We start from the raw sequence: 225,608 nt of genomic DNA, 5'->3' as shown, positions 1-225,608 counted from the left end.
CGTCTTCCAAAGCGTCCAGTCAGAGGAACGTTGGCAGCATCACAACAGTCAATCTCCTACACGCACGGAGATCTGCCCCATGAAACGTCGCTACAGTTGGCCGATTTGGACCATCGCTACGCTGGTGGTGGTGCTGGTTGCGCTGGACCTCGCCCTGCCCTACCTGGTGCGCAACTACCTGAATGACAAGCTCGCCGACATGGGCGACTACCGCGGCCAGATCACCGATGTGGACCTGGCCCTGTGGCGCGGCGCCTACCGGATCAATGGGCTGCAGATCGTCAAAGTCGACGGCAAGGTGCCGGTGCCCTTCGTCAAGGCGCCGTTGATCGACCTGTCGGTGAGTTGGCATTCGCTGTGGTACGACCGTGCCGTGGTGGCCGAGGTCCAGTTCATCCAGCCCGAGCTGAACTTTGTCGACGGCGGAGCCAACAAAGCGGCGTCCCAGACCGGTCAGGGCACCGACTGGCGCGCGCAACTGAGCAAATTGTTGCCGATCACCCTTAACGAAGTGCGCATCCAGGACGGCAAGATCGCCTTCCACAACTTCAGCTCCAAGCCGCCGGTGAACATCAATGCCACCTCGGTTAACGCCAGCGTCTATAACCTGACCAATGTCGTTGACGTCAAAGGCAAGCGTGACGCCAGCTTCGACGGCAAAGCCCTGCTGCAGGGCCAGGCGCCGCTGGAAGCCACCGCCACTTTTGACCCACTGAGCAATTTCGAAGACTTTGAATTTCGCTTTCGCGCACGCGATTTGCAGCTCAAGCGCATGAATGACTTCGCCTCGGCCTATGGCAAATTCGACTTCAAGGCCGGCACCGGCGACGTGGTAATCGAAGCCCAGGCGCAGAAAGGCCAACTGACCGGCTACATCAAGCCGCTGCTGCGTGATGTGGAAGTGTTCGACTGGCAGCAGGACGTGCAAAACAAGGACAAGAACATCTTCCGCTCGATCTGGGAAGCCGTGGTCGGCGCCAGCGAAACCGTGCTGAAGAACCAGAGCAAAAACCAGTTCGCCACCCGTGTTGAGCTGAGCGGCAGCGTACACCAGCAAGACATCAGCGCGTTCTCCGCGTTTTTGCAGATTTTGCGTAATGGGTTCATCCAGGCATTCACTGCACGGTATGAACAGCCCAAGCCATCGGCGGATTAAGCTGACCGGCCATTCAGAGACTGAATAACCCGTCTGCGTTCACAGTCGCCGGGGCCGCACGGTATAGTCGGGCATTGATGAATTCGAGGAATGACCGATGAAGTTCGAAGGCACCCCGGCCTACGTTGCCACCGATGACCTGAAACTGGCCGTCAACGCTGCCATCACCCTGGAGCGTCCGCTGCTTGTCAAGGGCGAGCCGGGCACCGGCAAGACCATGCTCGCCGAGCAACTGGCCGAATCCTTCGGCGCCAAGCTGATCACCTGGCACATCAAGTCCACCACCAAGGCCCACCAGGGCTTGTATGAGTACGACGCGGTCAGCCGCCTACGCGACTCGCAGTTGGGCGTGGACAAGGTGCACGACGTGCGCAACTACCTGAAGAAGGGCAAGCTCTGGGAGGCCTTCGAGTCCGAGGAGCGGGTGATCCTGCTGATCGATGAAATCGACAAGGCCGACATCGAGTTCCCCAACGACCTGCTGCAAGAACTCGACAAGATGGAGTTCTACGTCTACGAAATCGACGAGACCATCAAGGCCAAGAAGCGCCCGATCATCATCATCACCTCCAACAATGAAAAAGAGCTGCCGGACGCGTTCCTGCGCCGCTGCTTCTTCCATTACATCGCCTTCCCCGACCGCACCACCCTGCAAAAAATCGTCGACGTGCATTACCCCAACATCAAGAAAGACCTGGTCAGCGAAGCGCTGGACGTGTTCTTCGACGTGCGCAAAGTCCCGGGCCTGAAGAAAAAGCCCTCCACCTCCGAACTGGTCGACTGGCTCAAGCTGCTGATGGCCGACAATATCGGCGAAGCGGTATTGCGCGAACGCGACCCGACCAAGGCCATCCCGCCCCTGGCCGGTGCGCTGGTGAAGAACGAGCAGGACGTGCAATTGCTCGAGCGCCTGGCGTTCATGAGCCGTCGCGGTAACCGATAAGGGCGCCTGCCATGTTGCTCAACCTGTTCAATGAAATGCGTGCCGCAAAAGTGCCGGTATCGGTGCGCGAGCTGCTCGACCTGATCAACGCCCTGAAACAGCGGGTGACCTTCGCCGACATGGACGAGTTTTACTACTTGGCCCGGGCGATCCTGGTCAAGGACGAACGCCATTTCGACAAGTTCGACCGCGCCTTCAGCGCCTATTTCAACGGCCTGGAAAAACTCGACGAGCACCTGCAGGCGCTAATCCCCGAAGACTGGCTGCGCAAAGAGTTCGAACGCTCGCTGAGCGACGAAGAACGCGCACAGATCCAGTCCCTCGGCGGCCTGGACAAGCTGATCGAGGAATTCAAGAAACGCCTGGAAGAACAGAAAGAGCGCCACGCCGGCGGCAACAAGTGGATCGGCACCGGCGGCACCAGCCCGTTCGGCTCCGGCGGCTACAACCCGGAAGGCATCCGCGTCGGCGATGCGGGCACGCGCCAGGGCAAGGCGGTCAAGGTTTGGGAGCAGCGCGAGTACAAGAACCTCGACGACCAGGTGGAACTGGGCACGCGCAACATCAAGATCGCCCTGCGCCGCCTGCGCAAGTTTGCACGCCAGGGTGCAGCGGAAGAGCTGGATATCGACGGCACCATTGACCACACCGCCCGCGATGCCGGCTTGCTGAACATCCAGATGCGTCCGGAGCGGCGCAACACCATCAAGCTGCTGTTGCTGTTCGACATCGGCGGTTCGATGGACGCCCATGTGAAGACCTGCGAAGAGCTGTTCTCCGCGTGCAAGACCGAGTTCAAGCACCTGGAGTACTTCTACTTCCACAACTTCGTGTACGAGTCGGTATGGAAGAACAACCAACGCCGCACCTCGGAGCGCACCTCCACCCAGGACCTGCTGCACAAGTATGGCGCCGATTACAAAGTCATCTTTATCGGCGACGCGTCGATGGCGCCGTATGAAATCACCCAGGCCGGCGGCAGCGTCGAGCATTGGAACGAAGAGCCTGGGTATGTGTGGATGCAGCGCTTCATGGCCAAGTACAAGAAGCTGATCTGGATAAACCCGTACCCCAAGGACACTTGGGGCTATACGGCGTCGACCGCGATTGTGCGGGAGCTGGTCGAGGATCAGATGTATCCGTTGACGCTGCGCGGGCTGGAAGAAGGCATGCGGTTTCTTTCCAAATAAACCGATATCTCCCATTCAACCCAACACCAATGTGGGAGGGGCGGTGCGACGATTCGACTTGCCCCCGATAGCAGTGTGTCAGTCAATACATCAGTGACTGAACCACCGCCATCGGGAGCAAGTCGAATCGTCGCACCGCCCCTCCCACAGTTTGGATTTCAGTGTTCTTCAGGCGGCGGTGAACCGCTGCAAAAAGTCCACATGCTGCCTATGCGCCGTTTCCTGCACCACCGGCGCCAACCGCACCTTCTCCCCCGGCACACACTGCGCCAGCCGCGCCAGTGCCAACGGCGTCAACGCTCCCAGGCGCGGGTAGCCGCCGATGGTCTGCCGGTCATTGAGCAACACAATCGGCTGCCCGTCCGGCGGCACCTGGATCGCGCCCAGCGGGATCCCCTCAGAGATCAACGACGGCCCTTGGTATTCAAGCGGCGTGCCCAGCAAGCGCATGCCCATACGGTCGGCGCGGCTGTCGAGGGTCCATTCGGTGTTGAACGCATCGAACAGACTCTGCCCGCTGAACTGGCCGATCTGCGCGCCGATAATCACATCCAACGGCGCCTTGGCCGGCAGGCTTGGGGTGCTGAGCACTTTCATCGCCCCGCCACCACCGGAATAAGCCAGCCGCCCGCCTTGCGCCAAGGGTTTGCCGAAACCGTCCAGCCCGCCGAGTGCCTCACGCACAACGGTGGCACAGCTACCCAGCACCTGCGGCGCATCAAACCCGCCCGGCGCCGCCAGGTAGGCCCGCGCGCCGCTGAACGGCTGGGTAAAGCGCAGCCGCTGGCCCTTTTGCAGGATAAAACTGCGCCCGGGGCTGATGGCGCGCGCATCGATGTAGGCGCCCAAGTCCGCACCGGCCAAGGCCAGCAGGCAATAATCCTCGGCCTGCACGGTAAAACCGCCCAGGGTGATTTCCACCACCGGCGCATCCAGGGCGTTGTCCAACAGCCAATTGGCCCAGGACATCGACACCCAATCCAGCGCGCCGCCCTGAGTCACGCCCAGGTGTCGCACGCCAAAACGGCCGGTGTCCTGCAACAGGCACAGCGGGGTGCTGGCCTCAATGATCAAGCCGCTCATGCCTGCGCCTCCAACGGCGCGTCATCGCCACCCAGCTTGATGAATTCGGCGTGGTCGACCGCCTCGAAGCGCACCGTATCGCCGGGCTGCATCAGGCTGTAACCGTCGCGGTCGCGCTCGAACAGCTGGGTCGGGGTGCGACCGATCAGGTTCCAGCCGCCGGGAGAGACCACTGGGTAGGCGGCCGTTTGCCGCTCGGCGATGCCGACACTGCCGGCCGCCACGCGCTTGCGCGGAGTGTTGAGCCTGGGGGTGGCGAGGCTTTCATCCACCAGCCCCATAAAGGCAAAACCGGGGGCAAAGCCGAGGGCGAAGACCTGGTATTCGTGGCCGCTGTGGCGGCGGATCACCTCATCGACCGCCAGGCCACTGCGCTGGCTGAGCAAGGTCAGTTCGGGCCCGACGCTCAGGTCGTACCACACCGGCAGCACATGGCAGTGGCCGCTGCCCTGGGCCTGGGGTTGCAGGTCGGTGAGGGCCTGGGCGATCAATTCCCGCGACTGGGCCGGGTTCAACACGGTGAGATCGTAATGCACCATCAAGGTGGTGTAGGACGGCACCAGGTCCACCAACGCCGCGCCAAACCCTTGCCGCAGACGCTGGGTAGCGGCAAGCATCCACGGCATATTGGCTTCGGCGATCACCTCAAACAGACGCACCATCAAGCAGTCGATGGCCACCACTTCGATGCGTGGCTTCATTGGCACTTCAACGCCTCGCGAATGCGCTGCACGGCGGCGACCGAACTGGCGTTATCGCCATGCACGCACAGGGTATTGGCCCGCAGGACCAAAGGGCTGCCGTCGCTGGCGGTCAAGGGTTCGCCACGGGAAATGGTCAGGGATTGCTGGATGATGGTCTCGGTATCGTGGTGTACCGCGCCCGGCAATTGGCGGGAAACCAGATGGCCCTTGTTGTCGTAGGCGCGGTCGGCGAAGGCCTCGAACCACAGGATCACGCCGTATTCGTCGCCCAGCGCCTGGGCCGCACGGTTGTCACGGGTGGCTAGCAGCATCAGCGGCAGGTCGCCGTAAGTGGCGACAGCCTGGATCACTGCACGCAACTGCGCGGGATTGGCCATCATGTCGTTGTACATCGCGCCATGGGGTTTGACGTAGCTGACCCGTCCGCCCTGGGCGCGGCAGATGCCGTCGAGCGCGCCGATCTGGTAGTGCAACAGGTCCTGGATTTCCTCAGGCGTGTAGGCCATGGAACGGCGACCAAAACCTTGCAGGTCCTGATACGCCGGGTGCGCACCGACCAGCACACCATGCTTGAGCGCCAGGCTGACGGTCTTGCGCATGATGCCCGGGTCGCCGGCATGGAAGCCGCAGGCCACGTTGGCGCAATCAATGAACGGCATAACCTCGGCGTCCAGACCCAGGGTCCAGTTGCCAAAACTTTCGCCGATGTCGCAATTTAATAGCAGGCGGCTCACGCTGGTTACTCCTGTAGGCTTTGTTTTTTTGTAGTGTGGGATCTTTTACGCAAGACTCGCAACTTGTCCTGACACCCCAACGACGCTTATCGTGGAACGGCTCGATTTTTGGCGTTTGCCCGGTGCGGCGTCCAACTAATAAAAACCGATCCATGCATAAGAAAAAGTTGATCCCATGAATTTGAAGTTCCTCGAAACCTTCGTCTGGGTGGCCAAGCTCAAGAGTTTCCGCCTGACCGCCGAGAAACTGTTCACCACACAGGCCTCGATCTCCAGCCGCATCGCCGTGCTGGAGAGCGAACTGGGGGTGAAGCTGTTTCTGCGTGATTCGCGCGGCGTCAGCCTGACGCCGGAAGGCTTGAAGGTACTCGATTACGCCGAGCAAATGATGGTGACCATGCAGGGTTTGAAACAGTCCCTGGAGACCACCAGCAGCAAGGTCGGGCGAATTCGTATCGGTGCAATGGACACGGTGATCCACACCTGGCTGAGCCCGTTGGTCGCCGAATTGATGGACCATTTCCCACGGGTGGAAATCGAGTTGGTCGCCGATACCGCACTCAACCTCAGCGACCAACTGCAAAAAGGCTTCCTCGATCTGATCCTGCAAACGGACCTGCTGCGCCTGGAAACCGTGCGCAGCCTGGAACTGGCCAGCCACCCCATGGCCTGGATCGTCGCCAGCCAGTCGATCTACAACCGCAACTACGCTTCCCTCGCCGAACTGGCCCAAGAGCGCATCATCACCTACTCGAAAAATTCCCACCCGCACCAGGATGTCTTGAGCCTGATGCAGGCCAACGGCGTCGCGGCACCGCGTATGAACTGCGTGAATTCGGTGTCGGCCATTACCCGCTTGCTGCGCGATGGTTTCGGCATTGGTGCACTGCCGCCTGTGTTGGTGCGCGAAGAGCTGGCGCGCGGGGAACTGGTGATGCTGCCGATGGCGCAGAAACTGCCGAATTTGCAGGTGGTGGTGTCGTGGCGCGTGGGGGTAGAACTGGTGGAGGAGATTGTGGGGCTGTGCCAGAAGGTCGTTGCCCGCTATGCCGAGGAAGTCGGCGAAGAGCGGATGGTAATGAGCAACTGAAGGAACTCAATCCAAATGTGGGAGGGGGCTTGCCCCCGATAGCAGGGTGTCAGTCAGCCTATTTTTAGCTGACCCACCGCTATCGGGGGCAAGCCCCCTCCCACATTGGATTTGTATCAGTCTTCAGAGCCCCTTGAGGTCGCGCTCTTCGATCGGCCGGCTCTGGCGTAGACGCTTGCCGCCCAACACCACCCAGTCGATCAAGCGGAACAGGCACTCCAGGCCGAACGACAACAACATCGCGCCGCCCAGGCCCCAGCCCATGGCTTCGGGGGTCAGCAGGATCTGGTAGCTGTAACCGTTCCAGGTTTCCAGGCGGATCGCCGGGTCGGCCGCCACCGCCACCTGCAGGGCGCGGATGTACCAGGGGCCTTGCATGGCCTGGAATTGCTTGTCCAACGCCAACTGGCGATCCAATAACGTGCCGAGGCTATTGGCATCGCTGCGAAACACCGGGTCGTCGCTGGCGCGGTAGTGGGCGACCAGGGCCTGCAAGTCGCCGTTGAAGAACTGTTGCGCGGTGGATTCAAAGCCGCGCAGGCCGGTCTGGGCCTCGATCAGATGGGCTTCGACGCGCTTGGCGTAGTCATTGATAAAACCCGGCACTTGCACACCGACCAACAAGCCAATGGCAAACAACACCAACCGCAGATAGCTGAGCAACATAGTCGACTTCCTTACTCGGTAATGCCCTGGCTGACGCATTCACCGCGCCGCCACAGGCTCCACTGGCCCGGTTCGTAGCGAGTCCAGTTTTCGTTGTCGGTCAGCGGTTCGGTGGCAATCACCGTGACCACATCATTAGGCGTTGTTTCGGCCTGAAAATCGACGATCACGTCGACATCTTTCAAACGCGCCGGGCCAAACGGCGCGCGTCGGGTGATCTGCGCCAGTTTGGTCGAGCAGTAGCAAAACAACCAATCACCGTCGCTGAGCAGGCAGTTGAACACACCTTTGCTGCGGTATTCGGCGCAGGCAGCGACCAGGTCCGGCAGCATCTGTTCGATCTCCACCGGCTCCGGGAACGCCTCGCGGACCCGGTTGAGCAAGTCGCAGAACGCCGCTTCGCTGTCGGTGTCGCCCACCGGGCGGTAAAACGTGGCGCGTGGGTTGAAGCCCGCCAATTGACCGTTGTGCGCAAAGCACCAGTTACGCCCCCACAGTTCGCGCACGAACGGGTGGGTATTGGACAGGCACACCTTGCCCACGTTGGCCTGGCGGATATGGCCGATCACCACTTCACTTTTGATGGGATAACGCTGCACCAACAACGCGACTTCCGACTCGCTGCTCGCGGCCGGGTCCTGGAACAGGCGCAAGCCGCGGCCTTCATAGAAGGCGATGCCCCAACCGTCGCGGTGGGGGCCGGTACGCCCACCGCGCTGCATCAGCCCGGTAAAGCTGAACACGATGTCGGTGGGGACGTTGGCACTCATGCCCAATAATTCACACATGCCAGGGCTCTCGCTGCAGGGCAGACAACGTTAAAGGCGCGGTTCGACCCGCATACCGCTCACAGGCGCGGGGCGACGGAACGGCTCGTCATCCTCTTCCGGCTCGGCGGCCAAGGCCGCATCGACCGCAGCCTTGCGCTCACGGCGCGCCTTGGCGGCGCGCTCGATGGGCCAGCGTATCAACACAAACACGAGGTACACGCCAAAAGCGATCATCGTGTACATGAACAAGTCGGAGACGGCCCGCCAGGCGTTATTGCCGACCTTGAGCACCAGGTCCAACGCGGTAATCGCCACAGCGGGCGCGAACTGGGTCTTGACCGGGTCGACGACGGTCGGGCTCAACAGCAGCACGGCCATCAGTAATTGCAGTGGCTCGCGCAACCAGCGCCAGATCCAGCGGGTCATGCGCCACCACACCAACAAGCAGCCCAAAGCGGCGAAGGCGTAAAGGCCCCAAGCGGTCAGATAGTCGTTCTCGGTCATGGTGTCCATGGCAAGGTAGGCAAACAGGCCGCTATGATAACGGCTTTTGCGTGTCGCGGCTGCAATGCCTGCCACCATCCTCCAGACAGAGAGTGATCCATGCCGTCATCGACCCACATCACTGCCGCCCCGATTGCCCGCAAGGCCACGGGCCAGGACCCTTACGCCTGGCTGCAAGCGCGTGACAGCGCTGAAGTCATGGATTACCTCAAGGCCGAAAACGCCTGGCAGGAAGCCCAACTCGCCGAGCAACAGGCGCTGCGTGAAACCCTGTTCGAAGAGATCAAGGGCCGCATCCTCGAAACCGACCTGTCGCTGCCCTCCCCCTGGGGCCCGTACCTGTATTACACGCGCACCACCGCCGGCGACGAATACGCCCGCCACTACCGCTGCCGCCGCCCGGCCGATGACAGCAGCCTGGTGGATGACAGCAGCGAAGAGCTGTTGCTCGACCCCAATGCGTTGGCCAACGGCGGCTTTTTCTCCCTCGGCGCGTTCAGCATCAGCCCCGACCACCAGCGCCTGGCCTACAGCCTCGACACCAGTGGCGAAGAGATCTACACCCTGTACGTGAAGGAATTGGCCACCGACAAAGTCAGCGAACTGGCGTTCGACAACTGCGACGGCAGCATGACCTGGGCCAATGACAGCCTGACGCTATTCTTCGGCGAGCTGGACGACACCCATCGCCCGCACAAACTCTACCGCTATCGCCTGGACGGCACGGCAGCGCAGGAAGTGTTCCACGAGACCGACGGGCGTTTCTTCCTGCACTGCTACCGTTCCAGCTCCGAGCGCCAGTTACTGGTGGCCCTGGGCAGCAAGACCACCAGTGAAATCTGGGCGCTAGACGCCGACCAGCCGCACCTGGACTTCACCTGCCTGGCGCCACGGGTCGAAGACCACGAGTACGACGTCGACCACGGCCAGCTCGACGGCGCGTGGACATGGTTTATCCGCAGCAACCGCGACGGCATCAACTACGCGCTGTTCGTAGCCGCCGACACCGGCCGCGTGCCGACCCAAGCCGACTGGCAAAACCTGATCCCCCACAGCGATGAGGTAATGCTCGACGGCGTGAGCCTGAACGCCAGCGCCATGACCCTGAGCCTGCGCATTGGCGGACTGCCGGTCATCGAAGTGCATCCCCAGGGTCTGCCGACCTACCGCGTGGAATTGCCTGACGCCGCCTACAGCCTCTACGTACAAAACAGCCTGGAATTCCCCAGCGACAAGATCCGCCTGCGCTATGAAGCGCTGAACCGCCCGGCCCAGGTGCGCCAGCTGGAACTGGCCAGCGGTGCACAACAGGTGCTCAAGGAAACCCCGGTACTCGGCGTGTTCAACGCCGACGATTACGTCAGCCAGCGTTTGTGGGCGACCTCCGCCGATGGCACCCAGGTGCCGATCAGCCTAGTGGTCAAGCGCGACCAGCTCGGCAAGCCGACGCCGCTGTACCTCTACGGCTACGGCGCCTACGGCCAGAGCCTTGATCCGTGGTTCTCCCACGCCCGCTTGAGCCTGCTGGACCGTGGCGTCGCGTTTGCCATTGCGCACGTGCGCGGCGGCGGTGAGCTGGGCGAAGCCTGGTATCGCAATGGCAAGCAGGAACACAAACAGAACACGTTCAGCGACTTCATTGCCTGTGCCGAACACCTGATTGCACAGGGTTTGACCAGCGCCAAACAGCTAGTAATCAGCGGCGGCAGCGCCGGCGGCCTGTTGATCGGCGCGGTGCTCAACCAGCGGCCGGAGCTGTTCCAGGCGGCGATTGCCGAAGTGCCGTTTGTCGACGTGCTCAACACCATGCTCGACCCGGACCTGCCGCTGACCGTCACCGAGTACGACGAGTGGGGCAACCCGCAAGAACCCGAGGTCTACGCCCGCATCAAGGCGTATGCGCCGTATGAAAACGTCCGCGCCCAGGCCTACCCGGCCCTGCTGGTGATTGCCGGCTACAACGACAGCCGCGTGCAGTACTGGGAAGCGGCCAAGTGGGTGGCCAAGCTGCGCGACACCAAGACAGACGACAACCTGCTGCTGCTCAAGACCGAACTGGGGGCCGGCCACGGCGGCATGAGCGGGCGTTATCAGGGGTTACGTGACGTAGCGCTCGAATATGCATTTGTGTTCAAGGCGCTGGGGTTGGTTTAGCAGCTTTGTACGGTGGTCCCGTCTGAACACTGGACCGCCCTACCGTGTTAACCGCCGGGCGTCTTTGGCTTGCTGTCGTTCGGCGGTACACCGGGGACCGTCTGGTCCTTCGGTGGCGCAGGTAACACGATGGGCACCAACGGCGGCGAGCCGTTCGTCTTGGGCACGGCCGGCGGGGTGACTTGCGGATACAGCGTCGGGGTGGCGGTGCCCGGCGCGCCAGGGGTTGGTGTCGGCGCAACCGGTACGGTTTGCAACTCCTGAGCCTGCACCGCACCCAATGTGAGCGCGCCGAGCACAATGACCGTTAGAATGCTGCACTTCATCGATGGCTCCATGGCCTGACCGGAATGTCGTAAGGCTACTCCCAACCGCGCAAGAATGCCCTTCCCAATGAGATTTCCATGAAACGTTTCGTTCTGCTGGACACCACCCCGATCCCCGACAACGGCGGTGCTTTGTGCCTGTTCGAATACGGCGAGGATTTTGTCATCAAGATCCAGGGCGGCGACGGCGGCCAGTTGATGAACACGCGCATGCATGGCTCCGAAGACGCGCTGGCGGAAATTCCTTGTCGCAAAGTCGCCGGCCGCCCCGGTTCGCGGGTATTGATCGGCGGGCTGGGCATGGGCTTTACCCTCGCGTCGGCCCTCAAGCACCTGGGCAAGACCGCCGAAGTGGTGGTGGCGGAGTTGGTGCCCGGCGTCGTGGAATGGAACCGCGGCCCTTTGGGCGAAAAGGCCGGGCGCCCATTGCTCGACCCGCGCACCGTGATCCGCATGGAAGACGTGGCAAAGGTGCTGCAAGCCGAGCCCCACGGCTTTGATGCGATCATGCTCGACGTAGACAACGGCCCCGAAGGCCTCACGCAAAAAGCCAACAGCTGGCTCTACTCCGCCGGTGGCCTGGCCGCCTGCGCCAAGGCCCTGCGCCCCAAGGGCGTGCTCGCGGTATGGTCGGCCAGCGCCGACAAGCTGTTCAGCGACAAGCTGCGCAAGGCCGGCTTCAAGGCCGAAGAAGTGCAGGTGTTCGCCCATGGCAACAAGGGCACGCGGCACACCATCTGGATTGCGGAAAAGCTCAAGGGCTAATTGCGCCGCGATTGGCTAGAATCAACCTTATCCGTGAACCACCCAAAGACAGGAGCCATGATGAGCTCGACCAACCCGCCCTCCCACACCGCCAAGCTGGACCGCATCCTCGCCGATGCCCAGCGCGACCGGGAAATGGGCTACCGCGACAAAGCCCTGAAAATGTACCCCCACGTGTGCGGCCGCTGCGCCCGTGAATTCGCCGGCAAGCGCCTGAGCGAACTGACCGTACACCACCGCAACCACAACCATGACGACAACCCCCAGGACGGTTCCAACTGGGAGTTGCTGTGCCTGTACTGCCACGACAACGAGCACTCACGCTACACCGACCAGCAGTACTTCAGCGAAGGCTCCACCAGCAGCCCGACGATCGCCAAGGCCACGCACAACCCCTTTGCTGCGTTGGCAGGGTTGATGAAGAAGGACGACTGAAGCGCGTCGCTGCCTGTCCCGGCCGTCTTCGCGGGCAAGCCCGCTCCCACCCTCGACCGTATTCCAGAGAATGGACACGGACCAATGTGGGAGCGGGCTTGCTCGCGAAGACGGCAGCACTAGCGACACACCGCTCGATAGCGACAACAGCCCGACCAATCCCCGTATAATCGCCGCTTTTCTCCAAGGCACCCTTCCCCGTGGGCAATAAACGCTACAGCTGCATCGGTCTGTATAACCCCAAATCCCCCGAAAACGTCGGTTCGGTGATGCGCGCCGCCGGCTGCTACGGCGTGGCCTCGGTGTTCTACACCGGCAAGCGCTACGAGCGCGCCCGGGATTTCATCACCGACACCAAGAAGGTCCACCACGACATTCCGCTGATCGGCATCGACGACCTGAAAAAAATCCTGCCGCTGGGCTGCATCCCGGTCGCCGTCGAACTGGTGGAAGGCGCCCGCCCACTGCCTGAATACACCCACCCCGACCGCGCGCTGTACATCTTTGGCCCCGAAGATGGCTCCCTAGACAAAGAGATCCGCGACTGGTGTGAAGACGTGGTGTATATCCCGACCACCGGCTGCATGAACCTCGCCGCCACCGTCAACGTGGTGCTCTACGACCGCATGGCCAAGGGCAATAACACCCGCTCGGGCCCCAAGTACTGATTTTTCGGGAACATCCGGCGCCTACACACAGTCAGTTGCGTATCACTAGCCCTTGTTGGAGACAGACCATGAGCGACAGCAAAACCCTACGACCTATCATTGAATCCACCCCGTTCCAGGCCCGCCCTACACAGAACGTACACGGCTGGGAGCGCATCGGCTCGGTCGCCGGCGGCGTGATGATGGTCGGCAAAGGCCTGCGCCGTGGCGGGATTTTCGGGCTGCTTCAGGTGGCGATTGGCGGCGTAGCGTTGGCGCGTGGTTTTACCGGGCACAGTTCGCTCAAAGACAAGCTGGAACAAGGCCGCCAGGAAATGAACAGCGTGCGCACGAAAATCGAGCGGGCCGGCGAAGCGTTGAAAAACCTGAAGACCAAGGCGCAAGTGGGGGCCGAAAAGGCCACAAAAACCACCGTCTGAGCCAAGTCTTCTGCCTGTTGGTGATCCACATGTGGGAGGGGGTTTGCTCCCGATAGCAGAGTGTCAGTCGCCACCTACAGTGACGCAACCAGCGCTATCGGGAGCAAGCCCCCTCCCACCTTTATTCTGGGTCAGCGCAACAGCTTGGAGTCCAGCACCAGCGACGACTCGCCGATAATGCTCTCGGCCAACTGCACGAACGCCCGGGTGTTTATGCTGTTCGCACGCATCACCGCTTGCGCGAGATCATCCAGGGAGCGCTTGTTGTGGGTTTTCACGCGGATCTCGCGATCCAGCTCCTGCATCACCACCACCGCCCGCGCCACGGTTGCGCCGCTGACGTGCTCGCCGCGCAAGGTGGTGACATCCTTGCCTTCGCGGGTCAGCCGCGCCTGTATCGCCGCATAACGCTCATCGGTGATCCCGCCGCCACGGCGCAGCAGTTCGATCGCGTAATACTCCGTCAGGCCTTCGCCGATCCAGTCGCTGGTGTCATGGTTGTTGAAGCGGCCAATGGCTTGCACCACTTCGCGGATCAACGGGCTGCTGCCGTTTTCACTGACCAGCGACGTGCGGCTGTTGAGGTAGATCGAGTCGCGTGCCGAAAAGGCGCCACGGCGCATCGGGTCGCTGGCGCCGACGATCAATAGCTTGGCGGGGTGACGCGGGAACGCGGCTTCCACCTGCGGCCAGACGAAGGTCAGCAACGTCAGCACATCCATACGACGCATGGCCTGGCCCTTGGGCGAGGCCACGGTGACATCGGTTTCCCCCAGGCGCACCCGGCGGCTGCCGAGGTTACCGGCGAGCATCCAACCGGTGGGCCGGTCGAACAGGCGGGAGACGTTGTCGATCCGGAAGGTGTGCTTGCCGATACGCGGCCAGGCGGTTTCGACGCTTTTCCAGCCGGTTGGCAGCTCGAACACCAGGCGCGAGACCAACTCGACGCCGTCCTGCTGGTCGAGGTGCGCGGTTGGCACCAAATCTTCCCCGCGAAACAGCGCCCAGCTCGGCGTTATCCGCGCGTCATAGGCACCCGGCTTGCGCGCATGGCTGAGGCGTACACGGTAGGTCAGGCTGGCCTTGTCGGCGCTAGGTTGCCAAAGGCCGCGATGGCCACTGACTGTCCATTGGCCGTCGGCCTGGAAATCGCTGTAGTCACCGTCGCGACCCAGCTCGAAATCCAGGCTGCGCACCGCCGAACCCTGGGACAGACTCACGCGCACCTGCGCCTGATCGCTCTGGGGCAGCAGTTTGACGTGATAGTCCAAGTCGACTTTCTTCGCGCACCACGCCGGCGTGCTCAGCGCCAGCAACACCAGGCTCGCCGCCAACTGGGTCAGCCCCCTCATACTCACTCCTTGTTCAGCCCGCGCGGAAGATCAGGTAATCCTCCCAGTCGTCTTCGGGCACGCTGCCTTCGGCGAGCATGCGTCCGGACTGGGAAATGCGTTCGTGATGCACGGCATCACGGTCGCCGCAGACCAGGTGATGCCACAGCGGCAAGTCCTTGCGCTCGCTGACCAGGCGGTAGCCGCAGGTGGGCGGCAGCCACTTGAACTGGTCGGCATGGCCCGGGGTGAGCTGGATACAGTCGGGCACCGACGCGCGGCGGTTAGGGTAATCGGTACACTGGCAGGTTTTCAGGTCGAGCAGTTTGCAGGCGATGCGCGTGTAATAAACGCTATTGTCGTCTTCATCCTCGAGCTTTTGCAGGCAGCACAGGCCACAGCCGTCGCACAACGACTCCCACTCCTCCTGATCGAGGTGTTCAAGGGTTTTGCGTATCCAGAAAGGTTCGACTTTGGCGGCCATGGCTCTACATCAGTATCGGTAGGTGAAAAGGCCGTCAGTCTAGTGCCCAAGACCACTGCGGCCAAGCGCTTACGACTGGCGGTGTTACAAGACTTGTCAGTCTAGCGGGGGCGCAGTAGCTTTGGGCGCCGAATTGACAATCAGGAACTGCCCATGAGCACCAACCCCCGCGCTGCCGATTACCCGATCAACCCCCAGTTCACTGACCGCTGGTCGCCCCGCGCCTTCACCGGCGAGAGCATCCCGCAGGAAACCCTGCTGAGCTTTTTCGAAGCCGCGCGCTGGGCGCCATCGGCCTATAACTCGCAGCCCTGGCGTTTCCTCTACGCGCGCCGGGACACGCCGGACTGGGAGCGCTTCCTGGGCTTGTTGAACGAATTCAACCGCAACTGGGCGCAGCATGCGTCGGCCCTGGTGATCATCGCCTCGAAAACCGACTTCATCGCCCCCGGCGCCACCGAAGAAACTCCGGCGCTGTGGCACACCTTCGACACCGGTTCGGCCTGGGGCTACCTCGCGCTACAGGCCAGCCTCAGCGGCTGGCATACGCATGGCATGGCCGGCTTCGATCAGGAACTGACACGCAAGGCGCTGAAGATTCCACAGGGTTATGCGCTGCATGCGGCGGTCGCGATCGGCAAACTGGGCGACAAGTCGACCTTGCCCGAGTACCTGCAAGGCCGTGAGACGCCAAGCCCGCGTAAGCCATTGAGCGAACTGGTGTCGGAGGGTGACTTCAGCCTCTGAAGCTGAGGCGATACCCAATGTGGGAGTGGGCAAGCCCGCTCTCACATTTTTGCTCAGCGTCGTGTCAGTATCCGCGCTCGAAATCCACTTCACCGCGCAAGGCTTGCGTGGCCTGGTACGCGCGCACGTTCTCCAGAAACAGTTGCACCATCATCGGCGGCGAGGTCGGTGCCGAGCTGTGCCCGGTCAGCAGCAGGCCCCAGGCGGTCCAGAACGGGTGGCGTTGCGGCAACGGTTCCTGGCGACACACGTCGATCACCGCACCGGCCAGATGCCCTTCTTTCAAGGCTTCGACCAGATCGGCATCGACCACCGCGACGCCACGGCCGACGTTGATGAACAACCCGCTCGGTTTGAACTGCTTGAACAACGCCGCGTCGTACAGGTCATGGGTGTTCGGCGTATTCGGCAGCAGGTTGATCACGTAGTCCGCTTCGCCCACCAGCCGACCCAGTTGATCGATCCCGGCCACTTCGATAAACGGTGCCTGCTCGCGTGCCTGACTGGCGATGCCGTACAGCTTGACGCCAAACGGCACGAGAAACTGCGCCACGCGTTGGCCGATATCACCGCAGCCGACGATCAACACCGTGCGCCCGGCGAGGCTCTGGCCCATGCGGCTGTCCCACTTGCGCTCGACCTGGCTGACCAGGCGCGCCAACACTTCGCGTTCATGGCCCAGCATGTAGGTGAGGATAAATTCCGCCATGACCTGGCCAAAAATTCCCACCGCACGGGTCAGCCGATAGTCGCGAGGCAAGCCCTCAGCCAGCAGCGGCGTGACGCCGGCCCAGGTCGATTGCAGCCACTGCGGGTGGTGCCCCTGGCGCAACAGGGTGGCCAGCAGGTCCGGCTGGCCAAGCCACACCGGGCAATCGGCGGCCAGGCGCGACAGTTCGGCTGAGTCGCCGCTGGTCAACACCTCAAGGTCCGGTGCCGCTTCGCCCAGCAACCGAGCGTAGAGCGGGTGATCCTGTTCAGCAATCAGAACACGCATGGTTCAAACCTTTCAAAAACAATGCAGACGGCCGCCCGCATCCTTACGGCCACCGTCCATTAATACGATTCCATGGAAAAATGCGCCCAGGACAGGGCACTGAGCGATCACATCGGGTCGTTGCGTCGCAGCAGCTCTTCGGGCAAGTGTTCGATGTACTCGTCTTCGGCCGGTGGCATTTGCAGGTGGTAGCCCTGCTTTTCGAGGTTTTCCAGGACTACCGCGATGTCCTCGCGCGACAGCTTGCGCTCGGGCGTCAACACCATGTCGAACGCGTGATGGGCTTTGCCGAAGGCTTCCATCAAGGGTTCCGGCACGCGCTCCAGGGCATCGCTTTTCAGCACGTAGAGGTACATTTCGTTGCGTTTCAAGCTGCGATAGATGGAGCAAATACGTTTCAAGGCTGTTCTCCGGCAGTGGCCAGGCTGTCGAGCAGCGCCTGGCCCATCAACTCGCGGCGCCAGCCACGCAGCGAGTTTGGCAGTTTATAAGGCCCATCGGGGTAGCCACTTTTGACCAGGGCTTCGAGGGTTTTCTTGCGCAGCATCAGTTCCGGCGCCATGTCCAGGCGTTCGGCTTCAGCCTGGCCCAAGGCGCGCAGTTGCTTGATCAGCGCAGCGGCATCCACCGGCAGCGGTTCAGCCACGGCGGGCGGCCATTGGTCCATGGACACGCTGCCGACGCGCTTGATCAGGTCCAGCAGAAACTGGCCATCCTGACGCACGGTGCGCGGGTGCATGTCTTCGATTTTGCCCAGGGCGGCGAGGTTATCCGGCTGGGATTTGGCCAGGGGCCACAGCGAGTGTTCACGAATGATGCGGTTACGCGGCAGGTCGCGGGCACGCGCTTGCTGCTCGCGCCAGGCGCACAGTTCACGCAGCACGGCGAGTTGGGCACGGGACAGTTTCCACGCCAGCTTGGCGTCGCGGTACACCTCGTAAGGGTCGACTTCGCGGCGCAGGTTGGCCACCAGTTCGGCACCGTCGTCCAGGACCCAGGCGTATTTGTCGTCCGACAGCCGCGGGCGCAGGCGAATGAAGACCTCGGCCAGGTGGACCGCGTCTTCGGCGGCGTAGCTCACCTGGGTCTCGGACAACGGGCGCTGCAGCCAGTCGGAGCGGGTTTCACCCTTGGGCAAGTCGATATCGAGCACGGCTTGCACCAGGCGCGAATAGCCCATGGAGAACCCGAGGTTCAGGTAAGCCGCAGCCAGTTGGGTGTCAAACAACGGCACCGGCAGGCTGCCGGTCAGGCGCAGCAATACTTCCAAGTCTTCGCTACAGGCGTGGACCACTTTGATCACGGCCGGGTTTTCCAGCAAAGCGGCCAACGGTTGCCAGTTGTCGATGGTCAGAGGGTCGATCAGGTAAGCGCGCACGCCATCACCGATCTGGATCAGCCCGGCAATGGGATAAAAGGTGTCGACCCGCATGAATTCGGTGTCGAGGGCGACGAATGGCAACTGCTGCCATTCGGCGCAATGCTGGCCGAGGCTATCGTTGTCGCAGATCCAGTGAATATCGATGGCCACACGGCTCTCCCTTGAAGAATGGCGCGCAGTATATATCGCGGAAGGGACTTGCGAGCATCCGCAGTGCACACGCAATCATGAAAACTCCGACAGCGAGCGAAGAATAGTCCGATCGAGGGGAGTTATCCCGTCTTACGCAGAATGTAGACACGCCACACACTGGAGCCGGGGATGAACTCCTGGTAATTCAGGACCTCGAAGCCCGCCCGCCGGAACTCGTCCTCCACCGGCGTATGAGAGGCGACCGACACGATCACCGTGTCGCGGCTGACCCGATGAAACTCCTGCAGCAGCGCCTGGCGCGCTTCGCTGCTGGGTACATGGCGAAACAATTCCAGACAGAAAATGCAATCCACCGCATTCGCCGACAGGCCAATGGAAAACGCCGAACCTTGAAAGGTCTTGACCCGTTTGAGCAGCGACGTCGGGTGGTGGGTGCGGGCGTGGTCGAGCATGTCCTGGGAGTTATCCGAGGCGAGGATCACCCGGTTGACGTGTTCGGCCAACACCGGCCAGAACCGCCCCGAGCCGCAGGCCAGGTCGAGGACCAAACCGGGCTCGCCGGCGACCTTGAGGGCATTGCGCACCAGCCGCCCGTGACGCCACGCCGCCAGACGCCGACGCAACCCAGGCGGGTGCGTATCGCCGCAGATCCTGGCGTGCTCGCGGTCACAGCGCTCGGCGTATTCAATCTCGATGGAAGAAAGTGGTGGTGACGACATCACGGACTCATATGAGTGGAACGGTAGTGAACGACCTTGATTCGCAGCTTACCCACTGCAACGTGAAAAAAAGGTCGAAAACGCCACCCCTGCCATTCCACTCACGCGCAGTGCAGATACCAGCGCCAATCCTGCTCCCCCACCTCACCCATGAACTGCCGATATTCAGCACGTTTCACCGCCAGGTACACCCCGAGGAACTCACTGCCGAACGCCTCCCGTGCCCAGCTGGAATCTTCCAATGCGCGCAGGGTGGTGAGCCAGTCGGTGGGCAGTAACGCGTTGGCGTTGGCCTGGGCGTAGCCGTTGCCTTCCACCGGGGCGCCGGGGTCGCGTTGTTCGCGGATGCCGCGGTGGATACCGGCGAGGATCGCCGCCGCCGCCAGATAGGGGTTGGCGTCGGCACCGCAGAGGCGGTGTTCGATATGCCGCGACTGCGCCGGACCACCCGGCACGCGCAGGCTGACGGTGCGGTTATCGACGCCCCAGGTGGCGGCCAGCGGCGCGTAGCTGTTGGTCTGGAAGCGGCGATAGGAGTTGGCGTTGGGGCAGAACATCAGCAGCGAATCGAGCAAGGTGCTGAGCATGCCGCCCACCGCCTGGCGCAGCAACGGCGTGCCGTCGGCGGCCTCGCTGGCGAACAGGTTATTGCCCTCGGCATCCGCGAGACTGACGTGCATGTGCATGCCGGTGCCGGCCAGGTCGTCGAACGGCTTGGCCATGAAGCACGCTGTCATCCCGTGTTTGTGCGCCACGCCTTTGACCAGGCGCTTGTAACGCACCGCTTCATCCATCGCTTGCAGCGCATCGGCGCGGTGTTCCAAGGTGATTTCGACCTGGCCCGGGGCGTATTCGGAAATCGCCGTGCGGGCCGGGATGCCTTGCAGTTTGCAGGCGCTGTAAAGGTCGGCGAGAAACGGCTCGATCTGCTCCAGTTCGCGCAGACCATAGACCTGGGTCGCACGCGGGCGGCCGCCGTCCATGTCGCGTGCCGGTTGCGGGCGGCCGTTGCTGTCGGGTTTCTGGTCGAGCAGGTAGAACTCCAGTTCCGCCGCCATCACCGGGTAGTAACCGTCGGCCTTGAGCCCCTCGATCACCTTGGCCAGCACATGCCGGGGGTCGGCCACGGTGGCGGGCAAGCCTTCGGTGGGGTGCATGCTGACTTGCACCGCTGCCGTCGGAATCAACCGCCATGGCATGCGCTGCAAACTGCCGCTGATCGGGTAGGCACGGCAGTCGATATCGCCCACCTCCCACACCAGCCCGGAGTTTTCCACGTCATCGCCGTGGATCGTCAGGCCAAGGATCGTGCTGGGCAGCGGGCGACCACTTTCATACACCGCCAGCAGTTCGTCGCGATGCAGCAACTTGCCGCGCGGCACGCCATTGTTGTCGAGGATAAACAGCTCGAACATCTCGATGTCCGGGTTCTGCTCAAGGAAGGAGTGGGCTTCGTGCAGGCTGGCAAAAACACTCATGGCAATTCTCATACGTTTGCGTCAGGCAGGCACACAGGCGCCGCCGGGCGGATGCGCGCAGGTGCGCGTCATCCATCGGATAGATCAACGTAGGAGAGAGGTATCTGGTGGGCGCGCATGTCGACAGTGGAACAGGGCCCAGAAAGCCAGCGCAGAGGGTAACGCCTCGACATCCGCCGCACCGCTCGGCGCGACGACGCCAGGCAGTGTCTCGGGGTAAGTGTCGGGGCAACCGTCCATGGGCGAATCACAGTGGTGGAGTTGCCCGGCAGCGTCACATGCTGGGTCAGGTGGGTCAATTCAGGGTTGCCGGAGTTTGGTTACACGTTGGCTAAACATTCGCCGTCCTTGCCACCCTGCCATCTTGCTGGAAATAATGGCCGCCCGATCATGCCCAAGGACTCGACCGCATGAAAGCTCCCTTAGCCCTGTGTGTATTGGCGAGCCTGGCGACGCCCGCCCTGGCGGACACTGCCCCCTCGCGCCTGGACACCGTGCTCGACAGCGGCACGCTCACCGTCTGCACCACCGGCGACTACAAGCCTTACACCTCCCTGCGTGCCGATGGCCGCTACGAGGGCATCGATATCGCCATGGCCGAGTCCCTGGCCAAGAGCCTCAATGCAAAGATCGCCTGGGTGCCGACCACCTGGAAAACCCTGATGCCGGACTTCCTCGCGCAACGCTGCGACATCGCCGTGGGCGGTATTTCGGTGTCGTTGGAACGCCAGAAAAAAGCCTTCTTCAGCCAGTCCCTCGGGGTCGACGGCAAGATCCCGCTGGTGCGCTGCGCCGATGTGCAACGCTACCAGACCGTCGAGCAGATCAACCAGCCGCAGGTGCGGGTGATCGAGCCGGCGGGCGGCACCAACGAAGTGTTCGCCCGGGCACACCTGGGCCAGGCGCAGATACGCCTGCACGACAACGTGAGCATCTTCGACGAACTGCTGGCGGGCAAGGCCGATGTGATGATCACCGACGCCAGCGAGGCGCGCTTCCAGCAGAAACTCAAGCCGGGGCTGTGCGCGGTCAACCCGCAGCGGCAGATGCAATACAGCGAAAAAGCCTTCCTGCTGCCGCGCGACGATGTGGCCTGGAAAAGCTATGTCGACCAGTGGTTGCACCTGAACGTGGCCACCGGGGTGTACGACGGCATCGTCAATCAATGGCTGGCAGCGCCCTGAGCCGTAGCCGTCTACGCTGTGCTCACACCTATAAGAACGAGGCACGGACAATGAAGGGACTGCTCCGATTCACCTGGCTGCTGCTGTTGGGTTTCAGCCAGGTACACGCCGCCACCTTGCCAGAGGAGGACGCCCAGGCGGCCAAGGCCCTGCTGGGGAAAGCCTTGGCCTACTACCAGAGCAATGGCGACAAGGCCTTCGCCGCCTTCAGCCGCCAGGGCGAGTTTGTCGACCATGACCGCTATGTGTTCGTGGTCGACACCCAGGGCGTGTTGCTGGCCAGCGGCGGGCCCTCCTCCGCGTTGATCGGCCGCGATATTTCCGAAGTGCTGGGGCCGGATTTGCTCCAGTCGTTCAAGAACGCGCTCAAGGTGCCGGAAGGCCAGGGCATCCAGCAGGCCGACTACCGCTGGCAGAACTGGAACGACGGCAAGACCGAGCACAAGCATGTGTTTTATCAGCGCGTGGGCGAGCGCATCCTGGCGGTGGGCTATTACCTGCCACGGGCCACGCCGGAACAGGCGCGGGCGCTGCGCGACCAGGCCGTCAAGGCGCTGGTCAAGGATCAAACGGGCACGCTGAAGGCGATCAACTCATTGCAGGGCGGTTTCCTGCAGGATGATCTCTACGTGTTTGTGGTGGACCTCGATACCCAGCGCTATGTCGCCCATGGCACCAACCTGCGACTGATCAACACCGACTTCAGCAAGATCAAGGACCCGGACGGCAAGCCGGTGGGCGAACCGATCCTCAAGCTGATGGCGGAGCAGGACCAGGGTGAGTACAAGTACCGCTGGAAAAACCCGGTAACCGGCAAGGTCGAGCACAAGCATGCGTTTTTGCGCAAAACCGGGCATTTCATGGTGGCGGTCGGGTACTACAGCCCCTGATCCACAGTGGCAGGCGATCAAGCATGGGCGCTTGATCAGGCCAGCTACTCGGCGCTGTCTTCCCGACCGCGCAGCACGCGATTAGGCATCGCAATCGCCGCCGCCAGCCCCAGCAATGACACCGCCGCACTCACCATCAGCAAATGCCGGAATGTCACCGCCAGTTCCCCGCGCAGGGCGTCCTGCGCCGGGCCTGGGGCGGCGTTCAGGCCATCGAGCAGGACGTTGCCGGAGCCGCCCTCGGCCACCAGCGCACCGCTGGCCAGGTGGGCAAAGCTGGAGTCCTGCAACAGCGCCAGCAACAACGCCGACATGCACGCCACCCCGACCGCCCCGCCCAGGGAGCGGAACAGGTTGGTGGTGCTGGTGGCGACGCCGATATCGTGCTGGCCCACCGAATTCTGTGTGCCCACCAGCGAGGTCGGGAACTGCATCCCGGCAGCGATGCCGCACAGCAACATGAACATTGCCGTCAACCCCAACGCCTGCGGCGCACTGTAGGCCATGCCGAGAATCGCCAAGGGGCTCAACACGGCGCCGCTGAGGATCAGCGGTTTATAGCGCCCGGTCACCGAGGTCATGCGCCCGGCAAAGTAGGCGCCCATCGGCAAGCCCATCGCCAGTGGCAGCAGGTGCAGCGCGGCGCTATCGGCTCCGGAACCGGTTACGGTCTGAAAGCGCAGGGGCATCAGCACCGTCAGGGAAATCGCCTGGAAACTGGTGAAAAACATCGTACACCAGCACAACACCGCGCTGCGGTTGGCGAACAGGTGCATCGGCAGCAACGGTTCCCGCGCACGCCGCTCATGCCAGACAAATATGCTCAGCGCCACCAGCGCGCAGGCCAGCAACGCTAGCACCGAGTCATCGCGCCAAGAATGGCCCTGGCCGATCTCGGTGATGCCCAGCAACAAGGCGCTCAAGCCGATGATCATCAGCACAGTACCGAGGTAATCGATGATCGGCTTGCGTTGCGGTAACGGCAGCCCGACGAGGGAGCGATGGGCCACGTACCAAGCACCGGCGCCCAAGGGCAGGTTGATCAAAAACACCCAGCGCCAGGACAGGTACTCGGTCATATAACCGCCCAGCACCGGCCCGGCCACGCTGGCCACTGCGTACATGCTGCTGAAATAGCCCTGGTAACGGCCGCGCTCGCGGGGCGGGATGATGTCGCCGATGATCGCCTGGCTCACCGAAATCATCCCGCCGGCGCCGATGCCCTGGAGCACCCGCGCCAGCACCAGTTGCTCCATGCTCTGTGCCATGCCACAGAACAGCGACGCCAGGGTGAACAGGCCCATGCCGATCAGCATCATCGGCCGCCGCCCGTACAGGTCGCCGAGTTTGCCGTAGATCGGCACCGCCACTGTCATCGCCACCATGTAGCCGGAGATCACCCATGCCAGTAGGTTGACGTCGTGGAACTGCGCGGAAATGGCCGGCATGGACACCGCGACAATGGTCTGGTCCAAGGCACCGAGGAAGATCGCCATCATCAACGAGACGAGGATGCTGCGCACGGCGGGCACGGCTGGGGTGGGTTGATTGAGTTGAGTCACGGTAAACCTTCGAGCAAGGCCCGCAGGAAAAGGCGACCTGCGGGGATGCTCGATACGATAGCAGGCTATTCGATAGCTTCGTAAGGAAGCCCGACGTAATTTTCGGCGATGGTGGTGCGACCGGCGTGGGAGTGGATGAAGTACGCCAGTTCGCTCTCGGCAATGCGCTGGCTGAACCCGTCCGCCTCGGGAAATTGATGCAGCATCGACGTCATCCACCAGGAAAACCGTTCGGCCTTCCACACCCGCCGCAGGCAGATCTCCGAGTATTTCTCCAGCAACTCCACACGCCCCTCGCGGTAGACCTTGAGCAAGATCCGAAACAGCGTGCTCACGTCACTCGCCGCCAGGTTCAAGCCCTTGGCCCCGGTGGGTGGCACGATGTGCGCCGCATCCCCCAGCAGGAACAAACGCCCGTACTGCATCGGCTCGACCACGAAGCTGCGCAGCGGCGCGATGCTTTTTTCGATCGACGGCCCGGTCACCAACTGTTCGGCCAGGTGGCTCGGCAGGCGCACTTTCAGTTCATCCCAGAAACGCTGGTCCGACCACGCGTCGACCGATTCCTCAACGGGTACTTGCAGGTAGTAACGGCTGCGTGTCGGCGAACGCATGCTGCACAAGGCAAACCCACGCGCATGCTTGGCGTACACCAGTTCTTCATGGACCGGCGGCGTGTCGGCCAGGATACCCAGCCAGCCGAAGGGGTACACCCGTTCGAAGACCTTCAGCGATTCGGCCGGGATCGCTTGACGGGCGACACCGTGAAAACCGTCGCAACCGGCCACGTAGTCACACTCCAGGCGAAAGGTTTCGCCTTCATGTTCGAACGTCAACCAGGGCTGATCAGTTTTGAGCCCGTGGGGTTGCACCTCACGGGCGTTATACAAGGTGATGGCACCTGCGGCGGCGCGCGCGTCCATCAGGTCGCGGGTCACTTCGGTCTGGCCGTAGACCATCACCGATTGACCGCCGGTGAGCGCCTTGAGGTCGATGTGGGTCAATTGGCCATTGAGCGCCAGTTCGAAGCCATCGTGGACCAGGCCCTCCGCGTCCATGCGCTGGCTGACGCCGGCCTCGCGCAGCAGGTCGACCATGCCTTGCTCCAACACGCCGGCACGGATGCGACCCAGCACGTAATCGGCGCTTTGGCGCTCTAGAATCAGGGTCTGGATACCGGCCTGATGCAGCAGTTGGCCGAGCAGAAGTCCCGCGGGACCGGCGCCGATAATGGCGACTTGAGTTTTCAGTGTTTTCATTATTTTTGTGGTCCGCAAGTTTCACCCGAACGGATCAGGTGAAAGAGTTGTCATTGGTCGTGTTGCTGACATTTTTCACTTGAGTGGCCGCTATAAGAAGGTGAAAACTGCGCCAAAGCCTGCGCTTTTTGCCAATCGGGGCGATTACCGAACCACTTGCCTGAGTATCGGATTGAAACTATGACTAAACCTGCCAGTTCCGCGATTCCGGTGTTCAAGTTGTATGGGGAAAACCAGCAATGGCCGACGCCGGACTTGTTGCACTGCGAAACGATTTCCCGACGCAGCCGGGACTACCAGTGGGAAATCCAGCCCCACCGGCACGCGGATCTGTGCCAGTTGCTGTACGTCCACAAAGGCCAGGCGCAACTGGAGATCGAAGGCCAGCGCACCACCCTCAACGAAGCGACCTTGCAGGTGCTGCCGCCGCTGTGCGTGCATGGGTTTCGGTTTGCTGAAGAGGTCGAAGGCTACGTGCTGACCCTGGCGGCCCCGCTGGTCAGCCATCTGCAAGCGCAACTGGGCGCGACGGTGGACGGCCTGCAGGCGCTCGGCACTTACCCGGCAGGCAAGGACCGTGACTACCTCCACAGCCTGTTCTCCCGCCTGCAGGACGAATACGCCGATGAACAGCCGGCCCGGGACATGATGATGCACGCCCTGGTCAGCGTACTGCTGGTGTGGATCAGCCGCCAGGCGATCCAGCGCCGTCACCCACGGGCACCGCGCGGGCAAGAATATTTCCGGCGCTTTACCCAATTGGTCGAGCAGCATTATCGCGAACACCCGAAGATTGAAGACCTAGCCCACAAGCTGGGCATCTCGGTCTCACACCTGAACGGCACGTGCCGGGAATTGGGCGGGCAACCTGCGCTACAGATCATGCATGACCGCCAATTGCTCGAAGCCAAGCGACTGCTGACCTACACGAGCATGACCATCAATGAAATGTCCGAGGTACTGGGCTTTTCCGACCCGACCAATTTCTCGCGGCTGTTCCGCCGACGGGTCGGGTTTTCGCCCAAGGCGTTTCGCGAGCAACTCAAGGCCGACACACCCCTGGGTTAAAGGTGGGATCGTCCTCTGTAGGCCATTAGCGCAACGCGCTGAAACTGCCGGTGTGCGGAATGCATTGGTCCTGATTGCAACTGATCGCAAAGCTCGGCTGCATCCGGGTCTGCTCCACGCGATAGGCGGCAGTGCCGTACAGCGCGCTGGCTAAGGCGCAGAGGATGAAGATCATCAGGTACTTTCTGGTTTTGACGGTCATGGCACAGACCTCTGAAGGATCTATTTGACGCTGTTTAAAGCATAGGTCAGTCAGGGCGAGTTGCCATTATTGGACGACATTCAACATCTGTATGTCGGGTCAGAGGCCCCTATCCCACGCCGGCGTTTCCGGAAACCTCTGCACCAGGAAATCCAGCAGGCTGCGCAGCGCCGACGGCATGTGTTTGCGCGACGCGTACACCGCGTAGATGTTCATCTGCCGCGGCTCGGCTGCGGGCAGCAGGCGCACCAGTTCGCCACGACGGATGTGCTCCCCGGCCTGATAACTGGGCAACATCGCCACCCCGGCACCGGCCAGCGTCAGGCGTAACAGCGTGCTGGCTTCGTTGGCGGTGATATTGCCGTGGACCGGCACCGAAACGTGCTCGCCGCCTTCCTCGAAATGCCACAGGCTTTTGCCGAAGTACGAGTGGGTCAGGCAGTTGTGCAGCGCCAGGTCTTCGACCTTTTGCGGCGTCGGATGCTCAAGCAGGTAGGCCGGGGTCGCGCACACCACCGAGCGACAGACGGTCAGGCGCCGTGCGATCAGGTTGGGGTCCAGGTCATTGCTGGTGCGGATCGCCAGATCGATGCGCTCATCCACCAGGTTGACCGTGCGATCGAGCATCTGCAGGTCGACCGTCACCAAGGGGTAGCGCTTGACGTACTCAGCGATGGCCTCGGCCAGCTGCGCCAGGCCGAACGAGGTGCTGACACTCAGGCGCAACAGGCCACGGGGCGCGTCATCCGGCTCGCGAACGGCGGCCTGCATGTCACCGCACAATTCCAGCAATTGCCGGCAACGTGGCAGGGTTTCCCCGCCGGCGGCCGTGAGGCTCAGCTTGCGCGTGGTGCGATGCAGCAAGCGCGCGCCGACCCAGTCTTCCAGCTCGGCCAGGTAGCGCGAGACCACCGGGCGCGACAGGTCCAGATGGTCGGCGGCGGCGGACTGGCTGCCCAAATCCACCACCGTCACAAACACGCGCATTGCTTGAAGACGATCCATGATCTGCCCGATTTTAGAAACAAACTATGTCCCAGCATCGCATTTTTTGTTGTGTTTGGTGCAACTAAGCTCTGTGCATCCCTTACCGATTGCCGGAGCTGCCCGATGTTTTCCACCCTCAAGCGCCTGACCCTCGCGACCGCCGCCCTGGCCTTCGCTGCCCAGGCCGCCGCCACCGAGCTGACCCTCGACGTGTACAACCCCGGCGAAGCCGCGATCTTCCCGGTCAGTTCGGTGCTGGTCAGCGGCGCGAAAGACGCGATCCTGGTCGACGCGCAGTTCGGTAAAAGCCAGGCCGAACAACTGGTGCAGAAGATCCGCGCGAGCGGCAAACACTTGACTACCATCTACATCAGCCACGGCGACCCAGACTATTACTTCGGCCTCGACACCCTGACCGCCGCATTCCCCGGCGCCAAGGTGCTGGCCCCGCAAGCGGTGGTCGACCACATCAACGCTACCGTCGCCGGCAAACTGGCGTTCTGGGGCCCGAAAATGGGCGCCGACAAACCAGGCAAAACCATCGTGCCGCAGGTGCTCGCCGGCCACCGCCTGACGCTTGAAGGGCAACACCTGGAAGTGATCGGCCTGGACGGCCCGCAGCCGGATCGCAGCTTTGTGTGGGTTCCATCGATCAAGGCCGTCATCGGCGGCGTGGTGGTCGCCGACAACATCCACCTGTGGATGGCCGATACTCAGAGCGCGCAGTCGCATAAAGACTGGCTGGCCACCCTGCAACGCATCGCCGAGCTGAAGCCGCGCACGGTGGTTCCGGGGCATTTCCTCGGCAGCCCGGCGCTGCAATCCGTGGCCTTTACCGCCGGCTACATCAAGGCCTTTGACGAAGAAACCGCCAAGGCCAAGGATTCCGCCGCCCTGATCGCGGCAATGCAAAAGCGTTACCCGACCCTCGCCGACGAAAGCTCGCTGGAACTGAGCGCCAAAGTCGCCAAGGGCGAAATGAAGTGGTGAAGCGTTTCACACCTTAACCGTACTGGAGAACGTCATGAGCAAGATCGCAATCATTGGGGCCACTGGCCGTGCGGGCAGTCAACTGCTGGAAGAGGCGCTGCGGCGTGGGCATAGCGTCACCGCCATCGCGCGTAACACCGACAAACTGGCCGGGCGCCCTGGCGTCAGCGTCAAACAGGTCGATGCACTGGATGCCGAGGCCTTGCAACAGGCCATCAGCGGCAGCGATGTGGTGATCAGCGCGGCGCACTTCGCCACCCTGCCCGCCAGCGCGGTGATCGGCCCGGTGAAAAAAGCTGCGGTGAAACGCCTGCTGGTGGTGGGCGGCGCGGGTTCGCTGCTACTGCCGGGCGGCGCTCGGGTGATCGACAGCGAGGGTTTCCCGCAAGCGTACAAGGCAGAAGCCAGTGCCGGCGCGACGTTCCTCGATGCGTTGCGTCAGGAGCATGAACTGGATTGGACCTTCCTGTCGCCGTCGGCCGAATTCGTTGAAACCGAGCGCACCGGCACGTTCCGCCTGGGCCAGGATGATTTGCTGGTGAGCAGCGAAGGCCGCAGCTGGATCAGCTTCGCCGACTTCGCCATCGCGATGCTCGATGAAGTGGAAACACCCAAGCACTCGCGCCTGCGTTTCACCGTCGGTTACTGAGCCAACGCGATCAAAACATGGGGGCGCTGCGTTGCCGGCGCCCCCATGTGGATCTTCAGCGCTACGTCTGTTGCGCCTGGTTGACCAACCAATCCATCAGCGCTTCAAGCCCGGCCGAAGGGGTTGTCCCCGGCGGATACACCAGGTAATAGCCCATCCCCGTCGGCACCCGCAATTCAAACGGCGTCACCAACCGTCCCGCCTTCACGTCTTCGCCAATCAACGCACCGTCGCCAATCGCCACGCCTGAGCCCTGGGACGCCACGGTCATGGCCAGATCCAGCGTCTCGAAATGATGGCCCTGGCTCACATTGCTCAAGCGCGTCTTCGCCGCCTCCAGCCACAACGCCCAGTCGCGCTCGTCCCGCGTGGGATGCAACAGCACCTGTTGCTGCAGGTCCGCAGGCGTACTCAGACAGTCGCGTAAAGCCGGCGCGCAGACCGGTGTGAGTTGTTCATCGAACAGATGCCGAGCCTCGGCCGATTGTTCCGCGCTGGGCGCATAGATCACCGCCGCATCGAACTGCTCGCGACGAAAGTCCACGCTGTAGGCCACGGTCGTGGTCAGCTCCACCGGCACATCCGGGCGTTCGCGTTGCCATTGCATCAAGCGCGGCAGCAGCCAACGCATCACGCAGGTGGAGGCCTTGAGCTGCAGGGTGTCGCGGCGGCTGCCGATCTGCTCCAGCGCGTCACCGAGCAGGCCGAACACCTGCTGCACCCGCAGCGACCACTCGCGGCCTTCTTCAGTCAGGCTCAAGCCCCGCGCCTGACGCAGGAACAGCGCGTAGCCCAAATAGGTTTCCAGCCCGGCGATCTGCCGGCTTACCGCACCCTGGGTGATGTGCAACTGCTCGGCGGCGCGGGTGAAGTTACAACACTGGGCGGTGACCCAGAAGGTGTGCAGCGCGGGCAGCGGCGGAAGGCGTTTCATAGGGGCAAGCAGCCATGACGTGAGGACATGGCAAGTATGACTTTTTATCGATTGTTGCCGCTACGGCCAGCCGGTCCAATACCGCCCAACCTCAACAATAAGAGCGACATGTATGGCGACCTGCGGCGAAGTACTGGTCAACCTTCTGGAACGCTACGGCGTGGACCAGGTGTTTGGTATCCCTGGAGTACACACCGTGGAGTTGTATCGCGGCCTGGCGCGCTCGAACATCCGCCACGTCACCCCGCGCCACGAACAGGGCGCGGGCTTTATGGCCGATGGCTATGCACGCACCAGCGGCAAGCCCGGCGTGTGTTTCATCATCACCGGCCCCGGCATGACCAACATCACCACGGCCATGGGCCAGGCCTATGCCGACTCGATCCCGATGCTGGTGATCTCCAGCGTGCAGTCGCGCAGCCAGTTGGGCGGCGGGCGCGGCACGTTGCATGAGCTGCCGAACCAGAGCGCGCTGGTCGCCGGCGTGGCGGCGTTCTCCCACACCTTGATGTCGGCAGCGCAATTACCCGGCGTGCTGGCGCGGGCGTTTGCGCTGTTCCAGGCGGGGCGGCCGCGCCCGGTACACATCGAAATCCCGCTGGATGTGCTGGTGGAAAACGCCGATGCGTCGCTCGGCACTTCACCCGTCAGCGTGGCGCGTGCCGGGGCGGCACCGTCGGCGGTCAAGCAAATGAGCCAACGGCTCGCCGCCGCCAAACGCCCGTTGATCCTGGCCGGCGGCGGTGCCATCGCGGCGGCTGCGGCGTTGACCCGCCTGGCAGAAACCCTCGGCGCCCCCGTGGCGCTGACCATCAACGCCAAAGGTATGCTGCCCGCAGCCCACCCGTTGCTGATCGGCTCGACCCAGACCCTGCTGGCCACCCGCGCCCTGGTCGCCGAAGCCGATGTGGTACTGGCTATCGGCACGGAGCTGGCGGAGACCGACTACGACGTGACCTTCGCCGGCGGCTTCGAGATTCCCGGCGCGCTGCTGCGCATCGATATCGACCCGGACCAAACCGTGCGCAATTACCCGCCCGAACTGGCGTTGGTGGCCGACGCACAGATCGCCGCCGAGGCCTTGCTCGCCGAACTCCAGCGCCTGCCACTGGCGCCTCGTCACAACGCCTGGGGCGCTCAACGCGTCGCCCGCCTTTGGGCCGAATTAACGCCGGCCTGGGACGCCGCCACCCGTGCGCAAACCCGCTTCCTCCACACCGTGCTGGAGGAACTGCCTAATGCGGTGCTGGTGGGCGACTCCACGCAGCCGGTGTACAGCGGCAACCTGACCCTGAACCTCGACCACCCGCGCCGCTGGTTCAACGCCTCCACCGGCTACGGCACCTTGGGCTACGCGCTGCCTGCGGCCATCGGCGCCTGGTTGGGGCGTGGTGATGGCCAGCCGGTGGTGTGCCTGATCGGTGACGGCGGGCTGCAATTCACTCTGCCGGAACTGGCCAGCGCCGTGGAAGCACGCACGCCGATCATCGTGCTGCTGTGGAATAACCAGGGCTACGAGGAGATCAAGAAGTACATGCTCAACCGGGCCATCGAACCGGTCGGCGTCGACATCTACACTCCGGACTTTATCGGCGTGGCCACGGCCCTCGGTTGCGCCGCCGAGCGCATCCAGGGCGTGGACTCGCTGCGCGTTGCCTTGCGGGCCGCCGCTGATCGCCAGGGGCCGACGCTGATTGAAATCGACCAGCAACGTTGGATGCAGGAGGTGGCGGTATGAGCGCAGTCATGAACGGTCTGTATATCAATGGTGCGTGGCGTGCGGGCCATGACGTGCTGGAGGTGATCAACCCGGCCACCGAGGAGACGTTGGCCCAGGTCAGCGTCGGCGATGCGAGCGCCGTGGCCGAGGCGGTCGATGCGGCCAGCGCGGCGTTTATCGGCTGGTCGCAAAGCACCGGGCGTGAGCGCGGCGCCCTGCTGCGCAAAGTGGCTCAGGGTGTGAGCGAACAGCGTGAGGCGTTGATGCGCGTGCAGTCGCGCAACAGCGGCAAACCGTTGTTCGAAGCGGGTATCGATGTGGACGACGTGATCGCCACCTTCGAGTACTACGCCGGTCTCGCCGAGGCGCTGGACGCCGAGCAAGACCGTGCGGTGGCGCTGCCCAGTGACGCCTTCAGCGCCCGCCTGCGCCGCGAACCCTGCGGCGTGGTGGGCCTGATCGTGCCATGGAATTTCCCCATGGTCACCACCGCCTGGAAACTCGCCCCGGCCCTCGCCGCCGGCTGTTGCGTGGTGCTCAAACCGTCGGAAGTGACACCGTTGGCGGAATTGCAACTGGCGCGGATCATCGCCGGCGCCGGCTTCCCGGCGGGGGTGTTCAACCTCGTCTGCGGCACCGGCCTGGCCGTGGGCGCCCCACTGGCAGCGGCGCCTCGCGTGGCGAAGATTTCCTTCACCGGCAGCAATGCGGTGGGCGTGCAGGTGATGCAACGCGCCGCCGAAACCGTCAAGGGCGTGAGCCTGGAGCTGGGGGGCAAATCCTCGCTGCTGGTGCTGGAAGATGCCGACCTCGACCTGGCGCTTGAGCTGGCCTGTGGTGGCGGCTTTTTCAACGCTGGGCAGATGTGTTCGGCGACCAGCCGCGTGCTGGTGGCGGACAGTCTCGCGGATGAATTCCTGCAGCGTTTGACCGCGCGGGTTGAAGGGATTCGCGTCGCTGACCCGTTTGCCGAAGACGTGGAAATGGGCGCGCTGATCAACCACGCGCAGTACCAACGGGTGTTGGCGCATATCCAGCGCGGCGTGCAGGACGGCGCCCGCTTGCTGTGCGGCGGTGAGCGCCCGGCACACTTGGCGAAGGGCTATTTCATTCGTCCCACGCTGTTCACCGACGTGCCGCTGGACAGCGCGTTGTGGCAGCAAGAAATCTTCGGCCCGGTGCTGTGTGTACGACGCTTTACCACGGAAGACGAGGCCATCGCCCTGGCCAACGACAGCGATTTCGGCCTGGTCGCCAGCGTGGTCAGCCGCAACGGCGAAGCCGCCGAACGCGTGGCCAATGCCTTGCAGGCCGGCATGGTGTGGATCAACGCGCCGCAGCTGATCTTCGCGCAAACAGCGTGGGGCGGTTACAAGCAGAGCAGCATCGGCCGCGAGCTGGGCCCGTGGGGGTTGGCGGCGTTTCAGGAGATCAAGCACGTGATCCGGTCTAACTGACGACGCTGCCTCCCTATGGAATGTGGCCCAATGTGGAAGGGGCTTGCCCCCTCCCACATTTTGATGTGCGGTATTTCAGTTAACTGCGTTTTTTAGATAGCCCCTGCGACTTTCTCATTTGCCCCCGCTCCCCGTGCGTGGCCTGATTCGCCCTTGTTCACTCAAGGCAGGCTCATGGCAAACGTTCACGTAAAATCCACCACCGCCGTCTGGCTGATGATCAGCGTCGTGCTAGTCGCGCTTAACCTGCGCCCGTCGATGGCGGCCGTAGGGCCGTTGTTAGCGTCGATTCGCGGCGAGGTGCCGTTGAGTTTCAGCAGCGCGGCGTTGCTGACCATGTTGCCGGTCATGGCCATGGGCCTGGCGATGTTTTTCGGCATGGGCCTGGCCAAGCGCTTCGGCGAACATCGCAGCATCGCGGTGTCGCTGCTGGTGATCGGCGCGGCGACGCTGTCGCGGTTGTTCCTCGATTCGGCGCTGGAATTGATCGTCAGCGCGATCGCTGCGGGGGTTGGCATCGCGATGATCCAGGCGGTGATGCCGGCGCTGATCAAGTCGCGTTTCAGCGCTAACGTTTCATTGTTCATGGGCTTGTACGTCACGGCGATCATGGGCGGTGCGGCGCTGGCGGCGTCGTTCTCGCCGTTCGTGCAGGTGCAGACCGGCAGTTGGCGCATCGGCCTGGCGATCTGGGCAGGGCTGGCCTTGCTCGCCCTGGTTTTCTGGTCCGCCCAGCGTGCGGCGCTGCCCGCCCTGCCCCAGGCCGGTTCTGACAAGCAGGAAGGATTTTTCGGCAATGGTCGCGCCTGGTTGCTGGCGATCTTTTTTGGCCTCGGTACAGCCTCCTACACCTGCGTCCTGGCGTGGCTGGCGCCGTACTACGTCGAACAAGGCTGGAGCGAACAGCATGCCGGTTTGCTCCTGGGTTTCCTCACCGCGATGGAAGTCATCTCGGGCCTCGTGACCCCGGCCATCGCTAACCGTCGCCAGGATAAACGCGCAGTGGTGGCGGTATTGCTGGTGCTGATCATCCTCGGTTTCTGCGGGCTGATCCTGGCGCCCCAATACCTGAGTTTGCTGTGGCCCTGCCTACTCGGCCTGGGCATCGGCGGGCTGTTCCCGATGAGTTTGATCCTGTCCCTCGACCACCTCGACCACCCGCGCCGCGCCGGTGGCCTGACGGCGTTTGTGCAAGGCATCGGCTACCTGATTGCCGGCCTGTCGCCGTTGATCGCCGGGATGATCCGCGATCAATTGGGCAGTTTCGAATGGGCATGGTGGTCGCTGACGGCGGTGATCGGGGTGATGCTGCTGATCGTCACGCGCTTCGATCCGAAGCATTACGCGGACCACATTCGCTGACGTCGTATTGCAAACACTTTTTGTCCCACACAAAACATAGAAACACCCTACAGAGCTTTCTATTGGCACGCCCGTTCCGTTAACCTTCTACCCTTGTCGCGCGCTGCCACAGTGCCAAGGCTTACCGGATGGAATGGATGCTAAACAGTAACTTGCTCAGAAAGCTCGATATGCAGGATTTGATGGTGTTTATCGCCGTCTACGACCAGAGCAGCGTTACCGAGGTGTCAGAAACGCTGTTCGTCAGCCAGTCAACCGTGAGCTACAGCTTGAAGAAGCTGCGCACCAGCTTCGAGGATGAGCTGTTTATCAACACGCGGGCGGGTATGCGTCCGACGTACAAGGCCAGCACCATGTACGGCCATGTGCAGAAAATCCTCGAAAGCATCAACCTGTGCCACGCCGGTGGCCAGGCCTTTGATCCCACCCAGAAAGCCGTGACCTTCAACGTGTGCGCCCCGGAGTATTTCGAGCAGTTGATCCTGCCGCGCCTGTTGAAGAACTTCGACCGCGCCGACCTGCCGGTGATCGTCAATGTGCGCAAGCTGGAAACCGAGATCCCCGCCGACGACCTGCGCGAAGGCCGCCTTGACCTGGTGATGTGTTTTGGCCCGCACTTTCACCGCGCCCATAAAGACTTCAAGACCCAGATGCTGCTCGAAGACGACCTGGTGTGTGTCTTCGACAAACGTGCAGCGCCCCGTGAGGCGGCGTTCAGCCTGCAGTCTTTCGTCGAGCGACGCCACGTATTCCCCACGCCGTGGACCTCCGACACCAACATGATCGACGGCTGGCTGGCGCGCCAGGCTCACAAGCGCCAAGTGGTCGCCCGGGCCAACAGCTACAGCGCCGCGTTGAAGATGATCGCCGGCACCGACTTCATCGTTACCCTGCCCCGCCGTGTGCAAAGACTGCTGGCACCCGCCGCAGTGTTCGGCCATTGCGAGGCGCCCAACGGGTTGCCGGGGTTCACCCTGGACATGCAGTGGAACGAAACCAGTGAACAGGACAGCGCCAATACCTGGTTCAGGGAACAAGTCGTGAAAGTCTGCGCTGAGCAGGGATTACTCTAATCTCACGCACCGACGCAGAGCGGCAGGGTTGTGGAGGACGGAAGCACTCAGCCGATCGCAACTTTACTGTAGGCATCGCGATCGATATCCAGCAACTCGACACTCAGTTGCACCTGCACCCCCTCCGGCCATGGCCCAAGCTCCTGCACCACGGCCAACAGGCTTTCCGATAACTGCTTCTTGACCTGCGCCGAGCGCCCACTGAGCAACGCCAGGCGCACGGCGACAAACCCCCGCACGTTCATGCCGGTGCCCACGCGAAAGCTCTCGACCTTGATCGAACGACTCTTGATATCGAACTCGGCGCCAAACTGACCGGAGGCCACCAACGCGTGGTTCAGACGCAATAGAGCCTTATCGGTGTCCAGTTGCGTCAGGTTGGCGGTGTATTCCAGGTGCAGGTGTGGCATGGGAGTCTCCGAAGTAACCGTAGGAAGATTCCTAGATATACCACGGATAAAAGCGTCAGGCCTTTTTCACCAGGTCGCGGTCGCTCATAAACGCCTCCAGCCGCGAACGCATCCAGCGCTCGGCAGGGTCGGTGTCCACATGGCTGAGCCAGACCATGGACAAATCCAGGGTGGGTGTCTCGAACGGGTATGGCTCACAAAACAGGTTGCCCGACAGCGACATGGCTTCGGCGGTGTAGTCCGGCAGGCTGGCGATCAGGTCGGTGCCGGCCAGCAGTGCCGGCAGCGCGCTGTATTGCGGCACCGACAACACCACATGACGCTTGCGCCCGATTTCCGCCAGCCATTCATCGGCAAACCCGGACACGTTGGCGGTGTGGGACACCAGCACATGGGGCCGCGCGCAATATTCATCGAGGGTCAGCGGCCGGTCGGACGCGTCGGCGCGCAACAGGCGCGGGCGGATATGGCGCAGCAACTTGCGCTTGGCATTCGCCGGCAGGCCACGGGTCTGGGTGATGCCGACGGTGATATCACCGGACCCCAGCAGATCGGGAATCCGCCAGTAGTCGACGTGCTGCACCACGAACACCACCATCGGCGCTTCCTGGCGCAAGGCGCGCAGCAACGGCGGCAACAGGCCGAACTCGACATCATCGGACAGGCCGATACGGAAGGTCATGGTGCTGACGGACGGGTCGAAATCGTGGGTCAGGCTCAGGGCCGATGACAGCGAGTCCAGGGCTGGCGACAAATGCAGGATGATTTCCTCGGCCCGCGCGGTAGGTTCCATGCGGTGGCCGACGCGAATAAACAGCGGATCGTTGAACAAGGTGCGTAGCCGGTTGAGCGCCGAACTGATGGTCGGTTGGCCGAGAAACAGCTTCTCCGCCACCCGCGTCACATTGCGCTCGAGCATCAGTGCTTCGAAGACCACCATCAAGTTGATGTCGGCCTTACGTAATTCATTGCGATTCATCAGCGCCTGCTCTTTCCCCACGACAAGCCGCAGTTTAGAAAGCCCGAAGGGGCTGCGTCTATGCGCACTCTGTTCAATAGACAGCTTTGCGACTATAAATCAGCTCTTCAAGCTCGCAGGAACACTCTCGTGCTGGTCACTCTCGCCGCTGCCACTCTCTTGGCCGGGTTCTGTATCTGGATCATCCAGTTTATCGCGCACCCCACCGCCCGCACTTTGTTGCGGGTATTCGTCGGTTTGTGCCTCGCGGCGGTGGTGGCGTATCTGGTGCTGGCGTCGGGTTATCCTATTTCGTTGCTGGTCTCATAACCACCCGAGAGGCCGTTGGCTGTTCCGGGCGCAAACGCAGCGCCAGGGTCAGCAACCCCACACACAGGGTGCTCGATTGGCTGACGGATATAGCGCAAACGCGAGCAAGCCCGCTCCCACACTTGGGGCATCAGGGTTTCAGCGGAATTTCCTGATCCTGCTCCGAAAGCTCCGTACCGTCCTCGGGATGCTTCCAGGTCTGCGGCTTTTCTTCCTCCAAGCGCCGCCGACGTTGCTCCCGCTCCCGCTCGTCCCGCTGTTTCTGTTCGTCAGTCATAGGCACCCCCGGCCGTAAGAGTTGGTTACGCCTGCAAGCATAGAACAAGGACTGCACAATGGGTCTGCGCTGACAATTGATAATCAAAACGCATCAATCAATCCAAATTACTCACTTATCATTTCCAAATGTGTCAGCCACTATCCTCAGTCCTAAGCGAAACAAGCACTTTAAAAAGAACGCTGGAGACACAAAACCATGACAAGCCCTACCCGACCCGACTCTGCCCGTTCAAAAGTGGGTGCGGTATTCCGCGTTACTTCGGGCAACTTCCTCGAACAGTTCGACTTCTTCCTGTTCGGCTTCTATGCCACCTACATCGCTGCCGCGTTCTTCCCCGCCGCTAATGAGTTTGCGTCATTAATGATGACCTTCGCTGTATTCGGCGCGGGCTTCCTGATGCGTCCGTTGGGCGCGGTAATCCTGGGCGCCTACATTGACGATGTCGGTCGTCGCAAAGGGCTGATCGTGACCCTGTCGATCATGGCCAGCGGCACGCTGCTGATCGTGCTGGTGCCGGGTTATCACACCATTGGCCTGTGGGCACCGGCGCTGGTGTTGCTCGGCCGTCTGCTGCAAGGCTTCTCGGCCGGTGCGGAGCTGGGCGGGGTGTCGGTATACCTCGCAGAAATGGCCACCCCCGGCCGCAAAGGCTTCTATACCAGTTGGCAATCGGGCAGCCAACAGATCTCCATCGTGGTCGCCGCCGCGCTGGGTTATGGCCTGAACGTGTGGATGGAACCGGCGATTGTGGCCGACTGGGGCTGGCGTATTCCGTTCGCCGTCGGTTGCGTGATCATTCCGTTCATCTTTGTGCTGCGGCGCAACCTTGAAGAGACCGAAGAGTTCGCCAACCGCAAGCATCGCCCGAGCATGCGCGAAGTGCTGGCGACCCTGGCGAAAAACTGGTCCGTGGTCATCGGCGGCATGTTGATGGTGGCAATGACCACCACTGCGTTCTACCTGATCACCGTGTACGCGCCGACCTTCGGCAAAACCGTGCTGCAACTGAGCACGTCGGATGCGTTGCTGGTGACCTTGCTGGTGGCCGTATCGAACTTTGTCTGGCTGCCCATCGGCGGTACCCTGAGTGACCGCTTCGGGCGCAAACCGGTGCTGGTCGCCATGACCGCGCTGACGGTGCTCACGGCTTATCCGGCGCTGTCCTACGTGGTAAACGCGCCGAGCTTTGCGCATATGCTCGAAACCCTGCTGTGGTTCTCCTTCCTGTATGGCATGTACAACGGCGCGATGATCCCGGCGCTGACCGAAATCATGCCGGTGGAAGTGCGCGTGGCGGGCTTCTCCCTCGCCTATAGCCTGGCGACCGCAGTCTTTGGCGGTTTCACCCCGGCGATCTCCACTTGGTTCATTCACATCACCGACGACAAGGCTTCGCCGGCCTACTGGTTGATGTTCGCCGCCCTGTGCGCCCTGTGCTCGACCCTCGCGTTGTATTACCGGGCCAACACCCGTGGGCAGGTGATGCCGGAAGCGGCGCAATGAAAGCGCTGTTGAACACCCTGACGGTCCTCGCCCTCAGCGCCCTGGCGCTGACGGCCCAGGCCGAACAACTCACGGTGATGACCTCCGGTGGCTTCACCGCTGCCTACACGCTGCTGGGCCCGCAATACGCCCAGCGCAGCCGCGACACCCTCGACACCGTCCTCGGCCCGTCGATGGGCAAGGCGCCGGAAGCGATTCCCAACCGCCTGGCCCGTGGCGAACACGCCGATGTGGTGATCATGGTCGGCTACGCCCTGGATGACTTGATCAAACAAGGCAAGGTCGACAAAGCGTCCCGCGTGGAACTGGCGGATTCGCGGATCGGCCTGGTGGTGAAAGCAGGCGCGGCCAAACCGGCCATCGGCACCGATGCCGAACTCAAAGCGGTGTTGCTCAAGGCCAAGTCCGTGGCGTATTCGGACAGCGCCAGCGGCGTGTATGTCGAGAAGGAACTGTTCAAGAAACTCGGCATGCCGGCCAAGGGCACCATGATCGAACGCATCCCCGTGGCCGAACAGGTCGCCAAGGGTGACTACGAGGTGGGCTTGCAACAGGTGGCGGAACTGTTGCCGGTGCCGGGGGTGACTTACGTCGGCAAGATCCCCGAAGACGTGCAATCGGTGACGCGCTTTGCGGCGGGCATTCCGGTCAACGCCGAACACCCGGCGCAGGCCAAGGCGCTGCTGCAGTACCTCGCCTCGCCCGAGGCGCAACCGGTGGTGCAATCCACCGGCCTGGACTCGGTATCACGCTGAGCGATACGGCAGCTCCCGCACCAACCGCTCCAACTCCAGCGCCGCCGGCGGCAACGTCCGCCCGCGGCGCTTGATCAAACCCACATTGCGCATCACCTGCGGCTCCTCCAGCGGCACACTCAGCAAAGTCGAGTGTTCAGAGCCCGGCATGGCAATCGACGGCACCATCGCCACGCCCAGCCCCGCCTCCACCAAACCGAGCATCGTGGTCACGTGGTGCGTCTCGCAGATGCTCGGCTTTTTCACCCGCACCCCGCGCAAGGCCTGGTCCAGCAGGAAACGGTTGCCCGAGGTTTTGTCCACCGTGATGTAGTCATGCTCGTAGGCCTCGGCCCAGCTTACGCTGGCGCGCTCGGCAAGCGGGTGATCGCGGCGGCAGGCCAGCACATAACGCTCCTGAAACAGCAATTCGAACTCCACCTCATCGGCCAGGCTGCCGCTGAAACTCACGCCGAAATCCGCCTCGCCGCTTTCCACCGCGTTGCACACCTCGCCGGCACTGGCATCCAGCACCCGCAGGCGGATCTTGGGGTACAGCTTGTGGAATGCCGAGATCACATGAGGCATGAAGTAATACGCGGTGGACGGCACACACGCGATGGTCACGTCGCCCATACGCGTGGAGGCAACGTTGCTGATGCCCATCAGGGCGATGTCGAGGTCGTCGAGGATGCGCTCGACCTGCGGCAGGAAGGCGCGCCCGACCATGGTCAGGCTGACTCGGCGCGTGGTGCGCTCGAACAACTTCACATCCAGGGCAGTTTCGAGCTTTTCGATGCGACGGCTGAGGGCCGGTTGCGAGATCCGGATGGCATCGGCGGCAGCGCGAAAACTACCCTTGTCTACTACGGCGCGGAAGGCTTGGAGGTCGTTGAGGTCGAAGTTGATGATCACGGAGGGCGGCCAATGGGGATCGGGATGGGGGGATTATCGTATGGGCGGTAACGAGGCGCCATGTGCGCGGGGACTGCCGCTCGAATACGCCAGATTTTCAGCATGAAACTGCGCAGTATGGCGCGTTTTCATAGCCTGCGAACCTGTCAGAAATGACAGTACCGCTGGTCTCGCGCTGTGTTGACGATTGGCTCGCGCGGGTCTTTGATTATGTATGCCGCACTCGACAACGCGTCGGTGCATAGCAGGACACAAGGGTTTAGAGGAGACGAACAATGAGCGATAGACAGAACGGCACAGTGAAGTGGTTCAACGACGAAAAAGGCTTTGGGTTCATCACTCCGGAGAGCGGACCCGACCTGTTCGTACACTTCAAGGCGATTGAAGGCGATGGATTCAGATCACTGAAAGAGGGGCAGAAAGTCAGCTTCGAAGCGATTCAAGGGCCTAAAGGCATGCAGGCGGAAAAAGTCCAAGTGGTCAACTGACAAGCCCTCGAATGACCGCTTCACCCCGCCCACCACGGGCCATGCATTGCACTGGAAAAGGAGAACGGCTATGCCCAGTAAAACTCCACAGACTGCAATATTCATCAGCAGCGAAACTGCCGTCCACGATACGCAAGACGTGTTCTTTCGCAGCAGCACCGCCCAGGGCGGTCAGGTGCTGCGCGAAGGGCAAACCGTCACTTACGAAGTGGAACGGGGGCCGGGGGGCGAGTGGCAAGCGGTCAATATTGAGATCGTGGAAGAACCGACGCTGAATTAGCGCCATCCTGCGCGCCGCCACTCGCGACGCACGTCACTACAGTTGAAAGCGTGCCACCGCCTCGTTCAGCGCGACCGCCAGTTGCGCCAGTTCCCGGCTCGCGCCATTGATCTGCCCGGCACCGGAAGACGATTGCGCCGACAAGTCGCGAATGTTGACGATGTTGCGATCAACTTCCTTGGCGACCTGAGCCTGCTCCTCGGCGGCACTGGCGATGACCAGGTTGCGCTGGTGAATCTGATCGATGGAATCGGTGATCTGGCTCAAGGCACCGCCGGCCCCTTCCGCCAACGCCAAGGTGTCGGTGGCGCGTGCGGTGCTCGACTGCATCGAAGTCAGTGCGTGGTCGGAACCCGCGCGCATGGCGCTGACCATCTGGTCGATTTCCAGGGTCGATTGCTGGGTGCGGTGCGCCAGGGCGCGCACTTCGTCGGCCACGACCGCAAAACCACGTCCGGACTCCCCGGCGCGTGCCGCTTCGATGGCGGCGTTGAGCGCCAGCAGGTTGGTCTGCTCGGCGATGGAGCGAATCACGTCGAGTACCTTGCCGATATCCCGCGATTGCTCGGCGAGGTGCTGCACCAGGGTCGAGGTTTCGCCGATGTTGGTGCTCAGGGCTTGAATAGCGCTGACCGTTTCGCCCACGCGATGTTGGCCTTCGCGCGCCGTTTCGTTGGACATGCGTGTGGACTCGGAGGTGGACACCGCGTTGCGCGCCACCTCATCAGCCGCCGAGGTCATCTCGTTGACGGCGGTGGCGGCCTGCTCGATTTCCGCAGTCTGCTTTTGCAGGCTGCGACTGCTTTGGTCGGTGATGCCGTTCAGGTCGGTAGCGGACGACGCCAACTGCCCGGCCGACTGGCGAATCAGCTGCAAGGTGCCGCGCAGGCTGGCTTGCATACTTTGGAGAGCCACGAGTAGGCGGGTCACTTCGTCGTCGCCGGTCACCGCCACCGTTTCGGTCAGATCGCCACGGGCGACGTTTTCCGCCGCCCGCACCGCATGACTCAGCGGGCCGACGATGCTGCGCGTCAGCAGCCACGCCAGCGCCACGGTACTCAAGGCGGCCAGGAGTACAAAGCCGAAGACCATCGTGCGCGAACGGCCATACTGCGCCTCGGCCGCCTGCCCCTGTTGGCTGATCTGCGCGTTGTAGTAGTCGGCCAACGCATTGAGCTGGGCGCCGGAGCCGTCGACCACGGTTTTCATGTCCACCAGCAACAACTTGTTGAGTTCAGCGCCCTGCTGCTGGTCGGCCAGCGCAAACGACCGGGCCAGGCCCTGCTGGTATTGGCGTAGCGAGACCTGGAACTGCTCATACAACGCGCGGACTTCGGGGCTGTCGATCACAGCATCGAGGTCGGCCAGCCTTTTGCTCAGGTCCTGGCTGCGCGTGTCCATCTGGCTGCGGTATTGCGGGATGCTTGCCGGGTTCGGGTCCAGCGCCATACGCAAAGAGATCGTGCGAATGCGCAACATGATCTCGCGGATATCCGAGACCAGACGCATTTTAGGCACCAGCCCGCGCTCAACCTGGACCGCACTTTCACGAATGCTGGCCATGTTCGAGAGCGCAAAAAAACCGAGTACGGCCACCAGCAAAGCAATCAGAGCAAAACCCAGGCCCGCACGGCGGGCGATGGACAGGCTACGTAAGGACATTTTTCGAGGCTCTTATTAGTGATCAGATGTCATACAAGGATATTTCGGCCGCAAGGAACAAGACTTTAGAGACGTCATTCATTTCGCCCTCATGCGCCGGGGATCAGTCATGCAGGGTTACAGGGGGAATTGCGTATACGGAAAAATCCGTCCACGGGAAAGACCATGATCTCTCCATCCGAAACGAAAAAGCCTGCAGAACATTCAGTTCTGCAGGCTTTTCGGTGCGGTCATCGGTTAACCGCCCTCAAGCGCACTCGCAAGGGTTGACGCTCGAACCGTGATTTCACACGCATCGTCGATCAATCGACTACTGACAAGTCCCACCTTTGTGATGCGACCCCGTGCCCCCAACCGGATGCGTCCCCTTCGGGCACGCCGCCGCAATAAACGGGCTAAACGCCAACACCACCAATACCCCCACCAATAACAGCTTCTTCATACCATCCTCCGTGATCGTCACGACATATGATGGCACAAAGATATCACACCTCCGCAAGACTGATACCCGGTTACTTCGCCCAAGCCTGCGGGCCGCCGAAGAAAGCCTGCGCATTGCTGTCCAACGTCTGCAGGTGATACCCGCCCTCCTGCACGATCACACAGGGCAGCCCCAGCCCACGAATGCACTCACCCAACCGCGCAAACCCGTCCCGCGTCACCGCGACTTTGCTTTGCGGGTCCAGTTCGTAGATGTCGAAGCCCAGGGAGAGCACCAGCACATCTGCAGAAAAGTCCTTCAGCGCTTTGAGGGCACGTTCGAGTTGTTCAAAGAACACCGCCTCGCTGGCGCCGTGGGGCATCGGCAGGTTCAGGTTGAAGCCCTCGCCCGTCGCGTTGCCGCGCTCGTCGGCGAAACCGGCGACAGCGGGATAGAAGTTGGTGGGGTCGCCGTGGATCGACACGTAGAGCACGTCGTCGCGATCATAGAAAATCTCCTGAATGCCCTGGCCGTGGTGCATGTCGGTATCCAGGACCGCGACGCGCTGGAAGCCCTTGCGCAACGCCTGCGCCGCCACTGCCGCGTTGTTGATGTAGCAGAAGCCACCCGCCGCATCGAAGCGCGCGTGATGACCGGGCGGGCGGCACAGCGCGTAGGCGGCGGGCGCGCCATCGAGGACGGCCTTGGCGGCGGCGACGGCGCTTTGGGCCGACCAATAGGCCGAGCGCCAGGTCAGTTCGCCGACCGGGCAACTGCCATCTGCCAGGTAGCGCGCGGCTTGAGCGAGGATGCCGCGCAGGGCGTTGGGCTCACGCACGAAGATGTTGGACATGACTTCGTCGCCCCAGTCTTCAGGGATTTCCTTCCAGCGCAGGTGAGCCTCCTGTAGGAAGGCCAGATAGGACGCGCCGTGTACGGCCAGCAGTGGCTCAAGACCTTGGTCCTCGGGTGACACGATCTCAAAGCCCAGCGTTTGCGCGGCCTGCAGCAGGTTGCGGGCGCGCTCGGGGACTTCCTGCGGCGTGCGCATCTGACCACGGGAGTAGTAGCTGCGCGGATGATGCAGGAGTTGTTCGGGGTGGAAAAACGTTTGCATGGGCATCTCCTGAGTGAGCACGGTGGCCTGTGGGTGCTGACTTGCCTGCACCCATAGCGGATCGTCTTCAGTCTTCCAGAATGAGGTGGTCAGTTGGCGTGGCCGGCACGTTTCAACACGGCGTTGAGTAAGACATCGGCGCCCTGGCGCACGTCCTCGGGCAGTACGTCTTCGGCTTCGTTGTGGCTGAGGCCGCCGACGCAGGGAATGAAGATCATTGCCGTCGGGCAATAGCGTGCAAGGTGGATGGCATCATGGCCCGCGCCACTGACAATGGGCTGCTGGCTGTAACCCAAGGCGTCCACCGCCGCTTGCACGCAGGCCACGCATTCGGCATCGAATGGCGTGGCCGGGCTGATCCAATGAGGGCTGATGGTGACGCTCAGGCCGCGCTTGCGCGCGATGGCCTGCAAGCGCGCCCTGACCTGCTGCTCCATCGCCTCAATGTCGGCGTCGCGGTGATGGCGCAGGTCGACGGTGAAGGTCAGCAAACCGGGAATGGTGTTGCGCGAAGACTTGGCAATGCTCAACTCGCCGACAGTGGTGAGGCCCTGGGGAGCGAAATCCGTGGCGAGGCATTCCAGGGCCTGGATCATTTTTGCGGCGCCATACAGTGCGTCCTTGCGCAGCGGCATCGGTGTGGTGCCTGCATGCGCGGCCAGCCCTTCGACCCGCACGTCGAGCCAGCGAATCGCCTGGCCGCCGCTGACCACGCCGATGCTCTTGGCGTTGTCCTCAAGGATCGGGCCTTGCTCGATATGGGCTTCGAAATACGCATCCACCGCCCCGCCCAAAACACGCTCGCCGTGGTAGCCGATCATGCGCAAGGCGTCGGCCACGCAGACGCCGTCGGCATCGGTGGTGGCCAGGGCTTGGTCCAGCGCCAACGTACCGGTGAACACGGCGGAGCCGAGCATGGCGGGGGTGAAACGGGCGCCCTCCTCGTTCGTCCATACCGCGATTTCCAGCGGCTTGCGGGTCTGGATGCCGTGGTCGTCGAGGCTGCGCATCACCTCCAGGCCAGCCAACACACCGTAGACGCCGTCGAAGCGCCCGCCTTCGGGCTGGGTGTCGAGGTGGCTGCCGATCATCACCGGCGCGGCGTCCTTATCCGTACCGGCGCGCCGGGCGAACAGGTTGCCGATGGCGTCCACGCTCAGGGTCAGCCCGGCAGCCTTGCACCAGTGGCTGAACAGCTCGCGACCGGCTTGGTCTTCGGCGCTCAACGCCAGGCGGCAACTACCACCGCGCGCGGTCGCGCCGACTTCGGCCATGGCCATCAGGCTGGCCCATAGACGCTCACCCTTAATCTTCAACATTGCACCCGCTCCATTAAACGCTGGGGGCCATTTCCAGGCGGTGGGCGGTGGCGTGGCGGCGCGACAAGGCCAATACGCACACCAGCGAGACCGCCGCGATCAGGCTGTAAAACACTGCCATCGGCCACCATTGGCCTTGGTATTCGTGGGCCAGCCAGGTGCCGATCAACGGCGTCAGGCCACCAGCCAGCGCACCGCACACCTGATAGGCCAGGGAAATCGCGGTGTAGCGCACGCGGGTTTCAAACAGGCCGCTGACAAAGCCTGCGATCACCGCATAAAACGAGGCCATGCACACCACCGCCAGGGCGATGCCGAGGATGATCAACGGCGCCTGGCCGCTGCTGACCAGCGCGAACATTGGGTAAGGTGACGCCATCGCCAGCACTGTCATCGCGCAGAGAAAACGCGTGGCGCCGACCTTCTCCGCGACCCAGGCCGCCAGGGGCTGCACGCAGAACTGGATGATGGCGACCACGAACAGACATTCCAAAATCAACGAACGTGGTAGGCCCAATTGCTGAGTGCTGTAGGCAATCATGAAGGTGTTGGTGAAATACACGCCGGCGATGCCCAGGGTGTTGGCACCGATACACAGCAGCAGCGGGCGCCAGGCGGTTTTCAGTACTTCGATCACCGGGGCCTGGTCCGGCTTGAGCACCCGCGCCTTTTCGGCCAAGGCTTTGTCTTCGAGGAACTCAGGCGACTCGTTCACCCCCAGGCGAATCACCAGGCCAACGATCAACAGCAAGGCACTGGCCAGGAACGGCAGGCGCCAGCCCCAACTGAGCAGGTCTTCTTCGGGCAAACGGGTCACCGCGCTGAACGCCAGCAGCGATAGGATCAACCCCGCCGGGCTACCCAACTGGGCAAAGGAGGCAAAGAAGTTACGCCGCCCCTTTGGGGCATGCTCGCCGGCCATCAACACCGCCCCACCCCACTCGCCACCGACGGCAATGCCCTGCACGATGCGCAACAAGACCAGCAGGACCGGCGCCGCGACGCCGATCTGCGTGTAGGTCGGCAACAGCCCGATGCACACGGTGACCACGCCCATCATGACCAGCGTGATCACCAGCGACTTCTTGCGCCCGATCCGATCGCCGATATGCCCGAACACAATGCCGCCCAACGGTCGCGCGAAAAAACCCACGGCAAAGGTGCCGAACGCAGCCATGGTGCTGAACAATTTATCTTCGGAAGGGAAAAACAGCTGACCGAACACCAGCGCGGCGGCGGTGGCGTAGATGTAAAAGTCGTACCACTCGATCATCGTGCCGATGAACGCGGCGGCCGCAGCGCGGCGAGGCTGGGGCGAAGCGGAAGGCTTCATGGGGCTGGCTCCTTTGGTTATTTTTTTGGCAGGAGAAAGGTCGAACGCATGCGCTCTGATGGTGCTTGTTGAGGGTGATTTATCGTCGCCGGTCTATAATTAGTCAATTTTCTATTTATTATTCCAATTATAAACCCTGCTTATTATTGAGCCGCGCCATGCCCGAAACCCGCCGCGATATTCATCCGTTGCTCAACGACCGCCTGGACTGGAACCTGCTGCGCACCTTCCGCGTCATCGGCCAGGAACTGAGCATCAGCCGCGCTGCCGCGCGTCTGCACTTGACCCAGCCAGCCATCAGCCAGGCCCTCAAACGCCTGGAAGAGCAACTCGACTGCCAACTCATCGCGCGCCGTGGCCCGCGCTTCGTACTGACCGAGGCTGGCGAACAGATCTTCGCCATCGCCGGCGAGATGTACGGCCAGGTCTCGCAGATGAGCAACGCCCTGCAAAAACCCGGCGATGAGGTGATCGGCAAGGTGCGCCTGCTGATGATCAGCCGCATCAACTCCGACACTTTCGATGACTTTCTGGCCGACTTTCACCGCGAACATCCTCGGGTCGACCTGGACGTTGAGGTGATGCGCAGCTCCGACATCGTCGCTGCCCTGCTGGAAAAAACCGCCACTTTGGGCCTGAGCCTCAACCGCCGGCCACAGCCGCGCCTGGAACAACATCTGTTCCTGCACCAACGTTATGGTTTTTTCTGCGGAAAACACCACCCACTGTTCGGGCGTCACGGCTTGGCCGAAAGGGATTTGCAGTCGGAAAACTTCGTCAGTTTTACCAGTGACCAGATCGGCGGGATGCTCTCGCCATTGACGATATTCCGTGACCAACAGGGCTTCAGCGGGCGGATCGTGGCGTCGTCATCCAGCCTGGAAGAAGTGCGCCGTCTGGTGATTGCCGGGTTTGGCCTGGGCTGCCTGCCGATTCACGTGGTGGCGGAAGATGTGCAGAACGGACTGCTCTGGCGCTTGCCGCCGGATGAGGGGATTGCGGATGTGGATATCCATGTGTTGTGGCACCGGGAGCAGAAGATGAGTCGGGCGGAAACGGTGTTTATCGACAGTCTTTTGGCACGTCTGGTGCGATAGTCGGAGGTATTTAGCGATTTACCTGACGGAGAGACCAGACGGTTCTCGCAGGGGAGCCCAATAGAACTTTGGCTTGCTCATGCTGGGCTTCGGTGAATTTTGTAAGTTCCTTCCGCGTCAATGCAAGTTCTGTTCGTTGAGACAATTGCTCTTTGCTTTGCAAATTAATGACATCTATCACACCTGCCAAGATCAAACTTGAAAAGAGCGTATTCGCTATTAGGTGAATTGAACCGAGTACGTCTATTGCACTCGATTTTTTAGGATCCGTTTTGCGGCTCCAAGAATTTCTTTCAGCGACGTTTCATCTGCCTGATAGGCAATGTCGCATAGGCAATGGCGAAGGTTCGCGGTTGTTGGTTCAGCGTGATCCCGGTTCGGGAAAAAAGCCTCCAGTCCCACGCCTAGGACGTCAGCAATTCGCTCCAACATTTCGATGCTAGGGGCGTATTCGCCTCTCTCGTAACGACTCACTGTCATCGACTCGCACCCCAATGCTTCGGCAAGGGCGGCCTGTGTACATTTATTGTCTAGTCGTAAGTGCTTGATTCGCTTGCCTATACTGATGGTGGCATTTTGCTTCATAGTAAATATCACTTAAAATCAAATACTTACACCTAATCATCCCCCCAGGAAGATCATAAAAAGGCTAGATTACTATTAATTTATAGCCAATTTCAGTATAGTCATTTTTTGACTATCTGAACGATGTTGAATTGCTAAGGAATTTTCCCATGGACGCCGAAAATTATGCCTGCAGGAAAATGCGATTGATTTTTGGTGCCTGCAGGTATCCGAGCCTGAGAAGCAGCAAGAACTTATTTGTCGTTATCGGTCAAAAAATACCGCTCCTATTGCCTATGGTTGGGTAACTGGGGGGTTCACGCTCATGCTCACACCTTCCCACAATCAACAACTGACACGACAAGGCATGATCGAACAGGCGTTGCGTCAGGTCGATATTGAGCACGAATTCAGCCTGGTTTTTCAGCCAGTGATTGATTTGCGTAGCCGGCGGACTGTCGCGTTCGAGGCATTGGCACGCTGGAGCAGCCCAGCGCTAGGTGACGTCCCTCCCGGCCAATTCATTCCGATTGCCGAGCGGATCGGCTTAATAAATCGCCTGACCATTCACCTGCTCGGCAAGGCATTGCTGATTGCCTCTGATTGGCCCCGCCACATTTGCCTTTCTTTTAATTTGTCCACACACGACTGCGCTTCAGACGAAATCGCCGGACAAATAATCGAAATAATTAAAGCCAGCCATTTCGACGCCAGGCGACTTGACCTGGAAATAACCGAAACAGCGATCATGCAGGATGTTGTTAAGGTACAACATACTATTGACAGGTTCTGTCGGCTAGGTTGCGGAGTTGCCCTTGACGATTTCGGTACTGGATACTCTAGCCTTAGCCAACTACTTTCGCTGGTTCTCACCAAAATAAAAATAGATCGAACCTTTGTTGCTGGCATTGATGAAAACCCCACCAGCTACAAAATTGTAAAGTCTTTAGTTGCTTTGAGCAGTGACATGCAACTGGAATGTATAGCCGAGGGCGTTGAAACTCGCGAGGAATTGGAAACCTTGATTAGCTTAGGTTGCTTTTTTGTCCAAGGGTATTACTTTTCGCACCCCATGCATCATTCGCACATAGATGATTGGCTTAAAGACAATTGAACTGTGCGTGGCATGTCAAAAATTCAATGTCGAGTGCTGATTCAAATTCAGCCTTCGTAAGGCTTCTCTAATGCACAACCCGGTACATCGTGGCTAAACGCTGGAAGCGTCCTTGCCTCTTTTGGCCGAATGTAGTCAACCCCAGGGTACGCTGAAGCAGATTGCAGAGCTGCGCTCCAATTGCCCGCCATTAGCAGGCGAACTCACTGGTGGAGCCTGAAGACGCCCTGGTTATCAGTTGATTGGAAATCGAGGGCGTAGCGAAGGGTTTGGAGTGCGGCAAGGGGATTTGAGCAGTACAACCGAGCAGTACAATCCAGAAACGAAAAAGCCCCGCAGACCTTGATCTGCGGGGCTCTTCAAATAATGGCGGAGAGATAGGGACTCTCGAAAACCACCTACCAACCCCAGCAACCACGGCACTACAAGGCCTTAAGCTCGTATAGTAGTAGAAAATAGTAGTAGAATTCAGCTCTCATCTGAGGGCGATTCATGGCAGACCATATTTTCCAAAAGAAAGGCGAATCCACTTGGTATGTTCGTCTCGATATCCCTAAAGACGTGCAGTTGGCCTTCGATAATCGCAGGGTGCTAATCCAATCGCTGAAGACAGGCCTGCGCTCTGAAGCCATGGAACGCCGCCTAGCTTGGCTCGCCAGATGGAAAGCAGATATCAACGCTGCCAGAGACAAGAAGCTATCGGAGCGGGATGAATGGAAAGAGAAAGTTCAGGATCTAACGCGGCGGAACCAGAGCAATAAGGAAAAGTGGTTGCCTACATTATTTATGCCCCGCTCTAAGGATGCCACCACTTCACCCCATGACATCCTGGCTTACACAGAATCGCTAGCTCCCATCCTTCAGGAACTCTATGACGGTGGCATGGAAGGTCCGGTCAAAGCATTTATAGCGACCTACCACGAATACCTAGGGAAGGTCTGAAGTAAGCAGCCGTTTTTAACGGCCTCGCTGTTTTAGGTTCAAAAAACGCCGACTTGCTCGGAAATCAGGCCTTTCCTCCTCTCAGTTCGCGTTTTTTTGCGAGATAGCACCTTTTCAAGGCTCATTGTCCGCATCACAGGCGCACCTCGCCTGCATTCAACAGCCGTTTTCGCATCATCCACAGGTTCGACAAGGCAAACAGTGTGGTCTGCTGCGCAGTGTTTTTAACCAAGCCTCGGAAGCGGACTTTCGTATAACCAAACTGGCGCTTGATTACCCGGAATGGATGCTCAACCTTGGCTCGTACTTGTGCTTTCGCGTATTCGATTTTGCGGCGCACACGACCGATCAGGCTCTTTTTTGCATGCTTCTTATAGCTGCTTGGGCGCGCGGCAATCGACCAGATCATCTCGCGATCCTGATGCTCGGGACGCTTTTCTACACCGGTGTAACCGGCATCGCCAGAGACGTAAGTTTCCTCGCCATGCAGCAACTGGTCGACCTGGGTCACGTCCGCCACATTCGCCGCCGTGCCCACTACGCTATGCACCAAACCGGATTCCGCATCGACACCGATGTGCGATTTCATCCCAAAAAAGTACTGATTTCCTTTCTTGGTCTGGTGCATTTCAGGGTCGCGTTTACCGTCCTCGTTCTTGGTCGAACTGGGTGCATGAATGATCGTCGCATCGACCACTGTACCTTGGCGCAGCAGCAAACCACGATCACACAAATAGCCGTTGATGACCTGCAAAATACCACCGGCCAGCTCATGCTTTTCCAACAGCCGGCGGAAGTTGAGGATCGTGGTTTCATCCGGAATCCGATCCAAATGCAGCCCGGCAAACTGGCGCAGAATCGTGGTTTCGTAGAGGGACTCTTCCATCGCCGGGTCGCTGTAGCCGAACCAGTTTTGCATCAGATGAACCCGAAGCATGGCCATCAACGGATACGCCGGACGACCGCCTTCGCCCTTCGGATAGTACGGCTCGATCAACGCAATCAGACCTTTCCAGGGCACAACCTGATCCATCTCAATCAGGAAACGCTCGCGGCGGGTCTGCTTACGTTTGCCTGCGTACTCGGCATCAGCGAAAGACATTTGCTTCATCGGGGCTCAACCGTTCAGTTCGTGGGACAGGCGTATTTCACCAGAGTTGGAAGTCTTTTTCAGAGTTTCCCTAGAGGGTTTGAGCCAAAAGCTCACGCCCGGACAAGGCGCTGACCTTGGAGCAAAGATTTCTGACGCCTTCACGAAGCTGCATATGGAGATCACAGCCGAGTATTACGACCTATCGCCGGATGAGCGTCAGGACATGCAGGAGCTTGCCACCGATCCTCAAAGCTATAAGCCCAAATCACCCATCACTCCAGCCCGCGTGCTGAAGCTGAGGGCGTTTCTTGAGAAGGTTGGCAAAGATCCCAAGACCATCGACACCTTAGTGAAGCGCGTAGAGCTATTCAGTGCCTATGTACGCCAGCAAGGGCTACCCATCAGCTTTGACCTTGTGTCTGCCTATCTGGATCAGCTCACAGACACTAAAGGTGTACCGCTCACATCCAAGACCAAGAAGCAGCACATATGGGCAGGCAACACGTTCTGGAAATGGGCCATCAAATACGATGAGGACTGGCGCCAGCAGTACAAAGGCCAGCCCTCCCCGTTTGAGAAACACGACCTCCCTGTAGTCAAAGGAGAGTCTGTCAGTTGGGCTGTGTTCACTCGCAAGGACGTGGAGCGATTGCATGCTGCTGCCTTGGAGAAGGAAGACAAGCCGCTGGCTGACCTGATTGTTCTAGCAGCCTACACGGGGGCAAGGCTTGAGGAGATAGGCAGAGTCCACCGCGACACCATCACCCTCAAAAATGGCGTACCGATTGCATTCTCAATTTTAGAGAGCAAAACAGAGGCCGGTGTCCGTGAGGTTCCGATTCATACCGCCCTTGCCCCGCTTGTCCAGTCTCTACTAGATGCATCAGAAGACGGCTACCTGCTAAAAGGTCGAGCGCTTGGGGAAACCAATAAATATGGCAATCGACTTGATGCTGTAGGAAAACGCTTTGGACGTCTAAAGACTGCTGCAAAATTTGATAAATCATTTGTGCTGCACTCAATTCGTAAAACCGCAATCACTGAGGTGCATCGGGCTGGAGCAGATGTGTCGGTGATGCCTGCATTGTTTGGTCATGAAACCGGAATGATCACCTTCGACCTATATTCGGCAGGGCCAAGCCTTGAACAAAAGGCCAAAGTGATTCAGCTACTCTCGTACAATTTTGATTTGACCTGATACCTCCATCAAAGCTTTTTGCAATTGATACTGGGCAGATCGTCACGAAATAGAGCAAGGGCGGTGTATTTAAACGTATGCGATCACGGTATTTCGGGGGAATTTTTGAGAGTTGGAGGCGTTTCCGGCTTAAACCCGTGTCCGTGGTTGGTTTTGAGGTTAACGACGTTTTGAAGGCTAGTTCTTCCGCCTAAACTTTATTTACACTGTTTCATTCCCACAATTTGCTTAATGCCGTAGAATAGATAACCTCGCTCGTTTTTCTTTCGTTAGTGGGCCTTCTCGTGGTTTGGCTAGATACTTGTCCTCAAGAAGTGGTTTACAGTCGCCGTTACAAAGCATGACGGTGCATGCATGAAGTTGCCGACGCAAGTCGGTTCCGGTGAGGCTGCGGGTGATTGAGCTTGTTATGTCAATCAGGGAGCCGGACTACCGCCTAACCTTCTGTTAGGTACAGCCTATAAGCTGTGATCATTCTCGTCTCAAGTGCAGAGCAGGCCTAGCCTGTAGCATTGAGTCAGAAGATTGTGTAGACCTTGGAGATTAAGGCTCTGCTCTTTTTGAGTATTTCCTGATCCCTCGGGGAAGTTCTACCAATTTTCTGAACTCAGTGCAGAGTATTTATAACAATAGATTAATAACATATGACCTCTACAATCTCTAACATACACACATTAATTTAAATACAACATTAAGTTGTCGTACATATGCAACTAGTTGTCGCACTTAGATAAGCAATTAAGCCTTAAGTTTGATATTCTTTATGGACTGGTAGCTTTTACCAAATCCAAGCTTCCATCCAAACAATTTAGATACTCATGCCAAACTGTACTGGTAATATAAATTCAACTTTGTTTAACTGTATCTGTACAAAATCGAGTTTTATTTAGTATAATAAGATAAGAAAGGGAAGAAAACAGAGATGAAAAAATCTGCTTCTCTCGTTGATAGCTAATCTGCTTTACCCTCTCGCATACCCCCTCGTAAAAAACATTCGACCTAATGGTGTTATTAGAGTTTCCTCATTAGGTCAGTGTAGGCGGTTATTGTTTTCCTTCTTTACAATAGCTGTCAATTAAAAAACCTCCTGAAGCTTCAAACACAATTCGCGCTAGAAATCTAGCCCGTCTTGTGTTTGTTTTTGATTTAAATCTTTTATTCCACCCACAATTTAGTTCACCAATCCCCTTTGGAGATATACCCATGCCTATAACAATTAGGCCCTGCATTGTTTGTCACTCCCTTATGAAGTGCGCAAGGAACAACAAGTACGCTTGCTCAAACCTCTGTCACTCGAAAATGCATAAACGAAGAGTCAAGCTTGGTCTGAGCACGAATGAAATCATCTCACTGTACAAGACAGAACTTGAAACCCCCCATGAAACACCAGCCGAGGAAGAAAACCATGAACCAATGCTTAGTATGTGATACCGACTTTGAACCCACCAACGCAAACCATAAATACTGTTCCAATTTGTGTGTAGTCCGAATTTACGGTTTGCGTAAAAAGGTAAGAGAGCAAATTAATGCAACCCTGAAAACCATGAAGACTCCTGATGCTCTCAAAACGTTTGACGCGTCCCTGCAAGAAGTTTTAGAGGCTTTCACATGAGAAACGACATCTACATAAACGATAAATGCTACACGAAAGAGACATTGCTAATTGAGCTTAGCCTTCTTACCGCTCTTCAAGGCCTCAGCTTGCGACAAAATGTCAGCGTTAGCGAACTGGTAAATAAATACATCGCAGAAGGAATTAAAAAATGACACAAGCCAGCCATGACACAAAAGTAATTCGAATTGCTCTTCCCTTAGATTTGATTGCCTTACTGGAAGAAGAAGCCCGCGACTATGAAAGCTTCACTAAGACTGTGCAAGCCGTTGTACGTCGATACTTCCTTCACCGAGAATTGAAGAAGGAGTTTAGTAAGCTGCGGTAGATAGTACAACTGATCCCCACATCACCCTCAACCATTGATGTAACAAGGCCTCTAGCCATTCAACAGGTAATAAGTATGTCAAAGATAAAGGTAAGCCTCTCCCAAGAGGCGAGTGAATTGCTATTGAAGCTTATGGATATGTACGGTCATGAATCACCAACGCATACAGCTAACGTAGCATTGTTTCACCTTATGCAACTAATAAAACAACAATCCCCTAGTGAGGATGAACATGACCATCAAAAGAAACAAAACGTGCTTAAACTGCAATAACCCGTATGTCACAGCCCAGGTCAAAAGTAAGTTTTGCAGTGAAGAATGCAGAATCGCCCAAAAGATCAGCAATACAAAAGCAAAACGTCAGAAGCTTGCAGAGAAGCGGGTTGTAAAACTGCCGGTATCAGAAGAGTGGCTTTGGATTGCAAGAGAGGTCAGACGAGCGGGTACAGTCGAGTGCTTATATTCTCACACCGTAGAAACGCTTGAGCAACTTTTCGAACTCCGTAACTACAAATACAAAACATACGACTTCGATTTTGAGAAGAAACGATCTAAATTTCACTTGTGCCACATCCAACCGGTAAGAGGTTCTAACTTTGTAGGCTTGCTACATCCACACAACCTTTTCATAGGCCCCAGCCTAGCGAATCAGGTACACAGCATTAAGTTTTATGATGGTGTAGGAATGTCCATAAACCGGATCAACCTCCAATCTAAATGGCTGATACCAGATGATATGACGGACGCCAGAGTGCTAGACAAGGTACAGAGATATCTAGGCCCTGTGCTGATTGAATACGCCAAGGTGAACCCCATACGCATGAGTCAACGTCTATCACTAGCCAAATGGATTCATAAGAACGTTACGGGCTGTGTTCACACGCTAGCGAAGCTTGAGCGCATGGGCATGACGGAATTGCGGAAGATCAGGGCAGCGTTTGAAGAGAAAGAGGTCTATCAGATGGATCTTTCTACCAAGCGATCAATAGTCGTGGCGCTGGATGAGGCTGCAAGGCTCTCAGAGCAGCTACCGCAAGGTCAGCATAGAGAAGACGTGGCCTTCCTAATCCCCGTGCTAACCGTGGCTGGAGCGTGGCTAAGCAGGCAGGACGAGCAAGATGGCCTAGCGTCGATTCTAGATCGCCCTTACGGCGCTCATTGGAACCCTGTAGAGCTACGCGAAGGCATGGATGCCTCTGACTTTCGAGATTTCATCGCCTTTCAGACTTTCCAGACTATGCAAGGAGCACCGCTTGATAGAAAGATGATCTTGAACACTCTGCGCAAGTATCTACACGTTCCTGCAATGACCCCTGACTACAGCCGTAGCAATAGCAGCATGCAATCAGCATTTAGAGATCAGTACGCTAATTTCTACTCTCAGGTGCCGGTGATACAAAAAGCTATATTGGCTGTGGGAGTATGTAGTGCTATTCAAGAGTACGAATATCTTGAAAAAGTTCGTGAAGCCGATAGGGAAATTGCGATTTTTGAGAGCTTTGGATACGAAACATGTACAGACGAACATGATTATTCAACGATCAATATTCAGATAGAGGAAGATTACGTCCCTAACCCAAACAACCCCCGGATAAAAAAGTTTATCGAGCCTATTTTCTGCGATTTCTAAGAACACCCCACTAGATAGTACAACTGATCCCTACATCACACTCTAAGCCTTGATTTATAAGGCTCTCAGACTATTAACACCAAAGAATCTGCTCTTGCAATAAGAGCGATACAGGCAATCTCTTGCCTACACAACGCCGTAACGGCATCTAAACCACAGAAGGAAATAACTAATGACCAATATCAAACCTCACGTAAGCCTAAACAGTTTCAAATACGATCAGGATGTACTGAACAAACGAATCGAGCACGCAAAATTTATGTTTATGCGTTCGTATACCGCAGTTGACCGCTATAGCGAACCCGCCGCTATTCTCATGCCAAAGCTACAGAAGCTATTTGTAGAAGGCCGTGTACTTTCCGAGCATCACCCTATTAGCACAGCCGCTGGCTTCACTATCTTCCTAGTGAAAGAAAACATTGATGACTTGCTAAAGGACGTCGCAACCGAGACGGAGAATGCATACCTTACTGAACTGGAACTTGAGAAAGCTAAACAACAGCAAATTCTTGAACAACAGCTCTATCAGGCACAAAAGGATCGGGAAGCTAAAAAAGAAGCAGATAAAGAGGCTAAGCTACGCGCTGATGCAGCCAAAGAGGCACAAGACTTCTTTGCCAATCTTTCATCTGAAAAAGGTGCTGTGTGATGATCGTCTCCAACACCATATTCCATAAACAGCTAGAGCGTGCTATGGCCCGCAATGCCGCCAAGAAGACTCCTGAGCTAAAGGCGGAACCTGCCAAGGCGAAGCTGTCAGACGAGGAACTACAAAGCTACATTGACCTGCTTTTGGAGGCAAGCAGGCCCGTTGAAAGCGTAGACCTTACTAAGCAAATTCTTTTGAAGAGATTCCCTAAACAGGATTAAGCAAGCAGGAATTGATAAAACCGAAGTATGGGAGGCATTAGTCTCCCCTCTTCATTACACCCTGCATGTTTGTTGGATTATTGACGCCACCTGTTTAGCACGATGCATTCCTCCGTCAATAATGTTACATTATAACGCTTGGCGGAATAATAAGTTAAAACGATAACAAATAAGAAGGTTTTTAAGTTTGAATAACATCGCAATAGCTGTTCTGGGGCTGTTCGCTCTAGCCAGTGTTATCTGTATGTCATTACTGACGTTTGCATTGCTCACAGCAAGCGCTGATCACACTGACGATGATGCGATTCGATCTAGAATGGATTCATTGGTTAACTACACAGAGCAAAAAATTAATAACATTGCTGAAAAGCACGACCGGATGAACAACGATATGGAATCACAGCTTAGAATTTTAGATGCTCGAATCAAATTGCTGCAAGGCCGTAACCAATGACGTATTTTTATTGGTTCATATTAAAGTGTTCAGCAGACAACCCAGACAGCAATACAAAGCCTTCTATTGGCTCGTTCTCGCCCCTTAGAGAGCGCTGGCAGTATCTCGATAGGTCCGGGCGCTGGTCGGTGCAGATAGAATCTGAGGTCACCCCCAGCGAAGCCGTAGGTTTATATTATGGGCTTACTGCTATGTCACGGAGCTGGATAAATGGGGCCGTATTCGTTAATGGTGATGCGGTGGGCGGACCATGGAATGCAGAGGCATTTCCCGCATTCGTAGATGGATATGCGCTCACTTATGCTCAGGCGCCTCTAATCCCCCTGTGAATAATTAAACACGGTAGCGGATCAGATAGACTATGAACAAAGCGCACCAAAGCAGAACATCCGCCACCGCTAGAGCAATTGCTTGACTAAGCCAAGGCTGAGCCGCGATGCGAGCATACGTGGTTATCCCAGCAAGTATTACCAATAAGACAGGACCACCTAATATTGCCAGCCATTGCCAGAAATCGGATAGACATTGCCATCGAAATTTCAAATCCGTGAAGAGCGGTAATCGAGTATTGGTGAACTCTTTTTTTGTTATTTCATAAGCGACGCTTCGCTCATCAGCTTCCTTGGCAGCGATTTGAAGATACGCTTGTTGTTTGGTCAACTTTTCTTGTAAAAGGTTTACGGCTGAAGCTTGTTCGAGAAGGGAGTCTTGAATTCTCTTGAGATTTGATCCACAAGCGTTAATCAAATCTCTAAGCTCCCGGAATTTATCCCCATAACCAGAGTGAGCCAAGACGGACCAAGCATAGCCAGGTCCCGCGATTTGCAATTCCACTTGTCGCGTGTCTACCTGCTGGACTTGGGTGCTGACCTTGTTTTTCCGCGTCGCGAGTACGCCAGCAGCAGCCCCTAACGGCCCGAAAACTAAGCCGCCGACAATGCCGCCACCTAACCCGCTCTTGCTGGTACTGCTGACGTTGCTGACATGTTGCAGACTGCCGTGCATTATCATTTCGGCTTTTGCCTTCTGAATACTCCCTTTATAACCGGGAATGCTCAGCCAAAATTCAAAAACCTCTATGTCAGGTGCTGAAGCAAGCTTTTTTCCTCTACCGGATTTGAGCTCATCTAAGCGATTGGTCGCATGCTTTAACTCTTCACCTAGCGTAGCTATGGTGCTAGTGATTTCACGATGCTTTGCATTGGCTTCCTTGAGGCTAATCTTCTTTGAACGCATATCTGTGCGAATCAGCATTGCTGAGTCTTGCCGAAGCTCAATTTCTTGACTGTCCATCAATCAATTCCTTGTGTCTTGACTAACGCAATCCCTTCGATGCAGTGATTTTCTTCAGCTCGTCATAAATTCCGCTCAGGACAAGCCAGAACCCAGCCATCACCGCCCCAGCTATAAATCCACCGATTGCCCCCCATTCGCCATAGATTCCGTAACCCGCAAATGCAACGGCAACAATGGCGAAGTAACAAAGGTAATCGTTAAGTCTAATGATGCCGTCCTTCATCCCTTTTTTTCCTTCATCTAGTAACTGAGTAGCAGGTGATCTATTCAGTCAATGTCACGATTAGTGTGTTCACGATTAGAGCACATCAGCCCACGATACGGGAATGCCTTCTCCTTCCCTACGTCACCGCTTCGGCCATCGAATTCGTGAGCTTCGTCTTGCTACCGGCATGACTCAAGAAGCCTTCGCGGACAGGTGCGGGTTCGCTAGAACCTACATGAGCCGTATTGAGACAGGCGGGGCCAATCCAAGCTTAGACGCAATCCAAACACTCGCTGACGCCTTGAAGGTTGATCTATCGTTCTTGTTTGCTGATATCTGAAACCTCCCCGCCTTTACCTCGCTCGATTCAACTCAAATCACTATCAAAGGACTCTACTTGTTTGGTAGTCCGATAACCTTTGGTCGGGAGCTATCAAATAACTCTTTCAGATAGCTATATGATCGTATTATCATAGACCTATCAAATCGAATGATAAAGGATAGCCAGCCATGAAAGCCCATCTCTACCTACGAGCCAGCACCAAGGACCAAGACGCCAATCGTGCAAAAGCTTCCCTTGAGGCATTCGCCGCAGAGAAGGGTTTGATCGTAGCCGCAATCTACGCAGAGAATATCAGTGGTACGAAACTGAACCGTCCTGAACTGATGCGCCTGCTCAACACTGCCGACGCTGGGGATTGCATCGTCTGTGAGTCGGTAGACCGCTTGAGTCGTCTTTCCCAAGCTGACTGGGAGACATTGAAGGCCACCATCAAGGCCAAGGGGCTGCGTTTGGTAATAGCAGACTTGCCTACTAGTCACATGATGGTTGAAGAGAAAGGTATCACCGGGCAGATCATGGAAGTCATCAACAGCATGTTGTTGGACCTCATGGCTACGATGGCCCGTCTTGATCAAGAAAAGCGCGTGGAACGCATCCTCCAAGGACTGGAGAACAAGAAAGCTGCTGATCCTGACTGGAAGCCAGCAGGCAAATCAAAGAATGCTGCAATGTGGGACAAGGTTGTAGCTCTGATGGCCAAGCACCCATCTATGTCGGCTGATCAGGTAGCCAAGCTGGCTGACTGTGGCGTTGCTACTGTGTACCGGATCAAGCGTGAGGTGAAGGCCGCCGAAGCATAAGGTGGAACACCCTCAAGAACCGTCTTTTCTAGGCGGTTTCAGACCCTCTGAGGCGCTAGAACGCTTCGTCCCTCTCCCAGTCAGGGGTAGCCAGTGAGCCACCCCAAAGCTCTCATATTTCCCGATTATCCACGTTTGGAGATGACGGGCTTAGTAGCCTTGCTTGACAACTTTCCCCAAGCGAAGACAAAGTGCCAGTACCGTCAAACAAGTTATGTGAGTTCGCTATGGAAGGCCGACAGATCGTAGGTTACGCCCTTGCAGCAATCGTGGGATTCGTGGTCTACACAGGTATCAAAAACTCTCCTACCAGCCCTGTCTCCCTTGCCACGTCCGAAACGACATCTAAAGTCCGTCCGTTCAGCGATGCCACCTATGCACAGGTAGACGCAGCCGTCGGATGTCACAGCAAATATAGTGATCAAAAGAAAGAAGACATATTTGCCAGAGACTACAAGAACCACTGGATGGAATGGAAAGGCAGGGTTGTATTGGTGGATTCGGGTGACGTGTCCCTAGATCTTGACGGTGTGGGTACACAAGATTTGCACGTATATTTTGCCGAGAAGAGCGCCGGGTACAATCTCACCAAAGGAAGCCCGCTAAAGGTGACGTTTCTGATGACTTCCGCAGGTGGTTGCTTCCTCCCGTTCGGAGGTGAGGAAGCCATAATTCATCAGTGAAATCGAGCAATGTTTGCCGCTCAACGAGCCTTCTCAAAAGGGACGGTAGTCCGCCCCCTCGTAAACGTTTAACTAGCCGGTGTGGCACTCGTTAGCACAGGTCTTGCAACCATCAGCCGTGGGATAAATTTTCTTTGCTGATGCGACTGCCGTAGAACAGCCAACATGCTCCCCAAGAGACGTCTTATCGCTTGGCATCCAAGTGCACCCTGCTTTGTGAACCTCATGGTCGCCCCTCGGTTGCGGCTGGTTGTTGACATAGTAAATAGGCATGAAATTTCCTTCCGTTGATTGCCGAATGAACCCGCTTCTCCGTTTGGGGCCCGTGTCTGAAAACCCAGAGAGCAGGCAGCACGACTCAGCCTAGCCTAGTAATAGTTCATAGCAATCAACGTGATCAGATATACAGCAGGCAGCATCAGCTAGAGACCTACAGGAACGTAGATCACCGGCACGACAGTAGTAGAAAGGAGTAGTAGAACTGAAAAAGAAAAACCCCCATAACTCATTGAATTATAGGGGTTTTCTGAATATGGCGGAGAGATAGGGATTCGAACCCTAGGTACCGGTGAAGGTACAACGGATTTCGAATCCGTCCCATTCGGCCACTCTGGCATCTCTCCAACGGCGCGCATCATAACAGCCCATCTCAGGAAAGCAAAGCGCAGAAGCGATTTTTTTCCGTGCTATCAGATGCTTGCGTCGATTACAGCGGTACGCCGAGGCGCTTGGCGACTTCTTCGTAGGCTTCGATCACATCACCGAGGCCTTGGCGGAAGCGGTCTTTGTCCATCTTCTTCTTGGTGTCCTTGTCCCACAGGCGGCAGCCGTCCGGGCTGAACTCGTCGCCAAGGACGATGGAGCCATCGTGGAACACACCGAATTCCAGCTTGAAGTCGACCAGCAGCAGGCCGGCGTCGTCGAACAGTTTGCTCAGGACGTCGTTGACCTTGAGGGACAATTCCTTCATGCGCGCCAGTTGCTCGGCGGTGCCCCAGCCGAACGCCACAACGTGGGATTCGTTGATGAACGGGTCGCCCTTGGCGTCGTCCTTGAGGAACAATTCGAAGGTGTAAGGGTTGAGCTTGATGCCCTCTTCCACGCCCAGGCGCTTGACCAGGCTGCCGGCGGCGTAGTTACGCACGACGCATTCAACCGGAATCATGTCCAGCTTCTTGACCAGGCACTCGTTGTCGCCCAACAGCTTGTCGAATTGGGTCGGAATGCCTGCCGCTTCGAGTTTTTGCATGATGAACGCGTTGAACTTGTTGTTCACCATGCCCTTGCGATCAAGTTGTTCGATGCGCTTGCCGTCGAACGCCGAAGTGTCGTTGCGAAACAGCAGGATCAGGCGGTTGGCGTCGTCGGTCTTGTACACCGACTTGGCTTTGCCGCGGTAGAGTTCTTCACGTTTTTCCATGATGGGCTCCGCTTTGAGTGAGGTGGGCTAGGCGATGTGTCGCCAGTCGAGCCCTGAATCTTGATCGGCCAGTTGCAGCCAGTCCGGGTCGCACCCAAGGGTATCGACAAAACATTGCCGGGCCAGCTGCGGCAGGTTGTTCTTGCTGCTCAGATGGGCCAGGACCAGGTGTTGCAGGTCTTGCCAGCCCAACTCATACACCAGGTACGCCGCCTGGTGGTTGTTCAAATGCCCCAGTTCGCCGCCCACCCGTTGCTTGAGGAAGTACGGGTAATGACCGCGAGCCAGCAAATCTCGGCAGTGGTTGGACTCGATCATCAATGCATCGAGGTTCCGGTAGCCGTCCAGCACGTTGGCGCAGTAGGAACCCAGGTCGGTAAGTACGCCGAAACGTCGCTCACCGCCACTGAATACATACTGCGTCGGCTCCTGGGCGTCATGCGCCACGGCAATCACATCAATGCTCAAGGCACCGATCTGCAGTTGCTCGCCACCAGCCAGGAAGCCTGCGGGTTCAATGGGTTTGCGCATCCCGCGCAAAGTGCCGCGACTCAGGTACACCGGAAGATTGTAGCGCCGAGACAGCAAACCCACGCCATGCACATGGTCTGCATGTTCGTGGGTCACCAGAATCGCGCTCAGCTGCGAGGGGTGAACCCCCAAGCGCAACAGGCGCCGCTCGGTTTCTCTTAACGAGAAACCACAATCCACCAGCACATACGTGTCGTCATGAGCGACCAGCGTGCCGTTCCCTTGGCTACCGCTGCCGAGAACGGCAAAACGCATCGGATCAGCCCAGGTTGTCCTGAATCACGCCCAACACTTTGCGCGCTGTTTCAGCCGGCGCAACGGTGTTGATGTTCTTCTCGACGGTGACTTGCACGCTTTCGCCAACCTTGCTCAAACGAATCTGATAACGCTCGGCGCGGGTTTCGATCTCTTCCTTGGTAGGAGCGCTGCCGAACAACTTGCTGAAGAAACCTGGCTCGTCGTCTTTCTTCTCGGCTTTTTCCGCCACGTTGATGTAGTACAGGCCCAGGCTGCGGTTGATGTCTTCAACACGCCAAGGGCCTTGTTCCAACGCGCGACCAACACTGGCCCAGGCACGGTCCAGGTCTTCACCCAGGTTCAGCACCACGTTGCCGCTGCCGTCTTCGGTGAGGCTGACGCGGCTCGGGGTGTCGTAATCACGCGCGGCGAGCAGGGAGATAGAACCGCCCTTCTCGGAGATACGGCTCATGCTGGCCAGCATCTCGTCGACCAGTGCAGCATCGACGCCAGTGTTGACCGAGCGATTGGTGAACTCGACGTTGGAGGTGCTGCCAGCCGGACGCTCGGCGCTGACCACATAGACTTCACTGGTATTGCGCTGCACACCAGGCTCGATGCGCACGCGCACGCGGGCTTCGGCGTCAGCGGCGACGCCACCGGACTGCAGGCGCTTGGCCATGCTGGCCGACAGCTCGCTGCCTTGCTGCCACGCTGTAGTGAACTCACCCGTCTGCGGACGCTGCTCGTCGATACGGAAACCGTTGTCCTGGAAGAACTGCACCGCCACCGGCCAGACTTCGGCAGGTGGGCGCTGCGCCACGATCCAGCGCGAGTCGCCGCTCTTCTGCAGGCTGTAGTCGCTGGTATTCGCCACGGCCGAGATCGGCTGTGGACGCGGCACCACGTACTCACCCTTGGCGGTGTCGTCGGCGACATTGCGCGGAATCGGCAGCAACGGATCAAGGCGCTTGGCGACGCTGACGTCCGGCGGCAGTTGCATCGGTTTGGTTGCTTGTGCTTCCAGGTAATCGCTGCCGCGGTCACGGAAGTAGCCTTCCGGGCCCCAGATCCAACCGCAGCCACTGGTGCTGGAGATAATCAAGGCAAGTGCGGAAAGTCCGGCCAATCGCTTCATGCGTAGTGCTTCCTCAATTAAACCAGGACGCCGGACTGGCGCAGGGCCTGTCGCAGCGGTTCGTGACAGGCTTCGCTGAGACGGGTGAGCGGCAGACGGATACCGTCCGGCATCATGCCCATTTCAAACAGCGCCCATTTCACGGGGATAGGGTTGGATTCGATAAACAGTGTCTTGTTGAGCGGCATCAACTTCTCGTGGATCGCACGCGCGGTCACGGCATCGCCGGCGAGGGCGGCGGCGCACATGTCACTCATGGCGCGCGGGGCCACGTTGGCGGTCACCGAGATGTTGCCCTTGCCGCCCAGCAGGATCAGCTCGACAGCGGTGGCATCGTCACCGGAATACACCAGGAAGTCGCTGCTCACGCCGGCCAGGATGTCCTTGGCGCGTTGCAGGTCGCCGGTGGCTTCCTTGATACCGATGATGTTTGGCACGGTGGACAGGCGGATCACCGTCTCGGCCTTCATGTCGCACGCGGTGCGACCCGGCACGTTGTAGAGGATCTGCGGGATATCGACCGCTTCGGCAATGGTGCGGAAGTGCTGGTAAAGGCCTTCCTGGGTCGGTTTGTTGTAGTACGGGGTCACCAGCAGGCAGGCGTCGGCGCCGGCCTTCTTGGCGTTTTTGGTCAGCTCGATCGCTTCGCGCGTCGAGTTGGCGCCCGTACCGGCGATCACGGCGATACGGCCCGCGACACGCTTGACCACGAACTCGATAACCTGGATGTGTTCTTCCACGTCGAGGGTGGCCGATTCACCTGTGGTGCCGACCGCCACAATGGCGTTGGTGCCCTCTTGCAGGTGGAAGTCCACCAGTTTGCCCAGGCTATCCCAGTCGAGACGACCTTGTGCATCCATGGGTGTGACCAGTGCCACCATACTGCCCGCAATCATGCAACCGCTCCTGCCGGAAAAAGAGAGCCGTAATGGTACTGGCGCCAAGATGCTTGTACAAGCGAAGTACCGCCTGAGGACGCGTTCTGGATCAACTAAACGACGGGCAATGCCATCATTGCGTGAAAGTACGGGTCGAGGCGGAGTAAAAAGCCGCTGATCACGCAATGAAAACGCCACCTCCTATCCCTTGGCGACGCTTTTCGCTACCCTTCATGCTTTGATCGATACAGCCCTCACCGTATCGACCGCTCATCGTTTTAGGAAGGCTGCATGTCCACCCCCACAGTTCGCGAACAATTCCTTGTTATCAGTGCCCTCGGCGCCAACCCCATGGAGCTGACCAACGTCCTGTGCCGCGCCAGCCATGAAAACCGCTGCGCCGTCGTAACCTCCCGCCTCACGCGCCATGGCGAGTGCAGCGCGCTGGTGCTGCAGATTTCCGGCACATGGGATGCTTTGGCGCGCCTGGAGACCGGCTTGCCGGGCCTGGCCAAGAAGCACAACTTCACCGTCAATGTGGTACGCAGTGCCGCGCTGGAAAATCGCCCACAGGCCCTGCCTTATGTGGCGTACGTCAGTTCTGCCTACCGCTCGGACATCGTCAACGAGTTGTGCCAGTTCTTTATCGACCAAAACGTCGAACTGGAAAACCTCACCTGCGACACCTACCAGGCGCCGCAAACCGGCGGCACCATGCTCAACGCCACGTTCACCGTGACCTTGCCGGCCGGCGTGCAGATCAGTTGGCTGCGCGACCAGTTCCTGGACTTCGCCGATGCGCTGAACCTCGACGCATTGATCGAGCCGTGGCGCCCACAGAACCCAATGTAAGGAAGTCCCCATGGCGGTAGTCATCGACAAATCCGTAGCCGATTTCGAAGCCCAGGCCACCAGTGGCCAAACCTTCAGCATCAAAGCCCTCAAAGGCAAGCAAGTGGTGATCTACTTCTACCCGAAGGACAGCACCCCGGGCTGCACCACCGAGGGCCAGGGTTTCCGTGACCAGTACGCAGCGTTCAAGGCCGCCAACACCGAAGTGTTTGGCGTGTCGCGCGACAGCGTGAAGTCCCACGAGAATTTCAAGGCCAAGCAGGCGTTTCCTTTCGAGCTGATCAGCGACAAGGACGAAGCGGTTTGCCAACTGTTTGACGTGATCAAGCTGAAGAAGCTGTACGGCAAGGAATACCTGGGCGTAGATCGCAGCACCTTCCTGATCGACACCGATGGCGTGCTGCGCCAGGAATGGCGTGGCGTGAAAGTGCCGGGGCATGTGGACGCGGTGCTGGCGGCAGCCAAAGCGTTGCACAGCGCCTGAGCATTATAGGGAGAGGGCGCACGCGCCCTCTCCTCTCATCAGAGTAAGGGCGCCACCACCGGTTCCTGCCGCGGCCACGCATCCAGCACCGCCTTGAACAGCGTCGCCAGGGGGATCGCAAAGAACACCCCCCAGAACCCCCACAACCCGCCAAACAACAATACCGCGCAGATGATCGCTACCGGATGCAGGTTGACTGCCTCCGAGAACAGCAGCGGCACCAGCACATTGCCGTCCAGGGTCTGGATGATGCCGTACACCGCCATCAGGTAGATGAACTGATCGCTCCAGCCCCACTGGAACAAGGCGATCAATGTGACCGGCACCGTCACCACCACAGCGCCGACATACGGCACCACCACTGAAATACCGACCAACAGTGCCAGCAGGGCCGCGTAGTTCAGGTCCAGGGCAATAAAGGCGATGTAGGTAACCCCGCCACAGATGATGATCTCGATGACCTTGCCACGGATGTAGTTGGCGATCTGCCGGTTCATCTCCTCGGCTACCCGCGTGATCAACGCCCGCTCACGCGGCAGATAGCCACTGACCCAGCGGCCGATCATCGCGCGGTCCTTGAGGAAGAAAAACACCAGGATCGGCACCAGCACCAGATAAATCATGATGTTGACGAGTAACGGCAGGCTGGACAGGGAAAAGGTCAGCGCCCATTGCCCGAACTTTCCGATCTCGCCGCGCGCCACTTCGATGGCTTGCAGTACCTGCTCATCCGACACCAAGTGCGGGTAGCGCTCCGGCAACAGCAGCAACAACGACTGCCATTTGGCAAGCATGCCGGGCAACTCGTTGAACAAGGTGATCAACTGATGCCATAGCAACGGCACGACCACCACGATAAACACCAGCAACAGCCCCATGAACAAGGCGAATACCAGCCCCACTGCCGCCGCGCCCGGTAAACGCAGACGCTCCAGGGTGGTGACCAGTCCCTGCATCAGGTAGGCCAGCACCATCCCTGCCAGCACCGGGGCGAGCATGCCACCCAGGGTGAGAACGGCGGTAAAGGCCAGGAACAGCAGGACCGCCAGCACCACGGCCTCCTCGTCGGAGAAGTAGCGCTGAATCCAGTCTCGTAACACTTTGAACATCAATCAACCTCGGGTGGTGGGGCGAACAGTTCAGGCCTTGCGCAACCAATAACGGTAGACACCGGCGACGTCTTCTTCATGCAGCAGAGTGTGGCCGGCCAGCCTGGCAAAGGTGCGAAAATCACGCTGGGAGCCAGCATCCGTGGCAATCACCTTGAGCACTGCGCCGCTGGCCAATCGATTGAGCTCCAGCTTGGCCTTGAGCAAGGGCAACGGGCAATTGAGGCCGCTGGCATCGAGTTCGGCATCAAAGGCTACAGCGTCGGTCATGGTTTTACTCCGGGCAAGCGTTCAGGCTGCTTAGAATATCTGGTCCGAAGCTCAGTGTCCGGCTACAGTAAGCTCTTTGTCGAAAGGCTCTGTGCATGACTTTTTTGCGCCCCACCCTGCTGACGCTGGCCTGCCTGCTGGCCTCCCCGGGCTTCGCTGACGACCTGCCGTCTCTTGGCGACGCCAGTTCTGCCATTGTCTCGCCACAACAGGAATACCAACTGGGGCGCGCCTGGCTTGCCTACTTGCGCGGCCAGGTCTCGCAGCTCAACGATCCGCAGCTCAAGGATTACGTCGAAACCAGCGTGTACAAGCTGGTGGAGACCAGCCAGGTCAATGACCGCCGCCTGGAATTCATCCTGATCGATAGCCCGCAGCTCAACGCCTTTGCCGCGCCTGGCGGTATAGTCGGGGTCAATGGCGGGCTGTTCCTCAACGCTCAGACCGAAGGTGAATACGCCTCGGTGCTGGCCCACGAATTGGCTCACTTGTCTCAGCGCCACTTCGCCCGGGGCGTCGAAGCGCAACAGCGCATGCAGATCCCGATGATGGCCGCGATGCTCGGCGGCATCATTGCCGCCGCAGCCGGTGCGGGCGATGCCGGTATTGCCGCGATTGCCGGCACTCAGGCAGCCGCGATCCAGGAACAACGACGGTTCTCACGCCAGAACGAACAAGAGGCGGACCGCATCGGCATCCTCAACCTGGAGAAAGCCGGTTACGACCCACGCTCCATGCCGACCATGTTCGAACGCCTGATGCGTCAATACCGCTTCGACGCCAAACCGCCGGAATTCCTGCTGACTCACCCGGTGACAGAGTCGCGCATCGCCGACACCCGCAACCGCGCCGAACAGGCCAAGCCCGGCGGCACGGAAGACAGCTTGCGCTATCAATTGATTCGCGCACGGGTGCAGTTGAAATACGAAGACACGCCAGGCCTCGCTGCCAAGCGCTTCCAGGCCCAACTGGATGAAAATCCGAAAAACGACGTGGCGCGTTATGGTCTGGCCATCGCCCAAATCAAGGGCACCAAACTCAAGGAAGCCCGGGAAAACCTGGCCCCGTTGTTGGCCAAGTCGCCCAACGACATTACCTACAACCTGGCGCAGATCGAGCTGGACATCACTAACAACCGCTTGCCGGACGCCCAGCAGCGCACTGACCGGATGCTCACCCAATACCCCGGCAACTATCCGCTGAACCAGGTGCGAGTGGACCTTTTGCTTAAACAGAACCGTACCGCCGATGCGGAAAAAGCCCTGGACGGCTTGCTCAAGTCGCGCCCGGACGATCCGGACGTGTGGTACCAAGTCGCCGAGACGCGCGGTTTGTCCGGCAACATCATCGGCCTGCATCAGGCGCGCGCCGAGTACTTCGCCCTGGTCGGCGATTTCCAGCAAGCCATTCAACAACTGGACTTCGCCAAGCGCCGTGCCGGCAGCAACTTCCCACTGTCGTCGCGTATCGACGCACGCCAGCGTGAGTTGATCGAACAGGAACGCCTGGTGAAAGGGATGATGAGCTAAACCCATCGCCTACAAAAAAGCCCCGCCCTCGTTAAACGAAGGCGGGGCTTTTTATTGGCCGGTTACTCGGCCAGCTTGAAGGTAATGAAGCTGGCACGGCCCTGACGCAGGACACGCATCGATACCGAACGGTTCTTCGGCAGCGCCTTGGCGATGTCGGTGAACTGCTTGGTGGAGTCGATGGCCTGATTGTTCAGGTGAGTAATCACATCGCCTGGCTGCAGGCCAATCAAGGCAGCAGGACCGTCCTGCACTTCCTTGATCACCACGCCGCTTTTCAGGTCGAAGGTTTTCTTCTGCTCATCCGTCAGCTCGGCCACGGCAATGCCAAGGCGGTTGCTGCTGCGCTCGGCGCCCGGCTTGGTATTCCCCAGGGCATCCAGGGTCGCACCTTCTTCAGGGATGGCACCGACGGTGAGCTCAACGTTCTGGCGCTTGCCTTCGCGGATCACTTCCAACTTGGCCTTGCTGCCCGCCTTGAGCGCGCCCACCAGGTGCGGCAGGTCTGCCGACATGACGATCGGTTGGCCGTTCATGCTCAGAATCACATCGCCGACTTGCAGGCCACCTTTGGCAGCCGGGCCGTCGTCCTGGATCTGTGCAACCAGCGCACCGGCCGGCTTGTCGAGGCCGAAGGATTCAGCCAGGTCCTTGTTCACTTCCTGGATCACCACGCCCAACCAGCCACGGCTGACCTTGCCGCCGCTTTTCAGCTGGTTTGAAACGTCCATGGCCACGTCGATCGGGATGGCAAACGACACGCCCATGAAGCCACCGGAGCGCGTGTAGATCTGGGAGTTGATGCCAACCACTTCACCGTTCAGGTTGAACAACGGACCGCCGGAGTTACCCGGGTTGATCGGCACGTCGGTCTGGATGAACGGCACGTAGTTTTCGTTGGGCAGGCTGCGCCCGATAGCGCTGACGATGCCTTGCGTCACGGTGTGGTCAAAGCCAAACGGCGAACCGATAGCCACGACCCACTGTCCGGCTTTCAGGTCTTGGGACTTGCCCAGTTTCAGTACAGGCAGGTCTTTGCCGTCGATTTTCAGCAACGCCACGTCGGAACGTGGGTCGGTGCCGACCAGCTTGGCTTTTAATTCACTACGGTCAGCCAGGCGGACGATGATCTCGTCAGCACCGGTAATCACGTGGTTGTTGGTCAGGATGTAGCCATCGGGCGAGATGATGAAGCCGGAGCCGAGGGACTGCGCTTCACGCTGACCACCGCCACGGGGCGCGCGTTGTTGCGGCATACCACGCTCGAAGAACTCGCGCAGCATCGGCGGCAGGCCTTCCAGGTCCGGCGTCTGCTGGTCGGAGACTTTGCGCTCTGGCAGTTTTTGCGTGGTACTGATGTTCACCACGGCAGGCGAGGCCTGCTCGACCAATTGGGTGAAATCAGGCAGTTCGGCCGCTAGCGCGGGCACGGCCTGCCCCAGCACCAGCACCGTGGCGACTATGGATAAGTAAGACTTCAAGCGTGGTATCGACATACAGCTCCCGTTACGACGTGCAGGGTTGAGCGACAGGGTTCAAAAAACGCCGGAAACTGCGACCGACATCTCTGTTCCGCGAACAAAACAAGGTCAGCGCCGACAAGCCTTGACCTATAAAAAACATGAGGGATTTTTGCAAGTGAAAATGCTGATCCAGACATTTCATGTCTATCGGCAGCCAACCTCGCATGGAATTAGAGTGAAAGGCCAGGATGAACATAAGATTAACGATTCACGGCTTGGCGGCAGGCATTTTTTCAACGCGCACCGACAGCGCGAGGCGCTCAGCGGTGCCGATGGGAATTTCGCCAACCACCGTGACCATCATTTCGCCATCCACCGTATTCAGCCGACGCGACACCGCCACCGTCGGGCCCAACTGGGTACGGGTCTCCGTAACGCTTGCCCCGCTGATCGGTTCAAGGAACACCGAAAACCGTGCCAACCCATCTTCATACATCCGACTGTCGACCGTCGCTTTGGTCTGGGTGTCTTTGCGCGCACTGCTGTTGGTTAGCTGAAAACCCGGCGGCAGCCATTCCAGATGCCATTCTTCGGTAGGTTGCACCTCTGCCGTTTTAGCCGTAGCGACTGCAATCGGCGTGCAATCGCCAGTAGGTTGCAAGTCGCGATCATCCGGCGTGACCGAGGTGTTCAATCGGGTGAACTGGAAACGCTCCAGCAACTGCCCCTGGTCGTTCAACAGCAGGGATTTAAGAGGCAACGCGGTATCCCGGTCCAGGTGCAACTCAAAACCATAGCGGTATTGGTCACGTGGGGTGATCGATACAATCACCGCATTTCGACCGGCCACGCGAGATTTGCCGATGACGGCCAGTTCGTAGAATTGCGTGAGTTTTTGCGGATCAAGCGCACGTGACGGTGCATCACGCGAATTGCCGAGGCCGGCGACAAGAGTACCGCTGACGCATTGCGTCCGACCGTCTACCCGCACGACTTCCTGAGCCGAACCATCGAGCTGCAAAAGCCGCTCGCGGACCTGACCGTCCTGGACACGATGCCAGATGTCATGGGTAGAAAAATTTCCGTTACGCTCGTAGACGAACGTACCTTGGAAGCTTTGCTGTTGCTCTGCACGCCCAAGTCGAGTCAGCCAGTCTTGGGCTTCATCAGCATGGGCGGGGAGTGCAAACCAACCACCGAGCAAAAGCGTAAGGAGCGGTATGGCGCGCATAGGGCTCCTCAACGGTTTAGCGGTTTTCCAGGCTTGCCGCACGAGCATATGGCAGAGCGCTTTCAGTGCCTTTCAAGGCTGATTCCTGTGCGTGTTGGCGCAGGTAGCCTGGAAGACGCTGATCTTGCCAGCCGGATTGCCCTTGAAGCACACCGTTCGCCATCGGGCCGGTAGTGTCGGAGCTTTCCTTGTAGCCTGCCAGTACGGCGGGGCCTTTGACTTGCGGACCCGCCATGATCGGTTGCTGAGTCTGCTGGGCCAGTTCGGCACCGGCGATTTCGTCCTGGTTGTACAGGCGAACACCGGCCAGTACGGCAACAGTCACCGAGGCGGCCACTGCCAGGCGACCCAGGCTACGCCATGGACCCCGTGCAGCTTTTGCCGGAACGGCTTCATCAGCCAGTGCAGCAGAAACGGCCGCAGCAATATCCAGACGAGGGATTAGAAGATCCTTGTGCATCACCGCCCGAGCGACTTGGTAACGAGACCAGGTATCACGGGTTTCGGCATCATCGAATGCGTTGAGCACCCGACGAAGTTCCAGTTCATCCGCTTCGTTATCCATCACTGCGGACAGCGATTCCTGCAGGGCATCACGACTCATGGCGGTTCCTCTCTTGGCTGTCGCCGCTGTCTTTAGTTTTCCTGCAACAACGGTTGCAAGGCTTTATCGATGGCTTCCCGGGCCCGGAAAATCCGTGACCTTACAGTCCCCACCGGACACTGCATGACGCTCGCAATGTCTTCATAACTCAGACCATCGAATTCACGTAAAGTTAACGCAGTACGCAAATCTTCTGGCAGTTGCTGAATAGTGCGATGGACGGTGCCTTCGATCTCGTCGCGCAGCAATGCACGCTCCGGCGACTCGAGATCTTTGAGGCCGTGATCACCATCGTAAAATTCTGCATCTTCCGAACTGACATCACTATCCGGTGGGCGGCGTCCGCGAGACACCAGATAGTTCTTCGCCGTGTTGATGGCGATGCGGTAGAGCCACGTGTAAAACGCACTGTCACCGCGAAAATTGCCCAGTGCACGGTATGCCTTGATAAAGGCTTCCTGTGCAACGTCCTGCGCTTCATGGGTGTCGTGCACAAACCGCACGATCAACCCGAGAATTTTGTGCTGGTATTTCAGCACTAGCAGATCAAAAGCTCGCTTGTCGCCGCGTTGAACGCGCTCGACCAGCTGCTGATCCTCTTCCTGGGTTAGCATGAACACTCCTCGTTGTACTTAAAGGAGGCTTGCATAACTGAACGATCAGGCTTGCAAACATAGACTCGTACTTTTCGCAAAAGTTCTCCCCTCCAAGCAAGTTTCCGGCATGCACTGATTTGGCACACACGAAAAACGCAGCGCGGGCAACGCCGGCTGCGCGAATAATCTTGTCGCCGGTTTCCTGACGCGTCCAATGCTCCCGACGGGCCAATAAACTCAACGTTTTCCCAGCTTTCGGGCAACCTGCTATTGAGTCGGGGCTTATGCAAAAAGTTCCCACTTCAATAACCGGTCTATTTACCTTGGCCGTGCACCGTAATTTCACATTGCCACGAATGCGCGGCTATTGTGCCGCTCCCCCCCTCTATATACTAGTAGCCCGTGTGACCCTTTGATTCGCCGATCCAGGCGTCCTGTTTGCGCCAGCCCCTGTGGATCGCTTTTTGCGGAATCCTTCAAATGAGCCAACAGTTTCAACACGATGTCCTGGTGATCGGCAGCGGCGCAGCCGGCTTAAGCCTTGCGCTGACCCTCCCCAGCCACCTGCGCATTGCAGTGCTGAGTAAAGGCGACCTGGCCAATGGCTCGACGTTCTGGGCCCAGGGCGGTGTTGCCGCCGTACTGGACGACACCGACACGGTGCAGTCCCACATCGATGACACCCTCAACGCCGGCGGCGGCCTGTGCCACGAAGACGCGGTGCGCTTTACCGTCGAACATAGCCGCGAAGCCATTCAATGGCTGATCGACCAAGGTGTGCCGTTTACCCGTGATGATCACGCGGGCACTGATGACGGCGGCTTCGAGTTCCACCTGACCCGCGAAGGCGGGCACAGCCATCGGCGCATCATCCACGCCGCCGACGCCACCGGTGCCGCGATCTTCAAGACCCTGCTCGAACAAGCCCGCCAACGCCCGAACATCGAATTGCTGGAGCAACGGGTCGCCGTCGACCTGATCACCGAGAAACGCCTGGGCCTGTCGGGCGAGCGCTGCCTCGGCGCCTACGTGCTCAACCGCAACAGCGGCGAAGTCGACACCTACGGCGCCCGCTTCACCCTTCTCGCCTCGGGCGGCGCGGCCAAGGTCTATCTCTATACCAGCAACCCCGACGGTGCCTGTGGCGACGGCATCGCCATGGCCTGGCGCTCGGGCTGCCGGGTGGCCAACCTGGAATTCAACCAGTTCCACCCCACCTGCCTGTACCACCCGCAGGCCAAGAGTTTCCTGATCACCGAAGCCCTGCGCGGCGAAGGCGCACACTTGAAACTGCCGAATGGCGAGCGCTTCATGCAGCGCTTCGACCCGCGCGCCGAACTGGCGCCGCGCGACATCGTCGCCCGCGCCATCGACCATGAAATGAAGCGCCTGGGCATCGACTGCGTCTACCTGGACATCAGCCACAAACCCGAAGCATTCATCAAGACCCACTTCCCGACGGTCTACGAGCGCTGCCTGACTTTCAATATCGACATCACCAAAGGCCCGATTCCGGTGGTGCCGGCCGCGCACTACACCTGCGGCGGCGTGATGGTCGACCAACACGGGCGCACCGACGTTCCCGGCCTGTACGCAATCGGCGAAACCAGCTTCACCGGCCTGCACGGCGCCAACCGCATGGCCAGCAACTCGCTGCTCGAATGTTTCGTCTATGCGCGTTCGGCGGCGGCAGACATTCTTGAACAACTGCCGCACATCACCGTACCCGACGCCCTGCCCCGCTGGGACGCCAGCCAGGTGACCGATTCAGACGAAGACGTGATCATCGCCCACAACTGGGACGAACTGCGGCGATTCATGTGGGACTACGTAGGCATCGTGCGCACCAACAAACGCCTGCAACGCGCGCAACACCGCGTGCGCCTGTTGCTGGATGAGATCGACGAGTTCTACAGCAACTATAAAGTCAGCCGCGACTTGATTGAGTTGCGCAACCTGGCCCAAGTGGCCGAACTGATGATCCGCTCGGCCATGGAGCGCAAGGAAAGCCGGGGCCTGCATTACACGCTCGACTACCCGCAGATGCTGCCCGAGGCCCGGGACACTATTCTGGTGCCAACCACCTACGGCGACTGAACTTCAGGCGAACCCGCAGGCGCCGGTGGACATCGGCGGCCTGCGAATCGCTGGGCACGCAGATCGACCGCACCGCCCATTCGCCCTGTACCCGATAGCGCAGCACTACGATCAACGGCAGCGCCAGGCTATCGGGACGTAGCTGCACGCGGTGCCAGCCACGCGCAGCGCTCCATAGCTGCCACCCGTTTTCATCACGGCGCAGGCCGCGAATCGACGAACGGTGAGTCAGCCGGATATGGCGCGGGACAACCCAGGCGGCGTGAGCCAGGCACAGCAACAGGCCAAGGCTTGAATAAGGCAGGTCGAGAAGCAGCAGCGCACCCAGCGCGAACGACTGGGCAAGGAGATAGGCCGCCAGCAAACGCCGCGAGGCCTGCCAGCGGCATTCGAAGACGGGATTACTTGGGCTGGACACGATCCAGAATCATCCGAACCATACGCTGCAGCTCCGGGTCTTCCGATTCGGCACGTTCCATGAACCAGCCGAACATGTCCTGGTCTTCGCATTCCAGCAGGCGGACGTAACAGTCGCGATCCACTTGGTTGAGGGTCGAGTAAACCTCTCTGACGAACGGCACCAACAACACATCCAGCTCAAGCATGCCGCGACGGCTGTGCCAGTAGAGGCGATTAAGTTCTACATCTTCGACCATGGAACGCTCCTCAAATAGATCGCAAGTATACAGGCCCTAAGGCACCGGAACAGTCGGCTTTGGTCGCACCCTACAGAAACTATCCATTTGCCGGGCGCCCCTCTATGATGCACCTAGACTTTTTGACCTGCGATGACCCATGGCTGACTCTGCTTTCTTCTGCCCCATCACCCACGAAGGCGTTCTCGCCGTCCGCGGTGCCGACGCTGCCAAGTTCTTGCAGGGCCAACTCACCTGTAACCTTAATTATCTGAGCGACACTCAGGCCAGCCTCGGCGCGCGCTGCACGCAAAAAGGCCGCATGCAGTCGAGCTTTCGCATCCTGTTGCAAAGTGATGGCGTGCTGCTTGCCATGGCCACCGAGTTGCTGGAACCGCAACTGGCGGACCTGAAGAAGTACGCGGTGTTCTCCAAATCCAAACTCACCGACGAAAGCGCCGCCTGGGTGCGTTTCGGCCTGGAGGACGCGGATCAGGCGCTGGCAAGCCTCGGTCTGGAGCTGCCAGCCGCGACCGACAGCGTCGCCCGCAGCGAACAGTTGATCGCCATCCGCGTATCCCCAGGTCGCATCGAACTTTGGGCGCCCGCCGAGCAAGCCGAAGCCGTGCGCAGCCAATTGGCCGCGCAGTTGCAACAGGCTGACTTGAATGAATGGCTGCTGGGCCAGGTCCGCGCCGGCATCGGCCAGGTCATGCCGCAGACCCGCGAGCTGTTTATCCCACAGATGCTCAACCTGCAGGCCGTGGGCGGCGTCAGCTTCAAGAAAGGCTGCTACACCGGCCAGGAAATCGTCGCGCGCATGCAGTACCTGGGCAAGCTCAAGCGTCGCCTGTACCGCCTGAGCCTGAATGCCACTGAATTGCCCGAGCCCGGCACCCCACTGTTTTCTCCCAGCCACAACAGTTCGATCGGCGAAGTGGTGATCGCGGCAAAAGCTGACCAAGGGGTTGAACTTCTGGCCGTGCTGCAAGCCGAAGCTGCCGAGAGTGGCGATGTGCATTTAGGCACCCTCGAAGGTCCCGGCTTGCAACTGCTTGAGCTGCCATACCAACTGGACCGGGATCGAGAGATCCAGCACTGATCGCCGCACCCCTTTGCAACACCTTAGAGAGCATGAATGAACGAGCTGGCGGAAAAAGTCCAACAGGCTTTGATTGCGGCCATCAACAACGATGACCTGGTGCTGCCGACATTACCGGAAGTGGCCCTGAACATTCGTCAGGCCGCCGAAGACCCGGAGATCGGCATCAGCCACTTGAGCAAAGTGATCGGTCGCGACACCGCGTTGTCGGCGCGCTTGATCAAAGTGGTCAACAGCCCGCTGTTGCGGGCGACGCAGGAAGTCACCGACCTGCACACCGCCATCACCCGGCTGGGCACCAACTACAGCAGCAACTTGGCGATCGGCCTGGTGATGGAGCAGATCTTCCACGCCCGCTCCGAAGTGGTCGAACAGAAAATGCGCGACGTCTGGCGCCGCAGCCTGGAAGTGGCCGGCGTCAGCTATGCCTTGTGCCGCAGCCACAGCCAGCTCAAGCCGGACCAGGCAGCGCTCGGCGGGCTGGTGCATCAGATCGGTGTGCTGCCGATCCTGACCTACGCCGAAGACCATTACGAATTGCTCTCTGATTCGGTCAGCCTCAACCACATGATCGAGAGCATCCACCCGATGCTCGGCGACAAACTGCTAGCGGTCTGGGACTTCCCGGAAATGCTGGCGAAACTGCCAGGCCAATACCTCGACCTGGAACGCGACTCTGCGCGCCTCGACTATATCGACCTGGTCCAAGTTGCCGTGCTGTATTGCCATCGTGGCACCGCGCATCCACTGGCGGATGTGCCGGTCTCCAGCCTGCCGGCGATCAAGAAGCTGCGCCTGGACCCTTACAGCGACAGCGTGCGTGCGGAGCTGGACGAAGCACGGTCGATGTTCTACTGATCAACCGGCGATAAAACTGACCCGCACTTTCAAGCCTGCCGATTCGCCATCATGCAGGCTGATCTGGGCCAAATGCGCGCGACAGATTTCACCAACAATCGCCAGGCCCAGGCCAGAGCCCATGCCCTGCTGGCTGCGACGATAGAAGCGCTCGAACACGCGGTCGCGCTCGTCCAGCGGAATGCCTGGGCCATCATCTTCCACTTCCAGCACCGCCGGTGCCGTCACGCGCAGGATCACATTGCCGCCGGGCGGCGTATGGGCCAGGGCGTTATCCACCAGGTTGCTCAGCAGCTCGTTGAGCAGCGTCGGCTCCCCGCGCATCCACACAGGTGTGTCCGCCTCCAGCGCCAGCGCCACCCCACGCGCATGGGCCAACGGCGCCATGGCCATGCCCAGCTCGCGGGCCAACTGGCTGAGGTCGAGCAGTTGCGCGCCACCTTCGGCAATCGCCCGTGCGCCGTTTTCGATGCGCGCCAGGGACAGCAATTGATTGGCCAGATGGGTCAGGCGATCGGTGCCTTGCGCGGCGGTTTGCAAGGTGCTGCGCCAGATGGCCGGATCTTCGGCGCGCAGGCCAAGTTCCAGGCGTGCCTTGAGCGCGGCCAGTGGCGTGCGCAGTTCGTGGGCAGCGTCAGCGATAAACTGCGCCTGACGCTCGAACTGGCCCCGCAGGCGTTCGGTGAAATGGTTGAGGGAACGCACCAGCGGGCCGAACTCAAGCTGCACTTCGACCAGCGGTAATGGCCGCAGGTCATCGGGCTGGCGCTCTTCCACGGCCGTGCGCAGGCGCTCCAGCGGGCGCAACGCCGCGCTCACGGCAAACCACACCAGCAACAATGCGCCGATGGCGAGCATGCCCAGGCGCAGCAAGGTGTCGGCCATCAGGCCGCGGGCCATGCTGACGCGCGCTTCATCGGTCTCGGCCACGCGGATTTCCGCCATGCCATTCATGTTCGGTTCGGAGACCGCCTTGAGCAGGCTCACTACGCGCACGGCCTGGCCCTGGTACGTGGCGTCGTAAAAACGTGCCAACGCCGGGTAGTCATCGGTGCGCGGCGTGCCAGGTGGCGGGCCGGGCAGGTTTTCGTAACCGGAAATCAGCTTTTGATCAATGTCATTGACCTGGTAATAAATACGCCCGGCGCTGTCGTAGGCAAACGTGTCCAGCGCCACATACGGCACATTCGCGCTCAAAGTGCCGTCGACCTGGGTCAGGCCGGCGGCAATCGTGCGTGCCGAGGCCAGCAGGGTGCGGTCATAGGCGGTGTCGGCGGCTTCGCGGCCGTTCCAGTAGGCGCTCATGCCGCTGGCGACCATCAACAGCACCAGCAACAGCGCCAGGTTCCATAACAGCCGCCAGCGCAGGCTGCTGGGCTTATGCATCGCGGGCTTCCAGCAGGTAGCCGAGGCCACGGAACGTCACGATGGCGATGGGCTGGCCGTCGAGTTTCTTGCGCAGGCGATGTATGTAGATTTCGATGGCATCCGGGCTGGCTTCTTCGTCGAGGCCAAACACCTGGGAAGCCAGTTGCTCCTTACTCATCACCCGGCCCGGCCGCGCGATCAGCGCTTCAAGCACGGCTTGCTCGCGGGACGTGAGGGTCATCAACTCGCCGCCGACCGTGAAACGGCGGATGTCGAGGTCGTAGACCAGTACGCCGCACGCCTGCTGGCGCTCGCCGCCGAGCACGCTGCGCCGCAACAGCGCCTTGACCCGCGCCTCTAGCTCCGTCAGCTCAAACGGCTTGGCCAGGTAGTCGTCGGCGCCCAGGTTCAGGCCATGCACGCGGTCTTTCACATCACTGCGCGCCGTCAGCATCAGCACCGGCAGATTTTTCCCACGCGCTCGCAAACGCGCCAGCACCTCGAAACCATCCATGCGCGGCAAGCCCACATCAAGGATCGCCACCGCGTATTCCTCACTGCTCAAGGCCAGGTCAGCGGACACGCCATCGTGCAACACGTCGACGGTCAAACCCGTGCTCTTGAGCGCCTGGGCGACACTTTCAGCCAGTTGCAAATGGTCTTCAACCAGAAGGACGCGCATGGATTTTTACCTCATTCGGGGGTGGTCGGCGCCACGCTTTGCGAGGCAGTTTACAGGCGCGGCCTAGCCTGTGAAGCCCGAAAACATTGAAAGGCAACTGAAAGGTTAATGAAAGTTTCACCCTTTAGCATCCAGCCACGGTAGGCCATGCCCGCCAAGCTACCTGACCCGTAGCGCCCGAAAAACGCCTCGAAGCGTTTTCGCCAAAATAAGAACAATAACGGAGTACTCAACGATGCTGTCGACACAGCCCCAGGCTTACCCGCCTGTACGTTTTTCCCGCCTGACCCAGACCGCCCTCGCCAGTGCCGCCACCCTTGCCGGCTTTTCGCCGCTTGCCCAAGCCGCGTTCTTCGAAGACAGCAGCGCGACCCTGGAAACCCGCAACATGTACTTCAACCGCGACTTTCGCGACGGCACCAGCGCCCAGCAATCCAAACGTGACGAATGGGCCCAGGGCTTCATGCTCAACCTGCAATCGGGCTACACCGACGGCACCGTCGGCTTTGGCGTGGATGCGCTGGGCATGCTCGGGGTCAAGCTCGACTCCAGCCCCGATCGCACCGGCACCGGCCTGCTGCCCACGCATGACGATGGCCGCGCCGCCAACGAGTATTCCAAGCTAGGCCTGACCGGCAAAGTGAAGATCTCCGCCACCGAGCTGAAGATCGGCGCGCTGATCCCCGAGCTGCCGATCCTCAAGCCCAACGACGGGCGCATCCTGCCGCAAACCTTCAACGGCGGCCTGCTCACCTCGAAAGAATTCAAGAACCTGGTGTTCACCGGCGGCCGCCTGGATAAAGCCAAGGACCGCGACGACACCAACTATGAGGACATCGCCCTCAACAACAAGAACAGCCGCTTCCTGAGTGGCGCCACCGGCAAGCATTTCAACTTCGGCGGCGTCGACTACAAGTTCGCCGACAAGATCACCGGCAGCTACCACTTCGCCCAGCTCGATGACGTGTACCGTCAGCACTTCCTCGGTCTGGTGGCCGCGCGCCCGATGGGCCCCGGCACCTTCGGCACCGACCTGCGCCTGGCGATCAGCGATGACACCGGCGCTGCCCGTGGCGGCAAAATCGACAACACCTCCCTCAACGGCCTGTTCAGCTATGCCCTCAATGGCCATAAGCTCAGCGCCGGCTACCAGCACATGTCCGGCGACAGCGCGTTTCCGTATGTGGATGGCAGCGACCCGTACCTGGTCAACTTCGTGCAGATCAACGACTTTGCCGGCGCCGAAGAGCGCTCCTGGCAGGCACGCTACGACTTCGACTTCGCCAAGCTGGGCATTCCCGGCCTGAGTTTCATGAGCCGTTACCTCTCGGGTGACAATATCAAGCTCAAGAACGGCGAAACCGGCAAGGAGTGGGAGCGCAACAGCGAGATCAAGTACGTGGTGCAAAGCGGCACGTTCAAGGATGTGGCCGTGCGCCTGCGCAATGCGACGTATCGCTCCAACTATTCAGCCCGTGATGCAGATGAAGTACGCCTGCTGGTCAGCTACAGCGTCGCGCTCTGGTAAGCGGTGCCTGGTAATAGCCACTCATAACAACAACGACGGAGATAACCATGACCCTTTCATTGCGTAAATTCGCCCTCGCCGCTGGCTGCATGCTGTTCGCTGGCCAACTGCTGGCCGCCGACGAACCCAAGCGCCCGGAATGCATCGCGCCAGCCTCCCCCGGCGGCGGTTTTGACCTGACCTGCAAACTGGCGCAAAGCGCGCTGGTCAACGAGAAGCTGCTGAGCAAACCGATGCGCGTGACCTACATGCCCGGCGGCGTGGGCGCGGTGGCCTACAACGCCGTGGTCGCGCAGCGCCCGGCGGACGGTGGGACCCTGGTGGCCTGGTCCAGCGGTTCGCTGCTGAACCTGGCCCAGGGCAAGTTCGGGCGTTTCGATGAAAGCGCCGTGCGGTGGCTGGCGGCGGTCGGCACCAGCTACGGCGCGATTGCGGTAAAAAGTGATTCGCCTTACAAAAATCTCGACGACCTGGTGCAAGCACTCAAGAAAGATCCGAGCAAAGTGGTCATCGGTTCCGGCGGCACCGTGGGTAGCCAGGACTGGATGCAAACCGCGCTGATCGCCAAAGCCGCCGGGATCAACCCGCGCGACCTGCGCTATGTGGCGCTGGAAGGCGGCGGTGAAATCGCCACCGCCCTGCTCGGCGGGCATATCCAAGTGGGCAGTACCGACATCTCCGACTCCATGCCGCACATCCTCAGCGGTGACATGCGTCTGCTCGCGGTGTTCTCTGACGAGCGCCTGGACGAGCCGGAAATGAAGAATATTCCCACCGCCAAAGAGCAAGGCTACGACATCGTCTGGCCGGTGGTGCGCGGTTTCTACCTCGGGCCAAAAGTCAGCGATGCCGACTACGCCTGGTGGAAAGACGCCTTCGACAAACTGCTGGCCTCCGAAGACTTCGCCAAGCTGCGTGACCAGCGCGAGCTGTTCCCGTTCGCCATGACCGGCCCGGAGCTGGACACCTACGTGAAGAAACAGGTGGCGGACTACAAAGTGCTGGCCAAAGAGTTCGGCCTGATCCAGTAAACGCCCCTCTGCCGTTCGGCCACGCCCTGCTGAACCCGCGGTGTGGCCCAGGAGTTCTAGATGCTCTTACAACGCATATTTGCCGCCGTGCTGCTACTGGCCTGCGCGGTCCTGGCATTGATGGCCTGGCCCTACCAGGCGTCGTTTTCCTACGAGCCCGTGGGGCCTAGGGCCTACCCGCTGCTGATGCTCGGGCTGATGAGCCTGGCGCTGACCTACATGCTGTTTCGCCCGCAGCCGACCCAGCACACCGAAGACGAACCCGCGCTGGACCGCGCCACCCTGATCAAGATCGGCATCTGCGTCGCGCTGTTGATCGTGTTTGCCGGCACCTTCGAATCCCTGGGTTTCATTCTCAGCAGCATGTTGATCGGTATTCCGATGGCACGGCTGTATGGCGGCCGCTGGGGGCCCAGCGCGGTGATCATCACCTTGATGAGCGTCGGCCTTTATCTGCTGTTCGATAAAGCCATGGACGTTCCGCTGCCCCTCGGCCTGCTCGACGTTCTGGAGAACTGATATGGATACTTTCGGCTATTTGGGCCAGGGCTTCGGCGTTGCTCTGTCCCCCTACAACCTGGTGACCGCGTTGTGCGGCACCTTGATCGGTACCGTGGTCGGCCTGCTGCCGGGCCTTGGCCCGATCAACGGCGTGGCGCTGTTGATCCCCATCGCGTTCGCCCTGGGCCTGCCGCCGGAGTCGGCGCTGATCCTGCTGGCAGCCGTGTACCTGGGCTGCGAATACGGCGGGCGTATCAGCTCGATCCTGCTGAACATCCCGGGCGAAGCCTCCACCGTGATGACCACCCTCGACGGTTACCCGATGGCCCGCAAAGGCCTGGCCGGTGTGGCCTTGTCGTTGTCAGCGTGGAGTTCGTTCATCGGCGCGTTTATCGCCACCTGCGGCATGGTGCTGTTTGCCCCGCTGCTGGCCAAATGGGCGATTGCTTTTGGCCCGGCGGAATATTTCGTACTGATGGTGTTCGCGATTGTCTGCCTCGGCGGCATGGCCGGTGACAAACCGCTGAAGACCTTTGTCGCGGCGCTGATCGGCCTGTTCCTGTCGGCGGTGGGCATCGACGCCAACAGCGGCGTGTACCGTTTTACCGGCGATAACATCCACCTGACCGACGGCATCCAGTTTGTGGTGTTGGTGTTGGGCCTGTTCTCCATCAGCGAGATCCTGTTGCTGCTGGAAAAAACCCACCGTGGCCAGGAAGCGGTAAAAGCCACCGGACGGATGATGTTTAACCTGAAGGAAGCCTCGTCGGTGTTTGCCGTGAACATCCGTTGCGGCCTGCTCGGTTTCATCATGGGCGTATTACCGGGCGCCGGTGCGACCTTGGCGTCGGCGGTGGCCTACATGACCGAGAAACGCCTGGCCGGGGCCAGCGGTAAATTCGGGCAGGGTGACATGCGCGGTCTGGCTGCACCGGAAACCGCCATCGGCGCCTCCGCCTGCGGCGCACTGGTGCCGATGCTGACCCTGGGCGTACCGGGTTCGGGCACCACGGCGGTGATGATCGGCGCCCTCTCGCTGTACAACATCACGCCCGGCCCGCTGTTGTTCCAACAGCAACCGGATATCGTCTGGGGCCTGATCGCCTCGTTGTTCATCGCCAACACCATGCTGGTGATCCTCAACATCCCGATGATCCGCCTCTTCACGCGCATCCTTGCCGTGCCGAACTGGGCGCTGGTGCCGGTGATCGCCATCATCACCGCAATCGGGGTGTACGCGGTCCACGCCACCACGTTCGATCTGTTCCTGATGATTGGTATCGGCATCTTCGGCTACATCCTGCGCAAGCTGGACTTCCCGCTGTCGCCCGTGTTGCTGGGCTTTATCCTCGGCGGCCTGATGGAGCAGAACCTGCGCCGCGCGCTGTCGATTTCCAATGGTGCGCTGGAGATCCTGTGGTCCAGCCCGATCACCTTCGGCGTCTGGGTGTTGACCGCCTTGATGCTGCTGTTCCCGTTGGTACGCATCTATCGCAAACGAGCGCTGCAGCGTCGTACCGTGGCCGATGTCTGAGGCCACCTTTAAACACTGGTGGGGAACACCGCTGGTCGGTCTGGCCGGCGGTTACCTGGCCAGCCTGATCGGCTGGCCATTGCCGTATATGGTCGGTTCATTGCTGGCGATCATCCTCGTGCGTTGCCTCACGCCGTGGCAGTTGGCGGAGATTCCCGGCGGGCGCAAATGCGGGCAATGGGTGGTGGGCATCGGCATCGGCCTGCACTTCACCCCGGTGGTGATCGAGCAAGTGATGAGCCACTTCGGCTTGATCTTCTTCGGCGCGCTGGTCACCAGCCTGTCGAGCGTGGTCGGCGTGTGGTTGATGCGCCGCAGCGGTGAAGACCGCGCCACTGCGTTTTTCTCCAGCATGCCGGGCGGTTCCGGCGAGATGGTCAACCTCGGCGCGCGCAATGGCGCGGTGCTCAGCCGGGTCGCGGCGGGGCAGAGTCTGCGAGTGTTGGTGGTGGTGCTGTGCGTACCGGCGATCTTCAAGTATGTGCTCGACGGTGGCGCGCCGCAGTTTCATCCAGCCCCCGTGAGCTGGGCCTGGCTGGCGCTGCTGTTTCCCGCCGGCGCGCTGGTGGCCTGGGGCTGGCAGCGCTTGCGTCAGCCGAACCCGTGGTTGTTCGGGCCGCTGCTGGTGAGTGCCACCGCCAGTGTGGTGTGGGACCTGCACATCGGCCTGCCCGACGGCGGCAGCCAGCTTGGCCAGTGGCTGATCGGCAGCGGCTTGGCGTGCCACTTCAATCGTCAGTTCTTCCGCCGTGCGCCGTCGTTCATGGCGCGCACCTTGATCGGCACCGCCTTGACCATGGTGCTGGCGACGCTGGCCGCCGTGGGCTTGAGTGCGATGACCCAACTGGACCTGCGCTCGTTGACGCTGGGCATGATGCCCGGCGGTATTGCCGAGATGAGTTTGACCGCTGAAACCCTGCAACTGTCGGTGCCGTTGGTGACGGCGATGCAGGTGATGCGCTTGTTGTTCGTGTTGTTTCTGGCGGAGCCGTTGTTCAGGCATTGGAACCGCCAACCCTAGCGTCTGCCGAGGGTGGCCCGCCCAGGGTCACTACCGCCTGTCGGCACTGTCATTTCTAACAGCTAGCCTGCGCGTGCCCCTTCTGCGTTCAATCCTTGCGTGCCCCGGTCCTTTTCGGCCCCTTTGCCCTGCACGAGGTGATCACGATGGCTCCAGACCTCAACGCCCCCCCTTTCGTCTCGCAGTTGTCGCCTTATATTCCCGGCCTGACGACCCCGGTCGTGGGGTTCTCCGGCGGCGTGTATCAACTGCTGTTGGAGAGCCATGGCAGCACGGGCCTGATTTGCATCTTGCGCGCCTACGCAGGCCAGCTTGAAGGGGATTTCATCGAGTTGCTCTGTGGCGACCTGCTGGTCCCGGTCGACTTCCATACTGTCACCGAGCAAGAAGCGCGCGAAGCGAAGCCGATTACCCTGCACATCTCCATGGCCCGTTTGGCCGACGGTGCGGCCGGGCCCGTGTTTTTCCGGGTGACGCACCTTGATCACCGCGTAGAAGCAACCCAACGCCTGACCCTCAAGATCGACACCGTGGCGCCCACCGGTAACGACCCCATTACCCGCCCGCCGTGGGTCAATGAACAGCTGCCACGGCCACAACCGGCGCAGACCCTGGTCGACTCGGCCGCAGCCGGACGCGGCGTGGTCGTGAGAATCCCGTTTTACCCGCTGGACCTCAACCGGCCTCCGAGTACCTACCGAGCGGTACGCGATCGCATTCGCCTGATCATCGGCGGGCAAATCATCGAGCACATCGTCACAGAGAACGAGGCCAGCGGCCGCAACCCGATTTCGATCACGGTCTATTACGGCACCTGGCTAAGCATCGGCAGCGGCTTTCAGGCCTGTGCCTACGATGTCATCGATGAGGTCGGCAACTACGCGCCGGGGCGCTCGCCGATGCAACTGATCGAAGTGCGGCTTAACCCCAACGAACGGTTGCTGGACGCCGCCCAGATTGTCGAAGCCCCGACAGGCACGCTGGATGCGGACAGGCTGGAAGGCAAAGACGCAACCCTCAGGGTCACCGTCGCGGGGAAAGGCTGGGCGTCGGGCGACGGTCTTCGACTGACCCTCCGGGGGCGTTTGCCGGAAGGCGTCGATGTCGAACAGACCTACAACACCAGTATCACCTCGACCACAACGCCTTTCGTCGACGTCCCATGGCCCAATGCTGACGTGCGCCTGCTCATCGGCGCATTGATCCAACTGAGCTATGAGCGAATTCGCACGGGAGCGGTCAATTTACCCTCGGAAAACACCTTCGTCCAAGTGAACGGAACCCCCGAACAAACCGGCCTTTTAGCACCGCAAGTGCCGGCCGCCAGCGGCGACGTCCTGCATCCCTTGACCGATCCGGTGAGCGTTACGATCGCCGCCTACACCGGCCAAAAGCCGTTTGATCGAGTCACGCTGGTGCTGGAAGGCACCTATGCCAATGGCCACCGTTTTTATCAGGAGCACTCGCTGCCGGCCGGCGAAAGCACCGTCGTGTTCGAACTGCGCAACGGGGTTGACGGTGACATCCGCCAGCTCGATGGCGGCGAGCTGATGCTCTACTACTACATCAACACCGCCGGGGAGCGCCCGCCGTCGACCATTTTGCACCTCAACATCGGCGAGCCCCAGGACGCACTGCCCGCGCCGGAGGTATTGCAAGCACCCGCCCCCGGCTTCACCTTCGACCCCGAGCAATCCCGAGGCAATGCCAACGTGAGGGTTGCAGCGCACGCCGCGTTCACTGAAGGCGCGACGGTCACACTGTACGTCGAAGGCAGCGCCATGGGCGGCAGTGCCCCACCGGACCCGTTCCCTATCACCCGGCCATGGGTCGGGCAGGACCTGGCGTTTGTCATCGCACGGGTGTTTGTCGTGGCCAACCTCAACGGCTCGGCGCGCATTTACTACCGAGTGGAGAAAACCGGCCAGCGCACCCGTTACTCCCAGGCGCGGGTGATGACCGTCGGCAGCGGCCTGCAACTGCCGGTGCCGCATATTCTGGAAAGCACGATCAACGTCGCCGACCCCTCCACCGCCAGGCTCAACCCGCAACATGTGCTGGAGCCGCCGGTCTGCACGTTTCGGGTGAGCTACAAGCCGATGCTGGCCGGCGATGATATCCAGCCGAGATTCAGGGGCACATACGGGATCGGAACGCCCGCCGTCAATCCGCTGCCAGGCGACCCGGTAAAGGGCTATGTCGACTTCATCATCGGTAATCGGGTGATTGCCGCCAACCTGGGCGCAGACGCTGCCTTGTCCTATACCGTGACCCGCGCCGGTGCCACCACCGCATCCCAGGTGCTGACCTTGACCATCGACCCGCTGGCTGAGCAAGTGCTGGACCTGGTCAACGTGCCCCAAGCGTCGAACGGCATCATTAACGCCAACGCGGCGCATAGCGCAGTGATTCAGGCATGGCCGTTCATGCGCACCGGGCAACCGGTGTGGATCGACGTCAAGGCAGCGGCCAATCGGGTGCTGCGCAACGGCACGCCGCTGACCGCCGCAGAGTTCAATGCCAAACGTGTGGAAGTCGCGTTACCCGCCGAGTACCTGCGCTCCTTGCCGACCCTAAGCACCCTGACGGTTGAGGCGCGGGTATCGCTGAACGGCAGCGCCCACAAGGATTTCGCCATCGCGTTGCGCCCTGTCAACTACCGCATTGCCAACACGGTCGGCATTTTCGCCACGATCCCGGTGGGCAGTTCACCCAACGCCCTGGTGCTCAGCCCGGACGGTACGCGGCTCTACGTCGCCTGCGCCTTCGGCCGCACGTCGATCTGGGTCATCGACACCCTACGCAACCGCGTCATCGACAGCTTCGACGTACCAGGCTCGCCCCTGCGCCTGGCCATTCATCCAACGGCCGAGCGCCTGTATGTGACCGACAACAGCAGCGCCACCAACACGCCGATTCGCCTCTACAGCACGCAGGACTATTCGCTGATCGACACGCTGACAGGGTTCACCACCGTCCGAGGCATTCGCTTCAATGCCAACGGCTCGCGCCTGTATGTGGCCGATGAAGGTGCGTCACGCCTGGTCGTCATCGATACAAGCAACCACCAACGCCTGGCCTCGATCCCTGTGCGTGCGCCTATCGATGTCGCCATCAGCCCCGATAACAACCGCGCACACGTGGCCACATTCTTCGACTGGTCCATCATCAATCTGCCGACCAACAGCCTGATCAACAGCGCCGACACCCGCTCCGCCCCCGTCACCATTGCCCATAACCCCCGTGGCTCGCAGGTCTACATCAGCGGCCGAGAAGGCGGCAGCGTCACGATCGGCAACACCTTGACCCAGCGCATCGACCAGACCCTGACCGGGTTGCAGGGCCCCTACGACATCGCCTTCGAACGCGGGCGTGATCTGGCCTACGTGTCGCAGACCGACGGCGACCTGCTGGGCATTATCGATACGCGCTTGCGACGGGTGACTGGCAGCTATGCCGGGTTCAACAAACCGCGCGGGGTGGTGGTGGCTCCAGACGGTTCCCACGGCTACGTGGCCAATATCGGCGGAGATTCAGTGTCGCTGGTGGTGTTTTAGCTGACGGACAAGTCGGGGTTTACCGTTCGTCGGCACTGTCATTTCTCACAGCTAGGCAGCCCCTGGCTCACGGCGTTGAATCGAACGAGCCGACGCCTCGCGTCAGTCGTCCAATCAACTGCTGAGGATTACGATCATGACTACAGTCTCCGATGACCAAGCGCTCATTCCCGCCAACGACGCTTTGCCCGTGTTGCCCTACGATCCTCCAAACGATCAATACAGCACACGCGAGCCAGACGAGCCACGGCCGGAAGGCTTCACGTTGCCTCAAGTCGACGGCGCGGTATTGACCCCTCAGTCGTTTCGCCAGACGCCGTTCGCCGACCTTCCCCTGTACCTGCCGACGCTGAGTAACCCTGTCGTCAGTTTCGACGGCGGGCTTAACTGGGCGGCGCTGGAGGTGAGTGACAAAGGTGTCACCTGCATTCTGTTCAGCTACCTGAACCAGGCAGAAAACGACTTCATCGAGTTGAAGCTCAACGACGATCGGGTTGGTTTTCACACCGTGACCGAAGACGAAGCCCTCAAAGGCACGCAGATTGTCCTGTACGCACCCAGCGAGCGTTTCATCAGGGAGGCAGGCAATACGCTGCAGGCATTCGTAACACCGTTGGGAGGCAACGGCCAACAGACCAAACGCTTCAATATCAAGGTTGACATCGAACACCCCGGTGGCCGCGACCCGATAGCCAACACAGGGCAAAACGAAAACTTGCCCAAGCCGATATTTCCCGACGACGTCATACAATTTGGCGTGGACAGCGACACCGCGGGTAAAGGCGTACCGGTGATCATCGACTATTACCCGGTGGACCGCGGGCTACCGGTCGTCAACCACCGCAAGGTACGAGATCGCATTCGCCTGAGCATCGGCGGGGTGGTGGTTGAACACAGTGTCAGCGAATTTGAAGCTGCGGGTACTGCACCCATTACCATCTGGGTCTACGCGAGCACCTGGGCCACCGTGGGCAGCGGGGTTCATATCTGTGAATACAACGTTATCGACGAGGTAGGCAACGCGTCCCTAGGGTTCTCACCCGACCAAGAACTGGAGGTGCGCCTTGACAATGGGACGCAGCCGCTGCTGCGTCAAGCCTATATTGATGAGTCCGAGCAGGATGCCGACGGTCACGATCAACTCGATGCCGATGCGCTCGATGGCAAACCGGCGACGATTATTGTTGCAGTACGCAATGAAGGTTATCTCGCCAACGATACGATTCGTGTGAGGGTCAACGGCCTCACCGCCGATGGTGTTCGGATTATCACGTTTTACGATTTCCCGGTCGTCTCACCGACCATCCTCACCGCAAAGATCCCCTGGCCGTTCGCAGACATCCTGCCGCTGGTCAAAGGCCGCATTCAGCTAACCTATCAGCGCATACGCACAGGCGTTCTACCGCAAAACTCCGAGAGCGCGAAACTCAACATCATCGGCAATCCTGTCGAGACCGGCCTGGCAGCCCCCATTGTTGATGCCGCCATTGGCGGCACGCTGCCTGATCCCACCGTCAACCCGTTTGAAGTGCTCATCAAGCCCTACCCTGGCCAGCTTTCCAACGATCGCGTCACGCTGGTACTGGAAGGTACCTTCGCCAATGGCAAGCCTTACTACGCCGAATACAGCGATATGGCAGGCACCGGTGACATTTACTTTGACTTGCCCAACGGCCCCAGCGGGCCCATCGCTCAGTTGGATGGCGGCTCTCTCGTGCTTTATTACCGAGTCAACAATCGGCCGCCATCACGTCGACTGGAGCTCAGTATCGGCGAGACCCAGGCCTCATTGCTCGCCCCGACCACGCGGCAGGCTGTGCCGCCCGATCATGTGTTCAACCCGCTCGTCAGCAAGGCCAACCTGAACGTCACCGTTCACCACCATGCCAGTTTCGTACTGAACGCCGTTGTGACCCTGCACTTTGAGGGCAGCAAGGCGGGCGGCAGCAATCCGCCCATCGCCTTCCCGATCGATCCAAACTGGTTGGGGACCGACCTGCCCTTCACGATTCCCCGAAATATCGTCCTGAACAACCTGAACGGTTCGGCACGCCTCTACTACACCGTCGATGCACCTGGACAGCCACGCCAGCTCATCTCCCATGACCTGGTGATTACCGTAGGCGGCGCACTGGAGTTGCCAGAACCGGTCGTACTGGAGGCTACCCCGATCAAGCCGCCCAGCCTCGCCTCGATCAACCCCCAACATGTACTGCCGCCGCGCCCTGCCATTGTCACGGTCCGCGTGACCTATGCCATGCTCGCCAGCGATAACGTCAAAGTGCACATCATCGGAGCAAACGGTTTCGGGATTGGGACACCGAATATCCCGATGAAACCCGGCATCCCTGATGCAGGGACGGATTACATCACGTTCACCACGACCAACGTATTCGTAGGGGCAAACCTGGGTCGCACGTGCCGGGTATTTTTCGAGGTGACTCGCGACGGCGCCACCACCCCGTCCCGGGAATTGACGCTGGAGGTCGAGAACCTGTCGGAGCAGGATTTCGACTTGGTCAGCATTCCTGAAGCCTCGGGTGGGGTGATCAATACGGCGGTGGCAAACAACGTGCGGATTGATAAATGGCCGTTTTGCAGGGTCGGGCAGCCCGTGTGGATTAAGTTACTCAGCACGACCAATCGTGACCTGCGGCTTGCGGTCGGCGTGACATCGGCGGAATTCAATGCCGGGCGCACGCTTGACCTGATACCCGCCAGCTATTTGTCGAGCCTGGATAACAACAGCAAGGTCGAGGTCGTAGCCTCGGTATCGATGGATGAATCCGGCAGCCTGGAAACGGCTCAGCACTTCAAGGTGGCCACTTATGTGACGCGTAAGGGGGCCGGGGAGATTATTCGTGAGATCCAGGTTGGGAATGGTCCGTTTGAAATTGTGATCAGTCGTGACAGCTTAACTGCGTGTGTCACAAACCAACGTACTTCAGGCATTTCAATCATTAATCTTGCGACTAATGCAGTTAGAACAATAGCCTTTGGCAACGGCGTTGCTAAACTGGCATTGCATCCTACCGATTCAAGGCTTTTCCTTACAAACAGCCATTCAAATTATTATTTTGTTATTCCAGTCCTTGATATCAGTTCTTTCTCCTTCACTACCCCCTACAATCACGGCTATTCAACCTATGCAATATGTCTTAACCCCAGCGGTTCGCGAATGTTTGTCGGCCAGAGGTCTGGCGGCACTACTGCTGCATTCTGGAGCTACAACACCGTAAGTAATGTGTTCTTAGGGGGCCACGCTGGCACACCCAACCCCCGAGCGTTGACAACTAACCCACAAGGCACAGCAGTGTTTGCCACGGGTAACGCCACAGAGCGCTTTATTCTCAGCAGCGGAGTCCGCACACATACCCTAATCAACAGTGGGGTCGCTCAGAATCTTGCCCACAGCCCACTTAACGCACACGCCGAGCTGCTCTACGTGTCCGTATCAGCCGCGAACAAACTTGATATATACAGCACCAGCAGCGAAAGCCTTAGTTTCATCACATCCATCACAGGCCTAAGTGACCCACGAGGTATAGCCTTCCACCCCACCCTAGCGATAGCCTATGTCGCGGAACTAAACGGTAACAGTGTCAGAGTCATTGATACGGTTACCGGAACACCTGTCGGTATTATAAACGGCTTTGATCAGCCCAACGGAGTGGCTGTCACCCCCGATGGTAAAACATTGTTGGTCTGCAACTCTGGCAACACGACCGTGGCGGAGGTGAGCATTTAAAAACCACCCGCACTGCTTTAAAGCCTAAAAAAATGCCCCGCCTCTTTCGAGACGGGGCATTTTTATTACTGCGCGGCTTATACCGCTACCGCGCTACACATCCAGCCCTTTAAAAATCGTAGCGCAAGCCCAGGTTAACCCCGTACGGCTGCTTGATGTTCTTGCCCGTGCTGTGTTCCAGATCCGCATGCAGCTTCAGGTTCTGCGACACCGACATCGCCACACCCGCACCCAGTTTCAGGCGCGAACCCGACAAGTCGTTGTTGAACGAGTTGTCGTTGACGAACACTTTGTTGCTCTGATCGAACTCGTGGGCTACCGCCGCCTTCAAGTACGGCTGCAATACACCGCCGCTTTCCAGCTGGATATTGCGCCCCACGGTGGTACCGAGTTCGCCGATCACGGTGCTGGAGCGGTCACCCTTGGCGTCCAGGCCGTTGTCCAGCGTGTAGCTCTGGGCCTGGGTGATCACGGCAGCGAGTTGACCATACGGTTCAACGAAGAAACCGTCGTCCAACGTGATGTGGCGACCGACTTCCGCCGAGGCGCCCACCGCGTTTTGCGTGTAGTTACCCTTGGCTTTCTTGCCGTCGCTCATGGCCACATCGGACTCGTTGTGAAAGCGGTTGAACTTGAGCACGCCGTCGAAGTAGAACCCGCTCTCGGCATCCAGCCAGGTGGCGTAACCGCCTACGTAGTAGCTGTTGATGGTTGCACTGCTGCCACGGTTCAAGTCCAGGTCCGAGGTGCTGTGACCGACCATTGCACCGATCAACCACTGGCCATCGCCGCCCGACACCGGCGCGTCGGCACCGAGCGCGAAGCCGCGTTGCGACTGGCTGTAACCCAGGCCGGTCTTGTCGTTGGACACTTCATACTTGTTGCCGTAGGCACGGGTCCAGAACCCGGCCGACTGACCTTCGCTGAAGCGCAGTTCGCCCATGCGGGTACGCAGGGTGGTCATTTCACCCAAGAGCACAGTGGGCGCTGCGTTGAACAATGCCAACACCGAGTTGGTGCTCGGGCTGATCACCTTGCTGTCCGGGTCGAGCAGCCAGTCCTGGCCTGCGTTTTCATTGATCAGGCTGTAGGAATAGGTGCCCACATCCACGCGGTCGCCGATCAGGCTGAACTGGGCGCCACCGTCTGCGGTGTGTACCACGTGCAGGCGGTCACCGCTCAACGGGTCGGCGCCGCTGCTGGCGATCAGCAGTTTGTGGTCGCCCGACGAAGTGCCGGTCACGTTAAGGAAATCGCCGGTCAGGGTGGCAAAGTCCGCGCTCATGATGAAGGTGCCGTTACCCGACAGGTTGGCCACGTCCAACTGGTAGAACGTACCGGTCTCGCCGAACTTGACGTTACCGCCGCTCAGGGACAAGTCGCCGACCTGCTGGTGGTCGACCATCACCCAGGTGGCGTCGCTGTTGATCGCCAGTTTGTCGACGTTCTCCAGGCGGCCGGTAAGGATCGAGCCGTTGTTGAGACCGACACTCGCGTTGCCACCAGTGTTGATCACGTCGCCGTTCATGAATGCGCCGTCAAGGCTCAGGTCGAGGGCACTGCCCGCACCCACCTGGATGTTGCCGGCCAAGGCGCTGTTGTTGACGCGCATGTTGGCATTGCCGCCGCCGGTCAGCTCCAGCATGTTGCCATTCTGGCCGTTCAAGGTAGAGCCATTCAGTATGTCGATTTCCGCCGTGATCGGGCCGTCCACGTTGATCGCCGGGCCGTTAAGACCGATCACCCGAGAACCGTCCAGCGTCAAATGCGGCGACTCGCTTGCCGTCAAGGTATCACGGCCCATGCGAACACCACTGGTGGCGCCGGTAATCTCACTGCCCGTCGCGATGGCCGAGCCACCCAGCAGCCTCAAGCCCTCTCGGCTTTTCCCGGTCAGCACCGAGTTGTTGAGTTCCAGCACGCTGTGGGAGGTGACGTTGGCGCCATAAGTCGCCCCAGTGATCCCACTGCTGTTTACCTGGGCATAGGAGCCGGTGGTGGTGTCAACCTGACGAGCGACGTTCAAACCACCATTGTTATGACTCGTAACCTGGGAGTTCGAAATCGTGGCGGTCGAATTGCTGAGCGAAATCGCCGGCTGGGTGCTATCAGCAGAGGTCACCGTGGCGGCCGTCACATTCAGCGTCGACCCGGTGGTAGCCTGAAGGCGTTTGACAACAGCACCCGTGGTGACATTGAGGGTTGCATTATTGCGGGCAATATATTCCTGGGCAGCGGTTCCAGGGCCGACGTCAAGTTTGCCGCTGCCAATGCCGCCATCCACAATCACCGCTGAAAACGCCTGCTGACTCAGCAGGTACAACGGCGCAACAGCCATAAGTTTGACAAAGGTCGATAAACGCGAATAACGAAAACAATGAGAAGCCGAAAAAGTCATGTCATGTAGTCTCAGAAGTAAGTGCCAGTTTGAACCCGGAACCCGTATCGAAGAGGTTTCCGTTTTCCACGGCGCAGAGACTAATGACCTGAGTTCCCAATGCGTGTAGGACTTTCCTTAAGGTATCCAGTAATAACGGCGATAGTTCACCGCTTAAATAGAAAGGCCCGCGCCCCTCACGAGAGGAGCGCGGGCCAAGTCATCTATCAAAGTGTTCCGCTGCGACGGGTCGCACCAGGAACACAGGTCGGAGGTGTGCTGCCGGTACTGAAAAGATCCCAACCTGCCCGGACCTCGTCGGAAATACCCCGGTCTCCCGTCGAGGGCCGAAAGAGTTTCCAACGTATGCCGACAATGCCTCGACCGTTAGTCCCCGTGAAGTCTTCGAACCAGGCATTCAAATTCAGGGGCACGTCCAGCCCGAGGTTGACATGGCTGCTGTCGATCGTGAACTCAGCACTCTCCACGGGTGTGCCGACAGGCGCGCCGATAGGCATCCCAACCGTGGGGAAAGCATACCGAGTGGCCTCAACGATGACCCTGTCATTCACCTCGAGCACCAAAGGGTCCAGGACTTTGATGGGAACGCCCGTCCATGGAACATGCGTACAATTGATGAGCGCGTTGTAGTTGGGATTGCCTGTGACGGGCCTGAATCTGATAAAGGCCGCATCGGCCAGCCCTGCCAAATTGAAGATTTCCACGATGACATCTTCATGGGGCGAGTGTTTGTAATTGACGGCATCCCGGATGACGCAATACAGCATGATGGTACCGTTGCCCACAGTGTCAATATCGTCCCAATCCACCGTAAAAGGCACTAGAAACCCTACCGCCTCTGTGCCTGTTACGGGGTAGGTGCCGACCACTATGTCTTTGTAGACGAGATCAATGAAATCACCTGACTCCAACCCCTCTGGCAACAGGAAAGTGGCCGTTGCATCAAAACCACGATCTTTTTCAGAGAGACGGTTGGGCGGGCTGGGCAGCGGCCCGCCGCCAATAAGCTGCGGTTTAGCCAGGGCGGGGTCTACAGGGCCTTCACCAGGGTTTGTGGTGCCCGGCTCACGCAAGTCAACATCCACCATCACCGGTGCCGCTGGGTAGATTGGCCCCCCCGTGCGTTCAATCGTGAGTTGGACAGTCGCCGTGTAGAAGTTGCCGCCGTCTGCAATAGCGGCATAATTTGCCGGAATATCAATAGGGACAATGGCCATGCCAATAGATTGACGGTAGATCTCAACTGTCCCCCAGCGAGCCACCAAAACATCATTTGGCAGATGGCCGGTCAACGTTTGCAGTCGAACCGTCACGCCGTTACGCGCTTCTTCCTTATCGATCAACGGCCCTTCGAGTACCGAAATGGTGCCAAATACCGGTGCTTCGTTGAGGCTGACTCGCACATAGTTGGGAAGGGAACGAACAGTGGCGGTACCGCCCCGATCAGTCAGGCTATAAGCAACTTCAATCACACCGGCTTTCGCCAGAATAATATTCGTTGGGATAATGACAGTAATGGGCCCCGTCAGCGGCACAGTACCGTCGAGTGAAACCGTGGAGTCCCCCACCCAAATACGATAGGTGTCACCACCGCGACGGTCTGCAGGTTCAGGAATGGTACAGGTCAAGCCAGTCTTTCCGACCAGAAAGCCGGGGGTCAGCTCAGAACCGTAGTCTTCAAATTCAATGATACCGGGCTGTACGTTTTGGTTCGGGTCCTGAACGTCTACATAAACACGCAGGGTGTTGTAGTTTTCAGGGTTGCCAGAGGAGTTGATCACATGGACGTCGATGTCTTTGACCCCATGGCTTTGTAGCGCGGACTTAGGCCCGAGATCAATAACGACGGGATCGGGCAGGGGGTCCAACCGCGGATAGAAGTCTATAAACACACGCTTATTGTCTACAAACACGCTAAGTATTTCATCCTCCACTTCAGTACCCCGGTTCCACGGACGAAGTCTCAGTACAACCCCCGCCAGTTGCATCGCCCGAGGCACGACATTCCTGTGAGGATCCCCCGGGACGGGCTGAAGCAAACCATTAATAACCGGAGCCTCATGCAAAGAGGGATCATTGTCGGGATCATCCCAGTCCTCATTGGGAGTGATGGGTTGATTATTAACAATCGGAGGCGTTTTGTTGGACATGATTAAAACTCCTGATAAGGAAAAGTATCTATCCGGGTATAAAACCTCTGCGTGACTGCACACCCAGGTATCATTTCTCGGAATACACCAACAATCATCAACACCGCCGAGTCGGTATAGTTGCTGACAGCCCACTTATTAAATGAAATTAATCGTCGCCCCGTAACTGTCAAACTTGACAGTATCGCCCCCCCGCCCAAGTGTGCTGCCTGCCGACGAACATACAAATTGCATCAGCAGCGCAATAACGGAGTGTTCACCGTGGCCCCTTAACACCAAAATAATCTAACGCGGCTCAACTGGTTTTTAATAATCAACCCGCCCAAGAAACGGAAGGGCATTGCGCCCTTCCGAAGCGGTTTAATCGTCCGACAGGCAAGGCGGCGCACCACCCGGCCGAATCAACTTGATAAACACCAACCTAAATGGGGAGTAGCCCATCCCGCCTCCACCGGCTTTGATAATTTGGTAGCGTGCTACGGCAGAGCCATGTCGAGGATTAAGCTCACCTGCCGGCGGTTTCACCAACCCTGGAAGCAGGATATAGGGGTCGAACGGCACCCGGAATTCATACCCGTCACGGGCCTCCTCCGCCGTCAACGTATGACTGAACATCTGAACCGCTTCAGGGATAATGCCGCCTGGGTTTCCGCTCGGGTTTGCATAGCTTGCCCAGTGCAAAACCACCTCATCCCCATCGTCCCAGCGGTTGTCTGCGGGTATGTAGACACCTACGCCGTTCACCCAAGGCCGCAACGCGCAACCGATAAACCCTGCATCGGGCCCTGGACCGTAGTCGACCCCTACGTATTCAAGGTCTTTCACGTCAACGATGGCTACGATATTGACGTCCACCTGGGTGTCTTGCGCACGCTGGCGGTTAACACCGTTGAACGTCCAATAGAAGAAGGGGACCGTGCCGCCAATCAACAAAGGCTCAATCACATTCCAATCGACTAGCCACTCGACTTCCTGCCCAGCAACGTCACTCGCTAGCACCTGGTACGTCGCGAGGGGGTCGGGATGGATGCCTACCATTAACTCCAGCAGTTGGCCGGCAACAGGCGCGTTATAAAGGCGGGTTACCACACGCACCTGTAACCCCACGTCATTGATGGTCAACCGGTTGTCACCATCCCTACCCTTGACCGTCACCAACTCCAGTAACTGGTTGACGGGGTTTGGATTATTCGGGCTCACGGCGCCGGCAACCGTAAGGTCTACTGGCACAAACCGGATGGGCGATGGCCTGGCGGGCGCTGTGCCACGCTGCCAGCGGTATTCTGCCCTGACGGTCCCACGGACGAACTCAGCGCCACCACTGGCCAAAACCGCATACGGGATGGGCACCGTGATAGGCCAGTGCTGAACATCAGCAATCTGGATAGCCGACAGGGGGTTAAGATCCCATGAGGGCAGGAGAAAGTCGCCCGGTGCCGTACCGAACACTTCAGGGATATTCATAAACACGCCGCCAAGTTCACGGGCGTCACTGAGGTTGATCAACCCATCATCCAATTGAGGGATATCCACAATCGGCAGGTTGACGGGCGTGGGCGTCAGATTGATTAACAGCACGGCGGTACGCGATGGGCCAGACTCGCGGCCCGAGCGGTCTCGCAGGTAATAATGGGCGTTGTATTCCCGATTGGCCAAACCGCGCAGAAAGTCGCCCGGGAAATGAATCTCAATGGGCAAAGTGCCGTCCTTGTGCGCCTGGACGATAGTCGTGGTGGCGACCACGGTCAGTTGCCGTGGGCGTTTGCGCAAAGGCCTGCTGAAAGGCAGTGGCGTGAGGTCAGCCTCGACAACATCGCCTAGGCGTATGTCCAGCCACGCTGGGGTAATGGTCGCGACAACCCTGTCGTTGTTGGCGGGATTGTCAAGATACGCATCGGTGACACCCTGGGTCTGAATATCAATATCGAATTGTAATGGCGTACCGCGCTGCCCCTGATTGGGCCCGACCTTGTCACTGTCCAACAAGGTGACGAATGAAGGAACGGGGTCATTCCCGCTGCTTTCTCTTAATATCACTTGGTATTGCAAGCGATGCAGACCAGGAACATCCATCAGAGCTGGAGGGACCAAACCATCGGCATCGGGAAGGTCGGTCGCATCATAAGGCGCCGTCAATCTTTTGCTCTGAAACGGCACGCCATTCAAGAGCCATTCAACGAGAGTGATATCCCCGGGATCCAGAAGGTCAGCACCGGACCACATCGCGGGCACCTCAACCCGTAACCCCGTGCTTTGAAAGGTCACCGGTATTTTATGGCCGGTATCATCTGCCTCCAGGGGTAACGCATCAGGCGCTTCGGGCGCATCCAGCACCAAGACACCGGGGTCTATCCTACGGCGGGGTTTCGAGGTAAGCGGAGTCGGTTCGGTCATGTCTAGTCTCCTTGGCGATCTTCAAAAAACGGCCATTGACCACCGCCTGGGGGGTTACCCGATCCGGAGGTCAGAGAGAATAGTTAATACGCTTGAGCTCAAGGTGAATACTGTCAGAACTAACAGGTACATCCGCCAACTGAAGAAAAAGGGTGCGCCATGAAAAACAAAAAATACTTTAAATATCAAAAACTTATATCAAAAGACAGTCTTTCATCGCAGCCCTAGCGTCAGACCGGTGGCAACACCCAATCAATCGGCGCTTCACCATTTTGCTCAAGAAACTTGTTGGTGCGGCTGAAATGCCCGCAGCCCAGAAACCCGCGATACGCCGACAACGGCGACGGGTGTACCGACGTCAGCACCAGGTGCTTGGTCGCATCGATCAGCTTCTGCTTGCTCTGCGCATGGGCGCCCCACAACAGGAACACCAAATGCGGCTGGTGCTCGCTGACGACTTCGATAATCCGGTCGGTAAAGAACTGCCAGCCCTTGCCCGCATGGGCGTTGGCGTTGGCGCGTTCGACGGTCATGGTGGTGTTGAGCAGCAACACGCCCTGGTCGGCCCAGCGTTGCAGGCAGCCGTGGTTGGGGATGTCGATGTTCAGGTCGCGCTTGAGCTCTTTATAGATATTGACCAGCGACGGCGGCGCCGGCACGCCCGGTTGCACCGAGAAGCACAGGCCGTGGGCCTGGCCGGGGCCGTGGTAGGGGTCCTGGCCGAGGATCACCACCTTGACCTTGTCCAGCGGCGTGGAGTTGAGGGCGTTGAAGATCAACGGGCCAGGCGGGTAGATCTCCTTGCCGGCCGCGTGCTCCTGGCGCAGGAACTCACGCAGTTGGGTCATGTAGGGCTGCTCGAACTCATCGCGCAGGGCGTGTTTCCAGCTGGGTTCGAGTTTGATACGGTCGCCTTCGGTCATGATTGACTTGTCTTGTAAAAAAGAATGAGGCGAACCCTAGGAAAGCCGACCCCGCTTGTCAATTGATCTGACACACAACCGGCGCTTTCCCATGAAGCGATCATACTGAATCTTCACCTTCCCGATTGAGGTCACGATGAACCTGCACTTCGAAGAGCTGACCGGCAGCGGTGGCGCTCGCATCGGCATCGCCAGCCTGGACGCCGAAAAGTCCCTCAACGCCCTCTCCCTGCCGATGATCCTGGCCCTGGGCGAACGCCTGGACGTCTGGGCCAAAGACCCGAACATCGTCTGCGTGCTATTGCGCGGCAATGGGCCTAAAGCGTTCTGCGCCGGCGGCGAAGTGCGCAGCCTGGCCCAGGCCTGCCGCGAACAACCCGGCGTGGTGCCGGACCTGGCCGCGCAGTTTTTTGCGGCGGAATATCGCCTCGACTATCGCCTGCACACCTACCCCAAACCGTTGATCTGCTGGGGCCACGGTTATGTGCTGGGCGGCGGCATGGGCTTGCTGCAAAGCGCATCGGTGCGCATCGTCACCCCCAGCAGCCGTTTGGCCATGCCCGAGATCAGCATCGGCCTGTACCCGGACGTGGGCGCCAGTTGGTTCCTGTCGCGCCTGCCAGGCAAGCTCGGGTTGTTCCTCGGCCTTACAGGCGCGCATATCAACGGCCGCGACGCGCTGGATTTGGGCCTGGCCGACCGTTTCCTGCGGGAGGACCAGCAAGACGAACTGCTCGAAGGCCTGCTGCAACTGAACTGGCAGGAACAGACCGCGATGCAGCTCAACAGCCTGCTCAAGGCCTTGGCCCAGGAAGCCGTCGACCAGCAACCCGAGGCGCAATGGCTGCCACGCCGAGCGCAGATCGATGAATGGCTGGATGTCAGTGACGTGCGCTGTGCCTGGCGTGCCTTGAGCCTGTTGCGCGACCACGCAGACCCGTTGTTCAGCCGCGCCGGCACGACCCTCAGCGAAGGCTGCCCGCTGACCGCGCACCTGGTGTGGGAACAGCTCCAGCGCGCCCGCCACCTGTCGCTGGCCGAGGTGTTCCAGATGGAATACACCCTGAGCCTGAACTGCTGCCGCCACCCGGAATTCAGCGAAGGGGTCCGCGCGCGGTTGATCGACAAAGACCAGAAGCCTCATTGGCATTGGCCGGATATCAATGCCATTCCAGAGGCTGTGGTGCAGGCCCACTTCAACAAAGCCTGGGAAGGCCGCCATCCGCTTGCGGATTTCTCCTACTTTTGACAGTCAGGTTTTTGGCTTTTTAACCGTGAATGAACAATTGTCCGGCTGACTGTCCTGGCAGATATACACCGGCAGGCCGAAGGGGTCGCTGGCGAGGCGCCAATGCAACGTATCTGTCAGCGACATCGTCTCCACCTCCCCCGATCTGCCGTATCGCAAGTCCACCCTCTGCCCTTCGTTGGAGAGGTAGCTGCACTTGTCGACATAGCCGCTTTCGCGATCCTGCTCCTTGCCCGGGGTAAAAATGGCGCCAATAAACTGGTCGACAAACGCCCGATGACCGATCTTCGGGCTTTGCCACAGCACTGTTCCAGCCGTCGCCTGGAAGTAGCCGTCGACATATTTGATTGCCGAGGGATAAGGGCAGCCTTGCTCCGCTTGCACGTGGGCAACGCCACCGACCATCAGGAGTAAAACGCACACCAATTGTCTGATCATCTGGGCTCCATTCGCTCACTGGGCAATCGAAAAGGTGCAACTGCCTCTCCCAGTTAAATACACTAGAACCCCAGACAATAGCTGTTAAATTTGACAGTAGCGCAAAATGCTACGAAAAAGCGGCGCTTCCTGCGCCGCTTGCCTTCAAGACCTGTCAACGATGGCCTCCGCGGCCTCCGCCATGATCGCCACCGCGACCACGCCCGCCATTGCCCCAGCGATCACCCCAGCCCTGGTTTGGATAAGACCGGTACCCCATGCGGGGCCCTGGATAGTAACGCGGCGCCGGCGGGTAATAACGCGGGGCGGGCGCGTAGTAACGCGGTGCCGGGTAATAGTCACGCCGATATTGATACGCCGGGCCGCCGCCGTAGTAATACACCGGGGCCGGTGCGGTATAGACCTCGGAACGGTAATAACCTGGGCCTCCATCGTAATAGGGCACGCACGCAGAAAGGGTCAGACCGAGCACAGCGAGAAGAAGCAGTCGTCGATACATGGCGGCCTCCTGGACCGCGAAAGAGCACCGCCAGCGACGCTGGGGAGCGGCATTCAGCGTTTGCTGAATGACGAAACATCTGACATCAAAAAGCGAAACTGGTGCGATTTCGACACAGACTGAAACATCTGTTTCGGGCAAACCGAGCGCCTCATTGCAGTGCGGCGACGCACCAGTGCGACGCACCCGCCCGCACTCAGGCGTGGGGCGTTTCGCGCAAACCCGCGATCTACGCGCCCGCGTCCTACTTGGCACGACTCTCGCTTTGCCTCTTGCGTGCAGGATTCATCACAGGTTCGCGGCACCACAATTTGCAATGGCCGACTAGGGTTCCGGCTCGCGAAACGCGAGTGGCTGGTCCGAGAGTTGGCGACCTCCAGTTGAGGTTACACGGCGGGATAAAAGCCCGGGAGACAAGCCACCGTTCACGGTGCCGCGTTGCTCCTGCTCGCCCTCGATCAACTGGAGAAGCCCCATGCCCGCAATCCGTTTACCCGCCCTGCTCGCCGCCGCCTTTGCCGCTCTACTGAGCGTCCAGACCCAAGCCGCCGCCAAAGACCACTTCAGCGTGTGCTGGACGATCTATGCCGGCTGGATGCCATGGGAGTACGCCGGCAGCCAAGGCATCCTCGACAAGTGGGCCAAGAAGTACGGCATCACCATCGACGTGGTGCAGCTCAATGACTACGTCGAATCCATCAACCAGTACACCGCCGGCCAGTTCGACGGCTGCACCATGACCAACATGGACGCCCTGACCATCCCCGCCGCCGGTGGCGTCGACAGCACCGCGCTGGTCGTCAGCGACTTCTCCAACGGCAACGACGGCGTGGTGCTCAAAGGCAGCGGCAAGACCGTGGCCGATCTCAAGGGCATGAACGTCAACCTGGTGGAACTCTCGGTGTCCCACTACCTGTTGGCCCGTGCGCTGGAGTCGGCCGACCTCAGCGAGAAAGACCTGAAAGTGGTCAACACCTCCGACGCCGACATCGCCGCCGCCTTCAACACCGACCAGGTGCAAGCGGTGACGACCTGGAACCCGATGCTCTCCGCGATCAACGCCAAACCCGGCGTCACTCAGGTGTTCGACTCCAGCAAAGTACCCGGCGAAATCATGGACATGATGGTGGTCAACACCCAGACCCTCAAGGACAACCCGGCCCTGGGCAAAGCCCTCACCGGCGCCTGGTTTGAAGTGGTCGCGCTGATGAACGCCAAAGGCGCCGCCAGCAGCGAAGCCCTGGAGCATATGGCCAAGGCCTCTGGCACCGACCTCAAGGGGTTCCAGTCGCAACTGGACACCACCAAGTTGTTCGCCACGCCCAAAGAAGCCCTGGCCTTCGCCACCAGCGCGCAGTTGCCAGCGACCATGCGCAAGGTCGCCGAGTTCTCCTTCCAACACGGCCTGTTGGGTGAAGGGGCCAAGGACACCAGCGCCGTGGGCATGAGCTTCGCCAATGGCGTGACCAGCGGCGACAAAGCCAACCTCAAGCTGCAATTCGACCCCCGCTACGTGCAGATGGCCGCCGACGGCACGCTGTAAGAGGACCCGGCCATGCGCCTGATCAACCGTCACCCGGACCGTTCCAGCCGCCTGTTGTTGGTGCTGCTGCCGTTCGCCCTGCTGCTGTTCGCCTACTTCGTGGGCTCGGCCGAGCGCCTGGCGGATAACCCCAACGACAAACTGCTGCCCAGTGCCGGGCAAATGTTCGAGGCGGTCAAGCGCCTGGCGTTCAGCGCCGACAGCCGCACCGGCGACTACGTGCTGTGGCAAGACAGCGCGTCGAGCCTGCGCCGCCTCGCGCTCGGCCTGGGCATCAGCGCCCTCGCCGGCCTGTGCCTGGGCATTGCCGCCGGGACGTTGCCGTTGTTCGGCGCGCCGTTGTCGCCGTTGCTGACGGTGCTGTCGATGGTGCCGCCGCTGGCGATCCTGCCGATTCTGTTCATCGTGTTTGGCCTGGGGGAATTGTCCAAGGTGATGCTCATCGTCATCGGCGTTACCCCGTGCCTGGCCCGCGACCTGGAACAGCGCGCACGCGAGATTCCGCTGGAGCTGCTGGTGAAGGCACAGACCCTCGGCGCCTCGACCTGGACCCTGATGCTGCGCGTGGTGTTGCCGCAATTGCTGCCGCGCCTGCTGATCTCGCTGCGGCTGATGCTGGGCTCGGCGTGGCTGTTCCTGATCGCCGCCGAAGCCATCGCCTCCACCGACGGCTTGGGTTACCGGATCTTCCTGGTGCGCCGCTACCTGGCGATGGACGTGATCTTGCCCTACGTGGTGTGGATCACCCTGCTCGCCTGGCTGATGGACTGGGGCCTCAAGGCCCTGACCCGGCGCGCGTTCCCCTGGTACGAAGGAGCGCGGGCATGAGCTTTATCAGCGTCAACAATGTGTGGCAGCGCTATGGCGATCAGGTGGTACTGGAGGGTTTGAATCTGCAGGTCGCCGAGGGTGAATTTTGCACGCTGGTCGGCACCTCGGGTTGTGGCAAATCGACGTTTCTGCGCCTGCTGCTGGGCCAGGAAACCGCGAGTAAGGGCCAGATCCTGCTGGACGGCCAAGCCCTGGCCGCCGAGCCGGATGCCAGCCGTGGCGTGGTGTTCCAGCGCTACTCGGTGTTCCCGCACCTGAGCGTGCTCGACAACGTCGCCCTCGGCCTTGAGCTACCGCGCTCGCCGTTGCTGGGACGGTTGTTCGGCAAGGCCAAAAAAGCCGCCCGCGAACAGGCCGCCGCGCTGCTGCACAAAGTCGGCCTCGGCCACGCCCTCGACAAGTACCCGGCGCAGCTCTCCGGCGGCATGCAGCAACGCCTGGCCATCGCCCAGGCCTTGATCATGAAACCGCGCATATTGCTGCTGGACGAACCCTTCGGCGCCCTCGACCCCGGCATTCGCAAAGACATGCACCAGCTACTGCTGGAACTGTGGCGCGAAACCCGGCTGACGGTGTTCATGGTCACCCACGACCTCAGCGAAGGCTTCAGCCTCGGCACGCGCCTGCTGGTGTTCGACAAAGTCCGCGTCGACCCCCACGCCCCCGGCGCCTATGGCGCGCGTATCACCTACGACATCCCTTTGAACAGCGCACGCCGCAAGGCGCTCGCCGCCGAACTTGGAGCGACTTCCCAATGACCGATTCGACTCAACTATTCCCCCCGTTCGCCGAAGAAATGCTGCCCGGCGGCGGCCACCGCTCCTTCGTGCTCAAGCGCGGCCAACTGCTGCGACTCACCGACCTGCGCGGCGGCGCCAACGCCAGCCTGACCCTGCTCAACGCCAACGAAAAAACCGAACGCCTGAACCTGCCCGACAGCCTCAAATGCCAACACACCGCCAAGCTCACCCGCGGCCACTGCCTGTACTCGGACATGGGCCGCGTACTGGCGGCGATCACCGCCGACACCTGCGGCTGGAGTGACAGCATCGGCGGCGTGCTGTGCGCGGCCGAGGTGGCCGAGAAATACGGCCAGGGGCGCTACCAGGAACTGCGCAACGGCTTCTACCGCAACGGCACCGACAACCTGCTGGTGGAATTGGGCAAGTGGGGCCTGGGCCTTTCCGACCTGCTGATGACCCTCAACCTGTTCAGCAAAGTCAGCGTGGATGACGGCGGCGGCCTGCACTTCGTGCCGGGCAATTCCACCGCTGGCGACTACATCGAACTCTACGCACCGATGGACACCCTGGTGGTGCTCACCGCCCTGCAACACCCGATGGACCCCAACCCCGCATACGCCCCACAACCGCTGAAACTGAGCTGGACGAACGCCGACCCAAGCGTCGCCGAACACTGCCGCACCTCGCGCCCGGAAAACGCGCGCGGTTTTATCAACACCGACCGCCTGTTCGCTTGAGGAGCTGCCATGTCTATCGCACTGAAACAACCGGACACTGCGGTGTACCGCGCCACCATCCCCGCCGGCGAGCCGTGGCTGATGGAGGTCAAGGCCGGGCAGACCCTGCGCATCCTTGATCTGGAGGGCAACCAGGCGGTCGATACACTGTTCTACAGCGCAAAAAACCCTCGCGAGCGCTACGACGTGCAACGCACGTTGCGCCGCCAGAACAACGTGTACCTGGGCACCGGCAGCGTGCTGTATTCCAACCTCGGCCAGCCGATGCTGACCCTCGTCGAAGACACCTGCGGGCGCCACGACACCCTCGGCGGCGCCTGTGCCCAAGAGAGCAACACCGTGCGCTACGCCCTGGAAAAGCGCTACATGCACAGCTGCCGCGACAACTACCTGCGGGCCTGCGCCCACGACGGCCGCCTGGGCAAAAGCGACATCGGGCCGAACATCAATTTCTTCATGAATGTGCCGGTCACGGCCGACGGCGGGCTGACCTTCGAAGACGGCATTTCCGCCCCCGGCAAGTACGTCGACCTGCGCGCCGAGATGGACGTGATCGTGCTGATCTCCAACTGCCCGCAATTGAACAACCCGTGCAATGCCTACAACCCGACCCCGGCGGAGTTACTCGTATGGAACTGAAGTTCAAGCGCTTGCGCGGTTGGCTGTTTGCGCTGTGCCAGGCCCGCAGCGGGCAGTGCCTGCGAAACCGCTGAACCCTGAGGGGGGAGCAAGCACCCTCCCACACTCATGACAGGCACTGCGGACGACCGTAGTGCTCCCTCACTTTGCGGGACGGCCCGCAGGGTTTTGCCCATGTTCGAAAAACTCTTGATTGCCAACCGTGGCGCCATCGCCTGCCGCATCCTGCGCACCTTGCGTGAACTGCACGTCAAGGGCGTCGCCGTGTACGCCGAAGCCGATGCGGCCAGCCTGCACATTCAACAAGCCGACGAAGCCTACAGCCTCGGTGAAGGCGCGGCGGCCGGCACCTACCTGGCGGTGGACAAAATCCTCGCCATCGCCAAAGCCAGCGGCGCCACCGCGATTCATCCCGGCTACGGTTTTCTCTCGGAAAACGCCGCCTTCGCGCAAGCCTGCGAAAACGCCGGCATCGCCTTCATCGGGCCGACCCCGCAACAACTGCGCGTCTTCGGCCTCAAGCACACGGCCCGGGCGCTGGCCAAGCAACAGCAGATTCCCTTGCTCGAAGGCAGCGAACTGCTCGACAGCCTCGACGCTGCCTTGCTCGCCGCCGACCGCGTGGGCTACCCGGTGATGCTCAAGAGCACCGCCGGCGGTGGCGGCATCGGCATGCGCGTGTGCCGCAACATCGCGCAGTTGAACGAGTCCTTCGAGGCCGTCAAACGCCTGGGGCAGAACAATTTCAGCGATGCCGGGGTGTTTATCGAGAAGTACATCGAACACGCTCGCCACCTCGAGGTGCAGGTGTTCGGTGACGGCGCGGGCGAGGTGATCGCCCTCGGCGTGCGCGACTGTTCGGTGCAACGGCGCAACCAGAAAGTCCTCGAAGAAACCCCGGCACCGAACCTGCCGGAGGGCATGGCCGAGGCCCTGTGCGCGGCGGCAATCACCCTGGCCAAGGCCGTGAATTACCGCAGCGCCGGCACGGTGGAATTTATCTTCGACCGCGCCGACGGCCGCTTCTACTTCCTCGAAGTGAACACGCGCTTGCAAGTGGAACACGGCGTCACCGAACAAGTCTGGGGCGTCGATCTGGTGCGCTGGATGGTGCAACTGGCGGCGGGTGAACTGCCGCCGTTGACCCGCCTGGTATTGAACCCGCAAGGGCATGCGATCCAGGCGCGCCTGTATGCCGAAGACCCGGGCCGGGATTTCCAGCCGAGCCCGGGCTTGCTGACCCACGTGGACTTTCCGCTGGCCGAAGGGTTGCGCATCGACACGTGGGTCGAGGCCGGTTGTGAGATCCCGCCGTACTTCGACCCGATGATCGCCAAGCTCATCACCTGGGCGCCCAGCCGCGAACAGGCGCGCCTGGCGCTGCATCAAGCCTTGAGCGACAGCCAGCTCTATGGCGTGGAAACCAACCGCGACTACCTGCGCCAGATTCTGCTGGCCGCACCCTTTGCCAGTGGCCAACCGTGGACGCGCTGCCTGGAAGATCTGGTCTACCACGCCGACACCGTTGAAGTCCTGAGCGCAGGCACGCAGAGCAGCGTGCAGGACTATCCCGGCCGGCTCGGCTATTGGGCCGTGGGCGTGCCGCCTTCCGGGCCGATGGACAGCCGCGCACTGCGCTTGGGCAATCGTCTGCTGGGTAATCGCGAAGGCGCCGCCGCGTTGGAAATCACCATGAGCGGGCCGCTGTTGCGCTTCAATTGCGCCGCCGTGGTGGCGGTGACGGGGGCGGATATTGCGCTGCTGCTCAACGATCAACCCGTGCCGATGAACACCGCGCTGCTGATCGAAGCCGGGTCGGTGCTGAGCCTCGGCACCCTCGCCGGAGCCGGCGCGCGCAGTTACCTGTGCCTGCGCGGCGGGCTGCAAGTGCCGGACTATCTGGGCAGCAAAAGCACCTTCACCCTGGGCCAGTTCGGCGGGCACGGCGGGCGTGCTTTGCGCGCGGGCGACGTGCTGCATCTGTTGCCGCTGGTCGACGTCAACGCGGGCCAGCAGTTGCGCGCTGAACCGCTGGCGCAGGTGCGCACGCTGCGGGTGATTTATGGCCCCCATGGCGCGCCGGAATACTTCCAGCCGGAGTACATCGACACCTTCTTCGCCACGCAGTGGGAAGTGCATTTCAACTCCAGCCGCACCGGCGTGCGGTTGATCGGCCCCAAGCCCGTGTGGGCGCGCACCGATGGCGGCGAAGCCGGGCTGCATCCGTCGAATATCCACGACAACCCCTATGCAATCGGCGCGGTAGATTTTACTGGAGACATGCCGGTGATCCTCGGGCCGGACGGGCCGAGCCTGGGTGGGTTCGTATGCCCGGTGACGGTGATCGAAGCTGACCTGTGGCAACTCGGCCAACTCAAGGCCGGCGACAAGCTGCGCTTCGAACCGGTGGACCTCAAGACCGCCCGCGATCTCGCGCTGAAATGGGATCAACTGTGGGCGCCGGGCGTGCCCGCACTGCAGGCGACGCGGTCTCACAGCAACACCGAGGAGATGCCATCGCGAGCAAGCCCGCTCCCACATTGGCCGGCGTCGCCGGTGGTGTTGGATATCGGCCAGGAAGATACGCGTCTGGTTGCCCGATTGGCCGGCGACACCCACCTGCTGCTGGAAATCGGCGCGCCCGAGCTCGACCTGGTGCTGCGTTTTCGTGGCCACGCGCTGATGCAGGCCCTCGAAACCCGCGCACGGCATGGCGTAATCGACCTGACGCCGGGCATCCGCTCGCTGCAGGTCCACTACCAGCCAGAACAACTGCCCCTGGCCGACCTGCTGGCGCTGATCAGCGGCGAATGGACGGCCGTATGCGCCACGCCCAACCTGCAAGTGCCTTCGCGCATCGTCCACTTGCCGCTGTCCTGGGATGACCCGGCGTGCCAACTGGCCATCGAAAAATACATGACCACCGTGCGCAAGGACGCGCCGTGGTGCCCGAGCAACCTGGAATTCATCCGCCGCATCAACGACCTGGCCGACCTCGACGCGGTGCGCCACAGCGTGTTCGAGGCGAGCTACCTGGTGATGGGCCTGGGCGACGTCTACCTCGGCGCCCCGGTGGCCACGCCGCTGGACCCGCGTCATCGGCTGGTGACCACCAAATACAACCCGGCCCGCACCTGGACCGCCGAGAACTCGGTGGGCATCGGCGGCGCGTATTTGTGCGTGTACGGCATGGAAGGCCCCGGCGGTTATCAGTTTGTCGGGCGCACATTGCAAATGTGGAACCGCTACCGGGAAGTCGCGGCCTTCGACGGCAAACCGTGGCTGCTGCGGTTTTTCGACCAGATCCGCTTCTACCCGGTGAGTGCCGAAGAGCTGGTGCAGATTCGTCGGGATTTTCCGCTGGGGCGCTTTGCGTTGAACATCGAGGACAGCGTGTTGAACCTGGCGGATTACCAGGATTTTCTGGCGCGTGAAGCGGCGGGTATCGATGCGTTTCGGGCGCACCAGCAACAGGCCTTCAATGCCGAGCGCGAACGCTGGATCGCCAGCGGCCAGGCGCACTTCGACAGCGAGGAACCGCCAGCGCCGCTCGGGCAAGACACGCCGCTGAAGGCCAATGAGTACAGCATCGACAGCCATATCGCGGGCAATCTCTGGCAGGTCCAGGTGGCTGCGGGTGAGCGCGTCGCGGCGGGCGCTGTGCTGGTGGTGCTGGAATCGATGAAAATGGAGATTCCACTGCTGGCGCCGTTTGCCGGCGTGGTGCGGGAAATCCCGGTGCAGCCCGGCAGCGGGATTGGTGCCGGCCAGCGGGTCGTGGTGCTGGAACGCGACTGAGCGGCGCTGTATCGTGCAGGGACCTTCGGCGCCCTGCCCGATCCAGCCTGAACCGAGCAATGACCACAGCCACCCTCTGCCCCGCCTGCGGCGCCCGCAACGACTGCACCCTGGCCGACCCGCGCACTGCCGACCAGGCCTGCTGGTGCTACAGCGTCACCATCGACCCGGCGGTGCTCGAAGCCCTGCCCGATGCATTACGCAACCAGGCCTGCCTGTGCCCGCGCTGTGCCCAGGTGGACGCACAGTTGCGTGGGGCTGAGCCGTTGTAATGCGCGTTGATCGATTCCTCAGCAACCTGCCGCGTTTCAATCGCCAGCAAGTCCGCCTGTTGTTGGTGGAACGGCGCGTGAGCGTCGATGGCGTGCCCGTCAGTGATCCTCACCATGAAGTGCGCGAATTCAGCCGGGTATGCGTGGACGATGAGGTGCTGCAGGCGGGTAAACCGGCGCGCTATTTCATGCTGCACAAACCGCCGGGCTGCGTGAGCGCCACCGCCGACCCACAGCACCCGACCGTTCTGGACTGGCTGGATGAACCGGACAAAGACGAACTGCATATCGCCGGTCGCCTGGACTTCAACACCACCGGGCTGATGCTGATCACCAACGACGGCCAGTGGTCGCGGCGCCTGACGCAACCGACGACCAAACTGCCCAAGGTCTACCGTGTGGAGACCGAGCAGGCGATCGGTGCGCAATACGCCGCCACCTTCGCGGCGGGGGTGTATTTCGCGTTTGAAGACCTGACGACTCAACCGGCCGAGCTGGAAGTGTTGGCACCGCGCCTGGCCCGCCTGAGTATCATCGAAGGTCGCTATCACCAGGTGAAACGCATGTTCGGGCATTTCAATAACAAGGTGATCGGCCTGCATCGGGAACGCATGGGGCCGCTGGAACTGGATGGCGCGCTGGCGCCCGGTGAATATCGGGCGTTGAGCGCCGATGAAATTTTGCTGGTCTGACGACCGTTCGGCCGGTGATGGCTAAAACCCATCTCGGCGACTTGCGACATCCCGAACCGACTGCTTGAATCAAACCGTCAGCCAAATTATGACTGGCGAGTCGCCTATAACCTCCAAGAAACACCTTGCCCCGCCCGCGCTTGATCCACGGGCCTCCCCGGCAAACAGCCCGCCCTGATAACACCCGTCGGCCAGCCGTCATCGGCTCGACATGGGCACTCATCTTCCAGGCGTATGCCTACCTGTCATAAAGCTCGTGCAGAGTGATCTGCGCGCACTACCCGCTTGCCAGGAGTCTTACGACATGAGGCCAGAAATCGCTGTGTTGGATATACAGGGTCAGTATCGGGTTTACACGGAGTTCTATCGCGCGGACGCGGCTGAAAAGACCATCATCCTGGTCAACGGCTCCATGGCCACCACGGCGTCCTTCGCCCAAACCGTGAAAAGCCTGTACCCGCAGTTCAATGTGGTTTTGTACGACCAGCCCTACGCCGGTCGCTCCAAAATCCATAACCGCCATGAGCAGATGCTGACGAAGGAAGTCGAAGGCCAGATCCTCCTGGAACTCATCGACCACTTCGCCGCCGAACACGTGCTGTCGTTCTCCTGGGGCGGCGCAGCCACCCTGGTCGCCCTCGCCCAGCGCCCGCGCCGCGTGGAAAAAGCCGTGATCAGCTCATTCTCGCCGGTGATCAACGCGCCCATGCGCGACTACCTCGAACGCGGCGTCGACTACCTCGGCAACCTCGACCGCGACCGCGTCGGCCACCTCGTCAACAGCACCATCGGCAAACACCTGCCGTCGCTGTTCAAGCGCTTCAACTACCGCCACGTCAGCAGCCTGGCCGAGCACGAGTACGGGCAGATGCACTTCCACATCAGCCACGTCCTCAATAGCGACCGTCTGTGCTACCTCAAGGCCGCGCGCCAGATCAGCGTGCCGGTGCTGTTTTTGAACGGCGAATGGGACGAATACACCAGCGCCGAGGATGCCCAGTTGTTCGGGCAATACGTGACGAACAGCAGCTTCAGCACAATCCAGGCCACCGGGCATTTTCTGGACATGGAACACAAAGCCGCCTGCCGCGACAGCCGGGACGCCGTGGTGGGCTTTCTGAAGCCTGCGCGGCAGGCCAGCCGATTGCGCTATCACCCGAGCCAGACGCAACATGCCTTTGCACTCTGAAACACAGCCGACTGCAGGAGCGAGCATGCCCGCGCCTACAGTCGGTCGGCGCGTCGCCTACGCAAACACACGCAACCTGCACATTTTTCGAAGAAAAACTTCAAATCCCGGCGCACATCTGGTACAAAGTCAGCCGCTCTGAGCGGGTGTCGTATAATGGCATTACTCCAGCTTCCCAAGCTGATAACGAGGGTTCGATTCCCTTCACCCGCTCCACTCAGATATTGGTCTCGCGTCAGGATGGTTTTGACGGGAGATGTAAAAAACCGGTCCTTGGTGGCCGGTTTTTTTATGAGTGAAATTTGCGCTCAGCGCTTCCCTACCTTTCCAGCCTCCCAAAATAGCGCCCACTAAAAACCTGTACAAATATATTTTTATGTACAACTATCACACCTTGAACGTCGACACTCAGCCCCACACGATCAAGGAGCCGGTCCATGGCACGCCTACTGATTTCACTGTTTCTGGTATTGAGCCTGAGCAGTTGCGGCAACGTAGAGGTCGACCACTACGCCGACCAGCAACCGCAGTTGGACCTGGAGCGTTTCTTCAGCAAACCCGTCAAGGCCTGGGGCATATTCCAGAAGCGTTCGGGGGAAGTGGCCAAGCGCTTTGAGGTGGATATCGCCAGCCGACGCGAGGGCGATGCTTTGATTCTCGACGAGCGTTTTCTCTACAGCGATGGCACGCGCCAGCAGCGGGTGTGGACGTTGACACCGGATGGCCCCGGGCGCTGGCGCGGGCGCGCGGGTGATGTGGTTGGCGAGGCAATTGGCGAGGTCGCCGGCAACGCATTGCGTTGGCGCTACCGCCTCAACCTGGCGGTGGATGGCTCGGTTTACGAAGTCGGTTTTGACGATTGGATGTACTTGATGGACGAAGACACGTTGATCAACCGTTCGAGCATGACCAAGTTTGGCGTCGAATGGGGCCAGGTCACGCTGTTCTTTCGTCGCCAATGAACGACCCACTGCGAGGGTGAATCATGAATATGCAAATGCTGACCGAACTGGCCGTGAAGGGTGAAGTACGCGAGTTGGAACTGCTGTCGCTGGAGGGCGGTTTCTACATCGCACGCGTCAGGCTCGAGCATACGGCGATGACGCTGCTGGACGAGGATGCGAAGCCGATGCGCATCGGCTCCACCACGCATTTGCGCGACCTGTTGCAACGGGTTCCGCCGTTTCCGTGTGTGCTGGTGCAGCACTGCGTCCACGATGAAATGTGCGGTACACGTGAAGGCCCCATCGGTGCGTTGCGTGTTCCGTTTACGTTGGCCCAGTCCTTCTAAGGCGCGTTTCATTCTTTGGCTGACCTTCCCGGCCAGGGAAGATCAGCCTAGTGCCTTGCGCGAAAGAACTTACGCGGCTTAATCCACACGGTCATCACAGACGGTTATCTATGCTCCAGGGCCGCCAATACGTGACCAGGATCATTGTAGAGGGCACGCAATAATGCCCTTGCCGGTCCTTCAGGTTCACGGCGCCCCTGCTCCCCGTTCTGAAGCGTTCCCACGGGCACATCAATCGCCTTCGCAAAGCGCGCTTGCGAAAGCCCCGTGAAAAAGCCGTTCGGGGTTCCTCGTGTCGGCGGCGCTCAAGGTGCTGCAACAGGATCGCTAGCTGCAACTCAAGCAAAGTCTGAATGCAGCAGCGCCTGCGTAGCGGGATGATGTCGCCCTGTCCAACCCGCAAGACCGGGATGATTGCCATGCTTGAACCTGAACACCGAACGCCAAAACCCGTACTGCGCCAAGTGCTCGGCTGGGTGCTGGTATTGCCCTTGCTGGTCGCTCTGGTAAGGCTTCCGTTTCCCCTGGGGCTGGTCCTGGCGCTCGGGTCGATCGTTGCGTCCGCGTATGGCGTCAGGTTTGCCAGGCGCCATGCCAGCCGGCGTGTGATGGTGCTGGCGTTGATCGGCACCCTACTTAACATCGTCTCGATGGTTGTGCTGGGGACCGCTTCGCCACTCATGGCGCTCCATGACCTTTCATGGCCTTATTGGTATCACTCTCTTGCCGATTGGATTTACTGGAACGTCTAAGGTGGCGGAGAATTCGACCGCAAGAAACGCAGTTTCCAGTGGAATGGGTTGCTCTAGACTGAGCCATCACCCACTCGCCCAGGAGCCCGCTCATGCCCTACGAATACACACTCATGCCCTCCCCCGTCGGCGAGCTCACCCTGGTGGCGCGCAATGGCAAACTCAACGCCATCCTGTGGGAATGCGAGCGCGCCAACCGTGTACGCCTGGGTGAATTGCACGAGGCCAATCACAACCCCGTGTTGCTGGAAACCGCGCGCCAGTTGCAGGAATACTTCGCCGGCGCCCGTCATCAGTTCGAGCTGGAACTGGACTTCACCGGCACCGACTTTCAGAAGCAAGTCTGGCAGGCACTCCTGACCATCCCCTTCGGCGAAACCCGCAGCTACAGCCAGATCGCCCAGCAGATCGGCAACCCGAAAGCCGTGCGCGCAGTGGGCGCGGCCAATGGGCGTAATCCAATTTCGATCATTGCACCGTGCCATCGGGTCATTGGCGCGTCGGGCAGCTTGACCGGGTTTGCCGGCGGGCTTGCGGCCAAGCAGTATCTGCTCGCACTGGAAGGCACAGGCCAGGCAGAAATGCGGTTCTGAGTGCGCCGGCGACCGACCAGAACCCGGCATAAAAAACGGCGGTGGGATGAGCTCCGACCCTGAGGTATCCCCGATTTTTCTTACCGAAAATCAAGAAGTAGGAACATTGAAGAAGCCTACATGAGTCGGCAACTTGGTTTGCACCACACAAAAACAAGAAACCGAACCCATACAGGCCACCCGTTTTTTACACAGAGCGCTCGCTCAAGCACTGCCTTCAATCCATTCTCGCCGCCTGACAACGCTGATGAGTTGTGTCAGTTCGTTACTACAAGGCCGTCGCCTGACGCTGACAGCGCTGGGACGTTTTATGCCAGGTCAGGCGTATCTAAAACACGCGATCAAGCGAGTGGACCGATTGTAGGGTAATCAACACCTGAGAGCAGAGAGGCCACTGTTCTATTGGGTGATGCTGCAGGCATTATTGGGCTCCCTGAAGCATTCTTTAATTTTGGTCGACTGGTCGAGAATTGATACACCTGGCGACGCCTTTTTGTTGAGGGCTGCAGTCCCGTTTGCGGGGCGCTCGTTTCCTATTTATGAAAGCGTTCATGAGCGCTAGAGTTGCCCAAAATATCAAAGCCGCCTGATCAAAATGTTGGCTGAATTACTGCCTGATGGATGCGTTCCAGTCCTGGTCACTGATGCCGGTTTCCGGCGCCTCTGGATGAAGGCCGTAGCGGCGCAGGGCTGGTATTACGTGGCCCGAATACGAAGTCGTGAGCTCTATTGTCGCGAAGAAAATGACTGGCAACCGGTGAAAAATTTGTACGCTCTGGCTACCTCATCACCTAAGGAAACTCCGATCAACATCGCGGTGAGCGTGCTGTTAGTCGAAACAAACACGACTTTCAGCGTTGCTTAACACACAAAGGCCCGTCGGCACTGCTTCGTCGGGCTTTTCAGCCCAGATCCCCGCGTTACACGCGTAACTCGCCCATACCCATCAGCTGTTTTCGAGCCATCCAAAGGTTCGACAGAGCAAACAGCATGGTCAGTTGAGCGGTGTTTTTCATCAGCCCACGAAAGCGTACTTCCACATAACCAAACTGGCGCTTGATCACCCAAAACGGATGCTCGACCTTGGCCCGCGTCAGGGCTTTGCAGTACTCGAATTTGCGCTTGGCCTTGTAGAGTCGGCTCCGTTTATTCAGTCGTGAATAAGTGCTACGTCGCGCCGCGATCTGCCAGATCACTTTACGATTTTCGTGCTCATCACGCTTCTCGACGCCGGTGTAACCAGCGTCTGCATAGACCGCGCTTTCCTCGCCATGTAGCAGCTCAGCAACTTGGGTTACGTCAGCCACATTCGCGGCTGTGCCGTGGACGTGATGAACCAATCCTGACTCTGCAGCCGCGCCAATATGGGCCTTCATTCCAAAGAAGTACTGATTACCTTTCTTGGTTTGTTGCATCTCGGGATCGTGCTTTCCCTCTTCGTTTTTGGTCGAACTAGGAGCGTGAATAATGGTGGCATCGACGATGGTGCCCTGGCGCAGCGACAGACCTTTTTCCTGCAAGCAAGGATCGCAGGTTCGAGTTGATGCGTCTCCAGCAAGTGCCGGAAGTTCATGATTGTGGTGTCTTCAGGGATCGGCGCGCTTAATGTAAGGCGGGCGAACTGACGCATGGGAGTGATTTCATAAAGCGCTTCTTCCATGGCCGGGTCGCTCAGCGAGAACCAGTTTTGCAGCAAATGGATGCGCAACATGGTCTCCAGCGGATACGGTTTACGGCCACCACCAGCCTTCGGGTAATACAGTTCGATCAACCCCAACAAACCACTCTAGGGCACCACCTGATCCATTTCGGCAAGGAAGCGTTCACGGCGGGTTTGCCTGCGCTTGCCGGCGTATTCAAAGTCGGAAAAGCTCATCTGGCTCATGCGTGGCTCGGGTCAGGTGGTGAAAGTGTATTTCAGCACATCTGAGGACTTGTTCGGAGTTTCCCTAAGTCGTTAGGCCGTGTCGAGATGACGCGTAGCGCCCCTCACTTCATCGGTTTTTACCGCGTCCGCCATTCAGCCAAGGGGCGCAAACACCAACGCGTTACGGGCTCAATTGCCAGAAGCAAACTCAGCCGGCAGTCCGCCAAACGTGAGCGCGAGCCGTGGTTACTTGCCAGTAACTTGTCGCAAATCGAGTGGAGCCCAGCAAAAATCGTGGCGATTTATAAGCGCCGTATGTAGATCGAAGAAGGCTTCCGAGACGTAAAAAGTGAACACCTGGGATTGGGTCTGAATCTGCATCGAAGCCATTGTCCAAAGCGCATCGAAGTATTGTTGTTGATTGCCATTTTGGCCAACTACCTCATCTTCTTAGCGGGGTTGCAGGCACGGGAGAACCAATTGGAGCGGCGCTATCAAAGCAACAGCCTCAAAGAAAGGCGAGTACTTTCATTGTGACGTTTAGACCTGGAGTATTGGCGCAGTTGCACTGATTTCGGTGACCGAGAACACTTGGAAATATTGGAGCATGCTCTGCGTGATGAGGTGCATCATCAGGCGCAGAGCTTGGAGTAAATTTGTGGGGATCCCTCAGGGTCAACCCCCTATTCCCATGGCCCGCTGGCATGCTGCTTTCGAAAAAGCTTTCCCTCTCAGTCAGAATCAATTTGCTCATGCTTATGGGGATATTTGTGCAAAGAGAATGAGAGTTTGAACGCGGTTCACTAGCCTGTCACAGAGAGGTAGAAATATCTCATTTCTAGGGTGCTAAATATTGTTAATTCAGATTGGCTATAGTGATAATCGAGAATTTTTATAAAGAACTGTTAATTCTTACAGTTTTCGGTTTTTTTCTTGGCACCCATACTGAAATCGCCCAATACGAAAATCACTAAGTGGAGTACATCATGGTCAGTTCTTATCGAAAAGGCTGGGCGGCAAGCTTTTTGTTTTCGCTCCTAATGCTGACGGTGAATAAGATGAACTATGCAAAAGCCATGTACGATTATGACGATCAGGACCTTGTAGCAGGTTTGCCAATCGCTGGTTGCATGGAGGAAAATAAATGGGAAGAAAGCTCGTTTCGGTCTATAGATGAATATAAACTTAATTTGCGCGCACTGGGTTTGCTTGCTAATAACAATAGGGTCGTATTTATCCCTGCTCCGATATACGATGCCATCATTGAATGCATAAGGTATGTGTATGGCAATAGCCCAATTCCTAATCGGAACAAGTTCTACGTCGAAGACAAAGTGGCTTTTCACGTTGGGTTTGGTTTGTCGAATGGTAAATATGTTATTAGTTTTTTGTTTGCTAATGTTGCGCTCGTTAATGATTCACACATAGTAAATGTGTACACAAGAACACCCGCTTACCCTGGAGCTTGTGATGACGTGACAGACCCGGTTTCTAAAAAATGGTGCATGGGAGAGCTAAATTTTAAAAACGGCGATCCGACAAAAACCCATCTCTGTACCAATAGCTACCAAGACCTTTGCGGTTCACGATATATAAAAGGCATGGGAGGATATTACCCAGCAAATTAATTTCCGAAAATCACAGTAGGGGGTTCGCGTCCAAAATTTCAGGGCTGAAGGTGAAGAACTTGGGGGCTATTTTAGAAAAGTTTACCTATTGGTCTGTCAGACTCCTAACCGTGAACAAAATATGGGCTACCGAAGGAGTAAATGGTCTGGGTGGCCATCGTACTTTCATTGTGGTGTTTAGGCCTGGAGTATTGTCGCAGTTGCACTGGTTTAGGTGACCGAGAACACTTGGAAATATTGGAGCATGCTCTGCGTGATGAGGTGCATCATCAGGCGCAGAGCTTGGAGTAAATTTGTGGGGATCCCTCAGGCTCCAACCGCCGTTTTCCATATCAAGTACAGGCCTCAACCGTCGCCTTGACGGCCTTTACCGTAGGTAGAGGCCAAGGCGCGAGCCTTTTGCAGACGCTCTTCGAGCTTGGGCAGTGTCTCATCCACCAGCGCCTTTATTTCTGGAACATCCGACGCGGCCCCTTCCTGTTTGAACAGGGCAATGGCGTCTTCGTTTTCCTTGACCTGCTGCGCAGTGTAGGCGGCGTCAAAAGAGTCGCCGTCCTTGAGTTCGGGCATCAGGGTTTCGGCTTTGTCGACGATCTTCTCGCGCGGCGCCACGGGCAGGTCGAGCTTCTTGGCGATGGCCGCCAGGTGTTGGTTGGCCAAGGTGCGCTCGTTGATCACCTCGATGGTGTAGTCCTTGATTTCCTGGGACGAGGTTTTGGCGTGGGCCATGCGGCTGGTTTCGATATCGGCCATGCCTTTGGCCGACGCCTGCTCGATGAATTCAGCAGGCGACTGGGCGAAAGCATTGCTGGCGCCGAGGCCCAGCAGCATCGCGAAACTGGCGGTGCGTAACCGGATAGCCATGCGGCTCATGATGGGTTCCTCCAGGGCAAAAATAGGTGCGGGGACAGACACCCCGCTCTGAATTCGAATTTTAATGGCAACAAAGGTTTAGAAAAAACTTGCCCGTGCGACCAACGGTCGTCGCCGCCTCAGGTCGGTTTACTGCCGAACAGGCCCGGCAACGCGTGGGCCAGCGCATTGATGGCGAAGCCGATAAACATCACACCGCAGAGCTTGGTGATCAGGATTTCGTGACGCTGATACACCGTGCGCACCCGCTGTGCGCCCACCACGCCGATCAGAATCGCGTAGGCCAACAGCCCACCGATAAAGCTCAGCAAGATCAACGACGGCAGCATTGCCCAGGTCAGCAACTCGGCACGGCTGGACAGCAACGCGGTAAACGTGGCGACGGCCACCGGGTACGCCTTGGGGTTGGTCAGGCCAAACAGGATGCCGTGCCAGAACGGATGCCGCGCCGCGCCCTGGGGTGCATCACTGCTACGGCGCTGGGTACGGATCGCGCGCCAGCCCAGCCAGAACAGGTACGTGCCACTGAGCACGCCCAGCACATCAAACGCGCTGCTGCCGACTTCCCGCGCACCCACGATCGCAATCAGCGCGGTGCTGCACCACAGCACATCGCCGAGCAAATGCCCGCACAGAAAACCGGCCCCGGCGCGACGGCCCCGGGCCGCGCCAATACCGAACACGGCCAACACCCCCGGGCCCGGCGTAATGCCATAGATAAAACCCGAAGCGAGGACGGCAAGCAGCAAGGATGGGGTCATGGGCGCGACTCTGACAAACAGTTGAGAGGTGGAGGGATTCTGCACCTTCGCGCGCTACGGGTAAAACTTCATACCGGCATAAGGCTTGACGCGACAGGCTTGCAGGCGCGAGGCCAGATCACCGACATGGGCTTCGAGCTTGTGGCCATCGGGGTCGAGAAAATAGAACGAGGCGCCCTCGCTGCGGTTGTCGCGCCACTCCACTACGCCGGAGGCTCGCAGGCGTTGCACCAGCGCGGCGCAGTCGTCCGCGCCGACCGTAAAGGCCACGTGGGTGTATTCAGCCGCCGGCACCGACGGGCGCAGCGGGTCGAGGGACAGGCACAGCCACAACCCCGGCAATGACAGGTAGGCGCCGTTGTCCCAGGTGGCGTCGAGGCGAAGTTGCAGCAGGTCATGGTAAAAACTGACGCTGCGCGGCAAATCGGTGACGGCCAGGGTCAAGTGGTTGAGGCCGGTGAGCATGAAAACATCCTTTTCCGTTTCAACTCTGCGCAGACGAACGGCGCAGAAGCGTGCGCCAACTACGATGTAGTATGCTGCACTACATTCCACTACATCGAGGCACTTATGTCGGTTATGTCCTTACGCATACCTGAAGATATCGCCGATACGCTCGCCAGTCTCGCCAAGGCTACCGGGCGCAGCAAATCCTTTCTGGCGGTCGATGCCATACGTGAATACTTGACACGTGAAGCCTGGCAAATCGAGGAAATCCAAAAAGCCTTGCAAGAGGCCGACGCCGGTGATTTTGCGAGTACCGCTGACGTGAAAGCCATCGCTGACAAATGGCGTAAGCATGCAAGTTGAGTGGCTAAGAACAGCACTGCGCAACCTCGATGAAGAAGCCGCTTACCTTGCTCAGGAAAACCCCAAAGCTGCGCACGAATTTGTGCAGGCCATGCTAACGGGACTCGAGCGCGTGGCGGAGTTTCCCTCAATGGGTAAAGAGGGGCGTATTCCCGGCACTCGGGAATGGGTAGTGCCTAAATGGCCTTATATCGTTCCGTATCGTATTCGAGATGGACGGTTACAGGTCATGCGGATATTTCATACCCGACGCCAGCCACCAAAATCCTGGTAATACGGGTTTACGCACGCAATACCTTTTGCACCAGCTCCTTCAACCACTGCAACCCCGAATCCCCAACCCGCCGCGCATGCCACGCCAGCTCAAACGCAAACGACGGAATATGAAACGGCGGCGCCACGCCCGCCTGCGCACTGGCGACGGCGGGCTGATAAACGCTGGTGCGCAGGGCTCAGAGCTTGCCGGCGGCCAGCCGATGGATCTCGGCTTGCTCCACCACCGGCTGCGACGCGCCGTTACGCGCCGCCGCCAACATCGCACGGCCGACGGTCTCGGTGCTGACTACCCAGCCCGGCTTTATCCGACGCACCAACGAGAGCAACGGCCCAAGCACGGTATAGAAGGCCTGGTACAACGGCGTCTTCGAACGCACGCCGTGCAACGGCTGAATCACCCCCGGCCGGAACACATACACCGCCTTGAACGGCAGGCGCAGCAAGGCATTCTCGGTCTTGCCCTTGACCCGCGCCCACATCGACTGGCCCGCTTCGGAACTGTCGGTGCCGGCGCCGGACACATAGATAAACGTCATCTGCGGATTGAGCCGCGCCAGGGTGCTGGCGGCGACCAGGGTCAGATCATAGGTGAGATGGGTGTAGCGGGTTTCATTCATCCCCGCCGATGAAACACCGAGGCAAAAGAAACAGGCATCGAAGCCTTGCAGCAGGTTCTCCAGCGGTTGAAAATCCAGCATGTCCGTGTGCAGCACCTGATGCAGTTTGCCGTGCTCCTGCGTCAACGGCGTGCGGCCGACGGCGACGACTTCCTGCACGTCAGCGGCCAGCAGGCACTCGCGCAGAACGCCCTGGCCGACCATGCCGGTGGCACCGAATAACAGAACTCTCATCAAATCCCCCTTCATCCCGCTAGTTTTGCCTAGCCGACAGACAAATCGTTTGAACGCTATCGGCACATCCGTTTGCACGCTGACACCTTACCCAATCCCGTGATGCACAACCTCAATAAATTGCATGCGCTCACCCCCACAAAAATCACCACATACGAAAGCGACACAACCGAACACGCCTTTGATACACCAGATACAGCTTTAGAAGGCATCTGTTGGGATGTCCATTCGCCATCACAAAAAGTAGGACCTTACTCACGCCAAAAACTCCATCTGGAGTAGCGCGCAAAGGAAACACCTGACTTATCTCACAAGGTTTTCCCCGTTACTGTTTTTCGCCAATCTCCAAGGACGAATAAAAAATGGAAAATACATCGCTCACGAACAAATTCTCAAACTACAAAAAACTAATCGAGTTAGCTGAAGCAGACTGGCATTCAGCGAAGACAGGCCGAATATGCCAACTCAACGTCACCGTCAAAAACAACAACTACCTGACCGACCAGCATGGACGCGAATTCCATCATTTCTGCACAACCTCATATCTCGGCCTTGATTACCATGAGGACATAATAGAGGGGGGCTATTGGCGGTATAAGGGAAGCCAAAACCCTTCGAATTGCAAACTCAAAAAACCGATGCAAACTTGAAATTCTGGAACGGTACGAACTGGCGCTTTCGACTCACTTCGATTCGATCTGTTTGAGTACTTTATCTTGCAGCTCGGCCAGTTCCGGCCTGCTCCCCTTACTCGCCAGCGGGGCGTTTACAAATAACTGTCCACCCACGATGGTGTTCGACAAGCAATCTCACTACTCCATGAATCATATTAAAGCCTCATGCGCTGATGAGACCGAAGTAATAACAGCCCCCCATAATGACATCTCCTTCATAGAGGACTTATGTAAAAGACGAAAAAAAGTCGCTTACATAGGCGACGGCATATATAGCATGGGCGGAATTGCGGACATCGAGGGGTTACTTTATTTAAAAGCGCGTTACGGGCTATTTCTTTACATGGACGATTCCCACGCGCTATCAGCATTTGGAAAAAATGGAAGTGGTTTCATCCGACCACACATGCACACGTTAGACGATCAAACTTTAATTGTAGCCTCCCTAGGTAAGTCCTTTGGCGCTAGCGGGGGACTAATAATGTTGGGCAGCGAAAGACAAAAGAGCTCAATGCACCGATATGGGGGCCCTAGCAACTGGTCCCAAAGCCTAAACTCGGCAGCTATAGGAGCAGGACTAGCCTCAATAAAAATACATCAAACAGAAGAGTTACTTCTACTTCAAGAAAAACTACAAGTCAACATTAAATTATTTGATAGCCTATTACATACTGACCAATACGGTACGAGTAGCGCAATACGGCTGATTACCTGTGGTGAAGCGAAAAAAGCAAACACCCTCGCGACTCATCTTGCGGAAAAAGGCTTTTTTACATCCGCCGTATTTTTCCCGGTAGTACCAAGAGGAAAAGCTGCAATACGCGTCACTCTTCGGTCAGACATGGCCCCCACAACAATAATATTATTCTGCTCGCACCTAACCTCCCTATTGGACAAGTACGAAATCAATAGTTAATACTCCCCCCGACTAAAAAAGCAGCACCCACCTACTTGCATTGATTATTAAAACCCCTAAGAACTAGTGGGCTGAGCGGTTAATTCATTTATCTAATGGTAACGATATACTGTGCGTCCAATGTCATGGATTGGTTATACGCATGGCCCGACCGACTTCCCCCTTCGCTTTAATGCCTTCCGATCTCATCGCCCTGCAAGGTTGGTTGCGTATGAGTACGCTGGAACAGAGCCTCGCTCAGCGAGCGCGCATCCTGCTTCTACTGGCTGACGGATTGACGCCCAAGGCCGTCAGCGAGCAGTTGCAGGTCACGCCGCCGACGGTATTCAAGTGGCGAAAACGTTATCTGGAGGCGGGAATCGAAGGGTTGAGCGATCTGCCGCGCAGCGGCCAGCCACTCAAACTTGGGCCCGATAAAATCAACGAAATCCTGACACTGACCACCCGGCGTGTACCCCAGGAAGCCACTCACTGGAGCGTCCGTTTGATGGCCAAGTATGCGCGGGTTACCACGTGGCAGGTGCGGCAGGTCTGGGCCGCTTCCGACCTCAAACCCCATCGTCTGAAGACCTTCAAAATCAGCAACGATCCTCATTTCGCCGACAAGGTAGTCGACGTGGTCGGGCTCTATCTGAACCCACCGGATAACGCCCTGGTGTTGTCGGTTGACGAGAAAACCCAGATCCAGGCGTTGGATCGCACCCAACCGATGCTGCCGCTACGCCCAGGTCAAGTTGAGCGGCGGACCCATGATTACAAGCGCCATGGTACGGCGAGTCTGTACGCGGCTTTCGACATCCTGACCGGCCAAGTAATCGGACGGATTACCCAGCGCCATCGAGCCAAGGAGTTTCTGGCTTTTCTGCAACAGATTGAACGCAGCACGCCAGCCGGACTGGATCTGCATGTGATTCTAGATAACAGTTCGACCCACAAAACTGCTGCAATCAAGCAGTGGCTGGAAAAGCATCCGCGTTTCAAATTGCACTTCACACCAACCAGCGCGTCTTGGCTGAACGCCGTGGAAGGCTGGTTTGCACAACTGGAAAGACGAGCGCTATACCGGGGTGCCTTCACCAGCGTCGCCGACCTAAAAGTCGCTATCCGCCAATTTATCGAGGCTCACAATGAGCATTCAGCCAAGCCGTTCAAGTGGAATAAAACGGCTGAGGCCATCATTAGCTCGGTACATAAAGCGAAGCTGAGCGTGATAAAAAATAAATTAATGGATTAACCGCTCAGGCCACTAGACACGATTAAAATCCTGATAACCATATAAGATTTATAACAACTCTCTCGAAATTTAGAGTGAAGGACGAGCCTATTGAAAAGCACCACACCCCTCACCCTCGCCTGCAGCGCCGCCTTCCTTTCCCAAGTCGGTATCAGCAGCTATTTGCCGGCGGTCCCGGCCATTGCCCAGTCCCTACCGGCGGCCGAAGACCACGTTGCCCTGGCCTTGGCAGTGTACCTGGTGGGTATGGCGCTTCCGATGTTGCTGTGGGGAAGCCTGGGCGAACGCTTTGGCAGAAAGCCAGTGTTGCTGGCGGCGCTGGCGGTGTATGCCTCGGCGAGTGCCGCGATTCCATCGGCGTTCAATGTTGAATCTTTTCTGGCGTTGCGCCTGATTCAAGGCCTGGGCGCGGGCGGCGTATCGGTGATGGCACGGGTGTTGGTGCGGGACAGTTTCAGCGGTGCGCTATTGGCCAAGGGCCTTTCTTGGCTGGGGATGACCTTTGTGATCGCGCTCGGCATCGGCCAGTTCGTGGGCTCGTTATTGCAGATAGCGTTTGGCTGGGAGGCAATCTTTTATGGTCTGGCGATCGGCGCCGTCATGTTGATGCTGGTGTTGCCACGCGTAATTTTTCCGACACTGCTGAAGGCCGATTCGTCGGCGTCAGCCTGGCGAATTTACACCCAAATTGTGCGACACCCCGCCTTCCTGCATGCGGCGTTGGCCGGCGGATTGGGGTATGGGGTGATCATTGCGTTCAACACCTGCGCGCCGCTGATTTTGCAGGGGCATTTCGAGTGGAGTGCCGCGCAATATGGCTGGCTGGGCTGGCCAATCAGCGGGGCGTATCTGGCGGGAGCGTTGATGGTCAATCGCTTCGTCGCGCACACGGGACGGTTGACGATGATGGGCTGGGGCGTGGCGTTAGTGTTGCTTGGTACCGCGATCATGCTGCTTGGCAGTGTGTTTGCCAGCGGGCTCGCATTGTTGCTGTGGTTACCCTATTGCCTGGCGGTACTGGGGCAGTCGATGAGTTACCCCATCAGTTTGTCCGTGGCCAATGATGAGTCACCGGTCAGCGGCTCCTATGCCATGGCGTTGAGTGGTTTTATACATCAGTTGATGGCGGCGTTGATCGGTGGCGTGGCAAGCCTGCTGGTGAGTCAGCAGGCATGGCCGTTGGCGCTGTTGTGTGTGGCTCTGGCGGGCGGCGCGTTTGTGTGCGTCGCACGCTGCCGGTCGGATCAGAACGCGCTGCGGAAAATCTCCTCAATCTGACGCTGATCCGCCCGCCGCGGATTGGTCAGCCCACACGCGTCCTTCAGCGCGTTGGTGGCCAGCAGCGGAATGTCCTGCAATTTGGCGCCCAGCTCACGCAGGCCGGCGGGAATTTCAACGTCCTTAGACAAAGCACGAATGGCCGCGATGGCGGCCTGGGCGCCCTCTTCTGGCGAGTTGCCGGTGATGTCCGCACCCAGCGCACGGCCGACGTCGCTCAGGCGTTTGGCACTGACGCTGGCGTTGAAACTTTGCACATGAGGCAGCAGCACCGCGTTGCACACGCCGTGGGGCAAGTCATACAGACCGCCCAGTTGGTGGGCCATGGCATGCACGAAGCCCAGAGAGGCGTTGTTGAACGCCATGCCGGCGAGGAACTGTGCGTAGGCCATGTTTTCCCGTGCGGCCTTGTCGCTGCCGTCGCGTACCGCCAGGCGCAGGTTGGCGCTGATCAGTTCGATGGCCTTGATCGCGCAGGCGTCGGTGATCGGCGTGGCGGCAGTGGACACGTAGGCTTCGATGGCGTGGGTCAGGGCGTCCATGCCGGTGGCGGCGGTGAGGCCCTTGGGCATGCCGACCATCAGGGACGGGTCGTTAACCGACAGCAGCGGCGTGACGTTGCGGTCGACGATGGCCATTTTCACGTGGCGGGTTTCGTCGGTGATGATGCAGAAGCGGGTCATCTCACTGGCGGTGCCAGCGGTGGTGTTGATCGCCACCAGCGGCAGTTGTGGCTTGCTGGATTGGTCGACCCCTTCGTAGTCGCCGATATGCCCGCCGTTGGTCGCGCACAGTGCGATGCCCTTGGCGCAGTCATGGGGCGAACCACCACCCAGGGACACCACGAAATCGCAGGCGCTCTGCTGCAGCAGCGCGAGGCCTTTCTCGACGTTGTCCACATTGGGGTTGGGCTTGGCGCCGTCGTAGATCACCGAGTCGATGTCCTGCATCGCGAGTTTTTCGGCAATCATGCGGGCCACGCCCGCCTTGGCCAGGCCGGCGTCGGTGACGATCAGGGCCTTACGGAAACCGTAGTTGCGAATGGCGACCATCGCATCGTCAAGGCAATCAGTGCCCATGATGTTGACGGCGGGAATGAAGAAGGTGCTGCTCATGGCTAATCCTCAGAGGCGTTATGCCGACAGCATCAACCGTCATCACATGGCCCATCTTGATCAGGATCAACCCACGCTCGTGATAAAGTCACCGCCCCGCCGATTTTGAGTAGACCCGCCGCAATGAAGGATTTCCAGGATATTGACGCCCACCTTGAAGACTGGAGCGCACTGCGCAGCGCCATCGACTTCAATGGGATTCTGATCGGCAACGGCGCCAGCCGGGCGATTTGGGAAGACTTTGCCTACGACTCGCTGTTCGAAAACGCACGCACCGTTGAAGAAAAACCCTTGAGCCAATCCGAACTGAGCGTGTTCGACGCCCTGCAAACCCGCAGTTTCGAGCAAGCCCTGAGCGCGCTGAAGACCACCAGCCGGGTCAACAAAGCCCTCGCAGTCAGCTCGGCGGCACCGCGCAATCGCTACTACGCGATCAAGGAAGCGTTGATCAACACCATCCACGCCGTACACATTCCGTGGCGCTTGGTGCAGCCATCGACGCTGGCGACGATCAACGCGGAGCTGACCAACTACGCCACGGTATTCACCAGCAACTACGACTTGCTCAACTACTGGGCGATCCTGCACACCCCCGGCATCGACGACCTGTTCCGCAGCGCCGACGCCAGCTTCGACCTGCGTGACACCCGCACCGACACCACGCGCATCCTCTACCTGCACGGCGGCCTGCACCTGGTGCGCAACCTCGACGGCACCGCACGTAAATTGCCCACCACCGACAGCACCTTGCTCAGCAGTTTTGCGATCAACAACACGATCAAGACCCTGGACGACGTGCCGTTGTTTGTCAGTGAGGGCAAGGTGGAGGAGAAGCTCAAGACCATCCGCAGTTCGGATTATCTGTCGTTCTGCTATGAGCAATTGCTCGGCCACGAGGGTGCGCTGTGCATCTTCGGCCATGACCTGGGGCCGCAGGACAAACACCTGGTGGATGCGATTCGCCAGGCCAGGGTGACGACCCTCGCGATCGCGGTATCGGGGCGCAGTGATGGGTTTATTCGCCAGCAGAAGCGGCGGTATTCGCAGTTGTTTGATGGCAGCGGCGTGGCGTTGAGATTCTTTGCCGCGCGCACCCATGCGCTGGGCAATCCTGCGCTGTCGGTGCCGGTCGAACGCTGAGGTCCTGAGCCGCTCCCACAGGGGTCAGTGTATTTGCCTGGAGACAAACGACAATAATTCTCGATATCATTTGCGACTTTTCTACGTCGTGCTTCGTCAAGAAGGATATCCATGTCGCGTCCCAAGCCCGACCCGCTGTCGGCCGATGCCTTTCGCGGGTTTTACGCAGATATCCTGTTTTTCCTGCGCAAGCGCACGGACAACGCCAGCGACGCAGCGGACATGACCCAGGATGTCTTTACCCAATGGCTGGACTACCGCGACCGGGCTAAGGTTGAGCAGCCGCGGGCGTTTCTGTTCCAGATGGCGCGCAACCTGTTGCGCGATCACTGGCGCAAACAGAAGGTGCGGCAGAGCGTCCACGCCGATCAGGCTGAAAGGGGTGCCGAGCCGGTCATTGACGAGCAGAACGAGCCCATGGCCGCAGCGCTTCGCCTGCAACGCCTGGAACAGTTGAAAGAAGTCCTCGCCGAACTCTCGCCCCGCAGGCGAGAAGCCCTTATGCTGCATCGCTTCGAAGGTATGAGTCAGGCACAGATATCCGAACGCATGGGCATTTCGATCAGCATGGTGGAAAAGCACATCGCGTTTGCCCTGCTGCATTGCAAGCGACGCCTTCAACCTGACCCCGGCACGGAGCAGCCAGCATGAACCGTCTGAGCGACATCGACGCCCTGGACATCGACGCGAGCGACGCCGTCGATGCCCAAGCCGCCAGATGGTTTGCACGTAACCGCAACGCCATGGGACGCGCCGACCGCAAGGCCTTTGCCGCCTGGCAGGCCGTGCCGGCCCATGCCCGTGCCTATGCCGAATTCGAACAGCTGTGGGCCGACCTTGGCCAATTGCAGCAACTGAACACACCCGTGGCGCTGCCCAAGCGCAAAACCGCGATCTGGCGCCCGGCCCTCTCCGTGGCTGCCGCCGTGCTCTGCGCCGTACTGGCCACGCCCGTCGGCGCCCCGCGCGAGCTGTATCACACTCAGGTCGCAGCCCACGCCAAGGGCATGCGCACCCTGAACCTGCCCGATGGCAGCAACCTCTACGTGAATGCCAACACCCGCCTGCGCGTGGACTTCAGTGCCCACCAACGCATCGTTCACCTGGACAAGGGCCAGCTGTATATCGAAGTGGCAGCCGACAAGGAACGCCCCCTGTACGTGCAAGCCGGCGAGGCGACGGTGCGCGTGGTGGGCACCGCTTTTGACGTGCGCCGCAGCCAGCAGCAGCTGGTGGTCAGTGTTGCCCACGGCCAGGTGGCGTTTGCGCCAGATGCGAAAAACCCGGTGGCATTGCTCGGCGCCCAGCAACGCGCCACCTTTGACTATGCCAAGGGCACCGTGCAACAACAAACTCTCACCGCCGAGGTGGTCGCCGACTGGCGCAGCGGGCACTTGTCGTTCCGCAATCGCGAACTGGCCAGCCTGATCGATGAATTGAGTTTGTACCGCCCCCAACCTCCGCTGCAGGTGAGTCACGCCGTGGCGCATCTAAAGGTGTCGGGCAATCTGGACGTGAATGACCCGGATGCCCTGCTCAACGCCCTACCCGCCTTGTTGCCGGTGAAAACCGTGACCTCGGCCGAGGGCATTGTCAGAATCGAACTGCGGAAATAGCCCCGAAACGGCCAACATGAGAATATTTTTCATTCGCATGTGTGGTTTTTTTCGCCTGCCCCGTCTTCCTCCTGATTGTGTTTGATACGCACACCTTTTTGGCTATTTGGCCACTCCGGGGGGATTTCATGTTTCGCACGCCTTGCCACGCTTCTCACCTGTTGCTTCGACCGAGCCTTATTGCCACGTGCCTGGCCTTCAGCCTCAGCGCCCACGCGCAGTCGTTCACACTGCAACTGCCCGCCCAGGCGTTGACCACGTCCCTGAGCCAGGTCGCGCAACAGACGAAAATCCAGCTGTTGTTCGATGAAAAGCAGCTCAAGCACGTCCAGGCGCCGGCGCTCAACGGTGACTTCACCGCGGAAGTGGCGATTCGCACCCTGCTGAACAATGGCGAGTTCACCCTGATCAAGGTCGGCAGCACCTACGTCGTGCGCCCCGATGAGGGCAAGACCACCAGCAGCAGCGTGATCCAGCTGGACACCCTGAGCGTGATCGGCACCGGTAATCAAGTCGACTCCAGCACCGTCGGCCGCTCGACCCTGACTCAGGCCGACATCGATCGCTACCAGGCCAACAACATCCCCAGCCTGCTCCAGACGTTGCCTGGGGTCAGCCAGGGCGGTTCGCTCAAACCCGGTGGCCAGACCATCAACATCCGCGGTTTCGGCGATGCCGAAGACGTCCCGCTGACCGTCGACGGCGCCACCAAGAGCGGTTTCGAGCGCTACCAGCAAGGCACGGTGTTCATCGAGCCCGAGCTGATCAAGAGCATCGAAGTGGAGAAAGGCCCCAACTCGCCGTTCAGCGGCAACGGCGGTTTTGGCGGCACGGTGAACATGACCACCAAGGATGCCCCGGACCTGCTCGCGGACGGCCGCAACAGCGGCGCGATGCTCAAGTACGGTTATTCCAGCAACGACCACGAACAGGTCTACAGCAGCGCCGTGTATGGCCGCACCGACGATGGCCGGTTCGATGCCCTGGCCTACCTGACCCAACGCGACGGCGGCGACATGAAGGTGGCCGCCAAGCTGCCCAATGAGAACAATCAGTACCCGATCAACCCCCAGCGCCTGCCCAACACCGCCCAGGACGTGGACGGCAAGCTGTTCAAGGTCAACGCGCACTTCACCGATGAGCACAGTGTCGGCCTGTCTTACTCACGCTCCCACAGCAACCGCTGGACGCCGTTCTCCGCCGCGAGCTACCCGACGCCACCGACCCAGGCCAACATCGACCGCTACGGCTACGAAGGGGCGTTGAAGCGTTTCCTGGCCAACCGCGACACGGTCGACACCACTTGGTCGGGCAAGTATGAATACCAGCCCCTGGACAACCCGCTGGTGGACCTGACCGTCAAATACTCGCAGTCCAACACCGAGCAGACCGACGAGCGCGACGCCACCGCGTTTTTCCAGCTGGCCACCGGCGGACGCAAGATGGACACCGCCTACACCGACAAGAATCTCGACATCCGCAACGTCAGCCTGTTCGACACCGGGCCGTTGAAACATGCGGTGACGGTCGGCGGGCAAATCCGCAAGCACACCCGCGAAACCGAGATGTGGATGCCCGGCGCCACCTACAACACGCCGCGCTACAACTACGGGCATTTCCAGCCAGGCTTCATGCCCCATGGCAAGGTGGATACCAACAGTTTCTTCATCCAGGATGCGCTGACCCTGGGCGACGTGACCGTCACGCCATCGCTGCGCTACGACCATGTGCGCAACCGCGGCGAGGCCAACGATGCGCCGTACTACGGCAACCCCGACCCGGCCGTCGGCCACGACTACAGCGATCGCACCTACACCGGCTGGTCGCCACGCCTGGCGCTGTTCTGGACCGTCACCCCGAACGTCGCGCTGTTCGCCAACTGGAGCCAGACCTGGCGCGCCCCGGTGATCGACGAGCAGTACGAAGTGCAGGGCCTGGGCAGTCGCACCGCCACCAGCGTCGACCTCGACCCGGAACGCATCACGTCGATCACCGTGGGCAACATCACCCGCTTCGACCACCTGATCACCCAGGACGATAACCTGCAACTGCGCACCACCCTGTTCCACAACACCGTCGAAGACGAAATCTTCAAGGCCACGGGCGTGGGCTGCCAAAACCAGGCGATCAACGGCGGCACCATTGCCACCGCTTGCCCGCCGGGGGCGAGGTCCAATTACCGCAACATCGGCGGCCTGACCATCAAGGGTTTCGAGGTGGAATCGTTCTATAACTCCACCTACCTGTTCGGTTCGGTGTCGTTTGCCTACGCCACCGGCAAGCACGAAGGCGCCTACACCAACCCATGGGGCCCGGACGTGTGGGCTCGCGACATTCCGCCGACCAAATGGGTGCTGGTGATGGGCACCCACATTCCGGCGTGGAATGCACAGGTGGGATGGATGGGGCAATTCATCGGCGCGACTGATCGCCTGCCCAGCGATAAATACTCCGGCGGCCCGGGTTCCGGCGTCGGCGATTCGTTCTACGACCAGTACGGCAACAAGCGCTACAACACCCAGGGCCTGTTCGCCAAATGGACCCCGCAACAGGCTTACCTGAAAGGCACCGAGGTGAACTTCACCGTGGACAACCTGTTCAACAACAACTTCCGTCCGGCGTTGAGCGGCGACCGTGCCTACACCAAGGGGCGCGACGCGAAAATCAGCGTGACACGGTTCTTCTGAAGCCCGCCTAGCGGTTGCGCACCAGGCTCAACTCGGCAGTCTGTGTGCGCTGCTTGCTCAAGTAGCGGGTACAACTGACGCGCAGAAACGAGGCAAAATTGACCACCTCGCCGCGGTAGTCCATGACTTCCTCGTACAGCTTGGTGATCAGTTGATTGGTGGTCATGCCATCCACGCTGGCGATTTCGCTGAGGATGTCCCAGAACTGGTTTTCCAGGCGCACGGTGGTGACGACGCCGCAGATGCGCAGGGAGCGCGAGCGAGACTCATAGAGAATCGGGTCGGCCTTGACGTACAGCTCGCACATGGCGATGACCTCCGTGGCTTACAAGGTGATTGTCGTACCCAGCAGGCCGAGGAACCCGGCCAGCCAACTTGGATGCGCCGGCCAGGCCGGTGCCGTGACCAGATTGCCTTGAACGTGGCTGTGGGTCACTGGAATATCGATGAACGAACCGCCCGCCAGGCGCACTTCCGGGGCACAGGCCGGGTAGGCACTGCACTCGCGGCCGCCAAGGATACCGGCTGCCGCCAGCAGTTGCGCGCCGTGGCACACCGCAGCAATCGGCTTGCCGGCCTGATCGAAGGCGCGCACCAGTTGCAGGACTTTTTCATTCAGGCGCAGGTATTCCGGCGCACGACCACCAGGCACCAGCAGCGCGTCGTAGTCAGCGGCTTCGACCTGGGCGAAATCCGCATTCAGGGCGAACAGGTGACCGGGCTTTTCGCTGTAGGTCTGGTCGCCTTCAAAGTCATGGATCGCCGTGCGCACGGTCTGGCCGGCCGTCTTGTCGGGGCACACCGCGTGGACGGTATGACCGACCATCAGCAGCGCCTGGAAGGGCACCATCACTTCATAGTCTTCGACGTAATCGCCGACCAGCATCAGGATCTTTTTCGCGGCCATGGGGCATTTCTCCGGTTCAACGGTTGGGCAGACAAGAGTAGCCAAGATAGGCGCGTGCCGACGGGCCGGGTAATCCCCCGCTACTACAACTGTACGGATCAATCTGCACCCAGCTGTAGGCCCCCGATTCCCGGAGGCTGTGGCTAGATGAGCGGTCACTTCCGACCCCTCGATTCCGGTTCCCACCATGAGTTCGCGCGAAAACACTGGCATGGCCCTGGGCCTGCTGGGCGTCATCATCTTCAGCCTGACCCTGCCCTTCACGCATATCGTGGTGCAGGAAATCCACCCGTTGCTCAACGGCCTGGGCCGTGCGTTGTTCGCCGCGATCCCGGCGGCGGCGCTGTTGCTGTGGCGCCGCGAGCGCTGGCCGAGCTGGCGCCAGGTGCGCGGCCTGTGCCTGGTGATTGCCGGGGTGATCTTGGGCTTTCCTGTGTTGTCGGCGTGGGCCATGCAGACGCTGCCGGCGTCCCACGGCGCGTTGGTCAATGGCCTGCAACCGCTGTGCGTTGCGCTGTACGCCGCGTGGCTGTCCCATGAGCGCCCGTCGAAAGCCTTCTGGGCCTGTGCGGCGTTGGGCAGTGCGCTGGTGTTGAGTTATGCGTTGATCACCGGCGCAGGCAGTGTTCAAGCGGGGGACCTGTTGATGCTCGGCGCGATTGCCGTGGGCGGCCTGGGTTATGCCGAAGGCGGGCGCCTGGCCAAGGAGATGGGCGGCTGGCAGGTGATCTGCTGGGCGCTGGTGCTGTCGACGCCGCTGTTGATCGGCCCGGTGGCTTACCTCGCGGCGCAGCATCAAGGCGCAATTTCCATGCGCACCTGGTGGGCGTTCGGTTATGTGTCGCTGTTCTCGCAGTTCCTGGGGTTCTTCGCCTGGTACGCCGGGTTGGCCATGGGCGGCATTGCGCGGGTCAGCCAGATTCAACTGTTGCAGATCTTCTTCACCATCGCGTTTTCGGCGCTGTTCTTTGGTGAGCACATCGAACCGATCACCTGGTTGTTCGCCTGCGGGGTGATCGTAACGGTGATGCTGGGGCGCAAGACGGCGGTGCAGCCGCCGCCAATTTCAAAGGCCAATGCGATTTAACGGTGGGAGGGGCGGGCGGTGAAGGCGTCGGATCTCTAAACCACAACACCGATCAATGTGGGAGGGGGCTTGCTCCCTATAGGGGCCTATCAGCAACACATGTGCTGACTGCCCCTCTGCTATCGGGAGCAAGCCCCCTCCCACATTGGCTGCGTGTTCAGCCTAGGTAATCGTCGGTACGCAGCAGGGTTTCCAGGCAGTGCTCGGTGATGTGATAGAAGTCCTTGAGTGCCTGAATCTTGTCCAGTAACTGCGCGTTGTCCACCGGTTCCGCGCGTTTGACCGCGAGGATCATCTTGTTCTTGTTGGTGTGTTCCAGGGAGATGAACTCGAACACCTTGGTCTCATAACCACAGGCCTCCAGGAACAAGGCGCGCAGGCTATCGGTGAGCATTTCGGCCTGCTGGCCCAGGTGCAAACCGTATTGCAGCATCGGCTTCAACAGCACCGGGCTCTGGATTTGCAGGCGGATCTGTTTGTGGCAGCACGGCGAGCACATGATGATCGACGCACCGGAACGGATGCCGGTGTGGATCGCATAGTCGGTGGCGATGTCGCAGGCATGCAGGGCGATCATCACGTCCAGCTCGCTGGGCGCGACGCTGCGCACGTCGCCGCAGGTGAACACCAGCCCGGGGTGTTCGAGATGGGCGGCGGCGGTGTTGCACAAGGCAACCATGTCTTCGCGCAATTCAACGCCGGTGACCTCGGCCTCGACATTGAGGGTATTGCGCAGGTAGTCGTGGATGGCGAAGGTCAGGTAGCCCTTGCCCGAGCCGAAATCGGCGACGCGCACCGGTTGGTCCAGCCTCAGCGGTGATGCGATCAGCGCATGGCTGAACACTTCGATGAACTTGTTGATCTGCTTCCACTTGCGCGACATCGACGGGATCAGCGCGTGCTTGGCGTCGGTCACGCCCAGGTCGGCGAGGAACGGCCGGCTCAGGTCGAGGAAGCGATTCTTCTCGCGGTTGTGCTCGGCCGACGGCGCTTCACGCAATTGCTGCGGCTTGCTTTTGAACAGCGAGCTTTTGTTCTTCTTGCTGTATTCCAACTGGGCTTCGTCGGTCAGCGACAGCAAGTGTGCGTTCTTGAACGAGGCCGGCAACAACTCGGCAATCGCCGCCACGCCGTCGGCCACCGCGAAGTTCTTGGTGATGTCGCGGGTTTTGTAGCGATAGACAAAGGACAGGCAGGGCTGCTCCTTGACCGTCACCGCCTTGATGATCAGCCGTTGCAGCTCGGCGTCCTCACCGACGTACTTGGCCAGCACCAGTTTGATAAAGGCGTTGTGCGTAAGGCTTGCGCTCAGCAGTTCGATGAACTGGGCGTGATGATCCGGCGCAGGGCGGGCAGGTTGAGCGGTGACAGACATGAACAAAACGCCTCGGGCTGGGAATGCCGGGCATTTTAGGGGGGATAGGGACTGAGGGCACGGGGTTATTTGATCAACGGTAAGATTGGGAGGCCCCACCGCAGGTCCAAATGTGGGAGGGGGCAAGTCGAATCGTCGCACCGCCCCTCCCACATGGGTTATTCGAGCACGATCAGGCGATTGGGCAATTCATTACGCGCCTGCGTCACCGGCACATGCACCTTGAGCAACTCACCGCAGGCTTCGATGCAGGCAATGAACCCGGCCAACGTTTGCCCCTGTTTCACCTGTTGGGTAAACGCCTTGACGATGCCATCCCAACTGTTGTCATCCAGGCGCTTGGAAATCCCGTCATCCACCAGGATCTCCACATAGCGCTCGGCCTCGCTGACAAAAATCAACACCCCGGTACCGCCCAGCGTGTGGTGCAGGTTCTGCTCGAGGAACTGCCGGCGCGCCAGGTTCGAGGCACGCCAGTGGCGCACTGAGCGAGGGATCAAGCGGGTGGTGACTTTAGGCAGGCGAAACACCAGGCACAGCACGATGAACGTCGCCCACTGCGCCAACAGCAAGGTGTACATGCTCAGGTAACCCGACAAGTAATGCACCACTCCCGGCATCACCAACGCAATCAGACTGGCCCAGAGCAACGGGATATAGGCGTAATCATCGGCACGCGCGGCCAGCACGGTCACCAGTTCGGCGTCGGTCTGTTGCTCGACCCGGGCAATCGCTTCGGCGACCTGGCGTTGTTCGTGTTCAGTCAGTAGTGCCATGGTTGTAAACGCTCGTTTTTAGTTGTTGTCATCACCAGCCACCCGAAGCCCCGCCACCGCCGAAACCGCCGCCGCCGCCGCGAAAACCACCGCCGCCGCCCCCACCGCCACGGCCGCTGCTGCTGAGAATCGCCAGCAGGATCGCCCACACCGGCAGGCCCAGGCGATTGCACAGCCACAACACGCCGATCAGCAGGATGAACAAGCCGATGGAAAACCCCGGATTATCCTTGGCGAAGTTGGCATCCGCCACGTGGGCCGGCACCGCCAGCGGCTCGCCGCCCACCACCTGGATCATCGCGGCGACGCCGTCGCTGATGCCCTGGCTGAAGTTGCCGGCCTTGAACTTGGGCGCAATCACCTGATTGATGATCACCCACGACTGCGCATCGGTCAGCGTGCCTTCCAGGCCATAGCCGACTTCGATGCGCAATTTGCGCTCATCGCGGGCAACGATCAGCAGCGCGCCGTTGTCCTTGCCTTTCTGGCCGATGCCCCACTGGCGCCCCAACTGATAACCGTAGTCTTCAATCGGCACGCCCTGCAGGTCAGGCACGGTGACCACCACGATCTGGGCGCCACGGCTTTGCTCCAGCGCCTGCAATTGCTGGGTCAACTGCGCGCGCACCGCAGGGTCGATCATCTGCGCGGTGTCCACCACCCGCCCGGTCAACGCCGGGAAGGTCAACGCCGCCTGGGCCACGCCCGCGCAGGCTAACAGCCACAGCGCCAGGCCTATCCGTAATAAACGCATCGACACCTCAATGCAGCCTTATTTGAACTTCACTTGCGGCGCTTTATCGGCATCGGCACTGGTGGCTTCAAACGTAGCGCGGATCGGCAAATCGCTGTACATCACGCTGTGCCACAGGCGCCCCGGGAACGTGCGGATCTCGGTGTTGTAGGCCTGCACGGCCTGGATAAAGTCGCGACGGGCCACGGCAATCCGGTTTTCCGTGCCTTCCAGCTGAGATTGCAGGGCCAGGAAGTTCTGGTTGGCCTTCAGGTCCGGGTAGCGCTCGGACACCACCATCAAGCGGCTGAGGGCACCACTCAAACCGTCCTGGGCTTGCTGGAACTGCTTGAGTTTTTCCGGGTTGTCGAGGGTGCTGGCGTCGACCTGGATCGATGTCGCCTTGGCCCGCGCTTCAATCACAGCGGTGAGGGTGTCTTGTTCATGGGCGGCGTAGCCCTTGACCACTTCCACCAGGTTGGGGATCAGGTCGGCACGCCGTTGATACTGGTTCTGCACCTGGCCCCAGGCCGCCTTGGCCTGTTCATCGAGGGTCGGAATGGTGTTGATGCCGCAACCGCTCAGCACTGTGCTGATCAATAGCAAAGCCGCGGCCTTCAAGCCCCAGCGGTAACCGTGTGCTGCTTGCATGGTGTTTCTCCTGCCCAACTTTGATGGAATGTGACGACTCGCCCTATAAACCGCGCGCATGGGGCATAATCCGCCGCCACCACTGGAATGCATCGAGCCAATCAGCTAAAAGATGCCCAGCGCGATAAAGAGTTCAGAGTGTGCTGCATTTATCTGAACGACACCCGAACAACAATAGACGCTCCCCACATTTTGGCCGATCAGCCTAACCGCTGTGCAGTGCGCCGAAAAAGGATATTCATGAAAAAGCTGTGTTTGCTCGGCCTTGTTGCCACTCTGGCCACCCACCCCGCCTGGGCAGAAACAAAGCCTGCTGCGCTTAAAGGCAAGGACGCCTTCGTCAGCGACCTGCTCAAGCAGATGACCCTCGATGAAAAGATCGGCCAATTGCGCCTGATCAGCATCGGCCCGGAAATGCCCCGTGAGCTGATCCGCAAGGAAATCGCCGCCGGCCGTATCGGTGGCACCTTCAACTCCATCACCCGCCCGGAAAACCGTCCGATGCAGGACGCGGCCATGCGCAGCCGGTTGAAGATCCCGATGTTCTTCGCCTATGACGTGATCCACGGCCACCGCACGATTTTCCCGATCAGCCTGGCCCTGGCTTCCAGTTGGGACATGGACGCCATCGGCCGCTCCGGGCGCATTGCCGCGCAGGAAGCCGCTGCCGACAGCCTCGACATCACCTTTGCGCCGATGGTCGACATCTCCCGCGACCCGCGCTGGGGCCGGACCTCCGAAGGCTTCGGCGAAGACACGTACCTGGTGTCGCGCATCGCTGAAGTGATGGTCAAGGCCTTCCAGGGCACCAGCGCAGCGAATGCCGACAGCATCATGGCCAGCGTCAAGCACTTCGCCCTGTACGGCGCGGTGGAAGGCGGTCGCGACTACAACGTGGTCGACATGAGCCCGGTCAAGATGTACCAGGACTACCTGCCGCCGTACCACGCGGCGATCAAGGCCGGTTCCGGCGGCGTGATGGTCGCGCTCAACTCGATCAACGGCGTGCCCGCCACCGCCAACACCTGGCTGATGAACGACCTGCTGCGCAAGGACTGGGGCTTCAAGGGCCTGGCCGTCAGCGACCACGGTGCGATCTTCGAGCTGATCAAGCACGGCGTGGCCAAGGACGGGCGTGAAGCCGCCAAGCTGGCGATCAAGGCCGGCATCGACATGAGCATGAACGACTCACTGTATGGCAAGGAGTTGCCGGGGCTGCTCAAGTCCGGCGAGATCGAGCAGAGCGACATCGACAACGCCGTGCGCGAAGTGCTCGGCGCCAAGTACGACATGGGCCTGTTCAAAGACCCGTACCTGCGCATCGGCAAGGCCGAGGATGACCCGGCCGACACCTACGCCGAAAGCCGCCTGCATCGCGCCGACGCGCGTGACGTGGCGCGCCGCAGCATGGTCTTGCTGAAGAACCAGAACGACATCCTGCCGCTGAAAAAATCCGCGACCATCGCGCTCGTGGGCCCACTGGCCAAAGCCCCCATCGACATGATGGGTAGCTGGGCCGCCGCCGGTAAGCCGGCACAATCGGTGACCCTGCTCGACGGCCTCAACGCGGTGATCGGCGAAAAAGGCAAAGTGATCTATGCGCGTGGCGCCAACATCACCAATGACAAGGCCGTGGTCGACTACCTTAACTTCCTCAACTTCGATGCCCCGGAAGTGGTGGATGACACCCGCCCAGCCCAGGTGATGATCGACGAAGCGGTCAAGGCCGCCAAGGATGCCGACGTGGTGGTCGCTGCGGTGGGCGAGTCCCGTGGCATGTCCCACGAGTCCTCCAGCCGCACCGACCTGAACCTGCCGCAAAGCCAGCGCGACCTGATCAAGGCGCTGAAAGCCACCGGCAAGCCGCTGGTGCTGGTGCTGATGAACGGCCGTCCGCTGTCGATTCTCGAGGAAAACCAGCAAGCCGACGCGATCCTGGAAACCTGGTTCGCCGGCACCGAAGGCGGCAACGCCATCGCCGACGTGCTGTTTGGTGACTACAACCCGTCGGGCAAGCTGCCGATTACTTTCCCACGCTCCGTGGGGCAGATTCCGACCTACTACAACCACCTGACCATCGGCCGGCCGTTTACCCCAGGCAAGCCGGGCAACTACACCTCGCAGTACTTCGATGACATCACCGGGCCGCTGTTCCCCTTCGGCTATGGCCTGAGCTACACCAGCTTCAGCCTGTCGGACATGGCGCTGTCGTCCACCACCCTGAACAAGACCGGCAAGCTCGACGCCAGCGTCACCGTGAAAAACACCGGCAAAGTCGACGGCGAAACCGTGGTGCAACTGTATATCCAGGACGTGGCCGGCTCGATGATCCGCCCGATCAAGGAGCTGAAAAACTTCCAGAAAGTCATGCTCAAGGCCGGCGAAGAGCGCACGTTGCACTTCACCATTACCGAAGAGGACTTGAAGTTCTACAACACCCAGCTCAAGTTCGCGGCGGAACCGGGTGAGTTCAATGTGCAGATCGGCTTGGACTCCCAGGATGTGCAGCAGCAGACTTTCGAACTGCTCTAACGCCTGAGACAAGGTCTAAAAATGTGGGAGGGGGCTTGCCCCCGATAGCAGTGGGTCAGCCAATGATTCAATTGACTGACACTCCGCTATCGGGGGCAAGCCCCCTCCCCCATGTCTAACCGCGTCGATCCAGAAGATTGACCACCAACCGATCAATCCACCCCCACACCCGCTGCTTCACCCGCCGCCACAACGGCCGCGACTTCCATGCCTCCAGGCTCACCGCCTGGCTCTGGGCAAAATCCCGCTCGAAACTGCCCGCCACAGCCTGCGTCAACGCCGGGTCCAGCGCTTCGAGGTTGGCTTCGAGGTTGAAGCGCAGGTTCCAGTGGTCGAAATTGCATGAACCGATACTGACCCAATCGTCCACCAGCACCATTTTCAGGTGCAAAAAGCACGGCTGGTACTCAAAAATCTGCACGCCCGAGCGCAGCAAGCGCGGGTAATAACGGTGCCCGGCATAGCGCACCGACGGGTGATCGGTGCGCGGGCCGGTCAGCAGCAAGCGCACATCCACCCCGCGCCCCGCCGCTCGGCGCAAGGCCCGACGCACGCCCCAGGTGGGCAGAAAATACGGAGTCGCCAACCAGATGCGCCGCTGGCCGCTGCTCAGCGCGCGGATCAGCGAGTGCAAGATATCGCGATGTTGGCGCGCGTCAGCATAAGCGACGCGGCCAAGACCGGGCCCGGTCGCCGGCACTTTGGGCAAGCGCGGCAAGCCGAAATGGGTGGCCGGTTTCCAGGCGCGGCGGTCGTCGTTGGCCAACCATTGCCGGTCGAACAGCGCCTGCCAATCCAGCACCAGCGGGCCGCTGATCTGTACCATCACTTCGTGCCAGTCGGCGCTGTCCTGCCCCGGTGTCCAGAACTCATCGGTAACGCCGGTGCCGCCGACCACGGCGATGTCTTGATCGACCAGCAGCAGCTTGCGGTGGTCGCGGTACAGGTTGCGCATCCAGCGCCGCCAGTTCAGGCGATTGTAAAAGCACAATTGCACACCGGCGTCGGTCAGGCGCTTACGCAGCCCGAGGGTAAACGCCAGGCTGCCGTAATCATCGAACAGGCAGCGCACCTGCACGCCCCGCTCAGCCGCCAGCACCAGCGCCTGCACCATGGCGTCGGCGCAGGCCCCGGCCTCCACCAGGTACAACTCCAGATCCACCTGCCGCTGCGCCCGGGCAATGCACGCCAGCATCTGCGGGAAAAAGTCCGGCCCGTCGATCAACAACTCGAACCGGTTGGCGCTGCGCCAAGGGAACACTGCGCCACTCACGTCAGCGCGCCGTAAAAATCAGTACCGCACCCACCGGCACCGACAAACTGATCGACGCAAGCCCAGCCGCCTTGCGCAACGCGGTCACACCCGGCACCAACTCGAAATCCTCGGCATGCAACACCACCGGCTCCAGGGTCACCACCTGGAAACGCCGATCATCCAGACGCGTAGCCAACAGCTCGGCGCTGTAGGTCTGGGTCTTGCCGTGCAGCGTCACCGACAGCGGCAGGCGCAACTCCAACTGCGCGCCGGGGGCCAGGTCGTTGATCGGTTGCAGGTTGATTTGCGTATTGATCAGCGCCTCGGGGAAGGTCTTGATGTCGAACAGCTGATTGCGCATGCGCTCGTCGCGCAGCGGGATGCCGCTGTTGACCGACTCCAACTCCACTTCCAACTGCGCAGCGCCTTTGCTGTCGACCTTGCCGTGCAACACCAGGAAACGGTGGACTTCGGCAATCTCGGTGTTTTTGGTGGTAACGAACGACAGCCGCGAGGACTCGTTGTCCAGGTACCAGTCGGCGTGGGCGGGCACGGCGGCGGCGGCCAGCAGGGCGAAGGCCAGGGGTTTGATGACAGACGCGTTGAACATTAAAAACTCGTGGGGCGGAAAACCTGAACGAACCTTAACTGTGCCGCTTGCCCTGTGCAATCTAACTGACAACGCCGCCCTGCATTGAAAATGGCGTTTCAGGGGTTGAGACGGCAGCCCTGCCGCTCGCCCAACCATCTGGCGCTATGGGTACGTCCCAATCCACTGGCCGTGACTTCACTGCGCTCCGGGTCATCGGTGAACGCGCTGATCGACACGTACTGCTTCACATAGCCCCGGCAATACTCGGCCGGATTATTCTCCACATACCGACACGAGCAGTACTCCTTGGCCGTATAGGCCGCGATGATGTCGGGGAAGGCTTGCAGGTTGACGCGTTCGTGCCACACCCATCCCAGCAGGGCGAGCAATAGCAGCAGGCAAAGGCTGGTAAACGGCCGACGACGGATCATGGTTGCACCGCCGCGAGCACGCGTTTGAGCAGTTCGTTATGACGGTAGCTGCCGTCGCGATCATCGCCGTAACGCACGATTACCAGGTGTTCATCGGGCATCACGTACAGCGCCTGGCCCCAGTGGCCGAGGGCGGCGAAGGTGTCGGCGGGGGCGTCGGGCCAGGGCTTGGGGGCGCCCTGCACTGAGCGGTTGAGCCACCACTGGCCGCCGGGCACGGCTTCGTCCTGGCCAGGTTTGTATTTATCGAAGGGTTGGCGATTGAAGTCGACCCAGGCTTTGGGCACCAGTTGTTGCGCCCCCCAGCGACCGTCGCGCGCCATCAGCAGGCCGACGCGTGCCAGATCGCGGGCGGTGAGGTAGGCGTAGGACGAGGCGACGAAGGTTTCATCGGCATCGGTTTCCCAAGTGGCGTTGCGAATGCCCAGCGGCTTGAACAGCGCGTCCCACGGGTAACTCATGTAAGCCTTGTGGCCGAGCATGCCCTTGAGCGCAGCGGAGAGTAGATTGCTGTCGCCGCTGGAATAACGGAAGGCCTCGCCCGGCGCGCTGAAGGTGTCCATGCCTGCGGTGAATTGCGCCATGTCGTCACGGCCACGGGTGTAGAGCATCGCGACGACCGAGGATTTCAGCGGGGCATATTCGTAATCCTCCTGCCAATCGAGGCCCGACGCCCAGTGCAGCAAGTCGGCCATCGTCACGGTTGGATGCTGTTTCATCGGCGGGTAGAAACGTGCGGCGGGGTCGCTCAACTTGAAGCGGTTTTCGCCGTAGGCCACGCCCAGCAACGTCGCCATCAGGCTTTTGCTCACGGACCACGTCAGGTGTGGCGTGCGGGCGGTGGTGGGCGCGGCGTAGCGCTCGTAGATGAGTTCGCCATCGCGGATCACCAGCAACGCGTCAGTGCGGATGCCTTGGCGGGTGGCGTCGTCACGCGCAGGGAAAGCGTAGGCGTTCAGGGCATCGACAGCGGGGCCTTCGATCGGCGTGCCTTTGGCCCAGTCTTTGTCAGGCCAGGTTTCGGCGCGGGTGGTGACGGTGGCGAACAACAGGGCAACGCACAGCAAGCCTCTGACCATGGACACGAACTCAAGGGGGCATTCAAGCCCGCGAGCCTAGCCGAGGCCGATGACAGATTGGCGACACAGGGGCGTGTCATCTAAGCGTCACCGTAACTTCATGGAGATGACACCGAGCCTACATAGCCTGAGTTTGGACAAACAAGTCGACCGGCCGGAACGTGGCTGGCACTCGGAGATTCGCCATGACTCAGATCGCCCGCATCAGCGACACCGGCAATGAACGCCGTCTGCAAGCCGAACGCCTGATCGGCGCCCAGGCTTTGCAAGAAGCACAGGCCCTGCGGTTCAACGTGTTCAGCGGCGAGTTCAACGCCAAGCTGAAAGGCGCGGAACTGGGCCTGGACATGGATGACTATGATGTTCACTGCAGCCACATCGGCGTGCGGGATTTAAACAGCGGTCGACTGGTAGCCACCACCCGTTTGCTCGATCACCAGGCCGCCAGTACCTTGGGCCGGTTCTACAGCGAAGAAGAATTCAGCCTGCATGGCCTGCTGCACTTGCAGGGCCCGATCCTGGAAATCGGCCGCACCTGTGTCGACCCGGCCTACCGCAACGGCGGCACCATCGCGGTGCTCTGGGGCGAGTTGGCCGAAGTGCTCAACGAGGGCTGCTACAGCTACCTGATGGGTTGCGCGAGTATCCCGATGCACGATGGCGGCATCCAGGCCCACGCGATCATGCAGCGCCTGCGCGAACGCTACCTGTGCAACGAACACCTTCGCGCGGAGCCGAAAAAACCGCTGCCGGCGCTGGACCTGCCGTCCAACGTCATCGCGGAAATGCCGCCGCTGCTCAAGGCCTATATGCGCCTGGGCGCGAAGATCTGCGGCGAGCCGTGCTGGGATGAAGATTTCCAGGTGGCCGACGTGTTCATCCTGCTCAAACGCGATGAGTTGTGCCCGCGTTACGCCCGCCACTTCAAGGCGGCCATGTGATGGGCCGCCTGCGCGTGTACGCGCGAATCGCCCGCGTGCTGCTGGTGGTGGCGCTGGGCTTGAGCATGGCCAGTGTGTTCGGTCTGTTCGAGCGCTTGGGGGTGGCCAACTCGATGGTGCGCCGTCAGCGTTGGTCGCGGTTCTTTATGACGCGGCTGACCAACGCCCTGCCCTTTCGCGTGACGGTGCTGGGTGAATTGCCACAAACGCCGATGCTGTGGGTGAGCAATCACGTGTCCTGGACCGACATTCCGCTGCTGGGCATGGTCGCGCCAATGTCGTTTTTGTCCAAGGCTGAAGTACGCACCTGGCCGGTGGCCGGCTGGTTGGCGGCCAAGGCCGGCAGCCTGTTTATTCGCCGGGGTGCAGGCGACAGCCAACTGATCCGCAAACAGATGACCCGTCACCTGGAGCAACAGCACCCGCTGCTGATGTTCCCCGAAGGCACCACCACCGACGGGCGCAGCCTGCGTACCTTCCACGGGCGCTTGCTGGCCAGTGCGATCGACGCGCAGGTGTCGCTGCAACCGGTGGCGATTCGTTATCTGCGCGACGGGCAAGTAGACCCGCTGGCGCCGTTTATTGGCGATGATGATTTGCTCTCGCACCTGATGCGCCTGTTTGCCAACGACCAGGGCGATGTGGAAATCCATGTGCTCCAGCCGATTGCCTGTGCCGGGCAGGAACGCGCGGCGCTGGCGTTCCAGGCGCAGCAGGCGGTGCAGAAGGCGTTATTCGGGCCGCTGCCGGAGACTGAGCAAGTGGCTGCGCGTCCTGCATTCGCCGCCTGAATGAGGTAAACACAGTTCCAATGTGGGAGGGGGCTTGCTCCCGATGGCGGTGAATCAGTCAGCATATCTTTTGCTGACAGGCCGCCATCGGGAGCAAGCCCCCTCCCACATTTAGATCTCCGTTAGATCTCAGTGGTCAGTTGAGCGTGTGCAAATTTTTGCAACTCTGGATAGAACAGCCGGAAGTCTTCACTCAGCGGCTCGTATAACGTGCGCAATTCCTGCATCGCATGGCCCAGCGCGTCAGGCTGCGTCAACCGCCGCGAGATCCCCCGCAACACCGGCTCCATCACCCCAAACTCGCGGTATGAGCCCAGCCAATCATCTGCCGCCATATACGGTGCAATCTGCGCCAGGCGCCCCGGCAGTTGCGGCTCAGCCGCGAGCACGCGGTACACCTGTGAAGTGAAATGCTCCAGAGGCTGGTCGGCATAGCGCTGCCAATCCCGCGCCAGGCAGTGATCGAAAAACACATCGAGGACGATCCCGGCATAGCGCCGGCGGGTCAGGCTGAAGCGCGACAGCGCTTCACCGACCAGCGGATGGCTGTCGGTGAAGCGGTCGATTGAGCGGTGCACCTGGATGGCCGCTTCGATGGGCGGGCTGAACTGGCCCTGCAGGCGGCCTTTGACGAAGTCGCCATACAGGCTACCCAGCAGTTGCGCAGGAAGTTGGCCGCCCAGGTGCAGATGTGCGAGATAATTCATGGTGTGCAGTCTATCACTGCCGCCAACATATCGTTATAACCCGATATACCGATTTGGCCTGACATCAGATCAAAATCATATTGGTATATCGGGATACGCCGATTTAAAGTTCGCCTCATCGCGATATAACGCTTTACGACACCGAGCAACTGCCATGTCCATCGACCTCGACGAAATAATAAAAGCCCTGGCGCACCCAGTACGGCGAGACATTCTCACTTGGCTGAAAGACCCGAAAGTGCAGTTCCCCGAGCAACTGCACAACCACGAATACGGCATCTGCGCCGGGCAGATCGACCAGCGCTGCGGCTTGTCCCAGTCGACCGTATCGGCCCACCTGGCCACCTTGCAACGGGCGGGATTGATCAGCAGCCAGAAGGCCGGGCAGTGGCACTTTTTCAAACGCAACGAGGAAACGATCCAGGCCTTCCTCACTGCGCTCATCACTGAGCTCAGTCCTGAAATCCGCGCCCCACTGTAACAAGGACACGCACATGCCCCTCTCGCTCCTCATCCTGGCCCTGAGCGCCTTCGCCATCGGCACCACCGAGTTCGTCATCATGGGCTTGCTGCCCGATGTGGCGGCGGACTTGGGCGTGTCGATTCCCGGCGCCGGCTGGCTGGTGACCGGCTACGCCCTCGGCGTGGCCATCGGCGCGCCGTTCATGGCACTGGCCACCGCCAGGCTGCCACGCAAGGCCGCGCTGGTCGCGTTGATGGGCATCTTCATTATCGGCAACCTGCTCTGCGCCCTGGCCAGCGACTACAACGTGCTGATGGTTGCCCGCGTGGTCACGGCGCTGTGCCACGGGGCGTTCTTCGGCATCGGTTCGGTGGTCGCCGCCAACCTGGTGCCCGCCAACAAGCGTGCGTCCGCCGTGGCCTTGATGTTCACCGGTCTGACCCTGGCCAACGTACTGGGCGTGCCCTTGGGTACCGCGCTGGGCCAGGAAGCCGGCTGGCGCTCGACCTTCTGGGCGGTGACCGTGATCGGCGTGATCGCTTTGATCGGCCTGATCCGCTTCCTGCCGGCCAAGCGCGATGAAGAAAAACTCGACATGCGCGCCGAACTGGCCGCCCTCAAGGGCGCCGGCATCTGGTTGTCGCTGAGCATGACCGCGCTGTTCGCCGCGTCCATGTTCACCCTCTTCACGTATGTGGCGCCGCTGCTGGGTGACGTCACTGGCGTGTCGCCCAAAGGCGTTACCTGGACCCTGCTGCTGATCGGCCTGGGCCTCACCGTGGGCAACATCATCGGCGGCAAGTTGGCGGATAAACGCCTGGCCGCCACCCTGATCGGCGTGTTCATCAGCATGGCGGTGGTCTCCACCGCGCTGACCTGGACCAGCATCGCGCTGATCCCAACCGAGATCACCCTGTTCCTGTGGGCCACCGCCTCGTTTGCCGCCGTGCCCGCGCTGCAGATCAACGTGGTGACCTTCGGCAAGGCTGCGCCGAACCTGGTGTCCACCTTGAACATCGGCGCCTTCAACATCGGCAACGCCCTCGGTGCCTGGATCGGCGGCAGCGTGATCGCCCACGGTTTCGGCCTGACCAGCGTGCCCCTGGCCGCAGCGGCCCTGGCGATCCTCGCGCTGCTGGTGACCCTGATTACTTTCCGTCAGGGCGGCGATGCCGACCTGGCCCCTGTGACCCACTGATCAACTTAAAGAGAAGGGTGTTATCCCATGACGACTATTTTCGATCCGATCAAACTGGGCGACCTGCAACTGTCGAACCGCATCATCATGGCGCCGCTGACCCGCTGCCGTGCCGACGCCGGTCGCGTGCCCAATGCGATGATGGCCGAGTACTACGTACAACGCGCCTCCGCCGGGCTGATCCTCAGCGAAGCCACGTCCGTGACACCGCTGGGCGTGGGCTACCCGGACACCCCGGGCATCTGGTCCAACGATCAGGTACGCGGCTGGGCCAATGTGACCAAGGCGGTTCACGGGGCGGGCGGCAAGATCTTCCTGCAACTGTGGCACGTCGGCCGGATTTCCCATCCGTCGTACCTGAACGGCGAAACCCCGGTGGCGCCGAGCGCGATCCAACCTAAAGGCCACGTCAGCCTGGTGCGCCCGCTGGCCGACTACCCGACGCCACGCGCCCTGGAAACCGCTGAAATCGCCGACATCGTCGACGCCTACCGCACCGGCGCCGAGAACGCCAAGGCCGCCGGCTTCGACGGCGTGGAAATCCACGGTGCCAATGGCTACCTGCTCGACCAGTTCCTGCAAAGCAGCACCAACCATCGCACCGACAACTACGGTGGCTCCCTGGAAAACCGCGCGCGCCTGCTGCTGGAAGTGACCGACGCCGCCATCGACGTCTGGGGCGCCGGCCGCGTGGGCGTACACCTGGCACCGCGTGCCGACTCCCACGACATGGGTGACGACAACCTGGCGCACACCTTCACCTACGTCGCCCGCGAACTGGGCAAACGTGGCATCGCCTTTATCTGCTCGCGTGAAAAGGAAGGCGCTGACAGCCTCGGCCCGCAATTGAAAGAAGCCTTCGGCGGCGTGTACATCGCCAACGAACGCTTTACCAAGGACAGCGCCAACGCCTGGCTGGCCTCGGGCAAGGCGGATGCGGTGGCCTTTGGCGTACCGTTCATTGCCAACCCGGACCTGCCGGCGCGTTTGAAAGCCGATGCGCCGCTGAACCACGCGCACCCGGAAACCTTCTACGCCAAAGGCCCGGTCGGTTACATCGACTACCCGAGCCTGGCGCTGTGATGTAACGTGCTGAAACGAAAAAGCCCCGACTCGCAAGAACCGGGGCTTTTTCATAGAGGCCAGTAAACACTTCTTCACAGCCTTGCAACAAAATCGCTACAAAATACTTAGGCGGCTATCTTTCAACCACCCGCCAGCGCGTATATAAAGTCCTCCCACCAATAAATCAGCAGGACGATTGCCCGCCTTTAGGCTTTACTGTTGACACAATTTGATGCAATTACACATTTTGACTTAATTGCGCAGGCTAGGGCTCAAGCGCAGCATATCCAGCCCTGCATCGACCCAACGCTCGGCATCCTGGTGCAGCTCAAAACTGTCCGGTACCAGCAGCCACTGGCTCAGCAAGCCATTGATGTAGGCATGAATGCACGCCGCTGCGCGCGTGGTGTCGAGGTTTTCCGGAAGTTGCCCGCGATTAACCGCATTACGCAAGGTCAGGCTGATACGCAGGTTGCACTCCAGGCTGTGGGTCTGGCGCTGGCGACGCATGTCACACATTTCATCGGTGAACTCGCACTTATGAAACAGGATCTCGTTGATGCGCCGGGTTTTCGGGTCCAGGACCACTTGATGAAAAAGATGAATCAACAGCTTGCGCATGCACCCCAGCGGGTCGACTTCATCCTCGCTTTCACTGGCCCTGGCCAGCTCGTCCAGGGGTTCGTGCAGGGTGTCGAGCAATGCCTGCAACAGGTCGGACTTATTGCTGAAGTGCCAGTAGATGGCGCCACGCGTTACGCCCGCCCGCCCGGCAATGTCCGCCAGCGTGGTCCGCGCGACACCGCGCTCATAAAAGGCCTGCTCAGCGGCGTCGAGAATTTGGCTGCGCGTTTCCTGAGCTTCCTCTTTGGTGCGACGGACCATGGCAATAAAACCTCAATCAAAACATGTGGGACTATCGGTAACGCTGCTTTAATAGGCGGTAACGACCATCTGAATAATTGTGGGACGACACCGTCATGGGCGCCGAACGTACTAAAATCGCGACTTGGCGCGGTGCTTTGTCGCCAGTCCGCGAAGCCTGTCAAGAGTTTACAAACAACCATGAACGTAAGTATATTGCGTAGCAAGCTACTTATCTACTCACAGCTTGTTTTTTACCCTTCCACACTTCTTGTGCGCACCCTGCGCGCCTGACCCGAGGATCTTCATGCAACTTAAGCCAGCTGTTACCGCTCTGGTCACTGCCGTCGCCCTGGCATCGCTGCTCAGCGGATGTAAAAAGGAAGAAGCGGCTCCGCCCGCTCAAACTCCTCTGGTCGGCGTGGTCACCCTTCAACCGCAAGCCTTTACCCTGACGTCCGAGCTGCCAGGCCGCACCACCGCCTACCGCATCGCGGAAGTCCGTCCGCAGGTCAATGGCATCATCCTCAAGCGCCTGTTCAAGGAAGGCGGGGATGTGAAGGAAGGCCAGCAGCTCTATCAGATCGATCCGTCGGTCTATGAGGCCACCCTGAAGAGCGCGCAGGCCAGCCTGTCCCAGACCAAGTCGATCTCCGACCGCTACAAGCAGTTGGTCGATGAGCAAGCCGTCAGTCGTCAGGAATACGACACTGCCGTAGCCAACCGCATGACCGCCGAAGCCAATGTGCAAACCGCCCAGATCAACGTGCGCTACACCAAAGTGTTCGCGCCGATCTCCGGGCGTATCGGGCGTTCCTCGGTCACCGAAGGCGCGCTGGTCAGCAATGGCCAGACCGATGCCATGGCGGTGATCCAGCAATTGGACCCGATCTACGTCGACGTCACACAGTCTTCGGCTGAAATGCTGAAACTGCGCCGCGACCTGGAAAGCGGCCAACTGGAGAAAGCCGGCGCCAACGCCGCCAAGGTCAAGCTGACGCTGGAAGACGGCAGCAACTATGGCCTGGAAGGCAAGCTGGAGTTCTCCGAAGTGTCGGTTGACCAGACCACCGGTTCGGTCACCCTGCGCGCCGTGTTCCCCAACCCTGATCACACCCTGCTGCCCGGCATGTTCGTACACGCCCAGTTGCAAGCCGGCGTGAACAGCAAGGCTATCCTGGCGCCACAGCAAGGCGTGACCCGTGACCTCAAGGGCACCCCGACGGCGCTGATCGTCAACGCCGACAACAAGGTCGAGCAACGTGAATTGGTGGCCAACCGTACCGCCGGCGCCTACTGGCTGGTGGAAAAGGGTTTGAACCCCGGCGACCGTGTGATTACCGAAGGCTTGCAGTACGTCAAGCCGGGCGCTCTGGTCAAGGTTAAGGAGGCTGACAACGCCAAGCCCGCCGGTACTGCTGCTCCTGCTGCCGCTGCTGGCAAAGGGGAGTAATCCATGTCGAAATTTTTTATCGACCGTCCCATTTTCGCCTGGGTAATTGCCCTGGTGATCATGCTGGTCGGGGCACTCTCGATCCTGAAATTGCCCATCAACCAGTACCCGGCCATTGCGCCAACCGCCATCGATATTCAGGTGACCTACCCAGGCGCATCCGCACAGACCGTGCAGGACACCGTGGTGCAGGTGATCGAACAACAGCTCAACGGTATCGACAACTTGCGTTATGTGTCATCGGACAGTAACTCCGACGGCAGCATGACCATCACCGTGACATTTAACCAGGGTACCAACCCGGACATCGCCCAGGTCCAGGTACAGAACAAGCTGAACCTGGCGACCCCACTGCTGCCGCAAGAAGTGCAGCAGCAGGGTATCCGCGTGACCAAGTCGGTGAAGAACTTCCTGATGGTGATTGGTCTGGTGTCGGAAGACGGCAGCATGACCAAGGACGACCTGTCCAACTACATCGTGTCCAACATCCAGGACCCGATTTCCCGTACTGCGGGTGTAGGTGACTTCCAGGTATTTGGTTCGCAGTACGCCATGCGTATCTGGCTCGACCCGGCCAAGCTGAACAACTACCAGTTGACCCCAGTAGACGTCAGCACCGCGATCTCGGCACAGAACGTACAGGTGGCCACCGGCCAGTTGGGCGGCCTGCCTGCCCTGCCCGGCACCCAATTGAACGCGACCATCATCGGTAAGACCCGCCTGCAGACCACTGAGCAGTTCGGCAATATCCTGATGAAGGTCAACACCGACGGTTCACAGGTTCGCTTGAAGGACGTCGCGCGTATCGAACTGGGCGGCCAGACCTACAGCATCGCGGCGCAGTTCAACGGCAACCCGGCGTCCGGTATGGCGATCAAGCTGGCTGCCGGCGCCAACGCCCTGGACACCGCCAAGGCCATCCGTGCCACGGTCGCGTCCCTGGAACCGTTCTTCCCGCCAGGCATGAAGGCGGTGGTGCCGTATGACACCACCCCAGTGGTGACCGAATCGATTTCCGGTGTGGTACACACCCTGGTCGAGGCGATCGTGCTGGTGTTCCTGGTGATGTTCCTGTTCCTGCAGAACTTTCGCGCCACCATCATCACCACCATGACCGTACCGGTGGTATTGCTGGGTACCTTCGGGATCCTGGCCGCGTTCGGCTTCACCATCAACACCCTGACCATGTTCGGCATGATCCTGGCCATCGGCTTGCTGGTGGACGACGCCATCGTGGTGGTGGAAAACGTCGAGCGGGTAATGGCCGAGGAGCACCTGTCGCCGAAAGAGGCGACGGTCAAGTCCATGGGCCAGATCCAGGGCGCCCTGGTGGGTATTGCCCTGGTGCTGTCGGCCGTACTGTTGCCGATGGCGTTTTTCGGCGGCTCCACCGGTGTGATCTACAAACAGTTCTCCATCACCATCGTTTCAGCCATGGCGTTGTCGGTACTGGTTGCACTGATCTTCACCCCGGCCTTGTGCGCCACCATGCTCAAGCCGATCGACCCCGAGAAGCACGGCCAACCTAAGCGTGGTTTCTTTGGCTGGTTCAACCGCACCTTCGACCGTAGCGTACTGAGCTACGAGCGCGGGGTGGGGAACATGATCAGGCACAAGATCCCGGCGTTCCTCGTTTACGTGCTGATCTTTGCCGGCATGATCTGGTTGTTCATGCGGATCCCGGCAGCGTTCTTGCCCGATGAAGACCAGGGCGTGATCTTTGCCCAGGTGCAGACGCCGGTCGGCTCAACGGCCGAGCGCACGCAGAAAGTCATCGACGACATGCGTATCTTCCTGCTCAAAGACAAGGAAGGCGAACCCGGCGAAGGCAAGGGCGTGAAATCGGTCTTTACCGTAAACGGCTTCAACTTCGCGGGTCGTGGTCAAAGCTCGGGCCTGGCATTCGTGATGCTCAAACCGTGGGATGAGCGTGATGCTTCCACCTCGGTGTTCGAGATCGCCAAGCGCGCCCAAGGTTACTTCATGCAGACGTTCCAGGACGCCATGGTGTTTGCCATCGTGCCACCGTCTGTATTGGAGTTGGGTAACGCGACCGGTTTCGACGTGTTCCTGCAGGACCAAGGCGGCGTCGGCCATGAGAAGTTGATGGCTGCGCGCAACCAGTTCCTAGGCATGGCCGCCCAGAGCAAGATCCTCGCCGGTGTGCGCCCCAATGGCGTGAACGATGAGCCGCAGTACGAGCTCACCGTCGACGACGAAAAAGCCAGCGCCCAAGGCATCACGCTGTCGAACATCAACCAGACCCTGGCCATCGCCCTGGGTGGCAGCTACGTCAACGACTTCATCGACCGTGGTCGAGTGAAGAAGGTGTACGTGCAGGGTGACGCCGCCAGCCGGATGTCCCCTGAAGACCTGAACAAATGGTTCGTGCGCAGCGACTCCGGGAAGATGGTGCCGTTGTCGGCCATCGCTTCGGGCAAGTGGATCTTCGGTTCGCCGAAACTCTCGCGCTATAACGGTGTGGCCGCGATGGAAATCCTCGGTACCCCGGCACCGGGCTACAGTACCGGTGAAGCCATGAACGAAGTCGAACACATCGCCAAGCAATTGCCGGCGGGTGTCGGCTACGCCTGGACGGGCCTGTCGTATGAAGAACGTCTGTCCGGCTCCCAGGCACCTGCGCTGTACGCCTTGTCGCTGCTGGTGGTGTTCCTCTGTCTCGCGGCGCTGTACGAAAGCTGGTCGATTCCGATCGCGGTGGTACTCGTCGTACCGTTGGGTGTGGTGGGTGCGTTGATTGCCACCAGCCTGCGCGGCTTGTCCAACGACGTGTTCTTCCAAGTGGGCTTGCTGGTGACGGTGGGCCTGGCGGCGAAGAACGCCATCCTGATCGTGGAGTTCGCCAAAGAGCTTCACGAACAAGGCAAAGGCATTGTCGAGTCGGCGATCGAAGCGTCGCGCATGCGTCTGCGACCGATCATCATGACGTCCATGGCGTTCATCCTCGGCGTATTGCCGCTGGCGATCTCTTCCGGCGCCGGCTCAGGCAGCCAGCATGCGATCGGTACCGGCGTTATTGGCGGTATGATCACGGCCACGGTCCTGGCGATCTTCTGGGTGCCACTGTTCTTCGCAACCGTGTCCGCCATGGGCGAACGTAAAAAGACTGAACCCAAGCAAACTCCTAAAGAGGCTGGCCAATGAGCAAGTCGCTACTTTCCTTAGCCGTCACGGCATTCGTGCTCAGTGGCTGCTCGCTGATACCTGACTATCAGCGTCCCGAAGCGCCGGTGGCCGCGCAGTTCCCGCAGGGCCCGGCGTATTCGCCGACCCAGGCACCGAGCCAGGCTGCGGCAGAACAGGGCTGGAAGCAGTTTTTCCATGACCCGGCCCTGCAACAGCTGATCCAGACCGCGCTGGAGAACAACCGCGACCTGCGCGTCGCAGCCTTGAACATCGATGCCTACGCGGCGCAGTACAACATCCAGCGCGCCGACCTGTTCCCGGCCGTGTCGGCTACTGGCAGCGGCAGCCGCCAGCGCGTGCCGGCACGCTCGTCGCAGACCGGTAAAGAGAGCATCAGCAGTTCGTACTCGGCTACCCTGGGTATCAGCTCCTATGAGCTGGACCTGTTTGGCCGTGTACGCAGCCTGAGCGAGGAAGCGCTGCAGAAATACTTCGCGACCGAAGAAGCGCGGCGCAGTACCCAGATCAGCCTGGTGGCCAGTGTGGCTACCGCCTATCTGACCTGGCAGTCCGACAAGGAACTGCTCAAGCTGACCCAGGAAACCCTGGGCGCATACGAGCAGAGCTACAAGCTCACCTCGCGCAGCAACGAAGTCGGCGTGGCCTCGGCCCTCGACCTGAGCCAGGCGCGCACCTCGGTGGAAAACGCCCGGGTGTCCCTGGCGCGTTATAAGCGCCAGGTGGCCCAGGACGAAAACAGCCTGACCCTGCTGCTCGGCACGGGCCTGCCGGCGAATATCGCCAGCAAACCGCTGTCGGATGACCTGCTCAGCGAAGTGCCGGCCGGGTTGCCATCGGACCTGTTGCAACGTCGTCCCGACATCTTGCAGGCCGAGTACAACCTCAAGGCGGCCAACGCCAACATCGGCGCAGCCCGTGCAGCGTTCTTCCCGAGCATCAGCCTGACGGCCAACGCCGGCACCATGAGCCCGGACCTGGGCGGCCTGTTCAAAGGCGGCTCGGGCACCTGGTCGTTCGCCCCGCAGATCAACATCCCGATCTTCAACGCCGGTAGCCTGCGCGCCAGCCTGGACTACTCGAAGATCCAGAAAGAGATCAACGTGGCCAACTATGAGAAGGCCATCCAGACCGGCTTCCAGGAAGTTTCCGACGGCCTCGCCGCACGTGAGACCTACAAGGAGCAGTTGGAGGCCCAACGCGGTTTCGTCGCAGCCAACCAGGATTACTACCGCCTGGCCGAGCGTCGCTACCGCATTGGCGTCGACAGCAACCTGACGTTCCTCGACGCCCAGCGCCAACTGTTCAGTGCCCAGCAATCGCTGATCACCGACCGCCTGGCGCAGTTGACCAGCGAGGTCACCCTGTACAAGGCCCTCGGTGGTGGCTGGAATGAACAGACGGCGAAGAACGAACCGTTGAAAGAAAAAGCGCCTGAACTGAAATTGTTCTGACAGCAGCGCTGTAAACCAAACCGCTTCCCTCACCGGAAGCGGTTTTTTTATGCCTGACCTGTACCCATCGAACCAAGACAACTTGCGTTCGATCATCGCCCAAAACCCGCCCTCCCCCGATTGAACCCCCCCCACACTGCCCCGCACCATGGCCGCCACCTGCATAACCCCAATAACAACAGGTCCAACGCCATGAGCACTTTTCACCCTCGCCAGCTATTGCTGGCCACCGCAGTCGCCAGCCTTGCACTTCCCGTCGTCGCCGAAGAACACGGCTTCCTGGAAGACGCCAGCGCCAACCTCAACCTGCGCAATTTTTTCATCAACCGTAACTTCACCAACCCGACCAAAGCCCAGGGCGGCGCGCAGGAGTGGACGCAAAGCTTCATCCTCGATGCCAAGTCCGGCTTCACCCAAGGCACCGTGGGGTTTGGCGTGGATGTCCTGGGGATGTACTCGCTCAAGCTTGATGGCGGGCGCGGCACCGGCGGTACACAGTTATTGCCGCTGGACCACGATGGCCGCCCCGCCGACAATTTCGGGCGCCTGGGTGTGGCGTTCAAGACGCGGATTTCGAAGACAGAACTGAAGGTCGGCGAATGGATGCCTGCGTTGCCGATCCTGCGTGCCGACGACGGCCGTTCCCTGCCGCAAACCCTGCGCGGCGGGCAGATCACCTCGAAGGAAATCGACGGCCTGACGCTCTACGGCGGCCAGTTCCGCGCCAACAGCCCGCGGGACGACAGCAGCATGTCGGACATGTCGATGTTCGGCAAAGCAGCCTTCACCTCTGACCGCTTCAACTTCCAGGGCGCTGAATACGCGTTCAATGACAAACGCACCCAGATCGGCCTGTGGAATGCCCAGCTCAAGGACATCTACAGCCAGCAGTTCGTCAACCTGATCCACAGCCAGCCCGTGGGCGACTGGACCCTGGGCGCCAACCTCGGGTTCTTCTATGGCAAGGACGACGGCAGCGCCCGCGCAGGCGAGCTGGACAACAAAACCTGGTCCGGCCTGTTCTCGGCCAAGTACGGCGGCAACACCTTCTACGTCGGCCTGCAAAAACTCACCGGCAACAGCGCCTGGATGCGCGTCAACGGCACCAGCGGCGGCACCCTGGCCAACGATAGTTACAACTCCAGCTACGACAACGCCGAGGAGAAATCCTGGCAAGTACGTCACGACTATAACTTCGCCGCCCTCGGCGTCCCGGGCCTGACCTTGATGAACCGCTATATCAGCGGTAGCAACGTGCATACCGGCACCATCACCGACGGCAAGGAGTGGGGCCGCGAAAGCGAATTGAGCTACACGCTGCAAAGCGGCGCGCTGAAAAACCTCTCGCTGCGCTTGCGCAATTCCAGCATGAGGCGCGACTACAGCAACAATGAGTTCGATGAAAACCGGTTGATCGTCAGCTACCCGATCAGTCTGCTGTAATCCGTCACCGCAGTTGCGGTATGGTGCGCGCCTGCCGCTGCTGAGCTGACTCAGCGGCGGCCTCCAGACGAGTCCGGCACCCATCATGAAATCCTTCCCCATTGCATCCGCCTTGCTTGCCCTCGCCTTGAGCCTCAGCGGCTGCATCAGCGCGCCCATTGCACTGACCCCACAGACCGAGCAACGCCTGCAAAACCAGGCGCCGATCCGCTTTCTGCTGACCTTCGATGACGGTCCCAGTGCGTCGGGGTACAACAACCCGAGCCGCTCGGTGATTGCCGATCTGGCGAACAACCCGGTATTGCCGGGCATCAAGGCGGTGTTCTTTTTACAGACCGAAGCCAGCCGCTCTGGTGGCAGCGCGCGGGGCCGCAAGACCATGGAGCGTGAGTTCGCGGGCGGGCATGTGCTGGCGTTTCATACGGCCACGGCGTTTCATACCAACCATCGCTGGCTGAATGATGCCGAGCTTGAACGTACCCTCAGCCAGGGCGCGACGGATATCGCCTCGATCACCGGCACGCCGCCGACGCTGGTACGCCCGCCCTTCTGGAACTACGACCGCCGCACCTTCGCCGCCTACCAGCGCCACGGCATGCAGGTCTTGTTGACCGACCTGAGCGCCAACGACGGCAAAATCTGGGGCTTCAACGCCAGCCCACGGCGCCGCGCAAACCTGATCCGACAGCTGTCGGTCGTGCGCGAACGCATCGCCTTGGGGCAATTACCGACGGTGGACGGCGTGATACCGGTGGTGGTGACCTTCCACGACATCAACCGCTATACCGCCCGGCATCTGCAGGAATACCTGCAGATCCTGATGGACAGTGCCCGGGACAACGGCCTGAAGACCGCTGCCGAGCCGTTCTACACCGACCGCACCGCGCTGGAACGTGCGGCATTGGCCCGCACGGTGAAGGACGCAAATGAAGAAGTGCATCTGCCGGGGGTATGGAATTGGGTGTGGGACGCTGATTCCCATTAACACCCGGTGCAAAGCCGCCCCCTGTTAGTCAGCCCTGTTGGCGGGACTCGACCCCCAGCTCATCCCACACCGACTCGGCCAGGTGAAAGGTCGCATTCGCCGCCGGTATCCCGCAGTAGATCGCGCTTTGCATCAGCACTTCCTTGATCTCGGCGCGGGTCACGCCATTGCTGGCGGCGGCGCGCAGGTGCAATTTGAGTTCTTCGTTGCGGTTCATGCCGATCAGCATGGCGATGGTGATCAAGCTGCGGGTATGCCTGGGCAGGCCGGGGCGGGTCCAGATATCACCCCAGGCGTGGCGGGTGATCATTTCCTGGAACTCGCTGTTGAACTCGGTCAAGGCATTCAGGCTGCGGTCGACATGCGCGTCGCCCAGCACTTCGCGGCGCACTTGCAGGCCATCGACGTAACGTTGTTTCTCGTCCACAAAAGACTCCTCAGTGGGCCAGCAGAAATTGAATGACCCGGTCGCTGAACGCGGCACCGGCTTGCACGTTGGACAGGTGAGCGGCGTAGAACTCAGCGTACTCGGCCCCCTGCACATGGCTCTGGATAAAGTGGCAGTCGGCGGGCGGTGTGACGGCGTCTTCAGTGCCGGCGATCACCAGGGTCGGCACCTGGATCGCCGACAGTTGCTCACGGAAGTCCGCATCGCGCACCGCTGCGCAATTGGCCGCGTAACCCTTGGGCGATGTGGCCGCGAGCATGTCGGTAATGCGCTTGGCCTGATCCGGGTCGGTCGCCGCGAAATCGGCGGTGAACCAGCGCGCAATCGACGCATCGCGCAGCGCCACCATCGCGGCCGCGCCGTCGCGCAGGACCATCTCGATACGCGGGTTCCACACGTCTGAGGTGCCGATCTTGGCCGCGGTGTTGCACACCACCAGGCGCTGCAAACGATCCCCCGCGTTAATCCCCAGCCATTGACCAATCAACCCGCCCATGGACAGCCCGCAGAAATGCGCGCGTGGAATGTCCAGCGCGTCCAGCAGCGCAATCACGTCGTGACCGAGTTGCTCGATGCTGTAGGGGCCTTCGGTCACCAGGGATTGGCCGTGGCCACGGGTATCGAAGCGCAACACGCGAAAATGCTCGGCAAAGGCCGCGATCTGGGTGTCCCACATATGCAGGTCGGTGCCCAGCGAATTGGACAGCACCAGCACCGGTGCATCGATGGGGCCATCCAGTTGGTAATGCAGTTCGCCCTCGGCGAGTTGTACAAAAGCCACAGCAATCTCCTCAGGCAGTCAGTGCAAAGTGTTCGGTTACAGCGCGGGTGACCCAAGTTTGGGCCTGGCCCAGGTAGTGGGCCGGGTCGAGCAGGCGGTCCAGGTCTGCCGCCGACAACTCGGCGGTGATCTGCGGTTCGTCGGCGAGGACTGCGCGCAAATGGCGCTGTTCGGCCACCGCACGTTTGCAGCACTGTTCCAGCAGGTGGTGCGCGGTGTCACGGCCCAGGCGTTGAGCGAGCACAATGCTGACGGCTTCGGCCAGCACCAGGCCTTGGGTCAGGTCGAGGTTGTGCGCCATGCGCTCAGGGTCGACTTCCAGCCCCGCGCTCACCAGCAGCGCCTGTTGCAATGCGCCAGAGACCAACCGGCAAATCTCCGGCAGGGTTTCCCATTCGGCATGCCACAGGCCCAGGCTGCGTTCGTGTTCCTGGGGCATGGCACTGAACAGCGTCGCCACCAGGCCAGGCACGCGAGTAGCGGCGCTGATCAGCACGGCGGCGCCCACCGGGTTGCGCTTGTGCGGCATGGTCGACGAGCCGCCTTTGCCGGGCGCCGCCGGCTCGAACACTTCCGCCGCCTCGGTCTGCATCAGCAGGCTGATATCGCGGCCCAGCTTGCCGAGGCTGCCGGCGATCAACCCAAGGACGCTGGCGAACTCCACCAAGCGATCACGTTGGGTATGCCAGGGTTGCTCGGGCAAGGTTAGTTGCAGCTGCGCCGCCAACGCTTGGGCAACCGGCATTGCCTGTTCGCCAAGCGCGGCCAGCGTGCCGGAGGCGCCGCCGAATTGCAGCACCAGCAAGCGCGGTTTCAGCTCGATCAAACGCTGGCGACTGCGGGTTACCGCGCCCAACCAACCGGCGATTTTCATGCCGAGGGTGACCGGCGTGGCGTGCTGCAACCAGGTCCGTCCGGCCATCGGTACAGCCGAATAGCGCTGGGCCTGGGCCGCCAGAATATCGCCAAGGCGCGCCAGGTCGGCTTCGATCAACACCATCGCGCGCCGTAGCTGTAGCACCAGGCCGGTGTCCATCACATCCTGGCTGGTCGCACCCAAATGCACATAGCGCTCGGCGCTGGCGTCTTCGTCGGCAATCAGCTTGCCCAGCGCCTTCACCAGCGGAATCGCCGAATTGCCCGCCGTGGCAATCGCCACGCCGAGGGCATCCACGTCGTACAGAGACGCCAGGCACGCCTGAGCAATCGGTGCGACGGCGGCCTGCGGGATCAACCCGACCTGGGCCTCGGCCCGCGCCAGCGCGGCTTCGAAATCCAGCATGCCCTGCAAGCGCCCTTGGTCGCAGAACACCTCGGCCATGCTGTCAGCACTGAAGTAAGCGTCGAACAATTGGTTGCTCGTGCGCAGAGTCATAACGCCTCCCTTATAGATCGTGGTGCAGGTACGCCGCCTGTTTCGGCAGGCGCAGGCTGAACAGGAAGGCCACCGCCATCATGCCGGTGACGTACCAGTAAAAAGTGTTTTCCATGCCCAAGGACTTCAAGCCCAAGGCCACGTATTCCGCCGAGCCACCGAAGATCGCGTTGGCCACCGCATACGCCAGGCCCACCCCGAGGGCGCGCACTTGGGGCGGGAACATTTCCGCCTTCACCAGGCCGCTGATGGAGGTGTAGAAACTGACGATGGCCAACGCCAGCGTGATCAGCACAAACGCCAGGAACGGACTGCTGACGGTTTTCAGGCTGAGCAGGATCGGCACCGTACACACGGTGCCCAGCGCGCCGAACCACAGCATCGAATTACGCCGACCGATCTTGTCGGCCAGCATGCCGAACAGCGGCTGCATGCACATGTAGAGGAACAGCGCGCCGGTCATGATGTAGCTGGCGGTCTTGGCGTGCATCCCGGCGGTGTTCACCAGGTACTTCTGCATGTAGGTGGTAAACGTGTAGAAAATCAGCGAGCCGCCGGCGGTGTAGCCGAGCACGGTGATAAATGCCGCTTTATGGTCACGGAACAGCGCTTTGACGCTGCCGGCGTCCTTGTCTTCGCGCATTTCCTTGCTGGTGGTTTCTTTCAGGGTGCGACGCAGCAGCAGGGAGATCACCGCCGCGATGGCGCCGATCACGAACGGAATCCGCCAGCCCCAGGCGCGCAGTTCGTCTTCGGTAAGGATCTGTTGCAGGATCACCACCACCAACACCGCCAGCAATTGCCCGCCGATCAGAGTCACGTACTGGAAGGAAGCGAAGAACCCACGCTGGCCCTTGAGCGCCACTTCACTCATGTAGGTCGCGGTGGTGCCGTATTCGCCGCCCACCGACAAGCCCTGGAACAGCCGCGCCACCAGCAGCAACGCCGGGGCCCAGGCGCCGATGTCTTTGTAGGTGGGCAGGAAGGCGATGACCAGGGAACCGGCGCACATCATCAGCACCGAGATCATCATCGAGTTTTTGCGCCCATGCTTATCGGCCACCCGGCCAAACAGCCAGCCGCCAATGGGCCGCATCAGGAACCCGGCGGCGAACACGCCGGCGGTATTGAGCAGTTGGACCGTGGGGTCGTCCGACGGGAAAAACGCCGGGGCGAAGTAAATGGCGCAGAAGGCGTAGACGTAGAAGTCGAACCATTCGACGAGGTTGCCGGAGGAAGCACCGACAATCGCAAAAATCCGTTTACTGCGTTCTTCTCCGGTGTAATGACTCGTTGTTGTTGTCATGTTTTTTCACTCAGTGGGAACGGTTATAGCCTAGACATACTTTGCAACAGCCACGTTCCGCATGCAGAGATTTACACAGGTGTTGCCTGAAGCGGCCTCATCGGGGGCAAGCCCCCTCCCACCTTTGATGTGTGAATACATTCAAGTGTGGGAGGGGGCTTGCTCCCGATAGGTTTCAAGCCAACTCAGTAATCGAAGAACACCGTTTCCTTATCTGTCCCCTGCAACACCACATTCCACTGATGCACACCGTCCGCATCCGGCTTGGCAATCAAGGTACTGCGCCGCGCGGTGGGCACACACACGAGCAACGGGTCATCGGCATTCAGCGCCTCACCGTCAAAATAGATCCGCGTGAGCAAGTGCTTCACCAGGCCACGGGCAAACACCAGCACCACCAGGTGCGGCGCCTGGGTCGTGCCCGCCAGCCCCGGCACGCTGCCCGGCTTGATGGTGGTAAAGCGGAAGCGCCCTTCGCCATCCACCGGCACCCGGCCGAAGCCCTCGAAGTTCGGGTCCAACGCTTTATCCTGCTCGTCCTCCGGGTGGTCGTACTTGCCGGCGGCATTGGCCTGCCAGACTTCCAGCATGGCGTCGTTGACGACATCACCGTTACCGTCCACTACTTGCCCGCTGATCGCCACGCGCTCACCGAGGGTGGCGGCGTTATCCAAGGCTTCGCGGTTCAGCCAGGTCAGGCCGATGTGGTAATACGGCCCGACGGTGTGGGACGTGGTCGCATTGAGTGTCATCTCATTTCTCCATCGGCGTGGCGTCGCGGCCGCGCAGGACGATGTCCCAGCGGTAGCCGAGGGCATAGGAAGGAATGGTTTTTTCCAGGTCGAACGAGGCGATCAGGCGTTGCTTGGCCGACGTGTCCGGCACGCAGTTGTAGATCGGGTCGTATTCGAGCAGCGGGTCGCCAGGGAAATACATCTGCGTGACCAGGCGCGTCAGCACGCTTGGCCCGAACAGCGAAAAATGGATATGCGCCGGGCGCCACGCATTGTGGTGGTTACCCCACGGGTAGGCGCCGGGCTTGATGGTCTGGAACTGGTACCAGCCCTCGGCATCGGTGACGGTACGCCCGGTGCCGGTGAAGTTCGGGTCCAGCGGCGCGTCGTGCAGGTCGCGCGCGTGGTTGTAGCGACCGGCCGCGTTGGCCTGCCAGATTTCCACGAGGATGCCCGGCACCGGCAGGCCGTTTTCATCCAGCACGCGGCCATGAACGATGATGCGTTCGCCTTGCGGCTCGCCGTCGTGCTGTGCAGTCAGGTCGTTGTCCTTCTCGTTGATGCGCTCGGCGCCGATGGTCGGGCCGGTGATTTCCGACAGGGAATGGGGCAGGAACACCAACGGCTGGGACGGCGAACGCAGGTTCGTCGACTGGTAGGCCGGGTGCAGGTAATCAGGTTGAGTGCCCGCTTGCGGGCGCCGGTAACCGGGCTTGTCACTCATGGAGCGGACCTCTCTTATTAGATGCGTTCAATCGCCAGGGCCAAGCCTTGGCCAACACCGACGCACATGGTCGCCAGACCTTTGCGGCCACCGGTTTTTTCAAGTTGATGCAGAGCCGTCAGCACCAGCCGCGCACCGCTCATGCCCAGGGGATGGCCGAGGGCGATGGCGCCGCCATTCGGGTTGACCTGGGGCGCGTCGTCGGCAATGCCCAATTCACGCAGCACCGCCAGACCCTGGCTGGCGAAGGCTTCGTTGAGTTCGATCACGTCAAAATCGCTGACGGCCAGGCCCAGGCGTTCCACCAGCTTGCGCACCGCCGGCACCGGGCCGATGCCCATCACCCGTGGCGCGACACCGGCACTGGCCATGCCCAGCACGCGCGCGCGGGCGGTCAGGCCGTGTTTTTTCACGGCTTCGGCAGACGCCAGGATCAGCGCCGCCGCACCGTCATTCACGCCCGACGCATTGCCGGCCGTGACGGTCTTGTCCGGGCCATTGACCGGCTTGAGCCGGGCCAGGGTTTCCAGGGTGGTATCGGCCCGGGGATGCTCATCGTGCTCGACCACGGTTTCGCCTTTTTTATGGGCGACCCGCACCGGCACGATTTCTTCGGCGAAGAAGCCGGCGGCCTGGGCGGCGGCGGTGCGTTGCTGACTGCGCAGGGCAAACGCGTCCTGATCGGCGCGGGACACGTGGTAGTCGTCGGCGACGTTATCGGCGGTCTGCGGCATGGCGTCGACGCCGTACTGGGCCTGCATCAACGGGTTGATAAAGCGCCAGCCGATGGTGGTGTCTTCCAGCTTCATGTTGCGCGAAAACGCCGCGTCAGCCTTGCCCATCACGAACGGCGCGCGGGACATCGACTCGACGCCGCCGGCAATCGCCAATTCCATTTCACCGCTGGCAATCGCACGGAAAGCGGTGCCGATCGCATCCATACCCGAGGCGCATAAACGGTTGAGGGTCACGCCGGGAATGCTCGACGGCAGGCCCGCCAGCAACAGCGCCATGCGCGCGACGTTGCGGTTGTCTTCACCGGCCTGGTTGGCGCAGCCGAGGAACACTTCATCGACCGCGTGCCAATCCACCGACGGGTTGCGCTCGATCAGTGCCTTGATCGGCAGCGCCGCCAGGTCGTCGGCGCGCACGGTGGAAAGGCCACCGCCGAAACGGCCGATGGGGGTACGAATCGCATCACAGATAAATACGTCACGCATCAGGCTTCTCCGGGTGCTTGGCCGTGGGCGGCCGCGGTGCGGGCTTCGAGATCACGCAGCGCGGTCAGCTCGACCACCGTCGGTTCCTCGCTGGTACTGACCTGGTCGGCAAAGCGAACCGCCCAACCGGTGGCCGCGACCACTTGCTCGCGGGTTACGCCGGGGTGCAGCGCGGTGACGACGAATTCATGGGTGCCCTCTTCCGGCTCCATGATGCACAGGTCGGTAATAATCCCGACAGGGCCGGCACCGTGCAGGCCCAGGCGCTTGCGTGAATCGCCGCCTTCACCGTGGCCGACGGAGGTGATGAAGTCCAGCTTGTCGACAAACGAACGCGCCGACTGCTTGAGGATGATCAGTACGCTCTTGGCCGAACCGGCGATTTCCGGCGCGCCACCGGCACCCGGCAGGCGCACTTTGGGCTGGTGATAATCACCGACCACGGTGGTGTTGATATTGCCAAAACGGTCGACCTGGGCCGCACCGAGAAAGCCGACGTCGATGCGCCCGCCCTGCAGCCAGTAGCGAAAGATCTCACCAGTGGGGACGACCGTGTCGGCCGTTTCCGCCAACTCGCCGTCACCAATGGACAGCGGCAGTACGCTGGGCTTGGAGCCAATCGGGCCGGACTCGTAGATCAGTACCACGTCCGGCGACGAGGTCAGGCGCGCCAGGTTGGCCGCCTTGGACGGCAGGCCGATACCGACAAAACACACCGAGCCATTCTTCAGGCGGCGCGCGGCGGCAACGGTCATCATTTCATTGGTCGAGTAAGCCATTATTTGGCCTCCTGCGCGGCGGCCAGCTTGGCCTGGAATTCACTGAAATCGGCAGTGCCGTGGATGTATTCATCGATCCAGGCAGTAAACGTCCCACGGTCACGAGCGATCGCGTCCCACGCCTGGTAGAAACGGTTGTCGCGTTGGTTATAGCCATGGGCGTAGGACGGATGCGCGCCGCCTGGTACGTGGCACACGGCGGTCAGGGCCCAGGTCGGCAGGACGCAGCTGTTCATCGGCGCGTTAAGGTCGTCGACAATTTCTTCGACGGTGACGATGCAACGCTTGGCCGCCAGGGCCGCTTCCTTCTGCACGCCAAGAATGCCCCAGAGCAGCACGTTGCCCTTGCGGTCGGCCTTTTGCGCGTGGATCACGCTGATGTCCGGACGTACCGATGGCACCGCCGCCAACACTTCGCCGGTGAACGGGCAGGTGACGGTTTTGATCAGCGGGTTGACCTTGGGCAAATCGGAGCCGGCGTAAGCGCGCAGCACCGCGAACGGCAGGCCGGAGGCACCGGCGACGTAGGCATTGGCCAGGTCGGCGTGGCTGTGTTCTTCGATCTCCAGGGGCTGCGGCCATTGTTTTTCGACCGCATCACGCAGGCGATGCAGGGAGCCCACGCCGGGATTGCCACCCCAGGAAAAAATCAACTTGCGGGCGCAGCCGGCGCCGATCAACTGGTCGTAGATCAGGTCAGGCGTCATACGCACCAGCGTCAGGTCTTTCTTGCCCTGACGAATGATTTCATGACCCGCTGCTGTAGGGATCAGATGGGTAAAGCCTTCCAATGCGACGGTATCGCCGTCGTTCACGAATCGCTTCACCGCGTCACGCAGCGCAAGAATTTCAGCCATGGGGTCGGGCTCCCGGTATGGATCGAAAAAGGCGCGAGGGTGGCGCCGAAGTGCTTGAAGGTTAAGCCGGGGCAACGGGGCAAACAATCCGATAATCGACACAGTGTTCGATTATCGAACCAATTGTTGCCTGGCTATTCTTTCCTGCTTACGCAGGAATTGCGCTCGTCTTCAGGTTGCGTCGGCATGGCTGACCATACCTTTGATCACCACGGCGGTCGCAGCCAGGGCGGCCGGAATCACCAGTGCGCTGAGCACCTGCTCGAAGTTCCAGCCCAGGCCCAGCAAGGTGGCGCCCATCCATGCGCCGAGGATCGCGCCGAAGCGGCCGATGCCGAGCATCCATGACACGCCGGTGGCGCGGCCTTGGGTCGGGTAGAAGCGTGCGGCCAGGGACGGCATCGCCGATTGCGCACCGTTGACACACATCCCGGCGATCAGCACCAAGGTCGCCAACAGGGTGATATTGCCCAGGCTCTGTCCTACCGCGTAGGCAAATACCCCGGCCAGCAGGTAAAACGTGCCGATGACCTTGTGCGGGTTGAACCGGTCCATCGCCCAGCCCACGCCGACAGCACTCAATACGCCACCAAACTGGAACAACGCACCGATAAACGCCGCTTGTTCCATGCTCGCGCCACTGTCGCGCATCAGCGTAGGCAGCCAACTGGTCAGCAGGTACACAATCACCAGGCCCATGAAGTAGGTGAGCCACAGCAACAAGGTACCGGCGCTGTAGGTGCCGGAGAAGATCACCGCGAATACGTTGCGCGCCTTCACGGTTGTTTGCTCGGGCACGCTGAAGCTGCTGGCTTGGGCGACGATGCCGGGCTCAATGGGTGACAGGGCTTTGCGTACCTTGTCGGTGCCGCGATTGCGCACCACCAGATAGCGCGCCGATTCCGGCAACCACCCCCACAGCACCACCGTGAGGATCAACGGCAGGATGCCGCCGATCAATAACAGGCTGTGCCAGCCGAACGCCGGGATCAATTTGGCCGAGATAAACCCGCCACCGGCCATGCCCAGGTTGAAGCCGCAGAACATGCTGGTCACCAGCAACGACTTGTGGCGTTCGGGGGTGTATTCGGACAGCAGCGTGGTGGCATTCGGCATACCGGCACCCAGCCCCAGCCCGGTGAGAAAGCGCAACACCAGCAACTGGTCGACGTTGCTGCTGTAGGCCGAGGCCAGGCTGAAGGCACCAAACACCAGTACCGCCCCCACCAACACCACCTTGCGCCCGAAACGGTCCGCCAACGGGCCGGAACCCAGGGCGCCGAACACCATGCCGATCAGCGCGGCGCTCATCACCGGGCCGAGGCTGGCGCGGTCAATGCCCCAGTCCTGGGACAGTGCGGGCGCGATGAAGCCCATGGCGGCGGTGTCGAGGCCATCGAGGAAGACAATCAGGAAACACAGGATCACCACGCGCCATTGATAGCGTGACAGTGGCTGGGCATTGATGAAGGACTGCACGTCCAGGGTGGTACCGACAACAGAAGGCTGATTCATTATTGTTATTCCACACCGATGGCGGGCCAACGACCTGGGGTCGTCATTATTGTTGGGCAGCGCTCAGAGCGCTGCCGCACAGTAATAACCCAAGGGAAACAACGTCAATTGATCGAGCCGGGATCTGTGCGGTCACCGAACAGCTTAGGCAAACAGTTGCGCACTCAACTCACGGCTGGCACTGAGCATGCTCGGCAGAAAGCGCTGTTCCAGTTCGCTGCGGCTGACACGACCGGCATGGGTGCTGACGTTGAGCGCAGCCAGCACCTGGCCGGACGCGTCATACACCGGCACCGCGATGGAACGCAGGCCTTGCTCCAATTCCTGATCGACGATGCACCAGCCCTGCTGACGCACTTGTTGCAGGCACTCGAACAAGGCTTCGGGCGTGGTGAGGGTACGACTGGTCTTGATTTGCAGGTCGACGTGGTCGAGGTAGTCCTGCAGCGAGGCATCGTCCAGCGCCGCCAGCAGGATGCGGCCCATGGAGGTGCAGTACGCCGGCAACCGCCCGCCTACCGAAAGGTCCACGGAAATCAGGCGCTGCGTGGTGGCCGAGCGGGCGATATAGAGGATGTCATCGCCTTCCAGGGTGGCCATGTTGCAGGCTTCGTGAAGCTGCTCGCTCATACGGTCCAGGTACGGTTGGGCGGAGACCGCCAACGGTGTCGAGGATAAATAGGCATGGCCCAGGGTCAAGACCTTGGGCAGCAGCGAATAGGTGCGCCCGTCCGTGGTGGCGTAGCCGAGTTTGATCAAGGTATGCAGGCAACGGCGCACGGCGGCGCGGGGAATTTCGGTGCGATGACTGATTTGGGCGATGGTCAGGTGACGCTTGCGCTCCTGGAATGCCTGCACCACGGCCAGGCCCCGGGCCAGGGAGGTCATGAAGTCCGGATCACCGGTAAATGCCTGGATGCGTTTGGCCGGTGAAGCCACGATCGGCGGCGCCACTGACGCGAAGGAGTTGCGCAATTGATCGTTCATTTCAAGATCCTCTTTATTATTTTCAACCGCTGGCGCTTATCGACAACCGGGAAAGTTGGTCGCTATTGAGAGCCACGCCAACCGCGATACACAAGGTTAGAGCAGCAACGTTGGGCGATTATCGGACGATCATGCGATTATCGCAATTCGGCAAGTGCGATCATAAAAAACGGATCGCACGACGTGATCAGGCAGACGGCGGCATTTATGGCGGCCACTTCACAGCCAATACTGACGTGCGCATGTAACAAAAGCCTCACACAAAGTGGACGCTTTTTAACTTTATGATGATAGTGTTATTAAAATGCGCCGCTATAATGCAATCTGTGCGGAGGTCAGCCCGGTATCAATATCGGGATCGGAGCTCGCCAGGCGGCGTATGTTGATTATGCTGCCGGTTATAAACACCGGTTCAAGGAAGTCATCGTTGGCAGTTCGTTCAAAGTTGAGCGGTTCACCTGTTCAACTTAAAACATGCCGAGGGCGATATTCGGGTGTGGCGCTGCACGCTAATTAAACTCAACTCAAATTAGGTAACACTGTGACGAAAGATGAACTGCGCGCGGAACTTGAGCGCCAGGAGCAACGTTACAAGGACGTATACGGCGGGGAAGTCACCACCTACGCCGCCCAGCCTGAGCCAGAACGCAAGCCATGGCGCAAACGAGCGAGTTTGCTCGATCAGGCCTTTGCCCAGGAAATCCAAAAGATTGAGCAGGAACTCAAAGCCGAAGAGCCATAAGCACCCAGGTTTGAGGCCTCAGGGTTCTGCTGTCTCCGCCGGCTCACCGCCGGCGGAGGGCATTCGCCTGTAGACCCATTAGTCAGCGTCCAGCTGCGACCAACGAAATTTCGTACAAATGTTTCAGCCATGACGTTTAGGTGACAAAACCGCACCTTTACGGCACCGCGCTTTGTAAATCAAAGACTTGCCTAGCCCCCGAAAACCCTGGGATGCGCGCCTTTGCCCGGTTTTTTTTCAGTGAAGATTGTTACCGATGAGCAGCTAGTGCATCGATTACCGAGGTTTTCTGGCATAATCGCGCCCCCTTACGACCGGGTCAGAAAACCTTCATGATCGATTTATTCAGCGGACTGGATGCTTGGGTTCTCGTGAGCCTGCTGCTCGCCCTGGCCTTTGTCCTCGCCTTCGAGTTCATCAATGGCTTTCATGACACCGCTAACGCGGTAGCCACAGTCATCTATACCAAAGCCATGCCGCCGCATCTGGCCGTGTTCTTCTCCGGGGTGTTCAACTTCCTTGGCGTGTTGCTCGGTGGTGTCGGTGTCGCCTACGCCATCGTGCATTTACTGCCGGTGGAGTTGCTGATCAATGTGAACACCGGCCATGGTCTGGCGATGGTCTTCTCGTTATTGGCGGCGGCGATCACCTGGAACCTGGGCACCTGGTACTTCGGTATTCCCGCCTCCAGTTCCCACACTTTGATCGGCTCGATCCTGGGTGTCGGCCTCGCGAATGCGCTGATCAACGACATTCCCCTGGCTGACGGGGTGAACTGGCAGAAGGCGATCGATATCGGGGCGTCCCTGGTGTTCTCGCCCATGGCCGGCTTTCTGGTCGCAGCCCTGTTGCTGATCGGCCTGAAGTGGTGGCGTCCGCTGTCCAAGATGCATAAAACTCCGGACGAGCGCCGCAAGGTCGACGAGAAGAAGCGCCCGCCGTTCTGGAACCGCTTGGTTCTGGTGATTTCCGCCATGGCCGTGAGTTTCGTCCACGGCTCCAACGATGGGCAAAAAGGTATCGGCCTGATCATGCTGGTGCTGATCGGTATCGTGCCGGCGCAGTTCGTTCTCGACCTGGGCAGCACCACTTACCAGATCGAGCGTACCCGCGACGCCACCCTGCACCTGAACCAGTTCTACCAGCGCAACCAGGAAACCCTGGGCGAATTCCTGGCCCTGGGCAAAAGCGTGAAGGACGACCTGCCGGGCAAGTTCCGCTGCAACCCGCAGCAGACTGAACCGACCATCAACGCGCTGCTCGACACCTTGAAAGGTGTTTCCGACTACCATTCGTTAACGTCCGACCAGCGCATCGAGGTACGCCGTTACCTGCTGTGCCTGGACGACACCGCGAAGAAAGTCGGCAAGCTGCCAGGCCTGGAAGCCCGTGAGAAATCCGACCTCGACAAGCTGCGCAAAGACCTGACCGCCACCACCGAATACGCACCGTTCTGGGTGATTATCGCGGTCGCACTCGCGCTGGGCCTGGGCACCATGGTCGGCTGGAAGCGCGTGGTACTGACCATCGGCGAGAAGATCGGCAAGCAGGGCATGACCTATGCCCAAGGCATGTCGGCACAAATCACCACCGCCAGCATGATCGCCCTGGCCAACATCTTCAGCCTGCCGGTGTCGACAACGCACGTGCTGTCGTCCGGCGTTGCCGGCACCATGGTTGCCAACAAGAGCGGCCTGCAAAGCGGCACAGTGAAGACCATCCTGATGGCCTGGGTGTTGACCCTACCGGCGACCGTAGGCCTGTCGGCCGGGTTATTCTGGTTGGCATCCAAGGCGCTGGGCAGTTGATAGCCCATCGGCCATAAAAAAGGTGCGATCCGCGAGGGTCGCACCTTTTTTTATGCCGATGCCCCGCGCCCACATAAATCCCGTGGTGTTGATTAAATCGCAGGCAAAAAAAAGGGCGACCGAAGTCGCCCAAAATGCCTTGCGTGCTCATGTAACCTGGAAAAACCTATGGCTTTTTACGCTTGTTTGCGTCTTTCCAGATAAAAAATCCAAACCCTACGAAGAACAGCACCATGAGGCCAACCGTCAGCACTCCGGCAAACACCACATTATCGAAAAACATGACTGGCCTCCTGCTCTTGCCTTGTTGCGATAGGGCTAAGTTAAAGGAGAAGGCGGGATGGGAAATTGACGAGGATCAATGTCGCCCGCGACGGGGCGTAAAGAAGGGAAATAACTGACCTGCATCAATAGATACAGGCTACTTCAACGTTTTTTCGGTTTGTTTTTCGGCTTTTTCTTACCTTTTCCAAGCGGCATCGCTTGTTCGAACGCTTGGCGAACTTCATTCAGGCGTTTGTCGTTGAGGTCATGCACCCGTTTAGCGCGTTCGGCGTTCAGGTCGATCAGTTTGTCGTCATCACTCATGGCTTGGCTTATGTCGTGGCGGGGATCGCTTAATAATGCGGCCTCACTTGCCCGACAGCAAATCAGCGGGCAAAAAAATGCAGGTCATCACCAAAAAGCCGCACGCCGCCCTTGCCCACGAGGCCAGCGAGGTGCCCTTCGCCTTGTTGGCGGGGGTCTTAAACCTCGACGTCCACCCACAACCCCTGGCGCGGTGCGTCTTCGATCAGCGGCGCCACGGGTACGGTGTTGTCGGCGTTGAGCTCATCGCCCGGGATCGCCAAGTGCTGCTCCGGGTCGTCATCGGCTTCACGCCGGCGTTTCTGCTGTTCCTGCTGGCGGCGTTGCTCCTCGCGCAGCAAAAGAGTCGACTGCTCGCCATCGCCATTTTTCAGGTCGATCGTGCTCTCGCTGGAACTCGCTTGTACGGGCACCACGGGCGGTATATCGGGTTTTTGACGCACCGGGTCGAGTTGCGACGTGACCGGTACGACGCTGACGGGCAGCATGGGTGGCAGCATAATAGTTGTTCTCCTGTCAGCAGGCTGTCGGCTGGCGGGGCGGCGACTTGAGCGCAGGCTTGCCAACGTGTGACCCAATCGACACTCGTAAGTGCCGGCCGCCCGTCGATTCAGCACTCGATGCACTGCGCAAACCGCGTAGTTTTTGTCAGAGTCCTTTGGATGAGGGCCTTGTTCCGTTAAGATAGTCGGCTTTTTCACGGCGGGAGTCAGGCAGCATGGCGCAGCAGTATCAACCGGGGCAACGCTGGATTAGTGACAGCGAAGCAGAGCTGGGGTTAGGCACCGTTCTGGCACAGGACGGCCGCTTGTTGACCGTGCTCTATCCGGCCACTGGCGACACGCGCCAGTATGCGCTACGGAATGCGCCCCTCACCCGCGTGAGGTTCTCGCCGGGCGACAGCATCACCCATTTCGAAGGCTGGAAAATGACCGTGCAAGAAGTCGACGATGTCGACGGCCTGCTGGTCTACCACGGCCTCAATGGGCAGAACGAGCAGGTCACCCTGCCGGAAACCCAACTGTCGAACTTCATCCAGTTCCGCCTGGCCAGTGACCGCCTGTTCGCCGGGCAGATCGACCCGCTGGCCTGGTTCTCGCTGCGCTACCACACCCTGGAACACACCAGCCGCCAATTGCAGTCTTCGCTGTGGGGCCTGGGCGGCGTGCGTGCACAACCCATTGCTCACCAATTGCACATCGCCCGCGAAGTCGCCGACCGTATCGCGCCACGGGTATTGCTGGCCGACGAAGTGGGCCTGGGCAAGACCATCGAAGCCGGCCTGGTGATCCATCGCCAGTTGCTGTCCGGCCGCGCCAACCGCGTGCTGATCCTGGTCCCGGAAAACCTGCAGCACCAGTGGCTGGTAGAAATGCGCCGCCGCTTCAACCTGCAAGTAGCGCTGTTCGACGAAGAACGTTTTATCGAAAGCGATGCCGCCAACCCGTTCGAAGACACCCAGTTGGCCCTGGTGGCCCTGGAGTGGCTGGTGGACGACGAGAAGGCCCAGGATGCGCTGTTCGCCGCCGGCTGGGACCTGTTGGTGGTCGACGAAGCGCACCATCTGGTGTGGCATGAAGAGAAAGCCAGCGCCGAGTACTCGCTGGTCGAACAGCTTGCCGAAGTCATCCCTGGCGTGCTGCTGCTCACCGCCACCCCGGAACAACTGGGCCAGGACAGCCACTTTGCGCGCCTGCGCCTGCTGGACCCGAACCGCTTCCACGACCTGCAAGCCTTCCGCGCCGAAAGCGAAAACTATCGCCCGGTGGCCGAAGCGGTGCAGGAACTGCTGGACAAGGGCCGCCTCTCCCCGGCCGCGCACACGACCATCCAGGGTTTCCTCGGCAACGAAGGTGAAGCGCTGCTCACCGCCGTCAATGATGGCGACACCGAAGCCAGCGCACGCCTGGTGCGTGAGCTGCTCGACCGCCACGGCACTGGCCGTGTGCTGTTCCGCAACACCCGCGCCGCAGTGCAAGGCTTCCCGGAGCGCAAGCTGCACGCCTACCCGCTGCCGAACCCGGACGAATACCTTGAATTGCCGCTGGGCGAACACGCCGAGCTGTACCCGGAAGTCAGCTTCCAGTCGCAGCCGGATATCGAGGAAGACAATCGCTGGTGGCGCTTCGACCCACGGGTCGAATGGCTGATCGACCAGCTGAAAATGCTCAAGCGCACCAAGGTCCTGGTGATCTGCGCCCACGCCGAAACCGCGATGGACCTGGAAGACGCCCTGCGCGTGCGCTCCGGCATCCCGGCCACAGTGTTCCACGAAGGCATGAACATCCTCGAACGTGACCGCGCCGCCGCTTACTTCGCCGATGAAGAATTTGGCGCCCAGGTGCTGATCTGTTCGGAAATCGGCAGTGAAGGCCGTAACTTCCAGTTCTCCCACCACCTGGTGCTGTTCGACCTGCCGTCCCACCCCGACCTGCTCGAACAGCGGATCGGCCGTCTGGACCGGATCGGCCAGAAACATGTGATCGAACTGCACGTGCCGTACCTGGAAACCAGCCCGCAAGAGCGCCTGTTCCAGTGGTACCACGAAGCACTGAACGCGTTCCTCAACACCTGCCCGACCGGCAACGCCTTGCAGCATCAGTTCGGCCCGCGCCTGCTGCCGCTGCTGGAAAACGCCGACGACGACGAGTGGCAAGCCCTGATCGACGACGCCCGTGCCGAGCGCGAACGCCTGGAACAGGAACTGCACACCGGCCGCGACCGCTTGCTGGAGCTCAACTCAGGCGGCGCGGGTGAAGGCGATGCGCTGGTGGAAGACATCCTGGAACAAGACGACCAGTTTGCCCTGCCGATCTACATGGAAACCCTGTTCGATGCGTTCGGCATCGACAGCGAAGACCATTCGGAAAATGCGCTGATCCTCAAGCCCAGCGAAAAAATGCTCGATGCCAGCTTCCCCCTGGGCGACGACGAAGGTGTGACCATCACCTACGACCGCAACCAGGCGCTGTCGCGCGAAGACATGCAGTTCATCACCTGGGAACACCCGATGGTACAGGGCGGCATGGACCTGGTGCTGTCCGGTTCCATGGGCAACACCGCCGTGGCGCTGATCAAGAACAAGGCGCTCAAGGCCGGCACCGTGCTGCTCGAGCTGCTCTACGTCAGCGAAGTGGTCGCCCCGCGTTCGCTGCAACTGGGCCGCTACTTGCCGCCGGCCGCCCTGCGCTGCCTGCTGGACGCCAATGGCAATGACTTGTCCGGCCGTGTGTCGTTCGAAACCTTGAACGACCAGTTGGAAAGCGTGCCACGGGCCAGCGCCAACAAGTTCGTCCAGGCCCAGCGCGACCAACTGACGCCGCGCATCAACGCCGGTGAAGAGAAGATCACGCCGCGCCATGCCGAGCGTGTGGCCGAGGCCAAGCGTCGCCTGGCAGCGGACACCGACGAAGAACTGGCGCGCCTGACCGCGTTGCAAGCCGTCAACCCAACCGTGCGCGACAGCGAACTGGTTGCCCTGCGCCAACAACGCGAGCAAGGCCTGGCCATGCTCGACAAGGCCGCGCTGCGACTGGAAGCGATTCGGGTGTTGGTCGCTGGTTGATTGCTGCGCTGCTCGGTTAAAAAGAAGGCCCGCGCACTGCGGGCCTTTTTTATTCACTTGAAAATACCTTTGCCTTCGAGAGCCTCATCGGGAGCAAGCCCCCTCCCACCATTGGAATGCATTTCAATGTGTGGGAGGGGGCTTGCTCCCGATGCAGTCAACACGGTTTCAAGCCGTCGCAGCCGCCGCAGGCACCTCCACAGCCACCAACCCCTCCTTCATCCGCGTGGCATCGCGCACGAAGGTGCGCGAGGCTTGGAACAGAAACAGCATGGTCAAGAACAGTGCCACCGGAATCAGGTACATGGCGTCATGCAACCCCACCGCTTTATAAGCCTCGGTCATCTGCTCCGCCCCGGCGGCATGCATCGCCGAATGGGCAAAGTGATCGGACAATCCCCCCACCACCACCGGCCCCATGCCGCCGCCCAGCAAGTACAAGCCGGCAAAGAACAGCGCCATCGCCGTGGCCCGCAGGCGCGGTTCGACCACGTCCTGGATCGCCGTGTATACGCAGGTGTAGAAGTTGTAGGCAAACAACCAACCCACGCTGAACAACGCGACAAACACCCCAATCTCGATACGCCCGGCATGTAAGGCCCAGGCGGTGGTGACGGTGGAAATGATCAGGCTGCACGCGGCAAACAGCAGCCGGCCATTGGCAACCCGTTGATGGATCTTGTCGGCAACCCAGCCACCCAACGTCAGACCGACCAGGCCGGTCAACCCGACGATTACCCCGGTGGCCACAGCCGCTTCCTGCAACGGCATCAGGAAATAGCGCTGCAGCATCGGCACTAGGAACGAGTTACAGGCGTAGGTCGCGAAGTTGAAGCACAGCCCGGCCAGCACCAACCAGAGGAAGGTCGGCACCGCCAGCACGCGGCGGATCGGGCGGTCGACGGGTTCCTGGGAGACTTGCACGGTTTCTGCCGCGCCGCGCTTGGGTTCCTTGATAAAGAACATGAAGACCGCAAGGATCAGTCCCGGCACGGCCGCAATGAAGAACGGCGCGCGCCAGCTGTCGAACGCCTTGACCATCGCGCCAATGGTAAAGAACGCCAGCAACAGGCCCAACGGCAGGCCCAGCATGAAAATGCCCATGGCCCGCGCACGACGGTGGGCCGGGAACAGATCGCCAATCAGCGAGTTGGCCGCTGGCGCGTAGCTGGCTTCGCCGATGCCGATGCCCATGCGCACTAGCAGAAAGGTCCAGAAGCTGCCGACCATGCCGTTGATCGCCGTCAGCCCGCTCCAGGCGAACAGGCCCCACCCCATGAGTTTGCTGCGCGAACCGGTGTCGGCCAGGCGCCCGAGCGGCAGGCCGGCAATGGCGTAGACGATGGTGAAGGCGGTGCCGATGATGCCGAGCTGGAAGTCGCTCAGGTGCCACTCCATGCGGATCGGCTCGATGATGATCGCCGGAATGGTGCGGTCGAAGAAGTTGAACAGGTTGGCGAGGAACAGCAGGAACAGAATGCGCCAGGCATTCGTCGCTTGGGTCGAGTTCTGCATGGGTCCGTCTCTTTTATTGTTATGAGCGCTGCGATGCCCGATGCATCCTGCTCAGGTCCCTGCAACATAGTCAGGCCGGCAGCGGTTGTCTGTAATGATTCGTAAAGCTGATAGGGCATGATTTCACCCGAAACCACGAGGCCTTTCCTACGAAAGATATAAGTGCGCGCCCCTCTTCCCAACGGCCACGACGCGATTAGAATGGCGAGCCTTCCTGTAGCAACCCCCTCTTACTTTCCTTATCGATGACGCCCATGTCCGAAGCCAGTCCGTGTCTGAATTGCGGTGCCTGCTGTTCACACTTCCGTGTGTCTTTCTTCTGGGGTGAGTGCGCCTCGTCGGGGGGCACGGTGCCCGATGACCTGGTGGTGCAGATCAACCACACCCGCGTGGCAATGATCGGCACCGACCAGAAACCCGCGCGCTGCTGCAGCCTTGAGGGCGAAGTGGGCAAAGGCACTCGTTGCTCCATCTATGAGCAGCGCTCCAGTGTGTGCCGAGAGTTCGACGCCTCCTGGAGCCAAGGCGTGCAAAGCACCGATTGCGATGCCGCGCGCGCAGCCTTCGGCCTGGCGCCGCTGGAGCCACCGCCCTTCGAGCTGGACCTGCCCATCAGCGCTTAGCATCAAGCTGGCGCTCAAACTGGGGGGTGATTTCGTCCAGGGTGACCTGTTGAGCCTTGCAGTGCCTGCCGGCGAGAGCATGAGCGTGATCCAAGGAGGCGCTATCGTCGAAAGCCCTTCGCGTGGCCGTGGCCGCTGCGGCCCCACCGGCATCATCAGGCGAGTCACTGACGTCTAATCTTTGGCATTTCGCCATCATTTATCTAAAGAACGCCGATAAACGGCCGATTCATCAGAGTCGGGCCGAAATTTCCCCTTGAAACGTTAGGGTTAAACCTATCGTCCCGGACCGGACGCACTGTAAAGTCGCGAACTCCCACTCAGTGATGGCTTTTTAATATTTCACAGCCATCCGCCCAGGTACATGGCGCACAATGACTTCTAAAAATAACCCTGCCACCGTGGTCTCCGATGTGTTGCCGACAGCTCCTGCGGAAAAACCTTCAGCTTCAAAGTCATTGAGCAGCCCCCGTCCGGCGGCAACCCAGCAATACCTATACTTCACCGAGACCAATACCGACCGCATCCTCGACAACCTCGACGGCCTGCGCGACATGGTGTTCCCGCGCCTGCCCCACCAGGAAGGCGACAGCGAGCCGCGCAGCGAGCAGGAATTTCCCTCGGTGTGCCTGATCGGGCTGGGCCGCTGCGGTTCGAACATTGCGCTGGACGTGGCCGAGTTGGTCTACAACGCACGCAAGTTCTACTTGAACGAGTTCAGTACCGAAGACAAGTCGACAGACAAGGGCTACAGCCCGGCCCAGTGGATTCGCAACAACCTGCGCCTGGGCAGCGGCAAAGCCAGCAAACCGGTGTTCCTGGTGGAACCCTTGGTGATGCTGGGCGACCTGGACAAGGACATCGCCGGGCGCATCCGCTTCTCGCGCAAGGGTGAAAAAAGCGGCTTCCTGCGCGACTACAGCAAGATGAAAATCATGGACCTTTCGGAAGTCCATGCCGGCGGCGCCGGTAACGCGCCGATCCTTGGCCAGTACCTGGCCAAGATCATCCTCAATAAAGACACCCAGCGTTTTTCCAGCCCTGACTGGAAGATGATCCATTCGTACCTGATCGACTCCTGCGGCATCAAGGCCAACCAGTCGCGCCTGTACTTCTCGATCTTCAGCGCGGGCGGCGGCACCGGCTCGGGCATGGCTTCGGAGTTCGGCCTGGCCCAGCAGCACTCGTACATGAACAAGACGTTCGACACCAAGCCGGCCGACGAGCACGACAGCAAAAGCGGCCACGCCTTCGTCTTCGAACCGATCTTCACCAGTGGCATCTGCGTGCTGCCGAACATCTCCGATCACCGCAGCGAAATGTCCGAGGCGCTGCACATCAACGCCGGGCGGCTGCTGTGCAAGTACCTGTCGGAAGAATGGGATTTCTCATACAACTTCGCCAATGAAGACAGCAGCGAAGCCAGCGTCAAAGGCCGTATCCGCCCATGGAACGCGATGATGCTGATCTCCAACGACATCATGCGTTACGCCGAAGAGAGCGATGACGGCAACATCCAGAACATTGATGTCAATGCCATGGAAAAGCACGCCAACCAGTACATCTCGCAACAGATCTTCAACATTCTTACCGCCCAGGCGGTAACCACCGACTACGACCAGAACTACTTCCGTCGCGCCGGGATCGATATCGGCGAAACCATCCGCCTGGATGCCAACGACCTGTTCATGAGCCTGGCCGGCCCGGTGGCGATTGCCTACGCCGAATCGGTGGTCCCGGAAACCCCGGCGCCGTCGAATGACAAGTTCAAGGTGTTCGACAAAGAACCCCAGCGCCTGAACATCGACGACCTGTTCTTCCGCTCCATCGACCTGCCGCACTTCAACAAGGTCACCCAGGCCATCGAAGGCATCAGCCTGCTGCCGATCGAGTCCAAGCGCTACAAGGCCTCCCTGGAGCAGTACAAGAACTCCGGCTACGACGCGGCTGCGCTGCACGACCTGCACTTCTTCAAAAACTGCTCGTCGGTGGTGTCGATCGTGTCGCTGCCCAAGGACTACAAACTGTCCTACATGGACCTGAACCGCCTCAAGACCCACCTCAACAGCCTGTTCCCCAACACCACGCTCAAGCGCTACGCCCTGGTGATTGGTGCGTCGGCTAACCTGTCGCTGACCACCCTGATCGCCAAGAGCCCGTGCCTGTCGGACGATTTCCTGACGCTGATCGTGGCGTTTATCAAACGCTGCTTTGCGCGCAACCCGTATCGTTTCGATGACACGCTGGACAACTCGATCCTGGACTTCATCATCCACGAGGACTTCGACGAAGACCGTATCGACGAACTGCTCAACGAGTTTGAAAACCCGGCAAAGATCCTCGATACCAACTGGTACGCGATCAAGCCGATGTATGAGAAGAAGTACCGCGAGCTGATCAATGACAAAGAGAAGTTTGTCTCGATCAATGACATTCGCCTGTCACGGGATTGCGTGAAAAAGGCGATCAAGTACCTGCGCGAGATTTACCGTCATCGGATCGGCAAGACCAAGATTATTTCGTTGAATAACCATACCGGCAAGACAGCCTAGGCTTATGTGGCGAGGGAGCTTGCTCCCTCGCCACGGCGATCGGCTCACACCCAGAAACAATTTCCCGAGCATTTCGCGGTCAGCAAAACTGTTCCCGTGACGCGCACGTCACCCTCACCTGTGACCTTTCTCCACGGCAAGATGCCATCACCGCATCTGCGGTTACTCCGCTACACACTTACAGCGGCGCAAACAGCGCACCATTTTCGCGCAGACGTTTCTTACCCTGCCCTTTCCTGGATCAGAATCCACGGCGAAACCACCACCGCCCACAAGCTCGGATCGCGCTCCAGCAGGTCCAATGCCCGCGTCGCAGACACTTCGCCAAGGCTGCCCGAGGCCAGCCAGGCAGAGACTTTATCGCGCTGGTCCTCGGCCATGCCCTCGGCCGCTTCGATCAAATCCAGGCCGGCGTCGACCCACAATAGGGCACCCTTGGCAAAGAACGGTTCGAGCTCCTTCCAGGAGATTTCGGCGGTTTCACCGAGCAGCTTGGCATAGAGGGTGCTAGGTTCTTGCGTCATGGGAATTCACCTTGGGAAAAAATCGGCGCAATCATAACGTCGTGTCTCTCGTAGAAAAACCCAGTTGCAAATGAGTGAGCGATTGAAAGCGTCAGGAAAGCCACGGATTGCCCGCCACTGCGGCAGCCCCCCGCCGCAATTCTGTCTTTTTCTTTCATTTAAGCGACACACCCGGGTATTGCCCCCAGCAGCCAGCTTTTCAAGCGATCAACCGGCGCTCTACACTGTACCGGTACAGTTGCCAGGGCACTGCCGGGGGGATATTCGAGATATCTGATCCGGTTCTGCAGCTCACAAGGCCGCTAGAACTATAAAAAATACAACAGTAAGAGTGGAGCACTATGAATAAGGCTACTAAGCAGATTTCCAAACTGTTTGCCGCTATGGTCCTGGCCGGGGTTGCCAGCCATTCGTTCGCAGCCGACACCATCAAGATCGGCATCGCCGGCCCTAAAACCGGTCCTGTCACGCAATATGGCGACATGCAGTTCATGGGTGCCAAGCAGGCGATCGCCGACATCAACGCCAAAGGCGGCGTCGATGGCAAAATGCTCGAAGCCAAGGAATACGACGACGCCTGCGATCCCAAGCAAGCCGTTGCGGTCGCCAACAAAGTGGTCAACGACGGCGTCAAGTTCGTGGTCGGTCACCTGTGCTCCAGCTCCACTCAGCCAGCGTCCGACATTTATGAAGACGAAGGCGTGATCATGATTACCCCGGCGGCCACCAGCCCGGAAATCACCGCCCGTGGCTACAAGCTGATCTTCCGTACCATCGGCCTGGACAGCGCCCAAGGCCCAGCGGCCGGCAACTACATCGCCGACCACGTGAAGCCGAAGATCGTTGCCGTGCTGCACGACAAGCAGCAATACGGTGAAGGCATCGCCACCGCCGTTAAGCAGACCCTCGAGAAGAAAGGCGTGAAAGTCGCTGTCTTCGAAGGCCTGAACGCCGGTGATAAAGACTTCTCCTCGATCATCCAGAAGCTCAAGCAAGCCAACGTCGACTTCGTCTACTACGGCGGCTACCACCCAGAGCTGGGCCTGATCCTGCGTCAGTCCAAGGAAAAAGGCCTGAACGCCAAGTTCATGGGCCCAGAAGGCGTCGGCAACGACTCCATCTCGCAAATCGCCCAGGGCGCTTCCGAAGGCCTGCTGGTGACCCTGCCGAAATCCTTCGACACCGACCCGGCCAACAAAGCCATCGTTGAAGAGTTCGCCAAGAACAAGCAGGACCCAACCGGTCCGTTCGTGTTCCCGGCCTACTCGGCCATTGAAGTCATCGCCGGCGGTATCACTGCCGCGAAGAGCGAAGACACCGCCAAAGTGGCCGCAGCCATCCACGCGGGCACCTTCAAGACCCCTACCGGCGAGCTGAGCTTCGACGCCAAGGGCGACCTGAAGGACTTCAAGTTCGTGGTCTACGAATGGCACTTCGGCAAACCAAAAACCGAAGTTTCCCCTCAGTAAGCCAGGCGTTACTGGTCAACAAGCCCACTGCGAGAGCAGTGGGCTTTGTTTTACGAGGTTTATGGGCCTGTCACCCGCGATCCGGGCGCTGGCTCACCTGAAAATCTTAAAACCGTCACCAGCGGTTCGCTGGCAAACGCTTTGCGCAAATGTGCTCACAGAACACAGCGCAGGGCCGGAACATGACTCCACCAGTGAAATGCGTATCGGGTTTTTAGGAGCGTTGTAATGCCTGAGATCTATCATTTTTTCCAACAGCTGGTTAATGGCCTGACCATTGGCAGCACCTATGCCCTGATAGCCATTGGCTACACAATGGTTTACGGCATTATTGGAATGATCAACTTCGCCCATGGCGAGGTGTACATGATTGGTTCCTACGTGGCCTTTATCGCCCTTGCCGGGCTGGCCATGATGGGTATCCACTCCCTGCCGCTGTTGATGACCGCCGCGTTCCTTGCGTCGATCGTCGTAACCAGTGCCTATGGCTACAGTATCGAACGGGTTGCCTATCGTCCCTTGCGTGGCAGCAACCGTTTGATCCCGCTGATTTCCGCCATCGGCATGTCGATTTTCCTGCAGAACACCGTATTGCTGTCCCAGGACTCCAAGGATAAGTCCATTCCCAACCTGATCCCGGGGAGCTTCTCCTTCGGCCCAGGCGGCGCACAAGAAGTGCTGATTTCGTACATGCAGATCCTGGTCTTCGTCGTCACCCTGGTGGCCATGCTAGGCCTGACCCTGTTCATTTCCCGCTCCCGTCTGGGGCGCGCCTGCCGGGCCTGCGCCGAAGACATCAAGATGGCCAACCTGCTGGGCATCAACACCAACAACATCATCGCCCTGACCTTCGTCATCGGTGCCGCGCTGGCGGCCGTCGCTGCCGTGTTGCTGAGCATGCAGTACGGCGTGATCAACCCCAACGCCGGTTTCCTGGTCGGCCTCAAGGCCTTTACCGCAGCGGTATTGGGCGGTATCGGCAGTATCCCGGGCGCCATGCTCGGCGGGCTGGTGCTGGGTGTGGCCGAAGCGTTTGGTGCCGATATCTTCGGCGACCAGTACAAGGACGTCGTAGCGTTTGGCCTTTTGGTTCTGGTGCTGTTGTTCCGTCCGACCGGCATCCTGGGCCGTCCGGAGGTTGAGAAAGTATGAGCAGATATCTTAAATCGGCGTTTTTCAGCGCCCTGCTGGTTTGGGCCGTGGCCTTTCCGGTACTTGGCCTCAAGCTGAGCATTGTCGGCATCAACCTGGAAGTGCATGGCACCGGTCCCGTGACCCTGACCATCATTGCCCTGTGCTCGGTGCTGATGTTCCTGCGCGTGCTGTTCACCCAGCAGGTCGGCGCGTTATTGCGCTCCAACCGTGGCCCGCTGGTATCGCCCAAGGTCAGCCAATTCCTGACCCTGCCGCGCACCCAGCGCTACATCATCATCGGCCTGATCGTGGCCGCGCTGATCTGGCCGTTCTTCGGCTCACGCGGTGCGGTCGACATCGCCACCCTGATCCTGATCTACGTGTTGCTGGGCCTGGGCCTGAACATCGTGGTCGGTCTGGCCGGCCTGCTCGACCTGGGTTATGTGGGCTTCTATGCCGTGGGTGCCTACACCTACGCGCTGCTCTCGCACTACCTGGGCTGGAGCTTCTGGGTCTGTCTACCACTCGCCGGCCTGATGGCGGCGACGTTCGGCTTCCTGCTGGGCTTCCCGGTGCTGCGCCTGCGCGGTGACTACCTGGCCATCGTGACCCTGGGCTTCGGGGAAATCATCCGACTGTTCCTGCGTAACCTGACCGACATCACCGGTGGCCCTAACGGCATCAGCAGCATTCCCAAGCCGACGTTCTTCGGGCTGTCGTTCGAGCGAAACGCGGCCGAAGGCATGCAGACCTTCCACGAGTACTTCGGGATTGCCTACAACCCGGTGAGCAAAGTGGTGTTCCTGTACCTGGTGGCGCTGTTGCTGGCCCTGGCCGCATTGTTCGTGATCAACCGCCTGCTGCGCATGCCGATCGGCCGTGCGTGGGAAGCGCTGCGCGAAGATGAAATCGCCTGCCGGGCCCTGGGCCTGAACCCGACCATCATCAAGCTGTCCGCGTTCACCCTGGGCGCTGCGTTCGCCGGTTTTGCCGGCAGCTTCTTCGCCGCTCGCCAAGGCCTGGTGACGCCGGAGTCCTTCACCTTTATCGAGTCGGCGATCATCCTCGCCATCGTGGTACTGGGTGGCATGGGCTCGCAGTTGGGCGTGATCCTCGCAGCAATCGTGATGATCCTGCTGCCGGAAATGATGCGTGAGTTCAGCGAATACCGCATGTTGATGTTCGGCGCCATGATGGTGCTGATGATGATCTGGCGTCCTCAAGGCCTGCTGCCCATGCAACGTCCACACATGGAGCTGCGCAAATGAGCCGCGAGATCCTGAAAGTCGAAAACTTGAGCATGCGCTTCGGCGGCCTGCTGGCGGTCAATGGCGTGGCCCTGACCGTCAAAGAAAAACAAGTGGTTGCGCTGATCGGCCCCAACGGCGCCGGCAAGACCACCGTGTTCAACTGCCTCACCGGTTTCTACAAGCCGAGCGGTGGCAGCATCCTGCTCGACGGCCTGCCGATCCAGGGCCTGGCCGGTCACGAGATCGCCCGCAAGGGCGTGGTGCGGACCTTCCAGAACGTGCGGTTGTTCAAAGACATGACGGCGGTCGAAAACCTGCTGATCGCTCAGCACCGTCACTTGAACACCAACTTCTTCGCAGGCTTGTTCAAGACCCCGGCGTTCCGCAAGAGCGAGCGCGAGGCCATGGAATATGCGGAGTACTGGCTGGACAAGGTCAACCTCACCGAGTTCGCCAACCGCCCCGCCGGCACCCTGGCCTATGGGCAGCAACGTCGCCTGGAAATCGCCCGCTGCATGATGACCCGCCCGCGGATCCTGATGCTCGACGAACCGGCCGCCGGTTTGAACCCCAAGGAAACCGAAGACCTCAAGGCGCTGATCGGCGTGTTGCGTGAAGAAAACAACGCGACGGTGCTGTTGATCGAACACGACATGAAACTGGTCATGAGCATTTCCGACCACATCGTGGTGATCAACCAGGGCACGCCCCTGGCCGACGGTACGCCGGAGCAGATCCGCGACAATCCTGAAGTGATCAAAGCCTATCTGGGGGAAGCGTAAAATGCTGCAATTCGAAAACGTTTCCACTTTCTACGGCAAGATCCAGGCCCTGCACAGCGTCAACGTCGAAGTGCGCCAGGGTGAGATCGTCACGCTGATCGGCGCCAACGGTGCCGGCAAGTCGACCTTGTTGATGACCCTCTGCGGTTCGCCGCAGGCCCACAGCGGCAGCATCCGCTACATGGGCGAAGAGTTGGTGGGCCAGCAGTCGTCGCACATCATGCGCAAAAGCATCGCCGTGGTGCCGGAAGGCCGACGGGTGTTTTCGCGCCTGACCGTCGAAGAGAACCTGGCCATGGGCGGGTTCTTCACCGACAAGGGCGACTACCAGGAGCAGATGGACAAGGTGCTGCACCTGTTCCCCAGGCTCAAGGAACGCTTCAGCCAGCGCGGCGGCACCATGTCCGGCGGCGAGCAGCAAATGCTCGCCATCGGCCGGGCGCTGATGAGCAAGCCCAAGCTGTTGCTGCTCGACGAACCCTCCCTGGGCCTGGCACCGATCATCATCCAGCAGATCTTCGACATCATCGAACAACTGCGCAAGGACGGTGTGACGGTGTTCCTGGTGGAACAAAACGCCAACCAGGCGCTGAAAATCGCTGACCGTGCCTATGTGCTGGAAAACGGCCGGGTGGTGATGCAGGGCACGGGTGAGCAGTTGCTGACCGATCCTAAGGTGCGTGAGGCGTACCTCGGCGGTTAACACGCGGTTGCTGGACGAACCGGATCCAAATGTGGGAGGGGGCTTACCCCCGATGGCGCCATGTCAGGCACAGAACATGTGACTGATATACCGTCATCGGGGGCAAGCCCCCTCCCACATTTGTTTCGGGTGATCCCTGAAGAATTTTTCTCAAACGACTTGTAACGAATTCCAACGTCCAGCCTCTAGTGGTACAAGCAGGCAATCATGCCCGCCGACTCAACCCACTGCTGGAGATACACCATGACCGTAAAAACCCGTTCGCTGTCCGCCGCTTCCCTCGTCCTGGCCCTGGGTTCCGCGCTGAGCCTGTCCGCCCTGACCACCAGCGCCCACGCTGCCGACGACATGCAGAAATGCTTCGGCGTCGCTGAAGCTGGCAAGAACGATTGCGCCGCCGGCGCTGGCACTTCCTGCGCCGGCACGTCCAAAACCAAGGATCAGGCCAATGCCTGGAAACTGGTCCCGGCTGGCACCTGCACCCAAACCCCAAGCAGCACCTCGCCGAGCGGTTTCGGCCAGGAAGCGGCCTTTACCGCCAAGTCCTGAAACAGCCCCCACCCTGAGTACTGATGATGACGCTTTCGTTCCTGCAAACGCCCTCAGCGGCTCAGGCGCCCGGACTCCCCCTGCGGGCCGGGCTGGGGCTGAAGCACGAGCACTTCGCCGAAGTGCTCGACACCCGCCCCGATATCGGTTTTTTTGAAGTGCATGCCGAAAACTACATGGTGGCCGGCGGCCCGTTTCATCACTACCTGGGTTTGATTCGCGCGCAGTACCCGCTGTCGCTGCACGGCGTGGGCCTGTCCATCGGCGGCGAAGGCCCGCTGGACCGTGCGCACCTGGCACGGCTGGCGAGGCTGATCGAGCGCTATCAACCCCACACCTTTTCCGAACACCTGGCCTGGTCGACCCACGGCCCGGTGTTTCTCAACGACTTGCTGCCGCTGGCCTACGATGTCGACAGCCTGAACCGGGTGTGCGAACACGTTGATCAGGTTCAGAGCTTCCTCAAACGCCCAATGCTGCTGGAGAATCCATCGACCTACCTGCAGTTCCAGCGCTCGACCCTGGACGAGACGGACTTCATCAGCGAAACCATCCGCCGCACCGGCTGTGGCCTGCTGCTGGACGTCAATAACGTCTACGTGTCGTGCATCAATCATCAGCGTGACCCGTTGGCCTACATCGACGCCCTGCCATTGCACGCCGTGGCTGAGATTCATCTGGCAGGCTTTGCCGAAGACACCGACAGCCTGGGCGAGCGCCTGCTGATCGATGATCACGGTGCGCCCATCGATAACGCCGTCTGGCAGTTGTACGAGCAGGTACTCGCGCGTACCGGCCCGGTGGCGACGTTGATCGAAAGGGATAACCAGGTGCCGGCCTTCAGCGTGCTGCTGGCCGAGGCGCAACAGGCCGAACGGCATTTGTTGCAGGTGCGCCCATGAGCCTCCTCGAAGACTTTGCCGCCGCCCTGCTGGCGCCGGACCAGGCCTGCCCCGACGGCCTGTTCAGCAGTAACGGCGCCGACCCGGCCAGCCGCTTTGCCGTGTATCGCAACAATGTCCACGGCTCGTTGATCAATGCGCTGGCGAGCGCTTACCCGGTGACGTTGCAACTGGTAGGCGATGAGTTTTTCCGCGCCATGGCCCGCGGCTACGTACAGGCGAACCCGCCCAGCAGCCCGGTGATCAGCACGTACGGCGCTACATTTTCCAGCTTTATCCAAGGCTTTGAACCGGCCGCGAGCGTGCCTTACCTGGCGGATGTAGCGCGATTGGAACGCTTGCGGGTCCGTGCCTATCACGCGGCGGATGCCCCGGCGCTGGAACCGCAGGCTGTTCTGCAGCAACTGCAAGCACACACCGAGCTGGGCACATTGCGCCTGCAATTGCACCCATCCCTGGCTACGTTGAACTCCCGCTACGCCGTCGTCGCAGTGTGGGCGGCGCACCACACCGAGGGCGCGATTGCCACGTTAAATCCCTGGCATGCCCAGGGCGCCCTGATGTTGCGCCAGGGCCTGGAGGTCAAGGTGTTCGCCATCGACAGCGGCTCGGTGGTGTTCATCGACAGCCTGAACCATGGCGCGGTGCTGGAGGAGGCGCTCACACACGCACTGGAGACGTCGGCCGAGTTCGACCTGCACCAATGCCTGGCGCTACTGATCAACCAAGCCGCAATCACTCACCTGCATCTGGAACACAAGGTATCGCCATGAACGCTCAATCACCGGGCCTGATTAAACGGGCCATCCAGCTTTTCGAACAAATCCCCTACAGCTTGATCGCCTTTCTCGCACGCTTTTCCATAGCGGCAGTGTTCTGGAAGTCCGGGCAAACCAAAGTCGAAGGTTTTGCCATCGACTTGATCAGCGGCACCTTCCAACTGGGCGAACCGCGACTCGCCGCCTCGACGCTGCCGCTGTTTCGCAGCGAATACCGGCTGCCCTGGCTGTCACCGGAAGTGGCCGCGCACATGGCGGCATTTGCCGAACACTTCTTCCCGGTGCTGATCCTGCTGGGCTTCGCCACGCGCTTCTCGGCCCTGGCGCTGATTGGCATGACCCTGACCATTCAACTGTTCGTGTACCCCGACGCCTACCCCACCCACGGCACCTGGCTGGCCATACTGCTGCTGTTGGTAGCCAAGGGCCCGGGCGGCCTGTCCATCGACCACTGGATTGCCCGCCGTTATCGCTAGAGACGGTCGAGGGCTTCGCCGCTGCGCTTGAACCAGTCCACCAGGTAGTCGGCCAACACCTGGGTGCGTCGCGGCAAGCCGCCCTGATAGGGATGCACCAGGTACATCGGCAGGCTCCGCGTCTGATAGTCCCGCAGGAGCAAACGCAATCGACCGTCAGCCAGTTCCGCCGGTAAAACGTAGGAAGGCAGGCGCGCAATACCGGCGCCCACCAGGGCGGCCTTTTTCAACAGGTTGTAGTGGTTGGAGGCGAAGGTCCCGCTCACCCGCACGCGCAGCAGTTCGTGCTGCTGGTGGTACAGCCACTCCTCGCGGCCGCTGTAGTGGCTGTTGAGCAGGCAGGTGTGGGACGCCAGATCAGCCGGGGTCAGCGGTTCGCCGTGCTGCTCCAGGTAGGCCGGGCTGGCACAGGTCATCTCGTGCCAGGCCAGCAGCGGCTTGGCCACCAGGCGCTGATTTTCGATGGCACCCGAGCGTACCCCCAAGTCAAAGCCATCCCGCGCCAAGTCGCGGTAGCTGTTGTTCAGCTCCAGTTCGATCTGTACCTGCGGATAGTGCTCGGAAAACTCCAGCAACAAGCCATCGAAGAAGGTTTCGCCCAATGACACCGGAACCGTCATACGCACCGGCCCGGCCAAATCGTCCTTGAGCCGGGCCAGTGCCTGACGCGCCCGTTCGACCTGCACCACCAACGCCTGCGCCTGGGGCAACAACGCCGCGCCGGCAGCCGTCAGGCTGAGCTTGCGCGTGGTGCGGTGCAGCAACACCACCGCGTACCCCGCCTCCAACTGGCTGATGCGCTTGGACAATTGCCCTTTGCTGCAACCCAACTGCTCAGCCGCTACGGTAAAACTGCCGGCTTCGATCAATACGGCAAACGCCGCCAGGTCATCCATCTCGCTCATGGATTGTTTCCATTTGAAAACCAAAGGTTGCCTATTAGCACGTTTATCCATCTGAAAAGCCACACTAGACTGACCCCTCACTTACCCCACTGGAGAAACAGCACGATGAAAATCCTATTGATTGGTGCCAGCGGCACCGTGGGCTCGGCGGTCAAGGCGGAACTGGCGCAGCGTCACGAGGTAATCAGTATTGGTCGCAGCAGCGGCGACTTCCAGGTGGATATCAGCGACAGCGCCTCGATCCGCCGGCTGTTCGAGCAGACCGGTCGGTTCGATGCCCTCGTCTGCGCGGCAGGCAATGTGAATTTCGTCGCGCTGGGTGAGATGAGCGAAACCGATTTTGAACTGGGCCTGCGTGACAAACTGATGGGCCAGGTCAACCTGCTGCTGATCGGCCGCGAGTACGCCAACGATGGGGCCTCGTTCACCTTCACCAGCGGCATTCTCAACCGCGACCCGATTCGTACCGGTGCCTCGGCGGCACTGGTCAATGGCGCACTGGATGCCTTTGTGAAAGCCGCGGCAATCGAATTGCCACGGGGCCTGCGCGTCAACTCCGTGAGCCCGACGGTGCTGTTGGAAGCCATGGGCAGCTACGCACCGTACTTTCGCGGGTACAAGCCGGCCCCGGGCGCTGATGTGGCGTTGGCCTACGCGAAAAGCGTCGAGGGCTTGCAGACCGGTCAAACCTTTAGCGTAGGTTGAACTTCAAGGCTGTAAGAAATGCCTGAAGCTCGCACGTGGGCTTGTGATGCACCGCCAGCCTGCGTAACGTGGCGGCACTTGTCAGGAGACCCGATAATGCGTGCCGCCCGTACCCTCATGCTGTTTGCCTTGCTCCCGCTGTTCACCGCCTGCCAGTTGTTCGAAAGCGAGCCGGCCAAACCGTCCACCGTCGGGTTGACCCGCATGCAGGGCGAGCTCACGGCAGTCGCAGGCAAGCTGTTGTTCCAACCGTGCCACGACCAGCGCAACTACGTGGTCAAGGATACCGGCGGTACCAGCATCCTGCAGGAAGCCGCCTCGCTGGCCGGCCAGCAAGGCGCACTGTTTGCCGACCTGCGCGGCAAGTTCTCCGGCGTCGCCGCCGGCACCCAGGGCGAAGTGGAACTGCAACAGCTGTACCGCGTCGAGCGCTCGGTCTCGGCTTGCGATGATCCCGACTTCAAGCGCACGATCCTGCGCGCCAGCGGCCACAAGCCGGCCTGGGCGCTGAACGTCACCGCCAAGGGCATGGTGCTGGAGCGCGAAGGCCAGCCACCGCTGCCGGTTCCCTATGTCGAGGAACAACTGGGTGACGGGCGTTTCAACCTGATGACCGAAGCCAATAACCAGCACATCGAACTGTGGGCAGCCCCGCAGCGGTGCGTCGACAGCGTCAGCGGCAGCCTGCAACACATGACCGCCGAGTTGCGGGTCAACGGTCAAGTCCAGCGTGGCTGCGCGGCCTTCGGTGGTTCGCGGGACGATTGATTCGTGTCTGCGTTGTTTTAACATGACGGAAACCCGCCGTTGGGGCTTATAATCACCGGTTTGCAAAACCGCCGGCCCCACCAAACGCCGCACACCGGACCCTGTCATGTTACGAATCACCGAACTCAAGCTGCCCATCGACCATCCCGAAGAAGACCTGCGGCCCGCCATTGTGCAGCGCCTGGGCATCGCCAGTGATGACCTGCTCGATTTCACCCTGTTCAAGCGCAGCTATGACGCCCGCAAAAAATCGTCGGAGCTGTGCTTCATCTACACCGTCGACTTGAACGTAAAGGGTGAAACAGCCCTGCTGCTCAAGTTTGCCGATGACCGCAACATCAACCCGGCGCCGGACGTCAGCTACAAGGTGGTGGGTCAGGCGCCTGCGGACCTGGCTGAACGTCCGGTCGTGGTCGGTTTTGGACCGTGCGGGATTTTCGCCGGGCTGCTGCTGGCGCAGATGGGCTTCAAGCCGATCATTCTCGAGCGCGGCAAGGAAGTGCGCGCGCGCACCAAGGACACCTGGGGCCTGTGGCGCAAAAGTGTGCTCAACCCGGAGTCCAACGTGCAATTCGGTGAGGGCGGCGCCGGGACCTTTTCCGATGGCAAGCTCTACAGCCAGATCAAAGACCCGAAATTCCACGGGCGCAAAGTGCTGCACGAGTTCGTCAAGGCCGGCGCACCGGAAGAAATCCTCTACGTCAGCAAGCCGCACATCGGTACGTTCCGTCTGACCGGCGTGGTGGAAAACATGCGCGAGCAAATCATCGCCCTGGGCGGTGAAGTGCGCTTCGAGCAACGGGTGACCGACGTGTTGATCGAAGACGGTCAACTGAACGGCGTGGTCATCGATGGCGGCGAGCAGATCCTCTCCAAGCACGTGATCCTCGCCCTCGGCCACAGCGCCCGCGATACCTTCCGCATGCTCCACGGCCGTGGTGTGTACATGGAAGCCAAGCCGTTTTCCGTGGGTTTCCGTATCGAACACCCGCAGTCGCTGATCGATGCCGCGCGCCTGGGCAAATACGCCGGGCACCCGAAACTTGGCGCCGCCGACTACAAACTGGTCTACCACGCCAAGAATGGCCGCTCGGTCTACAGCTTCTGCATGTGCCCCGGCGGCACCGTGGTGGCTGCGACTTCCGAGTTGCATCGCGTGGTGACCAACGGCATGAGCCAGTACTCGCGCAACGAACGCAACGCCAACTCCGGCATCGTGGTCGGCATCACGCCTGAGGTCGATTACCCGGGCGGCCCGCTCGCCGGCATCGAGTTGCAGGAGCGCCTGGAATCCCACGCCTACATCCTCGGTGGCAGCAATTACGAGGCCCCGGCGCAACTGGTGGGCGATTTCATCGCCGGCAAACCGTCCACGGCCATCGGCAGCGTGGAGCCGTCCTACAAACCTGGGGTGTCCATGGGCGACCTGGCCCTGGCGCTGCCGGACTTCGCCATCGAAGCGATCCGTGAAGCCTTGCCGGCGTTCGAGAAGCAGATCAAGGGCTACTCGCTGCACGATGCAGTCTTGACCGGTATCGAGACGCGCACCTCATCGCCACTGCGGATTACCCGCAACGAATCGATGCAGAGCTTGAACGTCAAAGGCCTGTTCCCAGCCGGTGAAGGCGCCGGTTATGCCGGTGGGATTCTGTCGGCGGGTGTCGACGGCATTCGGATTGCCGAGGCGTTGGCGCGGGATATGTTGGGTATCGAGGCCTGAAAAAACCGCCGTGCGGATGTGGGAGCAAGCACGCTCCCACATTGGTTTTTATGGCGTGTCAGATATTCGCGCGCAGGACGTTATCGGGCAGTGGCTCACCGCGCTCGACGCTGGCCGCCACCGCAGCGATCAACCCCGGCAGTTCATACCCCTGCCCCGCCAGCCACGCCTGATCGTAATAGGTGGTGGCATACCGCTCGCCCCCATCACACAAGATCGCCACGATCGACCCCGACTCCCCCGCGGCTTTCATCTGCTGCGCCGCCATCAAGGCACCGATCAAGTTGGTCCCGCTGGACCCGCCGACCCGCCGCCCCAGCCGCTCGGCCAGGTAATGCATGGCCGCCAGCGACAGCGCATCCGGCACCTTGACCATCGCATCAATGACCTTGGGCAAAAACGACGCTTCGACCCGGGGTCGGCCAATGCCTTCGATCCGCGAACCGCACTCCAGGCGCAAGCCGGCATCGCCGCTCAGGTAGTAGTCAAAGAACACCGAGCGCTCGGCATCGGCACACAACACGCGGGTGCAATGCTGGCGATAACGCACATAGCGCCCCAGGGTCGCGGTCGTGCCGCCAGTGCCGGGGCTGGAAATCAGCCAGCTCGGCTCGGGATGACGCTCGAAGCGCATCTGCTGGAAGATCGACTCGGCGATGTTGTTATTCGCCCGCCAGTCGGTGGCGCGTTCGGCGTAGGTGAACTGGTCCATGAAGTGACCACCGCTTTCCTGCGCCAGGCGTTCGGACTCGGCGTAGATCTGCGTCGGATCTTGTACCAGATGACTCTTGCCACCATAGAAGGCGATCTGGGCGATCTTTTCCTTGGAAGTGGTGGCTGGCATCACCGCGATAAACGGCAGGCCGAGCAGGCGTGCAAAGTAGGCTTCGGAGATCGCCGTCGAACCGCTGGAGGCTTCGATCACCGGCGCCCCCGGCTTCAGCCAGCCATTGCACAGCGCATACAGGAACAGCGAGCGCGCCAGCCGGTGTTTCAGGCTGCCAGTGGGATGGCTGGACTCATCCTTGAAGTACAACTCGATACCCGGCAAGCCCGGCAGCGCTAAAGGGATCAGGTGGGTGTCGGCGCTGCGCTGGAAGTCTGCTTCAATAATACGAATGGCTTCGCGGGCCCAGGGACGGTGGTCGCTCATGAGGGAATCTCTAAGGATTTCAGTCGCAATCTTAGGATGTTTCCTATGCCACACACAGATACAGTAACGACTCAATTAGACACACAATTGCTAGGTTCTGGCGCAACCATGACCGCGCCCTATTCTTATAACAAATAAGAATATAACTTTTGTTTTAACAACTAACGGTACGGGTTAGGGTACGCACCTATTGAATCCGGATTGGAGAGCATACCTTGGCTCTGCGTAGCACGTTCACCCGTTTTTTCCAGCTGGAAGCCGCCAGCGGTCTGTTGTTGATCGCCGCAGCCGCCTTGGCGCTGATCGTCAACAACTCACCGTTGTCGCACCTCTACAGCGCGTTTCTCGACGTGCCCGTAGTGGCGCAGATTGGCGCGTTGAAGATCGCCAAACCCGCGTTGTTGTGGATCAATGACGGCCTGATGGCGCTGTTCTTCCTGCTGATCGGCCTTGAGGTCAAGCGCGAGTTGCTCGACGGCCACCTGTCCAAGCCCTCGCAAGTCGTCCTGCCAGGCGCTGCGGCGATCGGCGGCATGGTGGTGCCGGCATTGATCTACTGGGCAATCAACAAGGATTACCCTGCGGCGCTTTCCGGCTGGGCAATCCCCATGGCCACCGATATCGCCTTCGCGTTGGGCGTCCTGGCGCTGCTGGGCAAGCGCGTGCCAGTGTCGCTGAAACTGTTCCTGATGACCCTGGCCATTATCGATGACCTGGGCGCAATTATCGTGATCGCCGTGTTCTATTCCAGCGACCTGTCCGGCGCAGCCCTGGCGGGCGCGGGCGCCTGTTTGATTGCCTTGATTGCGATGAACCGGCTGGGCGTGATCAAGCTCGGGCCTTACCTGATCATCGGCTTGATCCTCTGGGTCTGCGTGCTGAAAAGTGGCGTGCATGCCACCTTGGCCGGCGTGACCCTGGCGTTCTGCATACCGCTGCGCACCAAAAACGCCGAAACCTCTCCGCTGTTGACGCTCGAACATGCCCTCCATCCGTGGGTGGCCTACTGCATCCTGCCGCTGTTCGCGTTTGCCAACGCTGGTGTATCCCTGACCGGGGTCAGCCTCGAGAGCTTCACCCACCACGTGCCCCTGGGTATCGCTGCCGGCCTGTTGATCGGCAAGACTATCGGCGTATTCGGCCTCACCTGGCTGGCCATCAAGACCGGCCTCGCCGCGCTGCCCAGCGGCGCCAACTGGGGCCAGGTGTTCGGCGTCGCAATCCTGTGCGGCATCGGCTTTACCATGAGCCTGTTTGTCGGTTCCCTGGCGTTCGTGCCGGGCGCCAGTGAGTTTGCCGGGGAGGATCGAATGGGGATTCTGACCGGGTCGATACTCGCGGCGTGTATCGGTTATGCGGTGACGGCGATGGCAAGTCGCAAGAAAGCCTGACTCACACAAACACCGCACACAAAAAACCCCAGCCGGTCACCCGGCTGGGGTTTTTCTTTGCTCGCGGCTTAACGCTTAGCGAGTCACGCGGCTGGTACCATCAACGGTCATGATGCGCACGCGATCACCGATGCGGAAGATTTCATTTTCCTGCACGGCCTGCACGTAGGCGCGCATGCTGCCGTCGTCTTCACGGACGGTGATTTCCACGCCCTGGGTACGGGTCAGGCCTTCTTCGGCGGCCGAACCCACCAGGCCGCCGGCGACGGCGCCGATGACGGCAGTCACGATACTGCCACGGCCGCCACCGATGGCGCTGCCGCCCACGCCGCCAATGACGGCGCCGGCTGCGCCGCCGATTGGGGTCTTGGTGCCTTCGATTTTCACCGGACGCAGGGATTCAATGGTCCCCATGCGAACGGTCTGCACACGACGCGCTTCGTCACGGGAGTACGAGTCGCCGGTCAGACTCGAGGCGCAGCCACCCAACAACAACGACAGGGTAGTAAAGCAGGCAACTAGTAAAACGGACTTACGCATAGCATCAACTCCAAAGGACAGGTGTTCATTAGACGCTGAGGCTTGACGCCTGTCACGGCAAGCCCCGCAGAAAATTGCTTTCATTCAGCCCTAGTACAGAGTGCCAGCACCAGAAGACCCGACAAACGGTAGCACTCATCTTGTAAACAGGACGTTCATGGATTATTTCATCATTGTAGTCACTACCGTAGCCGGCTTGTATTTCCATGGCTGGTTGTACCTGCGCATCCGACGCTGGATCGACCGCGACTTGGCGCTCTCCCTGGCGGGCAGCGACCTGCACAAGCGGGCCTTTATGCTGCAACAACTGGAAAAAGCCCGCACCCTGAAGATCAACCGCCGCGAGTTGCCGGCCTGGTTGAAAAACGCGGCGCAGCAGTACACGCCCGAGGCCTCTTGAAGAGAGGCTTCGGGGTGACGGACAACAGTCAGGTGGGGTGACGAAAGACGACGATCAGGGTGCCAGACGCTCACGGGTCCAGTCGGCCCCTTGCAAGCGGTAGTTCAGGCGGTCATGCAGGCGGCTAGCGCGGCCTTGCCAGAACTCGATGCGCTCGGGCAACAAGCGATAGCCGCCCCAGTGCTCGGGACAGTGCGGCTGAGTGTCGCTAAAACGCTGTTCGGTGACCTTGAGCAAGTCGTGCAATTCTTCACGGTCACGGATGACCTTGCTCTGCGGAGACGCCCACGCGCCCAGGCGGCTACCCAAGGGGCGCACCTGGAAATAGGCGTCCGACTCTTCGAGCGTGACCTTGACCACCCGGCCCTCGATGCGCACCTGGCGCTCCAGGGTCGGCCAGAAAAAGGTCATAGCCGCGAAAGGCTGCGTCGCGAGCTGATCGCCCTTGGCGCTCTGATAGTTGGTGAAGAAGGTAAAGCCCTGTGCATCCAGGCCCTTGAGCAGGAGGATGCGACAGTGCGGGCGACCGTCCTCATCGACCGTGGCCAGGGTCATGGCATTGGCCTCCACCGGCGGTTGCTCGGTCTTCACCGCCTCGCCAAACCATTGATGGAACAAGGCAAACGGCTCGCTCGGGGCTTGGGCCTCGCTCAAACCATCCCGTGTGTAGTCACGGCGCATATCCGCCAATGCCTGGGTCATGCGGCTTTATCCTTCTGGTTCAACAGATCAGTTTTTTGCCTGGTCGTTCGCAGCTGGTGCAGCGGCCTTGGCTTTGGCCGGTGCTGGCTTCTTGGCAGCTGGCTTGGCAGGGGCCTTTTTCGCGGCTGGCTTAGCTGCGGATTTCTTCGCAACCGCCTTTTTCGCTGGGGCCTTTGCGACTGCGGCCGGAGCGGGAACGTCCTGCACTGCAACCATTTCAGCCACAGGCGGCGTCTTGCCCGAGCTGTATTTGCTCAGCAAGGCCAACATAGTTGTACGCTGAGTAAACATAATTTCCATGCGACGGTTCAGCGCACGGCCCTGGGTACTGTCGTTGGCGGCACGTGGCATCATGTCGCCCATACCGCGCAACATCAGACGGTCTTGCTTGAGGCCGCTGAGACTGAAAATCGACGCGATTGACACCGCGCGCTCTTTGGTCAACGCCTGGCTCGCCGGAGCGCTGCCGGTGGAGTCAACGTGACCTAGGACCAGTACGGCGGTCTTCGGGTCAGCCTCAACAGCCTTGGCGACGCGAGTGAACGGGCCCAAGGTAACCGGCAGCAACATCGTCGGGCGTTTCGGGTTGTAGGAACCGTCTACCGGGGCAATCACCACCAGTACGTTGTCGCGACGTTCCAGTTGCAGGTTGCTGTCCTTGATGGCGGCGCGCAGGCGCGGCTCATAGTCGTCCAGCCAGGCTTGGGTGATTTTCGGGTCGGGCATCGGCACGTTGGTCACGTCGACCTTGGCCAATGGCTTAGGCTTGGACGTGCTTTCGAACGGCCACCACCAGTGAGTCTCGGAGTCGGTCTTGGCGATGACGGGGGCAGCAGGAGCAGCGGCTGGCGCCGGGGTTGCAGCCTTAAGGTCGGCCTTCAGGTCAGCCTTGGCATCGGCGGCCTTTTCGTCGGTGCTCTTGGAGGAGAACGGCCACCAGCTAGAGCCGGTATCCGCTTTGACCACCGGGGCTGGAGCAGGAGCGGCGGCTACCGGTGCGGCAGGCTTGGCGCTAGCGGCGGCAGTTACCGGCGCGGCAGGCTTGGCCCCGGCGGCGGGTTTGGCGTCCGGTTTGGCGTCGGTTTGGGTCACTGCGTCCTTGGTAGCAGCCTTGTCAGATCCAAATGACCACCAATGCCCGCCCTCGGCATCATTTTGTGGTGTTTGTGCGCAGCCAGTAATAGTGAGGCACAGCGCCAGTGCCAAGGACTTGTTCGATAACATGAGATATCCACAAAATGAGAAAAAACCGGGGGTCTGAATGACCCGTTAAACAGACGCGTCCAGAACATTAAAGTTACAATATTTCGCTTCGCGCCTTCTTATACTTGCCTTTGTAACAAAAAAACGTGAAACAGCAAGGGGTTTACAGACAACCGGCCAATATTCTGACCAACTTCTGCGCCCGCGGGTCCATAAGTACATAGGGCCCCAATGTATTAGTCGCAAAACCGAACGCTACATCATGTTCAGGGTCGGCAAACCCCACCGAACCACCCGCACCAGGATGTCCAAATGCACGCGGGCCAAGGCCGAAGGTCGCATTCGGCAGTTGCGGTTGATCCAACATGCAGCCCAGGCCGAAACGGGTTTGGGTCAATAAGGTTTTATCGGGCCCGATACTGTGTTCACGGGTCAACTGTTCGAGCATGTCGCTTTCCAGCAAACTACCGTCCAATAAACCACTATAAAAACCCGCCAGGCTGCGCGCATTACCGTGACCATTTGCCGCTGGCTGCTGCATACGCCGCCACTCCGGTTTATTAGTGCTGGTCAGAATAGACGGCGGATTGGCAAATGCCCGTGTCGTCATGGCCGCAGGTTCTCGCATCATTACTTGCAATAAGCGTTGCGCGGCTTCATCGCCCATGTTGCCTTTGCTGCGTGCTATATGGGCAACGCGATAAAACTCTTCATCCGCCAGGCCCACATGAAAGTCCAGCCCCAACGGGCGTGCAACCCGCGCCACGATGGACTCGCCCGGCCCGCGCCCGTCGGCACGGCGCAGCAATTCCCCGACCAGCCAGCCATAGGTGATCGCCTCGTAGCCGTGGCCCTGGCCCGGCGTCCACCACGGGGCTTCGGCCGCCAAGGTGTCGACCATCAATGGCCAGTCGTACAGCGCTTCGGCGGGCAGCATTTCGCGGATCGCCGGCAACCCGGCCTGGTGGCAGAGCAACTGGCGCAAGGTGATGGCTTCTTTACCGGCCGCAGCAAACGCCGGCCAGTAGTTGGCCACTGGCGCATCCAGTTGCAGCTTGCCTTCGGCCACCAATTGCAGGGCGGCGACGGCGGTGAAGGTTTTGGTGCAGGAGAACAGGTTGACAATGGTGTCGCTGTGCCACGCTTGTGCCCCATCCTTGTCGGCGGTGCCGGCCCACAGGTCGACCACGGTTTCCCCGCCGATCTGGATGCACAGCGCCGCACCACGCTCTTGCGGGTCATCGAACAACGCGGCGAACGCTTCACGTACCGCTTCGAACTGGAGCTCGTAATGACCCTGAACCTGCACCTAAGCCCCCTCGGAAAACGCTGTAAAAAGTGGCCGACATTGTTCCAGCCCTTGTAGGATTTGTGAACCCGTCAACGCTGAATCAATGACCATTTCCGGAATGCCCACCGGCATGTCCGGCGCCCTGCCCCGCACCTTTGCCGTCACGCCCCGGCGTGCTGCCTCCATGCTCGCGAACCGCACGGGCCGCCTTGGCCTTTTCGGCCTCCTTGCCCAGTTGGTCGACCGCCGCCAGGTTGCTTCTACGCACACTGTCGACAAAACCCTGGAACGGCACATCGGTCATACCGACCAGACCGAAATGGCCGTTTTCGCCGTCCAGCAAGCGACCGGTCACCGGCTGGTCCAGATACTGGAACCAGTGCACACCGACAATCGACGGCTCGGCCATAGCCTGCTTGAGGAAGTTGGCATACGCGGCGCCGCGATCCTCTTCCCTGGCCAATTGCGTTACACCGCCCCAAAACGGGCCGCGGTCAGCCGAGCCGAAGTTGAACTCGGTGATCAACACCGGCTTGTCCAGTGCGCGCAAGGCGGCGAAGTCATAGCCGTCCTGAGGTTTGAGGGTGTACATGTTGAAGCTCAACACGTCGCAATACTGCGCACAGGACGCCACCGCTTCCGGAGTACTCACTGCGTAACGCCCGCCCAGCAGCAACTGGTTGGGCGCGTGCCATTTGAGCGCATCGGAGATGGTCTTGAAGTAGGTATCGGCGAAGGTCTTCTGGAAGTATTTGAAGTCGGCTTCGATTTCCGGATGCTCGGGGTTGGGCATCGGTGGCTCGAAGCCCGGATCTTCCATCAACTCCCAGCCCGCCAGGTGGATGCCCCAGGCTTTCGACAGGCCTTCTTCGTTGCGGTATTTGTCGCGCAATTGCTTGAGGAACGCACGCTTGGCGGGTACGTCGGTGGTCATGCGCAGGGTGCCGTAGGCCAAGGCGAAGCGGGATTTTGCATCCTCACCGGGACCGGCCCATGCCAGTTCGTTGTCGGCAAAGAAGCCGATCAACCACGGATCGTCACGGTGATCACGGGCAGCGATGGCCACGGCGCGCTCGGTGGCCATGGCGAAACGCGGGTCGAACGGGTCGGGCATGCCGCCCCACCAGTCGGTGCCGGTACTGATGCTGGCGTAATCGCCGACGATCGACAGCGGCAAGGTGTACGGCACGCGGTCCGCGCTGGCCAGTTGCGCAGCGCTCCAGTTGCCGACGGTGTTGAAACCCCAGGCCTGCAAGCGGTCGAGGGTGTGGCTGACCCAGCGCTTCTGGTCGAAACCTTCAGTGTCATAAGTGCGCTGCAGGTTGGCGCGGTAGAAATCGTACCAACGCCCCGCGCCAAAGCTGCGCCCTTCGCCCGCGCCGTTGCCAGTGCGGTTGTCAGCGCTGCCGTAGTATTTGTCGAGGGGTTCACCGGCCTTGGGCAGCGCCGCGAACATCCATTCACGGCCCGCCACATAAGTCTGGTTGTTATCCGACGCCACGGTGTTGACGCCCAGGGAATAGAACGGATGCCCCTCCGGCGTCACCAAATACCAGCGACCGTCGCGCTTTTCGGTGCGGAAAAAGCCACTGGCGTCGAACGCAGGGCCCTTGCTCCAACCGCCGTACTGGTCCAGGGAGGATTTATCCCGCTCGGCCAGCCAAGCCTTGAGTTGTTGCTGCTCCTTGGCAGCGGCGGCCTTGAGTTGCTCGTCGCTGCTGACCTTTTCCGGCCAGCGCGCGCGGGTGGACTGGCCATAGGCGTCCACCAGTTCGCCGTAGGCTGCCATGAGCACCGGCTCGCTGTCCTGCACGCCAAAGCGCTCCAGCAGAATGCTTTGGGCGACATTCGGCTTGATCATCGACAGGGTCACCGACACCACCTGGCTGCGGTCGATTTCCCCGGCGCTGCTGGCCAGCAACACGCGCTGGCCGTCGACGCTGATCGGCATCGGCGGGCCGGCCTTCATGCCCTGGCTCAACGGCGAGTTGGCTTGCAGGGGGATCAACAGGGTCTGGGCCGGACCGGCTGGCAGGTCGATGCGGCTGACCAGGGTCTTGCCGTCATTGCTCTGCACCTTGACGTACAGGGTCAGCGCCCAGTCCATGGCGCTCTGGATACGCAGGCTCATGGCGCTGGATTGCGACCAGTCCCAGGCGCCGGTCTGCGGGCTGAGCACCAGGCTCGGTTCGGCGGCCGGGTTGAAGGTGATGCGGCGCAGCACTTCGCCTTCAGGGGTTTGTTCGGCGTTGTATTGCGGCAGGCTGGCGTCCTGGGTCGCCACCTTGACCACATCGGCAGGCCGGACGAAGTTGAACAGCGTTTGTTGCCCGGCGGGTGCGGCCAGCAGGGGCGCGGCGAACAGCAGGGCAAAAAGGGCGGGCAGCGTGCGAATCATACGAGCAAGGTTCTCCCAAACGGCCGATAAATGGCCTGATGACATAGAGCGAGGCAGTGAGATAGACCACGAAGTGGGCGAATTCGCCCACTGAGGCTTAAGAAATTTCGCGCCGGAACGGCGGCAAGGCATTCAAGATAGCCTTGCCATAGCGCTGGGTGACCAGGCGGCGATCGAGCAAGGTGATGGTGCCCCGGTCTTCTTCGGTACGCAGCAAGCGCCCGCAGGCCTGCACCAGCTTCAGGGACGCATCCGGCACCGAGATTTCCATGAACGGGTTGCCACCGCGCGCTTCGATCCACTCGGCCAGGGCGGCCTCGACAGGATCATCCGGCACCGAGAACGGGATCTTGGCGATCACCACGTGTTCGCAGTAGGCACCGGGTAAGTCCACGCCTTCGGCAAAGCTCGCCAGGCCGAACAGCACGCTGGAATCCCCGCCATCGACCCGCGCCTTGTGCTTGTTCAGGGTTTCCTGCTTGGACAGGTTGCCTTGGATAAACACCTGCTTGCGCCAGTCGCGGTCAAGGCCGTCGAACACGTCCTGCATCTGTTTGCGCGACGAGAACAGCACCAGTGTGCCGCGCGAACCTTCCACCAGCTCCGGCAAGTCACGGATGATCGCCGCCGTGTGGGCCGGCGCATCCCGGGGGTCGGCCTTGAGGTCGGGGACGCGCAGCACGCCGGCATCGGCGTGATGGAACGGGCTCGGCACCACGGCGGTGACGGCTTTTTTCGGCAGACCCGCACGCATGCGGAAGCGGTCGAAGGTGCCCAGGGCGGTCAGTGTGGCCGAGGTAACCAGGCAGCCATAGGCCACGTTCCACAAGTTGCGCCGCAACATTTCCGCCGCGAGGATCGGGCTGGCGTTGACCTCGATGTCAAACAGCGCACCGCTTTCCGACAGGGTCAGCCAACGCGCCATGGGCGGGTTGTCTTCCGGGTCTTCGACGGTGAAGGCGGTCCACAACTCCCAGTTGCCCTGGGCACGGGACAACAGGCTGCCGAACAGTGGGTACCACTCCTCGGCCTGGTTACTGGCGATGCCGATATTGACCTCGCCGTCCATGCCTTCCTTGAGCAGGTCGGTCAAGCGAGTGAACAGATCGGTTAGGCGCGAAAAGCCCTTCTTCAGCTCGACGCCCATTTCGCGCATGTGCTCGGGAATCAGTCCACCGACAAAGCGATGGCGCGGGCGCTCGCGGCCTTCGACGTCTTCGCCGGGCTTGAAGTCGGCGACCTGCTCGCAGGCGCTGAACATGAACTGCTGCTGGGTCTTGATCTCCCGCGCCAGCTCCGGTACCTGCTCGATCAGCTTGCCCAGGTCGCCGGGCAGCGGATGCTGGGCCAGCAGTTTGGTGAGGTTCTTGGCGGTGGTCTCCAACCAGTCGGCGGTGGAGCGCAAGCGCGTGTAGTGGGCGAAGTGGCCGATGGCCTTGTCGGGCAGGTGGTGGCCTTCGTCGAATACGTAAAGGGTGTCGCGCGGGTCCGGCAGCACGGCGCCGCCGCCCAGTGCCAGGTCGGCCAGGACCATGTCGTGGTTGGTGACGATCACGTCGACCTTACCCATGCCTTCGCGCGCCTTATAGAAGGCGCACTGGCCGAAATTGGGGCAATGACGGTTGGTGCATTGGCTGTGGTCGGTGGTCAGGCGCGCCCAATCGGCGTCTTCCAGGGCGGTGGGCCAGCTGTCGCGGTCGCCGTCCCATTTATTGCCGGCCAGTTTCTCGATCATGCTGGTAAACAGTTTTTGGCTGACTTCATCGACTTCGATCTTGAAGCCTTCTTCTTCAAACAGCGACGCCGTGGCGGTTTGCGCGTGGCCTTCCTGCAGCAGCACGTCGAGCTTGGACAGGCACATATAGCGGCCGCGGCCCTTGGCCAGGGCGAAGGTGAAGTTCAGGCCGCTGTTGCGCATCAGGTCGGGCAGGTCTTTGTAGACGATCTGCTCCTGCAGGGCGACGGTGGCGGTAGCAATCACCAAGCGCTTGCCGGCGGCCTTGGCGGTGGGAATCGCCGCAATGCTGTAGGCCACGGTCTTGCCGGTGCCGGTGCCGGCCTCGACGGCCACGATCGCAGGGTCGCCGCTGCGCCGGCCTTCGTCGTCGGTGTCGATATCCCCGAGGACCTTCGCCACTTCGGCGATCATCAGGCGTTGGCCGTAGCGCGGTTTCAAGCTCTTGGCTTCGAGAAAACGCGAATAGGCGCCCTGGATCGTGGTTTTGAGTTCAGTGCTGATCATGGATAGTCGGGCGCAAAAACGCTGGATAAATTTTCAGTGGTTCGGATCGGCAGCTATCATACCTCGCTAATTAATCCCGCGCAGAACGGAGTACCGCAATGACCGTGTTCAGCCTCGTTTACACCCTGCATGTATTGGCCGCCCTGATCTGGGTCGGCGGCATGTTTTTCGCCTGGATGATCCTGCGCCCCGCCGCTGTGGCGGCGCTTGAGGGCCCTGCCCGGCTCAAGCTGTGGGTAAATGTGTTTCAACGTTTTTTCGTGTGGGTCTGGGTGGCGGTGCTGGTTTTGCCGATCAGCGGTGTCGGCCTGTTGCAACTGCGCTTCAGCGGGTTTGAAACCGCACCGCGTTACGTGCAGGTGATGATGGGGTTGTATGTGGTGATGACCGCGCTGTTTATCCGCATCCAGGCGTTGAAGCTCCCTGAATTGCGCACAGCGGTGGCGGCTGAGGATTGGCCGGCGGGTGCGGCTGCACTGGGGCAGATTCGCAAGTTGGTGGGCATTAACCTGATCGTGGGGTTGGTGGTGGTCGCGATTGCTTCGGCTCGGCCGATGTTCTGAGACGCGCCTTAAACCGCCATCCGGAGCAAGCCCTCTCCCACACTTGAAATGCATTCAAAATGTGGGAGGGAGCTTGCTCCCGATGGCGTCAGAACGAACGACTCAAAGTCGCTGGACGGTTACAGAGCCAGCAGGACCAGCCGGCCCCGGTTGCCCTTCCAGCCCAGGCCGGCCTTTGTCACCACCATCGGCGCGGTACACCAGGCAACCCTTGGATTGCCCACCCCTTCCGGGCTTGCCCGCCGTCCCTGCCAAGCCGCCCGCGCCGCCATCGACCCAGACCTTGATCTTGTCGCTCGGAAAGTCCTGCGGCAGCTCGACCCGCACCTGCGCGCCCGCCGCGCCAGCCAACCCGTCGCCACCGTTATCGCCGTTGGCACCGCGCCCGGCGGAACCCCAAGTGCAACCCGGGTCTTCGCCGTTGGCGCCATCCAGCCCGGCATAACCTTGGGCGCCGGTACCACCACGGGCATCCACCGACAGCTCTTGCGCCGTCAGGGCATTGATGCGCAAGGTCAGGTCACGCCCGGCCTTGGCTGGTTTTTCATGAGTACCCGGAGCACCACGCGAGGTGATCTGGCTGCCGTGCTCCAGTTGCGCCTGACGCACCTGCAATTGCAGCACGGTGTTACCGGGAGCGATGGCGATGCGTGCTTCGCGGCCCAGGTGCAACACCTCCACCGAGACCTGGCTGATCGTGGCCGGGATGAGCAAAGTGCCGTAGTCCGCCACGTCCAGGCGTTCCAGCTGCAGTACGCTGGTACTGCTGGGCAAGCGCATCAACGAATTGGTTTCAACACTGACGTTCTGGGCCAGGGCAACGGGGCTGACCAACAGGGCCAACAGAAAAACCTTACGCATCATGGGGCTCCTGAGTGATGGGGAATTTGTTATTTCAAATTTTTCTTTGGGCGCACAGTAACGACTTCTACAGGCGATTTGCCAGTGAAGGATCAAAAAACTTGAGAAGGCGTCGGTTTCAGCGAGGATCGCCAACGATGCCCCTGTGGAATCCCACAGGGGCAAGGGCTCTCAGCGGTTGATCTGGATTTCTACGCGGCGGTTCAGGGCACGTCCTTCAGCGGTTTTGTTGTCAGCCACCGGATGGCTTTCGCCCGCGCCGGTCACCGATACAAAGTTACTGCGAGGCACGCCGGAGCCGATCAGGTATTCCGTCACCGAGTGGGCGCGTTTTTCCGAGAGTTTCTGGTTGTAGACGTCCTTGCCGACGCTGTCGGTATGCCCGCTGACCCGCAACTGGGCGCTCGGGGCCTCCCGTTTCAGGCGGGTGGCAATGGTGTCGAGCTTGGTTTTGTCCGCCGCCGTCAGCTTGGCCGAGTCGAACTGGAAGTGTACATCGCGAATCACGATGGTTTCTTCCTTGACCACAACCACCTCTTCAACCACAACGGCGAGTGGCGCAGGTGGGCAACCATTGGCATCGACCTGCACGCCTTTCGGCGTGCCGGGGCACTTGTCACGGCTGTCCGGCACGCCATCGCCGTCTTCGTCACCATCGCCGTGTACCCAGCAATAGGCACCGGCCATGCCGCCGACCAACAACGCGCCGTAGCCGGCGTAGGCTGAGCTTTCCGTCGCACCGATCGCCGCACCGGTCACACCGCCAACGGCGGCGCAGGTGGGCCAATCGGTTTTTTGCAAACCTGCGCAACCTGTCAATACTCCGGTTAGCAGAACCAAGGGTAGAGCTGTCCGCATGATGCTCATCTGATTTCTCCTGGGGGGATCGGCGGGGGCCGATGGGTGGAGTAAAGACCGCTCCTTTCAACTGCGCCAGTACGCCACACCCCCGTATTCATTGAGGCCGGCCGCACTTGAGGGACTTTTCTCAGCCACCCGCTCTAGGCCCGCACGCTCAGCCGCGCTAGTCTCTAGGGTCCTGATGTGAGGATCTCTGATGACCGCTGGTATTTCTTCTCGTACACCCCAGCAAGCCCTGGCTGCCTTGCTCGATTTGCAGCAGCCCAAACGCCTGTTGCTGTTGGGTGCCAGCCAGTTCCCGGCACTGCAAGCCTTTCAAAAGGCGCACCCTGATACCCAGGTGTCCGTCGCGGCGCCTGGCGCGTTGCCGGCGGAACTGGCGGCGCAGCGTTTTGACCTGGCGCTGGTGGTCGATTGCCTGGAGCACCTGTCAAAATCACAAGGCCTGACCCTGTTGGGTGGCATTCGCAACCTCAATGCCAGCCGTATTGCGGTGCTGGTGGACCTGGGAGCCTGCGACTGGAAGGACACTGACTTCTTCTCCCTGGCCCTGCAGGCCGGTGAGCGCTTCGAGCGCGATGAGCAGGTGCTGACGCTGTTTACCTATGATCTGCTTGACTATAAACAGGTGCCGGACTGGCTCAACGCCCGCTTCTGGGCCAACCCGGAAAACTTCGGAAAGTATTGGTGGTAACCCAATGACTACAGCCATTTGCCCCTGCGGCAGCGGCAACCTGCTGGATGCCTGCTGCGGCCATTATCACGCCGGCCACCCGGCGCCGTGTGCCAGCGCACTGATGCGTTCGCGCTACAGCGCCTACGTGCTGGGCCTGGTGGACTACCTGGTGGCCACCACCCTGCCCGCGCAACAGGCCGCCTTGGACCGTGACGCCATTGCCGCCTGGAGTGCCCAGAGCACCTGGCTCGGCCTGGAGGTGGAAAGCTCCGAGGTGTTCGGCGGCCAGCCGGAACATGCGTTCGTGACCTTTACTGCACGCTGGCATGACAGCACCGGCGAACATAGCCACCGCGAACAGTCTTCTTTCGTACAGAATGAGGCGCGCTGGTACTTCATCGACCCGACAGTGCAGATGAAGGCCGGACGCAATGACGCGTGCCTCTGCGGGAGCGGGCAGAAGTTCAAGAAGTGCTGCTCCAGCTACCTCTAATCACCTGACAGGGATCACGCCATGCTCCGGATTTACAGCTTGTTGCTGGCGTTGACCCTTGGCTTGAGCGGCTGCGCCTCGTGGTTCGAGGACGACACGCCCCCGCCCCACGTCTCGCTGGTGAAAGTCGAAGTGGTACGGGCCAAGTTACTGGAGCAGAAGTTCAAGCTGTATTTTCGCGTGGACAACCGCGACGACGCCGATCTGACGGTGCGGGGCCTGATCTACAAGGTCACCCTGGGCAACCTGCTGCTGACCGAAGGCGAATCCAACGAATGGCTCACCGTGCCGCCGCGTGGCCATGCCTTTTTCAAGATCTCGGTGCGCACCAACCTCTGGCCGCAAATCCGTGATGTGGTGCAGATGCTGAAAAAACCCGAGCGGCCCGTGCCGTATCGGCTGGAAGGCGAGCTGAAAACCGGATTATTCATCGGTAATGACGTGCGCGTGGACCACAATGGCGAGATAATCCCCGGCGATTTTATTCCGGAGCGACATCGATGACTCAGCAACCCCATGTCCATGGTCCTGACTGCAACCACGATCACGATCACCATGATCACGACCACGGCCATGTCCACGGCCCGAACTGCGGCCATGCTCACCAGGAGCCGGTGCGCAATGCCCTGAAGGACGTTGGCCGTAACGATCCATGCCCATGCGGCAGCGAGAAGAAATTCAAGAAGTGCCACGGCGCTTGATACCACGCTCCTGAAAATAAGCCTTAGCTCCTGCTTGCGTCGTTTCACCGCGCTCACTAACGTAGCGCCTTTACTGACGCTACCCCCGCAGGAGCTTTGCCATGGCCTCGCCAGCCCTCTCACATTTTCTTCCCCGGTTCGGCGTTGCCGCGGCAGTGGCCAGCGCATTAAGCCTGGCTGGTTGCCAACTCCAGAGCACCCAGGACACCCTGCCACCCGTTACCGGCGTACAGCCGATCAAGGGCCTCGCGCAGAATGTTTCGATACGCCGCAATGCCCAGGGCATGCCGCTGATTGAAAGCAACACCTTCCACGACGCACTGTTCAGCCTCGGCTATGTGCATGCCAGCGACCGCATTACGCAGATGGTCACGTTGCGTTTGCTGGCCCAAGGCCGCCTGGCGGAAATGTCCGGCCCCGAGGTGCTGGATGTCGACCGATTCATGCGCGCGGTCAATCTCAAGAAAAGCGCCGGCGAGCTGTACAACGCCTCGTCGCCACGTCTCAAGCGCTTCTTTGAAGTGTATGCCCGTGGCGTCAACGCCTACTTGTTCCGCTACCGCGACAAGCTGCCGCCGGACCTCGCCCAGACCGGCTACAAACCCGAGTACTGGAAGCCGGAAGATTCGGCGCTGTTGTTCTGCCTGCTGAATTTCAGCGAGTCGGCCAACCTGCAGGAAGAATTGTCGTCCCTGGTACTGGGGCAAAAGGTCGGCGTCGACAAACTCGCCTGGCTCACCCCAAGTGCGCCGGATGAACCGATCCCCCTGGCCGAAGCCGACAAACTCAAGGGCGTGAACCTGGGCCAGATCACCGGCCTGGCCGGGCTGGAGACGGTCAGCCAGCAACTGAGCAGCCTCAACTCACTGGCGGTCACCACCTCGAGCAACTGGGCGATTGGCCCGCAACGCAGCCGCAGCGGCAAAAGCCTGCTGGCCAACGACCTCGCCGCCCAGCCGCAAGCACCGTCGCCATGGAATTACGTACAGATCCGCGCCCCGAAATACCAGGCCGTCGGCGCCTCGATTGCCGGCCTGCCAACCCTGCTGTCCGGCTTCAACGGCAAAGTGGCGTGGAGCATGAGCACGGTCAAGGGCGACACGCAGGACCTGTTCTTGGAAAAGGTCAAACGCCAGGGCAGTGCGTTGTACTACGAGAGCAACGGCAAATGGCTGCCGGCCGGTGTGCGTAACGAGACCTTTTTCATCAAAGGCCAACGCTCGATTCGCGAAGTGGTGTACGAAACCCGCCACGGCGCCCTGCTCAACAGTAGCCAGGCGCTAACAACGGGACTGGGTCTGGCCCTGCAAACGGCGGACTTCAAGGACGACAAGAGCCTGGATGCGTTCTTCGACCTGTCCCGTGCGCAAAACGCCGGCAAAGCCTCGGACGCGACCCGGGAAATCCGCGCCATCGCCTTGAACATGGTGTTCGCCGACGCCAGCAACATCGGCTGGCAGGTTACCGGGCGCTTCCCCAACCGCCGCGAAGGCGAAGGCCTGCTGCCTTCACCGGGCTGGGATGCGCGCTTTGACTGGGACGGTTACGCCGACGCGATGCTGCACCCCTATGACCAGGACCCGGCCCAAGGCTGGATCGGCACCGCCAACCAACGTACCGCGCCGCGCGGCTATGGCATGCAACTGTCCAACTCGTGGGATGCTCCGGAGCGCAGCGAGCGCCTGGCGCAATTGGCCAATGCCGGCAAGCATGACAGCCGCAGCATGATCGCCATGCAATACGACCAGACCACCACGTTCGCCGCCAAGCTCAAGAACATGTTCCAGGCGCCTGGCATGGCGCAGCCGCTGAAACAGGCGATCGCTGCGCTGCCCGCAGCCGAACAGACCAAGGCCCGTGAAGCGCTGAATCGCCTGATGGCGTTTGACGGCCGCCTGGCGCCGACGTCAGCCGACGCGGCGATTTATGAGCTGTTCCTGCAGGAAAGCAGCAAACAGATCTTCCTCGACGAACTCGGCCCGGAAAACAGCGCCACTTGGAAAGCCTTTATCAGCAACGCCAACCTGTCCTACGCCGCTCAGGCCGACCACCTGCTGGGCCGTGAAGACAGCCCATTCTGGGACGATGTACGCACCCCGCAGAAAGAAGACAAACCGGCAATCCTCGCCCGCAGCCTGGCCGCCGCGATCACTGCCGGCGACAGCCAGTTGGGTGCCGATCACAAGGCCTGGCAGTGGGGCAAACTGCACAGCACCACCTGGAAGAACAGTAATGGCCAGGTGATTCGCGGCCCGCTGGCTAGCGGCGGCGACCACAACACCCTGAACCCGGCCCCGTACAATTGGGGGCAAAGTTTCGACACCACCCAAGTGCCGGCACTGCGCATGATTGTCGACTTCGGCCAGGCGGAACCGATGATGGGCCAGGGCGGCATCGGCCAGTCCGGCAACCCGGCCAGCCCGAACTATGCCAATGGCATCGATCCGTCGCTCAAGGCGCAATACCTGAGCTTCCCGATGCAGCCGCAGAACTTTGACAAGGTGTATGGGAAAGCCAGGTTGACCCTCACTCCCGGCAAGTAACCGTACCAACAGGTGGGAGCTGGCTTGCCTGCGATAGCGGTGGATCAGTCACTGAAAGAGTGACTGACACGGCTTCATCGCAGGCAAGCCTGCTCCCACATTTTTTAATCTGCGCTCGATCCAAAATGGTGCAGCCGATTTTCAATGCCCACTTTCGGGCATCTCCTATACTAATAGCTCCCTCTTCCCACCTTTTAAAACGATCATTCGGAGCGACATTCGGAACTATGGTGCAGAAATTGCTACTTGTGATCCGTCTGACACCGTTCAGTAACAGTCCTAAACGCGCCACAAGCGCTTATCTTGGTTTCCAGGGATTACATAATGAAAAAAGCATTGCTGACCCTTTCTGCACTGGCTCTGTGCATGGCCGCAGGTTCCGCCTTGGCCAAGGAATACAAGGAATTGCGTTTTGGTGTCGATCCGTCCTACGCACCGTTCGAGTCCAAAGCGGCTGACGGCAGCCTGGTGGGCTTCGACATCGACCTGGGCAATGCGATCTGCGCCGAGCTGAAGGTCAAGTGCAAGTGGGTCGAAAGCGACTTCGACGGCATGATTCCAGGCCTCAAAGCCAACAAATTCGACGGCGTGATTTCGTCCATGACCGTCACCGAAGCCCGTATGAAGGCCATCGACTTCTCCAACGAGCTGTTCTCCGGCCCGACTTCGCTGGTATTCAAGAAGGGCGCCGGTTACTCGACGCCTGAGTCCCTCAAGGGCAAAACCGTGGGCTACGAGCAAGGCACCATCCAGGAAGCCTATGCCAAGGCCGTATTGGATAAAGCCGGTGTGACCACCAAGGCCTACGCCAACCAGGACCAGGTGTACGCTGACCTGACCTCCGGTCGTCTCGACGCCTCCGTGCAGGACATGCTGCAAGCCGAACTGGGCTTCCTGAAGTCGCCGGCCGGTGCCGGTTATGAAGTCAGCGCGGCCATCGACGACCCATTGCTGCCGTCGAAAACGGCGGTCGGTATCAAAAAAGGTAACACTGAGCTGAAGGCCTTTTTGGATAAAGGTATCAAAGCGTTACATGATGATGGCACCTACGCCAGCATCCAGAAGAAACACTTTGGCGATCTGAACCTGTACAGCGGCAAATAATGCCTGGGGCGCCCCTTCCCGCAAGGGGCGCTTTTTTATCGCCATAGGTCCTGATTTATGTTCGAAGAACTGTTGCAAACCCTCGGGCTGAGCGCGCTCAGTTTGAAGGGTTTCGGCCCGCTGTTGCTGCAAGGCACCTGGATGACCATCAAGTTGTCGGTGCTGTCCCTGGCCGTCAGCGTGTTGCTGGGCCTGCTCGGCGCCAGCGCCAAACTGTCCAGCCTGCCCTTCCTGCGCATTCCCGCCCAGCTCTACACCACGCTGATTCGTGGCGTGCCCGACCTGGTGCTGATGCTGCTGATTTTCTACAGCCTGCAAACCTGGCTGACCGGTCTTACTGACTTCATGGAATGGGAATACATCGAAATCGACCCATTCAGCGCCGGGGTGATCACCCTGGGCTTTATTTACGGTGCGTACTTCACCGAAACCTTTCGCGGCGCGATCCTCGCGGTGCCCCGCGGCCAACTGGAAGCCGCCACGGCGTATGGCCTCAAACGCGGGCAGCGGTTTCGCTACGTGACCTTCCCGCAAATGATGCGCTTTGCCCTCCCGGGCATCGGCAACAACTGGATGGTGATGCTCAAGGCCACCGCGCTGGTGTCGATCATCGGCCTGGCAGACCTGGTCAAGGCCGCGCAGGATGCCGGCAAGAGCACCTATCAACTGTTTTACTTCCTGGTGGTTGCCGCCTTGATCTACCTGCTGATCACCAGTGCGTCCAACTTTGTCCTGCGCCGTCTTGAACGTCGCTATTCGGCAGGCTCCCGGGAGGCCGTGCGATGATCGAACTCTTGCAGGAATACTGGCGCCCATTCCTTTACAGCGACGGCCAGCACATCACCGGCCTGGCCATGACCATGTGGCTACTCAGCGCCTCATTGGTGATCGGCTTTTTGGTGTCGATCCCGCTGTCCATCGCCAGGGTGTCGCGTAACCCTCTGGTGCGCTGGCCGGTGCAGTTCTACACCTACTTGTTTCGTGGTACGCCGCTCTATATCCAATTGCTGATCTGTTACACCGGCATCTACAGCATTGCCGCCGTGCGCGCCCAGCCGGTGCTGGATGCGTTCTTTCGCGACGCGATGAACTGCACGGTCCTGGCCTTCGCGCTCAACACCTGCGCCTACACCACCGAGATTTTCGCCGGGGCGATCCGCAGCATGGCCCACGGCGAGGTCGAAGCGGCCAAAGCCTACGGCCTCAGCGGCTGGAAGCTGTACGCCTATGTGATCATGCCGTCGGCCCTGCGCCGTTCATTGCCGTACTACAGCAATGAAGTGATTTTGATGCTGCACTCGACGACGGTGGCGTTTACCGCGACGATCCCGGACATTCTCAAAGTGGCCCGGGACGCCAACTCGGCCACCTTCCTCACCTTTCAATCATTCGGCATCGCTGCGCTGATCTACCTGACTGTGACCTTTGCCCTGGTCGGTCTGTTTCGTCTGGCGGAGCGCCGCTGGCTGGCTTTCCTCGGGCCGAGCCATTAAGGAGCCTTCATGCGTCATCAGATCCATGAACTGATCGCGCCGGTGCCAGGCACGGCGCGGCAGATTCACAGCTTCCACTTCGGCCCGGAGCAGGCCGAACACAAGATCTACATCCAGTCGTCGCTGCATGCCGATGAACTGCCGGGCATGCTGGTGGCCTGGCACCTCAAGGCACGCCTGGCGCAACTGGCCGCCGCCGGGCGCTTGCGCAGCGAAGTCGTGCTGGTACCCATCGCCAACCCGGCGGGCCTCGAACAAGTGTTGATGGACATCCCACTGGGCCGCTATGAGTTGGAAAGCGGGCAGAACTTCAATCGCCTGTTTGTCGACCTCAGTGAAGAGGTGGGTGATCAGGTCAAGGATTTGCTCGGGGAGGATCCCCAGCGCAACGTCGAACTGATCCGCGAGGCGCTGTCCAGCGCCCTGGCGGAGCAAACCGTCACGACCCAGTTGCAATCCCAGCGCCTGGTGCTGCAACGCCTGGCCTGTGATGCCGACATGGTGCTGGACCTGCATTGCGACTTCGAAGCCGTGGCGCACCTGTACACCACGCCCGAGGCCTGGCCGCAGGTGGAGCCGCTGGCGCGGTACATCGGCTCGGAGGCCAACTTGCTGGCCACCGATTCCGGCGGGCAATCCTTCGATGAGTGCTTCACCCTGGTGTGGTGGCAGTTGCAGCAACGCTTCGGCGAACGCTTCCCGATCCCCATGGGCTGTTTTTCGGTGACCGTCGAACTGCGCGGCCAGGGCGACGTCAACCATGGCCTGGCCGGCCTCGACTGCCAGGCGATCATCGACTACCTGATTCACTTCGGCGCGATTGCCGGCGACGTGGCACCGCTGCCCGACCTGCCCTACCCGGCCACCCCGCTGGCGGGCGTCGAACCGGTAGCGACGCCGGTCGGCGGCTTGCTGGTGTTCAGCGCCTTGCCCGGTGAATACCTCGAAGCCGGGCAACTGATCGCCGAAATCATCGACCCCATTACTGACCGCGTAACGCCTGTGCATTGCAAAAGCGCCGGCCTGCTTTACGCCCGTTCGCTGCGGCGCATGGCCACTGCAGGGATGGTCATCGGCCACGTTGCAGGCTCAGAGGCCTACCGCAGCGGCTACCTACTTTCGCCTTGAGGATGCACGCCCCATGTACAAACTGACCGTTGAAGGCCTGCATAAAAGCTATGGCGACAATGAAGTGCTCAAAGGCGTCTCGCTCAAGGCCAAGACCGGTGACGTGATCAGCCTGATCGGCGCCAGCGGTTCGGGCAAGAGCACCTTCCTGCGCTGCATTAACTTTCTGGAAACGCCCAACGACGGTGCGATGACCCTCGATGACAAGCCGATCCGTATGGTCAGCGACCGCCACGGCATGCGCGTGGCCGACGACGCCGAGCTGCAGCGCCTGCGCACGCGCCTGGCGATGGTGTTCCAACACTTCAACCTGTGGAGCCACATGAGCGTGCTGGAAAACATCACCATGGCCCCGCGCCGGGTGCTGGGCTGCAGTAAGAAAGACGCCGAGGACCGTGCCCGTCGCTACCTGGACAAAGTCGGCCTGCCGGCCCGCGTGGCCGATCAATACCCGGCATTTCTCTCTGGTGGCCAGCAGCAACGCGTGGCCATCGCCCGCGCCTTGGCGATGGAGCCGGAGGTGATGCTGTTCGACGAACCCACCTCGGCCCTCGACCCGGAGCTGGTGGGCGAAGTGCTGAAGGTGATCCAGGGCCTGGCAGAGGAAGGCCGCACCATGATCATGGTGACCCACGAGATGAGCTTTGCGCGCAAGGTGTCGAGCCAGGTGCTGTTCCTGCACAAGGGCTTGGTGGAAGAGCAAGGCACGCCAGAAGATGTGCTGGGCAACCCGAAGAGTGAGCGCCTGCAACAATTCCTGAGTGGCAATTTGAAGTAATTTTTTTGCTAAGCGTTACCGCAAACACCCTGCTCGCCCCCAGCCCCGCCTGAGCGCTCTGAGGGCCTGCCGAGCCGGCGCATGAGCTTGATCGCGGCAAACCCCGCAGGCGGCCTGCTGACGGCGTTTGGGGCCTTTGCTGAGGATATTCAGTGGAGCAGGACCACCAGCGGCGGACTTCTGTGATCGACCGCCAGGCGACCTGGCCAGTCTGTTGGAGAACTGACCATTTCCCAACCTGCAGGCCTCAGGCGATCGGCGCGGGTGGTGGCTCGTCCGGAAGGGTCGGTTCGCCAGGCTCGCGAGGTTCGGTAGGGTCCGGGAAATCGGGGTCAGGTTGACCGGGGATACCGCCCGCATAGGCAGGGTCGGCCATCAGGGACCAGGCCAGAACACCAATCTGGTTGGGTTCAAGCCGGGCGAGTTCGGCGCTGATTCGCGGGTCGATCTTCATAAGGTACTCCTCAAGCGTGGCTCGGCGCGTTTTGCACGCACCGAGGCAGTACACCCAATAGAGTCACTTTCCCCAGACTAATTCCCTTTAAGCGTAGGACGTTTCTATCAGGCGCGTGGCAAGGTGACGCCGCGCTGGCCCTGGTACTTGCCGCCACGGTCCTTGTAGGACACTTCACAGGCCTCATCGGACTGCAGGAACAGCATCTGCGCCACGCCTTCGTTGGCGTAGATCTTCGCCGGCAGGGTGGTGGTGTTGGAGAATTCCAGGGTGACGTGGCCTTCCCACTCAGGCTCAAGCGGCGTTACGTTGACGATAATGCCGCAGCGCGCGTAAGTGCTTTTACCCAGGCAGATGGTCAGCACGTCGCGGGGAATACGGAAAAATTCCACGGTGCGCGCCAGGGCGAAGGAGTTGGGCGGGATGATGCACACGTCGCTCTTGACGTCGACGAAGCTCTTTTCGTCGAAGTTTTTCGGATCGACGGTGGCCGAGTTGATGTTGGTGAACACCTTGAATTCATCGGCACAACGCACGTCGTAGCCGTAGCTGGAAACACCATACGAAATCACACGATCAGCGCCTTCACCACGGATCTGGCGCTCAACGAACGGTTCGATCATGCCGTGCTCTTGCGCCATGCGGCGAATCCACTTGTCCGATTTGATGCTCATGGCGGGTGTCCTGAATAGCGAGGTGGAAAAATTCTGTTGGGCATCTTACCGGGGTGGGCGTTGGGGTTCAAAGGGCGTGGGGCTTTTGTTAATGAATGTCTTGATCTATGCCCGCCTTATATACGCCGCAGCCAGCGGGGCCGGGCCCCAAATCGGCGTGCGCAGTGAACGTAAATACCACCGCCAATCACGAAAATAGAGAAACCTTCGGAAATACCATTGGCACGTTCCGGAAAAAGGGTTAAGGTGGCGCCACTGTGCTGCTTGTGTCACTGAGAATCTCTACACGATATGTTGAATTTCGATCCAACCATCTCCAAGAATTTTTCCTGCTCTTTGCACTCAGTCTCGGCCAGGGCTTTTCCTGAGTCGCAGTTAACTTTGTCCAAGGAGATACACCATGTCTAATCGCCAAACTGGTACCGTTAAGTGGTTCAACGATGAAAAAGGCTTCGGCTTCATCACTCCACAATCCGGTGACGACCTGTTCGTTCACTTCAAAGCTATCCAATCCGACGGCTTCAAAAGCCTGAAAGAAGGCCAACAGGTTTCTTTCATCGCTACCCGCGGTCAGAAAGGCATGCAAGCTGAAGAAGTTCAAGTTATCTAACTTGTACTGACTTAGTCGAAAGAACCCCGCCCTTAAAAGCGGGGTTTTTTTATGCCTGGGATTTGGGCATACATAAATAAAATACCATGCTCAAAAATGTGGGAGGGGGCTTGCCCCCGATAGCGGTGGGTCAGTCGATACATCCAGTGACTGAACCACTGCCATCGGGGGCAAGCCCCCTCCCACATTCAAACTGCGTCGCTATTGGAACAACGACTCACTCGACAAGCCATTCTTCTCCAGGATCTCACGCAAGCGCTTGAGCCCTTCTACCTGGATCTGCCGCACCCGCTCACGGGTCAGGCCAATCTCCTGGCCTACATCCTCCAGGGTGCTGCTCTCATGGCCGCGCAGGCCGAAGCGGCGAATCACCACCTCGCGCTGCTTGTCTGTAAGTTCCGACAGCCACTGGTCAATGCTTTGGGAGAGATCATCGTCCTGCAACAGCTCGCAAGGGTCCGTCGGGCGATCATCCGTCAGGGTGTCCAGCAGGGTTTTATCCGAATCCGGGCCCAGCGAGACGTCGACCGAGGACACGCGTTCGTTAAGACCGAGCATGCGCTTGACCTCGCCTACCGGCTTTTCCAGCAGGTTGGCGATTTCTTCGGGCGAGGGTTCATGATCGAGTTTTTGGGTCAGCTCACGCGCAGCCCGCAGGTAGACGTTGAGTTCCTTGACCACATGGATCGGCAAGCGGATCGTGCGGGTCTGATTCATGATCGCCCGTTCGATGGTCTGGCGAATCCACCAGGTGGCGTAGGTCGAGAAGCGGAACCCCCGCTCAGGGTCGAATTTCTCCACCGCCCGGATCAAGCCGAGGTTGCCCTCCTCGATCAGGTCCAACAGGGACAGCCCACGATTGACGTAGCGTCGGGCGATTTTCACCACCAGACGCAGGTTGCTTTCAATCATGCGCTTGCGCCCAGCCGGATCACCCTTTTGCGACAAGCGCGCAAAATGGACTTCTTCTTCGGGAGTCAGCAGAGGGGAAAAACCGATCTCATTGAGGTACAGCTGGGTCGCATCGAGCGCCCGCGTGTAGTCAATGTACTTGTGCTGTTTTAACGCAGTGGAGTTCTTGGATTTGGTGCGAACTGAAGGTACCGCAGATCCCTCATTCGACATCGAGTCCATAGCGACACCGGTCTCCATAAGGAGAACCTCATCGTCGATGTCAAACTCCGGCGCTTCTTTACTGAGAGCCATTGTTATAGTCCTTTGGTGAGTTCGACCTCAAGCTCAAGCGACGCCTTTATCCTTGGCAACGCTGGAGCCTGTTCCTTCTACGCGAGGGAACAGGCTGGCAACACATCAACGGCGGGGTAGAAATTGCAGCGGATCTACAGGCTTCCCTTGGCGGCGAATCTCAAAGTGCAGTTTCACCCGGTCTGTACCAGTTGACCCCATTTCGGCAATTGTCTGTCCGACTTTGACCTGCTGCCCCTCCCGAACCAACAGCCTACGGTTGTGACCGTAAGCACTGACGTAGGTATCGCTGTGTTTGATGATGACCAGCTCGCCGTAGCCCCGCAAACCACTCCCGGCGTACACCACTGTCCCATCAGACGCAGCTAAAACAGGCTGTCCCAAATCCCCGGCGATATCAATGCCTTTATTCAAACTGCCGTTTGAAGAGAATTTTCCAATTAATACACCGTTTGAAGGCCATCCCCAACCGCTCGGTGCAGGCCCCGCAGGCGGCAGCGGCGCTGCTGCCGGCTTGCTCGCAACCGCAGGCGCGGCGGTGCCTGCAGACCGGGTGATGATCGTGGTTTTGCTCGAAGACGAGGGCGAAGATCCGGTGTTTGTCACAACTGCCGTCGGCGTTGAACCGGTGCGTCCATCGAAGCGAATGGTCTGACCTGGATGTATCGTGTATGGCGCAGGAATACTGTTACGCGCGGCGAGTGCCTTGTAGTCCCAGCCATAACGGAAGGCGATCGAAAACATCGTATCGCCCTTACGCACCACATATTGCCCCGTGGTCACGGTCGGCTTTTGCGGTGCTGCGTTGGTGCGGTCAACCACCCTCGCGCCCCCGGAAGGCGTGCTCGAACAAGCCGCCAATAAGGAACTCAAGACAAGGCCAAGCACCAGTCGCTGAAAGCTTGTTTTACTCATACGCTGCGCAAGACCTGTGAGACTCACCCGCCGCTCCCTTTGTGGTGGCTGAACATGAATGCCTGTATCAGGCTTGAAATATGTCGTAAGTATAACTGGGCATTGGCTTTTTACTGGCACACGACTGAAACGAAAAATTCATCGCGTTTAAACCAACGACCGATCATGTTGACTCTATAGACCCCGCCGTAAGACACATCCCCGCCAACAGAATTCACTGCGCGCGAATAAATGATCAGGCGAGCGGGCCATTGAGCAACGGCACGAAACGCACAGCACCGAGCACATGCCGCGAAAAGCCTTCCTCTTCACGGATAATGAGCATCAATTGTTGCACTTCACCGGAACCCACCGGGATCACCAGCCGACCACCGGGGGCCAGTTGATCGAGCAACGCCTGCGGCACATCGGTGGCGACTGCGGTGACGATGATGCCATTGTATGGCGCCAGCGCCGGCCAGCCTTCCCAGCCATCGCCCCAGCGGAACACCACGTTGCGCAGGTTCAGTTCCACCAGTCGTTCTTTGGCGCGATCCTGCAGCACCTTGATACGCTCCACCGAGAACACACGCTCCACCAACTGTGACAGCACCGCAGTCTGGTAACCCGAACCGGTGCCGATCTCCAGCACCTTGTCCAACGGGCCAGCCTCCAGCAGCAGTTCGCTCATGCGCGCGACCATATACGGCTGGGAAATGGTCTGGTTATGCCCGATCGGCAACGCCGTGTCTTCATAGGCGCGATGGGCCAGGGCCTCATCGACAAACAGGTGCCGAGGCGTGCGCCGGATCACTTCCAACACCTGGGCATTGGACAGACCCTCTTCGTAGAGGCGCTGGATCAGACGCTCGCGGGTACGTTGCGAAGTCATCCCTATACCGCGACGCAGCAGGTCGTCTTGTTCACGAGCCATCAGCGCAAGCCCTCCAGCCAGCCATCGAGACTACTGAAGGCATCACTGAAGGTGCGATCGAGTTGCAACGGGGTAATCGAGACATAGCCTTGCATAACCGCATGAAAATCGGTGCCCGGGCCGCCGTCTTCGGCATCGCCTGCGGCGGCGATCCAATAACCTTCCTTGCCACGTGGGTCTACCACCTTCAACGGTGCCGCCGCACGGGCGCGATGGCCCAGGCGCGTGAGCTGGATGCCGCGAATATGCTCGATGGGCAAATTGGGGATATTGACGTTAAGCACCGTCCGGGGCGGCAGATCGAGGGAACCATGGGCTTCCACCAGCTTGCGCGCAAAATAGGCGGCAGTCGGCAGGTTATCCAATTGGCGCGAGGCGAACGAGAAGGCGAACGACGTCCGACCCAGGAAGCGCCCCTCAAGGGCGGCCGCCACGGTGCCAGAATACAGCACGTCATCTCCCAGATTGGCGCCAAGGTTGATGCCCGACACCACCAGATCCGGCTCCTGATCCAACAAACTGTTGATCGCCAGGTGTACGCAGTCGGTGGGGGTGCCGTTCACGCTGATAAAGCCATTGGCCAGAACGTGCACGTGCAGCGGACGGTCGAGCGTCAGCGAACTGCTGGCGCCGCTCTTGTCCTGGTCGGGGGCAACCACCACGCACTCGGCGTAATCCGCCAGCGCAGCATGAAGCGCGGCGAGGCCAGGTGCGGTGGCACCGTCGTCATTTGATATCAGAATACGCATGGGCTGTCCGTCTGCCCCACCGGCACCAGATCAACAAGCTCGCGCACCAAGACAGTGGCGAAGCATCCGGCCGGTAGGACGAATTCCAATTGCAGAATGTCAGGCCCGGGATAATGCCACGTCAACCCGCCAATGGGCAGTCGCAGAATGCGACGTTCCTGGCTCATGCCGGCATTCACCAGCCAATCGCGCAGGTCGGCTTCACCGGCGGCAACCGCCTGCTCCAGTGCATGGGTTGCACCGGTAGCCGGCGAATCTCCTTCGCCCCACTGCGGTCCGGTGGGGTGCAGGTCCAGGATCGCCAGGCGCGGGTCGCTGCATTCAGCCTCCCCCGCCGGAAAAAAACTGCGACTGTCGGTGAAGGCCAGAAGATCGCCGACCTGGGCACGCTGCCAGGAACCGTCCGCGACACGCGCTGCCAACACTTTGTTGAAGAGGAAACTGCGCGCCGTCGACAGCAACCGCGAACGCACATTGCGCTGCTCCGGCAAGGCCTTGCGGGCCGCCCACTCACGCGCATCCACCACATTGCCGCCGTTGTGGCCAAAACGCTGGGTGCCGAAATAATTGGGAATGCCGTGCTGGGCGATCAGTTGCAGGCGCGCATCAATGGCCGCGTGATCCCCCGCCAGTTGCGTCAAGCGCAAGGTAAAGCCGTTGGCCGAATGGGCACCCCGTTGCAGCTTGCGCTTGTGACGGCCGGTCTTGAGGATCTTGAGGGTGTCGTTTTCCGCGCCGCTCAGGTCCGGATCAGCCTTGCCCGGCAGTTGCACACTGAACCACTGGCGGGTCAACGCCTGGCGATCCTTAAGCCCGGCATAACTGACGGTGCGCAACGGCACGCCGGCGGCCTTGGCGATCCGGCGCGCGGCTTCCTCAGTGTTTAGGCCACGTTTTTCCACCCACAGCCACAGGTGCTCACCCTCGCCGGTCAGCGGGATATCGAGCACTTCGTCGACCTGGAAATCTTCAGCGGTAGCCTTCAATACAGCGCTGCCCAAAGCCTCGCCATAGGCCCGCGGGCCCAACAGTTGCTGGTCGTTCATGCGCGCAGCAACAAGGCGACGGAGTGCACCGCGATGCCCTCTTCACGACCGGTAAACCCGAGCTTTTCGGTGGTGGTGGCTTTCACGTTCACTTGATCCAATTCAATGTGCAGATCCGCAGCGATGAGCGCGCGCATCGACTCGATGTGGGGGGCCATTTTCGGCGCCTGGGCCACGATGGTGTTATCGACGTTGCCGACTTTCCAGCCTTTGGCGTGGATCAGTCCGACCACATGGCGTAGCAATACGCGGCTGTCCGCGCCCTTGAAGGTCGGGTCGGTGTCCGGAAAGTGCTTGCCGATATCGCCGAGCGCCGCTGCGCCGAGCAAGGCGTCGCTCAAGGCGTGCAACACGACATCGCCGTCGGAATGAGCCAGCAACCCATGGTGGTGCGCAATGCGCACACCGCCCAAAGTGATGAAATCGCCTTCAGCGAAACGGTGCACATCGTAGCCGTGGCCAATACGCATAAAAAAACGCCCCGATTTAATTCAGGGCGTGATTCTACCTACTTTTGTCGCATATTAACCGAGCAAAGCACGACCATGATGTCGCAAATGGTCTTCGATGAAGCTGGCGATAAAGAAGTAGCTGTGGTCGTAGCCGGGTTGCAGGCGCAGTTCGAGCGGGTGATTGGCCGCTTTCGCCGCTTGCTGCAAGGCTTCGGGCTTGAGCTGCACCGCGAGGAAGTCGTCGCGGTCGCCCTGATCCACC

216 protein-coding genes, 2 tRNA genes, 8 pseudogenes and 1 riboswitch (1 of these 227 cut by a window edge) are annotated in these 225,608 nt (G+C 60.2%); of the genes and pseudogenes, 120 read left to right on the top strand and 106 right to left on the bottom strand.

The features are described from left to right. Positions 1-79 precede the first annotated feature (79 nt). From P3S72_RS08870 to P3S72_RS08860, 3 genes are all read left to right on the top strand, one after another. Positions 80-1,156 (top strand): DUF748 domain-containing protein, encoded by a 1,077-nt coding sequence (locus P3S72_RS08870; protein WP_276197026.1) that lies wholly within the window; start codon positions 80-82, stop codon positions 1,154-1,156. A 97-nt stretch (positions 1,157-1,253) separates the two neighbouring features. Continuing rightward, on the top strand, positions 1,254-2,099 hold the full coding sequence (locus P3S72_RS08865) for a MoxR family ATPase (RefSeq protein ID WP_247401493.1): 846 nt from the start codon (positions 1,254-1,256) through the stop codon (positions 2,097-2,099). Positions 2,100-2,110: 11 nt separating this feature from the next. Continuing rightward, a complete protein-coding gene (locus P3S72_RS08860) occupies positions 2,111-3,289 on the top strand; it encodes a VWA domain-containing protein (protein ID WP_276197025.1) in 1,179 nt (392 codons plus the stop codon). Between the two features lie 168 nt (positions 3,290-3,457). Here P3S72_RS08860 and P3S72_RS08855 read toward each other — a convergent pair whose 3' ends face one another. Genes P3S72_RS08855 through P3S72_RS08845 form a run of 3 tightly spaced genes read right to left on the bottom strand, consistent with a single transcriptional unit; the run spans position 3,458 to position 5,810 of the window. After that, the gene (locus P3S72_RS08855; protein WP_276197024.1) at positions 3,458-4,372 is read right to left on the bottom strand and encodes a biotin-dependent carboxyltransferase family protein; all 915 of its coding nucleotides are present in this window, start codon (positions 4,370-4,372) and stop codon (positions 3,458-3,460) included. Beyond that, the gene (locus P3S72_RS08850) at positions 4,369-5,073 is read right to left on the bottom strand and encodes an allophanate hydrolase subunit 1 (RefSeq protein WP_276197023.1); all 705 of its coding nucleotides are present in this window, start codon (positions 5,071-5,073) and stop codon (positions 4,369-4,371) included. The genes P3S72_RS08855 and P3S72_RS08850 overlap by 4 nt, the downstream gene beginning before the upstream one ends. Then, the gene (locus P3S72_RS08845) at positions 5,070-5,810 is read right to left on the bottom strand and encodes a 5-oxoprolinase subunit PxpA (RefSeq protein WP_276197022.1); all 741 of its coding nucleotides are present in this window, start codon (positions 5,808-5,810) and stop codon (positions 5,070-5,072) included. Before P3S72_RS08845 ends, P3S72_RS08850 begins: the two co-directional genes overlap by 4 nt. A 175-nt stretch (positions 5,811-5,985) precedes the next feature. Here P3S72_RS08845 and P3S72_RS08840 point away from each other — a divergent pair, with 175 nt between their 5' ends. After that, positions 5,986-6,900 carry a LysR family transcriptional regulator gene (locus P3S72_RS08840; protein WP_276197021.1) on the top strand — a complete coding sequence of 305 codons (915 nt, stop codon included), beginning with the start codon at positions 5,986-5,988 and terminating at the stop codon, positions 6,898-6,900. 123 nt (positions 6,901-7,023) lie between these two features. Here the strand turns inward: P3S72_RS08840 and P3S72_RS08835 are convergent, their stop codons facing one another. From P3S72_RS08835 to P3S72_RS08825, 3 genes are read right to left on the bottom strand one after another with little or no spacing between them, the layout of a single operon-like run. Next, complete coding sequence (locus tag P3S72_RS08835) at positions 7,024-7,566, bottom strand: DUF2937 family protein (RefSeq protein WP_017848756.1); 543 nt, start codon at positions 7,564-7,566, stop codon at positions 7,024-7,026. 11 nt (positions 7,567-7,577) lie between these two features. Further along, positions 7,578-8,354, bottom strand: a complete 777-nt coding sequence (locus tag P3S72_RS08830; protein WP_276197020.1) for a class II glutamine amidotransferase — start codon at positions 8,352-8,354, stop codon at positions 7,578-7,580. A 30-nt stretch (positions 8,355-8,384) separates the two neighbouring features. Then, a complete protein-coding gene (locus P3S72_RS08825; protein ID WP_276197019.1) occupies positions 8,385-8,918 on the bottom strand; it encodes an MFS transporter in 534 nt (177 codons plus the stop codon). Between the two features lie 21 nt (positions 8,919-8,939). Here P3S72_RS08825 and P3S72_RS08820 point away from each other — a divergent pair, with 21 nt between their 5' ends. Further along, the gene (locus P3S72_RS08820; RefSeq protein ID WP_276197018.1) at positions 8,940-10,994 is read left to right on the top strand and encodes a S9 family peptidase; all 2,055 of its coding nucleotides are present in this window, start codon (positions 8,940-8,942) and stop codon (positions 10,992-10,994) included. 47 nt (positions 10,995-11,041) lie between these two features. On the opposite strand, the gene P3S72_RS08815 is transcribed toward P3S72_RS08820, so the two are convergent. Beyond that, positions 11,042-11,320 carry a hypothetical protein gene (locus P3S72_RS08815; protein WP_276197017.1) on the bottom strand — a complete coding sequence of 93 codons (279 nt, stop codon included), beginning with the start codon at positions 11,318-11,320 and terminating at the stop codon, positions 11,042-11,044. A gap of 78 nt (positions 11,321-11,398) precedes the next feature. Between P3S72_RS08815 and P3S72_RS08810 the strand changes: the two genes are divergently transcribed. From P3S72_RS08810 to P3S72_RS08795, 4 genes are all read left to right on the top strand, one after another. Further along, the gene (locus P3S72_RS08810; protein WP_247406490.1) at positions 11,399-12,085 is read left to right on the top strand and encodes a hypothetical protein; all 687 of its coding nucleotides are present in this window, start codon (positions 11,399-11,401) and stop codon (positions 12,083-12,085) included. A 60-nt stretch (positions 12,086-12,145) separates the two neighbouring features. After that, complete coding sequence (locus P3S72_RS08805; protein ID WP_048725827.1) at positions 12,146-12,520, top strand: YajD family HNH nuclease; 375 nt, start codon at positions 12,146-12,148, stop codon at positions 12,518-12,520. Positions 12,521-12,720: 200 nt separating this feature from the next. Continuing rightward, positions 12,721-13,188 (top strand): RNA methyltransferase, encoded by a 468-nt coding sequence (locus tag P3S72_RS08800; protein ID WP_247406491.1) that lies wholly within the window; start codon positions 12,721-12,723, stop codon positions 13,186-13,188. Positions 13,189-13,256: 68 nt separating this feature from the next. Beyond that, positions 13,257-13,607 (top strand): DUF2892 domain-containing protein, encoded by a 351-nt coding sequence (locus tag P3S72_RS08795; RefSeq protein WP_276197016.1) that lies wholly within the window; start codon positions 13,257-13,259, stop codon positions 13,605-13,607. A 131-nt stretch (positions 13,608-13,738) separates the two neighbouring features. On the opposite strand, the gene P3S72_RS08790 is transcribed toward P3S72_RS08795, so the two are convergent. Together P3S72_RS08790 and P3S72_RS08785 are read right to left on the bottom strand one after the other, a co-directional pair. Then, the gene (locus P3S72_RS08790) at positions 13,739-14,959 is read right to left on the bottom strand and encodes a hypothetical protein (RefSeq protein WP_276197015.1); all 1,221 of its coding nucleotides are present in this window, start codon (positions 14,957-14,959) and stop codon (positions 13,739-13,741) included. A 13-nt stretch (positions 14,960-14,972) separates the two neighbouring features. Then, positions 14,973-15,422, bottom strand: coding sequence for a YcgN family cysteine cluster protein (locus P3S72_RS08785; RefSeq protein ID WP_276197014.1), 450 nt, complete (start codon positions 15,420-15,422; stop codon positions 14,973-14,975). 153 nt (positions 15,423-15,575) lie between these two features. Here P3S72_RS08785 and P3S72_RS08780 point away from each other — a divergent pair, with 153 nt between their 5' ends. Continuing rightward, positions 15,576-16,169: a nitroreductase family protein gene (locus P3S72_RS08780; RefSeq protein WP_276197013.1), complete on the top strand. Its 594-nt coding sequence runs from the start codon at positions 15,576-15,578 to the stop codon at positions 16,167-16,169. Positions 16,170-16,233: 64 nt separating this feature from the next. On the opposite strand, the gene P3S72_RS08775 is transcribed toward P3S72_RS08780, so the two are convergent. From P3S72_RS08775 to P3S72_RS08755, 5 genes are all read right to left on the bottom strand, one after another. Beyond that, a complete protein-coding gene (locus P3S72_RS08775; protein WP_276197012.1) occupies positions 16,234-17,166 on the bottom strand; it encodes a D-2-hydroxyacid dehydrogenase in 933 nt (310 codons plus the stop codon). A 107-nt stretch (positions 17,167-17,273) separates the two neighbouring features. Further along, positions 17,274-17,567 carry a YcgL domain-containing protein gene (locus P3S72_RS08770; RefSeq protein WP_017848744.1) on the bottom strand — a complete coding sequence of 98 codons (294 nt, stop codon included), beginning with the start codon at positions 17,565-17,567 and terminating at the stop codon, positions 17,274-17,276. Then, on the bottom strand, positions 17,564-18,697 hold the full coding sequence (gene rnd, locus P3S72_RS08765; protein ID WP_276197011.1) for a ribonuclease D: 1,134 nt from the start codon (positions 18,695-18,697) through the stop codon (positions 17,564-17,566). Before rnd ends, P3S72_RS08770 begins: the two co-directional genes overlap by 4 nt. A 122-nt stretch (positions 18,698-18,819) precedes the next feature. After that, a complete protein-coding gene (locus P3S72_RS08760) occupies positions 18,820-19,419 on the bottom strand; it encodes a class I SAM-dependent methyltransferase (RefSeq protein ID WP_276197010.1) in 600 nt (199 codons plus the stop codon). A gap of 101 nt (positions 19,420-19,520) precedes the next feature. Further along, positions 19,521-20,897, bottom strand: coding sequence for a glutamine synthetase family protein (locus P3S72_RS08755; protein ID WP_276197009.1), 1,377 nt, complete (start codon positions 20,895-20,897; stop codon positions 19,521-19,523). 410 nt (positions 20,898-21,307) lie between these two features. Between P3S72_RS08755 and P3S72_RS08750 the strand changes: the two genes are divergently transcribed. Both P3S72_RS08750 and P3S72_RS08745 read left to right on the top strand, forming a co-directional pair. Further along, complete coding sequence (locus P3S72_RS08750) at positions 21,308-22,081, top strand: transporter substrate-binding domain-containing protein (protein ID WP_247408005.1); 774 nt, start codon at positions 21,308-21,310, stop codon at positions 22,079-22,081. 50 nt (positions 22,082-22,131) lie between these two features. After that, positions 22,132-22,971, top strand: coding sequence for a cache domain-containing protein (locus tag P3S72_RS08745; protein WP_276197008.1), 840 nt, complete (start codon positions 22,132-22,134; stop codon positions 22,969-22,971). 44 nt (positions 22,972-23,015) lie between these two features. Here P3S72_RS08745 and P3S72_RS08740 read toward each other — a convergent pair whose 3' ends face one another. Together P3S72_RS08740 and pobA are read right to left on the bottom strand one after the other, a co-directional pair. After that, positions 23,016-24,533, bottom strand: coding sequence for an MDR family MFS transporter (locus P3S72_RS08740; protein ID WP_276197007.1), 1,518 nt, complete (start codon positions 24,531-24,533; stop codon positions 23,016-23,018). Positions 24,534-24,598: 65 nt separating this feature from the next. Then, positions 24,599-25,783: a 4-hydroxybenzoate 3-monooxygenase gene (pobA, locus tag P3S72_RS08735; protein WP_276197911.1), complete on the bottom strand. Its 1,185-nt coding sequence runs from the start codon at positions 25,781-25,783 to the stop codon at positions 24,599-24,601. A 189-nt stretch (positions 25,784-25,972) separates the two neighbouring features. On the opposite strand from pobA, the gene P3S72_RS08730 reads away from it, so the two are divergent. Beyond that, positions 25,973-26,860 carry a helix-turn-helix domain-containing protein gene (locus tag P3S72_RS08730; protein WP_276197006.1) on the top strand — a complete coding sequence of 296 codons (888 nt, stop codon included), beginning with the start codon at positions 25,973-25,975 and terminating at the stop codon, positions 26,858-26,860. A 25-nt stretch (positions 26,861-26,885) separates the two neighbouring features. On the opposite strand, the gene P3S72_RS08725 is transcribed toward P3S72_RS08730, so the two are convergent. Next, complete coding sequence (locus P3S72_RS08725) at positions 26,886-27,062, bottom strand: hypothetical protein (RefSeq protein ID WP_276197005.1); 177 nt, start codon at positions 27,060-27,062, stop codon at positions 26,886-26,888. 99 nt (positions 27,063-27,161) lie between these two features. Beyond that, on the bottom strand, positions 27,162-28,067 hold the full coding sequence (locus P3S72_RS08720; protein ID WP_276197004.1) for a LysR family transcriptional regulator: 906 nt from the start codon (positions 28,065-28,067) through the stop codon (positions 27,162-27,164). A gap of 105 nt (positions 28,068-28,172) precedes the next feature. Here P3S72_RS08720 and P3S72_RS08715 point away from each other — a divergent pair, with 105 nt between their 5' ends. After that, positions 28,173-29,039: an MBL fold metallo-hydrolase gene (locus tag P3S72_RS08715; protein ID WP_276197003.1), complete on the top strand. Its 867-nt coding sequence runs from the start codon at positions 28,173-28,175 to the stop codon at positions 29,037-29,039. 34 nt (positions 29,040-29,073) lie between these two features. Further along, entirely contained in the window at positions 29,074-29,688 is a 615-nt protein-coding gene (locus tag P3S72_RS08710) for an NAD(P)-dependent oxidoreductase (protein WP_276197002.1), read from the top strand. 61 nt (positions 29,689-29,749) lie between these two features. On the opposite strand, the gene P3S72_RS08705 is transcribed toward P3S72_RS08710, so the two are convergent. Beyond that, positions 29,750-30,622 carry a LysR substrate-binding domain-containing protein gene (locus P3S72_RS08705; protein ID WP_276197001.1) on the bottom strand — a complete coding sequence of 291 codons (873 nt, stop codon included), beginning with the start codon at positions 30,620-30,622 and terminating at the stop codon, positions 29,750-29,752. A gap of 112 nt (positions 30,623-30,734) precedes the next feature. Between P3S72_RS08705 and P3S72_RS08700 the strand changes: the two genes are divergently transcribed. The 4 genes from P3S72_RS08700 (at position 30,735) to P3S72_RS08685 (ending at position 36,234) form a co-directional block, all read left to right on the top strand. Beyond that, the gene (locus tag P3S72_RS08700; RefSeq protein WP_276197000.1) at positions 30,735-32,360 is read left to right on the top strand and encodes a 5-guanidino-2-oxopentanoate decarboxylase; all 1,626 of its coding nucleotides are present in this window, start codon (positions 30,735-30,737) and stop codon (positions 32,358-32,360) included. After that, a complete protein-coding gene (locus P3S72_RS08695; protein WP_276196999.1) occupies positions 32,357-33,799 on the top strand; it encodes an aldehyde dehydrogenase family protein in 1,443 nt (480 codons plus the stop codon). Before P3S72_RS08700 ends, P3S72_RS08695 begins: the two co-directional genes overlap by 4 nt. Before the next feature lie 174 nt (positions 33,800-33,973). Continuing rightward, complete coding sequence (locus P3S72_RS08690) at positions 33,974-35,161, top strand: cyanate transporter (RefSeq protein ID WP_276196998.1); 1,188 nt, start codon at positions 33,974-33,976, stop codon at positions 35,159-35,161. Positions 35,162-35,298: 137 nt separating this feature from the next. Beyond that, complete coding sequence (locus P3S72_RS08685) at positions 35,299-36,234, top strand: LysR family transcriptional regulator (RefSeq protein WP_276196997.1); 936 nt, start codon at positions 35,299-35,301, stop codon at positions 36,232-36,234. A gap of 47 nt (positions 36,235-36,281) precedes the next feature. Here P3S72_RS08685 and P3S72_RS08680 read toward each other — a convergent pair whose 3' ends face one another. Then, positions 36,282-36,644, bottom strand: coding sequence for a 5-carboxymethyl-2-hydroxymuconate Delta-isomerase (locus tag P3S72_RS08680; RefSeq protein WP_276196996.1), 363 nt, complete (start codon positions 36,642-36,644; stop codon positions 36,282-36,284). 55 nt (positions 36,645-36,699) lie between these two features. Next, positions 36,700-37,623 carry a LysR substrate-binding domain-containing protein gene (locus P3S72_RS08675; RefSeq protein ID WP_276196995.1) on the bottom strand — a complete coding sequence of 308 codons (924 nt, stop codon included), beginning with the start codon at positions 37,621-37,623 and terminating at the stop codon, positions 36,700-36,702. 129 nt (positions 37,624-37,752) lie between these two features. On the opposite strand from P3S72_RS08675, the gene P3S72_RS08670 reads away from it, so the two are divergent. Then, entirely contained in the window at positions 37,753-37,932 is a 180-nt protein-coding gene (locus tag P3S72_RS08670; RefSeq protein WP_276196994.1) for a hypothetical protein, read from the top strand. A 130-nt stretch (positions 37,933-38,062) separates the two neighbouring features. On the opposite strand, the gene P3S72_RS08665 is transcribed toward P3S72_RS08670, so the two are convergent. After that, positions 38,063-38,209, bottom strand: coding sequence for a hypothetical protein (locus P3S72_RS08665; protein ID WP_247402874.1), 147 nt, complete (start codon positions 38,207-38,209; stop codon positions 38,063-38,065). Positions 38,210-38,407: 198 nt separating this feature from the next. On the opposite strand from P3S72_RS08665, the gene P3S72_RS08660 reads away from it, so the two are divergent. Together P3S72_RS08660 and P3S72_RS08655 are read left to right on the top strand one after the other, a co-directional pair. Further along, positions 38,408-39,715 (top strand): MFS transporter, encoded by a 1,308-nt coding sequence (locus P3S72_RS08660; RefSeq protein WP_276196993.1) that lies wholly within the window; start codon positions 38,408-38,410, stop codon positions 39,713-39,715. Next, positions 39,712-40,470, top strand: coding sequence for a substrate-binding domain-containing protein (locus P3S72_RS08655; protein WP_276196992.1), 759 nt, complete (start codon positions 39,712-39,714; stop codon positions 40,468-40,470). The genes P3S72_RS08660 and P3S72_RS08655 overlap by 4 nt, the downstream gene beginning before the upstream one ends. Here the strand turns inward: P3S72_RS08655 and P3S72_RS08650 are convergent. After that, positions 40,462-41,364 carry a LysR family transcriptional regulator gene (locus P3S72_RS08650; RefSeq protein ID WP_253394044.1) on the bottom strand — a complete coding sequence of 301 codons (903 nt, stop codon included), beginning with the start codon at positions 41,362-41,364 and terminating at the stop codon, positions 40,462-40,464. The genes P3S72_RS08655 and P3S72_RS08650 overlap by 9 nt on opposite strands. A 275-nt stretch (positions 41,365-41,639) precedes the next feature. On the opposite strand from P3S72_RS08650, the gene P3S72_RS08645 reads away from it, so the two are divergent. Together P3S72_RS08645 and P3S72_RS08640 are read left to right on the top strand one after the other, a co-directional pair. Next, entirely contained in the window at positions 41,640-41,852 is a 213-nt protein-coding gene (locus P3S72_RS08645) for a cold-shock protein (protein WP_276196991.1), read from the top strand. 70 nt (positions 41,853-41,922) lie between these two features. Further along, positions 41,923-42,132 carry a cold shock domain-containing protein gene (locus P3S72_RS08640; protein ID WP_276196990.1) on the top strand — a complete coding sequence of 70 codons (210 nt, stop codon included), beginning with the start codon at positions 41,923-41,925 and terminating at the stop codon, positions 42,130-42,132. A gap of 36 nt (positions 42,133-42,168) precedes the next feature. Here the strand turns inward: P3S72_RS08640 and P3S72_RS08635 are convergent, their stop codons facing one another. From P3S72_RS08635 to P3S72_RS08620, 4 genes are all read right to left on the bottom strand, one after another. Continuing rightward, the gene (locus P3S72_RS08635) at positions 42,169-43,794 is read right to left on the bottom strand and encodes a methyl-accepting chemotaxis protein (RefSeq protein ID WP_276196989.1); all 1,626 of its coding nucleotides are present in this window, start codon (positions 43,792-43,794) and stop codon (positions 42,169-42,171) included. Between the two features lie 512 nt (positions 43,795-44,306). Beyond that, a complete protein-coding gene (locus P3S72_RS08630; protein WP_276196988.1) occupies positions 44,307-45,332 on the bottom strand; it encodes a histone deacetylase family protein in 1,026 nt (341 codons plus the stop codon). A gap of 89 nt (positions 45,333-45,421) precedes the next feature. Further along, a complete protein-coding gene (locus tag P3S72_RS08625) occupies positions 45,422-46,651 on the bottom strand; it encodes a Zn-dependent hydrolase (RefSeq protein WP_276196987.1) in 1,230 nt (409 codons plus the stop codon). A gap of 13 nt (positions 46,652-46,664) precedes the next feature. Next, entirely contained in the window at positions 46,665-47,984 is a 1,320-nt protein-coding gene (locus P3S72_RS08620; protein ID WP_276196986.1) for an MFS transporter, read from the bottom strand. A gap of 158 nt (positions 47,985-48,142) precedes the next feature. On the opposite strand from P3S72_RS08620, the gene P3S72_RS08615 reads away from it, so the two are divergent. The 3 genes and pseudogenes from P3S72_RS08615 (at position 48,143) to P3S72_RS08605 (ending at position 51,701) form a co-directional block, all read left to right on the top strand. Continuing rightward, on the top strand, positions 48,143-49,081 hold the full coding sequence (locus P3S72_RS08615; protein WP_276196985.1) for a LysR family transcriptional regulator: 939 nt from the start codon (positions 48,143-48,145) through the stop codon (positions 49,079-49,081). Between the two features lie 877 nt (positions 49,082-49,958). Next, positions 49,959-50,759, top strand: a pseudogene (locus P3S72_RS08610) (EAL domain-containing protein); the annotation flags it as partial. Between the two features lie 492 nt (positions 50,760-51,251). Then, the gene (locus tag P3S72_RS08605) at positions 51,252-51,701 is read left to right on the top strand and encodes a DUF6538 domain-containing protein (RefSeq protein WP_276196984.1); all 450 of its coding nucleotides are present in this window, start codon (positions 51,252-51,254) and stop codon (positions 51,699-51,701) included. A gap of 133 nt (positions 51,702-51,834) precedes the next feature. On the opposite strand, the gene P3S72_RS08600 is transcribed toward P3S72_RS08605, so the two are convergent. Continuing rightward, positions 51,835-52,812: an IS5 family transposase gene (locus tag P3S72_RS08600; RefSeq protein ID WP_250690870.1), complete on the bottom strand. Its 978-nt coding sequence runs from the start codon at positions 52,810-52,812 to the stop codon at positions 51,835-51,837. A 154-nt stretch (positions 52,813-52,966) separates the two neighbouring features. On the opposite strand from P3S72_RS08600, the gene P3S72_RS08595 reads away from it, so the two are divergent. The 6 genes from P3S72_RS08595 to P3S72_RS08570 all read left to right on the top strand — a co-directional run bounded on the left by P3S72_RS08595 (position 52,967) and on the right by P3S72_RS08570 (position 58,886). After that, positions 52,967-53,992, top strand: coding sequence for a tyrosine-type recombinase/integrase (locus tag P3S72_RS08595; RefSeq protein WP_276196983.1), 1,026 nt, complete (start codon positions 52,967-52,969; stop codon positions 53,990-53,992). Positions 53,993-55,755: 1,763 nt separating this feature from the next. Next, positions 55,756-55,932, top strand: coding sequence for a hypothetical protein (locus P3S72_RS08590; protein WP_276196982.1), 177 nt, complete (start codon positions 55,756-55,758; stop codon positions 55,930-55,932). A gap of 232 nt (positions 55,933-56,164) precedes the next feature. Further along, entirely contained in the window at positions 56,165-57,562 is a 1,398-nt protein-coding gene (locus tag P3S72_RS08585; protein WP_276196981.1) for a hypothetical protein, read from the top strand. 172 nt (positions 57,563-57,734) lie between these two features. Continuing rightward, positions 57,735-58,211, top strand: coding sequence for a hypothetical protein (locus P3S72_RS08580; protein ID WP_276196980.1), 477 nt, complete (start codon positions 57,735-57,737; stop codon positions 58,209-58,211). Then, on the top strand, positions 58,211-58,432 hold the full coding sequence (locus tag P3S72_RS08575) for a hypothetical protein (protein ID WP_276196979.1): 222 nt from the start codon (positions 58,211-58,213) through the stop codon (positions 58,430-58,432). The genes P3S72_RS08580 and P3S72_RS08575 overlap by 1 nt, the downstream gene beginning before the upstream one ends. Before the next feature lie 187 nt (positions 58,433-58,619). Continuing rightward, a complete protein-coding gene (locus P3S72_RS08570) occupies positions 58,620-58,886 on the top strand; it encodes a hypothetical protein (RefSeq protein WP_276196978.1) in 267 nt (88 codons plus the stop codon). 333 nt (positions 58,887-59,219) lie between these two features. On the opposite strand, the gene P3S72_RS08565 is transcribed toward P3S72_RS08570, so the two are convergent. Together P3S72_RS08565 and P3S72_RS08560 are read right to left on the bottom strand one after the other, a co-directional pair. Continuing rightward, positions 59,220-60,179, bottom strand: coding sequence for a hypothetical protein (locus P3S72_RS08565; RefSeq protein ID WP_276196977.1), 960 nt, complete (start codon positions 60,177-60,179; stop codon positions 59,220-59,222). Between the two features lie 22 nt (positions 60,180-60,201). Beyond that, positions 60,202-60,405, bottom strand: coding sequence for a hypothetical protein (locus tag P3S72_RS08560; protein WP_207044686.1), 204 nt, complete (start codon positions 60,403-60,405; stop codon positions 60,202-60,204). A gap of 103 nt (positions 60,406-60,508) precedes the next feature. Between P3S72_RS08560 and P3S72_RS08555 the strand changes: the two genes are divergently transcribed. The 3 genes from P3S72_RS08555 to P3S72_RS08545 all read left to right on the top strand — a co-directional run bounded on the left by P3S72_RS08555 (position 60,509) and on the right by P3S72_RS08545 (position 62,213). After that, positions 60,509-60,727 carry a helix-turn-helix transcriptional regulator gene (locus P3S72_RS08555; RefSeq protein ID WP_346429963.1) on the top strand — a complete coding sequence of 73 codons (219 nt, stop codon included), beginning with the start codon at positions 60,509-60,511 and terminating at the stop codon, positions 60,725-60,727. A gap of 170 nt (positions 60,728-60,897) precedes the next feature. Further along, positions 60,898-61,530, top strand: coding sequence for a recombinase family protein (locus P3S72_RS08550; protein ID WP_276196976.1), 633 nt, complete (start codon positions 60,898-60,900; stop codon positions 61,528-61,530). A gap of 227 nt (positions 61,531-61,757) precedes the next feature. Further along, positions 61,758-62,213, top strand: a complete 456-nt coding sequence (locus P3S72_RS08545; RefSeq protein WP_276196975.1) for a hypothetical protein — start codon at positions 61,758-61,760, stop codon at positions 62,211-62,213. 533 nt (positions 62,214-62,746) lie between these two features. On the opposite strand, the gene P3S72_RS08540 is transcribed toward P3S72_RS08545, so the two are convergent. From P3S72_RS08540 to dapA, 5 genes are all read right to left on the bottom strand, one after another. After that, positions 62,747-62,836 (bottom strand) — tRNA-Ser (locus P3S72_RS08540). 83 nt (positions 62,837-62,919) lie between these two features. Then, positions 62,920-63,633 carry a phosphoribosylaminoimidazolesuccinocarboxamide synthase gene (purC, locus tag P3S72_RS08535; protein ID WP_247400460.1) on the bottom strand — a complete coding sequence of 238 codons (714 nt, stop codon included), beginning with the start codon at positions 63,631-63,633 and terminating at the stop codon, positions 62,920-62,922. Positions 63,634-63,660: 27 nt separating this feature from the next. Next, positions 63,661-64,419 (bottom strand): MBL fold metallo-hydrolase, encoded by a 759-nt coding sequence (locus tag P3S72_RS08530; protein ID WP_247400458.1) that lies wholly within the window; start codon positions 64,417-64,419, stop codon positions 63,661-63,663. Between the two features lie 4 nt (positions 64,420-64,423). Next, on the bottom strand, positions 64,424-65,539 hold the full coding sequence (bamC, locus tag P3S72_RS08525) for an outer membrane protein assembly factor BamC (RefSeq protein WP_276196974.1): 1,116 nt from the start codon (positions 65,537-65,539) through the stop codon (positions 64,424-64,426). Between the two features lie 17 nt (positions 65,540-65,556). After that, a complete protein-coding gene (gene dapA, locus P3S72_RS08520; RefSeq protein ID WP_247400446.1) occupies positions 65,557-66,435 on the bottom strand; it encodes a 4-hydroxy-tetrahydrodipicolinate synthase in 879 nt (292 codons plus the stop codon). Between the two features lie 273 nt (positions 66,436-66,708). Here dapA and P3S72_RS08515 point away from each other — a divergent pair, with 273 nt between their 5' ends. Both P3S72_RS08515 and P3S72_RS08510 read left to right on the top strand, forming a co-directional pair. Further along, the gene (locus tag P3S72_RS08515) at positions 66,709-67,269 is read left to right on the top strand and encodes a glycine cleavage system protein R (RefSeq protein WP_247400444.1); all 561 of its coding nucleotides are present in this window, start codon (positions 66,709-66,711) and stop codon (positions 67,267-67,269) included. A gap of 10 nt (positions 67,270-67,279) precedes the next feature. Beyond that, positions 67,280-67,753, top strand: a complete 474-nt coding sequence (locus P3S72_RS08510) for a peroxiredoxin (RefSeq protein ID WP_276196973.1) — start codon at positions 67,280-67,282, stop codon at positions 67,751-67,753. 38 nt (positions 67,754-67,791) lie between these two features. Here the strand turns inward: P3S72_RS08510 and P3S72_RS08505 are convergent, their stop codons facing one another. Together P3S72_RS08505 and P3S72_RS08500 are read right to left on the bottom strand one after the other, a co-directional pair. Next, entirely contained in the window at positions 67,792-68,862 is a 1,071-nt protein-coding gene (locus P3S72_RS08505) for an AI-2E family transporter (protein WP_247400440.1), read from the bottom strand. Between the two features lie 30 nt (positions 68,863-68,892). Next, the gene (locus tag P3S72_RS08500) at positions 68,893-69,132 is read right to left on the bottom strand and encodes a sulfurtransferase TusA family protein (protein WP_276196972.1); all 240 of its coding nucleotides are present in this window, start codon (positions 69,130-69,132) and stop codon (positions 68,893-68,895) included. 95 nt (positions 69,133-69,227) lie between these two features. Here P3S72_RS08500 and P3S72_RS08495 point away from each other — a divergent pair, with 95 nt between their 5' ends. Further along, complete coding sequence (locus P3S72_RS08495; RefSeq protein WP_276196971.1) at positions 69,228-70,661, top strand: M48 family metalloprotease; 1,434 nt, start codon at positions 69,228-69,230, stop codon at positions 70,659-70,661. A 62-nt stretch (positions 70,662-70,723) separates the two neighbouring features. Here the strand turns inward: P3S72_RS08495 and P3S72_RS08490 are convergent, their stop codons facing one another. The 4 genes from P3S72_RS08490 to rpoE all read right to left on the bottom strand — a co-directional run bounded on the left by P3S72_RS08490 (position 70,724) and on the right by rpoE (position 74,573). After that, complete coding sequence (locus tag P3S72_RS08490; protein WP_276196970.1) at positions 70,724-72,157, bottom strand: DegQ family serine endoprotease; 1,434 nt, start codon at positions 72,155-72,157, stop codon at positions 70,724-70,726. 235 nt (positions 72,158-72,392) lie between these two features. After that, a complete protein-coding gene (locus P3S72_RS08485) occupies positions 72,393-73,355 on the bottom strand; it encodes a MucB/RseB C-terminal domain-containing protein (RefSeq protein WP_276196969.1) in 963 nt (320 codons plus the stop codon). A 16-nt stretch (positions 73,356-73,371) separates the two neighbouring features. Then, the gene (locus tag P3S72_RS08480) at positions 73,372-73,959 is read right to left on the bottom strand and encodes an RseA family anti-sigma factor (RefSeq protein WP_247400432.1); all 588 of its coding nucleotides are present in this window, start codon (positions 73,957-73,959) and stop codon (positions 73,372-73,374) included. 32 nt (positions 73,960-73,991) lie between these two features. Beyond that, entirely contained in the window at positions 73,992-74,573 is a 582-nt protein-coding gene (rpoE, locus tag P3S72_RS08475) for an RNA polymerase sigma factor RpoE (RefSeq protein ID WP_003172477.1), read from the bottom strand. Positions 74,574-75,035: 462 nt separating this feature from the next. Between rpoE and nadB the strand changes: the two genes are divergently transcribed. Next, positions 75,036-76,652 (top strand): L-aspartate oxidase, encoded by a 1,617-nt coding sequence (gene nadB, locus P3S72_RS08470; RefSeq protein ID WP_276196968.1) that lies wholly within the window; start codon positions 75,036-75,038, stop codon positions 76,650-76,652. Here nadB and P3S72_RS08465 read toward each other — a convergent pair. Together P3S72_RS08465 and P3S72_RS08460 are read right to left on the bottom strand one after the other, a co-directional pair. Then, positions 76,621-77,070, bottom strand: a complete 450-nt coding sequence (locus tag P3S72_RS08465; protein ID WP_276196967.1) for a protein YgfX — start codon at positions 77,068-77,070, stop codon at positions 76,621-76,623. The two genes, nadB and P3S72_RS08465, sit on opposite strands and share 32 nt — an antisense overlap. Next, positions 77,054-77,308: a succinate dehydrogenase assembly factor 2 gene (locus tag P3S72_RS08460; RefSeq protein WP_247400426.1), complete on the bottom strand. Its 255-nt coding sequence runs from the start codon at positions 77,306-77,308 to the stop codon at positions 77,054-77,056. The genes P3S72_RS08465 and P3S72_RS08460 overlap by 17 nt, the downstream gene beginning before the upstream one ends. Positions 77,309-77,447: 139 nt before the next feature. On the opposite strand from P3S72_RS08460, the gene P3S72_RS08455 reads away from it, so the two are divergent. Together P3S72_RS08455 and P3S72_RS08450 are read left to right on the top strand one after the other, a co-directional pair. After that, the gene (locus tag P3S72_RS08455; RefSeq protein ID WP_276196966.1) at positions 77,448-78,389 is read left to right on the top strand and encodes a folate-binding protein YgfZ; all 942 of its coding nucleotides are present in this window, start codon (positions 77,448-77,450) and stop codon (positions 78,387-78,389) included. Between the two features lie 36 nt (positions 78,390-78,425). After that, complete coding sequence (locus tag P3S72_RS08450; protein ID WP_276196965.1) at positions 78,426-79,247, top strand: HDOD domain-containing protein; 822 nt, start codon at positions 78,426-78,428, stop codon at positions 79,245-79,247. On the opposite strand, the gene P3S72_RS08445 is transcribed toward P3S72_RS08450, so the two are convergent. After that, positions 79,248-80,633 carry a sensor histidine kinase gene (locus P3S72_RS08445; RefSeq protein ID WP_276196964.1) on the bottom strand — a complete coding sequence of 462 codons (1,386 nt, stop codon included), beginning with the start codon at positions 80,631-80,633 and terminating at the stop codon, positions 79,248-79,250. Further along, complete coding sequence (locus tag P3S72_RS08440; protein ID WP_276196963.1) at positions 80,626-81,297, bottom strand: response regulator; 672 nt, start codon at positions 81,295-81,297, stop codon at positions 80,626-80,628. Before P3S72_RS08440 ends, P3S72_RS08445 begins: the two co-directional genes overlap by 8 nt. Positions 81,298-81,532: 235 nt before the next feature. On the opposite strand from P3S72_RS08440, the gene P3S72_RS08435 reads away from it, so the two are divergent. From P3S72_RS08435 to P3S72_RS08405, 7 genes are all read left to right on the top strand, one after another. Then, a complete protein-coding gene (locus tag P3S72_RS08435) occupies positions 81,533-82,825 on the top strand; it encodes an OprD family porin (protein WP_276196962.1) in 1,293 nt (430 codons plus the stop codon). A gap of 41 nt (positions 82,826-82,866) precedes the next feature. Continuing rightward, positions 82,867-83,856, top strand: coding sequence for a tripartite tricarboxylate transporter substrate binding protein (locus P3S72_RS08430; protein ID WP_253400351.1), 990 nt, complete (start codon positions 82,867-82,869; stop codon positions 83,854-83,856). Positions 83,857-83,916: 60 nt separating this feature from the next. Then, positions 83,917-84,375: a tripartite tricarboxylate transporter TctB family protein gene (locus tag P3S72_RS08425; RefSeq protein WP_276196961.1), complete on the top strand. Its 459-nt coding sequence runs from the start codon at positions 83,917-83,919 to the stop codon at positions 84,373-84,375. A 1-nt stretch (position 84,376) separates the two neighbouring features. After that, positions 84,377-85,891, top strand: coding sequence for a tripartite tricarboxylate transporter permease (locus tag P3S72_RS08420; RefSeq protein WP_247407932.1), 1,515 nt, complete (start codon positions 84,377-84,379; stop codon positions 85,889-85,891). Then, entirely contained in the window at positions 85,884-86,912 is a 1,029-nt protein-coding gene (locus P3S72_RS08415) for an AbrB family transcriptional regulator (RefSeq protein ID WP_276196960.1), read from the top strand. The genes P3S72_RS08420 and P3S72_RS08415 overlap by 8 nt, the downstream gene beginning before the upstream one ends. Positions 86,913-87,058: 146 nt before the next feature. After that, positions 87,059-90,469 carry a YncE family protein gene (locus P3S72_RS08410; protein WP_276196959.1) on the top strand — a complete coding sequence of 1,137 codons (3,411 nt, stop codon included), beginning with the start codon at positions 87,059-87,061 and terminating at the stop codon, positions 90,467-90,469. A gap of 136 nt (positions 90,470-90,605) precedes the next feature. Beyond that, positions 90,606-94,217 (top strand): YncE family protein, encoded by a 3,612-nt coding sequence (locus P3S72_RS08405; protein ID WP_276196958.1) that lies wholly within the window; start codon positions 90,606-90,608, stop codon positions 94,215-94,217. A 109-nt stretch (positions 94,218-94,326) separates the two neighbouring features. Here P3S72_RS08405 and P3S72_RS08400 read toward each other — a convergent pair whose 3' ends face one another. The 4 genes from P3S72_RS08400 to ung form a co-directional block, all read right to left on the bottom strand. Beyond that, a complete protein-coding gene (locus tag P3S72_RS08400) occupies positions 94,327-96,555 on the bottom strand; it encodes an autotransporter outer membrane beta-barrel domain-containing protein (RefSeq protein WP_276196957.1) in 2,229 nt (742 codons plus the stop codon). Between the two features lie 266 nt (positions 96,556-96,821). After that, positions 96,822-98,765, bottom strand: coding sequence for a hypothetical protein (locus P3S72_RS08395; protein ID WP_276196956.1), 1,944 nt, complete (start codon positions 98,763-98,765; stop codon positions 96,822-96,824). Between the two features lie 360 nt (positions 98,766-99,125). Beyond that, positions 99,126-101,159, bottom strand: coding sequence for a hypothetical protein (locus tag P3S72_RS08390; protein WP_276196955.1), 2,034 nt, complete (start codon positions 101,157-101,159; stop codon positions 99,126-99,128). Positions 101,160-101,389: 230 nt separating this feature from the next. Continuing rightward, positions 101,390-102,082 (bottom strand): uracil-DNA glycosylase, encoded by a 693-nt coding sequence (gene ung, locus P3S72_RS08385; protein ID WP_276196954.1) that lies wholly within the window; start codon positions 102,080-102,082, stop codon positions 101,390-101,392. A 136-nt stretch (positions 102,083-102,218) separates the two neighbouring features. On the opposite strand from ung, the gene P3S72_RS08380 reads away from it, so the two are divergent. Further along, the gene (locus tag P3S72_RS08380) at positions 102,219-103,331 is read left to right on the top strand and encodes an enoyl-CoA hydratase/isomerase family protein (protein ID WP_276196953.1); all 1,113 of its coding nucleotides are present in this window, start codon (positions 102,219-102,221) and stop codon (positions 103,329-103,331) included. Between the two features lie 3 nt (positions 103,332-103,334). Here P3S72_RS08380 and P3S72_RS08375 read toward each other — a convergent pair whose 3' ends face one another. Together P3S72_RS08375 and P3S72_RS08370 are read right to left on the bottom strand one after the other, a co-directional pair. Next, positions 103,335-103,769: a DUF3757 domain-containing protein gene (locus P3S72_RS08375; RefSeq protein WP_276196952.1), complete on the bottom strand. Its 435-nt coding sequence runs from the start codon at positions 103,767-103,769 to the stop codon at positions 103,335-103,337. A gap of 154 nt (positions 103,770-103,923) precedes the next feature. Further along, a complete protein-coding gene (locus tag P3S72_RS08370; protein ID WP_276196951.1) occupies positions 103,924-104,268 on the bottom strand; it encodes a hypothetical protein in 345 nt (114 codons plus the stop codon). Positions 104,269-104,581: 313 nt separating this feature from the next. Next, positions 104,582-104,683: riboswitch (guanidine-I (ykkC/yxkD leader) on the top strand. Positions 104,684-104,743: 60 nt separating this feature from the next. Between P3S72_RS08370 and P3S72_RS08365 the strand changes: the two genes are divergently transcribed. From P3S72_RS08365 to P3S72_RS08310, 12 genes are all read left to right on the top strand, one after another. Next, positions 104,744-105,811 carry a putative urea ABC transporter substrate-binding protein gene (locus tag P3S72_RS08365; RefSeq protein ID WP_276196950.1) on the top strand — a complete coding sequence of 356 codons (1,068 nt, stop codon included), beginning with the start codon at positions 104,744-104,746 and terminating at the stop codon, positions 105,809-105,811. A 12-nt stretch (positions 105,812-105,823) separates the two neighbouring features. Continuing rightward, positions 105,824-106,639, top strand: coding sequence for an ABC transporter permease (locus P3S72_RS08360; protein ID WP_253393967.1), 816 nt, complete (start codon positions 105,824-105,826; stop codon positions 106,637-106,639). After that, entirely contained in the window at positions 106,636-107,400 is a 765-nt protein-coding gene (locus tag P3S72_RS08355) for an ABC transporter ATP-binding protein (protein WP_276196949.1), read from the top strand. Before P3S72_RS08360 ends, P3S72_RS08355 begins: the two co-directional genes overlap by 4 nt. Then, entirely contained in the window at positions 107,397-108,122 is a 726-nt protein-coding gene (locus tag P3S72_RS08350; protein ID WP_276196948.1) for an urea amidolyase associated protein UAAP1, read from the top strand. The genes P3S72_RS08355 and P3S72_RS08350 overlap by 4 nt, the downstream gene beginning before the upstream one ends. Positions 108,123-108,131: 9 nt before the next feature. Beyond that, on the top strand, positions 108,132-108,761 hold the full coding sequence (locus P3S72_RS08345) for an urea amidolyase associated protein UAAP2 (protein WP_276196947.1): 630 nt from the start codon (positions 108,132-108,134) through the stop codon (positions 108,759-108,761). 174 nt (positions 108,762-108,935) lie between these two features. Beyond that, a complete protein-coding gene (gene uca / locus P3S72_RS08340; RefSeq protein ID WP_276196946.1) occupies positions 108,936-112,559 on the top strand; it encodes an urea carboxylase in 3,624 nt (1,207 codons plus the stop codon). Between the two features lie 59 nt (positions 112,560-112,618). Continuing rightward, on the top strand, positions 112,619-112,831 hold the full coding sequence (locus P3S72_RS08335; protein ID WP_017844882.1) for a cysteine-rich CWC family protein: 213 nt from the start codon (positions 112,619-112,621) through the stop codon (positions 112,829-112,831). Next, the gene (locus P3S72_RS08330; RefSeq protein ID WP_276196945.1) at positions 112,831-113,523 is read left to right on the top strand and encodes a pseudouridine synthase; all 693 of its coding nucleotides are present in this window, start codon (positions 112,831-112,833) and stop codon (positions 113,521-113,523) included. Before P3S72_RS08335 ends, P3S72_RS08330 begins: the two co-directional genes overlap by 1 nt. A 304-nt stretch (positions 113,524-113,827) precedes the next feature. Beyond that, positions 113,828-114,712 (top strand): alpha/beta hydrolase, encoded by an 885-nt coding sequence (locus tag P3S72_RS08325; RefSeq protein ID WP_276196944.1) that lies wholly within the window; start codon positions 113,828-113,830, stop codon positions 114,710-114,712. Between the two features lie 142 nt (positions 114,713-114,854). Next, positions 114,855-114,928, top strand: a tRNA-Gly gene (locus P3S72_RS08320). A 221-nt stretch (positions 114,929-115,149) separates the two neighbouring features. Beyond that, positions 115,150-115,674 (top strand): DUF3833 domain-containing protein, encoded by a 525-nt coding sequence (locus tag P3S72_RS08315; protein ID WP_276196943.1) that lies wholly within the window; start codon positions 115,150-115,152, stop codon positions 115,672-115,674. A 23-nt stretch (positions 115,675-115,697) separates the two neighbouring features. Continuing rightward, positions 115,698-116,003 (top strand): DUF6482 family protein, encoded by a 306-nt coding sequence (locus tag P3S72_RS08310; RefSeq protein WP_276196942.1) that lies wholly within the window; start codon positions 115,698-115,700, stop codon positions 116,001-116,003. A 104-nt stretch (positions 116,004-116,107) separates the two neighbouring features. Here P3S72_RS08310 and P3S72_RS08305 read toward each other — a convergent pair. Continuing rightward, a pseudogene (locus P3S72_RS08305) lies at positions 116,108-116,272 on the bottom strand (transcriptional regulator); the annotation flags it as partial. A gap of 150 nt (positions 116,273-116,422) precedes the next feature. Between P3S72_RS08305 and P3S72_RS08300 the strand changes: the two are divergent. The 3 genes and pseudogenes from P3S72_RS08300 to P3S72_RS08290 form a co-directional block, all read left to right on the top strand. Then, positions 116,423-116,755, top strand: coding sequence for a hypothetical protein (locus P3S72_RS08300; RefSeq protein WP_276197909.1), 333 nt, complete (start codon positions 116,423-116,425; stop codon positions 116,753-116,755). Between the two features lie 92 nt (positions 116,756-116,847). Continuing rightward, a complete protein-coding gene (locus P3S72_RS08295) occupies positions 116,848-117,348 on the top strand; it encodes a methylated-DNA--[protein]-cysteine S-methyltransferase (RefSeq protein WP_276196941.1) in 501 nt (166 codons plus the stop codon). A 169-nt stretch (positions 117,349-117,517) separates the two neighbouring features. Beyond that, positions 117,518-118,144, top strand: a pseudogene (locus P3S72_RS08290) (IS4 family transposase); the annotation flags it as partial. A 124-nt stretch (positions 118,145-118,268) separates the two neighbouring features. Here P3S72_RS08290 and P3S72_RS08285 read toward each other — a convergent pair. Continuing rightward, positions 118,269-119,233 (bottom strand): annotated as a pseudogene (locus P3S72_RS08285) (IS5 family transposase). A 57-nt stretch (positions 119,234-119,290) separates the two neighbouring features. Here P3S72_RS08285 and P3S72_RS08280 point away from each other — a divergent pair. The 3 genes and pseudogenes from P3S72_RS08280 to P3S72_RS08270 all read left to right on the top strand — a co-directional run. Continuing rightward, positions 119,291-119,869 (top strand): annotated as a pseudogene (locus P3S72_RS08280) (transposase); the annotation flags it as partial. Positions 119,870-120,201: 332 nt separating this feature from the next. Further along, a complete protein-coding gene (locus P3S72_RS08275; protein WP_276196940.1) occupies positions 120,202-120,843 on the top strand; it encodes a hypothetical protein in 642 nt (213 codons plus the stop codon). Positions 120,844-121,002: 159 nt separating this feature from the next. Further along, positions 121,003-121,134: pseudogene (locus tag P3S72_RS08270) on the top strand (IS4 family transposase); the annotation flags it as partial. A gap of 54 nt (positions 121,135-121,188) precedes the next feature. On the opposite strand, the gene P3S72_RS08265 reads toward P3S72_RS08270, so the two are convergent. From P3S72_RS08265 to fos, 3 genes are all read right to left on the bottom strand, one after another. Then, positions 121,189-121,716, bottom strand: coding sequence for a DUF4142 domain-containing protein (locus P3S72_RS08265; RefSeq protein ID WP_017844866.1), 528 nt, complete (start codon positions 121,714-121,716; stop codon positions 121,189-121,191). A gap of 119 nt (positions 121,717-121,835) precedes the next feature. Then, positions 121,836-122,477: a LysE family translocator gene (locus tag P3S72_RS08260; RefSeq protein ID WP_276196939.1), complete on the bottom strand. Its 642-nt coding sequence runs from the start codon at positions 122,475-122,477 to the stop codon at positions 121,836-121,838. Positions 122,478-122,531: 54 nt separating this feature from the next. After that, the gene (gene fos, locus P3S72_RS08255) at positions 122,532-122,942 is read right to left on the bottom strand and encodes a fosfomycin resistance glutathione transferase (protein ID WP_276196938.1); all 411 of its coding nucleotides are present in this window, start codon (positions 122,940-122,942) and stop codon (positions 122,532-122,534) included. Positions 122,943-123,047: 105 nt separating this feature from the next. Here fos and P3S72_RS08250 point away from each other — a divergent pair, with 105 nt between their 5' ends. Together P3S72_RS08250 and P3S72_RS08245 are read left to right on the top strand one after the other, a co-directional pair. Next, positions 123,048-123,287: a ribbon-helix-helix protein, CopG family gene (locus tag P3S72_RS08250; RefSeq protein WP_247406968.1), complete on the top strand. Its 240-nt coding sequence runs from the start codon at positions 123,048-123,050 to the stop codon at positions 123,285-123,287. Continuing rightward, entirely contained in the window at positions 123,277-123,561 is a 285-nt protein-coding gene (locus tag P3S72_RS08245) for a type II toxin-antitoxin system RelE/ParE family toxin (protein WP_247406971.1), read from the top strand. The genes P3S72_RS08250 and P3S72_RS08245 overlap by 11 nt, the downstream gene beginning before the upstream one ends. Positions 123,562-123,568: 7 nt before the next feature. Here the strand turns inward: P3S72_RS08245 and P3S72_RS08240 are convergent. Both P3S72_RS08240 and P3S72_RS08235 read right to left on the bottom strand, forming a co-directional pair. Next, positions 123,569-123,688 (bottom strand): annotated as a pseudogene (locus P3S72_RS08240) (LysR family transcriptional regulator); the annotation flags it as partial. Positions 123,689-123,739: 51 nt separating this feature from the next. Continuing rightward, positions 123,740-124,414 (bottom strand): NAD(P)H-binding protein, encoded by a 675-nt coding sequence (locus P3S72_RS08235; RefSeq protein WP_276196937.1) that lies wholly within the window; start codon positions 124,412-124,414, stop codon positions 123,740-123,742. Positions 124,415-124,776: 362 nt separating this feature from the next. Between P3S72_RS08235 and P3S72_RS08230 the strand changes: the two are divergent. The 3 genes and pseudogenes from P3S72_RS08230 (at position 124,777) to P3S72_RS08220 (ending at position 128,516) form a co-directional block, all read left to right on the top strand. Beyond that, positions 124,777-126,004: pseudogene (locus P3S72_RS08230) on the top strand (aminotransferase class I/II-fold pyridoxal phosphate-dependent enzyme). Positions 126,005-126,146: 142 nt separating this feature from the next. Next, positions 126,147-127,238: an IS630 family transposase gene (locus tag P3S72_RS08225; RefSeq protein ID WP_034114923.1), complete on the top strand. Its 1,092-nt coding sequence runs from the start codon at positions 126,147-126,149 to the stop codon at positions 127,236-127,238. A 90-nt stretch (positions 127,239-127,328) separates the two neighbouring features. After that, entirely contained in the window at positions 127,329-128,516 is a 1,188-nt protein-coding gene (locus tag P3S72_RS08220) for an MFS transporter (RefSeq protein ID WP_276196936.1), read from the top strand. Here P3S72_RS08220 and yiaY read toward each other — a convergent pair. Then, positions 128,483-129,631, bottom strand: coding sequence for an L-threonine dehydrogenase (yiaY, locus tag P3S72_RS08215; protein ID WP_276196935.1), 1,149 nt, complete (start codon positions 129,629-129,631; stop codon positions 128,483-128,485). The two genes, P3S72_RS08220 and yiaY, sit on opposite strands and share 34 nt — an antisense overlap. 123 nt (positions 129,632-129,754) lie before the next feature. Between yiaY and P3S72_RS08210 the strand changes: the two genes are divergently transcribed. From P3S72_RS08210 to P3S72_RS08195, 4 genes are all read left to right on the top strand, one after another. Then, positions 129,755-130,771 (top strand): DUF4917 family protein, encoded by a 1,017-nt coding sequence (locus P3S72_RS08210; protein WP_276196934.1) that lies wholly within the window; start codon positions 129,755-129,757, stop codon positions 130,769-130,771. A gap of 111 nt (positions 130,772-130,882) precedes the next feature. Beyond that, positions 130,883-131,422 carry a sigma-70 family RNA polymerase sigma factor gene (locus P3S72_RS08205; protein WP_276196933.1) on the top strand — a complete coding sequence of 180 codons (540 nt, stop codon included), beginning with the start codon at positions 130,883-130,885 and terminating at the stop codon, positions 131,420-131,422. Then, positions 131,419-132,387, top strand: a complete 969-nt coding sequence (locus tag P3S72_RS08200; protein WP_276196932.1) for a FecR domain-containing protein — start codon at positions 131,419-131,421, stop codon at positions 132,385-132,387. Before P3S72_RS08205 ends, P3S72_RS08200 begins: the two co-directional genes overlap by 4 nt. A gap of 128 nt (positions 132,388-132,515) precedes the next feature. After that, on the top strand, positions 132,516-135,074 hold the full coding sequence (locus P3S72_RS08195; protein WP_276196931.1) for a TonB-dependent receptor: 2,559 nt from the start codon (positions 132,516-132,518) through the stop codon (positions 135,072-135,074). 7 nt (positions 135,075-135,081) lie between these two features. Here P3S72_RS08195 and P3S72_RS08190 read toward each other — a convergent pair whose 3' ends face one another. Beyond that, a complete protein-coding gene (locus tag P3S72_RS08190; RefSeq protein WP_247408489.1) occupies positions 135,082-135,381 on the bottom strand; it encodes a ribbon-helix-helix domain-containing protein in 300 nt (99 codons plus the stop codon). Between the two features lie 18 nt (positions 135,382-135,399). Further along, positions 135,400-135,981 carry a DJ-1/PfpI family protein gene (locus P3S72_RS08185; RefSeq protein ID WP_276196930.1) on the bottom strand — a complete coding sequence of 194 codons (582 nt, stop codon included), beginning with the start codon at positions 135,979-135,981 and terminating at the stop codon, positions 135,400-135,402. A gap of 187 nt (positions 135,982-136,168) precedes the next feature. Here P3S72_RS08185 and P3S72_RS08180 point away from each other — a divergent pair, with 187 nt between their 5' ends. Beyond that, complete coding sequence (locus tag P3S72_RS08180; RefSeq protein WP_276196929.1) at positions 136,169-137,068, top strand: DMT family transporter; 900 nt, start codon at positions 136,169-136,171, stop codon at positions 137,066-137,068. A 157-nt stretch (positions 137,069-137,225) separates the two neighbouring features. Here P3S72_RS08180 and P3S72_RS08175 read toward each other — a convergent pair whose 3' ends face one another. The 4 genes from P3S72_RS08175 to P3S72_RS08160 all read right to left on the bottom strand — a co-directional run bounded on the left by P3S72_RS08175 (position 137,226) and on the right by P3S72_RS08160 (position 140,603). Beyond that, positions 137,226-138,443 carry an SAM-dependent methyltransferase gene (locus P3S72_RS08175; protein WP_276196928.1) on the bottom strand — a complete coding sequence of 406 codons (1,218 nt, stop codon included), beginning with the start codon at positions 138,441-138,443 and terminating at the stop codon, positions 137,226-137,228. A gap of 158 nt (positions 138,444-138,601) precedes the next feature. Beyond that, positions 138,602-139,219, bottom strand: a complete 618-nt coding sequence (locus tag P3S72_RS08170) for a TPM domain-containing protein (RefSeq protein WP_276196927.1) — start codon at positions 139,217-139,219, stop codon at positions 138,602-138,604. Positions 139,220-139,250: 31 nt separating this feature from the next. Continuing rightward, a complete protein-coding gene (locus P3S72_RS08165) occupies positions 139,251-139,973 on the bottom strand; it encodes a YgcG family protein (RefSeq protein WP_276196926.1) in 723 nt (240 codons plus the stop codon). Between the two features lie 18 nt (positions 139,974-139,991). Further along, positions 139,992-140,603, bottom strand: coding sequence for a LemA family protein (locus P3S72_RS08160; protein ID WP_276196925.1), 612 nt, complete (start codon positions 140,601-140,603; stop codon positions 139,992-139,994). A gap of 240 nt (positions 140,604-140,843) precedes the next feature. Between P3S72_RS08160 and bglX the strand changes: the two genes are divergently transcribed. Continuing rightward, the gene (gene bglX / locus P3S72_RS08155; protein WP_276196924.1) at positions 140,844-143,135 is read left to right on the top strand and encodes a beta-glucosidase BglX; all 2,292 of its coding nucleotides are present in this window, start codon (positions 140,844-140,846) and stop codon (positions 143,133-143,135) included. Between the two features lie 115 nt (positions 143,136-143,250). On the opposite strand, the gene P3S72_RS08150 is transcribed toward bglX, so the two are convergent. The 4 genes from P3S72_RS08150 to P3S72_RS08135 all read right to left on the bottom strand — a co-directional run bounded on the left by P3S72_RS08150 (position 143,251) and on the right by P3S72_RS08135 (position 146,492). After that, a complete protein-coding gene (locus tag P3S72_RS08150) occupies positions 143,251-144,408 on the bottom strand; it encodes a phosphatidylserine/phosphatidylglycerophosphate/cardiolipin synthase family protein (RefSeq protein WP_276196923.1) in 1,158 nt (385 codons plus the stop codon). 1 nt (position 144,409) lies between these two features. Continuing rightward, positions 144,410-145,000, bottom strand: coding sequence for a YceI family protein (locus tag P3S72_RS08145; RefSeq protein ID WP_276196922.1), 591 nt, complete (start codon positions 144,998-145,000; stop codon positions 144,410-144,412). 98 nt (positions 145,001-145,098) lie between these two features. Beyond that, a complete protein-coding gene (locus P3S72_RS08140) occupies positions 145,099-145,413 on the bottom strand; it encodes an amidase (RefSeq protein ID WP_276196921.1) in 315 nt (104 codons plus the stop codon). After that, positions 145,410-146,492 (bottom strand): serine hydrolase, encoded by a 1,083-nt coding sequence (locus P3S72_RS08135; RefSeq protein WP_276196920.1) that lies wholly within the window; start codon positions 146,490-146,492, stop codon positions 145,410-145,412. The genes P3S72_RS08140 and P3S72_RS08135 overlap by 4 nt, the downstream gene beginning before the upstream one ends. 185 nt (positions 146,493-146,677) lie before the next feature. Between P3S72_RS08135 and olsB the strand changes: the two genes are divergently transcribed. Next, a complete protein-coding gene (gene olsB / locus P3S72_RS08130) occupies positions 146,678-147,433 on the top strand; it encodes an L-ornithine N(alpha)-acyltransferase (protein ID WP_017844841.1) in 756 nt (251 codons plus the stop codon). Further along, positions 147,433-148,224, top strand: coding sequence for a lysophospholipid acyltransferase family protein (locus P3S72_RS08125; RefSeq protein WP_276196919.1), 792 nt, complete (start codon positions 147,433-147,435; stop codon positions 148,222-148,224). Before olsB ends, P3S72_RS08125 begins: the two co-directional genes overlap by 1 nt. Positions 148,225-148,346: 122 nt before the next feature. Here P3S72_RS08125 and P3S72_RS08120 read toward each other — a convergent pair whose 3' ends face one another. After that, positions 148,347-148,931, bottom strand: a complete 585-nt coding sequence (locus tag P3S72_RS08120) for an ACP phosphodiesterase (RefSeq protein WP_276196918.1) — start codon at positions 148,929-148,931, stop codon at positions 148,347-148,349. Positions 148,932-149,085: 154 nt separating this feature from the next. Between P3S72_RS08120 and P3S72_RS08115 the strand changes: the two genes are divergently transcribed. From P3S72_RS08115 to P3S72_RS08105, 3 genes are read left to right on the top strand one after another with little or no spacing between them, the layout of a single operon-like run. Then, on the top strand, positions 149,086-149,412 hold the full coding sequence (locus tag P3S72_RS08115; protein WP_276196917.1) for a helix-turn-helix transcriptional regulator: 327 nt from the start codon (positions 149,086-149,088) through the stop codon (positions 149,410-149,412). 13 nt (positions 149,413-149,425) lie between these two features. Further along, positions 149,426-150,592 (top strand): MFS transporter, encoded by a 1,167-nt coding sequence (locus P3S72_RS08110; RefSeq protein WP_276196916.1) that lies wholly within the window; start codon positions 149,426-149,428, stop codon positions 150,590-150,592. 27 nt (positions 150,593-150,619) lie between these two features. After that, the gene (locus P3S72_RS08105; RefSeq protein WP_276196915.1) at positions 150,620-151,675 is read left to right on the top strand and encodes an alkene reductase; all 1,056 of its coding nucleotides are present in this window, start codon (positions 150,620-150,622) and stop codon (positions 151,673-151,675) included. Between the two features lie 234 nt (positions 151,676-151,909). Here the strand turns inward: P3S72_RS08105 and P3S72_RS08100 are convergent, their stop codons facing one another. Beyond that, positions 151,910-152,542 (bottom strand): TetR family transcriptional regulator, encoded by a 633-nt coding sequence (locus tag P3S72_RS08100; RefSeq protein ID WP_276196914.1) that lies wholly within the window; start codon positions 152,540-152,542, stop codon positions 151,910-151,912. 286 nt (positions 152,543-152,828) lie between these two features. Here P3S72_RS08100 and P3S72_RS08095 point away from each other — a divergent pair, with 286 nt between their 5' ends. The 5 genes from P3S72_RS08095 (at position 152,829) to P3S72_RS08075 (ending at position 161,021) form a co-directional block, all read left to right on the top strand. After that, positions 152,829-153,974 (top strand): efflux RND transporter periplasmic adaptor subunit, encoded by a 1,146-nt coding sequence (locus tag P3S72_RS08095; RefSeq protein WP_276196913.1) that lies wholly within the window; start codon positions 152,829-152,831, stop codon positions 153,972-153,974. Positions 153,975-153,977: 3 nt separating this feature from the next. Beyond that, positions 153,978-157,139, top strand: a complete 3,162-nt coding sequence (locus P3S72_RS08090; RefSeq protein ID WP_276196912.1) for an efflux RND transporter permease subunit — start codon at positions 153,978-153,980, stop codon at positions 157,137-157,139. Next, positions 157,136-158,593 (top strand): AdeC/AdeK/OprM family multidrug efflux complex outer membrane factor, encoded by a 1,458-nt coding sequence (adeC, locus tag P3S72_RS08085; protein WP_276196911.1) that lies wholly within the window; start codon positions 157,136-157,138, stop codon positions 158,591-158,593. The genes P3S72_RS08090 and adeC overlap by 4 nt, the downstream gene beginning before the upstream one ends. A gap of 192 nt (positions 158,594-158,785) precedes the next feature. Beyond that, on the top strand, positions 158,786-160,036 hold the full coding sequence (locus P3S72_RS08080; protein ID WP_276196910.1) for an OprD family porin: 1,251 nt from the start codon (positions 158,786-158,788) through the stop codon (positions 160,034-160,036). An 85-nt stretch (positions 160,037-160,121) separates the two neighbouring features. Next, positions 160,122-161,021 (top strand): polysaccharide deacetylase family protein, encoded by a 900-nt coding sequence (locus P3S72_RS08075; RefSeq protein WP_276196909.1) that lies wholly within the window; start codon positions 160,122-160,124, stop codon positions 161,019-161,021. A gap of 28 nt (positions 161,022-161,049) precedes the next feature. Here the strand turns inward: P3S72_RS08075 and pcaC are convergent, their stop codons facing one another. From pcaC to pcaR, 11 genes are all read right to left on the bottom strand, one after another. Continuing rightward, positions 161,050-161,448: a 4-carboxymuconolactone decarboxylase gene (gene pcaC, locus P3S72_RS08070; protein ID WP_276196908.1), complete on the bottom strand. Its 399-nt coding sequence runs from the start codon at positions 161,446-161,448 to the stop codon at positions 161,050-161,052. A 10-nt stretch (positions 161,449-161,458) separates the two neighbouring features. Next, on the bottom strand, positions 161,459-162,250 hold the full coding sequence (gene pcaD, locus P3S72_RS08065; protein ID WP_276196907.1) for a 3-oxoadipate enol-lactonase: 792 nt from the start codon (positions 162,248-162,250) through the stop codon (positions 161,459-161,461). A gap of 10 nt (positions 162,251-162,260) precedes the next feature. Then, on the bottom strand, positions 162,261-163,625 hold the full coding sequence (locus P3S72_RS08060; RefSeq protein WP_247399558.1) for a 3-carboxy-cis,cis-muconate cycloisomerase: 1,365 nt from the start codon (positions 163,623-163,625) through the stop codon (positions 162,261-162,263). 10 nt (positions 163,626-163,635) lie between these two features. Beyond that, positions 163,636-164,931 carry an MFS family transporter gene (locus P3S72_RS08055; RefSeq protein WP_247399555.1) on the bottom strand — a complete coding sequence of 432 codons (1,296 nt, stop codon included), beginning with the start codon at positions 164,929-164,931 and terminating at the stop codon, positions 163,636-163,638. A gap of 185 nt (positions 164,932-165,116) precedes the next feature. After that, complete coding sequence (pcaG, locus tag P3S72_RS08050; RefSeq protein WP_276196906.1) at positions 165,117-165,683, bottom strand: protocatechuate 3,4-dioxygenase subunit alpha; 567 nt, start codon at positions 165,681-165,683, stop codon at positions 165,117-165,119. A gap of 1 nt (position 165,684) precedes the next feature. Next, positions 165,685-166,389, bottom strand: coding sequence for a protocatechuate 3,4-dioxygenase subunit beta (gene pcaH, locus P3S72_RS08045; protein ID WP_276196905.1), 705 nt, complete (start codon positions 166,387-166,389; stop codon positions 165,685-165,687). Between the two features lie 17 nt (positions 166,390-166,406). Further along, positions 166,407-167,612 (bottom strand): 3-oxoadipyl-CoA thiolase, encoded by a 1,206-nt coding sequence (gene pcaF, locus P3S72_RS08040; protein WP_276197908.1) that lies wholly within the window; start codon positions 167,610-167,612, stop codon positions 166,407-166,409. Then, positions 167,609-168,391 (bottom strand): CoA-transferase subunit beta, encoded by a 783-nt coding sequence (locus P3S72_RS08035; protein WP_276197907.1) that lies wholly within the window; start codon positions 168,389-168,391, stop codon positions 167,609-167,611. The genes pcaF and P3S72_RS08035 overlap by 4 nt, the downstream gene beginning before the upstream one ends. After that, positions 168,388-169,245, bottom strand: coding sequence for a CoA transferase subunit A (locus tag P3S72_RS08030; RefSeq protein ID WP_276196904.1), 858 nt, complete (start codon positions 169,243-169,245; stop codon positions 168,388-168,390). The genes P3S72_RS08035 and P3S72_RS08030 overlap by 4 nt, the downstream gene beginning before the upstream one ends. A gap of 171 nt (positions 169,246-169,416) precedes the next feature. Further along, positions 169,417-170,760, bottom strand: coding sequence for an MFS transporter (locus P3S72_RS08025; RefSeq protein WP_276196903.1), 1,344 nt, complete (start codon positions 170,758-170,760; stop codon positions 169,417-169,419). Positions 170,761-170,904: 144 nt separating this feature from the next. Then, entirely contained in the window at positions 170,905-171,747 is an 843-nt protein-coding gene (gene pcaR / locus P3S72_RS08020; RefSeq protein WP_247397971.1) for a pca regulon transcriptional regulator PcaR, read from the bottom strand. 541 nt (positions 171,748-172,288) lie between these two features. Between pcaR and P3S72_RS08015 the strand changes: the two genes are divergently transcribed. Together P3S72_RS08015 and P3S72_RS08010 are read left to right on the top strand one after the other, a co-directional pair. After that, complete coding sequence (locus P3S72_RS08015) at positions 172,289-172,489, top strand: hypothetical protein (RefSeq protein WP_003172389.1); 201 nt, start codon at positions 172,289-172,291, stop codon at positions 172,487-172,489. 332 nt (positions 172,490-172,821) lie between these two features. Continuing rightward, positions 172,822-174,297, top strand: coding sequence for an inorganic phosphate transporter (locus P3S72_RS08010; protein WP_247397969.1), 1,476 nt, complete (start codon positions 172,822-172,824; stop codon positions 174,295-174,297). A 166-nt stretch (positions 174,298-174,463) separates the two neighbouring features. Here the strand turns inward: P3S72_RS08010 and ccoM are convergent, their stop codons facing one another. The 3 genes from ccoM to P3S72_RS07995 form a co-directional block, all read right to left on the bottom strand. Next, positions 174,464-174,580 (bottom strand): cytochrome c oxidase subunit CcoM, encoded by a 117-nt coding sequence (gene ccoM / locus P3S72_RS08005; protein ID WP_029297086.1) that lies wholly within the window; start codon positions 174,578-174,580, stop codon positions 174,464-174,466. Between the two features lie 143 nt (positions 174,581-174,723). Next, the gene (locus P3S72_RS08000; RefSeq protein WP_177091307.1) at positions 174,724-174,885 is read right to left on the bottom strand and encodes a hypothetical protein; all 162 of its coding nucleotides are present in this window, start codon (positions 174,883-174,885) and stop codon (positions 174,724-174,726) included. Positions 174,886-175,043: 158 nt separating this feature from the next. Further along, the gene (locus P3S72_RS07995) at positions 175,044-175,385 is read right to left on the bottom strand and encodes an aspartate-semialdehyde dehydrogenase (RefSeq protein WP_276196902.1); all 342 of its coding nucleotides are present in this window, start codon (positions 175,383-175,385) and stop codon (positions 175,044-175,046) included. A gap of 218 nt (positions 175,386-175,603) precedes the next feature. Here P3S72_RS07995 and rapA point away from each other — a divergent pair, with 218 nt between their 5' ends. Continuing rightward, on the top strand, positions 175,604-178,450 hold the full coding sequence (gene rapA, locus P3S72_RS07990) for an RNA polymerase-associated protein RapA (RefSeq protein WP_276196901.1): 2,847 nt from the start codon (positions 175,604-175,606) through the stop codon (positions 178,448-178,450). Between the two features lie 168 nt (positions 178,451-178,618). Here the strand turns inward: rapA and P3S72_RS07985 are convergent, their stop codons facing one another. Continuing rightward, entirely contained in the window at positions 178,619-179,965 is a 1,347-nt protein-coding gene (locus P3S72_RS07985; RefSeq protein ID WP_276196900.1) for an MFS transporter, read from the bottom strand. Positions 179,966-180,219: 254 nt separating this feature from the next. Here P3S72_RS07985 and P3S72_RS07980 point away from each other — a divergent pair, with 254 nt between their 5' ends. Next, on the top strand, positions 180,220-180,588 hold the full coding sequence (locus P3S72_RS07980; protein WP_276196899.1) for a YkgJ family cysteine cluster protein: 369 nt from the start codon (positions 180,220-180,222) through the stop codon (positions 180,586-180,588). 374 nt (positions 180,589-180,962) lie between these two features. Then, complete coding sequence (locus P3S72_RS07975) at positions 180,963-183,140, top strand: hypothetical protein (protein WP_276196898.1); 2,178 nt, start codon at positions 180,963-180,965, stop codon at positions 183,138-183,140. Between the two features lie 221 nt (positions 183,141-183,361). Here P3S72_RS07975 and P3S72_RS07970 read toward each other — a convergent pair whose 3' ends face one another. Further along, positions 183,362-183,664, bottom strand: a complete 303-nt coding sequence (locus P3S72_RS07970; RefSeq protein ID WP_276196897.1) for a DUF2288 domain-containing protein — start codon at positions 183,662-183,664, stop codon at positions 183,362-183,364. Positions 183,665-184,005: 341 nt separating this feature from the next. On the opposite strand from P3S72_RS07970, the gene P3S72_RS07965 reads away from it, so the two are divergent. The 9 genes from P3S72_RS07965 to P3S72_RS07925 all read left to right on the top strand — a co-directional run bounded on the left by P3S72_RS07965 (position 184,006) and on the right by P3S72_RS07925 (position 191,708). Beyond that, positions 184,006-185,133 (top strand): branched-chain amino acid ABC transporter substrate-binding protein, encoded by a 1,128-nt coding sequence (locus P3S72_RS07965; protein WP_276196896.1) that lies wholly within the window; start codon positions 184,006-184,008, stop codon positions 185,131-185,133. Positions 185,134-185,361: 228 nt separating this feature from the next. Further along, entirely contained in the window at positions 185,362-186,285 is a 924-nt protein-coding gene (livH, locus tag P3S72_RS07960) for a high-affinity branched-chain amino acid ABC transporter permease LivH (RefSeq protein WP_003231100.1), read from the top strand. After that, positions 186,282-187,535, top strand: coding sequence for a high-affinity branched-chain amino acid ABC transporter permease LivM (locus P3S72_RS07955; RefSeq protein ID WP_276196895.1), 1,254 nt, complete (start codon positions 186,282-186,284; stop codon positions 187,533-187,535). Before livH ends, P3S72_RS07955 begins: the two co-directional genes overlap by 4 nt. Beyond that, the gene (gene livG, locus P3S72_RS07950) at positions 187,532-188,299 is read left to right on the top strand and encodes a high-affinity branched-chain amino acid ABC transporter ATP-binding protein LivG (RefSeq protein ID WP_276196894.1); all 768 of its coding nucleotides are present in this window, start codon (positions 187,532-187,534) and stop codon (positions 188,297-188,299) included. Before P3S72_RS07955 ends, livG begins: the two co-directional genes overlap by 4 nt. A gap of 1 nt (position 188,300) precedes the next feature. Further along, a complete protein-coding gene (locus tag P3S72_RS07945; protein ID WP_017844798.1) occupies positions 188,301-189,002 on the top strand; it encodes an ABC transporter ATP-binding protein in 702 nt (233 codons plus the stop codon). Between the two features lie 243 nt (positions 189,003-189,245). Further along, the gene (locus P3S72_RS07940) at positions 189,246-189,551 is read left to right on the top strand and encodes a DUF2282 domain-containing protein (RefSeq protein ID WP_276196893.1); all 306 of its coding nucleotides are present in this window, start codon (positions 189,246-189,248) and stop codon (positions 189,549-189,551) included. 23 nt (positions 189,552-189,574) lie between these two features. Beyond that, a complete protein-coding gene (locus P3S72_RS07935) occupies positions 189,575-190,453 on the top strand; it encodes a DUF692 domain-containing protein (RefSeq protein ID WP_276196892.1) in 879 nt (292 codons plus the stop codon). Continuing rightward, complete coding sequence (locus P3S72_RS07930) at positions 190,450-191,226, top strand: DNA-binding domain-containing protein (protein ID WP_276196891.1); 777 nt, start codon at positions 190,450-190,452, stop codon at positions 191,224-191,226. Before P3S72_RS07935 ends, P3S72_RS07930 begins: the two co-directional genes overlap by 4 nt. After that, a complete protein-coding gene (locus tag P3S72_RS07925) occupies positions 191,223-191,708 on the top strand; it encodes a DoxX family protein (RefSeq protein ID WP_276196890.1) in 486 nt (161 codons plus the stop codon). The genes P3S72_RS07930 and P3S72_RS07925 overlap by 4 nt, the downstream gene beginning before the upstream one ends. Here P3S72_RS07925 and P3S72_RS07920 read toward each other — a convergent pair. Next, positions 191,705-192,613, bottom strand: coding sequence for a LysR family transcriptional regulator (locus P3S72_RS07920; protein WP_276196889.1), 909 nt, complete (start codon positions 192,611-192,613; stop codon positions 191,705-191,707). The two genes, P3S72_RS07925 and P3S72_RS07920, sit on opposite strands and share 4 nt — an antisense overlap. A 105-nt stretch (positions 192,614-192,718) precedes the next feature. Here P3S72_RS07920 and P3S72_RS07915 point away from each other — a divergent pair, with 105 nt between their 5' ends. The 3 genes from P3S72_RS07915 to P3S72_RS07905 all read left to right on the top strand — a co-directional run bounded on the left by P3S72_RS07915 (position 192,719) and on the right by P3S72_RS07905 (position 195,806). Continuing rightward, positions 192,719-193,318 (top strand): short chain dehydrogenase, encoded by a 600-nt coding sequence (locus P3S72_RS07915; protein ID WP_276196888.1) that lies wholly within the window; start codon positions 192,719-192,721, stop codon positions 193,316-193,318. A gap of 96 nt (positions 193,319-193,414) precedes the next feature. Continuing rightward, on the top strand, positions 193,415-194,086 hold the full coding sequence (locus P3S72_RS07910) for a hypothetical protein (protein WP_276196887.1): 672 nt from the start codon (positions 193,415-193,417) through the stop codon (positions 194,084-194,086). Positions 194,087-194,192: 106 nt separating this feature from the next. After that, on the top strand, positions 194,193-195,806 hold the full coding sequence (locus P3S72_RS07905; RefSeq protein WP_276196886.1) for an NAD(P)/FAD-dependent oxidoreductase: 1,614 nt from the start codon (positions 194,193-194,195) through the stop codon (positions 195,804-195,806). A 58-nt stretch (positions 195,807-195,864) separates the two neighbouring features. Here P3S72_RS07905 and P3S72_RS07900 read toward each other — a convergent pair whose 3' ends face one another. Then, positions 195,865-196,959, bottom strand: a complete 1,095-nt coding sequence (locus tag P3S72_RS07900) for a PLP-dependent cysteine synthase family protein (RefSeq protein ID WP_276196885.1) — start codon at positions 196,957-196,959, stop codon at positions 195,865-195,867. Positions 196,960-197,174: 215 nt separating this feature from the next. Here P3S72_RS07900 and nhaA point away from each other — a divergent pair, with 215 nt between their 5' ends. Further along, on the top strand, positions 197,175-198,350 hold the full coding sequence (gene nhaA, locus P3S72_RS07895; protein WP_276196884.1) for a Na+/H+ antiporter NhaA: 1,176 nt from the start codon (positions 197,175-197,177) through the stop codon (positions 198,348-198,350). 75 nt (positions 198,351-198,425) lie between these two features. Here nhaA and P3S72_RS07890 read toward each other — a convergent pair whose 3' ends face one another. Then, the gene (locus P3S72_RS07890; RefSeq protein ID WP_276196883.1) at positions 198,426-198,890 is read right to left on the bottom strand and encodes a glycine zipper 2TM domain-containing protein; all 465 of its coding nucleotides are present in this window, start codon (positions 198,888-198,890) and stop codon (positions 198,426-198,428) included. A 157-nt stretch (positions 198,891-199,047) separates the two neighbouring features. On the opposite strand from P3S72_RS07890, the gene P3S72_RS07885 reads away from it, so the two are divergent. After that, on the top strand, positions 199,048-199,290 hold the full coding sequence (locus P3S72_RS07885) for a hypothetical protein (RefSeq protein ID WP_276196882.1): 243 nt from the start codon (positions 199,048-199,050) through the stop codon (positions 199,288-199,290). Positions 199,291-199,344: 54 nt separating this feature from the next. Here the strand turns inward: P3S72_RS07885 and pdxH are convergent, their stop codons facing one another. From pdxH to dinG, 5 genes are all read right to left on the bottom strand, one after another. After that, entirely contained in the window at positions 199,345-199,992 is a 648-nt protein-coding gene (gene pdxH / locus P3S72_RS07880) for a pyridoxamine 5'-phosphate oxidase (protein ID WP_276196881.1), read from the bottom strand. A gap of 27 nt (positions 199,993-200,019) precedes the next feature. Continuing rightward, entirely contained in the window at positions 200,020-201,216 is a 1,197-nt protein-coding gene (locus P3S72_RS07875) for an OmpA family protein (protein ID WP_276196880.1), read from the bottom strand. A gap of 142 nt (positions 201,217-201,358) precedes the next feature. Continuing rightward, entirely contained in the window at positions 201,359-202,504 is a 1,146-nt protein-coding gene (locus tag P3S72_RS07870) for a serine hydrolase domain-containing protein (protein ID WP_276196879.1), read from the bottom strand. A gap of 82 nt (positions 202,505-202,586) precedes the next feature. After that, a complete protein-coding gene (locus P3S72_RS07865) occupies positions 202,587-204,884 on the bottom strand; it encodes a beta-galactosidase (protein WP_276196878.1) in 2,298 nt (765 codons plus the stop codon). 97 nt (positions 204,885-204,981) lie between these two features. After that, entirely contained in the window at positions 204,982-207,126 is a 2,145-nt protein-coding gene (gene dinG / locus P3S72_RS07860) for an ATP-dependent DNA helicase DinG (RefSeq protein WP_247403958.1), read from the bottom strand. A 98-nt stretch (positions 207,127-207,224) separates the two neighbouring features. On the opposite strand from dinG, the gene P3S72_RS07855 reads away from it, so the two are divergent. Beyond that, positions 207,225-207,689 (top strand): CopD family protein, encoded by a 465-nt coding sequence (locus P3S72_RS07855; RefSeq protein ID WP_276196877.1) that lies wholly within the window; start codon positions 207,225-207,227, stop codon positions 207,687-207,689. Between the two features lie 102 nt (positions 207,690-207,791). Here P3S72_RS07855 and P3S72_RS07850 read toward each other — a convergent pair whose 3' ends face one another. Together P3S72_RS07850 and P3S72_RS07845 are read right to left on the bottom strand one after the other, a co-directional pair. Next, positions 207,792-208,550 (bottom strand): collagen-like protein, encoded by a 759-nt coding sequence (locus tag P3S72_RS07850; protein WP_276196876.1) that lies wholly within the window; start codon positions 208,548-208,550, stop codon positions 207,792-207,794. A 171-nt stretch (positions 208,551-208,721) separates the two neighbouring features. Then, positions 208,722-209,417, bottom strand: a complete 696-nt coding sequence (locus P3S72_RS07845; protein WP_276196875.1) for an OmpA family protein — start codon at positions 209,415-209,417, stop codon at positions 208,722-208,724. A 190-nt stretch (positions 209,418-209,607) separates the two neighbouring features. Here P3S72_RS07845 and P3S72_RS07840 point away from each other — a divergent pair, with 190 nt between their 5' ends. The 10 genes from P3S72_RS07840 (at position 209,608) to P3S72_RS07795 (ending at position 218,327) form a co-directional block, all read left to right on the top strand. Further along, on the top strand, positions 209,608-210,105 hold the full coding sequence (locus P3S72_RS07840; RefSeq protein ID WP_276196874.1) for a DUF6231 family protein: 498 nt from the start codon (positions 209,608-209,610) through the stop codon (positions 210,103-210,105). Between the two features lie 4 nt (positions 210,106-210,109). Further along, positions 210,110-210,580, top strand: a complete 471-nt coding sequence (locus tag P3S72_RS07835; RefSeq protein WP_276196873.1) for a YchJ family protein — start codon at positions 210,110-210,112, stop codon at positions 210,578-210,580. A 21-nt stretch (positions 210,581-210,601) separates the two neighbouring features. Continuing rightward, positions 210,602-211,084 carry an LEA type 2 family protein gene (locus tag P3S72_RS07830; RefSeq protein ID WP_276196872.1) on the top strand — a complete coding sequence of 161 codons (483 nt, stop codon included), beginning with the start codon at positions 210,602-210,604 and terminating at the stop codon, positions 211,082-211,084. Beyond that, on the top strand, positions 211,081-211,281 hold the full coding sequence (locus tag P3S72_RS07825) for an SEC-C metal-binding domain-containing protein (protein ID WP_003189235.1): 201 nt from the start codon (positions 211,081-211,083) through the stop codon (positions 211,279-211,281). The genes P3S72_RS07830 and P3S72_RS07825 overlap by 4 nt, the downstream gene beginning before the upstream one ends. A 101-nt stretch (positions 211,282-211,382) precedes the next feature. Beyond that, a complete protein-coding gene (locus tag P3S72_RS07820; RefSeq protein ID WP_276196871.1) occupies positions 211,383-213,824 on the top strand; it encodes a penicillin acylase family protein in 2,442 nt (813 codons plus the stop codon). A gap of 324 nt (positions 213,825-214,148) precedes the next feature. Then, positions 214,149-214,928 (top strand): transporter substrate-binding domain-containing protein, encoded by a 780-nt coding sequence (locus tag P3S72_RS07815; RefSeq protein ID WP_276196870.1) that lies wholly within the window; start codon positions 214,149-214,151, stop codon positions 214,926-214,928. A gap of 57 nt (positions 214,929-214,985) precedes the next feature. Beyond that, complete coding sequence (locus tag P3S72_RS07810; RefSeq protein WP_247407180.1) at positions 214,986-215,714, top strand: ABC transporter permease; 729 nt, start codon at positions 214,986-214,988, stop codon at positions 215,712-215,714. Then, entirely contained in the window at positions 215,711-216,421 is a 711-nt protein-coding gene (locus P3S72_RS07805) for an ABC transporter permease (protein WP_017844772.1), read from the top strand. The genes P3S72_RS07810 and P3S72_RS07805 overlap by 4 nt, the downstream gene beginning before the upstream one ends. Before the next feature lie 9 nt (positions 216,422-216,430). Then, on the top strand, positions 216,431-217,549 hold the full coding sequence (locus tag P3S72_RS07800; RefSeq protein ID WP_276196869.1) for a succinylglutamate desuccinylase/aspartoacylase family protein: 1,119 nt from the start codon (positions 216,431-216,433) through the stop codon (positions 217,547-217,549). Between the two features lie 13 nt (positions 217,550-217,562). Continuing rightward, a complete protein-coding gene (locus tag P3S72_RS07795; RefSeq protein WP_010563548.1) occupies positions 217,563-218,327 on the top strand; it encodes an ATP-binding cassette domain-containing protein in 765 nt (254 codons plus the stop codon). Between the two features lie 247 nt (positions 218,328-218,574). Here P3S72_RS07795 and P3S72_RS07790 read toward each other — a convergent pair whose 3' ends face one another. Together P3S72_RS07790 and dcd are read right to left on the bottom strand one after the other, a co-directional pair. After that, positions 218,575-218,781, bottom strand: a complete 207-nt coding sequence (locus tag P3S72_RS07790) for a hypothetical protein (RefSeq protein WP_247407568.1) — start codon at positions 218,779-218,781, stop codon at positions 218,575-218,577. A 107-nt stretch (positions 218,782-218,888) separates the two neighbouring features. Beyond that, positions 218,889-219,455, bottom strand: coding sequence for a dCTP deaminase (gene dcd, locus P3S72_RS07785; RefSeq protein ID WP_058412395.1), 567 nt, complete (start codon positions 219,453-219,455; stop codon positions 218,889-218,891). 400 nt (positions 219,456-219,855) lie between these two features. Here dcd and P3S72_RS07780 point away from each other — a divergent pair, with 400 nt between their 5' ends. Then, complete coding sequence (locus P3S72_RS07780; protein WP_002554837.1) at positions 219,856-220,065, top strand: cold-shock protein; 210 nt, start codon at positions 219,856-219,858, stop codon at positions 220,063-220,065. A 201-nt stretch (positions 220,066-220,266) separates the two neighbouring features. On the opposite strand, the gene rpoS is transcribed toward P3S72_RS07780, so the two are convergent. From rpoS to fghA, 7 genes are all read right to left on the bottom strand, one after another. Next, positions 220,267-221,271: an RNA polymerase sigma factor RpoS gene (gene rpoS, locus P3S72_RS07775; RefSeq protein ID WP_276196867.1), complete on the bottom strand. Its 1,005-nt coding sequence runs from the start codon at positions 221,269-221,271 to the stop codon at positions 220,267-220,269. A 105-nt stretch (positions 221,272-221,376) separates the two neighbouring features. Next, positions 221,377-222,213, bottom strand: coding sequence for a peptidoglycan DD-metalloendopeptidase family protein (locus P3S72_RS07770; protein WP_276196866.1), 837 nt, complete (start codon positions 222,211-222,213; stop codon positions 221,377-221,379). 208 nt (positions 222,214-222,421) lie between these two features. Continuing rightward, a complete protein-coding gene (locus tag P3S72_RS07765) occupies positions 222,422-223,057 on the bottom strand; it encodes a protein-L-isoaspartate(D-aspartate) O-methyltransferase (RefSeq protein WP_247402496.1) in 636 nt (211 codons plus the stop codon). Positions 223,058-223,098: 41 nt separating this feature from the next. Further along, positions 223,099-223,848 carry a 5'/3'-nucleotidase SurE gene (surE, locus tag P3S72_RS07760; RefSeq protein WP_276196865.1) on the bottom strand — a complete coding sequence of 250 codons (750 nt, stop codon included), beginning with the start codon at positions 223,846-223,848 and terminating at the stop codon, positions 223,099-223,101. Then, positions 223,836-224,894: a tRNA pseudouridine(13) synthase TruD gene (gene truD, locus P3S72_RS07755; RefSeq protein ID WP_276196864.1), complete on the bottom strand. Its 1,059-nt coding sequence runs from the start codon at positions 224,892-224,894 to the stop codon at positions 223,836-223,838. Before truD ends, surE begins: the two co-directional genes overlap by 13 nt. Continuing rightward, a complete protein-coding gene (gene ispF / locus P3S72_RS07750; RefSeq protein ID WP_025855145.1) occupies positions 224,891-225,364 on the bottom strand; it encodes a 2-C-methyl-D-erythritol 2,4-cyclodiphosphate synthase in 474 nt (157 codons plus the stop codon). Before ispF ends, truD begins: the two co-directional genes overlap by 4 nt. 54 nt (positions 225,365-225,418) lie before the next feature. Continuing rightward, a protein-coding gene (gene fghA / locus P3S72_RS07745; RefSeq protein WP_276196863.1) for an S-formylglutathione hydrolase crosses the window boundary here: on the bottom strand, positions 225,419-225,608 show its end. It continues 656 nt past the right edge of the window; only the last 190 of its 846 coding nucleotides appear in the window; its start codon lies beyond the right edge, outside the window — the gene reads right to left on this strand; the stop codon is at positions 225,419-225,421.

Origin of the sequence: Pseudomonas sp. D3 (assembly GCF_029320995.1) — a bacterium.
Taxonomy (GTDB): domain Bacteria; phylum Pseudomonadota; class Gammaproteobacteria; order Pseudomonadales; family Pseudomonadaceae; genus Aquipseudomonas; species Aquipseudomonas paraveronii.
Note: the sequence above shows the minus strand (reverse complement) of the source record. Positions and strands in the feature narration are given on the sequence as shown.

Excerpts from the sequence above, each read along its gene's own strand:
- P3S72_RS08725 (WP_276197005.1), bottom strand. The coding sequence starts at position 27,062 with ATGACCGTCAAAACCAGAAAGTACCTGATGATCTTCATCCTCTGCGCC.
- P3S72_RS07820 (WP_276196871.1), top strand. The coding sequence starts at position 211,383 with ATGGCCTCGCCAGCCCTCTCACATTTTCTTCCCCGGTTCGGCGTTGCC.
- livH (WP_003231100.1), top strand. The coding sequence starts at position 185,362 with ATGCCTGAGATCTATCATTTTTTCCAACAGCTGGTTAATGGCCTGACC.
- yiaY (WP_276196935.1), bottom strand. The coding sequence starts at position 129,631 with ATGAGCAGCACCTTCTTCATTCCCGCCGTCAACATCATGGGCACTGAT.
- dapA (WP_247400446.1), bottom strand. The coding sequence starts at position 66,435 with ATGATTGCGGGCAGTATGGTGGCACTGGTCACACCCATGGATGCACAA.
- P3S72_RS07830 (WP_276196872.1), top strand. The coding sequence starts at position 210,602 with ATGCTCCGGATTTACAGCTTGTTGCTGGCGTTGACCCTTGGCTTGAGC.
- P3S72_RS08865 (WP_247401493.1), top strand. The coding sequence starts at position 1,254 with ATGAAGTTCGAAGGCACCCCGGCCTACGTTGCCACCGATGACCTGAAA.
- P3S72_RS08505 (WP_247400440.1), bottom strand. The coding sequence starts at position 68,862 with ATGTTCAAAGTGTTACGAGACTGGATTCAGCGCTACTTCTCCGACGAG.
- P3S72_RS08860 (WP_276197025.1), top strand. The coding sequence starts at position 2,111 with ATGTTGCTCAACCTGTTCAATGAAATGCGTGCCGCAAAAGTGCCGGTA.
- pcaR (WP_247397971.1), bottom strand. The coding sequence starts at position 171,747 with ATGAACGATCAATTGCGCAACTCCTTCGCGTCAGTGGCGCCGCCGATC.
- livG (WP_276196894.1), top strand. The coding sequence starts at position 187,532 with ATGAGCCGCGAGATCCTGAAAGTCGAAAACTTGAGCATGCGCTTCGGC.
- P3S72_RS08620 (WP_276196986.1), bottom strand. The coding sequence starts at position 47,984 with ATGAAGCCTTCCGCTTCGCCCCAGCCTCGCCGCGCTGCGGCCGCCGCG.
- P3S72_RS07900 (WP_276196885.1), bottom strand. The coding sequence starts at position 196,959 with ATGAGCGACCACCGTCCCTGGGCCCGCGAAGCCATTCGTATTATTGAA.
- P3S72_RS08200 (WP_276196932.1), top strand. The coding sequence starts at position 131,419 with ATGAACCGTCTGAGCGACATCGACGCCCTGGACATCGACGCGAGCGAC.
- P3S72_RS07890 (WP_276196883.1), bottom strand. The coding sequence starts at position 198,890 with ATGCGTAAGTCCGTTTTACTAGTTGCCTGCTTTACTACCCTGTCGTTG.
- P3S72_RS07935 (WP_276196892.1), top strand. The coding sequence starts at position 189,575 with ATGATGACGCTTTCGTTCCTGCAAACGCCCTCAGCGGCTCAGGCGCCC.
- P3S72_RS08250 (WP_247406968.1), top strand. The coding sequence starts at position 123,048 with ATGTCGGTTATGTCCTTACGCATACCTGAAGATATCGCCGATACGCTC.
- P3S72_RS07780 (WP_002554837.1), top strand. The coding sequence starts at position 219,856 with ATGTCTAATCGCCAAACTGGTACCGTTAAGTGGTTCAACGATGAAAAA.
- P3S72_RS07980 (WP_276196899.1), top strand. The coding sequence starts at position 180,220 with ATGTCCGAAGCCAGTCCGTGTCTGAATTGCGGTGCCTGCTGTTCACAC.
- P3S72_RS08815 (WP_276197017.1), bottom strand. The coding sequence starts at position 11,320 with ATGAAGTGCAGCATTCTAACGGTCATTGTGCTCGGCGCGCTCACATTG.
- P3S72_RS08365 (WP_276196950.1), top strand. The coding sequence starts at position 104,744 with ATGCCCGCAATCCGTTTACCCGCCCTGCTCGCCGCCGCCTTTGCCGCT.
- P3S72_RS08795 (WP_276197016.1), top strand. The coding sequence starts at position 13,257 with ATGAGCGACAGCAAAACCCTACGACCTATCATTGAATCCACCCCGTTC.
- P3S72_RS08160 (WP_276196925.1), bottom strand. The coding sequence starts at position 140,603 with ATGCAAGCAGCACACGGTTACCGCTGGGGCTTGAAGGCCGCGGCTTTG.
- P3S72_RS08755 (WP_276197009.1), bottom strand. The coding sequence starts at position 20,897 with ATGAGTGTTTTTGCCAGCCTGCACGAAGCCCACTCCTTCCTTGAGCAG.
- P3S72_RS08205 (WP_276196933.1), top strand. The coding sequence starts at position 130,883 with ATGTCGCGTCCCAAGCCCGACCCGCTGTCGGCCGATGCCTTTCGCGGG.
- P3S72_RS08175 (WP_276196928.1), bottom strand. The coding sequence starts at position 138,443 with ATGTCTGTCACCGCTCAACCTGCCCGCCCTGCGCCGGATCATCACGCC.
- P3S72_RS08640 (WP_276196990.1), top strand. The coding sequence starts at position 41,923 with ATGCCCAGTAAAACTCCACAGACTGCAATATTCATCAGCAGCGAAACT.
- nadB (WP_276196968.1), top strand. The coding sequence starts at position 75,036 with ATGAGCCAACAGTTTCAACACGATGTCCTGGTGATCGGCAGCGGCGCA.
- P3S72_RS08245 (WP_247406971.1), top strand. The coding sequence starts at position 123,277 with ATGCAAGTTGAGTGGCTAAGAACAGCACTGCGCAACCTCGATGAAGAA.
- P3S72_RS08185 (WP_276196930.1), bottom strand. The coding sequence starts at position 135,981 with ATGGCCGCGAAAAAGATCCTGATGCTGGTCGGCGATTACGTCGAAGAC.
- P3S72_RS08625 (WP_276196987.1), bottom strand. The coding sequence starts at position 46,651 with ATGTTGAAGATTAAGGGTGAGCGTCTATGGGCCAGCCTGATGGCCATG.
- P3S72_RS08370 (WP_276196951.1), bottom strand. The coding sequence starts at position 104,268 with ATGTATCGACGACTGCTTCTTCTCGCTGTGCTCGGTCTGACCCTTTCT.
- P3S72_RS07810 (WP_247407180.1), top strand. The coding sequence starts at position 214,986 with ATGTTCGAAGAACTGTTGCAAACCCTCGGGCTGAGCGCGCTCAGTTTG.
- P3S72_RS07985 (WP_276196900.1), bottom strand. The coding sequence starts at position 179,965 with ATGCAGAACTCGACCCAAGCGACGAATGCCTGGCGCATTCTGTTCCTG.
- P3S72_RS08635 (WP_276196989.1), bottom strand. The coding sequence starts at position 43,794 with ATGTCCTTACGTAGCCTGTCCATCGCCCGCCGTGCGGGCCTGGGTTTT.
- P3S72_RS08010 (WP_247397969.1), top strand. The coding sequence starts at position 172,822 with ATGATCGATTTATTCAGCGGACTGGATGCTTGGGTTCTCGTGAGCCTG.
- P3S72_RS08400 (WP_276196957.1), bottom strand. The coding sequence starts at position 96,555 with ATGGCTGTTGCGCCGTTGTACCTGCTGAGTCAGCAGGCGTTTTCAGCG.
- P3S72_RS08090 (WP_276196912.1), top strand. The coding sequence starts at position 153,978 with ATGTCGAAATTTTTTATCGACCGTCCCATTTTCGCCTGGGTAATTGCC.
- P3S72_RS08210 (WP_276196934.1), top strand. The coding sequence starts at position 129,755 with ATGAAGGATTTCCAGGATATTGACGCCCACCTTGAAGACTGGAGCGCA.
- P3S72_RS08330 (WP_276196945.1), top strand. The coding sequence starts at position 112,831 with ATGCGCGTTGATCGATTCCTCAGCAACCTGCCGCGTTTCAATCGCCAG.
- purC (WP_247400460.1), bottom strand. The coding sequence starts at position 63,633 with ATGGAAAAACGTGAAGAACTCTACCGCGGCAAAGCCAAGTCGGTGTAC.
- P3S72_RS08095 (WP_276196913.1), top strand. The coding sequence starts at position 152,829 with ATGCAACTTAAGCCAGCTGTTACCGCTCTGGTCACTGCCGTCGCCCTG.
- P3S72_RS08315 (WP_276196943.1), top strand. The coding sequence starts at position 115,150 with ATGGCACGCCTACTGATTTCACTGTTTCTGGTATTGAGCCTGAGCAGT.
- P3S72_RS08495 (WP_276196971.1), top strand. The coding sequence starts at position 69,228 with ATGACTTTTTTGCGCCCCACCCTGCTGACGCTGGCCTGCCTGCTGGCC.
- P3S72_RS08325 (WP_276196944.1), top strand. The coding sequence starts at position 113,828 with ATGAGGCCAGAAATCGCTGTGTTGGATATACAGGGTCAGTATCGGGTT.
- P3S72_RS08060 (WP_247399558.1), bottom strand. The coding sequence starts at position 163,625 with ATGACTCTGCGCACGAGCAACCAATTGTTCGACGCTTACTTCAGTGCT.
- P3S72_RS08295 (WP_276196941.1), top strand. The coding sequence starts at position 116,848 with ATGCCCTACGAATACACACTCATGCCCTCCCCCGTCGGCGAGCTCACC.
- P3S72_RS07845 (WP_276196875.1), bottom strand. The coding sequence starts at position 209,417 with ATGAGCATCATGCGGACAGCTCTACCCTTGGTTCTGCTAACCGGAGTA.
- P3S72_RS08605 (WP_276196984.1), top strand. The coding sequence starts at position 51,252 with ATGGCAGACCATATTTTCCAAAAGAAAGGCGAATCCACTTGGTATGTT.
- P3S72_RS08790 (WP_276197015.1), bottom strand. The coding sequence starts at position 14,959 with ATGAGGGGGCTGACCCAGTTGGCGGCGAGCCTGGTGTTGCTGGCGCTG.
- P3S72_RS08165 (WP_276196926.1), bottom strand. The coding sequence starts at position 139,973 with ATGCGTTTATTACGGATAGGCCTGGCGCTGTGGCTGTTAGCCTGCGCG.
- P3S72_RS08115 (WP_276196917.1), top strand. The coding sequence starts at position 149,086 with ATGTCCATCGACCTCGACGAAATAATAAAAGCCCTGGCGCACCCAGTA.
- olsB (WP_017844841.1), top strand. The coding sequence starts at position 146,678 with ATGACTCAGATCGCCCGCATCAGCGACACCGGCAATGAACGCCGTCTG.
- pcaG (WP_276196906.1), bottom strand. The coding sequence starts at position 165,683 with ATGACACTCAATGCGACCACGTCCCACACCGTCGGGCCGTATTACCAC.
- P3S72_RS08820 (WP_276197018.1), top strand. The coding sequence starts at position 8,940 with ATGCCGTCATCGACCCACATCACTGCCGCCCCGATTGCCCGCAAGGCC.
- P3S72_RS07800 (WP_276196869.1), top strand. The coding sequence starts at position 216,431 with ATGCGTCATCAGATCCATGAACTGATCGCGCCGGTGCCAGGCACGGCG.
- P3S72_RS08025 (WP_276196903.1), bottom strand. The coding sequence starts at position 170,760 with ATGAATCAGCCTTCTGTTGTCGGTACCACCCTGGACGTGCAGTCCTTC.
- fos (WP_276196938.1), bottom strand. The coding sequence starts at position 122,942 with ATGCTCACCGGCCTCAACCACTTGACCCTGGCCGTCACCGATTTGCCG.
- P3S72_RS08235 (WP_276196937.1), bottom strand. The coding sequence starts at position 124,414 with ATGAGAGTTCTGTTATTCGGTGCCACCGGCATGGTCGGCCAGGGCGTT.
- P3S72_RS07970 (WP_276196897.1), bottom strand. The coding sequence starts at position 183,664 with ATGACGCAAGAACCTAGCACCCTCTATGCCAAGCTGCTCGGTGAAACC.
- P3S72_RS08275 (WP_276196940.1), top strand. The coding sequence starts at position 120,202 with ATGGTCAGTTCTTATCGAAAAGGCTGGGCGGCAAGCTTTTTGTTTTCG.
- P3S72_RS08140 (WP_276196921.1), bottom strand. The coding sequence starts at position 145,413 with ATGATCCGTCGTCGGCCGTTTACCAGCCTTTGCCTGCTGCTATTGCTC.
- P3S72_RS07945 (WP_017844798.1), top strand. The coding sequence starts at position 188,301 with ATGCTGCAATTCGAAAACGTTTCCACTTTCTACGGCAAGATCCAGGCC.
- P3S72_RS08260 (WP_276196939.1), bottom strand. The coding sequence starts at position 122,477 with ATGACCCCATCCTTGCTGCTTGCCGTCCTCGCTTCGGGTTTTATCTAT.
- P3S72_RS08170 (WP_276196927.1), bottom strand. The coding sequence starts at position 139,219 with ATGGCACTACTGACTGAACACGAACAACGCCAGGTCGCCGAAGCGATT.
- P3S72_RS08560 (WP_207044686.1), bottom strand. The coding sequence starts at position 60,405 with ATGAAGGACGGCATCATTAGACTTAACGATTACCTTTGTTACTTCGCC.
- P3S72_RS07825 (WP_003189235.1), top strand. The coding sequence starts at position 211,081 with ATGACTCAGCAACCCCATGTCCATGGTCCTGACTGCAACCACGATCAC.
- P3S72_RS08830 (WP_276197020.1), bottom strand. The coding sequence starts at position 8,354 with ATGTGTGAATTATTGGGCATGAGTGCCAACGTCCCCACCGACATCGTG.
- P3S72_RS08125 (WP_276196919.1), top strand. The coding sequence starts at position 147,433 with ATGGGCCGCCTGCGCGTGTACGCGCGAATCGCCCGCGTGCTGCTGGTG.
- P3S72_RS08870 (WP_276197026.1), top strand. The coding sequence starts at position 80 with ATGAAACGTCGCTACAGTTGGCCGATTTGGACCATCGCTACGCTGGTG.
- P3S72_RS07910 (WP_276196887.1), top strand. The coding sequence starts at position 193,415 with ATGCGTGCCGCCCGTACCCTCATGCTGTTTGCCTTGCTCCCGCTGTTC.
- P3S72_RS08380 (WP_276196953.1), top strand. The coding sequence starts at position 102,219 with ATGAACCTGCACTTCGAAGAGCTGACCGGCAGCGGTGGCGCTCGCATC.
- P3S72_RS08190 (WP_247408489.1), bottom strand. The coding sequence starts at position 135,381 with ATGTGCGAGCTGTACGTCAAGGCCGACCCGATTCTCTATGAGTCTCGC.
- P3S72_RS08455 (WP_276196966.1), top strand. The coding sequence starts at position 77,448 with ATGGCTGACTCTGCTTTCTTCTGCCCCATCACCCACGAAGGCGTTCTC.
- P3S72_RS07965 (WP_276196896.1), top strand. The coding sequence starts at position 184,006 with ATGAATAAGGCTACTAAGCAGATTTCCAAACTGTTTGCCGCTATGGTC.
- P3S72_RS08360 (WP_253393967.1), top strand. The coding sequence starts at position 105,824 with ATGCGCCTGATCAACCGTCACCCGGACCGTTCCAGCCGCCTGTTGTTG.
- P3S72_RS08075 (WP_276196909.1), top strand. The coding sequence starts at position 160,122 with ATGAAATCCTTCCCCATTGCATCCGCCTTGCTTGCCCTCGCCTTGAGC.
- P3S72_RS07905 (WP_276196886.1), top strand. The coding sequence starts at position 194,193 with ATGTTACGAATCACCGAACTCAAGCTGCCCATCGACCATCCCGAAGAA.
- P3S72_RS08080 (WP_276196910.1), top strand. The coding sequence starts at position 158,786 with ATGAGCACTTTTCACCCTCGCCAGCTATTGCTGGCCACCGCAGTCGCC.
- P3S72_RS08390 (WP_276196955.1), bottom strand. The coding sequence starts at position 101,159 with ATGACCGAACCGACTCCGCTTACCTCGAAACCCCGCCGTAGGATAGAC.
- P3S72_RS08110 (WP_276196916.1), top strand. The coding sequence starts at position 149,426 with ATGCCCCTCTCGCTCCTCATCCTGGCCCTGAGCGCCTTCGCCATCGGC.
- P3S72_RS08565 (WP_276196977.1), bottom strand. The coding sequence starts at position 60,179 with ATGGACAGTCAAGAAATTGAGCTTCGGCAAGACTCAGCAATGCTGATT.
- rpoS (WP_276196867.1), bottom strand. The coding sequence starts at position 221,271 with ATGGCTCTCAGTAAAGAAGCGCCGGAGTTTGACATCGACGATGAGGTT.
- P3S72_RS08705 (WP_276197001.1), bottom strand. The coding sequence starts at position 30,622 with ATGAAACGCCTTCCGCCGCTGCCCGCGCTGCACACCTTCTGGGTCACC.
- truD (WP_276196864.1), bottom strand. The coding sequence starts at position 224,894 with ATGAACGACCAGCAACTGTTGGGCCCGCGGGCCTATGGCGAGGCTTTG.
- P3S72_RS08720 (WP_276197004.1), bottom strand. The coding sequence starts at position 28,067 with ATGGATCGTCTTCAAGCAATGCGCGTGTTTGTGACGGTGGTGGATTTG.
- P3S72_RS08515 (WP_247400444.1), top strand. The coding sequence starts at position 66,709 with ATGTCCACCCCCACAGTTCGCGAACAATTCCTTGTTATCAGTGCCCTC.
- P3S72_RS08675 (WP_276196995.1), bottom strand. The coding sequence starts at position 37,623 with ATGAATCGCAATGAATTACGTAAGGCCGACATCAACTTGATGGTGGTC.
- P3S72_RS07835 (WP_276196873.1), top strand. The coding sequence starts at position 210,110 with ATGACTACAGCCATTTGCCCCTGCGGCAGCGGCAACCTGCTGGATGCC.
- P3S72_RS08225 (WP_034114923.1), top strand. The coding sequence starts at position 126,147 with ATGGCCCGACCGACTTCCCCCTTCGCTTTAATGCCTTCCGATCTCATC.
- P3S72_RS08480 (WP_247400432.1), bottom strand. The coding sequence starts at position 73,959 with ATGAGTCGTGATGCCCTGCAGGAATCGCTGTCCGCAGTGATGGATAAC.
- P3S72_RS08355 (WP_276196949.1), top strand. The coding sequence starts at position 106,636 with ATGAGCTTTATCAGCGTCAACAATGTGTGGCAGCGCTATGGCGATCAG.
- P3S72_RS08425 (WP_276196961.1), top strand. The coding sequence starts at position 83,917 with ATGCTCTTACAACGCATATTTGCCGCCGTGCTGCTACTGGCCTGCGCG.
- P3S72_RS08785 (WP_276197014.1), bottom strand. The coding sequence starts at position 15,422 with ATGGCCGCCAAAGTCGAACCTTTCTGGATACGCAAAACCCTTGAACAC.
- P3S72_RS08580 (WP_276196980.1), top strand. The coding sequence starts at position 57,735 with ATGACCAATATCAAACCTCACGTAAGCCTAAACAGTTTCAAATACGAT.
- pdxH (WP_276196881.1), bottom strand. The coding sequence starts at position 199,992 with ATGACCCAGGCATTGGCGGATATGCGCCGTGACTACACACGGGATGGT.
- P3S72_RS08775 (WP_276197012.1), bottom strand. The coding sequence starts at position 17,166 with ATGCGTGTTCTGATTGCTGAACAGGATCACCCGCTCTACGCTCGGTTG.
- adeC (WP_276196911.1), top strand. The coding sequence starts at position 157,136 with ATGAGCAAGTCGCTACTTTCCTTAGCCGTCACGGCATTCGTGCTCAGT.
- P3S72_RS08055 (WP_247399555.1), bottom strand. The coding sequence starts at position 164,931 with ATGACAACAACAACGAGTCATTACACCGGAGAAGAACGCAGTAAACGG.
- P3S72_RS07875 (WP_276196880.1), bottom strand. The coding sequence starts at position 201,216 with ATGTTATCGAACAAGTCCTTGGCACTGGCGCTGTGCCTCACTATTACT.
- P3S72_RS08435 (WP_276196962.1), top strand. The coding sequence starts at position 81,533 with ATGCTGTCGACACAGCCCCAGGCTTACCCGCCTGTACGTTTTTCCCGC.
- P3S72_RS08335 (WP_017844882.1), top strand. The coding sequence starts at position 112,619 with ATGACCACAGCCACCCTCTGCCCCGCCTGCGGCGCCCGCAACGACTGC.
- P3S72_RS08835 (WP_017848756.1), bottom strand. The coding sequence starts at position 7,566 with ATGTTGCTCAGCTATCTGCGGTTGGTGTTGTTTGCCATTGGCTTGTTG.
- P3S72_RS08375 (WP_276196952.1), bottom strand. The coding sequence starts at position 103,769 with ATGATCAGACAATTGGTGTGCGTTTTACTCCTGATGGTCGGTGGCGTT.
- P3S72_RS08750 (WP_247408005.1), top strand. The coding sequence starts at position 21,308 with ATGAAAGCTCCCTTAGCCCTGTGTGTATTGGCGAGCCTGGCGACGCCC.
- P3S72_RS08585 (WP_276196981.1), top strand. The coding sequence starts at position 56,165 with ATGACCATCAAAAGAAACAAAACGTGCTTAAACTGCAATAACCCGTAT.
- P3S72_RS07930 (WP_276196891.1), top strand. The coding sequence starts at position 190,450 with ATGAGCCTCCTCGAAGACTTTGCCGCCGCCCTGCTGGCGCCGGACCAG.
- P3S72_RS08685 (WP_276196997.1), top strand. The coding sequence starts at position 35,299 with ATGCTAAACAGTAACTTGCTCAGAAAGCTCGATATGCAGGATTTGATG.
- P3S72_RS07920 (WP_276196889.1), bottom strand. The coding sequence starts at position 192,613 with ATGAGCGAGATGGATGACCTGGCGGCGTTTGCCGTATTGATCGAAGCC.
- P3S72_RS08825 (WP_276197019.1), bottom strand. The coding sequence starts at position 8,918 with ATGGTGGCAGGCATTGCAGCCGCGACACGCAAAAGCCGTTATCATAGC.
- P3S72_RS08660 (WP_276196993.1), top strand. The coding sequence starts at position 38,408 with ATGACAAGCCCTACCCGACCCGACTCTGCCCGTTCAAAAGTGGGTGCG.
- P3S72_RS07815 (WP_276196870.1), top strand. The coding sequence starts at position 214,149 with ATGAAAAAAGCATTGCTGACCCTTTCTGCACTGGCTCTGTGCATGGCC.
- P3S72_RS08415 (WP_276196960.1), top strand. The coding sequence starts at position 85,884 with ATGTCTGAGGCCACCTTTAAACACTGGTGGGGAACACCGCTGGTCGGT.
- P3S72_RS07765 (WP_247402496.1), bottom strand. The coding sequence starts at position 223,057 with ATGACTTCGCAACGTACCCGCGAGCGTCTGATCCAGCGCCTCTACGAA.
- P3S72_RS08420 (WP_247407932.1), top strand. The coding sequence starts at position 84,377 with ATGGATACTTTCGGCTATTTGGGCCAGGGCTTCGGCGTTGCTCTGTCC.
- P3S72_RS08180 (WP_276196929.1), top strand. The coding sequence starts at position 136,169 with ATGAGTTCGCGCGAAAACACTGGCATGGCCCTGGGCCTGCTGGGCGTC.
- P3S72_RS08410 (WP_276196959.1), top strand. The coding sequence starts at position 87,059 with ATGGCTCCAGACCTCAACGCCCCCCCTTTCGTCTCGCAGTTGTCGCCT.
- P3S72_RS08030 (WP_276196904.1), bottom strand. The coding sequence starts at position 169,245 with ATGGCTGAAATTCTTGCGCTGCGTGACGCGGTGAAGCGATTCGTGAAC.
- P3S72_RS08530 (WP_247400458.1), bottom strand. The coding sequence starts at position 64,419 with ATGCGTTTTGCCGTTCTCGGCAGCGGTAGCCAAGGGAACGGCACGCTG.
- P3S72_RS07955 (WP_276196895.1), top strand. The coding sequence starts at position 186,282 with ATGAGCAGATATCTTAAATCGGCGTTTTTCAGCGCCCTGCTGGTTTGG.
- P3S72_RS08395 (WP_276196956.1), bottom strand. The coding sequence starts at position 98,765 with ATGTCCAACAAAACGCCTCCGATTGTTAATAATCAACCCATCACTCCC.
- P3S72_RS08145 (WP_276196922.1), bottom strand. The coding sequence starts at position 145,000 with ATGTTCAACGCGTCTGTCATCAAACCCCTGGCCTTCGCCCTGCTGGCC.
- P3S72_RS07855 (WP_276196877.1), top strand. The coding sequence starts at position 207,225 with ATGACCGTGTTCAGCCTCGTTTACACCCTGCATGTATTGGCCGCCCTG.
- P3S72_RS08715 (WP_276197003.1), top strand. The coding sequence starts at position 28,173 with ATGTTTTCCACCCTCAAGCGCCTGACCCTCGCGACCGCCGCCCTGGCC.
- P3S72_RS08690 (WP_276196998.1), top strand. The coding sequence starts at position 33,974 with ATGGCAAACGTTCACGTAAAATCCACCACCGCCGTCTGGCTGATGATC.
- P3S72_RS08445 (WP_276196964.1), bottom strand. The coding sequence starts at position 80,633 with ATGCATAAGCCCAGCAGCCTGCGCTGGCGGCTGTTATGGAACCTGGCG.
- P3S72_RS07975 (WP_276196898.1), top strand. The coding sequence starts at position 180,963 with ATGACTTCTAAAAATAACCCTGCCACCGTGGTCTCCGATGTGTTGCCG.
- P3S72_RS08550 (WP_276196976.1), top strand. The coding sequence starts at position 60,898 with ATGAAAGCCCATCTCTACCTACGAGCCAGCACCAAGGACCAAGACGCC.
- P3S72_RS08810 (WP_247406490.1), top strand. The coding sequence starts at position 11,399 with ATGAAACGTTTCGTTCTGCTGGACACCACCCCGATCCCCGACAACGGC.
- uca (WP_276196946.1), top strand. The coding sequence starts at position 108,936 with ATGTTCGAAAAACTCTTGATTGCCAACCGTGGCGCCATCGCCTGCCGC.
- P3S72_RS08120 (WP_276196918.1), bottom strand. The coding sequence starts at position 148,931 with ATGAATTATCTCGCACATCTGCACCTGGGCGGCCAACTTCCTGCGCAA.
- P3S72_RS08600 (WP_250690870.1), bottom strand. The coding sequence starts at position 52,812 with ATGAAGCAAATGTCTTTCGCTGATGCCGAGTACGCAGGCAAACGTAAG.
- P3S72_RS08105 (WP_276196915.1), top strand. The coding sequence starts at position 150,620 with ATGACGACTATTTTCGATCCGATCAAACTGGGCGACCTGCAACTGTCG.
- P3S72_RS08485 (WP_276196969.1), bottom strand. The coding sequence starts at position 73,355 with ATGCGCGCCATACCGCTCCTTACGCTTTTGCTCGGTGGTTGGTTTGCA.
- P3S72_RS08760 (WP_276197010.1), bottom strand. The coding sequence starts at position 19,419 with ATGTCGTCACCACCACTTTCTTCCATCGAGATTGAATACGCCGAGCGC.
- P3S72_RS08700 (WP_276197000.1), top strand. The coding sequence starts at position 30,735 with ATGGCGACCTGCGGCGAAGTACTGGTCAACCTTCTGGAACGCTACGGC.
- P3S72_RS08590 (WP_276196982.1), top strand. The coding sequence starts at position 55,756 with ATGACACAAGCCAGCCATGACACAAAAGTAATTCGAATTGCTCTTCCC.
- P3S72_RS08000 (WP_177091307.1), bottom strand. The coding sequence starts at position 174,885 with ATGAGTGATGACGACAAACTGATCGACCTGAACGCCGAACGCGCTAAA.
- P3S72_RS08680 (WP_276196996.1), bottom strand. The coding sequence starts at position 36,644 with ATGCCACACCTGCACCTGGAATACACCGCCAACCTGACGCAACTGGAC.
- P3S72_RS07940 (WP_276196893.1), top strand. The coding sequence starts at position 189,246 with ATGACCGTAAAAACCCGTTCGCTGTCCGCCGCTTCCCTCGTCCTGGCC.
- P3S72_RS08840 (WP_276197021.1), top strand. The coding sequence starts at position 5,986 with ATGAATTTGAAGTTCCTCGAAACCTTCGTCTGGGTGGCCAAGCTCAAG.
- P3S72_RS08310 (WP_276196942.1), top strand. The coding sequence starts at position 115,698 with ATGAATATGCAAATGCTGACCGAACTGGCCGTGAAGGGTGAAGTACGC.
- P3S72_RS08350 (WP_276196948.1), top strand. The coding sequence starts at position 107,397 with ATGACCGATTCGACTCAACTATTCCCCCCGTTCGCCGAAGAAATGCTG.
- P3S72_RS08265 (WP_017844866.1), bottom strand. The coding sequence starts at position 121,716 with ATGAGCCGCATGGCTATCCGGTTACGCACCGCCAGTTTCGCGATGCTG.
- P3S72_RS08100 (WP_276196914.1), bottom strand. The coding sequence starts at position 152,542 with ATGGTCCGTCGCACCAAAGAGGAAGCTCAGGAAACGCGCAGCCAAATT.
- P3S72_RS08695 (WP_276196999.1), top strand. The coding sequence starts at position 32,357 with ATGAGCGCAGTCATGAACGGTCTGTATATCAATGGTGCGTGGCGTGCG.
- P3S72_RS08655 (WP_276196992.1), top strand. The coding sequence starts at position 39,712 with ATGAAAGCGCTGTTGAACACCCTGACGGTCCTCGCCCTCAGCGCCCTG.
- pcaH (WP_276196905.1), bottom strand. The coding sequence starts at position 166,389 with ATGAGTGACAAGCCCGGTTACCGGCGCCCGCAAGCGGGCACTCAACCT.
- surE (WP_276196865.1), bottom strand. The coding sequence starts at position 223,848 with ATGCGTATTCTGATATCAAATGACGACGGTGCCACCGCACCTGGCCTC.
- P3S72_RS08665 (WP_247402874.1), bottom strand. The coding sequence starts at position 38,209 with ATGACTGACGAACAGAAACAGCGGGACGAGCGGGAGCGGGAGCAACGT.
- P3S72_RS08575 (WP_276196979.1), top strand. The coding sequence starts at position 58,211 with ATGATCGTCTCCAACACCATATTCCATAAACAGCTAGAGCGTGCTATG.
- P3S72_RS07915 (WP_276196888.1), top strand. The coding sequence starts at position 192,719 with ATGAAAATCCTATTGATTGGTGCCAGCGGCACCGTGGGCTCGGCGGTC.
- P3S72_RS08460 (WP_247400426.1), bottom strand. The coding sequence starts at position 77,308 with ATGGTCGAAGATGTAGAACTTAATCGCCTCTACTGGCACAGCCGTCGC.
- P3S72_RS08630 (WP_276196988.1), bottom strand. The coding sequence starts at position 45,332 with ATGCAAACGTTTTTCCACCCCGAACAACTCCTGCATCATCCGCGCAGC.
- P3S72_RS08300 (WP_276197909.1), top strand. The coding sequence starts at position 116,423 with ATGCTTGAACCTGAACACCGAACGCCAAAACCCGTACTGCGCCAAGTG.
- P3S72_RS08195 (WP_276196931.1), top strand. The coding sequence starts at position 132,516 with ATGTTTCGCACGCCTTGCCACGCTTCTCACCTGTTGCTTCGACCGAGC.
- P3S72_RS08730 (WP_276197006.1), top strand. The coding sequence starts at position 25,973 with ATGACTAAACCTGCCAGTTCCGCGATTCCGGTGTTCAAGTTGTATGGG.
- ccoM (WP_029297086.1), bottom strand. The coding sequence starts at position 174,580 with ATGTTTTTCGATAATGTGGTGTTTGCCGGAGTGCTGACGGTTGGCCTC.
- rpoE (WP_003172477.1), bottom strand. The coding sequence starts at position 74,573 with ATGCTAACCCAGGAAGAGGATCAGCAGCTGGTCGAGCGCGTTCAACGC.
- P3S72_RS08450 (WP_276196965.1), top strand. The coding sequence starts at position 78,426 with ATGAACGAGCTGGCGGAAAAAGTCCAACAGGCTTTGATTGCGGCCATC.
- rapA (WP_276196901.1), top strand. The coding sequence starts at position 175,604 with ATGGCGCAGCAGTATCAACCGGGGCAACGCTGGATTAGTGACAGCGAA.
- P3S72_RS08490 (WP_276196970.1), bottom strand. The coding sequence starts at position 72,157 with ATGTCGATACCACGCTTGAAGTCTTACTTATCCATAGTCGCCACGGTG.
- P3S72_RS07840 (WP_276196874.1), top strand. The coding sequence starts at position 209,608 with ATGACCGCTGGTATTTCTTCTCGTACACCCCAGCAAGCCCTGGCTGCC.
- P3S72_RS08510 (WP_276196973.1), top strand. The coding sequence starts at position 67,280 with ATGGCGGTAGTCATCGACAAATCCGTAGCCGATTTCGAAGCCCAGGCC.
- bglX (WP_276196924.1), top strand. The coding sequence starts at position 140,844 with ATGAAAAAGCTGTGTTTGCTCGGCCTTGTTGCCACTCTGGCCACCCAC.
- P3S72_RS08745 (WP_276197008.1), top strand. The coding sequence starts at position 22,132 with ATGAAGGGACTGCTCCGATTCACCTGGCTGCTGCTGTTGGGTTTCAGC.
- P3S72_RS08850 (WP_276197023.1), bottom strand. The coding sequence starts at position 5,073 with ATGAAGCCACGCATCGAAGTGGTGGCCATCGACTGCTTGATGGTGCGT.
- P3S72_RS07995 (WP_276196902.1), bottom strand. The coding sequence starts at position 175,385 with ATGCTGCCACCCATGCTGCCCGTCAGCGTCGTACCGGTCACGTCGCAA.
- P3S72_RS08780 (WP_276197013.1), top strand. The coding sequence starts at position 15,576 with ATGAGCACCAACCCCCGCGCTGCCGATTACCCGATCAACCCCCAGTTC.
- P3S72_RS07885 (WP_276196882.1), top strand. The coding sequence starts at position 199,048 with ATGGATTATTTCATCATTGTAGTCACTACCGTAGCCGGCTTGTATTTC.
- P3S72_RS08710 (WP_276197002.1), top strand. The coding sequence starts at position 29,074 with ATGAGCAAGATCGCAATCATTGGGGCCACTGGCCGTGCGGGCAGTCAA.
- P3S72_RS08545 (WP_276196975.1), top strand. The coding sequence starts at position 61,758 with ATGGAAGGCCGACAGATCGTAGGTTACGCCCTTGCAGCAATCGTGGGA.
- P3S72_RS08135 (WP_276196920.1), bottom strand. The coding sequence starts at position 146,492 with ATGGTCAGAGGCTTGCTGTGCGTTGCCCTGTTGTTCGCCACCGTCACC.
- P3S72_RS08555 (WP_346429963.1), top strand. The coding sequence starts at position 60,509 with ATGCCTTCTCCTTCCCTACGTCACCGCTTCGGCCATCGAATTCGTGAG.
- P3S72_RS07850 (WP_276196876.1), bottom strand. The coding sequence starts at position 208,550 with ATGCGTAAGGTTTTTCTGTTGGCCCTGTTGGTCAGCCCCGTTGCCCTG.
- dinG (WP_247403958.1), bottom strand. The coding sequence starts at position 207,126 with ATGATCAGCACTGAACTCAAAACCACGATCCAGGGCGCCTATTCGCGT.
- P3S72_RS08615 (WP_276196985.1), top strand. The coding sequence starts at position 48,143 with ATGCCCGAAACCCGCCGCGATATTCATCCGTTGCTCAACGACCGCCTG.
- P3S72_RS08500 (WP_276196972.1), bottom strand. The coding sequence starts at position 69,132 with ATGACCGACGCTGTAGCCTTTGATGCCGAACTCGATGCCAGCGGCCTC.
- P3S72_RS08645 (WP_276196991.1), top strand. The coding sequence starts at position 41,640 with ATGAGCGATAGACAGAACGGCACAGTGAAGTGGTTCAACGACGAAAAA.
- P3S72_RS07865 (WP_276196878.1), bottom strand. The coding sequence starts at position 204,884 with ATGATTCGCACGCTGCCCGCCCTTTTTGCCCTGCTGTTCGCCGCGCCC.
- bamC (WP_276196974.1), bottom strand. The coding sequence starts at position 65,539 with ATGAAGCGATTGGCCGGACTTTCCGCACTTGCCTTGATTATCTCCAGC.
- P3S72_RS08855 (WP_276197024.1), bottom strand. The coding sequence starts at position 4,372 with ATGAGCGGCTTGATCATTGAGGCCAGCACCCCGCTGTGCCTGTTGCAG.
- P3S72_RS07925 (WP_276196890.1), top strand. The coding sequence starts at position 191,223 with ATGAACGCTCAATCACCGGGCCTGATTAAACGGGCCATCCAGCTTTTC.
- dcd (WP_058412395.1), bottom strand. The coding sequence starts at position 219,455 with ATGAGCATCAAATCGGACAAGTGGATTCGCCGCATGGCGCAAGAGCAC.
- P3S72_RS07790 (WP_247407568.1), bottom strand. The coding sequence starts at position 218,781 with ATGAAGATCGACCCGCGAATCAGCGCCGAACTCGCCCGGCTTGAACCC.
- P3S72_RS08595 (WP_276196983.1), top strand. The coding sequence starts at position 52,967 with ATGGAGATCACAGCCGAGTATTACGACCTATCGCCGGATGAGCGTCAG.
- P3S72_RS08440 (WP_276196963.1), bottom strand. The coding sequence starts at position 81,297 with ATGCGCGTCCTTCTGGTTGAAGACCATTTGCAACTGGCTGAAAGTGTC.
- P3S72_RS08805 (WP_048725827.1), top strand. The coding sequence starts at position 12,146 with ATGAGCTCGACCAACCCGCCCTCCCACACCGCCAAGCTGGACCGCATC.
- ispF (WP_025855145.1), bottom strand. The coding sequence starts at position 225,364 with ATGCGTATTGGCCACGGCTACGATGTGCACCGTTTCGCTGAAGGCGAT.
- P3S72_RS07805 (WP_017844772.1), top strand. The coding sequence starts at position 215,711 with ATGATCGAACTCTTGCAGGAATACTGGCGCCCATTCCTTTACAGCGAC.
- P3S72_RS08345 (WP_276196947.1), top strand. The coding sequence starts at position 108,132 with ATGTCTATCGCACTGAAACAACCGGACACTGCGGTGTACCGCGCCACC.
- P3S72_RS08405 (WP_276196958.1), top strand. The coding sequence starts at position 90,606 with ATGACTACAGTCTCCGATGACCAAGCGCTCATTCCCGCCAACGACGCT.
- P3S72_RS07795 (WP_010563548.1), top strand. The coding sequence starts at position 217,563 with ATGTACAAACTGACCGTTGAAGGCCTGCATAAAAGCTATGGCGACAAT.
- ung (WP_276196954.1), bottom strand. The coding sequence starts at position 102,082 with ATGACCGAAGGCGACCGTATCAAACTCGAACCCAGCTGGAAACACGCC.